Raw genomic sequence first — 230686 nt, 5'->3', positions numbered from 1 at the left:
GCGGTTAACGAGGCTCTCGATGCGTTAGCGCGCAGCGCCGATGGGCTGCAGCATTCCCTTGACAGCCAAAGCTTGGTCATCGATCAAACCTATGCCGTGCTTGATCAGCTCGACCACGCCCTCGATACGGCGGCCCATACCGTGGGAGAGACCGACGGGCTCTTCGCCTCCCTGGAGAAGGAGCTCAAAACCGTGCAGGCCGACGTGACGGCGTTCGGCGAGTCGGGGGCTTTGGCCAAGCTCATCGACGAGGGCGGTCTCGACCCGCAGAAAATAGCCAGCTTTATGGCATCGCCTACCGAGGTGGTCACCGAGCAGCTGTACCCCCTTAACGCCTACGGCAGCGCCATGGCGCCGCTATTCATGAACCTAACCTTCTGGATCGGCGCTTTCATGCTTCTGGTGGTTATGCGCCAGGAGGTGGACAGCGAGGGCATTCCCAACTTGACGTTGGGCCAGCGCTACTGGGGACGCTTCCTCTTTTTGGCCGTTATGGCCGTGATGCAGGCCGTTATCTGCTGTACCGGAGTTCTCGTCCTTGGCGTCGAGGCGGCCAATCCGCCGGCGCTTTTCGCGGCGGCGGCGCTGGCCTCGCTTGCCTACCTTTCCATCATCTACTCGCTGTCGGTGACTCTGCAGCACATTGGCAAGGGCATCTGCATCGTGCTCGTTTTCGCGCAAATCCCCGGCGCCACCGGGCTCTATCCCATCGAAATGACCTCGCCTTTCTTCCAGGCTATCTATCCGTTCTTCCCCTTCACCTACGGCATTGGATCCATGCGCGAGGCTATCTGCGGCTTCTATGGCACCCAGTTCGTCTCCGATTTGATGGTGCTAGCGCTGTTCCTTGTTGTGGGGCTGGCCTTCGGCTTGCTGGTGCGTCCGCTTATGGCGAACGTCAATCTCATGGTGGCCCGCCAGGTGCGGGAGGGCGGTATCTTCAACGGCGAGGATGTGCAGATTCCCGTGCGGCCCTACCGCATCTCCCAGATACTCAACGTGCTCACGGACAAGCAGGCCTATCGGGTCGAGCTCAATCGCCGTTACGAGCGCTTCACTCGCTGGTATCCGCGCATTATGCGCGCGGCGCTCATTCTGGGTGTGGCTGTGCCCGTGGCCATCGTGTTGGTGTTTGCCCTTACCCCCACGGAAAAGGTGTGGATCCTTACCTTCACGCTGCTCTGGCTCGTCGTCATCTTCGTGGCTTTAGTCGTGGTGGAAAGCATGCGCTACAGCTTCGAACGGCAGCGTCGTCTGGAGGATATTCCCGAAGAGACGCTGCTGGAAATCTACGATGCCCGCACCACTATGAAGCATGCCGAGGTGTCCACTACCAAGGCGGCCATGAAAGGCAGCCCGACGGGAGAGGAGGATCATCGTGGGTAATATGGTCCGTCTTTTCCGCAACGACGTGAAGCGCCTGTTCGCCAACGTGATGAGCCTCATTATCGTCATTGGGTTGGTGGTCATGCCCTCAATTTTCGCCTGGTACAACATCATTGCCTGCTGGAACGTGTTCGACAACACCGGCAACTTGACCGTGGCCGTGGCCAACACCGACGAGGGCTACAAGAGTGATCTGGTGCCCCTGAAAATCAATGTAGGCGAGCAGGTGGTGTCGGCTCTGCGCGCTAACGATCAAATCGACTGGACCTTTACCGACGAGGACGACGCCATCGACGGCGCGAAATCGGGGCGCTACTATGCGGCCGTAGTCATTCCGAAGGATTTCAGCCGCGACATGCTCACGTTCTACTCGGCCGACATGGAGCACGCCGACATCATCTACTACGCCAACGAGAAGAAAAGCGCCATTGCGCCGAAGATCACCGACCAGGGGGCCGATTCAGTGTCCTATCAGGTCAATGCCGTTTTCGCTGAAACTCTGAGCGAAGTGTCGCTTGGTTTGGCCGAGGCCTTCTCGTCCTATGCGGAATCAGACGACTGGGACGGCCGCATCGGTCAACTGGCTGATCACGTGCGCACCATGGCTACCTCGGTGGAGGATGCAGCCAAGGTGCTGGGGCTCTACAGTACGCTAGCTCAGGCCTGCGAGGACTTGGCCGCCGACTCGGGCAAGCTGGCCGGCAAGGCTATGACGGCCGCCGACGCCACTCTGGGAGCGGCAGCCGAGGGCGCCGAAGAGTTGCCGCCGGCCATGGCCAATATCGAAAGCTCTACTGAGGGCCTGTCCGCGGCGCTGGAGAAAAGCGCCGCCGGGTTCGGTACCGTGTCTGAAAAGGTGGACGCCCTGTTCGACACGGCCTCCGAGGATGTGGCCGCCACGGTGAAGGATCTGCGAGCCCAGGCTAAGGTGGTGGAGAGCCAATCCGACCGCTATCGGCAGCTGGCCAGCAGCTTGGAGACGCTTGCCGGCTCGCTTCCCGCTGACGTGAAGCCGAGTGCCACGGCCTTGGTGAAGCGCATTAACGATCTGGCCGACTTGAGCGACGCCATTGCAAGGAATCTGCGCTCGGCGGCGGACAAGCTGGAGAAGGGCGATGCGGCCATCAAGGAGGATCGCGACGCGGCGCAGCAACGGGCCGAAGAGGCCAAAGCGGCGGTGCAGGGCGTCAAGAGCGACTTCGAGGAAAACGTGAAACCCTCCCTGGATGCGCTGGTGGCGAAGGCCTCCACGCTGTCGGACAAAGTGAAGGACATCCAGGGAACGCTCAAGGAGGCCAGCAACTCGCTTTCCTCCACGGCGGATTCGGCAGCCACGGCTATGGGTGGTACGGCCGACAAGGTGAAAAACGCCGCCGATAAGCTACAGGGAATCTCTGACAACCTGACCAGCATGGCCGACGATATCGACAAGGCTCTGGCCTCGGGCGATCGCGATGCCTTGAAGGACGTGCTCAGTGCTGATGTGGCCGTCATGTCGAAGGCCCTGTCGGCACCGGTGGGCCTTGAGCGCATTGCGGTGTTCCCGGTAGAAAATTTTGGCTCGGCCATGGCACCGCTTTACACGACGCTGGCCCTGTTCATCGGCGCGCTGCTTATCCTGGTCGTGGTCAAGCCCACGGTATCGCAGCGGGAGATCGATGAGGCGGGTTTGGTTAACGTGAAGCCCCGTCAGCTGTTCTTGGGCCGCTTCGGCGCCATGGCGCTTATCTCGCTGGCCCAGACCACCCTCATGGGCCTTGGCAACATGTTCTTCCTCCAGGTGCAGGTGGCGCATCCCTGGCTGTTCATGGGAGTTTTTTGGTTCGCAGGCCTGGTGTTTACCTTCCTTATCTACGCCTTGGTGTTCTCCTTCGCCAACCTGGGTAAGGCCATTGCGGTTTTGCTGCTCATCATTCAGGTGACGGGCTGCGGCGGTTCGTTCCCGCTGCAATTGCTGCCTCCGTTCGTACAGGCGCTCAGCCCCTGGTTGCCCGCCACCCACGTGGTGAATGCCATGCGATCGGCCATGATGGGCACCTACGGTAACGACTACTGGATGCAGATGGGTGAGCTGGCTTTGTTCCTGGTGCCGGCGGCCCTGCTCGGCCTAGTGCTGCGCAAACCCTTGGCGAAGTTCATGAACTGGTACGTGGAGCAGGTGGAATCTTCCAAGCTGGTTGGCTAGGGGAGTGAAGGGCTCTCTGCGTATCTTCGCCGATCAATGACGGGTTGCGGCGGGTTTTAGCGGCGTGCGTTCGGTAAAGTGGGCTCGATACAAGAGCATCGACTGCCTTGCCGTAGGCGCGGTCGATGGCAACGGCGCGGTCGTTGCCGGCAAATGAAGGAGCATGCCATGGCTGAAAGTCCTTTGACCGATGAGCAAATTGCCCAGGAGGAGAAGTTCCTGAAGGGGCTTCCCCGGGTGAACCTGGGGGCGCTGTTCTTGGCGCCGGTGTGGGGGCCTGCCCATGGCATGTGGGCGGCGTTCCTGTTCTTTGTGGCGTGGCTGTTTGTGGACAACGTTATTTACGCGGCTACGGTGGAGCCCACCGTGCTCAATGTGGTTTTGGCGGTGCTCATGACGGTAGCGCTGGTGGGGGGCACGTTGGTGTTTGCCATTGTGTCCCAGCCTTTCGCGGCTCATAGGGCTGAGGCCATGGGGCAGAGCCGTGCCGACTATCTGCGACGCCAGCGCATTTGGGCCGTGGCGTCCTTTGTGGTGGCTGTTATCGTGGTGGTGCTGGCCAGCTACTACAACCTGGAGATTCGCCCCTTCATGGAGGTTGAGGCCTAATGACGGATGCGGGTCAGCGTCGCGCCGTGGTGTTCTGCGTGGGCAATCGGCTCATGCTCGATGACGGCGTGGGACCGGCGGTCTATGATCGCCTGATGGCCGACTACCTTATTCCCGACAACGTGCAGCTCTTCGATGTGGGCTGCATGTCCCTTGATATGCTGCCCTACGTGGACGACTACGACGTGGTGCTTACCGTGGATGCGGTGGATGGTACGGGCGATGCGCCCGGCACGGTATACCGTTTCGAGCCCGATGCCATGGCGCGCCACTCCGGCCCCGAGGCCTCGCTGCATGATTTGAAGCTGGTGGATTTGTTCGATGCCGCCAGCCTCATGGGCTTCGAGGCCGAGGGCTACTGCCTGGGGATGCAGGTGGGAAACCCTTCGCCCTCGGAGTTCGCCGTGGGACTCACACCCGAATGCGCCGAGGCGCTCCCTTTGCTAGTAGAGACGGTAGTGGCGGAGCTGTATCGTCGCGGGTTTGTGCTGGAGAAGAAGATTTCCTAGGCTGTCCGCGCGCCCTGGCGGGAGTCGCCTCCGCCGCCCGCTGAGCGCTTGATCCTCATCCGAACGCGGCAACAGAAATAGCGAAGATGATGCCCATAAGTCGGTACCATCCCCGAACTGGTGCTGGCGAAGTGGAAGCTATTTCTTAACGGCCGCGTTCTCCGTCGGGCGCTCAGAGGTCGGCGGAGGCGACTCCCGCCAGGGCGCGCTACTCAACTAATTACTGTAGGGCTGCACCACTCGGTGCGTTAGGCCCACTGGCCGCGGGTGGGGCAGAGGTCTCCTACGATGCAGTCGGCGCAGCGGGGGTTGCGGGCTCGGCAGAACTCGCGGCCGAAGTGAACCCACTGGTGGTTGATGTAGAGCCATTGGTCGCGGGGATACACCTTCAACAGGATGTCCTCCACCTTCTGGGGCGTGTCGGCCGAGGGACCGGCCAGTTTCAGGCGGTGGGCGATGCGGTAGACATGCGTGTCGACGGCGATTCCCTGGGGGTCTTTGAAGGCCTCGCACATGACGCAGTTCGCCGTCTTGCGGCCCACGCCGGGCAGTTTCTGCAGCAGGTCGACGTCGGCGGGCACGTCGCCGCCGAACTCGGCCACCACGGTTTGGGCCAGAGCCACCAGGTTCTTCGCCTTGGAGCGGAAGAAGCCCAGGGAGTGGATGATCTCCGAGACGGCCTCGGGGGAGGCGGCGGCCAGGTCGGCCGGGGTGGGGAAGGCCTCGAACAGATGCGGCGTCACTTTGTTCACGGCGGCGTCGGTGCACTGGGCCGATAGCACCACGGCCACAGTTAGCTCGAAGGGTGTGCGATAGTCCAGCGACGCCTTGCCGGGCCCATAGTGGTCGAACATGCGCTCCTCGATGGCGGCAGCGCGCTCGCGCTTCGAAGCAAGGGATTCCCGGGCCATAGCAGCTCCTTCAAGTCACGTGAGGCGGCCGCGCCCCAATCGCAGCGCGGCCGCAGGGTTTTCTCGATCTTAAACGAAGCAGCGAATAGGTGGAACGCCGCCAACGAACTACTGGCGAATATCCATGAAGCGCTGGCCGGGTCATCGCGCGAACGCCCTCTCCGGCAGAGGGCAAGCTGATGGGCTTTGGCATTCCCTCGAAGCGCTGAGTGCGGCAAACGAATCGTTGGTGGGCTTCTGCGAGCCGCGTAGGCGCTTGGATGCGCCTTGCTCGCTTTACTGCTTCGTTACCGCTGGGCGGCCACGGGAGGCAGCGGCGCGGCTGATGCGGTACACTATGCGCAGCGCATGCCGCCCATGGGGCGGCTTTTCGCATGTGGACTGAACGGCCGAAGGATACGCCATGCTCATTGATTCGCTGACTTTCACCTTGGAGAAATCCGGCTGCCTCGACACCTTCTGGGGGAAGCTGGACGAGGGGCAGGACGCCACCTTGGCCGTGGCCGCCTCGGCGCGGCCCTTCCTGGTGGCGGCCCGGTTTGCCCATAAGCCCCAGGCCACGTTGGTGGTGGTGGCCGGCGAAGATGCCGCCGTGGCCTTTGCGCGCAACGTGGCGGCCTATGTGGGGGAGGAGCGCGTGCTTCGCTTCCCCGAGCGCACCGATGTGCCCTTTGCGCCCAAGGTGCCTGATGCGCGGGTTATCTCGCAGCGCGTGGAGGCGGCCTGGGCGCTGCAATCGGGGCGCGAGGTAGTGGTAGTGGCCAGTGCTCGCGCGCTGCTGCGCCTGCTGCCGCCGACGGATGCCCAGGTGGCGCGCCCGCTGGTGCTCACGGCGGAAACCGAGCTTGAGGACATGGGCCGCGAAGGCCTGGCCGAGCTCGACGACCTGCCGCGCTTGCTGGAGGCCATGGGCTATGCGAACACTGGCGAGCTGGACGGCCCCGGCACCTTCGCGGTGCGCGGCGGCACCCTCGACGTGTTCCCGGGCAACTTGACCTTCCCGGTGCGCCTGGACTTCTTCGGCGACGAGCTGGACGAGATTCGCCGTATTGTGCCCGCTACGGGACAGACCATCTCGTCGCTGCCCCAGGTGGACATCTATCCCGTTACCGAGTTCAACTGCTCGAACCGTTCGCTTTTGGCGGCGCGCAAGGCGTTGGAGAAGCCGGCGCTCACGAACCCGGCTCTGCGCGATGTGTTGGAGAAGCTGGAGGGCGGCCTGCGCTTTGAAGGCGCCGACGTTATTCTTCCGTACCTGTATAAAACCCCGGTGACCCTGGGCGCCTATGCGGGTGCTGGGACGCTGTGCGCGCTCATCGAGCCGCGCAGCCTCTTTGACGATGCGGCCCATGCCGCGGAGGATTTGGCCGAGCGGGCGCGGGGCACGAACATTGCCCTGGAGGGACTCTACGCCACGCCTACGGTAATGGATTTCGGCGGCGAGGAGCGGGCCACCTATGTGTCCATCATGCGCGTGGGCGGTGAGATCGACGACGAGCTGCCGGTGAAGCGCGTGGATGTGGCCGGCGTGCCCGATAAGATCTTCGGAAAGATGAAGAGCCTTACCGAGGACCACTATACCGTGGTGTTCAGCGCGCCGAATTATCGCGCGCGGGAGAACATGCGCCATGCTTTGGTGGATCGAGGCATTCCCATTCAGGTGCTGCAGCCCGAAGGAGCGTCGGCCATTGACGACGAAGAGGACGGTGCGGATCAGTCTGCGATAGTTCCCGACACTCCGGGCCAGGCCAAGCGGCGGTTGCGGCGCAGTGTGGTCAACATCGTCGATAACGACATCCCCTTGGGCATGATTATCCCGAAGGCTCACTTGGCCCTTATCAGCGCCGCCGACACCCAGGGAGCGCGGGCTGCCAGCCGCAAGCGCCGAGCGCGGGTGGATGCCACCGAAGTGACCTTCCCCTTCAAGCCCGGCGATTATGTGGTCCATGCGGCCCACGGCATTGCTTTCTTCCGCGATTTGGTGCGCCGCGAAGTGGACGGCACCGAGCGCGATTACCTGCAGCTGGAATACGCCGAGGGTGACAAGCTGTTCGTACCCGTGGAGCAGCTGGACCGCGTGACTCGCTATGTGGGTCCCGAGGGCGGCAGTCCGCGGCTCACGCGCTTGAACACGAGCGACTGGGCCCGGGCTTTGAACAAGGCGCGCAAGGCCACAAAGAAGCTGGCCTTCGACTTGGTGGACGTGTACGCCCGCCGCGCCGCCACCCAGGGCTTCCGCTTCAGCCCCGATACCCCCTGGCAGCGCGAGATGGAGGAGGCCTTCCCGTACCAGGAGACGCGGGACCAGCTGGCGGCCATCGCCGACGTGAAGGCCGACATGGAAGGACCGCGCCCCATGGACCGGCTCATCTGCGGCGACGTGGGCTTCGGCAAAACCGAGGTGGCTCTGCGCGCGGCCTTCAAGGCCACTCAGGACGGCAAGCAGGTCATGGTGCTGTGCCCCACCACCATTCTGGCCCAGCAGCACTACACCTCGTTCAAGGACCGCTTTGCCCCCTTCGGCGTTTCAGTGGAGGTGCTTTCTCGTTTCCGTACGCCCGAGCAACAGAAAGCGGCTCTGGAGGGCTTCGCCAAAGGTGAGGTGCAGGTGCTGGTGGGCACCCACCGTTTGCTGTCGCGCGATGTGAACCCGCACGACCTGGGCCTGGTCATCATTGACGAGGAGCAGCGCTTCGGCGTGCAGCACAAGGAGCAGCTGAAGAACTTGCGCGAGTCCATCGACGTGCTGACGCTGTCGGCCACGCCCATTCCGCGCACCATGCAGATGTCGCTGTCCGGCGTGCGCGATATGAGCCTTATCCTCACGCCGCCCGATGAGCGGCGCCCTGTGGAAGTGCACGTGGGGGAGTGGGACCCCGATGTGGTGAGCGCGGCCATTCGCCTGGAGCTGGCTCGCGGGGGGCAGGTGTACTACGTGAGCAACCGCGTGCGCTCCATCGACGAGGCTGTGGACCGCGTCCATGCCGCCGCCGGCGAGGCGCGGGTGGGTGTGGCCCACGGTCAGATGACTAAGGAGGAGCTGGAGCGCGTGATGGAGGAGTTTGCCGCCGGCGAACTGGACGTGCTGGTGGCCACTACCATTATCGAGAGCGGCATCGACAACCCGCATACCAACACGCTCATCATCGAGGACTCCCAGCGCTTGGGTCTGGCCCAGATGTACCAGCTGAAGGGTCGCGTGGGCCGTTCCTCCACCCAAGCTTACGCCTACTTCATGTTTCCCGAGAACGTGCCCTTGACCGATGAGGCCGCGGCGCGTCTGACTGCCATCAACGAGTATCAGGACTTGGGCAGCGGCATGCGCATTGCCATGCGCGACCTGGAGATTCGCGGCGCTGGCAGCATGCTGGGTGCCGAGCAGTCGGGCAACATGTCGGCCGTGGGCTTCGACCTGTTCGCCCAAATGCTGTCCCAGGCCGTGAACGACACCCGCGAGAAGGGCGAGGCCACGGGTGACTTGCCGCCGGCGCTGTCGGACATTACCGTGAACGTGCCGGGTCATGCCTACCTGCCCGAGGAGTATATTCCCGACGCCGATACGCGGGTGCTGTGGTACCGCAAGTTGGCCAGCGCGCCCACGGTGGACGATGTGGAGGCGCTGCGGGAAGAGCTGCTGGAGAAGGCGCCCGATATGCCCGATGCGGCGGCCAACTTGTTCGAGCGGGCGTGGCTCAAAGCCTTCGCCAACGAGCACAACGTCAAGGTGATCTCGGTGGTGGCCGGCAACTTGGTGGTGGATCCCATCGACATTCCCCAGGACAAGATGAAGCCGCTGCGTCGCGCCGGCGCCCGCTACAATACGGACAAGCGCAAGCTCACGCTGCCGCTACGTTATTTCACGGACGAGGAGCGCGACAACCTGATGCCGCCCATCGCCCGCTTCCTGGAGGAGATGTTCGGCGAGAAGGACGAGGACGAGTCGGTGCCCTTTGCCGAGGTGGAGGGGAAAACCGACGTTGGGGCGTCTGCGGGTGAGAAGGCTTCAGCGGGCCAGTTGTCGACGTCCTCTGCCCGAGGTGCTACCGACACCGCTGGCTCTCGGTCGGCCGTGGGGCCTGCGGGTGCCGGGGCTACGTCGCACGGTACGCAGCCTTCCGGTCGTCCCACGGCCCGCAGCGAGCGTCGAGCTCGCAACCAGGCCAAGGGCGAGGCTGCTCGCGAGCGCCTGGCCGCAAAGCGCGCTGCCCGTGCGGCGAAGCGCAAGGAAGAGTAGCGCCGGCGCCCTTGGGCATGATGCCGTTTGGCCGCAGGAGGGGAGACTCGTGACGGAAAAACCGAATTTCTGGGTTGGCTTTGCCTGCGCCCTGGCCGGAGCTCTTCTTTGGGGCTTCTCGGGCGCCTGCATTCAGTTTCTGGCTGAGAACTACCTTATCCAATCCTCGTTTATCTCGTTTGTGCGCGCAGCCACGGCGGCGGTGCTGTTCCTGGGCTTCATGCTGGCGGCCCGTCGCGAGAGCCTTTTGTCCCTGGCGCACAGCAAGCGGGCCTGGTCTTCGCTTCTGCTCTTCGGCGTGGGGCTCTATCTCAGTCAGATTACCTACGCCATCTCGGTGGCGCTTACCAATGCGGGCACCGCGACGGTTCTTCAGGCCACGTGCACGGTGTTCGTCATGCTGTTCACCTGCTTGAAGCTGCGCCGCTGGCCGCGGCCCTTGGACCTGCTGGGGCTCGTGTGCGCCATGGGGGCGGCCACGCTTATAGCTACACAAGGTGACTGGGGCGTCATGGTGCTGCCTGTAGCCGGCTTGGCCTGGGGCATTGCCAACGCGCTGTCCGAAACGCTGTACATTATGGCCCCCCAGCGCCTGTACCTTCATTGGGATCGTTTCACGGTCATCAGCTGCGGCATGGTGATCAGCGGCGTGCTAGCTGCTCTGGTATGGGCCTGCGGCGGTCTGTGGGGCGACGTTCCCCGGGTGCCGGCCATGGACGGCTTTGGTTGGGCTGCCCTGGTGCTGGGCGTGGGAGTCATGGGCACCTTTGCGGCCTTCGGGCTATTCCTCTATGGCGTCTCTGTGGTGGGTTCGGTTCACGGCAGCTTGCTGGGTGTGGCGGAGCCGGTGGGTGCCATGGTCATTGCCGCTGTCTGGCTGCACACCGCCTTTAGCACCGCCGATTGGACGGGGCTCGTGCTCATGGCCGCCATGATCGTGCTGGTGTCCATCTCCGGTGCCCGAGGGGAGAAAGCGTCAGACAAGGCGCCCGATAAGGTTCAATGACGGATGCTGCTTGTGTTACGCCAAGGCTAAATCTTGGGCCACAAGGCGTCGCAGGTAATCAGAGCGGGATGTTCCCAAGTCGCTGGCGCGCCGATCCATGGCGGCGATAACTGAAGGAGTTTCTTTGAAAGTGACGGGCTTCAGGGGTTCTTCGAAAAGAGCAGGCCGTCCAACGCTGGGTTTACCGTACTCGGAGCGGTCCCAGCTGCCCTCTTCGAAAGGGGCAGCAAGGGTGTCGATCTCTTCATCGGTCATGGCAAGGATGTCGGGTAGTTCATTTCGTTCCATGGCGCCTACCTTCTTACGAACTTAAGCTCGATGAGCGTTTTCTTCGACGGAGGCGTCATTGCATGAAAGATGACCCAGGTGCCATCTGATGCTTTTTGCGCCACCATCTCAATAAGCCTTCCGCGAGGATCAGAGCCGATGGCGATGTAGCGCATTGGGCTCGATTCGAGGCGTGGAAGGAAGGAAATCATGTTCTCCCAAGCGCTCAGCACATCAGCTTCAGAAAGATCCGGATGGCGCTGTAAGACACGAGGGTGAACGATGATATCCATCTGGTACTCTTTCGCATATATATGGTAGTACGAAATTAAGCCGAGTTCAACAGCTATTTCATCTGTTGTGTCGGAGTGAGTGGGCAGCCTAGCAAAAGAGATTCGCAATATGTTCGCCTTAGAATCGCCCGGGAGGTTCGAATGTCAGTAGGAGGGACTATCCAGGCAAGGGTGTAACGACGGAATGACGATCGACCCGAGGCTGCTTTAGGCAAGATCAGATGAGGTAAAGTGATGAACTGTTAGATATGAAAGAAGGTTGCCATGGAAAAGTTGCCCCCTTTGCAAAAGATATACGAGGCTTATAGCGCCATTGCCGATGATCGGTTCGATTTGGCCCCGCAGCAGCTTACGGTACGCTCCTCGGACGGATCGAAGGAGTACACCGTTGCGTGGGACGATGAGGGCCATTACCGCTCTAACGACAAGGCCACCTATTGGCAGGGCTATGCGGGCTATCCTGTGCTGGTAGCGTTGCTGCTTCAGGGGCGTTTGCCGCTCGATGAAGAAGTAGCCCAGTGGTTTGCTGCGGTGCCCTGGAAAGCGCTGAACGAGGCGCATAAACGCGACTACGATGCGGCACTTGAAGAGGCCTTCGATCTTAAGGGTCTTGATATGGCCCAACGTTTGCAAGCCGAAGCTGCAGCCAATGCCGATATGGAGGCCTTGGCCGAGCTCGACATCACGGTAGGTCGGTTGTCTGACCCGGTGAAGCAGCTAGCCTAAGAGCTATTTTTGATCCTGCGGCGGGGCTCCTTGTCGGCTCAGCGGCAAATGAAGAAGCGCCCGGGGCTGTCCTTAGGTAGTGGACAGCCCCGGGCGCTTTATAATGCGGCGTTGCGGAAGGCGTAAGCGTGGGCTGATCGCTAGGAGCGGCTGCGCTTCATGCGTGCGCGGGCAAGTACGATGGTGCCTGCAGCCACGATACCTAGGATACTTATCGCGATGATTGCGTCAACAAGGGGATCGCCGGTTTGGGGGACGCTGCGGGAAGCGCTGATTGTGGTGGTGTGAGAGGCGGAGCTATTTGAGGGAGTGCTTCCTACCTCCGTTACCGTGACGGTCTCGTCCATGGTGTCGATTCCGTTGCCGTTGCCGTCGTCCGAAGTGGCGTTGTTGCTGCTGTCATCATCTCCATCGGCGTGAGATTGGGCGGTGCTGCTCGGATGGCTGTCGGTAGTGCCATCGGAGGTGGTACCCGATCCGTCGGGGTTGGTCGGCTGGTCGTCGGTTCCCGGGGTGGTGTCCGTCTGATCGCCGGTGCTGTCGCCAGTAGTGTCGCCCGGGTTATCGTCGGTGCCGTCTCCAGTCGTACCTCCCGGCGTGGTGGTTCCCGTATTGTCGTCCGTGGAGCCGCCAGGGTTATTGTCGCCGCCCGTGGTGCTGGAGGGCGTGTCGCCGCTATCGCCGCTTCCGCTGCTCGAGTCGAGCGAGGTCAAGGTAGAACCCGGCTCGTCCGCTGCTGCAGCGGCGGCATCGTCGGCGTTCTCGAAGTACTCGGTCTGGCCCTGGTAGGTGACGGCGGCTTTGGCCTGGTCCTTGGCTTGGTCGGCGGGAAGCACGGTGTAGCGCATGCCGTCGGTGGCATCGTGGAGGACCAGCTCGGCATAGCCGCTGTCAACATAGGGTTCCACGTTGGTGTCGTAGGTGCCGCCTTGCAGCTTTATCGTCCCTTGGGAGGTGCCGTCCTTGGCGTCCTTGAGCAGATCCGCTGTGGAACTGGGGTCGGTTGTTCCCACGTTGCCCGTGCCCGTGATGGTCAGCGTGCCTGCATCGGCGGTAATGCCCGGGGCTTGGGCGAACATCAGGGTATGTCCCGCCAAGTCAAGGTTGACAGCTTTGTCGCTTGAGAGGGTGACGGGTGCCTGGTCGGTGCTGTCGGCGGTAAGGGTAACCGTTCCGCCGTCGGCTGCCTGGTCAAGGGCATTCTGCAGCGAGGCAAAGGCGGTGTGGTTCGTGGAGGCAACCCAGGCCGTTCCGTTGTTGGCTACCGTGAAGTCCGTGGGATCGTTGTTGTAGGCATAGGCGTCTTTCAGGGAAGAAGAAATGGCGGACACCGGGGTAGTGGAGACGTTGTTCTCAACGGTGATGCCCTCTTTGACCGTGGACGGGACGGTGCCCGTGGCGGCGTTTTGGAGATTGCCCACAATGCCGCCGCCAAAGGTGGTGGCAGATAACGAGGAGGCCTCGTTGGTGTTGCCGGTCACGGTGCCGCCATTATAGAAGGTTCCCACAATGCCGCCCGCGTCGTTGCCGCCGTGGACCGTACCGCGATTAGTGTTGTTGGTAACTGACACGGCTGAGCTGGCGGCATAGGCCGAAGTGGCGCCGTCGTAGCGCACCCATCCAACGATACCGCCTGTGCCGTAGCCCTTTTCGGACTGGTTCTCAATAGTGCCGGTGTTCGTGCACTGGCTGATGCCGCCGTAGTTCTTCTGCTCGCCCACGATGCCGCCGACAGAGTAGTTGGAGCCAGTGATGGCGCCGCTGTTGGTGCAGTTGTCTACGAAGGAGGAATTGAGGCCGGCAATGCCGCCTACGGCCTCAGTACCGGTAATGGTGCCCGTGTTGGAGCAGCTCGAGATAGTCATGGTGCCGTCGGGAGTGGTGTAGTAGGCTGCGCCCACAATGCCGCCGACGTTGCCCACGCCGCCCAGAGCGCTTACGTCGGCGTTGTTCGTGCAGTTCTCAATGGTTCCTGTGAGCGTCATGCGGCCCACGACGCCACCGATGCCGGCCAAGCCCGAAACCTTGCCGGACACCTGCACGTTGCTGACGGTGGCGTCATCGACCATGAGGCCTGCCGCCGCGCCGGCCAGCTCGCTGGTGGGAACGTCGATGGCTACATCGGCAAGGGTAAGGTTCTCGATGGTGGCGCCGTCAAGGGCGCCGAACAAGCCGATCGCATAGTCGGAGCCCGAGGTCGAGGAAATGGTCAGGCCCGAGATGGTGTGGCCGTCTCCGTTAAAGGTGCCGGCGAAAGGCGTACTGCCGGTGGCAAGGCCGCTCGATTTGCGGGTGGCGACGCCGATGGGCGTCCAGGAATCGCTGGGCAGGGTCACGTCCGCTGTCAGCTCGATGACTTTACCCTGATAATCAGTGCCGGCATTGACGCTATCGCGGAACGCCTCCAACTGGTCGACGGTGGCGATGGTGTAAGGGTTGGCAGCGGTGCCGCTGCCTCCGGCGAAGATGCTTTGAGTCGAGGTGTCCTGGCTCGATGAGCCTGCATCGCTTGTGGCGGTGCTGTTGGATGATGCGGCGGTGCTGGTGGCGGGGGTGCCGTCAGCGGCCGCGGCGTCGCTTTCCGCTGCCCAGGCCGCTGGCTGCCAACATAAGAGCGCAAACAGAGCGAAAGCGACAAAGGCCCATGCCCATGAGGTGCGTCTCGTGGAGGAGCCTGGACTTCGGTGCTGACCGGCAGCGGCCGATGCCTTGGCGTCGTAGGAATGGGCGGTAGGTGCAGTGCGCTCAGCGCGGGTGGCTGGCGCGGTTAGCGGTACAGACATAAGGGGCTCCTCTCGGACGACGATATTTCCAGTCTAGAACCATCAAAAAGGGCGGTTTTCAACGGGGGAGGATCGAGGGGAAACTATTAACCGTTTGTCATGGATTGTCACGATGCTGTGGTCAACGAGACAACTACCGTCCTGATTGGGGGATAACCTCCTGCAGCAAGGACCTCATTGCAAGGGAAGAGGTGAAGGGTTGCTGGGGTTTTCGGACGTGGATACCTGCCGTGCTATACTGATCGGCGAATTTATCGGCCTTATTTGCGTATCAAGAGGAACCCTATGACCACTTCCCGCATTCCTGCTTCCGACAAGCCGGTGCGCGTTCGCTTCGCACCTTCTCCCACGGGCAAGCTGCACATTGGCGGCGCTCGCACGGCCATCTACAATTGGGCCTTCGCCCGCACCATGGGCGGCACTTTCGTACTGCGCATCGAGGACACCGACCCTGAGCGCTCCACCGAGGAGAACACCCAGATCATCCTGCGCGCCCTGAAGTGGATGGGGCTCGATTGGGACGAGGGTCCCGAGGTGGGCGGTCCCTGCGGTCCCTATTTCCAGACCCAGCGCACCGATACCTACGAGGCGGCGCTGCAGAAGCTCATCGAGGCCGATGCGGCCTATCCGTGCTTCTGCACGAAGGAAGAACTGGATGCCAAGCGCGCTGCGGCCGAGCAGACCGAGGGCGGCTATGCGGGCTACGACCGCACCTGCCGCAACATTCCCGCCGATGAGGCCCGCGCCCGCATCGAGGCCGGCGAGCCCCATACCTGGCGCCTCAAGGTGCCCGACGACCACGGTCCCGTAGAGTTTGAGGACGCTGTCTACGGACATATGAGCTTCCCCATCGAGGTCATGGACGACATGATCCTGCGTCGCACCGACGGTACCTTCACCTACAATTTCGCCGTGGTATGCGATGACGTGAACATGGGCATTACCCATGTCATTCGCGGCGACGACCATCTGTCCAACACGCCGCGCCAGGTGCTCATCTACGAGGCTCTTGGTGCTGAGGTGCCGCTGTTCGCCCATCTGTCCATGATTCTGGGCGCCGACGGCAAGAAGCTGTCGAAGCGTCATGGCGCCACCAATGTGGAGGAGTACCGCGACCGCGGCTACCTGCCCGATGCGCTGGTGAACTTCCTGGCGCTTCTGGGCTGGTCCCTGGACGGCGAGACCACCATCATTCCGCCCGAGGAGCTGTGCCGCGAGTTCAGCCTCGACCGCATTACCAAGAAGCACTCCATCTTCGACGAGAAGAAGCTCGACTGGATGAACGGCGTCTACATTCGCGACATGGGCGCCGAGGCCTGGGTGCAGGCGGCGAAGCCGTGGCTGGCCCAGACGAATTTGGAGGGCTCGAACGTGGCCGACGGCATTACCGTGGTGCCCACGCCCACCAAGGAGGAGCAGGCGGCCGCTGCGGCCCAGCTGCGCATCCCCGGCCAGGACGTCGACGAGGAAACCTGGCAGGCCTGCCTGGCCGACGTGGACGACGATGCGGAGTTCTACCAGGCCATGTATCCCTTGGTGGCCGAGCGCCTGAACCATCTGGATGAAATTCCCGCCAAGCTGGCCTTCCTGTTCTGGGGCGATTCGGTGGTGCTCGACGAGAAGAGCGTGCAGAAGGTGCTGCTGAAAGAAGGTGCCCGCGCCGACGAGGCCCTGGCTATCTGCCGCGAGGTGCTTACCAACGACGACAACCCCTGGGATGCCGAGGCACTCGAGGAGCTGTGCCGGGCGAAGGGCGAGGAGGTCGGCCTTAAGCCGAAGCTGCTGTTCCAGCCCTTGCGCGTGGCGGTATGCGGCAACATGGTGTCGCCGCCGTTGTTCGAGGCCATGATGCTCATGGATCCGGCCGACGTGGTGGCCCGCATCGATGGCGTTACGGCCAAGGTGTTCCAAAACGAAGCCTAAGTAACGGGCCGTGCGCACGCACGGCCCTTGTGTTGTCAACGAAGCAAGAAACGGAGTATCGCTATGGATGAACAGAATCAGGCAACGGGCCAGCCCGTAGGCGAGCCTGAGCCTCAGCCTACGGCTTCGCAGCCCGATCCTCAGGCCTCCGCTGCGCCGCAGCCCGAGGCTCAACCCTCTTACGCCCCTTATGCGACGGCCCAGTCCACGGCGCCCATGCCCGGGGCTCCGCAAGGAGGCCAGCAGGCTCAGAGCCCCTATGCGGGTCAGCCGCAACCGTCCTACCAGGCGCAGGCCCCCGTCGGTGGTTATTCCTACGCGTCTGAGGGGGCTGCAACCCAGCAGCCGGGGTATTACAGCGCCTATGGCGAATCCTACGGCGGCCAGCAGCCGCCGGTACCTCCAACGGTGCCCCCGGTTGCCTCGCCGACGCCTTACGGCTACGAGCCGACGGCTCCCCAGCAGAAGCGCCGCTGGCCCTGGTTCCTTTTGGGTCTGGCCGTGGGTCTGGTCATTGGCTTGGGCGGCTGTGTGAGCTGCGCGGGCATTGTGGCTGCTACCAGCTATGATCGCGTGGGGACGAACTACGCTACGCCGGCGGTGCCCGATTATGATTTCGGGGTGCCCGACACCGACGACAACCCGGACTACGGTTACGGCTACGGCTATGGTTACGGTCAGGACGATGGCAGCGGTCAAAACTCCGACGGTCAGGAGGTCAGCCCCTACGAAAGCGCGCCGGGCACCTATTCGCTTGATGAGATCAAGAGCGTTATGTTCCCCAACGGCGTGCCTTCGAACGTCCCGGCCGAGGGCGACGTGTGCAAGGAGGGTATCTACACCGTTGGTAAGAACGGCCAGATTCCCGCGGGGCTCTACTATCTTGAGGGCGCCGAAGATGCCGAGAGCAGCTTCTACGTCTTCGAGGGCTCCGATACGCCTAACTACTATAAGGTGGACGACTCTGTTGCCTACTTCGGCAACTATTTCGTCGAGCTTGACGAGGGCGATCTCATGGTGTTCAAGCCCGGTGCCGATCTGACCATGTATCCGGCTCCGGCTACCTCCTTCGAACCGAAGAGCCCCTACAACAACGGCTGCTACCGCGTAGGGGTCGATATTCCCGCCGGCAGCTACACCATCACCAGTTATGCCCCCTCAGCCGATGTGGCTTCGGCCGATAGCGGCGCCTTCGTGATGAGCGACCTCGATTTCGATGAGGATTCCCTTATGGAGAGCGTCTATGTCATTCCCGGAGGCAAGCAGGTTATTACGGTGAAAGACGGTCAGTACCTCGAGTTGTTTGCCGCCACGGCTACGCCGGTATCCCAAGGCTAGGGCCGAGCGCGTCTAGAATAGCGAGAACGAGAAACGGCGCCTGGATCCAGGCGCCGTTTTGCGAAAGGAGCACTTGTGGCAAAGCAGTTGAGCGATTACCCCACCCTTGAGGAGCTGAACGAGTTCTTCGGCCGCGATCGCTTCGCGGCCTCCATCGGCTGCCGCATTGTCGAAGGATCCGTGGGTCACGGGGTGGCCGAGCTGGTAATCGAAGACCACCACCGTAATGCCCTGGGCATTGTCATGGGGGGCGCCCTCTTCACCTTGGCCGACTTCGCCTTGGCCATTGCCAGCAATGTGGGCGTGGAGCCGTCGGTGTCCATCAACAGCTCCATCGACTACTACACGGCCTCCAAGGGCACGAAGCTCATTGCCACGTGCAACGTGGACAAGGGGGGTCGTCGCCTAGGCTTCTACACTACCGATATCACCGATGACACGGGCAAGCGCATTGCTCGCATGACCACCACGGTGTTCCGCAACGCAGAGTAAGGCGCAACTGCAGCTTACGGGGGAGGGGCGGATTCGCCCAGCCTAAAAAATGCGACGGGTCCCCGGCGGGAGCGGTTCTGTTTGGACCACCCCTCCGGGGACCCGTCTTGCCTTTGTGGAGATGTTACAGCCCGCAAGCTTCGCGCAGGGCGTCTACCTTGTCGGTTTTCTCCCAGGTGAACTCGGGCAGCTCGCGGCCGAAGTGTCCGTAGGCCGCCGTCTTCTGATAAATGGGACGGCGCAGGTCCAGGGCGTCGATAATGGCGCCGGGACGCAGGTCGAAGACCTGGTTGACCGCTGCCTCGATGGCCTCCTCGGGCACGTGGGCCGTGCCGAAGGTGTCCACCATGATTGAGACGGGCTGGGCCACGCCGATGGCGTAGGCAATCTGCACTTCGCAGCGATCGGCCAACCCTGCGGCCACTACGTTCTTGGCTACCCAGCGCGCCGCGTAGGCTGCCGAGCGGTCCACCTTCGTGCAGTCCTTGCCCGAGAAGGCGCCGCCGCCGTGGCGTCCCATGCCGCCGTAGGTGTCCACAATGATCTTGCGGCCAGTCAGGCCCGCATCACCCATGGGGCCGCCGATGACGAAGCGGCCGGTGGGGTTCACATAGATTTCGCAGTCCTCGGCCAGCTCGATGCCCTCGCGCTCGAACACCGGCTTGATGACCGTGTCGATGACGGCCTCACGCAGGTTGTCCTGCTCGATGTCTTCGGAGTGCTGGGTGGAAACAACCACTTTCTCCACGGCGGTGGGCACGCCGTCCACATAGCGGACGGACACCTGGGTCTTGCCGTCGGGGCGCAGGAATTCCAGGGTGCCGTTCTTGCGCACTTCGGTCAGGCGCTCGGACAGGCGGTGGGCCAGGTAGATGGGCATGGGCATAAGGGTGGACGTTTCGTTGCAGGCATAGCCGAACATCATGCCCTGGTCGCCGGCTCCCACGGTCTCGTAAGGGTCGTCGACCGCTTCGCCGCGCTGGGCCTCGAAGGATTCGTCGACGCCCTGGGCAATGTCGCTCGACTGCTCGTGAATAGAGCTCATGACGGCGCAAGTATTGCCGTCGAAGCCGTACTTGGCGCGGTCGTAGCCGATGCCGCACACCACGTCGCGCACGATGGACTGCACATCCACGTAGGCCTGGGTGCGAATCTCGCCGGTCACGAACACCGTGCCGGTGGTGACCAAGGTCTCACAGGCGCAGCGCATCTTGGTGGGGTCGGCGGGGTTGCCGTCGGGGGCCACATAGCCCTCTTCCGCCAAGGCAATCTCCTTCGCCAGAATGGCGTCGAGGATAGCGTCGGAAATCTGGTCGCAGATTTTGTCCGGATGTCCCTCGGTGACGGATTCGGAAGTGAACAGGTACGTGGAGTGCTTGTCAGCCATAAGAGTCCTCTCTTATCGGTGTTGGCCGGACCACCTTGGCGCTAGCGTGAGGAACGCGTCAGGTTGGTGTCGGGATCAACGAGCCAACTCTCTACCCCGACTCTGGATAATGTGCCGTGCGCCGTCCAGGACGCACGGCTGTTCATGCTAACGGTTGCGGGAAGTTGGCGCAAGGAAATTCGCGGTTAAGCCGCAACTTCCTCGGCTGATGTTGGGGGTGTCTAAGTTTAGCGAGAAGTTCTCTACGAAACGACCACGAAGGAGGGTGGTTGCAAAGAGGAGTGCTAAACTTTTCTCTTGTTATTCGAGTTCGAGGAAAAGAGCGCCCATGCCAACCAATGCCGATTACACCCGCGAGTATTTCTCCATCATCGATGATCTTGACGGGGCCGTTGAGGGGCGCCGCGCGGCCTTCGACTATATGATGAACTCCACGGCCATTGTTCATCACGAAGTGGTAGCTTCTTCGTTTGTGCCGCGCCTGTTCAACCAGGAAACCTACGACGTGATGAAGCGCACGGCCGAAACCTGCCACCGCATTCTGTGCAAGGTCATCGAGCGCTATCGCTCCGATGAGGAGTACCGCAAGGTATTCGATTTCGACGAGCGCCTGGTGGATCTTATCCTGCTGCCCCGGGGCTACGATTCGGTGCTGCCCTTCGCCCGTGTCGATACCTTCCTCAACGAGGATGATTTCCGCATTCATTTCTGCGAGTTCAACGGCGACGGCTCGGCGGGCATGAACGAGAACCGCGAGATCACGAACTCCATCAAGGATTCCGAGACCTTCCGCACCTTCGCGCAGAACCACCAGGTGCTCGGCTGCAGCCTTTTCGAGCCGTGGGTGAAGGAGTTCATGAATATCTACGGCACCTACGACCACAAGGTGGATAACCCGCGCTTCGCCATCTGCGATTACCTGGAGAACGGCGTGGTGGACGAGTTCTACCAGTTCGCGGACTTGTTCCGCCAGAACGGCGTGGAGTGCGTGGTGGCCGACGTGCGCGAGCTTACCTTTGACGGCGCAGTGCTGCGCAACAAGGACGGTTTGGAGATTAACGCCATCTGGCGTCGCTGCGTCACCAATGACGTGCTGGAGTTCTGGGACGAGTCCCAGGCGCTCATCGAGGCGGTGCGCGCCGAGAAGGTGGCGCTCATCGGGTCGTTCGCCGGCCACATCGTCCATGACAAGCAGCTGTTCGAGGTGCTGTTCAAGCCCGAGACCCAGGCCTTCCTCACCGACGAGGAGATCAGCTTTGTAGAGGCAACGGTGCCCATGACGGCCTTCCTCAACGAGGACGAGGTGAACCTGGCCCAGATTCGCGCCAACAAAGACGAGTGGATCATCAAGCCCACCGACCATTACGGCGCCGACAACGTCTATGCGGGCAATGCTCTGTCCCAAGAGGAATGGGAGCAGGTCATCGACGAGTTCGCCAACGAGCGCGCAGGCTATCCGTTTATCGTGCAGCGCTTTATCACTCCTTTTAAGACCGATACGCTGCCGCCCGATTACGGCATCAACGAGAAGCCCGATGGTGCTGTGCTCAGCGATCCGGTGCCCTACAACAATCTGAACGGCCTGTACCTGTACAATGGTCGCTTCCAGGGCGTGTTCAGCCGCCTGGGGCCGCATTCCACCATCTGCAAGCAGAACGAGGGCATGACGGCGGCAACTATTTGGGTCGACTGCTCGGTGGATCCCGCGGTGGCGCTGGAGGTGTAGGGGCGCGATTTTGGGCCGAGGCCTGCGTGAACGTTAGGGAGAAGAGAGGGGAGGGAGCCCATGGGTTCTTCCGATAGTATTCTGGCTGGCATTGGCGCCACCATCCTGGCCGTGGCGCTGGCCGTGTGCGGCTTTGCCTTTTGCTGCATGCCGGCTACCACCCATTGGCTGGCCTCGCAGGTAAGCACCGGCGAGGGGTCTCCCTATACTCACGACCAGTTGGTGCAGCTGGCCGATGTCACGCGCACCTATACCGTAGACCAGAACAGCATCGAGGGAAGTTGGGCCGGCTGCGAGGTGGTGGCTACGACGCTGGAGTGCGCCCGCGAGGCCTCGGCCGAGGGCTCGCCCAAGGCCGATCAGTGGAATGCCGCGGCAAAAGAAGTCCTGGCTCAGAGCGTGGACGATATTTCGCCTGATGTGACGGTGCAGAAGCTCTCCGAGGTCAGTGATCGCTACGCGCTCGACTCGGCGGCCATGACGCACTTGGACGACTGCTATCGCGCCATAAGCGGCGTCAGCTCATGGCTGGGCATGATTGTGGTGGCGGCGCTTCTGGTGGTCATCCTGCTGTTCGTGCGCAAGCAGTTCGCGGCGGTGGCCTTTATGCTGCGCGCTGGCCCTGTGTTCCTTGTGGCCGTCCTGGCCATCCTGGGTCTGTGGGCCGTTATCGACTTCAACGGCTTGTTCGCCGTGTTCCATTCGTTCTTCTTCGAGGACGGCACCTGGACCTTCCCCGCAGATTCCCTGCTCATCTCCATGTATCCGCTGGACTTCTGGCAGGGCATGGCCGGTGTGTGGGCTGCGGGCGCCATCGGGTTGGGTGTCCTGTGCTTCATTGGCGGTTGTGCGGCATCGTGGCGCGCCAAGCAGCAGGCCGCCGAGCTGGCCGCTGAGGCGGCGCGAGCGGCCAAGAAAACGAAGAAGGGCAAGAAGAACCGTGGCTAAGGCACCCAAGGAGCATAAGACCAACGCCCTGCGCGAGCTGGAGGCCGCCGGCCTTGTTCATGAGGCCTTGTTCTTCGAGGCCGAAGCTACCATGACCGGCGAGGAGATTGCCCGCGCCCAGGGCGAAGACCCCGATGCGGTGTTCAAGACCCTGGTCACGTGCGGAAAAAGCGGCGAGCACTACGTGTTTTTGGTACCCGTGACCGGCGAGCTGGACTTGAAGAAGGCGGCGAATGCCTGCGGAGAGAAAGCCGTGTCCATGGTGAAGGCCCGCGAGCTTCTGCCTTTGACGGGCTACGTGCACGGCGGCTGCTCGCCGGTGGGCATGAAGAAGCTGTTCGCCACCTTTGTGGACGAGACGGCCCAGCTCTTCGACGAGATTTACTTCTCTGGCGGCAAAGTGGGCTGCCAAGTGCGCATGAACGCCGACGACCTGCAGCAGCTGGTGCCCTTTACCTATGCCGATCTAACGGTGTAGCGGGCGCCGCCTGTTCGCTTGGTATACTGTCTCCCATGAAAATTGCCTCGGTCATAGTTGATATTCCCACCCAAGCACTTGATACTCCCTATTCCTACGCTGTTCCCGATGAGGGCGTGGGTGAGGAGGGTCTTGCGGCGGAAGTGGGGTGCGCCGTGCTGGTTTCCCTGGGCGGTCGCAAGGCCGTGGGCTACGTGGTGGCCCTTGAGGAGGCCGAATCGTCTCTGGACGAGGGTGTGGACCTGTGGGGCAATCCGCTTTCGGCCAGCAAGTTGAAGATGATCGAACGGGTGCTCTCAAAGCCGTACTTCGACGAGGAGGGCGCGGCCTGCGCGCAGTTCCTTGCTGAGCGCTATGTGGCGCCGCTGTCCAGCTGCGTGCGCCTGTTCACGCCGCCGGGCGCGGTGCCGCGCGTGGTGCGCGGCCGTGACGGACGGTGGCGTCTGGAGGAGCCCACCGTGGGCCAGGTGGACGACCGCTGGGTTACCCGAGGGCCGGCCTTCGAGGGCTTTGAACCGCGCAAGAACGCCGTTAAGCAGCAGGCCGTGCTGGAGGTGCTGGCCCAGGGCGATGCGCGCATTGCCGAGCTTTCCCAGGAATTCGGCGCCGTGGACGCCACGTTGAAGGCGCTTGCGGCCAAGGAGGTGGTGCGTATCGAGCGCCGCCGCCGCATGCGCGGCATGGAGAGCGACGGCGCGTTCAAGCCCAGTCAAGCTCCTGAACTTACGGCTGGCCAGCAGCAGGCCCTGGAGGTCATCGAGGCGGCGCGAGCGGCCGGTGACGGCCGTGTGGTGGTGGTCGATGGCGTAACGGGCTCGGGCAAGACGGAAGTGTACCTGCAGGCCATCGAGCGCACTCTGGCTGAAGGGCGTACGGCCATGGTGCTGGTGCCGGAGATCTCGCTGACTCCCCAGACGGTGGCGCGGTTCCGCGGTCGTTTCGGCGACGCCGTGGCCGTCATGCACTCCCGTATGAGCCAAGGCGAGCGCTACGATCAATGGGACTTCGTGAAAAGCGGAGCGGCCCGGGTGGTGGTCGGGGCGCGCAGCGCTCTGTTCACGCCTCTGGCCAACGTGGGCCTCATTGTCATCGACGAGGAACACGAGGGGTCCTACAAGCAGGACTCCGCTCCGCGCTACACCACGCGTGACGTGGCAGCTTGGATGATGAAGCGCACGGGCGGTGCGCTGGTGCTCGGCTCGGCCACGCCTTCTATCGAGGCGTTGTACGGGGCGGCGAAGGACCCGCTGTGGAGCCAGGTGGCGCTGCCCGAGCGCGCCAACGGCCGCCCGCTGCCGGCGGTCGAGGTGGTGGACATGGCCGCGGAGTTTTCCAGCGGCAGCCGCTCGATGTTCTCTGGGCGCTTGACGCGCGCCCTTCAGCAGGAACTGTCCCAAGGCCACAAGGTGGTGTTGCTGCTGAACCAGCGCGGTTTCGCGAAATTCCTTCTGTGTCGCGACTGCGGTTTCGTGCCCGAGTGCCCCCATTGCGCCACCTCGCTAACCTATCACGAGGAGGGCAGCAAGCTGGTGTGCCACCATTGCGGCTACCACGTGGGTGCTCCTCCCACTTGCCCGGAGTGCGGCAGCCCCTATCTGAAGAAGTTCGGCGCGGGCACTCAACGGGTGGAGGCCGACTTGCGCGCGCTGCTGGACGGTATGAGTGGCGTGGGGCCCCAGGTGCCCATTATTCGCATGGATGCCGACACCACGAAAGCCAAGGGGGCGCACCAGGCGCTGCTCGAGGAATTCGGTGCTGCCGAGGCGGCGGTGCTTCTGGGCACGCAGATGATTGCGAAGGGCCTCGACTTCGACGACGTGACTTTGGTGGGCGTCATCAACGCCGACACCCAGCTGCACCTGCCCGACTACCGGGCCGGCGAGCGCACGTTCCAGCTGATAGAGCAGGTGGCGGGCCGCGCGGGCCGTGCCAGCCTGCCTGGGCGCGTGCTGGTGCAAACCTACGAGGCGGGAGACGTGGCCATTCGAGCTGCGGCAACCTATGACCGCGCGCTGTTCCTGAAATCGGAGCTGCCCAAGCGCAAGGCGCTCCAGTACCCGCCCTATGTGCGCATGGCCAATGTGCTGGTATGGGGCAAGAACGAGGACGAGGTAGCCGCCGAAGCCGAGGCGCTCCACCGAGCCTTGGAGGAGCTCGTGCACTGCGAAGTAGGGGAGCGCTGGAGCGTTCTGCCTGCCAGTCCCTGCGTCTTGGGAAAGCTGCGCAACACCTACCGCTGGCATATTGTGGTGAAGGCTCCGGCGGGCGACGATATTTCCGGCCCTCTGGCGCGCCTGTTCCGCACCCGCAAGCCCCATCCCGCCGTCAACGCCGCCGTAGACGTGGACCCGGTGGACCTGCTGTAGGAAGATGGCTGAAGTTTGACCGATAGGAGAAAGCGCGTCGAAGAAAGACAGCCTTGCGGGTATGGCCATTTCTGTTGGCAAAGAGGGAGCGAAGCTTTTGTTTCCGAAGAATCCCGAAATTGAAACGGGCTCGGTCTTCAATAGACCGAGCCCGTTCTTGGCTGGTAAGAAATTAAACTAAGACGAGGGCCTTCTACTTCTTAACGTTTACCGTTTTGGCGGCAGACCAGGCGGAGTAGTAGTTCTTCCCGCCAACGGTCTTGTAAGTGCGCACCTGAACGTAGTACTTCTTGCCGCCCGTAAGCTTCGAGACGGTGAGAGAGCATTTCTTGCCCGCCGAGGAAGAGGCTTTTACGGTCTTAGTTTTAGCGTCCTTCATGCTCTTGGCGGTGGCATACCTTACCTGGTAGCCCGTAGTCTGCTTGAGATTGGCGGAAGAGGGCTTAGCCCACTTTACCGTAAGACTTTTCTTGCCCGCCTTTACCGAGCCCTTGATGGAGGTTCCCTTGGGATTGATTTTGAAGGTGGCGGACTTTGATCCCGCATAGGTTCCCTTGCCCGTGACAGTGACGGTCGCGGTGCCAACGGAGGTGTTGGCCTTGTAGGACACCGTGTAATCAGTACCGGCCTTGAGCGTCTTGCCGCCGAGCTTAACGCTCACACTCGGCTTGATGGCGCTACCCGTGAAGGTAGCCGTAGACTTGGAAAGCGAGAGAGAAGCGGAGGACAGGGAAGTCTTGGCGTAATCGACCCAGAAAAGGAAGGGATTCCCTAGGGCCTGCCAATCAGTCGTCAACACAGTGAGATAATAGGTTCCAGGGTTAAGCGCGGCAGTAGTGAACGTAGTGGCATCTGGTTCTTCGGCGGTACCTTGAGTAGTGGCGGAGCCGATAACGTTTTCTTGGCTATCCTCGAGCATGATTAAACCTTCGCCAAACGTGACGAAGGAGATCTCGAGCGGACTCTTTTTGGTAATCTTGATTTTGTAGTAATGTCCATCGAGAGCTTTTTTGTCGTGAGTTTGTGAGAACCCCCAAAAGAAGACCCCGAAAACATCCTTCTCTCCCATATTGATGAAGGGAGCTGTGTCTTTAGATCGGAGGTAAGAAGGAACCATTTGGCTCTCGGCCTCTCCCGATTCGATGCAGCTGTAGCCAACTCTTACCGTTTGCTTGTAGCCAGAGTTAAGGCTTAGGTAGCGAATATAATAATTACCCGCAGGAAGAATCCAGTCAGCTTTTACGGTGACGTTGTGGTCAACGTAAACAATATCAAGCATTTCGTCGTTGGAATTGTAAAGCGAGAAAACGCTGACATCGCTATATTTATTACCTCGATCGTATGAGTTAAGGCTGACCCTGATGTAGGAGATGGCGCTTAGCGAGAAGTCAAAGTCTAAGATTTGGTCAGAAATACTCGAAGTGGTGTAGGTTATAGCTTTGCCATCTTGTAGTCTGAAATCGGAATAGCTTGCCAAAGGAGTAATGGTTTTACGGTCACCAGCATTCTCCAGCGAGAGAGCCTCGATTTCATTTTGTGCGTCGCCGAGCATCTCGCTAGCGGCAATCGCGCTTTCCTCGTCCGTCAGCGTACTGACACTCTCTGACTCCGACTGCTCCATTGCTTTCTCAAGGGCAGCAATTTGCTCTACCCTCTTTTCATCCTGCGTTTCGTCGCCCCAAGCCTGCGAGGTGGTTGCCGCAGCTGAAATGGGGACGAGGGCGAAACTGAGCAACGCGGCGAGTGCGATGCTCGTTGTTTTCTTTCCGATTGTAGTCATCGGACCTCCTTCTTCCGTTCTCTCAACCGCCGGTAAAGTAACATGACACAACTATCGCTATCAGACATTTGGTAAAAAATGCCTGTTTACCTGCGAAAACACTACTTGAATCTTGTTTGGGATTCGGTAGACTTGAACCTGTGCTGGCGCACTCGTAAACGAGCTGGCAGCTTGAGGTTGCGAATAGGCGTCTTGGCTGCTCCTCCGACGGTTTGGACATGACAACCGTGGGGGCACCAGCGCAGAAGATAAGGAAGGTATCCGCCACAGTTACCACACTGCGTCGGGGCGCCGAATCACGGCAAACCACCAGAAAGGCAGATACCCTCCTTGTCGACGGTTCGTCCGTGAATGTATGAAATTGTGGCGCCTCCCTGACGGGTAACGCAGTGTGGTGAAGCCATTGTAGCACGCTGCGAATCCTGTGCCAGACTGATCATTGTCACTGGTGGAAGCGCCAATTGAGGTGCCGCTGAAATGGTCGAAGATTGCCCTTTCTTGGGAAGCAACCTTGTGCTAATATAGATCGCTGTATCTCTGCGCCAGACTAGTATTTCTATGCCCAAAATCAGGCGCAGCGGGAGAAAGGACTATCGCGTGGCTGACGCTGCCAAGAAAAATCCTGATGCAACAGAAGAGATTGTCGTTACCGATGTGGTCGAGGATATCGACGACCTCGACGATGACGATATGGAAAACGCTGAGCCGCCCGCCTCTGCCGCGGCCGAGCAGAATTCCGATAATCTGACGGAAGACAAAATTGAAGCCGGCATCGATTCCGAGGAGGACCTGCTTGAGGGTATCCCCGAGGAAGAGCTGAAGGCAACGGTGGAAGCGGCGGCACTGCCCAAGGTTACGCCGCGCACGAAGGCCAAGGCACGCACCAAGCGCAACGCCGATGCCAACGTCACCATGCTCACGGGCGACCCGGTGCGCATGTACCTCAAGGAAATCGGCAAGGTTCCGCTGCTGACGGCCGCCGAGGAGATCGACCTCGCTATGAAGATCGAGGCCGGCGTGGCCGCCACTGAGGAGCTGGAGAAGGCCGAGGAAGACGGCATCGAGCTGGATCGTCGCGAGAAGCGCCGTCTGGGACGCATCGAGCAGGTGGGCCTGGACGCCAAGCAGCAGCTTATCGAGGCTAACCTCCGCCTGGTAGTTTCCATTGCCAAGCGCTACGTGGGCCGCGGCATGCTGTTCCTGGATCTTATCCAGGAGGGCAACTTGGGTCTTATCCGTGCCGTCGAGAAGTTCGACTACACCAAGGGCTTCAAGTTCTCTACCTACGCTACGTGGTGGATTCGCCAGGCCATTACGCGCGCTATCGCCGACCAGGCCCGCACCATCCGTATTCCGGTGCACATGGTGGAAACCATCAACAAGCTGGTGCGCATCCAGCGTCAGCTGCTTCAGGAGTTGGGCCGCGAGCCAACCCCCGAGGAAATTGGCGAGGAAATGGGCCTGACCGCCGAGCGCGTCCGTGAGATTCAGAAGATCTCCCAGGAGCCCGTGTCTTTGGAAACCCCTATCGGCGAAGAGGAAGACTCCCAGCTGGGCGACTTCATCGAAGACGATGCCGCGGTGGTGCCTCCCGATGCTGCTAGTTTCTCTATGCTGCAGGAGCAGCTGGCCAAGGTGCTCGAGGGCCTGGCCGAGCGCGAGCGCAAGGTTATCAGCTTGCGTTTTGGCTTGGAAGACGGCCACCCGCGCACGCTGGAAGAGGTGGGACGCGAATTCGGCGTAACCCGTGAGCGTATTCGCCAGATTGAGAGCAAGACGCTGGCCAAGCTGCGCCATCCCAGCCGCTCCAGCAAACTGAAGGACTACTTAGAGGACTAGCTTGCTATGACCTGCAGGGCCCCAGAAATCTGGGGCCCTTTTCGTGACCGAGGGAATTTATGCCTACTTTTGCAACCCATGAGTTTTTCGCTACCTGCCTGCCAGGGGTTGAAGCGCTGCTGGCCGACGAGCTACAGGCGCTCAAGGTGCGTCGCACACGTCCTTTGAAGGGTGGCGTGGCGTTTTACGGCGAGGCAGTCGATGGGCTGCGGGTGTGCCTGTGGTCGCGGCTGGCTGGTCGTGTCACGGTGGTGCTGGGGCGTGTGGGGGCTGGCGACGCTGAAGCGCTTTACGAGGGCGTTCGCGCGTTGCCCTGGGAGTCTATTTTGGCTTCTGGCGCCTCGGTGGCGGTGCGTGCCACGGGGGTTAACGACGAGCTGCGCAATACGCAGTTCACGGCGCTGAAAGTGAAAGACGCCCTCTGCGACCGCATGGCCGAGACGGGCGACGCTCGCCCCGATGTGGATACCCAACATCCCGATGCCGCCATTGAAGTGCGGTTGCGCGACGCGAAAGCCACGATATCCCTCGACTTATCGGGTGGATCGCTGCATCGTCGCCCGTACTTGGCAGGCCGCAGCGGGGAAGAGGCGCCGGTGACGGTGGCCCAGGCGGCGGCATTGCTGGCGGCACTCGATGCGGCGCCGGTACTGCGTAACGGCGGCGGCCTGCTTGACCCCGCGTGTGACAACGGCGTGCTGGTTACCGAGGCGGCCTCTCTTGCCGCCGACCAAGCGCCGAATCTCCTGCGCGAGTCCTGGGGTTTCCGCGGTTGGGCTGCCGTATCGACGGAACAGTGGGACGACTTGCTCGATGAGGCTGATGAGCGGTTTGAGACAGGTCTGGCGAATCTCCTGGGGGCTGAGGATGCTCCATCGAAGAGTGCTGAGGCGGAAGTGGCGGAGACGCGCGGCGATGCTGCAGAGTCTCATGCCCAGGCGCGCATTGTGGGCCTTTCTGCCTCGTCACCGGCCGTCGCGCGGGCCCGTGACCAGGTGAAAGCTGCCGGCTTGCGTTCGGTGGTAAGTATCGAGGCTGCCACGGGTGAAGAAGCGGCTGTGGTTGAGGAGCGTCTTGCGGCAGTGCTGGGAGCATCGCCTTTGCTGGTGGCGCAAGTGGCGGCCGCGGGCCGCGCGTCTGATGACGCCCGCGCCGTGGCTGAGCAGGCCGCGTGCATAGCAGCGGCCCGACGGGCTCCTGAAGGATCTCGCTTCGGCTTTGCTGGATCGGGCGATTTCGCTGCCCGTTTCGGATGCGCTCCCGTGAAGAGCCTGGTGATTGGCCGAGGACGGTCGGAAACCACCATTGAATGCTTCGACGAGGCTCCCGTTGAGCCGGCGGTTATTACGGTGCCCAACCCCCAAGGCGGCACCGAGCTTGCCATCGAGGTAAACGAAGCCGGTGCTGCGCAGTTCGCCGCCCGTCTACGCAAAGTGGCGCGCGAGCGCCGGAAGTGGGCCCAGCGCGAAGGCGTGCACTGCTACCGCATCTACGATGCCGATCTGCCGGAGTACGCTGCAGCTATTGATCTGTACGAAGGTGCCGGCGATGCTCGGGGCATCACCTACGCCCATGTGGCCGAATACCAAGCGCCCAAGTCCGTGGACGAGGCCAAGGCCCGTGCCCGTTTCGAGGACATTTTGGCCATTGTTCCCGTGGTGCTCGGCATTCGTCCCGATCATGTGTTCTCCAAAGCGCGGTTGCGCGCTCGGGGCGGTGGCCAGTATCGCGATGCGGGCGGCCGCTCCTATGTCACGCACACCACGGAAAACGATCTGTGCTTCGAGGTGGACCTGGGTGGATACTTGGATACCGGTCTGTTCCTCGACCATCGCACGACGCGCGAAATGGTAGGTCGTATGGCCCAGGGGAAGAGCTTCCTCAATTTGTTCGCCTATACGGGTACGGCGACGGTCCACGCCGCTGCCGGCGGTGCGCGATCGACGACGACCGTGGACTTGTCCGGCACGTATCTGGATTGGGCGGCGCGCAACCTGGAGGCCAACGGCTTTGCAGCGGCCTATGCCGACGAAGAGGGTGGCCGTCGGGAGGGGAGAGCTGCTCGTGGTCTTCGTCGTTCCTCGAAGCCGAGCCAACACCAGTTGGTGCGGGCCGACGTTACGCGCTGGATTCAGGAAGCGCGTCGCACGGGCAAACGCTACGATCTCATCTTTGTCGATCCGCCTACCTTCTCTAATTCGAAATCGATGGGAAAGCGCACCTGGGATGTGCAGCGCGATCATGTGGAGCTGCTTATCGGCGTGTCGCGACTGCTGACGGCCGATGGCGAAGCGATATTCTCGTGCAATCTGCGCTCGTTCAAGCCCGACACCGAGGCCCTTGAGCGCTATGGCGTGGAAATCGAGGACATCACGGCCTCGACCATCCCCCATGACTTCGGGCGGAATCCGCGCATCCACCATTGCTATCGCGTGCGCAAGGCAAGAGAGGCAAGGTAGAACGCCTTTTTCGCCTCTGGCGAAAAAAAGTCTTGCAAACCCGCGGGGCTTCAGTATAATTCTATCTTGCGCGTTGGGGCAGTGGCCCCGCCGATTATTCCTCGGTAGCTCAACGGCAGAGCATTCGGCTGTTAACCGAAGGGTTGTAGGTTCGAATCCTACCCGGGGAGCCAGACTTTATGAACGAGCCCGTCAATTGGCGGGTTCGTTTTGTATATGCGCAAAATAGCGAGAGGAGAAACCCATGGAGCTTACCTTCAAGAAGGGGAATTTCGAGGATGCGGCCAAGGTGCGCCAGGCCGTCTTCGTCGAGGAACAGGGCTTCGAGGTTGAGTTCGAGGAGAGCGACCATCATCCGGATATGGTCCACGTGACGGCCTACGACCCCGAGGGCGTTCTCGTTGGCTGCGCCCGCGTCTTTCCCGCGGCCCTTGAGCCCAATCTTGACGATGCCCCCGGTCGCTGGGTCTTCGGCCGCTTGGCGGTGTTTCCCGAGCGTCGCGAAGGAGGCTTGGGGTCGCAGATCCTTGCCGCGGCCGAGCAGATGGCGGCTGAAGAGGGGGCGACGGAGATCCAGCTTCACGCCCAGTGCCGCGTGGCGCCGTTCTACGAACGTGCCGGTTATGTGGCCTGGGGCCCCATTGAGTTGGACGAGCACGTGGAGCACCAGTGGATGGGCAAGCAGTTAAGCGCACCTGACGAAAAATAACCCGTGCAAAGACTACCTGGTCGATGCAGAGCCGCTGGCCGGATTGTTCTTGAACAACAGGGTCAGCGGCTCTTTTTCCATCCAGGGGAAACTTCGCCTTGTTCGCCTGTTTCCCCTTGAGAGCGCCCGCGGTCTGCTATTATGCATAGGTGTGGCGCTTGAGTGGCGCTGCAGGTCCGAAGTGCGGGCGTGGCGGAATTGGCAGACGCGCCAGATTTAGGTTCTGGTGGGCAACCCCCGTGAAGGTTCAAGTCCTTTCGCCCGCACCACTCTTTCGAAGCCGCTTCCGTATAGTCTTCGGGTGCATGGGTGCTCGCAGGCGCGGCGAAAGGAGCTCGTCTTGGCAGTCCCCGGAATTTTTAAGAAGTACAACGAGGTCAGCTTGATCAAGCGTATTCTCGTTGGCTTGGTCATTGGCATCATTCTTGCCTTGATCATCCCCGGCAACGAAGTTATCACCTTGCTGGGATCGCTGTTCGTCGGCGCCTTGAAGGCCGTTGCCCCCATTCTTGTTTTCTTCCTGGTCATCAGCGCGCTGTGCAACGCGAAGACGGCCGGCAATATGGGCATGGTCGTGGTGCTGTACGTTGTCAGCACCCTGGTGGCCGCCATTGTGGCCCTGGTGGGCAGCGAGCTGTTCCCGTCCGTGCTTACCCTGGACACCTCCTCTATGGTGGAGCAGGCGGCACCGGAGGGCATCGGCGAGGTGCTTACCACCCTGCTCATGAACATTGTGTCCAACCCGGTTGATGCCCTTATCAATGCCAATTACGTAGGCATTCTTGCGTGGGCCATCATGCTCGGTATCGCTCTGCGCGTGGCCGGCGGCCAGACGAAGGAAGTCTTCGCCAACATTGCCGACGCCGTGTCCAAGGTGGTGCGCTGGATCATCAACTTGGCCCCCTTCGGCATTTTGGGCCTGGTGTACACCTCGGTGTCCACCTCCGGCATCGAGATCTTCTCCGAGTACGGTCATCTCATTGCGGTGCTGGTAGCCTGCATGGTGGTTATCGCTTTGGGCACCAACCCGCTTATCGTGTGGATCTGCACGCGCAAGAACCCCTATCCGCTGGTACTGCGCTGCCTGAAGGATTCGGGCCTCACCGCCTTCTTTACCCGCAGCTCGGCGGCTAACATTCCCGTTAACATGGAGCTTTGCCGCAAGCTGGGCCTGAACGAGGACAACTACTCGGTGTCCATCCCGCTGGGCGCTACCATCAACATGGCCGGCGCGGCCGTCACTATCACCGTGATGACCATGGCCGCCTGCCAGACCATCGGCCTGTCGGTGGATCCGGTGACCGCTCTTATCCTGTGCGTGCTGGCTGCGGTGTCTGCCTGCGGTGCCTCGGGTGTGGCCGGCGGCTCGCTGCTGCTCATTCCCATGTGCTGCGCCCTGTTCGGCATTGGCAACGACATTGCCATGCAGGTGGTGGGCATCGGCTTCATCATCGGCGTTATCCAGGACTCCTGCGAGACGGGTCTGAACTCCTCTTCGGACGTGCTGTTCACCGCCACGGCGGAGTACCGCCAGATGATCCGCGAGGGCAAAGAGGTCCGCATGGGCCACGACGCCTTCTCGGCCGACGAGCTGTCCTAGTGCCAGTGCATAGCTTGTTCTAGCGAAGACCCGCTTCGGCGGGTCTTCTTGTGTGAAGTTATGGTCACGCGAATAGCGTTGTGGCATAATAGCGAATCGGTGCGCTTCTGGGGGCTGTTTGTTCCGCAGACGCCCTAGAAGTGTCATGGGCGGCGCGAAGGTCGCGCCGTGCAAGGAAATGATGGAGGAACTATTCGTGGAAACAAAAGTTGAGCCCTTGGAGGGCAGCGAAGTCAAGGTAACCGTCACTGTGGATGCCGCCGACGTCGACGAGCGCATCGCCAAGGCTTACAAGGACTTTGCTCGCAAGTACAATTTCCCGGGATTCCGCAAGGGCAAGGCCCCGCGCCCGGTCATCGATAACGCTCTGGGTGCCGAAGCGGTGCTGGCCACCGTTACCGACGAGCTGGTGAACGGCGCTTACCCGCTGGCCATCGAGGCGGAGAAGCTCTGCCCGGCCAACAATCCTACGGTCAATGCCACCGAGCTGGTTGAGAGCGGCAAGCCCTACGAGTTCGATTTCACCATTAGCCTGCGTCCCGAGGTCGAGCTGACCAGCTACGACACCGTGGAGATCGAGGTTCCCTTCGCCGAGGCCACCGAGGCCGAGATCGAGGATCAGATGGACGCCATGGCCGAGCACTACACCGACTACGAGGACGCTTCGGCGGCCACGAAGATGAAGCCCGAGAACTACATGGACATGGCCGTCAAGGCCACCGATGCCGAGGGCAACGACCTGACCGCCATCTCCAGCGAGTCCCGTCTGTACGCTCCCGGCGCCGGCATGCTGTCCGAGGCCTTCGACGAAGAGATCATGGGCATGAAGAAGGGTCAGACCAAGGAGTTCACCCTGGAGGTGCCCGAGGACGAGAAAGCCATTCTCATGGCTGATCTGGCGGGCAAGACCGTCAACTTCGAGGTTACCTGCAACGTGGTGAAGAAGAAGGTCAAGCCTGAGATCACCGATGAGTGGGCCAAGGAGACCATGGGCTTCGAGAGCGTCGAGGACATGCGCAAGCAGATCACCGACTCCTTGACCATGCAGAAGGCCCAGATGCTTCCCCGCATCAAGGAGAACGCCATCATGGCTCAGCTGGTGGAGCGCTTCGAGGGCGACGCCCCGGCCGTTATGGTGTCCGAGGCCGAGGCTTCGCTGCTGCAGGACTTCTTCACGCAGCTGCAGCGCGCCGGCCTGACCTTCGATGCCTACCTGGGCAGCCAGGGCATCACGTCCGATCAGTTCAAGAAGGACCTGAAGGCTCAGTCCGCCGACCACGTGAAGGAAGAGCTGGCTCTGGAGGCCTGGGCTCGCCACAAGGGCTTCGAGGTCACCGACGAGGACATCACCGCCGAATTCGAGAAGAGCGGCGCCGAGGATCCCGCGGCTCTGCAGGAGGAGTGGCGCCAGGCCGGTCGCCTGCACCTCATCCGCCTGGGCTTGCTGCGTCAGAAGGCCATCGAGGACCTGATGGAGAACGCCGTGGCCACCGAGGTTGACTTTGCCGCCAAGGCCGCCGAGGAGAAGAAGGCCAAGAAGCCGGCGAAGAAGAAGACCACCAAGAAGAAGGCCGAGGAGGCTCCCGCCGAGGACGCCGAGTAAACGGTTTTCATCATTTGTTGATGCGAAGGGCGGGGGAGACCCCGCCCTTCTGCTGTGTTCGTTTGCTGGGCAATCTTGCGTTTCGAACGGATGTATAGCATCATACTGGTGAACTATGGAAAGGCCGCAGGTTGCGGCCCTCTTTGCGAAGGAGAGGTATTAATGAGCATCGAACGCATTGAAAGCATCGCGCGTCCCTATGGAAGCAGCTTCCAGGGTGCCAGCAACGCCCTGATCCCCTACGTTATTGAGCAGTCGCCCCGTGGCGAGCGCAGCTACGACATCTACAGCCGCTTGCTGAACGACCGCATCATCTTCCTGGGCGAGCAGATTGACGATCACGTGGCCAACTCCGTGGTGGCCCAGCTGCTGCATCTTGAGGCTACCGATCCCGATAAGGACATCTCCCTGTACATCAACTCCCCGGGCGGTTCGGTTACGGCCGGCCTGGGTATTCTGGACACCATGAACTTCATCAAGTGCGACGTGTCCACTATCTGCATCGGCGAGTGCGCCTCCATGGCCGCCGTGCTGCTTTCCTCGGGCACCAAGGGCAAGCGCTTCGTGCTGCCCAACTCCATGGTGCTCATCCATCAGCCCCTCGGCGGCGCCCAGGGCCAGCAGACGGAAATTGCCATCGTGGCCGATTTCATGCTGAAGACCCGCAAGCGCCTGAACAAGATCCTGTCCGAGAACACGGGCCAGTCCATGGAGAAGATCCAGATCGACACCGAGCGCGACAACTACATGACCGCGGAAGAGGCCAAGGAGTACGGCCTGGTCGACGAGATCATCTACCACCATGGCGCTATGCCCGGCGAGAAGAAGAGCGAATAATCTCTTATGAACCACCAGCACAATGATTTCGAGCCCCCCGAGGGCAACTATCACTGCGCCTTCTGCGGTAAGACGCCGCAGCAGGTCAATGCCATGATTTCGGGGCCCAACGGCATCTATATCTGCGATGAGTGCATTTCGGTGTGCGCCGATGCCATGATGCGCGATATGGGCTTTGCCATGGCCCAGGACATGGACCTTATGGAAGAGGACGCCCCCCGCGGCGCCTTCGGCCGCTGGGGTGCCCATGCCGCTCCTGAACCGACGCTCCCTATTGTGGACGACGAGCCCAATCCGGCCGAGGTGCTGGGCAGCCTGCCTACGCCCCACGAGCTCTACAACCGTCTGTCCGAGCATGTGGTGGGTCAGGAAGAGGCCAAAAAGGCCCTGTCCGTGGCCGTGTACAACCACTACAAGCGCATCTCCATGGGCGCGGCGGCCGAAGAGGGCGATGTGGAGCTGGCCAAGAGCAATATCATGCTCATCGGCCCCACGGGATCCGGCAAGACGCTGCTGGCCCAAACCTTGGCGCGCACCCTGCAGGTGCCTTTCGCCATCGCCGACGCCACCACCCTCACCGAGGCGGGCTATGTGGGCGAGGACGTGGAGAACATCCTGCTCAAGCTCATCACGGCGGCAGATTTCGACATTCCTCGCGCCGAGATTGGCATCATTTACATCGACGAGATTGACAAGATCGCCCGCAAGGCCGAGAACCTGTCCATCACGCGCGATGTGTCCGGCGAGGGTGTGCAGCAGGCCCTGCTGAAGATTGTCGAGGGCTGCGAGGCCTCCGTGCCCCCGCAGGGCGGCCGCAAGCATCCTCAGCAGGAGCTTATTCCCATCGACACTACGAACATCTTGTTCATCCTGGGCGGCGCCTTTGTGGGCCTGGCCGACATTGTGGCCCAGCGCGTGGGCACTACGTCGCTGGGCTTCGCCAGCGAGCTGCCCCAGTCGAAGAAGGAGTCCGAGGCCGAGCTGCTTTCCCAGGTGCTTCCCGAGGACCTGAACAAGTACGGCATGATCCCCGAGTTCGTGGGCCGTATTCCGGTTATCACCAGCTTGAACGAGCTGTCTGAGGAAGATTTGGTGCGCATTCTGGTCGAGCCGAAGAACGCTTTGGTGAAACAGTACACGCGCATGTTCGAGTTCGAGGACTCGCGCCTTATTTTCGAGGCCGATGCGCTGACTGCCATCGCCCACGAGGCCGTGGAGCACGGTACCGGCGCCCGTGGTCTGCGCTCCATTTGCGAGCGCGCCCTTATGGACGTCATGTACCATCTGCCGGAGTTCAGCGGGCCATCGGTGGTAACCGTGCGCGCCAGCGACATAACCGGCGAAACTACGCCTCAAATTCGCGCTATCGACGAGGTGGCGGCCTAAGACAAGAAGCGCGCGTCCTTCGGGGCGCGCGTTTTGGTTCCAGGAGTGATGTTCTGTGGCGCTTCCCAATTTGATTGCTTACGAGCGCCTGCTCCTGCATTCGGTCGGGCGGTTTCGCCCCCGTGGCCCGAAGCGCCCGCTGCGGGTAGGGCTGGTGTGCGCTTTGGAGGTGTACAGCGCCATTCCGTTTTGGCGCACGTTGCTGTCCTCCTGTGGGTTCGAGGTGGTTCTTTCGCGGCCGAAGCCGCAGGACCAGCCTGAACTTGTCCTGCCTATTCCTGCCGACAGCCTGTGCGAACCAGCTAAAGCTGCCCATCGACATGGGGCTTCATTGCTCAACGAGGACGTCGATGTGGTCATAATGCCATGGTTCGAGCGCGGCAACCATTGCCCGGTGTCGGCTTCGTACGGTGATGTGCTCGCGGAAGTGTGGCGTCGCACCGAGGCTAGCCGTCCTGTTCCCTTTATGGCTCCGCAGTTCAGCGTCCCCCGTGTCACCGCATGGGCGAAGAGGCCCGAGGACCAGAAGACCCTTTTCCGCCTTCTTACCGACTTGTGCGCCATGACGCCCGCAAGGACTGTCATGCGGAAGGATGCTCGGGAAAAAGGCGAGCGCGGTGCCGTGAGTTCGTTTTCGCCGCTGTCCCATGAGGAGTTCGAGGAGGCTCTGGCCGATGCGATGGCGGCCCAGGAGCAGTTCACTTCTTTGATGGAGCGGGAAACCGAGGAGGTGCTTGCGTGGCTCGAGGCCGACCCTGATCGCAAGGCGCTCCTCTTCGCAGGGCGTCCGTATCACGGTGATGCTGCTTTGGGCTCAGGATTCGATCGCGCCGCCGTGGAGGCCGGTTTTGCCGTGCTGGCTTTGAGCGGCTTGGGTCCAAAGTTGGGGCGCATTCCCGATGAGCTGCGCCGCCAAAGCCAGGACGCCTACCCGTGGAAACAGGCGAAGCGATTCCTGCGCGGCGCCTATTTCGTTCTGCAGCACCCCCAGGTTCATCTGGCCTGCACGTTGTCGTTCGGCTGCGGGTTCGACGCTCTCTCCGTTGAGGAGGCGCGCCTTCTGCTTGAATCGGGAGGGGCATCATTGGCGGTACTGTCGGTTGAGGGTTCTTCGGGCGAGGCCACGGCTAAAGTTCGCCTGCGCACGCTGGCGGCTTCATGCGACAGTCGCGGGAAGGGGATAGTGCCCTGCATTGGCCCGGAGCGCCCGCGGGACGAAGTCAAGCTGACGGAAGAGAGGCCGGCTGACGCAGGCGGCAGTCCTGAGCTTCGCTTTTACGATCGTCCTTTTACGCCTGAGACTATTTTGAGGGCGACAGACGGTTATCCCGACGGGGTGTGCACGGTGGCTCGCCTGATGGCGGCGCAGGTAGAGGCGCTGGCCGGTCCTGATGCCCCGAGCGGAACCGTGATCCTGCCCGCGGTATGCGAGAGCTGCTTGACCGAAGGCGTCCCCCACTTGGTGGAGCGAAGCTGCGCTGCAGCACCGGCCTACCGCTGGGAGCCCTGGATCTCACTGGCTGGTCATCGGGCTGCAAAACCAGCGGATCCCGGTCAGCGCTTTCGTGACGTGCTTCCTCCGATATCCGTGGGGCTGCTGGGGAACCCTCTTCTCGTGTTCGAGAGGGCTCTCAACGATGCGGTGGCGGATCAGATTGAAGCGGCTGGTTTTGCGGTGGCGTGGCCCGATCCCGCTTTGCTGGCAGGTGAAGATGTGCTTTACCAAGAGCAGATACGGAAGTTCTGGCAGCAGGGTGTTCGCCATATTCTGTACCTCATGCCCATGGGCTGTCTGAAAGGCCCCGTGCAGGTTCATCGCGCGTTGCCGCGCCTGCGTGAGGAGTACCCGGGGCTCCAGTTGACGGTTGTCGATTTCGATCTGAGCGGATCGTCGCTCAATCGTGCGAACCGCATTGCCCTGGCTCTGGCCCAGGCGCAAAGCGATTATACTGACTAGAGAATTATTAAGAGGCCCTCCGTGCCCCCTGCCGCTTTGGGGCGTGCTGGATGATTCAGGGTCTACTGAGGAAGGGGAGTTATGCGCGATCATTCTCACCACATCGAGCTGTCGCGGCAGGATGCCGTCGATGCCATGCTGGCCAAGCTTGCCTCGCTTGATTTCACGGCGGCTTCGGGTCTGGGCCGCCGCATCGAGCAGGTGCCGCTGAGCCAGGCTTATGGACGCGTGCTCGCTCGCGCCATGCGATCCCGTACCGACGTGCCCAACACGCTCAATTGCGCCATGGACTCCATTGCGGTGCGCTGGGAGGCTTTCGAGGATCTTGACGAGGGCGAGCTGCCCGATACCTCGCATTGGGTGCGCGGAGTCGACTGGGAGTTCGCGAACACGGGCACTGCTATGCCGGCCGGCTTCGACACCGCCATCGTAGTTGAGCACGTAACCGTTTCGGAGGACGAGCAGCGGGTGGTAATCGATGCTGCTCCCTCGGAACGATTTGCCGGCACACGGCCCCAGGGGTCTGTGCTGCATCGCGGCGAAACCGTGGCGGAGGCCGGCACCCTTATCACTCCCGATGTGGCTGCCCGAATTGCGGGAGCAGGTCGCAGCGTGGTGCCGGTGGTGGCTCGTCCGCGCGTGGCTTTCATTCCAACGGGAAACGAGCTCATACCGCCGAATGTGCCTTTTTGGCCGGGAAACCCTGACAAATATGCTGGTTGGGGACGCACCTATGAATCGAATAGCCTGGTAGTCCAGGGAAAAGTGGAGGCGTGGGGCGGCATCTATGTGCCCTTTGATATTGTTCCCGACAATCCGCGGGCCATTGGCTGCACTATCGACCTTGCCCTTGAGGTGGCCGATATCGTGGTGCTGAATGCAGGGTCTTCCAAGGGGTCCGACGACTGGTCGGTAGAGGCCCTGGAGAAACGCGGCGAGGTTATTTGCCATCAAACCAACCATGGACCCGGACATCATAGTTCCTACGCTGTGGTGGAGGGGAAGCCCATTGTGGGTATTTCGGGCCCGGCAGGAGGCGCCTCGTTCACGCTGAACTTTTACCTGCGTCCTCTTATGCGTGCTTTCCTGGGGCTTGATCCTGCTCCCGAGACCGTGCCGGTTCGGCTGGCCGAGGCATTTCCCGTTCGCCGCAAAAAAGACGCTCGCGCCGGCGAGGAGCGTCCCAGCGTGGCGGGTTCTGTTTTCTACGGCATCAAGTTCCTGTCGGTTGCCCCCGACGAGCAGGGCCAGCTGTGGGCCACGCCTATCAACGCGCGACCCGGCCTGGGCGCTTCGCCGGCCAATGCGGCCAACGCCTACTATATGCTTCCCGACGGTCCAGGGATCGAGCCGCCGGCCGTCGGCGACGTAATCCACGTGGAAATGAGGTAAATAGTCCGCGGGTTGACCAGGTGTGCGATAATCGCACTTATGCATCTTAAGGCGGACGGACGAAAGGTGCCGTTCGCCTTTTCATTTCAACGAAGGGAAAGCGAGGTTGCGGACGTATGTCGGAGGACAAGAAGAAAGCCACTGATTACGCTGCCATGGAACGCCCCATTTTCGAGGCATGGAAGGACGCGGGCTATTTCCAGCGCACGCCGGGGTTCGGCGAGCATGCGGATGAGTCCTACACCATCGTCATTCCGCCGCCGAACATCACGGGCGTGCTGCACATGGGCCACGCTTTGAACGACACCATTCAGGACGCCTGTATCCGCCGCGCCCGTATGCGCGGCTATCAGACGCGCTGGATCATCGGCACCGACCATGCGGGCATCTCCACCCAAACTAAGGTGGACAAGCGCTTGGCCGAGCAGGGTATCTCCCGCCTGGAAATTGGGCGCGAGGCCTTTATCGAGGAGTGCTACAAGTGGTATCGCGAGTACGGCACCACCATTGTGAACCAGATCAAGGGCATGGGCTGCTCCTGCGACTACTCCGACGAGCACTTCACCTTGGAGCCGGCCTACGTGCGCGCAGTGCGCAAGCTCTTCGTGGATTGGTACAAAAACGGCCTCATCTATCGCGGCAAGCGCATTGTGAACTGGTGTCCCAGCTGCACCACGGCCATTGCCGACGACGAGGCGGAGTACGTGGACGAGGCCGGGCATCTTTGGTACCTGCGCTATCCGTTGACCGAGCCTGTGGACGGCTTGGAGTACCTAGTGGTGGCTACCACCCGTCCCGAGACCATGCTGGGCGATACCGGCGTGGCGGTGAATCCTAAGGACGAGCGCTTCGGCCACCTGGTGGGCAAGACGGTGAAGCTGCCCCTGGTGGATCGTGAGATCCCCATTTTCGCCGACTGGCACGTGGACACTGAGTTCGGCACCGGCTGCGTGAAGGTCACGCCGTCCCACGATCCCAACGACTGGGCCATGGGCGAGCGCAACGGCCTTGAGCGCATCAATATTTTCGACGAGACGGCCCATGTGGTGGAAGGTTACGGGAAGTTCTCCGGCATGGACCGCGACGAGGCCCGCGAGGCCGTCGTGGCCGCCTTTGACGAGCTGGGGCTGCTCGATCATGTGGAGGATCACGACCACTCGGTCATGACCTGCTATCGCTGCCACACCAAGCTGGAGCCTTGGGAGTCCGAGCAGTGGTTCGTGGCCGTGGACGGCCTGAAGGAGCCCGCGGCCCGCGTGGTGGAGGACGGCTCCATCCAGTTCCACCCGGCTCGCTGGAAGCAGGTGTACCTGGATTGGCTGGCCAACCTGAAGGACTGGTGCATCTCCCGTCAGCTGTGGTGGGGCCATCGCATCCCCATGTTCTACTGCGACGCTTGCGGCTGGGAAGACGCCTCAGTGGACGAGATCGAAGTATGCCCCGTCTGCGGTGCTCCGGTGCGCCAGGATGACGATGTGCTCGATACCTGGTTCTCCAGCCAGCTGTGGCCCTTCGCCACCATGGGTTGGACCGAAGAGGGCATGGACGCGCCGCAGATGCGCAATGCCTATCCCACCCAGGTGCTTTCCACGGCCCGCGACATTATGGGTCTGTGGGTGGCCCGCATGGTCATGTCCTCCATGTACTGCTGCGACGAGAAGATTCCCTTCGAGGACGTTATCATTCACCCGACGGTAATGGCCGCCGACGGCAAGCCCATGTCGAAGAGCCGCGGCAACGGCGTCGATCCGCTGCGCCTGATGGAGGACTACGGCGCCGACGGCATGCGCTACGGCCTGCTCATGCAGGTGACCGGTGCCCAGGATATGAAGTTCAACGAGGCCAAGCTGGAAAGCTCGCGCAACTTCGCCAACAAGGTGAAGAACGCCAGCCGCTTCGTGCTCATGAACCTCGAGGGCTTCGAGCCCGGCGAACCCGAGCCCACCACGCCGGCCGATCGCTGGATCTTCAGCCGTCTGGCGAAGATTGTGGCGGCCGTGGACGCCGGCTACGACAACTTCGAGTTCGGCGACATCACCCGTGAGCTCTACGGCTTCGTGTGGAACGAGTTCTGCGACTGGTACATCGAGTTCTCGAAGGCCCGTCTGGCCGCCGATGCCGATCCGGCGGATCGCTTGGCCTGCCAGCGCAACCTGGTGTTCGTGTTGGGGCAGATCCTGCGTCTGTTGCATCCCATCATGCCGTTCATCACCGAAGAGGTGTACGGCGAGCTGCCGCATGGCGAGGATGACGCGCCCATGATCATTGTGGCTCCCTGGCCCGACGCGAAGGCTCTGGCGGCCTATGTGGACGAGGATGCTGAGCGCGCCATTGCCATGGTGTGCGAGGTGGTGGGCGCTATCCGCTCCACCCGCTCCCGCTACGGCATTTCGCCTAAGGTGGCCCTGCCGGTGGCCGTGAAGGTGGACGCCGAAAACGACGCAGCCCTGCTGTTGGCCCAGGCGCATCTTATTGGCCAGCTGGCCAATGTCGAAGAGTTCGACGTGGCCGTGGAAACCTCCAAGCCGGCCGAGTCGGCCGTGGTGCTGGGTACGGGACTCGAGGTGTACGTGGTGCTGGCCGGGCACGTTGACTTCGAGGCTGAGCGCGCCCGCTTGGTGAAAGAGCGCGACGGTCTGGCCAAGGACGCTGCCAAGTTCGAGAAGAAGCTCTCCAACCCGGGCTTCCTCGCGAAGGCCGCGCCCGAGATTGTCGAGAAGGACAAGGCGAAGCTGGCCGACCTGACCGACAAACTGCAGCGTCTGGAAGCCCAGATCGCCGAGCTGGGGTAGGGGACTGCTTCGGGTCCAATGCGGTGCGGCGAGCACGCTTAAGGGCTCACGAGGCCTCAAATTGTTGCATGAGAAGGGAGCCTGCCAGCTCCCTTCTTTGCTTGTAGCACGCTATTTTCTCCTTGTTTCCGCATTGCTACCCTGTGAGGATGCAAACTCTGGTTTAATAGACAGAACGCCCTAATCGATGGGGGCGAACTAATGGACGCTCGGGTACTCAACGCCCGGGCGGGAACCGCGCAGGTGCTCTGTGTGCACCCGGCGCAGGAAAGGAGATCTATGAACATCGTATTGCCCGACGGCTCCACGAAAGAGCTGCAGGACGGGGCCACCGTTGCCGACGTGGCTGCCTCCATTGGCGCAGGGCTGGCCAAGGCTGCTCTGGCCGGCATCGTGAACGACGAGCCCGTCGATCTAACCGCCCCCGTGGCCGACGGCGACTCCGTGGCCATCGTCACCGCGAAAAGCGACGAGGGACTGGAACTGCTTCGCCACTCTACGGCCCACATCATGGCCGCTGCCCTTACCGACCTCTACGGCGACGTAAAGTTCGGCGTTGGCCCCGCCATCGAGAACGGCTTCTACTACGACGTGGAACTGCCCGAGGGCGTTACCGTTTCTCCGGACGATTTCGAGCGCATCGAGGCCCGCATGGCCGAGATCGTCGCTGCCGACGAGCCCTTTGTGCGCCGCCAGGTGACGCGCGACGAGGCCCTTCAGCAGTTCGCCGACCAGCCCTTCAAGGTAGAGCTTATCGAGGAGCTGCCGGAGGATTCCGTCATTACCACTTACTCCCTTGGCAACTTCACCGATCTGTGCCGCGGACCGCACCTGCCCAGTGCAGGCAAGGCGGGCGCCTTCAAACTTACCAAGGTGGCCGGCGCCTACTGGAAGGGCGATTCCGAGCGCGACATGCTCACGCGCCTGTACGGCACCGCTTTCTTCAAGAAGAAGGAGCTGGAGGAGTACCTGCACAACTTGGAAGAGGCCGAGAAGCGCGACCATCGCAAGCTCGGTCGTGAGCTGGGCATCTATATGATGGAGCCCATGGCCGGCGTGGGTCTGCCGCTGTATCTTCCCAAGGGTACGCGTGTCATTCGCACGCTGCAGGAGTGGCTGCGCCGCGACCTGTACGAGCGCGGCTACGAAGAGGTTATCACGCCGCATATCTACAATGCGGACGTGTGGAAGACCTCGGGCCACTACGGCTTCTACCACGAGAACATGTACTTTTTCCAGATCAACGAGGGCACCGACGAGGAGCCGCGCTACTCCGAGTACGGCGTGAAGCCCATGAACTGCCCGGGCCACGTCATCATCTACAAGAACGAGCTGCACTCCTATCGCGATCTGCCGCTGCGCTACTTCGAGTTCGGCACGGTGTATCGCCACGAGATGTCCGGCGTGGTGCACGGTCTGCTGCGCGCTCGCGGCTTTACCCAGGACGACGCCCACATCTTCTGCACGAAGGACCAGGTGGTCGACGAGGTGGTGGCCATCCTCGAGCTGGTGGACCATATCATGGACACCTTCGGCTTCACCTATGAGGCGGAAATTTCCACGCGTCCCGACAAGTCCATCGGCACCGACGACATGTGGGAGCATGCTACTGAGTCTTTGAAGGAAGCCTGCGCCCGTCGCGGTCTGGCCTACGAGATCAACGAGGGCGACGGCGCCTTCTACGGTCCGAAGATCGACATCAAGGTGAAAGACGCCATCGGTCGTACCTGGCAGTGCTCTACGGTGCAGATCGACTTCAACATGCCCATGCGCTTCGGGCTCACCTATCGCACCGAGGACAACACTGAAGAGACGCCCTGGATGCTCCATCGCGCCATCTTCGGCTCTATCGAGCGCTTCCTGGGCATTCTCATTGAGCACTACGCCGGCGCGCTGCCCCTGTGGCTGGCTCCGGTGCAGGTAGCGGTCATTCCCATCGCCGACCGCCACAAGGAGGCGGCGGCCGAGTTTGCCGGCGAGATCAAGGCCGTGGGCGGTCGCGTGGACATTATGGATGCCAACGAGCCCATGAAGGTGAAGATCGCCAAGGCTCAAGCCCAGAAGATCCCCTACATGGTGGTCTTGGGCGACAAGGAAGTGGAAGAGCGCCTGGTGTCCGTACGCGAGCGCTCCGAGGGTGATCTGGGCCAGTGGGATCGCGAGAAGTTCCTCGATGTGATCAGGGACGCTTCTCTCTAGACCATCGACAGATTCTATAGGTCGAATTTGGCCACATCCCCAAGCACCGAGGGTAAACTACCCTCGGTGCTTTTACTTTGTACCGCTGTTTTCAGCGGTGGTTGAGCGTAGAGGGGCACGGGGTGGTGCTCACCGAGTGGGGACTGTTTGAGCGATTGAGCATTACCCCGCGCCCCGACCTCGGCGACTCGCGATAGAAAGGGGCAGGAATGACGAGGAGATCCTTCACGACCTACGCGCAGAAAATGCGCCAAGCCAATCGGGAAGCCCTTGCTACGGTTGTGGCCCTTGTTGCCATTATTGTGGTGTGGTACGTGGGCGGCATCGGTTTGGCTGGGTGCGGCATTGAAGTGTTCTCGACGCCGCTGTGGATTATCGGCGGCACGGTGGGCACCTGGGTAGCGGCTATCGCAGCGGCGGTCATTCTGGCCAAGTGCGTTTTTGCTGATTTCAGCCTTGAGGACGAGGGGGAGAACGATGCCTAATTTCGCAGCCCTCATTCCCCTTATTCTGTTTCTGCTGGTGGCACTTGTCGTCAGCATTGTGGTGCGACGCCGCACTATGGCAGCGGGCGGCGGCTTCGTAAAAGAGTACTTCATCGGCAACCGAGCCCTGGGCGGGTTCGTCTTGGCTATGACCACTATTGCCACCTATGGATCCGTAAGCTCTTTTGTGGGCGGCCCGGGTCAGGCCTGGGAGACGGGTTTCGGCTGGGTGTATATGGCCGTGGTGCAGGTAACGGCTTTGGTGCTGCTCTACGGCATCTTTGGCAAGAAGATGGCGCTGGTGTCCCGCAAGCTGAACGCCGTAACGGTAGTGGACGTGGTGCGCGCCCGCTACGGATCCAACGCGCTGGCAAACTGCGCTGCCGTGGTGATTGTGCTGTTCTTCGCTGCTACCATGGTGGCCCAATTCGTGGGCGGCGCGAAGCTGTTCGAGGCCGTAACTGGTTATTCCTATCTGGTGGGATTGGCGCTTTTCGGTGTGGCTGTTATTCTGTTCACCACCATCGGCGGCTTCCGCGGTGTGGCGGTGACCGATGCGCTGTGCGGCGTCATGATGCTTGTGGGCATTGTGGTGCTGGCCGGCGGCATCCTTCAGGCTGGCGGCGGCTACGAGAACATCATGCAGTCCATTAAGGCCACGAGCCCTGCTATGCTGGAGCCCTTCAGCGACGGCACCATGCCTCCTTCACTGTACTTCACCCAATGGCTGCTGGTGGGCGTGTTCACCTTCGTGCTGCCGCAGTCGGTAGTGCGCACTATGGGCTACAAGGACGTTAAGTCGCTGCACTCCGCCATGATCTGGGGCACCGTGATTATCGGCGCTATGATGATCGGCGTGACGTCGCTGGGCGTGCTTTCTGCTGGTGTGCTGACGGAAGACTTGGCGGCCTATGGCGGCAGTGTCGACAACATCATCCCTTCGGTGATCGTGGAGTCGCTTCCGCCGGCGCTGGGCGGTATTGCCATTATTGGGCCCGTGGCTGCTTCTATCTCCACGGTGTCTTCGCTGCTCATTTCTTCGTCTTCGGCCATTATCAAAGACGTGTACCTGCATTGGTGCGATGAGCGCGGCACCGTCCCGGCTGAGCGTTCTATTGCGGTGTCCAGTCAGGTTATTACGCTGGGCATTGGCGTGCTGGTCTTCGTGCTGTCCGTTGTGCCGCCCGACGTTATTTGGAAGATCAACATGTTCGCCTTCGGCGGTCTGGAGACGGCGTTCTTTTTCGTGCTCGTGTGCGGCTTGTTCTGGAAGAAGGCCAACGCCACGGGGGCCCTGTGCTCTATGGTGGGTGGCGTGGTGGCCTATTGCGCTTGCATGGCGGTAGGTTTCAAGGTGATGGATCTGCACCAGATTGTTGTTGGCATCGCGGTGGCCGGCGTGCTGATGGTGATTGGCACTCTGGCGGGCCGACAGAAGCCGACAGCGGACCTGAAGGTGTTCTTCCCGGAGTAGTGTGCGGCGTGGTGAGCTGCGTGCGGACTCCTGGTGGCTTGTACCGACTTGTAGTGATTTGTGCCGACCCTTCGCCAGCTCAGCGCTCTGGCTGCGTGCTTGCTGAAATGCTGAGGCGTGGCTCTGGCTTGGGCTTCGATGCTGGTTGAAGCCGCACCGCGCTGCGCCCTGGATTCGAGGGTTGGTCAAAAACGGTTCGAGGCGGGGCTTTTGCCCGAAACGGAGCGATTAAGGTCGAATTTCTGCCGAGGCGGGGTTTTTGCCCGACAACTTCCATCGTTCGGGATGCCGATTGGTCAAATAAGCAGTGAATTCCATCAAAAACAGCGGTTGAGAGGCTCGAGGCGGGGGCAAAAGCCCCGCCTCGAGCCATTTTTGACCTTAAAAGCTCCGTTTCGGGCAAAAGCCCCGCCTCGAGAGATGTTTGACCAGGTTGTGGCTACCAAGTCAAAGGTTGCAGCCAACGAGAAGGGCAGCGACCAGGCGAGAAGAGCAGTGACCAACGAGAAGGGCGGTAGCCAGGCGAGAAGAGTAGTGGCCAAACAACAGAGGTGCCATCATTCGAAAAGAGCGGTGGCAAATGGAAGGGATGGCTACCATTTGAAAAGGCGGCGACCAAGTGAAACCTTCGCTTTGAGCGATATTCGGCCAGGTTGGCAGCGACCAGGCAAAGGATAGCGTACAAACAAAAGGGTCCGGATAATTCCGGACCCTCGATGCTTCTGATGCTAAACGTAGCAGGTGCGCTTTGTCTAACCCGCCGTCGCTACGAACGCGGGGCGCTGGGGCGCTGACCTCGAGAGGCGCTGCCAGGAGCGCGGCGCTGGCGCTGTGGAGCCGGGGCGCCCACGGGGGTGGCGCAGTAAGGGCACACCGTCCACGAGGGCTCGAGGGCGTGGTTGCAGCGGATGCAGAGGTTCTTCAGCTGCGTGTGGCAGTTGGGGCACAGCACGTAGTCGGCCTCAACGGGATAGCCGCAGGTGGCGCACTCGCCGTACTTCATGAGCTGGCGCTGCTTGAGGGCAATTTCCAACTCTTGCTCGTCGCGATCAAGCTGCAGCAGGGGCGGACGCAGCAGGCAGTAGGCAATGAGACCGAGCACCGGCACCAGGGCCACCACGGCCCAGATGTACCACTGGGCACCGCGCATATAGGCATCGCGTACCACCCACACAATGGACAGGACGTACAGAATAACCAGCAGCACCACGACAACGGTGAACGCCGCCTGCATTTCGGGGGTCCAAAGCTGCGACAAAAGCTCGCTCATAGAAACCTCTTCTTCGTTTGGGCTCTCCAGCGCTAAAGCGCATGAAAACAACCTGATCAGTGCTTGGGCCATCATCATTGATGACACGATGACATATTATAGCAAAGAAGCCGCAGTGCCAGAGATTCCCGAAAGAATGCATTCCCTCGTCCGTCACTGGCACAAGTTGGCCCCCGCTTGCGGGGGCCAAGGGGGCGCGCTGGTAGGGGTAAGCGAGTCAGCCTCGTGCTTTGCGGGCGCGTGGTTGTCGCCTAGCGTGTGCACCAACCAGCTGTCCCGTGCATTCGAGCCTGGTACTCTGCGAACGAACAGCTATGCCACAAGCGCGCTTGTCAGTTGCTTGGCGTGCGCTACCTAGTGCTCCGCAGGCGCGTGATTCTTGCTGATGGCGCCCGTCAGGCAGCCGATGAGCACCAGCAGCACGAAGGTGGCCAGTACGATGAGCAGCGGCATGAACACGCCGGTGGTAATCAGGGTCAGGAAGTTGCCTGCCAGTGCTGCGCCGGCGTCCACTACCATGGCGGCCATACCGCCGCCGCCCCAGATTTCGGCCCAGGCAATAAGGCCGGTGGGAAGAAGCACGCCGCCGAGGGCAAAGCCGATGGTCAGCAGCGTGGGCGGCTTCGCCTTGGTGAGAGCTGCGGCCAGCTGGAAGATAGCAGCCAGGACGCCACCGAATACAAATGCGAGAATGAATCCTTCTAACATGGCAATCCTCCTAAAGCGCGAAAGCGACGATGAGCATGACGATGGCGATGGGGATAAAGCCGATGCCCACAATGGTGAATACCAGCTTGAACCCCTGGCCGATGGCCTTGGCCACCGAACCCGTGTGGGCCAAAACGCCTTGATAGCAGCCAGCTACGGCGCCGGCAAGGCCCGAAAAGGTGAGCATCATGCCCCAGCCGCCCCAGGCTTGCACGCGGTCGAACAGTCCCGACGGATAGGTGACCAGGGTAAGCAGACCCAGAGTCACCAGTGCGAAGGTGCTGTGCAGGTGCATGTCCACCATAGGCTGCGGTAGCACAGCGGCGTAGAGCACCAAGAACAGCTGGGTGATGACGCCCATAATGCCGCCGACCAAAAAGGCCTTTCCGATTGCTTTTGCCATAGTAATTCCCCTTTCAGGCAAGGGGCCCGCGCCGCCCTCCCTGCGGCACGGGCCCCAAGACAACTAGTAGTAGGCCGGGCTCAGATCTTTTTCGTACTGCGGGAAGAACCACACTTCCTTGCCGGCAATGAAGAAGAAGGCTTGCCACAGCGCCAAGCTGATGGCATAGGAGACCATCACGATGGCAAACAGCGGCCAGAAGTCGACCAGGGCAAAGGCCGTGGCGAGGCCGATGATGGGAACCACCACGCCCAGGATGAGCCACGCGCTGTACACGCCGCGGGTCTCGGGGCCGAAGGGGGCGACGTCGATGCGATAGCCCACACGGCTCACGAAGTAGGTGAAGAACAGCTGGCAGGCCGTGGCTGCCACGAAGAGCACGATGGTGGTGACCAGGAGCCCCACGGGAGCTGCGCCGTCGGCCAACACGGCCGCGAACAGCGATCCAAAAGCGCCACCTGACAGGAACGTCAGCATGAAGTTCAGGGGCGTGAAGACGTTGTCCCACGCCGGACGAGCCTTCATGCGGTAGGCCAGGGCCGTTACCCAGATAAAGGCGACGGAAGCAATCAGGCCGATGACCTCAAGAACGGTCATGGCCGCCTCGGGCATGGTGTAGAGCAGCCCGTTGGCGCCGATAATCAGGTAGCAGATGCCCACGGGGATGCAGGTGAGCATTTCCAGGGACAGGTGCGAGGTGGGGTTGCGCAGAGCGCCCAGGAAACGACCGGGCTTGCCCAGGTGGCTCATAGTGCCCAGCATGCCGATACCCAGAATGACGATGGTCACCAACGCAACGATGTTCATGGGAATAGCGCAGCCGAACACCCAGTTCGCTACCAGCGCCATGACGAAGGTGCCCATGCACATGCGCTGGCACATGGTGGAGTTGCAAAGCGGAATCTGAGGTCTCATAGTTTGCTGGCCCCCTTCCTGGGCTTGAGGTAGATAACCGAAGGCTTAGTTCCGAACTGGTCGTGCACCTTCATGGCGCGATCAGCGTGGGCGGCGTAATACTTGGCAATCTGCGTGTTCGGGTTGTTGATGTCGCCGAAGTAGCGGCAGTTGCCCTCGCAGCTCACCACGCAGGCGGGCATTTCTCCGTGCTCATGGTCGCGATGGGCGCAGAGCACGCATTTCTCCACCATGCCGGTGTTCGGGTTCTTGGTACGCACGCCGTAGGGGCAGGCCCAGATGCAATACTGGCAGCCAAAGCAGAGGTCCTTGTCCACCAGCACGATGCCGTCGTCGGTCTTGTAGGTGGCCTTGGTGGGGCACACGGTGACGCACAGCGGGTCGGCGCAGTGCTGGCATTGCTTGGGGAAGTAGAAGTAGTCGAGGTTCGGGAACTCGCCGACCGGCCCCATGGACTGCACCTGGGTCCAGAACACGCCGTTGTCCACATCGTTCTCGATCTTGCACGCTACTTGGCATGCCTTGCAGCCGATGCACTTGTCCAGGTCGATCAAGAGCGTGTACTGCTTGGGCTTGCCCGTCGCCTGAACGTCCTCGCGCCAGTAGTTTTCGTAGTCCTCGGGCGCAAGCTGGGGGACTTTATATTCCTCGGGGTAACTCATGACGAACATCCCTCCTTTACTGAATCTTCGTGATCTTGCACAGGCTCGAGCGCATGCCCGGGGTGGCCAGATCGGGGTCGTACTTCTGATCAGAGATCAGGCAGTTGATGTTGGAGCTGTTGTCGGGGTAGTCGGGCAGCCCCAGCTCCTTGCAGCCCTGCCACCAGCCGTGGGGCGCAATGATGACGCGCGGATGAACACCGGCGGTCACGTGGGCGCGCATGCGGATGGGGCGCGTGCCGGACGGGCTCTCGATGAGGCACCACTCCTCAGGCTCGATGCCCAAGTCCGCTGCCGTGGTGGGATTGATCATGAAATGAGGCTCGGGGGACAGCTCGCGCAGCACCGGCACGCCGCGGTAGGCGGAGTGGTAGAAGTTCACATAGCGGCGCCCCGTGGACAAGATGAGCGGGAACTCGGCAATGACCTCGGCGGGCATGGTCTCATAGGACTCCTTGGGCGGCTCCCAGCGAATGAGCGGGTCCTTGCGGCCGGCATGGGCGAATACCGTGGAGTAGAACTCAGCTTTGCGCGTGGGGGTGCGGAAGCCCTCGGTCTCGTATTTCTTCTCTCGGTAGGGGTACAGGTGCATGCACCATTCCTCTTTGAGTTCCTCGTAGGTGATGCCGTACTTCTTCAGCGCGATGTTCAGCACGCCGTATACATCGTCGGGCCACTGGTCGGGGGCCAGGCGCTTGCCGATAAGGCGGCACAGCTCGATGTCGCTCTTGCGCTCGTAGAGGGGCTCGACGGCCTTCTGCTGGCCGTAGAACCATTCCTGGCAGAACTCATCGGCGATGAAGTCTCGCTCGGTCCAGTGGGCCGCGGGCAGCACGATGTCGGCCAGCTGGGCGGCAGGGGAGAGGTAGTAGTCGTTGATGACCAGGAAATCGATGGCCTTGAACGCCTCGACGACGCGGTCGGGGTTCTCGCACCAGGAAACGGGATTGCCCTGGATGCCGATGAACGCGTGCACCTTATAGGGCTTGCCGGTAAGGATGGCGTCCCACACGCCGTGGCCCGTGGAGTTGTTGTAGAAGGCGCCCTCGTTGCCCAGCTTGTTCTGGGCGTGGTACTCGGTGGGCATGGTGGTGAGCGACGGGTCCTGCATGTCGTTCCAGAATTGGTGCCAGACGTTGCCGCCCTTGATATCGATATTGCCGCCCAGGCCCATGATAGTGTCGATGGCGTGGATGAGCAGACGGCAGTTGGTATGCTCCTCGACGCCCTGCATCATGGCAATGGAGGCGCGCTCGGCATCGGCATAGGTGCGGAAGGCGTCCACGATGTCCTGGGCCTCCAGCCAGCAGATCTCCGCAGCGCGAGCCGGAGTCATGTCGGCCACGCGGCCCTTCAGAGCCTCCCAGGCGGTGGTCACTTGAATGGTGGAGCCGTCGAGCAGGGTCAGCTCGCGGGTGCCCAAGTCGAGCGCGGGGTTGCCCTTAGCCTCCGGGTCGGTGAAGTCGGGCATGAGCATGACGGCGTCCGTGTCCTCGTCCCACATGAGCAGCGCGTGCTCGTCAACGCCCTCGAACACCTTGGCGGCGGGAATGGCCTCCTCGGTTTCAGCGTCCACCACCAAAGGCAGCGTGGTCCAGCGCTTGATGAAATCGTGGTCGTAGCGGTCTTCCTCGATGAACAGGCGAATCCAGGCCATGGCCAGTGCCAGGTCGGTGCCCGGGCGAATGCCCAGGAAATGGTCGGCCTTGGCGGCCAGCGGGTGCTCGAAGCACGGGTCGATGACGATGAGCTTGGCAGCGCGGTCGCGGCTGCGGTTCACCTCGCCGGCGATGAAGGCGCCCTCGGTCCATACCATGTTGGCGCCCCAGGACACAATGCAGTCGGAATCGTCGTGGTCGGCACCGTCCCAGCAGTTGAACATGCCCATGGTAATCATCTGGGTGAGCAGCTGGGGGTTCAGGCAGGCATGGGCCGGGCTCGTCCAGTGGTTGACGTGGCTCACGGTCAGATTCAGGCGCTGGATCCACGGAATGCAGCCGCGGCCGGTGCCCTGGCCGAATACGATGGAGCGCGGGCCGTCCATTTCCATGTACTGGCGGCAGCGCGTCTCAATCTCGTCGAGGGCCTCGTCCCAGGTGATGCGCTCCCACTGGCCGCCGCCGCGCTCGCCCTTGCGGCGCATGGGATAGTTGATACGGTCGGGATCGTTCAGGATCTTGACCGCCGAGCGGCCCTTCGGGCACATGCGGCCCTGGCTGCGCGGATCTTCCGGGTTGCCCTCCACCTTCGTGAGCACGCCCTGGGCATCCACGTGGCAGAGCACGCCACATTTGGAATGGCAGTCGAAACAGTTCGTCTTGACGATCTTGCTGCCGTCGTCGTGGTAGATCACCGATGGCATGGCTTTCCTCCTCTTCTTTCTCCTCTTGTGGTTATTTGAACCGGGGCTTGAACACTTTGCCGATAGCGCGAAGCTTGCATGCGTCCACGCAGGCTCCGCAGCCGTCGCACAGCGACTGGTCGATGAACGCCGTTCCGTAGGAGCCGGTAATGGCGTGGCCTTGCGGCACGTTGATGGCTCCTTGCGGGCAGGCGCTCAGGCAGCGACCGCAGCGCTTGCATCGCTCGTCCCGAATGACGTAGGAATGCAGATGTGCCATGGTGTCGCTCCTTCTCCTTCGACGCTTCCCTGATCTTTCGTGGGCGTCGCCCCGCTTCGATGATTGCCACCATACTCGGGTCGACGGGGCGTCACATCTCCTTATCGTTCTGATCTTGGCAGGTCAGGGCAATATAAGAAGAATCTTCTGAGAGACAGCTGAACGGGCATAACGTAGAATAGGAGCCGCGTTGGCCTGGGAGGGGAGCCGGCGCGACCGTGGCGCGCAGCGCGAAAACGAGGAGGAGCTATGACCGAGGGGAAACGTCGACAAGAGGGACTGGCCGACTTCGCTCTGGCGGACTTGGTAGGTACCTTAGGGTTCGGATTGATGCTCTCGCTGCTTTTGATTGCTTTTCTTTCCCATGGCATGGGGTGCGCGGCCGCTGATAATCCGCGCTTGTTCGCGGCGCTCCGAGCCAGTGGCATGGTGGCCCTTGCCTGCACGCTGTTTGCCGTGCAGTTTTTCGCCGATCGTCTGTCCACCCGCGCGGCGGTGCCACGGCTGCTGGTGGCTGCGACGCTGTTGGTGGCAGCTCCTGCCGGAGTGCTGTACCTTACGCACGGAGTGGCGCTTACGGCAGCGGTGCCGATCCTTTGCTGGATTGTGCTGGGGGTCGGGCTTGGCTTGACCTTTCCGCTGTGGGCCGTGTTCTCCTCGATGCTGCCCGAGAAATTGGTGCCTCAGCTAACGGCGCTGTCGTTTTTAGTGGGCGGCCTGTGGGCCGGCTTCGCCCTGCAGATTCCCGATGCCCTGCAGCCGGCACTTATAGTGCTGTCGGTGGTACTCTCGGCGGTTCTGTACGGGGGCTACCTTCATGAGGCGGCGCTGCCCGCGGCCATTACGCGGGACGAATCGAAGGAACGGGTGTCGCTTTCCGTGCGCACCTGTGCGGCAATTTGCTGCTATGGCATGGTGGCGGCATTGGCTTTGCAGTTTCTGGCCGCTGCAGGCGCCCATGCGGGTTCGCTTATCGCCGGTGGCGCGTTTGCCCTGGCTGCGGCTGCCTCATGGGTGGCCGCTACCCTGTTGGGAGCTCGCAACGATCCGTTCTCGTTCTCCCATTCCCAACGGTTTGCCTTCCCGTTGCTGGTGGCTGGGCTTCTGCTGGCCGTGCTCGGACTGCCCCCGAACGTGACGCGCTGGGGCATGGGCCTTGTTCTGGTAGGTTACTTTTTCCTTGATGTGTTCAATTGGAGCACGCTCTCTTCGCTGTGCTCTCGCTACCGCTCTCAGCCTATTTACCAGTTTGCGCTGGGGCGGGCGCCCTTGGGGCTGGGATTGGCGTTGGGCTGGGTCATTGTGGCGGTGCTGTCTGACGGAAGCGCTCCCGCGGTGCTGGAATGGCCTGTCGTGGCAGCCGGAGCGGTGCTGCTCTTGGCTTGCTCCGTGGCCATCGCGCCCTACGGCAGCGACACGCTCACCGACAAGCGCTCATTGGATAAGTTGCGGGAAAATCCGCTGTACTCACCGGATGTTAAAGGGGGTTTGTTTCGCCGGGCGTGTTTGGCCGTGGCCGAGGAGGGCTCCTTAACGCCTCGGGAGCGCGAAGTGCTCCTGCTGCTTGCTAAAGGACGCAGTGCCGCCGTCATTCAAGAGGAGCTGTCCATTTCCGGCGGTACCGTGCGCACCCACACCTATCACATCTACCGGAAGCTCAATGTTACCTCGCAGCAGGAAATCATCAGCATGGTCGAGGAGAAGGCTCGGGGGTAGGGAGCCTAGGCTTCCTCAATAGCCTCTTTCGCCTCGAGGAACTGGGCGGCGTGCTCGGCGCAGATGGCGCCGTCGGCGACGGCGGTCACCACTTGACGCAGGTCTTTGGTGCGCACATCGCCCGCGGCGAAAACGCCGGGCATGGCGGTTTTGCCGTCGGCGCCCGCAATGATGTAGCCGCCGGCGTCCAGATCAAGGTCGCCTTCCAGGAAGGCGGTGTAGGGCTTCATGCCAATGGCGATAAAGACCGCCGAAGCGTCCAGGTCGCGCGTCTCTCCTGTTTTGCCATTGCGAATGCGCAGGCCGGAAATGCGGCCGTCTTCGGTGAGGAACTCCTCGGGTGTGCTGTCCCAGCAGAATTCCACGTTTGACAGCTCGCGCAGGCGCTCGTGGTAGATGGCCGTGGCGCGCAGCTTGTCGCGACGATGCACTAGGTACACCTTGTGGCAGATACGGGACAGGTAGATGACGTCGGCCGCGGCCGTGTTGCCGCCGCCCACTACCACCACGTCCTTATCGCGGAAGAAGTTGCCGTCGCAGGTAGCGCAGTAGGATACGCCGCGGCCGCGCAGCTCCTCTTCGTGGGGCAGCCCCAGCTGGGCTGCCACCGCGCCCGTGGCCACAATGACCGTACGGGCGAAATAGGTGCCAAAGGGGGTGGTTAACTGGTTCGGCTCAGCGGAGAAATCCACCGAGGTGACGTCTTCCATAATGAAAGCGGCACCGAAGGAGCCGGCTTGCTCGTACATGTCCCAGGACAGCTCGAAGCCGCTGGTAGAGCGCGTGTAGCCGGGATAGTTCTCCAAATGCTCCGTCTGGGCGCATTGGCCGCCCGGGGAGAGGCGCTCGAAAACGGCGCAAACGAGCCCAGCGCGTGAGGCGTACAATGCCGCCGTCAGACCCGCAGGCCCCGCGCCGATGATGGCCACATCGTAGATGGTCTGTCCTTCGGCCGGCGCCTGCTGGGCCTGACCGGGGTTCTTGGTGGGCTCGTTTGCTTCCATGGTTATCTCCTAGAGCATTGCCAGAATGTTCTGCTTGGGCTGGGCGCCCAGGGTCTGGTTCTTGATGGCACCGTTCTCAAAGACGATGAGGGTGGGCACGCTGGACACCTGGTACTTGAAGGCCAGGTCGGGCGTGGCGTCGATGTCTACCTTGTACACCGACACCTGGCCGGCTTTCTCGGTGGCAATCTCGTCGATGACGGGAGCTACCATGCGGCAGGGACCGCACCAGGTGGCGAAAAAGTCAACGAGCACCGGGCCCTGCGCATCCAGCACTTTGGTCTGGAACTCGTCCGCGTTCTTAATTACCTCAGCCATAATTTCCTCCTAAGTTTCGAGAGAGGCGAAAGGCGGCAAAATGAGCCGCTGTGCCTTCGCCTTCTTTGAGATGATAGTAAAAGGAACAGGCTCATCGATGGCCTGTCACAGGAATGATACGAAACCGTGGGCAACGCGCCGTTCCTCTTTAACAAACCGTTGTCGCTGAGTCAGTGGCTTGGTTCTTTCTATTGATGCGTCGTATAGTAAGGGTTAGTTCAAATCGCGCACGAGAAAGGGAAGCACCGTGGTCGTTGACCTCACTTCGTTGGCTTTTATCTCTTTGGTGGCGGTGCTGTGCCCGATCATTGCGTCGTTCATTCCCGGCAAGGCCATTCCGGAAACGGTACTCTTGCTGCTGGCTGGGGCGTTGCTGGGGCCGCACGGCGCCAACCTCATTCAAACCTCCGACGCCATCTCACTTCTGTCAGACCTGGGGCTTGCTTTCCTGTTTTTGCTGGCCGGCTATGAAATTTCCCCGAAGAACCTGACGGGCACCGAGGGCAAGCGCGGCGCCGCTACCTGGGTGGTTACCTTCCTGGTGGCCTTCCTTATTGTGGCCGTTTGGCCTACGCTTTCCGTGTTCGAGTTGGACGGCATAGCCGTCGTTATTGCGCTGACCACCACGGCTATGGGTACCTTGCTTCCCATTCTGCAGGAGCGCGGCATCCTGGGCACGCGGGTGGGTACCGAGATTATCGCCTATGGTACCTGGGGCGAGCTGCTGCCCATCTTGGCCATGACCGTGCTCTTGTCGGCGCGGGCCACCTGGCAGTCGGTGGTCATCCTCTTTGCGTTCTTGGCCATCGCGTTGCTGGCTGCCGCGGTGCCGAAAATGGCCGCAAAGGTGGGCACCTACATCCATAAGTTCATTGTGGACAATGCCAACACCAATGCCCAAATGGTCATCCGCTCGGTGAATCTGCTGCTCATCGGCTTGACGGCCATTTCCGCCGTGTTCGACTTGGACATTGTGCTAGGCGCTTTTGCCGCTGGGTTTATCTTGCGTTTCCTCATTCCCGAGGGCAACCAGACCATGGAAATGAAGCACAACGCTATCGCTTACGGCTTCCTCGTGCCGCTGTTCTTCGTAGCCTCGGGAGCGAAGATCGATGTGCGCGCTGTGTTCTCAGAGCCGGAGCTGCTGGTGCTGTTCATCGTGTTGCTGCTGTTCGTGCGCGCCCTGCCCATTTTCGTTTCCCTTTCCCTGGGGAAGGACTCGCGCACCATGGATGTCCGTGAGCGTTTGACCGTGGCCTTCTACTGCACCACGGCGCTGCCCATCATTGTGGCCGTTACTACGGTGGCGGTGTCGGCCGAGGCCATGTCCCAGGAAACGGCGTCGGTGCTGGTGGCGGCCGGCGGCGTCACCGTTTTCCTCATGCCGCTGCTGGCCTCCTTGGCCACCCATACCATGAACGCCGATCTGGGGCGGGCGGTGCGCAGCATTCGCCAGCATCCTGGCGATGCGGGAAAGGTGCTGAAGGAGCATTGGCAGCTGGAGCGTCAGCGCCACGCCCAGCTGAAGAAGCTGCCCCGCACTTGGAGTTCCTACGACATCGATTCCCGGTGCCCCGGCGGCCATTGCGAGCGCCAGACACCGCCGACGGCGGCTCCCTCGCAGCCCTCCGACGGACACGGTTCCGTATAGTGCGCACTGCCCCCGTTCTGCTACAATAGTCAGCTGCGCTTTCGGGCGCTCACCCTACCTAACCGTTTCACGCAAAAGGATGCACCCATGCAGGAAACTGATATGAAAGAAAAGCTCCAGAAGATCATCGAGGCCTACAACGAGCTGCAGGCCAAGATGGGCGATCCGGCCGTGCTGGCCGACCAGAAGGAGTACAACCGTCTGGCGAAGGAGTACGCTTCCCAGGGGCCTCTGGCCAAGAAGGCCGCCGAATACGTGCAGGCCATGGACGATCTTGAGGCGGCTAAGGAGATGCTCTCCGATGCCGACATGAAGGAATTCGCCCAGGAGGAAATTGCCGGCATCGAGGCGCGTCTGCCTCAGCTGGAAGAGGACATCAAGTTCATGCTCATTCCGGCCGATCCGGCCGACGAGAAGGACATTATCGTTGAGATCCGCGCCGCTGCTGGCGGCGACGAGGCCGCCATTTTCGCCGGCGACCTGTACAAGATGTACGAGCGCTTCGCTGGCACCCAGGGCTGGAAGACCGAAACCATGGACGCGTCGCCCTCCGAGGCCGGTGGCTTCAAGGAAATTCAGTTCAAGGTGAAGGGTGATCACGTCTACTCGGTCATGAAGTTCGAGTCTGGCGTGCACCGCGTGCAGCGCGTGCCCAAGACCGAGAGCCAGGGCCGCATTCACACCTCCACGGCTACGGTGGCCGTGCTGCCCGAGGCCGACGAGGTGGAAGTGGAGATCAACGAGAACGACCTGCGCATCGATGTGTACCGCGCCGGTGGCCCCGGTGGTCAGTGCGTGAACACCACCGACTCCGCCGTGCGTATCACGCACCTCCCTTCTGGCTTGGTGGTGCAGTCTCAGGACCAGAAGTCGCAGCTGCAGAACAAGATTGCCGCTATGGCCGTGCTCCGCGCCCGTCTCTACGAGAAGATGCTCGCCGAGCAGCAGGCCGCCGAGGGCGCCGAGCGTCTGGCTCAAATTGGCTCGGGCGACCGCTCCGAGAAAATTCGCACCTACAACGGCCCTCAGGACCGCGTGACCGACCACCGCATCGGTTTCAACTCCACCTATAACGGCGTGCTTCTGGGCGACAACCTGCAGGACGTTATTACGGCGCTTCAGGCTGCCGATCGCGCGCAGAAGCTGGAAGCAGCTGTTTAGTGTTCCGCCCGTCCTGACGGGAGGCGGCGAGGTCATTGTCGGGGTACCCGCTCCGCTGACTCGCTTCGCTCGGGCGCTGCGCTCCTTCATGCTTTGATGGTGCGCCCTGCGGGCGCGGAGAGGCTAGTGTTCAGAGAACCCCGCCAACGACCTCGCCGCCTCCCTGAGGCAGAACTGCTGCAAAGGACCTTATGCATGGATGCTGAATGGACAATCAAGGCCGCTCTTGAGTGGACCGAGGGCTACTTGGCTGACAAGGGCGATGAGAATCCGCGTCTGTCGGCCCAGTGGTTGCTGTCTGAGGCGACGGGCCTGTCCCGTACCCATTTGTTCATGAACTATGATCGGCCTCTTTCAGCAGAGGAGCGGGCCACGCTGCGCGACTATGTGAAACGTCGGGGGGCGGGGGAGCCGCTTCAGTACATCACCGGCGAGGTGACCTTCCGCTATATTCCCGTGAAAGTGCGTCCCGGCGTGCTTATTCCGCGGCCAGAGACTGAGGTGCTGGTTAGCGAAGTGCTGGCGGCGCTCCCTGATCCGGTCAAGCGCGAAGCCCGTTGGAACGAGGAGGCCGCGGCCCAAGAAAGCGAGGCCGTTGAGGCTCTGAAAGAGGCGCTGGGGAAGGCCCAGGAGGCTTTGGCCGAGAACCAGCGCGCCGCCGAAACTTTCCGCGAAGCCGCCGCTGCGGATGAGGAAGAGACGAGCGCGGTCGAGGAGCGCGAACGCCCCATAGGCTCAGCTGCGTCTTCTGTGAATCCTGAAGCAGCAACTGTTCCGCTGCTCGTGGCCGACCTCTGCACCGGCACCGGCTGCATTGCTTGTTCTCTGGCGTACGAGCATCCCGATGTGCGCGTTATTGCCACCGATATCGCTCCCGAAGCCGTAGCGCTGGCCCGCGAGAACATTGAGGCGTTAGACTTGGCCGATCGGGTGGCCGTACTGCAGTGCAGTTTGGGTATGGGCATCGGCGAAAAGCGCATGGGCACCTTTGATGCCGTGGTGTCGAATCCGCCTTACGTACCTACTTCCGTGCTGGCGGATATTCCTCGGGAAGTGGCCGATTTCGAACCGAACCTGGCCCTCGATGGCGGGGCCGACGGCCTTGACCTGTTCCGCCCCTTGGTTGTCTGGGCGGCTCGTGCCTTGAAGCCCCAAGGCGTGCTGGCCTGCGAGCTGCACGAGGGGCATATGGATGCCGCAGCCGCTGTGGCCGAGCAGGCGGGGTTCACCCAGGTGCGCATCGTGGACGATCTGGCGGGCCGTCCTCGCGTGCTCGTGGCGCGGCGCGCCTAGTCCTTAGTTGCTCGAGTGCAGCAAATCGAGCAGGTCTTGGCGCGAGGACACGCCGCACTTTTCGTAGATGTGTCGAATGTGCGTCTTCACCGTAGATTTCGAGAGTACGAGCTCTTGCTCTATGTAGGGAACATCGCGCCCACGAGAGAGTAGTCCCACAATTTCCCGCTCCCGCGGCGAGAGACGATAACGCTCGGCAAAGGCGTCGAGGGCGCGTTCAGCGCTTTCCTCAGGCGAGAGAGGGCTGTCGGTTCCGGCGGTACGGCTCTCGTCGGAATCTTTCTTCGTTCCCGTCAGGGCGTAGACGTGGGGCATGACGCCCACGAGCAAAGCCACCAGCGCGAGCACGCCGATGCCGCTGAGCACGGAACGAATGTGAAAGTCGATGTAATCGAAAAAGGGCAGCTGGTACAGCGCAATGATAATAAGATCGGCTATCACCATGGCGAGAGCGGCTGCCAAGGCGAGAAGCAAGATCGCGCGGTTCCAGCGGTTGCCCGGATGCTGCCTTACGTAGGAGCGAACGGCGGCCAAAGAAAAGAGAGCAATGATGCCCTCGCCTGCCTCGGCGATGCCAATGGGGGCACCGCCGGGCATATGATAGGGGAAGGTCACGAACCCTACGGCCACGGCAAAAAAGCCAAGCGAACAGAGCAGGGGAAGCCTGAGCTGATGGCGCCGGGCCATAACCCAGAGCAGCAGAGAAAACGCTAACAGCGCCAGAGCAGCGATGAGTGCGGGCTGGGTCAGATTGCCCAAGGTTGCGGCGTCGACGCTTCCAGTCAAAGGGGCGAAGAGGGGGCTTGCCTCGGTATAGAGTGATACGGGGAAAAGACTCATAAGCAGATCGGCCACAAACAGCGATCCGACGATGGCCAGAACAAGCACGCGAGGCAGACGGGCGGTTTTCTGCGTCTTGCCATCTGGGTCATCACTCTGGTCGTCGGATGCGCCGACGTCGCTCGACGGCACAGAAGGCGCGCAGTCGAAGGTGGCAAGGCAGCCACCGGTGACAAGCGGGATAAGCAAACTTGCGGCAAGCAGAATGAAACCCTGCGGCAAAAGACTCAGCGCAAGAAAAGCGAGGCAGGCGCCAGCTAAAGCGCGCGCAAGCAAAAGAAGTGCATCGTGACTGGTTAAGGGAAGAAGAGCAAGCCACCAGCGCCATCCCGTGAGCGCCAGAAAGAAGCCGAGCAGCCCGTCCCCTAGAACCGTATCCCACGGTGCCGCATCGAAGAGCATACCGCTGCGAAGCATGACGGCGGCACACAGCCCGCAACCAAGGAGAACGGTTGAGCCTGAATGACGCTGCAAGTCAGGGCGCTTTTCCAACAGCGTCTCAAGGGCGAGACCAAGCGCAAGTCCTGCCGCAAACCCCAAATCTCCTGCGAGAATTAAGGGGGTTTGGAACCGAAAGGCCGTTGCGGCATTTTCGTAGAGCGCACCGCTGAGAAGCGCGAACAGAACAAGGGTGCCGAAGCTGCCCAGGCCAAGAGCGCCGATCGTGCTTTGTTGAAGTTTTTGGACCACGCGTATCCCTCCTTAGACCAAATTATAGCTTCACCTGGGCTGAATCCACCATCGACCCAATAGGTCGATGTGGGGCGAATGACCATAATTCCAACTGTCAGGTCGATGAAAACGCACTTTCCCTTCCCCTAAGGTAGGCAGCGTCAGCAAAGCGAGCAAACGACGAACGTCGAACGCCCCTTTGCAAGACGCCTAAGCACAACTGAGGGAGTAGAAGGAGAGTTATCATGGGAACCACGGAAGTACAAGGCAAAGCAACCGTAACGCGCCGCAACTTCTTGGGCGGCATGGGTCTGGCCGCTTTGGGGGCAAGCGCCTTGGGCATGGGCGCGCTCAGCGGCTGTGCGCCGCAAGCGGCCCCGAAGACCGCTGAAAGCGCGGCCTCCGAGGGGAGTGTGGCTTTGGCTGAAACGGGGAGTGCCTCGCCGATGGCGCAGATCAACGTGCCCGATTGGGACTTCACCACAAATACCATCGAAGACTTCGCCAATACCACCATGTTCTCGGAGATCAAGATCGGCCCGCTTACGTTGAAAAATCGTCTGATTAAATCGGCGGCTAGCTCTATGGTGCCCAACGAGGAGCAGAAGGCCGTGGCCTATCATGGCGCCATCGCCGCCGGCGGCATGGGCGCGGTGCTCATCGAGGGCAGCTACATTATGCTCGATCGCCTGGACAAGCGCGTGAACGTGGCCGACAACGACAGCCGCATGACTATCGAGGAAAGTCCGCTCAAGGCCATTTGCGCCGAGGTGCATAGCCATGACGTGCCGTGCATTTGCCAGATGAAGACGGCTACGCCGGGCATTGTGTATCTGTGGGAGAACATGGGCGAGGAGGGCGAGACCCATAAGGCGAGCCTGCTGTCGGATGGCGATATCCAGATGTACATCGAGGACACCATTGCCGGTGCGGTGAAGCTGAAGGAAGCCGGTTTCGATGGCATCGACCTCAATGCGGCCGGCGACAACCTGCCGGCGCGCTTCTTCTCGCGCTTCGGCAACGACCGTGCCCCGGAGGATCCTTACGGCCCCGCCTCCATTGAAAACCGTGTGCGTATTGCCACTGATGTTATCAAGGGCGTGAAAGAGCGCTGCGGCTCCGATTTCGTGGTGCAGGTGCTGGTGAACGGCGCTGAGGAGAACGACGGTGCTTTGGGTGACAACGCGCTCTGCAACACCAAGGAAGAGACGGCGGCCATTTGCCAGGCGCTTGAGGCCGCTGGCGCCGATGCGCTGGAGCTGCGCCTGGGCACCTTCGCCTTCCACGAGGCGCAGTTCGTGAACGACGGCTGCTTTGCTGGCTATGGCTACGACGGCGCTACTAGCTTCGGTACCACCTATGACTTCGATCGCCATTTCGACGGCTTCCTTGACGGTACCCATTCGGGCTGCGGTCTCATCATGGGCGCTTGCAAGTACGTGAAGCAGCACGTGAGCATTCCCGTCGGCGGCGTAGTTTTCATGGATCCGGCCTTGGCTCCCGACTACTTCGAGAACGCGCTGAATGACGGGACCCTTGATTTGATTTACATGCACCGTCCGGTATCCAACTGCGATCAGGAGTACGCGAACAAGCTGCGCGAGAACCGCATCGATGAGATCCGTCCCTGCTGCCGATGCCTTAACTGTCTGGGCGGTCTGTGCCGCGTGAACCCCTGCAACAACTCGGTGTTCACCGATGCTATGCCCGAAGGCTATGAGGTGAAGCCGGCTGACGGCCAGAAAAACGTCATGGTGGTGGGCGGCGGTCCGGCCGGCATGGAAGCGGCCCGTGTGTGTGCCGAACGCGGTTACACGGTTTCGCTCTACGAGAAGAACAGCCTGGGCGGCCTGCTGGAATTCGCCGAGATGGTGAAGGGCAAGCACGAGAGCCTGGGACGTCTGAAGAACTACCTGGCCCATATGCTGGACGTTGAGGGCGTGAACGTCGTGGAAGGCCAGGAAGTGGATGCGGCCTTCGTGCGCGAGCAGAACCCCGATGTGCTCATTGTGGCCACGGGCGGTAAGCGCCCCGAGCTGGCCGCCCAGGGCACCGAGGCCACGCCGGTGGTGGGTGTCGTGGACTTCTTGACTCAGGAGATTGGCCGGAACGTTGTGGTGCTCGGCTTCAATGCCCAGGCCGTGGATGCCGCTCACTACCTGACGGCTCAGGGCAAGAAGGTGGCCGTCGTATCGCCCGAGCCTGCCGAGGCTTTCGGTACCGGCCAGTCCATGATGCTCAACGCCTTCGTGAAGCCGGCCTTCTTCGCCGCTGGTGGCCGCATGTACCCGGAGTGCTCGCTGAAGAGCGTGGGCGACGGCGAGATTGTGGTGACCAACAGCTTCGGTTTGGACGTGACCATTCCCGCCGACTGCGTGATCGACGCTTCGACCATGGAGCCGAACACCGGCCTGGCCGATGAGCTTGAGGGCACCTGCGATGTCTATACCGTCGGCGATTGCGCCACGCCCTTGAGCATTCAAAACGCCATCACCACGGGCAATCTGACGGCACGCAACTGCTAGATTGCTCCCTCGATACCCTCCCTCAGGAGAAGCCGGGCCTATGGGTTCGGCTTCTCCTGTATAGTGGATAGGAAGCAACAACGGCGGATGAGGCCGTGGGCCGCGGGAGGGCGCTCTCACGGTCGCGTCCTTTTCGAGAAAGCGAGCAGAGCATGACTGAGGATCGATCCCTTATTGAGGCGCTGGATGAGGCGCGGGTCTTCATGGAAGAGCGCCTTGGCGGCCGTCGTCCCCGTATCGGGATCATATTGGGCTCGGGTCTCAATCCCTTGGCCGAGGAGGTGCAGGACGCGGTGCGCATTCCCTTCGGCGCAGTGCCTCACATGGGCGTCTCCACGGCTACGGGCCACGTGGGGCAGTTCGTTGTGGGCTCCTTGGGCGGCGTTGAGGTGTGCTGCATGCAGGGGCGCCTCCATGGCTATGAGGGCTATACGGCCCAAGAGGTGGCCTTCCCGGTGTGGCTCATGGCGTCCTTGGGAGCGGAAATCCTGGTAACCACTAATGCTGCTGGGGGCATCAACGAGGGTTTCAACGTGGGCGACTTCTGCCTGATGACCGACCAGATCAACTTTACCGGCCGCAATCCCATTACCGGGACGGCTCCCGATGCCCTGGCGCCGCGCTTCTTCAGCATGCTGGACGCCTTCGATCCGTTGCTGCGTACCGAGGCCTTGGCCGTGGCTGAGGAACTGGGTCTGGGTCCGGTGGTGCGCGAAGGCGTGTATCTGGGTTTGCTGGGTCCCAGCTTCGAGACGCCGGCGGAAATCCGGATGTTTCGCCAGTGGGGTGCCGACACCGTGGCCATGTCGGTGTGCGAAGAGGTCATTGCCGCGCGTCACCGTGGCTTGCGAGTGCTGGGTATGTCCCTGGTGTCGAACATGGCCTGCGGCGTGGAAGGCGCCAGCCCCTCCGACGAAGAAGTGCACGAGGTGGCCGGCACCCGCCAAGCGGACCTCTGCCGCTATATGACGGCCCTCGTGCCGCGCCTGATGCTCGTCTAGGAGACAACCAACCGTCTCATTGTTGTTCGACAAATGAGACGGTTGGCCGCCTCATTGGCTACTTCGCTAAAGCGATGGTCATGAGGTTGTCGGGGACATCTTTGCCGGCGTAGACGATGCCGTTTTCTACCAGGTCGGCGCCGATCTGCGCGTAGCCCTCGGCGGCCGTGCGGTTACCCTCGATTTCCTCGGGAGAAAGCTGGCGGCGCACCTTGGCGGGGCATCCCACCACGAGGGATCCTTCCGGCACAATGGTGCCCTCGGTGACCAGAGCTCCGGCGGCTACCAGGGAGTTCTTGCCGATGACCGCGCCATTCATGACCACGGCGCCCATGCCCACCAGCACGTTGTCCTCAAGGAAGCACCCGTGAATGACGGCGCCGTGGCCCACGGTTACCCCGCGGCCCACAATGCAGTCCTGGTTGTAGTCAAGATGGACGCAGGCGTTCTCCTGGATGTTCGAGCCTTCGCCCACCACAATGCGGCTGCCGTAATCGCCGCGCAGGGTGGCGCCGAACAGAATGGTAGCGTCTTTGCCTACGTGCACATTGCCAACCAGCGTGGCGTTGGGCGCAATGCGCGATTCGGGGTGAAGCGTGACCTGGCGGTAGTTCATGGATGCCCTCCTTACGGTGATGATCTAAGACCAACCATACCGCAGGTCAGGGGCGGCGTTAATAAGCAAATTCGTCGATGCGGGTAAAAACGGCTTAAGCGCTGTGCACTTCGTAGGCATTGGCAGCGGCGTTAATGACATCCTCGAACTCCCAGCTTTTATGGGAGCGGGCTGCACTGGTGGGGTCGTGGATAATCAAACGGCTGTCGCGATCGATGTCCTCGAGTACGATGACGCTGGCCACCGGCGAGAACGTGCCCGGTTGGGTAATAACCAAGACAGGCGTGTGGGCCACGAGAGCGCGCCGCAGGCTGTGCTCGTCCAAGGCCACCTCATCGAGTGTCATGCCATAGTCGCTTGCAGCGCCAGCCAGATACGCCGCAATAGTGTCGGTTCCCGTGGCCGTCAGATCGTGCGCGGTGCCCCACTGCGCGAAGTCGATGGGGGAGAGCTCCTTATCGCCCGTCAGGTACACGTGCACCATGGCCAAAGCCGTTGGCGCGGCACCGGCGGTGGCAATGGTTCCCTGACCGAAGGGCTCGGCCCCCCAGGAGTTGTCAGTTTGGTACAGGGAAGGAATAGTGCCCTGCTTCCAGGCCTGCACCGCCGTACTTTCCGGCGCGGTGGTTTCGGCGGCGGCGTAGGGGGAGTCGGCATCGGCGGTGACCGGCATGAGCCACCAGTAGGCCAGCAACGCCACCAACATGATGAGCAACGTACTGAGCGCGATGACCAAAATAATACGTACGTCGCGGTGGCCGCGAATCATGCCGGCAACACCAACCGATTTCAGTTCCGCCAGATTAGGGTGGTTGCCCGCGTACATACGAAAAGCCTTCCAGGAAGGAGCAGCCAGGGGATGGCTGGCGCGATAGGAGCGCTCGGCCAGGGTGGGATCGGCCACCATAGGGCCCGAACCCGTGTGGAGCGGTGCGCTAGAGGCGGGCAGCACGGTGGGCTTGAACGTGCCATTGGCGGTAGCGGCAGAAGCGCGACCGGCGGTCGTGCGGGGATGTACGGAAGCTTGCGCGGTGCCCATCAGTCGTCCTCTCCTTCGGCGTGAACACAACTTCTTGGGGTTCAGTTTACGAAGGCGCAGATCATCTAGGGTGACGGGCGGTCAATCGTAGGGTGGCTGCGGGGTTTTCGTCACGTTCCGTGGCTGTTTCGTTAAATTCACGTAGAAATATGAGTAAAAACCCTTGCGATTGTCGAAGCGAAGGGTATACTGCACACCCAAGTTAATACTGATGAAATGCGTTGACGAGGAAGCGTCGAGGCTAATCCATCCCAAGAGAGTCTGCGGTTCGTGGAAGCAGGCGGTGGACGTTTCGCACAATCCTCCGAGCAGTTCGGAAGGAACGCTTCTCGGCTGACGGGCTTACCGCCGGGTCGGGAAGACAAGTAGCTCCGGACCGGCGACACCGTTATCTGTCGTGATGCGCGTACTGCTTGGCGGTTCGCAGCGTCGTTCCGGCCCGGTGCTTCTTGCAGCGGGTTTTGTTGTTTTAAGAGAGAGGAACGGCCTATGGATCTACGAAGCGACCAGATCAAGCGCGGTGTGGCCCGAGCGCCCCATCGAAGCCTGCTGAAGGCCGACGGCATCACCAATGAGGAGATGGACCGCCCCTTCATTGCGGTATTCAATTCGCGCAACGATATCATCCCGGGGCACACCAACCTCGATAAAATCTGCGAGGCCGTCAAGGCCGGCATCTATATAGCCGGCGGCGTTCCCTTTGAAATTTCCACCATCGGCGTGTGCGACGGCATTGCCATGAACCACGACGGCATGCATTATTCGCTGGTGTCTCGCGAGGCCATTGCCGATTCGCTGGAATGCGCTGTGCAGGGCCATGCCTTCGATGGCATTGTATGCATTCCCAACTGCGACAAGATTGTGCCCGGCATGATTTTGGGCGCCCTGCGCGTGAACATTCCCACGGTGTTCGTCTCTGGCGGCCCCATGCTGCCGGGAACCCAGCCCGGCGGCTGCGGTCCCACTACGGATCTGAACACGCTCTTCGACGGCGCCGGTCAGGTGGGTGCGGGCACTATGACCGAGGAGGAGCTGGCGTTCTACGAGGATACGGCCTGCCCTACCTGTGGCAGCTGCTCGGGCATGTTCACCGCTAACTCCATGAACTGCCTGTGCGAAGCCCTGGGCATTGCCCTTCCCGGCAACGGCACCGTCCCCGCCGTCTACTCCGAGCGTTTGCGTCTGGCGAAGCATGCGGGCATGAAGGTGATGGAGTTGGTGAACAAGGGCGTGCGCTTCAAGGATATCCTGAACGCACCGGCCATCCATAACGCCATGGAATGCGATATGGCCTTTGGCGGTTCCACGAACACGGTTCTGCACCTGACGGCTATTGCCCATGCGGCCGGATGCCCCATCACCATGGATGACTGGGACGCGGCTTCGGCGCGCACGCCGCATCTGGTGAAGCTGCAGCCCTCGGGCCCGCGGCCGCTGATCGACCTGTACCACGTGGGCGGTGTGCCGGCAGTCATGGGCGAGCTGGGAAAGCTGGGGTTGCTCGACGAAGATGCTCTCACCTGCATGGGGCCGTTGCCGGAATACCTGGCCACGTGCTGCCCCGACGCCGATGGCGAGGTGTGCCGCACAGGCGAGAATCCCTTCTCGGCGGTGGGCGCCCTGCGCGTGCTGCATGGCAACATCGCCCCGGACGGCGCCATCGTGAAAAAGGCGGCGGTTGATCCCTCCATGCTCTGCCATACGGGCCCCGCTCGCGTATTCGATTCCGAAGAGGCGGCCTGCGAAGCTATTAACGGCGGCGCCATTAAGGCGGGCGACGTGGTGGTTATTCGCTACGAGGGACCCAAGGGCGGCCCCGGCATGCGCGAGATGCTTACACCCACTTCGGCTATTTGCGGTATGGGGCTGTCCACCTCGGTGGCCCTCATCACGGACGGGCGCTTCTCCGGCGCCACCAAAGGCCCGGCGGTGGGCCACGTGAGCCCCGAGGCGGCTGCCGGCGGTCCCATCGCGCTCATCGAGGAAGGCGATTCGCTGACCGTGGACATTGAGGGCGGCGCGCTCACCCTCAATGTGAGCGACGAGGAGCTGGAGCGGCGTCGGGCTGCCTGGCAGATGCCGGCCCCCAAGCACGAATTCGGCGTGCTGGCGAAGTACGAGAAACTGGTTTCATCGGCCGATAAGGGAGCGTTGATTCTATGAGTGAGACAACGACGGCAAAGCGCAACGCGGCCACCGAGGGTGCCCCGCGCGGCTTGGGCTCGAAAACGCCCAAGCAGGGAAAGACCATGCTCGGCGCCGAGGCGGTCATCGCCTCGCTGGAGGCCGAGGGCGTCGACACGGTGTTCGGCTATCCGGGCGGTCAGGCCATCAAGCTCTACGATGCCCTGTACGATTCGGATCAGCTGCACCATATTCTGGCGCGCCACGAGCAGGGCGCGGTGCACATGGCCGACGGCTACGCCCGCTCCACGGGCAAGCCCGGCGTGGTTATTGTCACCTCGGGCCCGGGCGCCACGAACACGGTGACCGGCATCGCCACGGCCTATATGGACTCGGTGCCCCTGGTGGTCATCACCGGCCAGGTGGGACGCGGGGTCATCGGCACCGACTCGTTCCAGGAGTCCGATATCGTGGGCATTACCATGCCGGTGGTGAAGCATTCCTACCTGCTGCAGTCCACCGATGAGCTGACCCGCACTATCCGCGAGGCCTTTCACATTGCCAGCACAGGCCGTCCCGGACCGGTGCTCATCGATATTCCATCCGATCTGGCCGGCGCCGAAATGGTGTTCGAGTACCCCGACGAGGTGAACCTGCCTTCGTACAAGCCCACATACCGCGGCAACGCCAAGCAGGTGCGCGCTGCCTGCCGCTTGCTGGAGGAGGCCGACCAGCCCCTGCTGTACGTGGGCGGCGGCGTCATCAGCTCCGGTGCCTCCGAAGAGCTGGTGGCGCTGATGGACCGCATGCAAATCCCGGCCGTGGTCACCCTTATGGGTAAGGGCGGCGTGCCGGCGAGCCATCCTTTGAACTTGGGACCGGTAGGCATGCACGGGGCAAAGTACTCGAACATGGCCATGACCGAGGCCGATCTCATCATTGCCGCCGGCGCCCGCTTCTCTGATCGCGTGACCGGGCGTGTCTCGGAGTTCGCTCCGAATGCGAAAGTGGTGCACATCGATATCGACCCGGCGGAAATCGGCAAGATTCGCGATGCTGACGTGCCCATCGTGGGCGACCTCAAGGGCGTTTTGGCCGGTATGCTCGAGCAACTGGAAAAGGACGGCGCCGCGCCCCGCGATGAGCAATGGATCGCCGATATCAATGCCTGGCGCGAGCGCTATCCCTTCTATCACCCCAACGTGCGCGAAGCCGACGACGAGGTAGTGCCCGAGATTGTCATCTCGGAGCTGGGCCGTCAGCTGGACCCGGCTGCCTCGGTGGTTACCACGGAAGTGGGCCAGCACCAAATGTGGGCCCATCAGTTCCTGCCCCGCGAGACGCCGCGCTCGTTCTTGTCTTCGGGCGGTTTGGGCACCATGGGCTTCGGCTTCCCCGCGGCCATCGGCGCGGCCATCGCCAACTCCGACAAAACCGTGGTATGCGTGGCCGGCGACGGCTCGTTCCAGATGAACTCCCAGGAAATGGCCACCGCAGCCATTAATCAGGTGCCGGTGAAGGTCTTGATCATGGACAACCGGTGCCTTGGCATGGTGCATCAGTGGCAGAAGCTCTTCTACGACAAGCGCTTCTCGGAGACGCTGCTCGATCCCGTACCGGATTTCGTGAAGCTGGCTGAGGCCTACGGCTGGGAGGGCGAGCGCGTCGAGCGCGCCGAAGAGGTTTCGGACGCCATCGCCCGCATGCTGGCCGCCGAAGGACCCTACTTGTTGGATGTGGCCATTTCCCGTGACCAGAACGTCTATCCCATGGTGGCGCCGGGCGCAGCCCTGAACAACATCATGGGCGCCATCGACGTGGCCGTGGGCGCGGTGCGCACCGATATGCCGGCCAGCGCCGGCGTGCGCGCGGCTACTCCCATGGAGCCTGCTGCTCCCGTTTCGTCGCCCTGTGCGAAGATCGATGCGCAGTTCGGCGGTCGCTGGGAGATCGACCCCGAGGACACCGGGGCGCGCCTGGGCCAGGAAGGCTCGACGGTGGACGTGCCTCCTTCCGAATGGAAGACGCTCTTCCGCGAAGGCGCCGACAAGAAGGGAGGCAACTAATGAAGCACGTGCTGTCCGTTCTCGTGGAAAACAAGCCCGGCGTGCTCTCCCGCGTCACGGGCCTCATCTCGCGCCGCGGCTTCAACATCGAGTCGCTGTCCGTGGGCCCCACGGAGGATCCCACCATGTCGCGCCTGACTGCCATTGTCATTGCCGACGATTTGGGCTACGAGCAGATCACCAAGCAGCTGCACAAGCTCATTTCGGTGCACAAGATTACCGACCTGACCGATGAGGCCTCCATCGAGCGCGAGCTGGCGCTGTTCAAGGTGAACGCCGCCCCCGAGCGCCGCAGCGAGATCATCGAGATCGCCAACATCTTCCGCGCGAAGATCGTCGATGTGGGGCGCAACACCCTCACTGTCGAGGCCACGGGCGATGATGCGAAGCTCAAGGGCCTGGAAGACCTCTTCCGCGCCTACGGCATCAAGGAAATTGTCCGCACCGGCAAGGTAGCCCTGTCCCGCGCAAGCCGCGATTAAAACAACGGAAACCCCGATTACATAAAAGCCAGCCGACCGAAAAGAAAGGAAACCCATGGCTGTCACAATTTACTACGAAGAGGATTGCAACCCGGAGATCATCAAGGACAAGAAGATTGCCGTCATCGGCTACGGCTCCCAGGGCCATGCCCACGCGCTGAACCTGAAGGATTCCGGCTGCGACGTGCGCGTCGGTCTGCGCGAGGGCTCCAAGTCCATTGAGGCCGCCGAAGAGGCCGGACTCAAGGTGGTCGACATGGCCACGGCCGCCGAGGAAGCCGATCTCATCATGATTCTCGTGCCCGACGAGCTGCAGCCCGAGATCTACGAAACCTATATCGCCCCGCATCTGAAGGCTGGCGACACCTTGGCCTTCGCCCACGGCTTCAACATCCATTACGGCTACATCACGCCGCCCGAGGACGTGAACGTCATCATGTGCGCCCCGAAGGGCCCGGGCCACATTGTGCGCCGCCAGTACACCGAGGGTTCCGGTGTGCCGGACCTCATTTGCGTGCAGCAGGACGCCACGGGCGATGCCTGGGACATTGCCATGAGCTACGCCTGGGGTGTGGGCGGTGCCCGTTCCGGCATCATCAAGGCCACCTTCAAGGAGGAAACCGAAGAGGACCTCTTCGGCGAGCAGGCCGTGCTCTGCGGCGGCTTGGTGGAGCTGGTGAAGGCCGGTTTTGAGACGCTGGTGGAAGCCGGCTATCCGCCCGAGCTTGCCTACTTCGAGTGCTATCACGAGATGAAGATGATCGTGGACCTCATGTACGAGAGCGGTATCCACTTCATGAACTACTCCATCTCTAACACGGCCGAGTACGGTGAGTACTACGCCGGCCCCAAGGTCATCAACGAGCAGAGCCGCGAGGCTATGCGCGAGATTCTGGCTCGCATCCAGGATGGCTCCTTTGCCGAGGAGTTCGTGGCCGACTGCAAGAACGGTCATAAGTGGCTTGTCGAGCAGCGCGAGGCTATCAACGACCATGAGATCGAAAAGACCGGCGAAAAAATTCGCGGTATGTTCTCCTGGATTCACGAGTAAGTAATACTTACAGGTTGATCAGGTAAAACGCATCCCTGTCACGCAAAGGTGTGACAGGGATTTTTTCTTGCCGCGTGACAAAATCACGGGTCTGCGTGATAGGCAACAAGGGTGCGAGAGGGCATGATGGGCAGCGTCGAAACGCAAACAGAAGGGACGCGGCCGAGGGGATGCAACCAAGCCGGGTCCGACCAAAGAAGGAGACATTACTCATGAAGATTCTTGGACTGGGTGTTCCCGAGCTGGTTATCATTCTCGTCGTCGTGCTGCTCATCTTCGGCCCGAAGAACCTTCCCAAACTCGGTGCTTCTCTGGGCAAGACCGTGAAGAGCCTGCGCGAGGGCATGTCCTTCGATAAGGACAAGGACGAAGAGGTCGAGGAAATTGTCGAGATCGTCGAGGACGAGCCCGAGGTTGCCTACGCCGCTGCCGGCGAGGCCACCACGAAGACCGTGAAGAAGGTAGTGAAGAAGAAGGCCGAGTAGCCGTCCGATCACAGATAATCGATGAATGGGGGAGCCCGCGGCGGGCTCCCTTTTCGTTTGCGCTAGAATAGTCAGGTTAGCTCAAACGAAAGGGGAGGACCGTGGCCACTACATTACCGCGTGTGCGTCAAGCGCGCCTGGCCATGGTGGGTTTTGGCTGCAATCAGGCCTTCCTCTTTACTATGCTGTATCTGGGCACCTTCAACGAAGGCGGCCAGCACGGCTTCTTCCTTGATCGCGCCGATTTGCTCTGCGTTCTGGTGGCCATGGTGGCCACGTTCGCGCTTATGCTGCAAGAGGGTGTCCGTGCGCGTCTTATGTTGGTGGCCGAAGGACTTGTGCGCACGCTTGGCCTTCCGTTGGTAGGAGCACTCTTCGCGCTTGTGGGTCTGCGTTGGTCGTTACCCGATGCTTCCTGGTTGTTATTTGCGGTGCTGGAGGGATTGCTTGCGGGCGTGCCCTTGGCGTTGCTGCTCTGTTTATGGGGACGGGTTCTGGGGCAGGCCTCTATTGACCAGTCGGTTCCCGAGGTGTTCATCGGCAGCGCCTTGGGCGCGGCCGTTTGTTTCTTTGTCGTGGCCATTCCCTTTGCCCAAGCCTATGTGGCACTTTACGTTCTTCCCTTGGGAAGCGCTTGGGCGCTTCGCTGCCTCCAGCGGGCATCAGGGGATTCAACGGAAGAAGCTCAGCGGGCAGAAGAAGACGCTCGTCGGACTCCCGAGCATGCCGAGGGAGAGTCTGCAAGCCATGCTTCGGAATCTGACGAGGCCGCCAAGCTTACCGGTCGCATCATCGGAGGCACGGTGGTCTACGGGCTGGCTACCGGCGCGGTGGAGGCCCTGAGCGCCAGCGCCCAACAGTCTGCCTATACGGCACTTTCCGTCACTTTCGTGCTGTTTGTCCTCTATTGCGCTGCGGCTCTGCAGCTTTACGGGGGCAAGCCGTTGGGACCCGGGGTACGTGCGGTGCTGCCCACCGGTTCCGACCAAGAGGTCGGCCCCCTGGGAGGCGCCTATCGGTTGGCCCTCTTGCTTATGGTGGGCGGCTTTATTGCCGTGCCCTTATTGGAAAGCGTGGGCGTATCCGGCGTGGCTGTGGAGCTCGCGGGGTATCTGGGTATTTTCTCAGTGCTCATCTCTCTGTTCCTTATCATGGGGCGCATTGCCGGGCGCGACACGGTGCGATCGTTCTCGCGCGGGTTCGCCGCACTCTTTGCCGGCGAGATCGGCGGTGTGGTTATCGGCGGCGTCATCGCGGCTCTGCCGGGCACCTTCGATGTATCCGCCGCCCTGGTAGCCGTGGCGGGCGTGGCGGTCATGTACACCTATCTCTTCCTCTTCACCGACCGCGACATGGCGGCCCTGTCGGTGGTGGTAGCGCAGACCGACCGCTTCGACGAGGTGTGCGAGCGCATTGCCACCCAGGCGAAGCTCTCGAAGCGCGAGCGTGAGATTCTGCCCCTGGCCCTGCGCGGGCGCACGGCCGAGCGCATTGCCAGCGAGTTCTTCATCTCGAAGAACACCGTGGACACCCATTTGCGGCGTATCTACGCCAAATGCGACGTGCACACCCGCCAGGAGCTCATCGACCTCAGCGAGCGCGTGGAAGCGGAGTTGTCCTAGCATGGCGGCGCCGACAGGTTTTTCATTCAGCGAGTTTTCAGACGCCGGGCTTGTCTCACAGGCAAGGAGCTCGGCTCCAACCAAGGAAGGCACCATGGACGTTACCCTCTTTTCCGACGGCTCTTCCCGCGGCAACCCGGGGCCCGGTGGTTACGGCACTATTCTGCGCTATACCGCTCCCTCGGGCACGGTGCACGAGAAGGAGTTCTCCGAGGGATTCTCCTGCACCACCAACAACCGCATGGAGCTGCTCGGCTGCATTGTGGGCCTTGAGGCGCTCAAGCGCCCCTGCTCGGTTACGGTGTACTCGGACTCGCAGTATTTGGTGAATGCCTTCAATCAGAATTGGGTGGCCGGCTGGCTTAAGCGCGGCTGGAAGAACGCCCAGAAGCAGCCAGTGAAGAACGTGGACCTCTGGAAGCGCCTATTGGCCGCCAAAGAGCCCCATCAGGTTACCTTTGTGTGGGTGAAGGGCCATGCGGGCCATCCCGAGAACGAGCGCTGCGACGAGCTGGCCACCACGGCCGCCGACAACCCGGCCTGCCACCGGCAAGACGAAGGATTCCGCGGCTAAGTTTTGACGCCCCCTGGCGGCAAGCGCTCCGCTAAGCCAAATCGGCGCAGTAGCCGCGGGTTTGGATGCGGCGCGGGCTTTCCGGGAACAGATGGGCGTAGATGGCCATGAAGTAGCTGTCGGTCATGGAGGCCATATAGTCCACCACAATTTGGTTCGGATCCTGGGCCAGATATTCCTCGGGCTTGATGGAGCGCGAGGCCGCGCAGAGCCGCTTCAGGTGATGCTGGAAGATAGGGCTCTCGCGACGGTCGGTGATTACGTCGCTGAGCAGCTGGGCGTACATTTCCTCGAACATCTCTTCTACCAGGTTCTCAGTCTCGTCGACCATGCCCTCTTTCAAGTAGATGACCTCGTAGTTCTGCTTCTTTGCGCGCTTGAGGTCGGCGAACACCGCTTCGCTCATGGCAATTTCACCCGTGCCGTAGGAGTTGTTGACAATGTCCACCGTCAGGTTGTTGATGATCTTCGCGTTGGTAGTGCCGATGACGTCGGCATCGAACACGTCAAGGGAGTCGATGACGCCCATGGCCAGGGCATCTTGGCGGTCTTTGCCCAGGTAGGCAATCATGTCGCTGACGCGCACCACGCAACCCTCCAGCGTGCTGGGGCGCAGGGTCTTGATGGTCAGCTCATCGGCGTTGCAGGCCTCCACCAGTGCGTCCAGCTCCTGGAAGGAACCGCAGGTGCCACGCACCAGACGCTGCTGGGCGAACTCGCCGTTGTGGCAGAGCACGCCGTCCAGGGTTTGCAGCGAGACGTTGCGACGGTACAGGTCGTCCAGCACGCGCACGGAATGCACGTTGTGGTTGAAGTAGCGGCCGGTGCGACGGTGGTAGCAGGTCGAAAGGAAGCGCTCGCCGGCATGACCGAAGGGAGTGTGCCCCACATCGTGCCCCAGGGCAATGGCCTCGATCAGATCGCAGTTGAGACCCAGGAGGCTGCCGATGCCCCGGGCCACCCGGCTTACCAGCTGCACATGCAGACCGCGGCGGGAGATCTCGTCGTTTTCCGCGAAGGAGAACACCTGGGTCTTGTCGGTGTAGCGGTTGTAGGCGGGAATGTTCAGCACCTTTTCGATATCGCGCACGAAGGCCGGCCGAGTGAGCGTGGCCTCGTCGTGCTTGAAATCCTCGCGCCGCACAACGTCCTCGTCGCGGAAACGGGTGGGGTTTTCGCGCCCGGCAGCACGGTCGGCGCGGATGGCCTCTTCTATTTCAGGATCAAGGGAGAGGTAAGGGGCGGTGTCTTTGCTCATGGATACGCTCGCTTTCGCCATCTGTTGTTTACCGCCATGGTAACTGCGGAACATCCGTTTGCCCGCAAGGTGATATACTCTCCCAAAAAATGAGCACAGAAGAATCAGGAGCGTCAGTGGCTGCCATCAGCGATGAGGATATTCAAAAGGTTCGGGAAGCCAGCGATTTGGTGGCCATCATAGGAGAGCGCGTGCCCGTCAAGCAAAAGGGGCGCGATTTCTGGTGCTGCTGCCCGTTTCATCAGGAGAAAACGCCTTCGTGCAAAATCGATCCCGCCTTGCAGCGCTGGCACTGCTTCGGCTGCGGCGAGGGCGGCGATGTCTTTACCTTCATCCAGAAAAGCGAGGACCTTACCTTTCCTGAGGCCGTGCGCCGCTTGGCCGAGCGCGCTCACATCGACATTGTGGAGGCCTCGGGGCGCCCGTCGGTGCCCGCCAGCCGCAAGGCGCGCCTGAAGGAAATTTGCGCGCGCACTGCGGAGTTCTACCATACCCAGCTCATGCGCGGCAAGGGCGCCGAGCCCGATGCGGCCCGTGCTTACCTGGCCGGTCGCGGCTTCGGCGGCACGGTGCCGAAGGACTGGAACCTGGGCTTTGCCCCCGGCCATGGGGTGCTCGTGCGCCACTTGACTGGCCTTGGCTTCAAGGGCGATGAATTGGTGGCGGCCAACGTGGCGCTGACCGGTCGCGACGGGCGGCTGCGCGACCGCTTCTTCAACCGCGTCATGTTTCCCATCAACGATGTGCAAGGGGAGTGCATCGCCTTCGGCGGCCGCGTGATTGGCCAGGGCGAGCCGAAGTACCTGAATTCCCAGGAAACCCCCTTGTTCCACAAGTCGCAGGTGCTCTACGGACTCGATAAGGCGAAAGCCGCCATGGCTGCTACGGGCGATGCCGTGGTGGTAGAGGGCTATACCGACGTCATTGCCCTGCACGAGCACGGCATTGCCAACGCGGTGGCCACCCTGGGCACGTCGCTGACCATGAAGCACATTCGTCTTCTGTCGCGTCATGCCTCGAAGCGCATCGTGTACCTGTTCGACGGTGATGCGGCCGGCCAGCGCGCCGCCGATCGCGCCCTCAGCTTCATCGACGACTCCATGACCCCCGAAGCGGGACGCACCCGCGTGGAGCTGGTGGCCGTGACGCTGCCCGACAATTTGGACCCGGCGGAATTTGTGGAAGCTCGCGGTGCCGACGCCTTGCAAAAGCTGCTGGACGATGCGAAGCCGCTCATCAAGTACGGCATCGACCGTCGCATGGCGGCCCACGACCTCAGCACGGCCGAAGGCCGCACCCGCGCCTTGGCAGCCTGTCTGGAGGTGCTGGCGCCCATCAAGCAGTCGATGCTGGCCAAGGATTACGCCATCCAGCTGGCTGGGCGCTTGCGCCAGCGTGAGGAGGATGTGCTGGCGGCTTTGGCGCGCCTGGAAGCTCCGCGTTTCACCGAGCGCGTCGACGAAGAGCCTCCGATGCCCGTTGCGCCGCCGCGTCCCCGGCGCGCTCTGACGCGGGCTGAGCGCAATCGCCTTTCCTTCGAGCGCGCCTTTCTGAGCCTGGTGGCCCATCATCCGTCGGTAGGCTTGGCCCATGCCGATGGCTTGGCCCAGGTGCAGTGGCACGAAGAGGTTCACCGCCTGGTGGCCGAGGCCATGCTGGAAGCCTGGGAGGAGAACCCGGGTCTCGACAGCGCTGCCCTGGTGAGCCGAGTGGCCGACTCCGCCCCGCAGGCCACGGCGGTGTTCATGGCGCGGTCGTTCGATGAGAAGAAAGACCCGGAGGAACTCGGCAATTTTCTTGCGGAGGAGTTGGCTTTGGGCGATGCCGAGGAGGCAGTGGCCGATTTGGTGGCCCAGCTTTCCGACGAGAGCCTCGATGCCGACGAGGCCATGCTGCTCCACGAGACGGCCACGGCGTTGCAGAAGGATTTGGCCGCTCGTCGCCAGGCTCATCGATCCCTTCCGTAGATTTCGCGGCGTATCTGGACAAGCCTTTCGCCTTTGCCCACAATAAACAGGTTAACAACCTGTTCGCGCCTTTGCGCATCCCATAAGAGTTAGGAACCACGGTGCTGCCTATTGTCATTTCCCCCGATCCTATTTTGGCCACGGTTTGCGAGCCCTGCGACTTGTCGGACAAGTCGCTCAAGCGTTTGGCCAAGCAGATGGAACATGCTATGTATAAAAACTACGGCTGCGGCATTGCGGCGCCCCAGGTGGGCGTCACGAAACGCCTCATCGTCATTGATGTGGACTGGGACGGCGAGAAGGGGGAGAAGAACCCCATCGTGCTGGTGAACCCTGAAATTGTCGAGTTGGCTGGCGAGCCGGAAGTGGGCAGCGAGGGCTGCCTGTCCTGCCCCGGCGTCAACGTGCCCATCGAGCGTCAGCCTTGGGCCCGCGTTCAGTACTACGATCTGGATGGCGAGCTGTGGGAGATCGAGGGCGACGGCCTGCTGGGCCGCTGCCTTCAGCACGAGATCGACCACCTGAACGGCAAGACGCTCTTCGAAAGCTGCGATGCCGCCACCCGTATCGAGGCGCTGCGCCTCTACGAGGAGGCTCGTGCGGCCGGCGCCCGTCCCGGCGACACCGATTTCGAGGTGAAGTAGCGTGCGCATCGTCTTCATGGGCACGCCTGCCTTTGCCGCCGACATCCTGGATCAGCTCATTCCTCACCACGAGATCGTGGCGGTGTACACGCGTCCCGATGCAGTGCGCGGCCGCGGCAAAACGCTCGTGCCCTCGCCGGTGAAGGAAGTGGCCCAGAAGCATGGCATCGAGGTGCGCACGCCGCGCTCCCTGCGCGACTCTCAGGTGCAGGCTGATCTAGCGGCTCTGCGCCCTGAGGTCATCTGCGTGGCCGCTTACGGCGCCATTCTTCCCAAGGAAGTGCTCGATATTCCGCCGTATGGCTGCTTGAATGTTCACGGCTCATTGCTGCCGCGCTGGCGCGGCGCGGCCCCTATCGAGCGCGCCCTGTTGGCGGGCGATGAGGAAGTGGGCGTGTGCATTATGGCCATGGAGGAAGGGCTCGACACCGGCGACTACTGCGTGCGCCGCGCCATTCCCGCCGCGGGTCAGACGGCTGCCAGCCTTACCGTGGAGCTAGCCGATCTGGGAGCCCAGGCCCTGTTGGTGGCACTGTCCCAGGTGGAGGCCGGCCATGCAGCCTGGGTTACCCAGGACGAGAGCTGCGTTACTTATGCGGAAAAAATTGCCAAGGGCGAACTGGACCTCGACCCACAGGAATCCGCGGATGTCAATGAGCGGCGGGTGCGCGCGTCCAGCGAGGCCCATCCGGCCCGCTGCATTATCGGCGAGCGCCCCGTCACCGTTCTGGCTGTTGCTCTGGCGCCCGCAGAAATTACCGTGGCGCCTGGTCAGGCTCAGTTCATGGCGAAGAAGCTCTACCTGGGCTGCGCCCAGGGCGTGTTGGAAGTATTGGAAGTAAAGCCCGATGGCAAGCGTGCCATGGAGGCCAAGGCCTTTGCCGCCGGTGTGCCGGTTTTGCGCGGGGCAGAAGGAGCATGGCACCATGCGTAACGATCATCGAGCTCACAACCAGCGTCGCTCCTACGACCGCGCGTCCCAAGGCGATCGTCTTGCCCAGGGTGGCCGCCCCTCTCAAGGGGGCAAGCCCCGCGGAGATCGTCGCTTCGACCGTCGAGGCGGCAAGCCCGGCGCCGGCAAGTTCCGCCGCGACGACGACGGCAAAGGCGGCAAGCCGGATTTCCGCAAGCGCGATGGTGCACGTTCAAGCGAGCGTTCCGACCGCTCTTCGGCTGACAAGCCCTACGCCAAGCGCGATGGAAAACCGGGTGGATTCAAGTCCCGTGACGGAAAACCCGGCGGCTTCAAACCTCGCGATGGCAAGCCCGGCGGCTTCAAGTCCCAGGGCGATCGCCGCGACGGCTTCAAGCCTCGGGAGGACCGCGCCGAGGGGTTCAAGCCCCGCCCGGCTGGACAGCGTGACGACTTCAAGCCTCGTCGTGAGGGCGATGGGCCGCGCGCCCCGCGCACCGATGGCGCCCAGGCAGTGCAGAAGCGCAAAGGTTCGGGCAAGCATGCCACTTCGGCGCGTGAGCTGGCTCTTTCGGCTATTCATCAGCTGCGCGAGCGCGATGCCTTCGCCCAGGACATTATTGCGAAGACCATCGACACCTCGAAGCTTTCCCGCGAGGACCGCGCCTTTGCCACGCGCCTAGTGCTCGGCGTCGTCAGCATGCGCGGCACCCTCGACGAGATCCTTGATTCCTGCATGGATTCTCCCGACGATGTCTCGCCGGCCGTGCGCGATGCCCTTGACCTTTCGGTTTATGAGATCATCTTCTTGGACAAGAGCCCTCATGCCGCCGTGGACCAGGGCGTCGAGCTGGTGCGTTCGGTAGCGCCCCGCGCTAGCGGCCTGGCCAATGCGGTGCTCCGCCGTGTGGTGCGCGCCAAGGACGCCTTCCCCTTCGGTGACCCGCGCAAGGACCTGGCGGCCTATGCCCGCTTGCACGGCTTCCCCCAGTGGCTCACCGAGCGCCTGCTCAAGGAGCTGGGACCCCAAAACGCCCTAGCTTTCATGAAGGCTTCCAACGAGCCCGCGCCGGTGTTCGTGGCCATCAACGCTGCCAAGGCCGATGAGGCCGAGGTGGTTTCGGTGTTGGCGGCGGCCCATGGCGAGCCCGAAGCTGTGACGGTGGCGGGGCGTCCCGTGCCCGGCTGCTACCGTCTGTGCTCCGGCGTGGTGCTCCACGACGGCCGTGTGCGTCGCATGTTCAACCAGGGTCTTATCCTTGTTTCCGACGCCACGTCCCAGGCCATTGCGAACCTGGTGCTGGAGGGGGAGAAACCTGCCACCTTCCTGGAGATCGGCGCCGGGCGTGCCACGAAGACCATCCTCGACCAAAGCTGTGCCGTGCGCCGTTTCGGCAGCCAGATCGACGACTACGTGACCGTGGACAATCATGCGTTCAAGACCAAGCTCCTGCGCGAGCGCTGCGAGCAGTACGGCATCAACGTCGCCGACGCGCTGACTGGCGACGCCACCGATCTCGATGTCTTGATAGGCGAGCGCACCTTCGACACGGTGTTCGTGGACAGCCCCTGCTCGGGTCTGGGCACCCTGCGGCGCCACCCCGAAATTCGCTGGCGTTTGACGGCCGAGGCCATCGAAGAGCAGGCCGCCCTCGACGAGCAGCTGCTTGCAGCGGCAGCGGGCCACGTGGCCCCCGGCGGTCTTCTGGCCTATGCCACGTGCACTATCACCCAGCAAGAGAACGCTGCTGTGGTGGAGCGCTTCCTGGCCAGCGAGGCCGGGGCGGCCTTCGAAGTGGTTCCCTACGACAATCCCGAGTTGGGCGTCGAAGCGCCGTTCTTCTCCACCATGCTGGAGCCCGGCAGCTCCGATGCGCATTTCCTGGCGCGGATGCGACGCAAAGCAGAATAAGCACTGCGAAAACGGCCTTCGGGCCGTTTTCTCTTTCCTGGAGCGAGGAAAACGGGGAACCCCGGGCGTTTCGGATAAACCGATAGAGGACGCGCAGGAAAAACTATGGGCGCTTCCCCGATGAGTTGACTATTTTGAAACGCAGGTGAACAGGATGTCAGTACAATACTGCGATACTGAAAACTGTCTCAAGGAAAAGGAGGTCGCAATCGTGGAGCCGAATATCAAAGAGGTGGCGGGGCGTATTCGCGCGCTGCGAGAGGACATGGACCTCACTTTGCAGGAGATGGCCGAGGCTACAGGTCGCTCCGCCGCCGAGTATGCCGCCCAGGAATCGGGGGAGGAGGATCTCTCCTTCACCTTCCTGTACAAATGCGCCGACAAGTTCGGCGTCGACGTGATCGAGCTGCTGACGGGCGAGAATCCTCACTTGACGGGCTATTCGCTTACCCGTGCGGATCAGGGCCTGTCCATCAAGCGCCGCGCCGGCTTCGAGTACCTGCACAAGGCGCCGCATTTTCGCCACAAGCTGGCCGAGCCCTTCGTGGTCACCGCACCTTACCTGGAGGAGGAGCAGGACGTGCCGGTGCATCTGTCCCGCCACGAGGGCCAAGAGCTTGACTTCATCATCTCGGGCAAGATGCGCTTTGCCTACGAGGATCACGAGGAAATCCTCGAGCCGGGTGACCTGGTCATGTACGACTCGGGCCGTGGCCACGGCATGGTGGCTACGGGCGGCGAGCCCTGCGTGTTTCTTGCCATTGTCATGAAGCCCCAGGACGAGAAGATTATCTAGGCGCCGCCGGGAACGCCCCGACGTCGCCGCAACCGATAATCCCATTCGCCCTCTGACTTCATGCAAGGAATTACTATGCGCCATATCAACGAACGCTATGTTACCGAGGCCTTCAACGAGGAAGGCCAGCTCACTCAATTCGACATCGAAACCCCGGCCGACTTCAACTTCGCCTACGACGTGGTCGACGATATTGCCGTGAACGACCCCGAGCGCCGCGCCATGGTGTGGTGCAATCCGGAGGGGGAGGAGCACGTCTTCACCTTCGCCGACATGAAAACCTGGTCGGACAAGACGGCAAATTTCCTGGCCGAATGCGGTATCGGCCGCGGCGACTTTGTCATGGTTATCTTGCGTCGCCATTACCAGTTCTGGTTCGTCATGCTGGCCCTTCAGAAGCTGGGCGCTGTGGCCGTGCCTGCTACCTTCATGCTGAAGGAGCACGATCTTACCTACCGCCTGCAGGGCGCCGACATCAAGGCCATCATTGCCACCTCGGCCGGCGATATCGCGGCTACGGTGGATGCCGTTGTCGACGAGTGCCCCAGCGTGGAAACGCTCATCCTGGTGAATCCGGCGGGTGCCGGCCTCACGCCTCAGGATGCCGATGGCACCTGGCTTTTGCCCGCCGACGAACCGGCGGGCCCCGCGCTGTCGGGTCCCGAGGGCATCTGCGCCGCACCGGTAGCCCGCGACGGCTGGCGTGACTTCAACACCGAGGTACGCGCGGCCAGCGCCGACTTTGAACGCCGCGAAACGGCGGCGGCCGATCCCATGCTCATGTATTTCTCCAGCGGCACCTCGGGCAATCCCAAGATGGTGCTGCACAATTCCGGCTATGCCCTGGCCCATCTCATCACGGCGAAGCACTGGCACAACGTGCGCCCAGACGGCCTGCACTTTACCATCGCCGACACCGGTTGGGGCAAGGCCGTGTGGGGCAAGTTCTTCGGGCAGTGGCTCATGGAGGCCGCGGTTCTTACCTACGACTTTGACCGCTACGATCCGGCCGACATCCTGGGTCTCATCGGTCGCTACGGCGTGACCACCCTGTGCTGCCCGCCCACTATGTACCGCATGATGACCGAGGTGAACGTCGACGAGTTCGACCTGTCCAGCCTGGAGTACTGCACCACGGCGGGCGAGGCGCTCAACCCCGACCTGTTCGATTTCTGGCGCGAGCACACGGGCCTTACCATCTACGAGGGTTTCGGTCAGACGGAAACCCCGCTGACGGTGGGCAACTTGACCAACTCCACGCCGCGCCCTGGCTCCATGGGCAAGCCCGTGCCGCTCTACGATATGCGCATCCTGCGTGACGACGGCACCGAATGCGACACCGGCGAGACGGGGGAGATCTGCATCAACATTGATCCGCACCCGGCGGGCATCATGATGGAGTACTACCGCAACGCGGAGAAGACCGCTGAGGCCATGTACGACGGCTGGTACCACACCGGCGATACCGCCTGGCGCGACGAGGAGGGCAACTACTGGTACGTGGGTCGCAACGACGACGTCATCAAGTCGAGCGGCTATCGCATCGGCCCCTTCGAGATCGAATCGGTCATGCTCGAGCACGATGCCGTGCGCGAAGTGGCGGTTACCGGTGTGCCCGACCCGGTGCGAGGGTTTGCCGTCAAGGCCACGGTGGTACTGGCCGATGGCTGGCAGGGCAGCGACGCCCTGACCCAGGAGCTGCAGAAATGGGTGAAGCGCCAGACGGCCCCCTACAAGTACCCGCGCATCATCGAGTACGTGGACGATCTGCCCCGCACCGTAAACGGCAAGATCCGCCGCGCCGCCATCCGCGAGCAAGACCAGACGCACCACGCATCCCAGAAAACCCCCGAGGGGCTGATCTAGCGTGGACAAGGCCGCATTGCTGGAAAGCTTGGCGCCCGTTACCGTGGTGGTGGGTCACTACGGGGTGGGAAAGACCAACTTCTGCCTCAACCTGGCCCTTGATGCGGCAGACGCGGGCGCGGCGGTCACTTTGGCCGACCTGGATGTGGTGAATCCCTACTTCCGCTCCAGCGAGTACCGGACGCTTCTGGAGGAGCACGGTGTGACTCTCATCGCCCCGGTCTTTGCCCGAGCGGGCACGTCGTTGGACGTGCCGTCGCTGACGGGCGCGGTTATCCCCGCCATTAATCGCGCTTATCACGAAGCGCGGACTGGCGGAGAGGGTCCGCGGCCCGTGGTCATCATCGACGCCGGCGGCGACGACGTGGGCGCTACGGCGCTGGCGCGCTTTGCCCCCGCCATCCAGGAAGGCCCCCACGAGGTGTGGTACGTGGTGAACGGCTATCGCAACCTTACCAGCACGCCGGAGGAGGCCGCGGCCATTCTCGCCGAGATCGAGGCGAAAAGCCATCTGACGGCTACCGGCATTGTCAACAACTCCCATTTGCAAGGAGAGACCACGTTGGGACACATTGCAGAATGTGTCCCCTTTGCCCAGGCCACAGCCCAGGCCACGGGCCGGCCCCTTCGTTGCACTACGGTGCCCGAATCGGCCATTCAGCAGGAAAACGACGGGTCAACGCCGCTTGAGCGTATTCCCGAAAGCTATCCTGTACAGGTACTTGTTTCCACGCCCTGGGGATAAAAGGGCTGAAAGCAATAGGACGCTTCGCCGTGGGAGAGCGACGGAGCGCAGAAACGCACGAGCGAAAGAGGTTCCTATGGCGCGACTAACCGTTGACGACTTCTTCTGCAAGGGCTGCGGCCTGTGCGTCGAGGTGTGCCCGGTTCACATTCTTGAGCTGGACCCCGACGTCATCACGGCCAAGGGCTATCACCCGGCCCATTGCATCGATCAGGAAAAATGCACCGGCTGCGCAACCTGCGCCGTCATGTGCCCCGATGTGGCCATCACCGTGGAAAGGTAGGGACATGGCTGAGAAAGTACTCATGAAGGGCAACGAGGCCATGGCCGAGGCGGCCATGCGCGCTGGTTGCCGCTGCTTCTTCGGATACCCCATCACCCCGCAGACCGAGGTGGCCGCCTACATGTCGAAGAACATGCCCAAAGTGGGCGGCGTGTATTTGCAGGCCGAGTCCGAGGTGGCGGCCATCAACATGGTCTACGGCGCCTCGGCGGCCGGCGCGCGCGTGCTTACCTCGTCCTCTTCGCCGGGCATTTCGCTGAAGAGCGAGGGCATCTCCTATATGGCCGGCGCCGATCTGCCGGGCGTCATCATCAACGTGGAGCGCGGCGGCCCGGGTCTGGGCTCCATCCAGCCTTCGCAGTCCGATTACTGGCAGGCCACGAAGGCCACCGGTCACGGCGACTTCCACATTGTGGTCTACGCCCCCTCCACGGTGCAGGAGATGGCCGACTACGCCTACAAGGCCTTCGACACGGCGGACAAGTACCGCGTGCCCGTTATGATCCTGGCCGACGGCCTGCTCGGTCAGATGATGGAGCCCGTGGTGCTGCCCGAGGCGCGCGCCTTGGAGGACTTGCCCGAGAAGCCCTGGGCTACTACGGGTCACGGCCATAAGCGCGCCCACAACGTGGTGAACTCGCTGTACTTGACGGCCGAGGACCTGGAAGACCTCAACATCGAGCGCTATCAGCGCTACGACACCATCCGTGCCAACGAGCAGGAGGCCGAAACCTACCTGATCGACGATGCCGACATTGTGGTGACCGCCTTCGGCGCCTCGGCCCGCGTGGCCCGCAGCGCCGTGAACGCCGCGCGCGCCCAGGGCATCAAGGCCGGTCTGTTCCGCCCCATCACGCTGTGGCCGTTCCCCGTGGACGCTCTTGAGGCCACCGTGCCCCAGGCCAAGGCCTATCTGGACGTGGAGATGAACATGGGCCAGATGATCGAGGACGTACAGCTGGTGGTATCCGGCCGTCGCCCTGTCGAGTTCTTCGGCCGCACCGGCGGCGTCATCCCCACCCCCGACGAGGTGCTTTCCGCCCTGGTGGCCCTCAATGAGAAAGTAGGTGAGTAGCATGGCCGAGACAACCGAGAAGGAACTCAAGGTCGTTTACGAGCGTCCCAAGTCCCTTTTGCCCGTGGTGACGAACTTCTGCCCGGGCTGCCCCCACGGCATTGTGGAGCGTACGATGTGCGAGGTCATGGACGAGCTGGGCATCGAGGGCGACACCATCGGCGTGGCGCCCGTCGGCTGCGCCGTTATCTCCTACGACTTCTTCGGCTGCGACATGATCGAGGCGGCTCACGGCCGTGCTCCCGCGGTGGCCACGGCGGTCAAGCGCGTGCAGCCGAACAAGGTGGTCTTCTCCTATCAGGGCGACGGCGACTTGGCCTCCATCGGTATGGCCGAGACCATTCATGCCGCTACCCGCGGTGAGAACATCACCGTCATCTTCATCAACAACGCCATCTACGGCATGACCGGCGGCCAGATGGCCCCCACCTCGCTGCCGAACCAGGTGACGCAGACGAGCCCCTACGGCCGCGATGTAACCACGGCGGGCAACCCCATCCGTGTGTGCGAGCTGCTCAGCTCCCTGGACGGCCCGGCCTACATCGAGCGCGTCACGGTGGATACGCCGAAGAACGTGCGCAAGGCGAAGAAGGCCATCAAGAAGGCGTTCCAGAACCAGATCGACGGTGTGGGCTACTCCTTCATCGAAGTGGTGTCCACCTGCCCCACCAACTGGGGCATGACCCCGCAGGGCGCCTTTGAGTGGATGCGCGAGAACATGCTGCCGTACTATCCGCTCGGCGTGTACCGCGACGTGGTGGCCGACGGCTTCGCCAACGCCGCCGAGGCGGCTGCGGCCCGCAACGCCGACTGCCCCATCGCCCATCCCGAGAAGAAGGGGGAGAACTAATGAGCAACGATCTGCAATGCGTCGTGGCCGGCTTCGGCGGCCAGGGGTCGCTGTTCGCCGGCAAAGTTATCGCCATGGCGGGATTGGCCGAGGATCGCGAGGTGTCCTGGATGCCCTCCTACGGCCCCGAGATGCGCGGCGGCACGGCCAACTGCTCGGTTACGCTGTCCGGCGAGCCCATCGGCAGCCCGCTCGTGCTGCATCCCAATGCGCTCATTGCCCTGAACCAGCCCTCCTTCGACAAGTTCCTCGACACGGTGGTGGAAGGCGGGACGGTCATCGTCGACACCGCCATGGTGCCCAATGTGTCGGAGCGCGAGGGTGTGAACGTCATCGGCATTCCAGCCACGAAGCTCTGCGAGGAGCAGGGGCTCAAGGGCCTTTCCAACATCGTGCTCATCGGCAAGCTGTGGAAGGAAACCCAGTTCTGCGAGCGCGCGTCCCTCGATGCCGCCATTGCCAAGGTGGTGCCCGCCTCGAAGCCCGAGAAGCTGGAGCAGAACCGTACCGCCATCGAAATCGGCCTCAACGCTTAAGGAGCCATCATGGAAGAGAATCTGCAAGAGCTGGGCATGCGCATCCAGGGCCTCCGCGAGGCCTGCGATGTGTCGCGCCACACCATGGCTGAGGAGCTGGGCGTCGACATCGACACCTATCGCTCCTGGGAGGAAACCGGCGTCGACATCCCCATTTCGGCGGTGTATCACATGGCCACGAAGTTCAACGTGGACTTGGCCGAGGTACTCACCGGCACCGCACCGAAGCTCAACACTTATCATGTGGTGCGCCATGGCGAAACCGAAGAGGTGGAGCGCTATCCCGGCTATCACTACGAGGACATGGCCAGCCGCTACTCTCATAAGATCATGCAGCCGTTGCTGGTCATTCTGGAGCCCGGCGAGGACGCGGCCGAGCTGGTGGAGCATCGCGGCCAGGAGTTCAACTACGTGCTGGAGGGATCGATGATCCTCACCTTCGGCGATCGCGACATCGAGCTGAACGCCGGAGACAGCATCTACTTCAACCCCGAGTACCCCCACGGCCAACGCTGCAACGGTACCCAACCCTGTAAGTTCATCACGATTATTGCGGAGTAGCAACCCTCAGCTAGAGGATTCTTTCGTAGTTGTAAGAGCAGCCCGGCGATTTCGGGTGTCCTGACCGAGCGAGTTCCGCAGCGACTGAAAATGTCCAGTGGACATTTTCACAAAGCGAGGACTGTCTGAGCGAATCAGGATACCCGGAAGCGCCGGGCGGACAGACAAAGAGAAGCAAGGAAGACAAAGAGAGCATCATGGATCACGTTTTGAAGAAGTACTGCCCGAGGATCGAGTTCGACTCCTACGAGGACTTTGCGGAGAACTTCAAGATCGAAGTGCCGGAGGCCTTCAACTTCGGCTTCGACGTGGTAGACGAGTGGGCCGAGGTAGAGCCCGATAAGCGCGCCCTGCTGTGGTGCAACGACGCCGGCGAGGAGCGTGTTTTCACTTTCACCGACATCAAGAAGCTGTCCAACCAGGCCGCCAACGCCTTCGCCGATCTGGGCATTGGCAAGGGCGACGTGGTTATGTGCATCCTGCGCCGTCGCTGGGAGTACTGGATCTGCGCCGTGGCCCTGTGCAAGCTGGGCGCCACCATCATTCCGGCGTCGCTGCAGCTGACGAAGAAGGACGTGGCCTATCGCGTGAACAGTGCCGACGTGAAGGCTATTGTGGCCGTAAACGACGACTACGTGTGCAGCCAGGTAGAGCAGGCCATGCCCGAGTGCCCCTCCATTTTGGCGAAGTTCATCGTGGACGGCTCCCGCGAGGGCTGGATCGACTTCGACCAGCTCATCGACGGGTTCCCCGACACCTTCGAGCGCCCCACGGGCGAGGCCGGCGTCACCTCGAAGGACATCATGCTCATGTACTTCACCAGCGGCACCACGGGCAATCCCAAGGCGGTGGAGCACAACTTCGCCCATCCGCTGGGACACATCATCACGGCCAAGTACTGGCAGCAGGTGCGCGAGAACGAACTGCACATGACCGTCACCGATTCCGGCTGGGCTAAATTCGGCTGGGGCAAGATCTACGGCCAGTGGATTTCCGGGGCCACTATCTTCGCCTACGACATGGATAAATTCGTGCCCACGAAGCTGCTGCAGAAGATCCAGGACTACCAGCTCTCCACCTTCTGCGCTCCGCCCACCATGTATCGTTTCATGCTCCAGGAAGACGTGGAGTCCTATGATCTGTCCAGCGTGAAGAACTTCGCCACCGCCGGCGAGCCGCTGAACGCCGAGGTGACCATTCAGTGGGAGCGTCTGACGGGCAAGAAGATCCGCGAGGGCTTCGGCCAGACGGAAGGCCCCGTGCTGCTGGCCACCTTCCCTTGGATCGAGCCGCGCCCGGGTTCCATGGGCAAACCGTCGCCGCTGCTCAACGTGAAGCTGCTCGACGACGATGGCCGCGAAGTGGAGGACGGCGAAGAGGGCGCCATCTGCGTTACCGGTCTGAAGGAGGCTTATCCTCCCGGTCTGTTCGTGGGTTATTACAAGAATCCCGAGCGTACGGAAGAGGCCGTGGGAGGGGAGTACTACAACCTCCACGATCTGGCTTGGCGCGACTCGGACGGCTACTGCTTCTTTGTGGGTCGCGACGACGACGTCATCAAGTGCTCCGGCTACCGCATCGGGCCTTTCGAAGTGGAGAGCGCCCTGGTGGAGCACCCGGCCGTTATCGAGTGCGCCGTAACGGCCGCCCCCGACCCCATCCGAGGCAAAGTGGTGAAGGCCACGGTGGTGCTCGCCAAGGGCTACGAGGGTACCGAGGCCCTGACGCGCGAGCTGCAGGAGCACGTGAAGAAGACCACGGCCCCCTATAAGTACCCGCGTATCATCGAGTACACCGACGAACTGCCCAAGACCATCGGCGGCAAGATCAAGCGCAAGCTTATCCGACAGACCGACGGTGTGATGGACTAACGTCACGACTACGAAGGACCCGGATTATCCGGGTCCTTTTGTTTGACAGAGCAGCAATAAGGAGCTGTTGAATAAAATCAAGGCACTCAAGGGAATCGCCGTCCACCGACGGTGATTCTTGTTTAAGGGAAAAATCCCTCTAAAGGGTGACGTTTCTGCTGACCTTTTATGGGAATTCGGTTATTATACGTTTGAGGCTGATACAAGGTTTTTTTGGTGCACCTGTGCCCATTGGCTTTGATGTGGATCTGCTGGGGAGGGCCGATCCCACCAGCCTTACAAGAAGGAGGCGCGATGGCGTCTGAAGTTCCAAGCTGGAAGGATGGATGTATGACGGAAGAAGAGAAGGCCGAGGTAGCTGCTCCCGATACCGCTGCGGCCGCGGAGCAGGCTCCCAAGGCAAAGAAAAAGGGCAAGAAGAAGTGGCCCATCATCGTCGGCGTAGTTGTCGCTGTCGTTGTGGTGGCCGGCGCCGGTTTCTGGGTCTGGCATGAGCAGCCCAGCTTCTGCAACGCCATTTGCCACACCCCCATGGATGCCTATCTGCCCACCTACGAGGCTGAGGTCGACATGGCCTCCACCGACAAGTGGGGCAACGAGGTCACCAACGCCAGCGCTATGATGGCTCCGCTCCATCGCGCTCAGAACGGCGACACCTGCCTGTCCTGCCACGTGCCCACTTTGAGCGAGCAGATTTCCGAGGGCATGTCCTGGGTCACCGGCAACTATGAGGTCTGGCATACCCAGACGGGCCTGATGGTGCCTCCCGAGCGCACCCTGGCCGAGCTCACCGAGGCTCGCGGCATTCCGGCCGACGAGTTCTGCCTCAACGAGGCGTGCCACAACATGACGCGCGACGACCTGGCCAAGGCCACGTCCGACATGAAGCGCAACCCCCATGTGGCTCAGCACGGCACCGTCGAGTGCAGCGAGTGCCACAAGGCTCACCGCGCGTCGGTGAACTACTGCTCCAGCTGCCACAACGACGCTGACATTCCCGACGGCTGGATCACTGCCGCCGAGAACAAGACGCTGTTGAAGCAGGTGCAGGAGGGCGAATAGGTCTTAACTGACTGATGCTTTTCCTTGAGGGCCGTCCATTTGGGCGGCCCTCTTGCTTTGTTCCTCCGAGTTGCTCGTCCGCCCCCTCGCCGCCCGAACCCCGCTCCGGGCACGCGCCGCTTCGCTGACTCGCTTCGCTCGGGCGCTGCGCTACTTCATGCTTTTACGGGGCGGCCTTTGGCCGCTTTTTGTTTTTGGTGTTCAGACGGTGCCCTTCGGGGGTTCGGGCGGCGAGGGGGCTACTCGGCTCTTGAAGAGGGGGCAACCTTCAGGTTGAGCCTTCGGGGAAGGGTGGGTATCGGGTTTTCTAACGTTTGGTAACGTTGGGGTTTCTGGTTTTCTTTCTGAGGAATCAAGTCATCGAATCGGTTCAGTATGGAGTCAGTCAACTGGCGCAGCCCCTATGACCGCGCCCTGAAAGGAGTGGACCGATGGAGCTGAAAGATTCCCAGTCCTGGAAGAACATTGAAACGGCCCTTGATCTGGAGTGCCGTGCTTACTGCGAGTACACTTTCTACGGCCAGCAGGCTGCCAAGGACGGTTACACGCAGATCTCCGAGATCTTCAACGAAACGGCCGGCAATGAGCTGCATCATGCCAAGCTGCTGTTCAAGAAGCTGCATGACGACGCCGTGCCGCATACCATGGACAATCTGAAGGCCGCCAAGGCTTCCGAGGAAGCCGAGGGTGTTGACGCCTATCAGAAGTTCGCCGCCGATGCCCGCGAGGAGGGCTTCGTTGATCTGGCGAACTGGTTCGAGATGCTGGCGAAGATCGAGCTCACTCACGAGGAGCGCTTCCAGGCGTTGATGGATCGCATCAACAACGACGAGGTCTTCCGTCGCAATGAGGTCAAGGTGTGGGTGTGCACCGTGTGCGGCCACATCCATATCGGCACTGAGCCGCCGGAGCGCTGCCCTGTGTGCGATCATCCCCAGGGTCATTTCGAGATTCGCGCCGAGAACTACTAAGTTCTTGTTCCGTTCGCCTAGCGGGACGAATGGACTATGTTGACAAAACGGGTCTGGCGGGCGACTGCCAGACCCGTTTTGTTTTTGTTCTCCGCCGTGCCCGTTCGCGGAAATAATTGAATATTTCATTTATGGGGGTTGCAAGTCATCGTTGCGCGTCCTATATTGAGCACGTCCTTTAAATGCGGTACAGAGAGGCCGACAAGGTAACTACATCAGCGCACTGAACGCTGGCGGCAACGCAAGCGCAAAGCGCAAAGACGCAGAAGCCTTTGTCAGGGACAGGGCTTTTTTTAATGCCCGAACCTGGCAAGATGAGCGGGCAAGCGGTAAAAGCTCATCGGTTTCGTCTGTACGCACGAACCTTATCGAAGGGAGTGTGTATGAGCGACGCAAACAATGTTAAGTCCATCTGCATGGACGCCAACGACATCGAGCGTGCGGTGACGCGTATGGCGCACCAGATCCTCGAAGCTAACAAGGGCGCCGAAGACATCGCGCTCGTGGGTATCGTCACCCGCGGCGATCTTCTGGCCAAGATGCTGGCCTGCAAAATCGAGGAAATCGAAGGGGTGAAGGTTCCCCTCGGCAAGCTCGACATCAGCTTCTATCGCGATGATTTCGCCACCCATTTCGCCCCCGAGGTGCATTCCACCGATATCCCGTTCTCCATCGACGGCAAGACCGTGGTGCTGGTCGACGACGTTCTGTACACCGGCCGTACCATCCGCGCCGCCCTGGACGCGCTCATGGACATTGGCCGCCCAGCCGCCGTTGAGCTGGCAGTGCTCGTTGACCGTGGTCACCGCGAGCTGCCCATTCGCGCCGATTTCGTGGGCAAGAACGTCCCCTCGTCCTCCAGCGAGAACGTCCGCCTCTTCCTTGAGGAAGTGGACGGCATCTCCGCCGTGGAAATTCTCGATATCGAACCGGGCCAGCGCGCCGGCGCCTCGCCCCTGGGAACCAAGGAAGGTGAGTAGGGCATGGCCTTCGATCACAAGCATCTTATCGACATCACCGAGTACTCGGCTGATGACATCATGACCATTCTGGAAACGGCGAAGACCTTCAAGCAGGTCAACGAGCGTCGCATCAAGAAGGTGCCCACGCTCAAGGGCTTCACCGTGGTGAACATGTTCAACGAGCCGTCCACCCGTACGCGCTCCTCCTTCGAGATTGCTGAGAAGCGCCTGTCCGCCGATTCGCTGAACTTCGGCGGCTCTTCCACGGCCACGGTAAAGGGCGAGAGCCTCGTGGACACCGTGAAGACGCTGTGCTCCTACAAGATCGATTGCATCGTGGTGCGCGACCGCTGGGCCGGCGTCCCGCGCAAAATTGCCGACGTGTCCGGCGTGTCGGTCATCGACGCCGGCGACGGCAAGCATCAGCATCCCACCCAGGCGCTGCTCGACCTGTACTCCATCTGGGAGGAGAAAGGCGACCTGAACGGCCTGCATGTGGGCGTGGTGGGCGACATCAGCCACTCCCGTGTGTGCGGCTCGCTTATTCCGGCACTGAAGATCATGGGCTGCGAGGTCACGGTCATCGCACCGCCGACGCTGCTGCCCGCCCGCCCCGACATTCTGGGCGCCGATCATGTCACCAGCAACCTCGACGAGGCACTGCCCGAGCTGGACGTGGTGTACATGCTGCGCATCCAGCGCGAGCGCTTCGAGGGTGCGCCCTATCCGAATCTGCGCGAGTACAACCTGCTCTACGGCCTCACCCAGGAGCGTGACCGCCTCATGAAGCCCGATGCCACCATCTGCCATCCGGGTCCCATCAACCGCGGCGTGGAGCTGGACAGCTTCATGGCCGATCATCCGAAGCGCTCCATCATTCTCGATCAAGTTTACGCCGGCGTGCTCGTGCGCATGGCTGCCCTGTATCTGCTCTTAGGAGGTAGCAACGATGGCATTGATGCTTAAGAACGCACACCTGGTCGACCCCCAGATTGGCCTTGATGAAGTAGCCGACATTCTCATTCGCGACGGTAAGATTGTCGAAGTGGGCCACAACCTTACCATGGAGAAGGGCGAGGAGCGCGATCTGACCGGCAAGATCATCACGCCGGGCCTGGTTGACCTCCACGTTCACTTCCGCGATCCGGGCCAGGAGCAGAAGGAGGACATCGCTTCCGGTACCCGCGCTGCAGCCCATGGCGGCTTCACTGCCGTGTGCACTATGCCCAACACCTCACCGGTGGTTGACGATGCCGTGGCCGTTGAGTACGTGAAAGCCCGCGCCGCCGCGGTAGGGAAGTGTCGCGTGATCGTGTCCGGTGCCTGCTCGAAAGATCTCAAGGGCGAGGTGCTCTCGGACATGGGCGACATGTACCTCCATGGCGCTCCGGTGTTCACCGACGACGGCCACGGAATCCAGGACGCCGGTATGATGCGTCGCGTTATGGACTATGCCAAGCAGTTCGACACCGTTATCATGGCTCACTGCCAGGATGATTCCCTGGTGGGCGACGGCCAGGTGAACGAGGGCGTGGCCAGCACCCGTCTGGGTATGGTGGGTTGGCCCGCCGAGGGCGAAGAGCTGGAAATTGCCCGCGATATCGCTCTGTGCCGCCTGACCGGCTGCCCGCTGCACATCCAGCACATCACCACCAAGCGCGGCCTGGATCTGGTGGCTGCGGCCAAGGCCGAGGGTCTGCCTGTTACCTGCGAGGTAACCCCCCACCACATGTTCCTCACTGAGGACGACATCACGGCCGAGTATCAGACCGCTCTCAAGGTGAACCCGCCGCTGCGCACCGCCGAGGATGCTGCGGCACTTATCGAGGGTCTGAAGAACGGCGTGATCGACGCCATCGTCACCGACCATGCGCCCCATACCGACTGGGAGAAGGACCGCGAGTTCGAGCTGGCTCCCTTCGGCATGACTGGTCTCGAGACCTCGCTGTCCCTGGTGCTTACCCATCTGGTGCGCGCCGGCGTCATCGACTACGGTCGCATGGTGCAGGCCATGGCCGTGGCGCCGCGTGAGATCCTGCGCCAGGAGCCGGTGAAGCTGGAGGCTGGCAGCACGGCTGACCTCACCGTCATCGACCCCGAGGCTGAATGGACCGTTGAAGTGGGCGACTTCTACTCGAAGGCCAACAACTCGGGCTTCATCGGTGCCAAGCTGACGGGCCGCGCCACCGACACCTACGTAGGCGGCTACGCCACCATGCAAGACGGCGTCGTGGTGGACGGCGGCACCATCTAAGGTTCGCTAGCCGCTGCGCCACCCAAGACACCCACGGCATCACCGCGCCCCGGGCCCACCGCCCGGGGCGCTTTACGTTTTGGAGCAGCTGGCCGGGCACTTGGCGTTGTGGCGAGGATGGTTCAGGGCGCCAAGCAGCATCCTCGCTCCTTGATGCTAGACCTCGTGGTCATATCTGCCTCGAAGCAGAACTTCGCAGTCAGATTCGCCTCGAAGCGGAGCCTTGTGGTCGAATTCGGCTTGCGGTGCAGGATTGCGGTCAAATTTTGCTCGAGGCGGGGTTTTTGCCCGAAAATGACCTTTTAAGGTCGAAATCACCTCGAGGCGGGGGTTTTGCCGCGGGCCACATCGCGGACTCTGGCAGTTTCCCCAGGTCAGCGAAATCCATGCTCGCAAACACTGGTCAAAAAGCCGCCGAGTTCAATAAACGTGCAGGCAAAAGCATCAACCTCGACAGATTTTCGACCTTAAAAGCTCCGTTTCGGGCAAAAACCCCGCCTCGATGAAGATTTGACCATGCAGTGGTAGCCTGACCTCTTCGTAACGGGGGACTGTCGCGGGGAGAACGGGTGCGTGGCGGTTTCGTCGAGTAAGCCGTGGCTCACTACAATGGGGTTGCGGGGGCGCTTGCCAAAGCGCTCAGCCTTTAACGCTGTTTATATGCCAGCAGCTCGGACACGTCCCCGCAGAGACGAAACTGCCGCTTGGAGGCCTATGAAGCCCCGAGCGATAAGTGAAAGGACCTTCCATGGCATTCCTTACTCGACGTACGTTCATGGGCTTGATGGGCGTTGCGGCTCTCACCCCGGTACTTGGCGGCTGCTCCTCCGAAGAGCCCGCAACGGCCCAAGAAGGCGGCCAGGCGGCCGACACCAGCGTGAACGCCAACGGCATGCGCACCGTGGACACGGACAAGGGGCAGGTTGAGATTCCCGCCAATCCGCAGACCATTGTTTCCGATTACTATCTGGGCGAACTGCTGGCTGTGGACGTCAAGCCGGTTATCGCGTCGCCCTATGCGTTGAACAACCCCTTCCTTGCTGGCCTGTGCGACGGCATTGAAGAGTTGAACACCGTCTCAGCTGAAACCTCTCTGGAAATGATTGCCGAGAAGGAACCCGACCTCATCATTACCATCACCGAGGCCGATTACGACAAGTACTCCAAGATCGCGCCGACGGTGTATATCCAGGACGGCAAGCGCTCCGACGAAGATCTGTTCCGCTACATTGCCTCCCTGGTGAACAAGGAGGACGCTGCCGAGGCCTACATCAACGAGTTCAACGATCAGGTGGCCATGGTGAAGGACGAAATGGTGTCCATCGTGGGCGATCGCACTGTGTCCATCCTGGAGGTGTGGCCCCAGGAGATCTACACCATGGGCAGCCGCTTTGCCCGTGGCGGTTCCATTCTCTACGATATGTGGGGCTTGAAGGCGCCAGAGCCCATCCAATCCACCATGGTAGACGGCGATGAAACTTACAAGGTCATCTCGGTGGAGGCGCTGCCCGATTACGCCGGCGACTTCATCCTCTACGGTGTCCTTGACAGTGCCGACAGCGCCTACGTGGACGACTCCAAGCTGTGGCAGAACCTGCCGGCCGTAAAGGCCGACCGCGTGCTGCCCTACGAACAGGTGGCCTTCATGCATCGCGATCCCATTACGCTTTCCCACCAGCTCGATATCTTCGTGGACTTCTTCCGTGCCCACGAGAACGACGCTGCCTAAGGACGCTTCTTGTCCCGGGTGCGCATATCGCTGTTCCTCATAGGGGGAGTCGTGGCGGTTTTTCTGGCCGCCGGGCTCTCCCTCTTCTTTGGCAGCACGGCCATTGCTCCCGATCAGGTCATTCAAGCCCTTATCCATCCCGATATGGCGAACCAGGACCAGGTGGCCATTGTGGAGCTGCGCGGGCCGCGTACCTTGGCCTGCATCTTGGTAGGGGCCGCCTTCGCCGTGGCCGGTGCCATCATGCAGGGCGTCACCCGCAATCCGCTGGCTGATTCGGGACTGCTGGGCATCAACGCCGGTGCGGCTTTCGCCCTGGCTTTGTGCCTGGCGCTGCTGCCGGGCATGAGCTTCACCGGCGTTGTGCTTTGCTCCTTCGCCGGGGCCGCCTTCGCGCTTGTCGTGGTCTATGGCAGCGTCAGTTTCCGTCGCCGCAACGTGGATCCCGTGCGTCTTGTTCTGGCCGGCTGCGCGGTGGGACTCTTCCTCACGGCGCTTGCCCAAGCGGTGGCCATCTTCTTCAACATCGGCTACAGCCTGACCTTCTGGACCGCCGGCGGCGTTGCGGGCGTGCGTGCGAATACCTTGGCTCTTACGGCGCCCTTTATCGTAGTGGCCTTGGTGGCTGCGTGGGTGCTTGCACGCCGTGTGGCCGTGCTCTCGCTGGGCGATGAGGCAGCCTTGGGCCTGGGCATCAACGTGGGGAAAACGCGCACGTTGTGCCTGGTTGTGGTGCTCGTGTTGGCCGGCGCGGCTGTGGCCCTGGCTGGCCCCGTAGCCTTTGTGGGCCTGATGGTGCCCCACGTGGTGCGCCGCTTCGTAGGCGCCGATTACCGTGCCGTTATTCCTGCGTCCATGGTAGGCGGGGCGCTGTTCATGCTGCTGGCCGACGTCATTGCCCGTACGGTTATGGCCCCCACCGAAGTACCCATTGGGTTCATTTTCGCCATTATCGGCGTGCCGTTCTTCATTTGGGGCGCGCGAAGGGAGGCGGCGGACCTTGACTGACGCGCGACAGAAAAGACGGACAACCTTCGTGTTTGTGGTGCTCATAGCAGCCGCCGCGGTACTCTTGTGGGCCGATATCAACGCCGGTTATCGCAGCATCTCGCTGGAGGAGCTGGGGCAAATACTTTCCGGGCAGGCCAGCCAAAGCCTCACCTACACGCTTATCGAGCTGCGTTTGCCCCGCGTACTGACTGCCATGCTCGTAGGCATTGGGCTAGCGGTAGCCGGTTGCCTTCTGCAGGGCATCTCGCGCAACGACATGGCCGACCCGGGTGTCCTCGGCATCAATGCTGGTGCGGGGCTCTTGGTGGCGGCATTCATTGTGTTCGTGCCGGCAGGAGCCGTAGCCTCTGAAATTGCTCTTCCCGTGCTTGCTTTTGCAGGCTCCCTGGCCGTGGCCTTTGTCGGATGGCGCCTTTCGATTGTGCGCGGCGTATCGAGCCCCAAGCGGCTCCTTCTCATTGGCGTAGCGCTGGCCACGGGGCTTTCCAGTGTGACATCGCTTCTCATGCTGCAACTTTCCGACGGCGACTATGCCTTCGTGCAGAACTGGATTGCCGGCAACATCTGGGGCGCCTCGTGGCCCAATGTGATGCTGCTGGCCGTGGGCCTTACCTTCTTGGTAGCCGTGGCGCTTTTCTTCGCCCGCACGCTCAACGTGCTTGCCCTGGGGTCCCAAGCAGCCACGGGGCTTGGCGTTAACGTGCGTCGGGCCTCCGAGGGATTGCTGGCTGTGGCGGTAGGCTGCTCGGGACTGTGCTGTGCCGTGGGCGGGGGCCTTACCTTCGTGGGCCTGGTGTGTCCTCATTTGGCGCGGCGCCTGGTAGGCCCGAACTTCCGCGTGCTTATTCCAGCCACGGTGCTGGTGGGAGCGGTGCTCATGCTGGCTGCCGATATCATCTCGCGCACGCTGCTGGCACCCAACGAAATTCCCGTGGGCCTGGTGGCTGCCGTCATCGGCGCCCCGTATTTCCTGTACTTGCTGGCGAAATCCTAGGAGAAGGGGAGAGCCATGAACCACGAAACCACTACCGAACCAAATACCGTTGCCTCCCAGCGCAGCCTCGATGAGCTGGCAGCCGCCCACGACGCCGAAGACAGCCTTATTTGCGAAGGTTGCGATCGCTCCTGTGCGTGGTTCAACGATGCCGCGCTCCGCGGTGAGGGCATCTCGGTGGGTTACGAGGATCGCCTTATCATCGCGCCCATGGACGTGGCCCTCCCTGAAGGCAAGGTAACCTCTATTATCGGACCGAACGGATGCGGCAAGTCCACGTTGCTCAAGGCGCTCTCGCGCACCATGCCCACGCGAAGCGGCGCGGTGTATTTGAACGGGACCGCCATAGCCTCGCTGCCTACGGCGGAAATCGCCCGTCAGATGGCACTGCTCCCGCAGTCTCCCTCGGCCCCGGGTGGCCTTACGGTGAAGGAGCTGGTCAGTTACGGCCGTTACCCCCACCAGAAGGGGTTCGGCCGCTTGACGGACAAAGATCACGAGATTATCTCCTGGGCCCTGGATATAACGCGCTTGACCGCCTTCGCCGACCGCGCTATCGATGCGCTGTCCGGCGGCCAGCGCCAGCGCGCCTGGATTGCCATGGCTCTGGCCCAGGATACTGACCTCATCCTGCTTGATGAGCCCACCACCTATTTGGACATGGCCCATCAGCTAGAGGTGCTGGAGCTGCTGCAATCGCTCAACCGTGACCAGGGTAAGACCATCGCCCTGGTCATTCACGAGCTGAACCTGGCCTCACGTTTCTCCGACTGGATGATTGCCATGAAAGACGGCTCCATCCGAGCGGCTGGCACCGCCGAACAGGTGATGACGCCGTCCATGATGAAGGAGGTCTTCGGCCTGGAAGCGCTTATCGAACCGGATCCCTGGACCGACAAGCCCTCGCTGGTGAGCTATCGGTTAGCTGGGTAGTTTGGTGAAAGAGGGTCGAGGCAAGTCCATGCGGACAAGCTATCGGGCAGAGCAGGGCGCATCGCACGTCTTCCCTTAAACCTTACTTAACCACTCAGGGATACATTTACCCCGCTTATGTTTTGTGCACCTGCATACCTCACGTGCCCCACTATGATCAAAATCGACCTTTAAAGAACGGTACGGAGAGACCGACAAGGTGCGCTACAGAGGGAATATTGCATCTATGATCTCCTGCCCTAGGGTGGGAGATTTTTTATAGGCCTTGTGCAGCGCCACCGGAAAGGATGGCTCATGAGCAAGGTAGCTGATTTTCTCCTGGAGAAAACTTCGAAGCCCCCGGCGCAGCCGGCTCTTTTGGTGCTGGAAGACGGCACCGTCTTCAGCGGTACTGCCTGCGGGGCATCGGGAGAAGCCTTCGGAGAGATTTGCTTCAACACTTCTTTGGAAGGGTACTTGGAGATCATCACCGACCCCTCCTACGCGGGACAAATTGTGGTGCTCACCTATCCCCAGGTGGGAAACTACGGGGTGCATCTCGACGATGTTCAGGCCGAGCATCCGGCCCTGCGCGGCCTGATCGTGCGGGACTTGTGCCCGACGCCCTCCAGCTGGCGCAGCCAAGAGGACCTCGGCAGCTTCCTGCGCCGCGAGGGCGTGGTGGCCATCGAAGGTATCGACACCCGCGCTCTGGTGCGCCACATTCGCGATCACGGCGCCCAGAAGGCCGTCATCTCCACGGAAAGCAGCAACGTAGATGACCTTGTCGCCAAGGTGCGCGAGAGCCCCTCGCTGGTGGGCGTGAACCTTGCGGCTACGGTGTCGCGGGAAGAAGCGGGCTCCTACACCGTCGCCGATCTTCCCGTCTCTCACGGCTTCGCCGCCATCCCGGCTCCTGAAACCCGCTTCCGCGTGGTGGCCTATGATTGCGGTGCCAAGCGCTCCATTCTTGAGAACTTGGTGCGCTCCGGCTGCGACGTTACCGTGGTGCCCTGGAACACGGCCGCTGAAGAGGTGCTCGCCCTGAATCCCGACGGTGTGTTTATGTCCAACGGCCCCGGCGACCCAGATGCCGTAGCCGAAACCTACCAGCAGGTGGAGAAGCTTCTGGGCAAGGTGCCTGTTTTCGGCATCTGCCTGGGTCATCAGATGATGGCGAAAGCCGCTGGAGCCGACATCGAGAAGCTGAAGTTCGGCCACCATGGAGGCAACCATCCCGTGCAGAATCTGCTGACTGGTCGCGTTGAGGTGACGGCCCAGAACCACGGCTTCTGCCCGCGCTTCCAAAGCCTAGGCGCGCTGATGCCGGAGCTCTCGGGCGGCTTCAACGCCCATGAGGAAGACCTGCGCTGCTGGGCTGCGCGCGGCGTGGCCCCCGTGGTGGCCAACGAGCGCTTCGGTCGCATTCAACTGACCCACGTGAACCTGGACGACGGTACGGCCGAGGGCTTCGCCTTCCTGGACATTCCCGCTTTCAGCGTCCAGTACCACCCCGAAGCCTCACCGGGTCCCACTGACGCCCACTACTTGTTCACTGCCTTCGCTCGCCTGATGACCGGCGCCGAAGATTACCTGGACATCGACATTGCCGCCGACCGTTTGGCCGGCTGGAAGTTCGGCGAGACCGACGAGACGAAGAAAGAGGTGGCGTAAATGCCGAAGCGCGAGGACATCAAGAGCATCCTGGTTATCGGGTCGGGCCCCATCGTCATCGGCCAGGCCTGCGAGTTCGATTACTCGGGTGCCCAAGCCTGCAAGGTGCTGCGCGAAGAGGGCTACCGTGTCATCCTGGTGAACTCCAACCCCGCCACCATCATGACCGACCCCGAACTGGCCGACGCCACCTACGTGGAACCCATTACCCCGGAGTTCGTGGAGAAGGTCATTGCGAAGGAGCGCCCCGACGCCTGCCTGCCCACCCTGGGCGGCCAGACGGGTCTCAATACCGCCATTGCCCTGGCGAAAGCCGGCGTGCTGGAGCGCTACGGCGTGGAGCTCATTGGTTGCGACGTAGACGTCATCGAGCGCGGTGAGGACCGCAAGCTCTTCAACGAGTGCATGGCCGATTTGGGCATCGAGGTGTCGCGAGCCGGCTACGCTTACTCCGTCGAAGACGCCCGAGCCATTGCGGCTGACCTCGGCTACCCCGTTGTGCTGCGTCCGTCCTTCACCATGGGCGGCGCTGGCGGCGGCATTGCCCGCAACGAGGAGGAGCTGACCCGCATTGTCTCCCAGGGCCTGGAGCTTTCGCCCGCCGGCGAGGTGCTGGTGGAAGAGTCCATCGAGGGCTGGAAGGAATACGAGATGGAGGTGATGCGCGATGCGGCCGGCAACGGCATCATTGTATGCTCCATCGAGAACCTGGACCCCATGGGCGTGCATACGGGCGATTCCATCACCGTGGCGCCGGCCCAAACGTTGACCGACGTGGAGTACCAGCGCATGCGCGCCGCCTCATTGGCCGTGCTCGAGCGCGTGGGCGTGGCTACGGGCGGCTCCAACGTGCAGTTCGCTGTGCATCCGGAAACGGGCCGCATGGTCATCATCGAGATGAACCCCCGCGTATCGCGCTCCTCGGCCCTGGCCAGCAAGGCCACGGGCTTTCCCATCGCCAAAGCTGCGGCGCGCTTGGCCGTGGGCTACACTCTCGACGAGATTATGAACGATATGACGGGCACCACGCCGGCCTGCTTCGAGCCCTCCATCGACTACTGCGTGGTGAAGGCTCCGCGTTTCGCCTTCGAGAAGTTCCAGGGCGCCGATGACACCTTGACCACGCGTATGAAGGCTGTGGGCGAGGTGATGGCCGTGGGCCGCACCTTCGAGGAAGCCCTGGACAAGGCGCTGCGCTCCCTGGAAACCGGCCGTGCCGGCTTGGGAGCCGATGGAGCAGGAGAGGAATCGGCCCTTTCCGATGAGGAGCTTACCACCGCCCTGGCGCGCCCCACCGCCGAGCGCATCTTCCTGGCCGCCGAGGCCCTGCGCCGCGGCATGACCGCCGAAGCCCTGACCGCGGCCACGGGCATCGACTATTTCTTCACCGCACGCATGGCGGATATGGTGGCCATCGAGCAGGTCCTGAGCACGCTGAAGCTGGAGGACCTCGACGCCGATGCTTTCCGCGTGGCCAAGCGCTACGGCTTCTCCGATGCCCAGATAGCGTATCTGACGGGCTCCAACGAGGCCACGGTGCGCGCCTGCCGCAAGATCTTGGGCGTGCGCCCTGCGTTTAAAACCGTGGACACCTGCGCGGCGGAGTTCCCCACGAAGACGGCCTACCACTACAAGACCTACGACGCCGACGAGACCGAGGTGGCGCCCAAGAGCCGCCCCCGTGCGCTCATTCTGGGCGCCGGTCCGAATCGTATCGGCCAGGGCATCGAGTTCGACTACTGCTGCGTGCACGCCAGCTACGCGCTGGCCGAAGCCGGCTATGAGACCATCATGGTGAACTGCAATCCCGAGACGGTGTCCACCGACTACGACACCTCAGACATGCTCTTCTTCGAGCCGCTGACCTTCGAAGACGTCATGGATGTGGTGGAGGCCACCGATCCCGACGGCGTGGTAGTCACCCTGGGCGGTCAGACGCCGCTCAAGCTGGCGCGCTCTTTGGAAGCGGCCGGGGTGCCCATCCTGGGCACCAGCCCCGACGCCATCGACCTGGCCGAGGACCGCGACCGCTTCGCCGCGCTCCTCGACGAGCTGGGCGTCGCTTACCCACCCTCGGCCATGGCCTCCGGCATGGACGAGGCCCGGGCGGCGGCGGCCGCCATCGGCTATCCCTTGCTCGTGCGTCCCAGCTACGTGCTCGGCGGCCGCGGCATGGGCATCGTCTACGACGAGGCCGGCCTGGCCCGCTATGTGGCCGAAGCGGCCACGGTGTCGCCGGATCATCCCGTCTACCTGGACAAGTTCCTCGAGGGAGCTGTGGAGTGCGACCTCGATGCCCTCTGCGATGGCGAAGAGGTCTATCTGGGCGGCATCTTGGAGCACATCGAGATGGCAGGCATTCACTCCGGCGACTCGGCTTGCTGCCTGCCGCCGTTCTCGCTCTCCGAGGCCGTGCAGGGGGAAATGGCCGACATCGCCCGCCGCATTGCCCTGGCCCTGGGCGTTTGCGGCCTGGTGAACATCCAGTTCGCCATCAAGGACGGCGTGGTCTACGTCATCGAAGCCAATCCGCGCGCCAGCCGCACCGTGCCCTTCATCTCCAAGGCCACGGGCGTGCCCCTAGCGAAAATTGCCGCCCGCCTCATGGCGGGGGAGCGCCTGGCCGACTTCACGCTGCCCGAGCACTTCGGCCGCCCAGGACGCTTCTTCGTGAAAGAGTCAGTCATGCCCTTCGGCCGCTTCCCCGGAGCGGACGCGCTGCTGGGACCCGAGATGCGCTCCACCGGGGAAGTGATGGGCTGCGCCGGCAGCTTCCCCGCAGCCTATATGAAGACGCAGATGGCCATTGACTACGATCAGCCCGCCCACGGCACTGCCTTCATCTCCGTGAACGACCAGGACAAGCGCGCCGTGTCCTTCATCGCCCGCGAACTGGCGCGCCTGGGCTTCCGCCTGCTAGCCACCGAGGGCACGGCGGCGGTGCTGGCCGCCTCGGGCATTCCTTGCGAAGTAACGGGCAAAATTCACGAGGGGAAGAGCTCGGTGGCCGAGCGCATCGCCTCAGGAGAGATCACGCTCATGGTGAACACGCCTCTGGGCTCGACCACCCGCGACGACGGCTACGAGCTGCGCCGGGCTGCGGTGCGCCACGGCATCACCTATGCCACCACCCTGGCCGGCGCCCAGGCCATGATTGCCGGCATGGAGGCGGCCCGCGGCGGCGCTCTCGGGGTGTGCTCCCTGCAGGATATGGAGTAGAATGAGCGACAACCATTAAAGCCCCAGAGCCGACGGGAGAGCCTATGACCCTCTACAACGAGACCGCGCCCATTCTTGAGAATCGGGAAGCGGGGTGCAACATCTGGCTCATGACGGTCAAGGCTCCGCAGATTGCGGCCACGGCCCAACCGGGGCAGTTCGTGCACGTGCGCATTCCTGGCATGGCCGACCATATCCTCCGCCGTCCCCTGGGCATTTATGCCCGCAATCTTGAAGAGGGCACTGTCGACATGATGTACCAGGTGCTGGGGTTCGGCACCGATCACATGACCAGTCTGGCGGCAGGAGATACCGTCGAGCTCATCGGGGCGGTGGGCCGCGGTTGGGATATTCCCGAAGGCGCTAAGCGTGCCCTGGTGGTGGCCGGCGGCGTGGGAAGCGCGCCGCTCTACCCGCTCATCGAGGAACTCGTCGAGCGCGGCGTGGAGGTACATGCGGTGTTGGGCGCCTCCACGGTTGACGCCCTCGTGGCCCGCGAGCGCTACGCAGCGGCTCTGGGCTGTGAGCCCGCGTGTTCCACCGACGACGGCACCTACGGCCACGCCGGCTTCTGCACGCCGCTGGTTGAGGCGGCTCTGACCGAGGCGGCCGAATCCGGCCAGTACTTCGACTACGTGGCCTGCTGCGGCCCCGAGCCCCTCATGCGTCTGGTGGCCTCCATGGCCGAGGAGGCCGGCGTCTTCTGCGAGGTATCCCTCGAGCGTCGCATGGCCTGCGGCGTGGGCGCCTGCCTGTCCTGCGTGGTCGACACCGTGGACGGCAAAAAGCGCGCCTGCGTAGACGGCCCCGTGTTCCCCTCGACGTCGGTTGTGTGGTAGGAGGCCGCTATGACAATGAAACCCCAAGAAACTTCAGTCAAGCTGGCAGTGAACCTGGGCGGCCTGGCCATGAAGAATCCGGTCACTGTCGCTTCAGGCACTTTCGGCGCGGGCAAGGAATACCACGATTTCGTCGACGTGGCCACCTTGGGCGCCGTCACCACCAAGGGCGTCTCGCTCCATGGCTGGGAGGGTAATGCCACGCCGCGCATTGCCGAGACGGCCTCGGGCATGCTGAACTCCATCGGTCTTCAGAACCCCGGCGTTGCGCACCTCAAGGCCGACGAGCTGCCCTGGCTGCAGAGCATCGGCGCTACCACCATCGTAAATGTGTCCGGCCACAGCTTCGACGAGTACGTGCAGGTCATCGAGGCCTTGGAAGAGGCTCCTGTGGATGCCTACGAGGTAAACATCTCCTGCCCGAACGTGGACGCCGGCGGCATGACCATGGGCTGCCATGTTCCCAGCGTGGAAAAGGTGGTAGGGATGTGCCGCGCCGCCACGAAGCGCCCGCTCATTGTGAAGCTCACCCCCAACGTCACCGACGTGGCGGAGATTGCCCGGGCTGCCGAGGCTGCCGGCGCCGATGCCATTTCGCTTATCAACACGCTTCTTGGCATGGCCGTTGATGCGCGCACCCGCAAGCCCAAGCTGGCTCGCGTGGTGGGCGGCTTCTCGGGTCCGGCTGTCAAGCCTGTGGCCTTGCGCATGGTGTGGCAGTGCGCCGGGGCCGTGTCGGTGCCCATTTTGGGCATGGGCGGCATCACCACCGGCGAGGACGCCATCGAGTTTATGCTGGCCGGCGCTACCGCGGTGGCCGTGGGCACCGCCAACTTCATGAACCCCACCGCCACGGTGGACGTTATCAACGGCATCATCGCCTACTGCGAAGAGCAGGGCGTAGCCGATGTCAACGAGCTGATCGGAGGACTTCAGTGCTAACTGCATTCGATTCCCAACCTGCCGCCGACCGCGTCATTGTCGCCCTCGACTGCGATGCCTGGGAGGCTATTGCCCTAGCCGACAAGCTGGCCGGCAAAGCCAAGTGGCTGAAAATCGGCATGACGCTCTACTACGCCGAGGGCCCCGCCATTGTGAAGATGTTCAAGCGCCGTGGCTTCAACGTCTTTCTGGATTTGAAGTTCCACGACATTCCGCACCAGGTGGAGGGAGCCGCGCGCTCGGCGGCCGCCAGCGGCGCCGACATGATCACCATGCATACGGTGGGCGGTCGTGCCATGATGGAAGCGGCCCAGCGCGGCGCCGAGGCTGGAGCTGCGGAATACGGCGGAGACGTGCCCGCCACCTTGGGCATTACCGTACTCACCTCCATGAGTCCCGAGGCCCTGGCAGAGACCGGCGTAACGCGCCCGCTGCCCGAGCAGGTGCTAGCCTTGGCCGAGCAGGCCAAGGAGGCGGGTATTGCCGGCGTAGTGGCCTCGCCGCAAGAGGCTGCGAAGCTGCGCGAGCTATTGGGGCCTGAGGCCTATATCGTCACGCCAGGCGTTCGTCCCGCCGGGGCTGACCTGGGGGATCAAAGCCGTGTTGCCACGCCCGCTCAGGCCTTCGCTGCCGGCGCGTCGCATATTGTCATAGGTCGCCCCATCACTGAGGCACCCGACCCTGAGGCCGCTTTTGACGCTATTGTCGAAGAACTTGCCCGTGCATCCAGGTAATTTTTAGAATAATGCAAGTGAGCAAATTCCTTTAAGTTTTAATGATTCACGACAAATGACGTGTTTTTCGTCATCAATGCATGGTACTATTTCGGCAGCCCAAACCGGAAGGAGAACAAAACCATGGCTATCCCCGAACTCAGTCCTGAGGCCCGCGCCGAAGCCTTGGAGAAGGCTAAGGCTGCGCGCATCAAGCGCGCTCAAGTCCGCGAGGAGCTGAAAACCGGCAAACTGACCGTTGCCCAGGTGCTCGACATGCGCGACGATCCCGTCGTGGGGCGCATGAAAATCTCGACGCTCATTGAGACGCTGCCGGGCTACGGCAAGGCCAAGGCCGAGCGCATCATGAAAGAGCTGCAGATTGCCGAGAGCCGCCGCATTCGCGGTATTGGCGAGCGTCAGCGCGAGGCTTTGCTCCAGCGTCTGGCCAAATAGCATCCCATCCAAGCAAAGGAATACATGAGAACCGGAAATCTATTCGTCATCAGCGGTCCTTCAGGAACCGGCAAGGGAACACTCATTGCCCGTTTGGTGGAGGAGGTGCCTGATACCTGGGTTTCCGTTTCTGCCACCACGCGGCGCCCTCGTCCCGGAGAGGAAGAGGGCGTTAGCTATTATTTTATGACGAAAGAGGAATTCCTCTCCCTGGCTGATGAGGGTGGTTTTCTCGAGTGGGCCACCTACTCTGACAACTGCTACGGAACGCCCCGGGCTTCCGTCGAGCGCGAAATGGCCGCGGGCAAGCAGGTCATCCTTGAAATCGAGGTGCAGGGCGCTCTTCAAGTCAAGGAGAAAATGCCCGAGGCCCACCTGGTGTTTATCGAGCCTCCTTCTTTGGAAGAGCTCGAGCGACGCCTGCGCGGCCGCGGCACGGAGACCGATGAGGCCGTGCAAAAGCGCATGGACACCGCCGTGGTGGAACTTTCCCACAAAATGGAGTATGATATTCGGCTGGTAAATGACGATCTTGACGAGGCCACTCGTCAGCTTGTTGCTTACGTGAACGAAACCGCCGAAAAATAGTTAGAGGACTGCCAACCTATGAGCATTATCGAACCGAAAATCGACGTACTGCTGAACGAGACCGACAACGACCGCTTCCTGCTGTGCGCCCTGGCCTCCAAGCGCGCCCACGACATCAACGACATGATGCGCGGCCAGCGCGATCGCGCTATCCAGCTGCAGACGGCCGTGGAAATTGCCCGTGCCGCCGACACCAAGCCGCTGTCCATGGCCTTTAACGAGATCGCCCGCGGCGAAGTCTCCTACGATCCCGAGTCCATCGACGTAAAGAACCACTAAATGGAAGAGTTCCAGCGAATTATTCTCGTGCACTACCACGAGATTGGTTTGAAGGGACGCAACCGCAGCGTATTCGAGAAGCGCCTTCAGAAGAACTTGGAGGCGCTTCTTCGTGATTACCCGATTGTGACCATTCATCGCATCTCCGGCCGCATTTTGGTTTTCCTCAAGGAGGGTACCAGCCTGGCCGTGGCCAACCAGTGCACCGACGCCATCCTGGGCGTTCCCGGTGTGGCTCGCGTCTCCTGCGGATTCAAGGTAGAGCGCGACATGGAGCTTATGGGGCAAGCGGCCGTGCTGTCCCTGGGCGAAGCGGGCGCCTTCGAGAGCTTCAAAGTATCCGCCCGTCGCAACCACACCGATTTCCCCATCGACTCCATGCAGATGAACCGCGACATCGGCGAAGTTCTCTGTGAGGTGTTCCCTGAGAAGCGCGTGCAAATGAAAGGGCAGGACGTCACCGTCGGCGTTGAGGTGGTGCAGAACGCCGCTTATGTCTACGCCCGCAGCGAGCGTGGCATTGGCGGTCTGCCCGTGGGCAGCTCCGGGACAGTAGTCAGCCTGCTTTCCTCGGGCATCGATTCTCCCGTGGCCCTGTGGCGCATGGCCCGTCGCGGCGCCGTGTGCATTGGCGTTCATTTTTCCGGGCGTCCTCAAACCAGCGATGCGTCGGAGTTCCTGGTCGATGACATCGCGCGGGTGCTGGAGCGCACCGGGTGCATCGCCCGTGTCTACGTGGTGCCCTTCGGCGACTATCAGCGGGATATCTCCATCTCCGCTCCGCCGGCGCTGCGCGTTATTCTTTATCGGCGTCTCATGTTCCGCGTTGCCGAGGAGCTTGCGCGCCGCGAGCACGCGGGCGCCTTGGTAACGGGAGAGAGCCTGGGCCAGGTGGCCTCGCAAACTCTCGACAACATCAAGGCCACTAACGCCGCTGTTACCCTGCCGGTGCTGCGACCGCTTATCGGATCCGACAAGCTGGAGATCATCGACCAGGCCCAGCAGTTGGGCACCTTCGACATCTCATCCCAGGATGCTCCCGACTGCTGCACGCTTTTCATGCCCCGCAACCCGGAAACCCATGCAAAGCTGGCCGACGTCGAAGCTGCCGAGGCGGCCTTCCCCCTTGACCAGTGGGTGCAAGAGCTTGCCGATGCGGCGGAGGTCCACGATTACGCCTGTCCGTCTTATCGACCGCCAAAGAAGCGTCGGCCGAAAGCTGAAGCTATGGGCGTTGAAGAAGACGCTGCGCAAGGCGAGACGCCCCAGGCTTAGCCCTTTTTATTCCTCAGGTGCATCGACCCGGCTTTCAGGCCGGGTCTTTTCTTTCCGCGATCTTCGCTCATGCTCCGCGCTTGCGAATTCGCGGCGACACTCTTGCGACGGTGGGCGCGTACCGTGGCACTCCCTGCGTTCAAAGGAGTTGCCATGAGCTTTCAAGATCAGTCCACCAGCCTGCTGTCTCGCCTCCATCTTTCCGATTTACCACGATCTGCCGCCTTTGGCATTGCCGCCCTGGCTTTAGTCCTGGTGGGCGTAGGTGTCGTGACTTTGGGGCCCTGGTTCGGCCCCTCGGATTTCGAGGTAACGACGCAGCCCGTTGCCGAGGAGGCGTCGACGGCAGGGGAGGGAGATGACCCGAATAATCTTTCCGCCACAGGAGCCCCTGTCGAGAACCCGGCATCCGGCGCAGGCAATCCAACCCCCAGCGGGCCGCCACCCGAAGATACCCCTCTCCCTGAGGCCTCGCTCCTCTGCGTCCACGTGGACGGCGCCGTGAAAAGCCCGGGCGTATTCTATCTGGAAGCGGGTTCTCGCATCATTGACGCCATCGATGCCGCCGGCGGCTTTACTAAGAAGGCCTCGACAGCAGCAGTAAATCTTGCTTCAAGCCTTGAGGATGGTCAGCAGGTATTCATTCCCACTCAAGACGAGGCCCCAGCCCCCACGACACCTTCGGCGTCTTCCAGCGGGGAAGGCAGTGCTTCCACGGCGGCTGGAGGAGGATCTTCAACTGCTTCTTCGGGCCTGGTAAATATCAATCAGGCTAGTGCCGAGGAGCTAGTTACGCTATCGGGCATCGGGGAAGCCACTGCCGCCAAGATCATCGCCGACCGCGAGGCCAACGGTCCCTTCCAGACCATCGAGGACATCAAGCGCGTCTCAGGGATCGGCGATAAAAAGTTCGAATCCCTGCGCGATTTCATCTGCGTCTAGCATGGCTCCCGCCCCTCGCTTTGCTCCCACCGAAGAAGATCGGCCGCCGCGCCCTTCGCTTCCGCCCCTGCTCTTAATGGGGTTGAGCCTTTGGGCGGCGGCCGCCTGTTCGTACGCGGGACTCCAGGATGTTTCCATCAGCCGTTGCGTTGCTCTTGCGACACTGGGCGTTCTTGCGCTGTTGCTGGTGCTTGGCTTTTGCGGCCTTCGGGGGCGCCTCTCGGGAGGGGCGGTGCTCATCCTGGGCGTGGCGCTGGGCATGGCTGTTTCCGGCGCCAGCGCGGCATCGCTCCATCGCACAGAAGCCGAACTGATCGATCAGCCACGCACATGGATTGTCACGCTTGCGGAAGATGCCCGGTCCTCCCAATTTGGCGCCCAGGCCGCAGCCCAGGCCAAAAGCGACTGCGGGGAGAGCGTCAAAGTACGGCTGTACCTGGGCGAAAGCGAGGCGCAGCTGCTTCAAGGAGCCCAGCTGAGCATTAAGGGGACCTTGAAGCCGTTCTCTTCAAAAGCAGCTGCTTCGGCATGGAGCAAGGGGCTGGCTGGCACGCTCGACGGTGCATCAATCGACCAGGATAAAATACGCCTATCCGGCATGGTGCGTCTACGGCAGCGCGCCCTCGACACCCTTGCGCAATTCGGCGGGAACGAAGCGCCGCTTCTGCAGGCATTGGTCTGCGGGTACCGACGAACCTTGGAGGAAGAGGAGACCTACCAGGTTTTCCAGGTAACGGGACTCGCTCACTTGGTAGCTGTTTCCGGCGCTCATCTTTCGCTGGTCACGCTTTTCGTCATGGCCCTCATGGGAGCCTTTCGCTTAAGCCATCGCACCTCATCGACCCTGCTCGGCCTTTTTCTTTTGGCCTATGTCACCTTTACCGGATTGCCCGTTTCCGCCCTTCGTGCTGCCCTCATGACAGCCACGGCTCTTCTGGCCTTCATCGCTCGCCGACGCTCCTCGGCTCTCAGCGCATTGGGCTTATGCCTCGTTGTTTTCGTCGTTTTCGATGTGCCCACCGCACTGTCCGCCTCCTTTTTCCTCTCCGCAGCCTCTACGTTGGGCATTCTTCTGTTTTCGCGCCTGCTGCTTGAGGGCTTTCCGACAGAGAGACGGTGGCCGCGGACGCTGATAGGGGATCCTCTGGCCCTCACGGCCTCCTCGGCTTTGATGACGCAGCCCTACGGGGCGGCGCTTTTTGCCCAGCTGCCCCTGGTGGCGCCCTTGGCCAACGTCATTGCCACGCCGCTCTTTACGCTCAGCTGCCTGGGCGGATTCGCCGGCACGGCCCTGGCGTTACTGCTGCCAGCCTGTGCGCCCCTCGCCATCGGGGTTGCGGCATTGTGCTGCCGCCCCCTTGTTGCGGCCACTACCTTGCTTGGCGCCATTCCCTTAGGGTGTATTCCCGTAGCTGCCGATCTTACCACCATGGTGGCACTTTCGGCTTTTTGCGCTGTTGCGCTCTGGCTCTGGTGGCCACGCATCACTCCGAAAAGAGCCGCGATAACCACAGGCGTCATCGCCTTGAGTCTGGTTGGCGTTCTGGCGGTAAACCCCCTGTTTCAACAGGATGAACTTGTCATGCTAGACGTAGGGCAGGGCGATGCCTTTCTTCTGCGCAGCCAGGGTCACAACCTGCTCGTCGATACGGGCAACCAGGAACGCAAACTTAAGGAAGCCTTGGGGCGTCACGGTGTGGTAGCCCTAGACGCTGTGGCCGTCAGTCACCACGATGACGACCACTGCGGCTCGCTGGTGCCCCTGCGGGGAGTCGTTTCCTTCTCGGACGTTCTCGTGGCGCAAGAGACGCTCTCTTGTTCCTGTGGCTCGTGCAAAGCCCTCGTAGCGGCGGGCAACAACGACACTCCGGGACGGCTCCCGCTTTCCCTGGTCGGCCTTTCCGTGGGCGACACCATTGCCTGCGGTCGCTTTCAACTGGAAGTAATATGGCCTGCATGCTTTGTCGATGAAGGCGGCAATGCCGACAGCCTCGGCCTGCTGTGCACCTACGACGGTAACGGCGACGGCACACCGGAATGGTCGATGCTCTTTTGCGGCGATGCGGAAGGGGAGGAGCTGGCCGCTATGGCCGATTATCTGCCAGCTGAGGGCATCGACGTTCTCAAGGTGGGCCATCACGGATCACGGGTCAGCCTCGACCACGGCGCAGCTGAGCTTCTCGCTCCCTCTGTCGCCCTGATCAGCGTCGGCGAAGACAACCGCTACGGCCACCCTGCTCCAGAATGTCTTGCGAGTCTTAAGGAGACGGACACGCGCGTCTTTCGCAGCGATGAACAGGGAGATGTCGCCGTTGCCTTTACCGCCCAGAAGATTACCGTTCGCGCCCAGCGTGAAGAGCCTCTCGATCGGGTACAATAGGCGCCATGAGCGAAGCGACCCCACAATCTGATTTCCTTGGCGCCTACCTGGTGGTAGGCGAGGATGCCCTCAAGCGCGAGACGGTCATCAAGCGCCTGCGCACCCGCCTGGAGAAACTGGGCGACATTGCCTTCAATTCCGACGAATTCGATGGCGAGATAGCCACCGGCGAGGACATTGTCTCGGCCTGCAACACGGTGCCATTCGCCAGCCCGCTGCGGCTTGTCTACGTGCGCAATACCGAGAAACTGAAGAAGGCCGACACCGAGCCCCTGATCGCTTATCTCAAAGCCCCCAATGAAACCACGGTGCTGGCCCTGGAGGCCGAGAAGCTGGCAAAGAACACCCGACTTTACAAAGCCGTTGCCGCCGTGGGTGCTAAGGCCGTCATCACCTGCGCTGCGCCGAAAAGCTGGGAGCTGCCGAAGCAGGTGCGTGCCATGGCCACTTCCCATGGCATTGTCCTCACCGAAGGGGCGGCCACTACCTTGGTCGAGCTGGTGGGCGAGGACACCGTCCACCTCGACAGCGAACTCAAGAAGATCGCCCTGGCGCACCTCGGTCCCGACGCCGTGTCCGATCGCGAAGTGCGTTCGCTGGTGGCACGCACTTCCGAGGTGAAACCGTGGACATTTACCGACGCCTTCGCCGATCGCAACCTCGTGCGCTGCCTGGCTTTGCTCACCATGATGGATTCCGTGTCGCCGCTGCAGCTTATTGCCCTGTGCACGGGCCGCATTCGCGAGCTTATGTGCGCCCAGTCGCTGAACGCGCGAGGGGAGGGCGGCATGCTGGCTAAAACCCTGGGCTTGCCCGATTGGCGCGTGAAAAACCATCGTGCCCAGGCCCGTCGCTTCACGCCCCAGGAACTGCGCCGTGCTCTGGCCTCCGCCCGTGATGCCGAGCAGGCTATGAAGAGCGGTTCCGACCCCGACGAGACCTTCCGCAGCTGGGTCATTGCCACCCTCAGGCAGCCTGCATCTTCGCCGCGTCCTCGGTAGCCACCAGACTCCGCGCTGCGTCCCTAGTCCCGACTCGGTGAGACAGGGGCCAAAGCCAACTTCGTGCGGTCATAGGGCATGCGGAAATAGTACTCGTAGCCGCAGATGCCCTGAAGAATGCGGCCTTCGCGCACCAGATAGATAAGATGGGCCAGCGTCTCGCCCATGGAGAAGTACTTCTGGTCGAGGGGCCACGATTGCCAATCGGGGTAGCGCCAGGTGGCATTCTGCGAAATGGACACAATGTCGTCGTGCCCCGCAGCTACCAGCTGGTAAATCTCCTCCAGGCGCTCGTGATGGTGCTCAATGAGGAAGGCCACGCGCTCCTGCAGGCCCGTGAAGGGCTTCCCATGGGCGGGGAGGATCAGCTTCGCCTCGTATTCGCCCACCTTTGCCAAGCTGTCGAGGAACTCTTCCAGAGCGTTATAGGCGGGAAACCAGCTGCTGACCGACGGAGTAATGCGCTCGAGCACGTGATCGCCCACAATCATGAACTTGCCCTCGGGCTCGTAGAGACAGATGTGCCAGGCATCGTGGCCCGGCGTCTCAATAACTTGAAATCGATAGCCGCCGGCCTCGAAAACGTCGCCCTCACTGAGATAGGTCATGACAGGATAGGTTTCCAAGGGAAGCAGTTCGGCGGACACATGCAACTTCGGCTTACCGTCCTTGAACACCATCTCGCTTTGCTGCTCCAGCGTGGCCGCCTGCAGCAGCAGCGGACCGTACACGTTCTCCTCCATGGCCATGAGGTTCTTCACCTCTTGGAAGGAATGGGCGTTGGCGAACACCGGCATGCCGGGACGCCAGATGCGATCCAGGTTGCCGGTGTGGTCGGGATGGCTGTGGGTAAGCACAATCTGTACCTTGTCCCAGGAGCGGCCCAGCGCTGCCAAGGCATCGTTTAGGGCCTTTTCGCTGTCCGGATGGTTGAAGCCCACGTCGACAATGGTCGTGGTGCCGTCGTCGTCAAGCAGGAAGTAGGAGTTGATGGCCTTCAGCGGATTGTAAGGCAACGGCACGCGCACCAGATACAAATGGGGCAGCAGAAACACCGGCTCGCCGAAGGGCGTATCGGGCATTGACGGCGCGGCCTCAAGCACGCGCTCGATGTACTGGTCCATATCCATCATCGTTGATCTCCTTGGTTGACATTGTCCCCATTGTACGTGAGGCATCAGCGGCCCGCAGTAACGCCGAGGTGAAAGACACCAGGTCGTTGCCAATAAAAAACGCCGCCCCGAAGGGCGGCGTCAAAGCCTTAAGCCAGGTGTGCTACTCGGCGGCGGCTTCCTCAGCAGGAGCCTCCTCGGCCTCGGCAGCCTCGGCGGCAGCGGCCTCAGCCTCGGCCTTGGCAGCCTCTTCGGCCTCCTTGGCCTTGCGCTCGGCAGCCTTCTTCTCTTCCTTCAGCTGCTTCTCGCGACGCTTGGCCTTCTCCTCGGAAGCCTGAGCCATGGCAGCCTTGCGAGCAGCCTTGGCCTCGGCCTTCTTGGAGCCGGTCTTCTGGGGCTTCGGGGTCATCTTCTCATAGGCCTCGATGTCGGCCGGGGTGACCACGGTGTTGGCCAGGCGCATGATGCCGCTCTTGCGGTTGGCGGCCTGGTTCTTGTGGATAACGCCCTTGGTGACAGCCTTGTCCATCAGGCGGCAAGCCTCGCAAGCGAAGGCGTAGGCAGCCTTGCCGTCGCCGGCAGCCACGGCGTCCTTGACGTGACGGGTAGCGGTCTTCAGCTCGGCCTTGACGGCGCGATTGCGCATACGAGCCTTCTCGTTGGTGATGATGCGCTTCTTCTGGGACTTGATGTTAGCCATGAAATAGTGCCTTTCTTCGTTCGTGGTTGGTATCCCTTTGGTATCCAACGACACGAACGCGCAGCGGTGCAACCGCCCAGGCGAACGTGTTATACGAGGAGCGGCGGGATTTGTCCGTCCTCGGGCCGGAACGCTGTTCCGAAGACCCTTGCCAGCGAGCGTGATCTAAAACGCAGCCACGTCTGCAGATTTGGCGGTGGAATCACCGCGCGTACGTATCGCTGGATACACAATGCGATAGAATACCAAAGACTGACTGCAGGAAGCCGAAGAAATTTCCCCGTGGCGGGTAATTCTTCGCGAGACGTACATATATGAGAGGGAACCTGTGACCCACGAGCTTTCCCATATTCGCAATTTCTCGATTATTGCCCATATCGACCACGGCAAGTCCACTATTTCCGACCGCATCCTGGAAATGACGGGCACCGTGGCCAAGCGCGATATGCAGGCGCAGCTGCTCGACTCCATGGACATCGAGCGCGAACGCGGCATTACCATCAAAAGTCAGGCGGTGCGCGTCAGCTATACCGCCGACGATGGGGAAACCTACCAGCTGAACCTCATCGACACCCCGGGCCACGTGGACTTCACCTACGAGGTATCGCGCTCGCTGGCCGCCTGCGACGGCGCCGTGCTCGTGGTAGACGCCACCCAGGGCGTCGAGGCCCAAACCGTGGCCAACGCCATGCTGGCCATGAACGCCAATCTGGAAATCATCCCGTTCATCAACAAGATCGACCTGCCCGCGGCCGAACCGGAGCGCGTGAAAGGCGAGATCGAGGACGGCCTGGCCATTCCCGCCGACGACGCGGTCCTCGGTTCCGGCAAAACCGGCGAGGGCATTCACGATTTGCTGGAAGCGGTGGTCTACAACATTCCCGCGCCCGAGGGCGATGGCGATGCTCCGCTGCGCGCCCTTATCTTTGACAGTTACTTCGACGCCTATCGCGGCGTAGTGGCGCTCATTCGCGTGGTGGACGGCCATATCAAGAAGGGCGACAAGATTCGCATGATGGCCACGGGCACCGAGACCCTCGTCGAGGAAGTGGGCGCCCGCCATCCCCAGGAAATTGCCGAGCCGGCCCTGTACGTGGGTGAGGTAGGCTACCTGGTCACGGGCTTGAAGGACGTCAGCCTGGTGAAGGTGGGCGACACCATCACCACCGCCGAGGGCGGCTCGGACAGCCCGTTACCCGGCTACCGCGAGGCCAAGCCCATGGTGTTCACCGGCCTGTTCCCCATTGACGGCGATCAATACGAGCCCCTCAAGGAGGCCCTGGAGAAGCTGTCGCTCAACGACCCGGCCCTTATCTGGGAACCCGAGACATCCCATGCTCTGGGCTTCGGTTTCCGCACGGGCTTTCTGGGTCTTTTGCACATGGAGGTCATCAAGGAGCGCCTCGAGCGCGAGTTCGGTCTGGACTTGCTGGCCACGGCCCCCTCGGTGGAATACCACGTGTACCTGAAGGGCGGCGAGATGATCTCGCTCCACTCGCCTCAGGAAATGCCCGATCCGGGCTCCATCGAGCGCGTGGAAGAGCCGTACCTGAAGGCGAAGATCCTCGTGCCGCCCGACTACGTGGGCGCCGTCATGGACCTGGCTGTGGGACGACGCGGCAACTTCGTCACCATGAACTACCTGTCGCCCACTACCGTGGAAATGCTCTGGGAGATTCCGCTGTCCGAGTTGATCCTCGACTTCTTCGACAAGCTGAAGTCGAACACCAAAGGCTACGCCTCGCTCGACTACGAGATGGACGGCTACAAGCCTTCAGACTTGGTGAAGCTGGATATTCTGCTGTCGGGCAAGCCCATCGACGCCCTGTCCTTTATCGTGCATCGCGACAAGGCCTACGACCGCGGCCGCATCCTGTGCGACAAGCTGAAGGAGATCATCCCGCGCCAGATGTTCGAGGTGCCCATCCAGGCCGCTATCGGCGGCCGCGTTCTGGCCCGTCAGACCGTAAAGGCCAAACGCAAGGACGTGCTGGCCAAGTGCTACGGCGGCGATATTACCCGTAAGCGCAAGCTGCTGGAAAAGCAGAAAGCCGGCAAGAAGCGCATGAAGGCCATCGGCAACGTGGAAGTGCCGCAAGAGGCCTTCATGGCTATCTTGAAGGTAGACGAGTAGGGAAGGGGAGATCCCGGCAGAGACCCCTGGCCCCGCAGGGCTACATGGCTAGAGCTAGAGGTGGCCGCTAGCTCTGGATGACGTCCTCGCGGACGTAGTTGGTCATGACCTTCGGCTCCACCTCGGGCGGGTTGACGCCGGCGGCCTTGGCGGCCTCGAGGCTCTTCAGCATCCAGGCCATGTTGCGACCAAGCATGCGCATGGTGTGCATGCCTTCGCCGTCGGCTGCGGTCTCACCCGGTTGACGACCGAAGGCAATACCCCAGTACGAGCTGCTCATAACCGGCATGTTGTTGATCTGGAAGTACTTGTTGATCTGATCAGCCGCCTCAATGGCGCCGGCGCGACGGGCCACGCCGATACCGGCCGCGGGCTTAAAGCGCATCACCGATCCGCCGGCATAGAACATGCGATCGAGCAGCGAGACGAGCGATCCGGCGGCCCCGGCATAGTACACTGGCGAGCCAATGATAAGGCCGTCAGCCTCGCCAGCCTTCTGGATAAGCTCGTTGCAGCAATCCTCGGTGAAAATGCACTGGTTATTGCCCGTGCGCATGCAGATGCCGCAGGCAATGCAGCCGCGAATTTCTTTGTTCGTGATCCAGGCGATCTCGGTGTCGATGCCCTCAGCCTGCAGCGCTGCGGCGCACTCCTCCAATGCTCGATTCGTATTGCCGTTCATGCGAGGACTTCCGTTGATGAGCAGTACTTTCACGCTGTCTCCTCTTCTCGTGTTTTTGCTTGGCTGGATTGTAGCATCTATTAAACTAGTGCCATCAAGTTTGAACATTTGAAAGACAATTGCAAGGTGCGCTATGGCGAAGAACGAAGACTACGACTGGATCAACGACCCTTTCGATGAGAAGAAAATAGCCGAGGAGCGGGAGCGGGCCGGCATGTCCGGCGCCTCGAAGACCTTTGTGCTGGTGGCCGTACTCGTGGTCATTCTGGGCATTTTCGCCATGCTCGGCCTGCTCTTGTTTGGCATTCTCTAGGCGGTTCTATGAAGAAGTCCTTTTCGCTCTACGCCATCGTTATGGGTATGCTGATTGTCGTTGTGCTTTTGGCTGTCATCGCTATTTTTGCGGTGGGCTGCACGTTCTCGCTTGGACTGGCCGTCTAGCATGGAGGGTTTGTTCGGAAGCTATCGGGTGCTGTTGGCGCCCATGGCCGGCGTGTCAGATATCGCGTTTCGCTCGCTCTGCCTTGAGCAAGGTGCTGACTTGGCCTTTACCGAAATGGTGTCGGCCAAGGGGCTTTCCTTCGCCAATGAGAAAACGCGCCATCTGCTGGCCTTGGCCGATGGGGAAACCCAGGTGGGCGTGCAGCTGTTCGGCCACGAGCCCGACGTCATGGCCTCGCAGGCCGCCTGGATCGAAGATGCCCTGGGGGAGAACCTGGCCTACCTGGACATCAACATGGGTTGTCCGGCGCGCAAGATCGTGTCGAAGGGCGACGGCTCGGCCCTTATGAAGACCCCCGGTTTGGCCGCGGATATCGTCCGCGCCGTGAAGGACAACGTGCAGCATCCTGTCACGGTCAAGTTCCGCCGTGGCTGGGGCGAGGGCGATGAGACTGCGGTGGATTTCGCACTCCGTATGGAGGACGCCGGCGCTGATGCCGTTACCGTGCACGGCCGCTTTGCCGAGCAGCTGTACCGGGGGAGCGCCGATTGGGGCGTCATCGGCCGCGTCAAAGAGGCAGTCTCGGTGCCCGTGGTGGGCAACGGCGACATTCGCTGCGGGGCCGATGCTGTGGCCATGGCGCAGCAGACCGGCTGCGACGCGGTGATGATTGCCCGGGGCGCCGAGGGAAACCCCTGGCTTTTTGCCCAGGTGCAAGCCGCATTAGCGGGACATCCCGAGCCTGCGGCGCCCTCGATAGAGGAGCGCATTGCCATGGCGCGCCGCCATGCCCGCCTGCTTACCCAGCGCGAAGGGCGCAACATCGTTCGCATGCGCAAACATGCCATGTGGTACTTGGCGGGGCTGCCCGGCGCCGCCGCCGCCCGGGGGTGCATCAACTACTGCACTAACCTGGAGGACTTCGATGCGGTGTTTGACGAGCTGCTGGAGATAGCAGTGGCTCACTCGTGATTGTCCGTCTTGGGACAGGCGGCATTGCAATTCGCTCAGACAGTCCTCGCTTTGGAGAACAGTCCACTGGACTGTTCTCGTCGCTGCGGAACTCGCTCGGTTGCAACGCCCCCTGTCCCAAGACTACTCGTTGAGAAAGAGAGTCATTCCGTGCCTTACGATCCTTATAAAGCGCTCTACTTGCATATTCCCTTTTGTGTGAAGCGGTGCGGGTATTGCGATTTTGCTACCCGTGCGGTGGAGCGCGATTCGTCGGTTATTGACGAGTACGTGGAATCGCTGGTACTCGACCTTCGCCGTGCCTCGCGGGAGGGGAAGCTGGGGGCACTAGAGACGGTGTATTTGGGCGGTGGTACGCCGAGCTATATTGGTATGAAGCGTTTGTCCAGCTTGCTGTACGCCTTGGCCATGTCCATGCATTTGGAGCCTGCGGTGGAATGCACCATGGAGGCGAATCCGGAGAGCCTGACTGAAGCCATGGTGCGCGATATTTGGGCTCTGGGCGTGAACCGACTGTCGCTGGGCGTGCAGTCCTTCGACGATGAGGTGCTGTCCATTCTGGGGCGCGCTCATGATGCTGACGCAGCCCGTACAGCGGTGGCGGCAGCTCAGACGCGCTTCGAGAACGTTTCGGTCGACCTTATGTGCGGCATTCCCGGCCAGAGCGCTGCCTCCTTTCGCCGCAGCGTAGAGGAGGCCGTGGCCCTGGGGGTCAAGCATGTCTCGGTGTACCCGTTGACCATCGAGACGGGCACGCCCTTCGATCGTGCCGTGCTCCGCGGAGAAATGCCCGAGCCCGATGACGACGTGGAGGCCGAGGCCATGGAGGCGGCCCGCGAGGTTTTGGAGCACGCGGGATTCCATCGCTACGAGGTGGCCAGCTATGCCCAGCCCGGCTTCGAAAGCCGTCACAACACCGCCTACTGGACCGGCAAGCCCTATCTGGGACTGGGCGCATCGGCCGTCACCATGACCCAAAACAACGAGCGCCGCATGCGCGTACAAGACGGTCAGGTCATTGACGACTTGAATGAGCGCCAAATGGCGGCGGAAGACCTCATGCTGGGCATGCGCATGGCCCAGGGAATCTCCGATGAACAGGTCCAGCAAGCCACAACGCTCATTCCCGCAACAACTGCCACGTTCGCCGAGCTTGCCAATCTCGGACTTGCCGTCCACGAAGACGGCCGCTGGAAGCCCACCGACCAAGGCTGGCTCTGCGGCAACGAGCTCTACGGCCGGCTCCTGGAGCTAGCGCCGTAAAGCGTTAGTGAGTTCTTTGTCCTATAGCAGTGATTTTCGGAATTGCTCGACGAGGTCGACGATGCCTTGTCGCGAGCTGATACCTGTTTTTGCATAGATTCTCTTTACATGAGTCTTGATAGTGTTTTTCGAGATACTTAATTCGTTCGAGATGCTTGGAATGTCTCTTCCCATGACAAGAAGATCGAGCACGTCCTTTTCTCGTGCGGTCAGACCATACTCGTCAGCGATGGCGCTGCTCGATGCTTCCCAGTCAGATACTTGACTTGAAACAGGGGATTGAATGTACTGGAAGTCGAGAGAGATCGTTTTGTCAGATGGGATGAGCAGCGTGGCAATGTACATTGCCACTCCAAGAAGCATCACGATCAACGCCCCGTAAACCGGGTTTTGCTCTGAGGCAAAATGCAGGGTATGACCGAGAGTGGTAAAAGCGGTGATGATCGACTGAGCAAGTCCATAAAGGGTTACGACGGGGTTTGAGGTTTTCTTACCCTCGGCGGCGCATAGTGGCGTCAGGCTAATCAGCAAAAGGTTGAAGAAAGCGCTGAGCACCGAAAGAAGAAGGAGCTGGAAGGTTCCTGTTACAAAGCAGATCACTCCGGTAGATAGGCAGGCGAGAGGGAATAGCCATCGGTAGACCACAAGTACGTTCATGTGCGAAAAAAGCTCTGGCATTGCCGCAGCCGAAAATAGGAGCGCCATGGCGGCAGCTTCGCCGATGGCGTAGAACATGGTTGCAAAAGTTCCATCGTTTGCCATTGACCAGGAAAATGAATACATGCCGGCAAAGGCACAGGTGCACAGAATGGGCGCAAGCAGCTTGAGCGCTCCCGATTCCTGGAATGTACGCGCCAACGCGTCGAGATGAAGCGGATTCTGCGATGATTTCGTCTCCTCTCCTTTTCTTCCACCCGTGCGATGGGAAGCGGCTCTGAGGAGGAGAAACGTTAAGATGCCCGATGCAATAACAAGGCCGCATTGAACGAAGAAGCTTATCAGGTAGGTATCAAGTGCTGTTGTGGCAATAACGATCAGGCACGAAATAAGACTTCCGGCAAAGATACCAAGCTGGAATCGTCTTGTGTCAAACAGGTACGAGGCGCTTGCCCAAAAGGTAAATAGCACGGCGATAGACGAGCCGTTGCCGATGTGCAGCACTACGGTGGGAATGAGCGTGATCCGAACGAGGCTCAGTGATTCCAGCATGAAAGCCAGGTGCCCTAAAAACACAATGGCAAGGCTTGTCAGCGACCAAGGCAGAGACAGGGTTCTGACGTTGTGTTTGAATCCGAACACGCTGAGCAACAAATACGTCGCCAGCATGGCAATGTTTTCAATCAATCTGCCAGTACCAAGGTCAAGTGCGTAAACGCTAGCATTTTGAGGTAAGAGCACCAAGCCGGCAGTCGCCACAAAAGTCGCGTAGGCAAAGATGAACAGGAGCGTTTCGCGTCTGCCTTCCATAGAACCCCTTTCTCAGAGTTAAAGCAGATCACTGCCTATCACCCTTTTGCATCACCCATGGTGGGTGATATCAAGATACTCCTCTTTACGGGTGTTGCGAGCGAGGATTTGCCGCCCATAGACTCGGATTCGTGACAGCCGGTGTGTTCGAATGACCGAGCAGATGGCGGTAGGCATTCATGAAGGAGATACGAGGGAAAGGATGTGCCATGGAAATCACGAGAAGGAACTTTGTGCAGGGAGCTTTGGCGGGAGCGGCAGGATTGTCGGCGTGTGGCCTTATGGCCTGCTCGTTGCCAGCGACAGGCACGACCGACGAATCAAGCGAGAAGAATCAAAATGAGGTCACGGTCGATCGAGAAGTGGCCGAGACGTATGACTGCGATATCTGCATTGTCGGTGCAGGATTCTCGGGACTGATTGCGGCCGTGCAGGCTCACGAATTGGGTGCGAATGTGCTGCTCGTTGAGTCGAACAGCCAGGCTGGCGGATCCGCGCTCAACGGAATTGAAGGATCGTTCGGCATCGGCTCGGACATGGCGAACGCCCAGAATATCGAAGTTGATGCGAACGCTATTCTTCTCGACGAGATGGAGCAGTCCCAATGGCGCGCTGATGGCGTTGGCTGGCAGAATATGATGAAGAACTCGGGTGATAACATCAATTGGCTGGTTGAGCAGGGAGTTCGCTACTCGAATGTGGACGACTACCACGGCAAGGACTATGCAGTGTTCCATTGGTATGATGGAGGCGCTGCCGCGGGCTATGTCGAGCCGATGACTGCTCGTATCGAGGAACTGGGCATCGAGGCTTTGTTTGATACGAAGGCCACTGAGTTGATTCAAGACGATGCAGGCAAGGTGGTTGGCCTTTATGCGGATGGCAAGCAGGGCTGTATTCAGGTTAACGCCAAGGCGGTTATTTTGGCTACAGGTGGTTTTGCTGCCAACGGCGATCTGATCCAGGGATATGGTTATCCTGATGAGGATTATCTTTGCATCGGGCTGCCCACCAACGACGGCTCTGGTCATGAGCTGGCGGCTGCAGTGGGAGCCAAGAATATGATTCCGTACACCTGCGATAACGCCGGGTCTCTTATTGGTTCGTGGGGCTGGGACATGTCAAACATGTTCTTCTGCCTTGAGCCTTCTTTTATCTGGGTAAACGAGAGCGGCGAGCGATTCTTCAAGGAAGACAACTGCGCTGTGAACTACTCGCTGCAGAATCCGCCGAAGTTCAACCAGGAGAGCTGCTACTTCCTGTGGACGCAGGGGCTTATGGAGCAATTTGAAACCGAAAAGGGCATGGAAGTGCAAGCCTCGATTGACGGGGTAATCTCGCAGGGAGCAGAGGATATTGTCAAGGCCGATACGATCGAGGAACTTGCCCAATTCTTCGGCATTGATGCCCAGGCCCTTTCTGCCACGGTCGAGCAATACAATGCGGCGTGCGTGGCAGGAAAAGATGACGCATGGAGTAAAGACAAGCAGTATCTTCGCGCCTACGACCAAGGTCCTTATTATATGTGCGAGCCGACCTTCTTCGTTGCGGTCACTATCGGCAGCACCGGAACTAACCATGAATTCCAGGTGGTTACCGAAAAGCACGAGCCGATTGAAGGTCTGTATGCAATCGGCGTAGAAGGCTGCATGCTGTACCGCAATCTGTACACCATCGGCACTCCTGGTTCGTGCAGCGGCAACAGCATCAATTCCGCACGTGTGGCTGCTCAGCATGCGGTGGAGACATACTGCTAGCGTTGCTGACCTCTAACATTTCATAAGAAGCCCCTCCCCGAAGGCTGACGCACACATAGTGCGCCAGCCTTTTGCGCATCCCTTCGCCTTCTGCCCGTGCGCGTGTGTCGCTTACGTCGAAATTCTCTTCTCCTTAGCACTCACGCCGCGAGGTTGCTAAAATAGCGTCAATAACCACCAGGCAAGAGAGAAGCCCACGCCCGTCGGGAAAGGAGCCAAGATGCTGTCAGAGAGACGCCAGCGTGTCCTGCGCGCGCTTATCGAAGACTATGTTGAACTGGCCGCTCCCGTAGGATCGCGGGCGCTGACCGAACGGCACCGCCTGGGCGTAAGCCCCGCCACGGTGCGTAACGACCTGTCGGCCCTGGAGGATGCCGGGTTCATTCAGCAGCCCCACACCTCGGCAGGCCGCGTTCCCACCGATGCCGGCTATCGCGCCTTTGTCGACGAGCTGCTCTCGTCGGGGCTGGCGGCGGAAGAGCGTCCTCACCAGAGCCTCATCGACGAGCTGCGCGCCAGCGCTACCGAGCTCGACAGCCTTATGGAGCACACGTCGGCCGCCTTGGCTCGACTGACCAACTGCCTGTCCATTGTGGTGGCTCCCTCGGTGTTCTCGGGCCGCATTCGCCAGCTTACTCTGGTATCGCTCTCGAACTACCAGGCCATTATCATCCTCGTTGCTGAAGACGGCCAGGTGGCCAACCGCAACATCACCTTTACTGAGGAAGTAACCGCCGACGAGCTGGCCGCTGCCCAGAACCTGCTCAATCGAGTGCTGGTGGGGCAATCGGCGCGCGACGTGCGCCGTACCTTGGACCTCAACACCATCGAGGCGCTGTCCGACCCGCTGGTGCAGTTCATCATCGACGAGGTCGTCGAGTGCCTGGGCGAAAGCGATAGCGGCCGCGCCCATCGTCTGGGCCTGTCGTCGCTTCTTCGCCAGCCCGAGTTCAGTGACGCAAAATCTTTAGTGCCGGTTATGGAGGTGCTCGAGGACGACCGTGTGCTCATGCACACCTTCGACGATACTGTGGAAGCCGAAAGCCCGGTGATGGTGCGCATCGGCCACGAGAACCCCGCTTCCGAGCTGGCCGGTGTTTCCGTGGTGGCCTGCCCCTACGGCCGCGGCCAGAGCGAGGGCGTGGTAGCCGTAATCGGCCCCACGCGCATGAACTACTCCAACGTCATTCGCGCCGTGCGCGCTGCCCAGTGCGCGCTGCACGACGAATAACCCGTTAGCATTCAACCCCTAAGAAAGGTTTGAGCAAGCAATTATGGCCCAGAAGGATCTCTACGAAGTACTCGGCGTGTCCCGCGATGCCTCCGAGGCGGAAATCAAGAAGGCGTTTCGCCATCGCGCCCGTGAGCTGCATCCGGACGTTAACAAGGCCCCCGATGCCGAAGACCAGTTCAAGGAGCTGAACGAGGCCTACGACGTGCTGAGCGATCCGCAGAAGCGCGCCCAGTACGACCGCTTCGGCACTATCCCAGGTGCGGCGGGAGCCGGTGGCCCCTACGGCGGCGTCAACATCGATTTCGAGGACCTTTTCGGCGGCGGCTTCGGCGGTATGGGCGATATCTTCTCCACCTTCTTCGGGGGCGCTGCCGCGGGCGGCGGTCGCCAGGTGCGCAAAGACGGTCGCGACATGGGCGTTGGTGTGCGCATTTCGCTGAAAGAGGCCGCCACGGGCGAGAAAAAGGAGATCGTCTACGACCGCCTGGCCCCGTGCCCCGATTGCGACGGCACTGGTCTGGGCCCGGACGGCAAGGAAGTCACCTGCCCCGAGTGCGATGGCCGCGGCCGCGTGGTCACCGTGCAGCACACCTTCCTGGGCGATATGCAGTCGGCCACCACGTGCCCCAAGTGCCATGGCACGGGCACCATTATCGAGGACCCGTGTCCTGAATGCGAAGGCCAGGGCCGCGTGCCTGACCGCCAGCGCGTGTCCGTGGAAATTCCCAAGGGCATTCGCGACGGCCAACAGCTGCGCATTGCCGGCTACGGCGAGGCGGGCATGCAGGGAGCGCCGGCAGGCGATCTTATTGTCACGGTGCGCATCAACCCCGACGAGTTCTTCGAGCGCGACGGCGACAACCTTCACTGCAAGCTGGTAGTGCCCATGGTCCAGGCCGCTTTGGGCGCCGATATTGAGATCGACGGCATCTACGAGGACGAGAAGGTGGTCGTCACCATTCCTGAAGGCTGCCAGAACAATCAGGTAGTACGCGTCAAGGGCTACGGTATGCCGCGCTTGAAGAGCGACAACCGCGGCGACCTCTTCGCCCACATCGACGTCGAAATTCCCAAGAAGCTGTCGAAGCGCCAGCGCGAGCTTTTGGAGCAACTGGCCGAGGACATGGGGGAGGACGTCAACGACGAGAAGCGCTCGCCGCTGCAGAAGCTGCGCGACATCTTCGAGTAAAGAGCTCCTTCGCCCTGACGGGACCGCGCTCCCATCGACGCCGTGGCTTCGATGGGTACCAGCGTGCTTTGATCGGGGCGTGGCCGACTATAACAATAATGCGAGGATTGGATCGTAGTGTCTTTACCGAGGTTCTTCCTAGACAACCAAGTACTAGCTGCCGAAACAGAGGAAGTGTTTCCGCTGCGGCTGACGTGCGATGACGCCAAACATGCTCGCGTGCTGCGGCTTGCACCTGGCGAGCATGTGGCGGTGATTGACGCCGATCGCGATTACTTCGAGTGCGAGATTGTCGATTTCTCCGACGAGGTGCCCCTGGTGCGTATTGCCCAGCACCAGGAGGCGCTGCCCGACGGTCCCCAAATCATGCTGCTGCAGGGCTTGGCCAAGGGCGACAAAATGGAGACGGTTGTGCGCCACGCCACTGAAGTCGGCGTGGCGGCGTTCGTACCCCTGGCCTGCGCTCGTTCCATTGTGAAACTGGACGGCAAGAAGGCCGCCGCCAAAACCGAGCGCTGGCAGGCCATCGCCAAAAGCGCCGCCATGCAGTCAGGCCAGATGCGCATTCCCGAGGTCAGCGAACCGATGACGGTACGCCAGGCCGCCGAACAGCTCGGCGGGGCTACGGCCGTACTGGTGTGCTGGGAGGAGGCGCCGCAAAGCGCCAGCCTGCGAGAAGCGATACAAGGGGCGCTTCTGGACACCCGCACACCGGCCGAAGATGCGCGTATCGCGGTGGTAGTCGGCCCTGAGGGCGGTCTTTCTGAAGACGAGGTGCAGTTGTTACTGGACGCCAACCCGCACGCCTCCCTCGTCACCCTGGGTCCCTCCATTCTCCGCACAGAAACAGCGGGCATCGTGGCCCCCGCCCTCGTGCTCTACGAGCTGGGAGGCATGGGCAACGCGACTCAAAGCCAGAGGACAACAGCTCTCGAGGGAGTCCGCGATGACGATCCTGTTTACAAACCGCCCGCCATCGCCCAATCCTTCGCCGCAATGTTCGATGAGGATGAGACAAGTCAGACGGTTGGCTGTCTCATCGAGACCCCGGGAGCCGACGATGAGTAGCGCAGAACGGCATGCCGAAACGGCAACGGGCAGATGGCAACTTCCAGGCGTCTCGCCGCGGTTTTTGTTTTGCGTTGTCAATTTGGGCTGCAAGGTTAACCGCGTGGAGTCCGATGGCTTCGAGCGTTTGCTGGCCGAGCGCGGGGGAGTGCCAGCTCCGGAGGCCGAGGCCGATCTCATTGTGGTGAACACCTGCACGGTTACCGGTGAGGCCGAGAAGAAGACGCGCAAGGCCGTGCGCCACGCCCTCAATGCTAGCGCTGGTGCTCAGGTTATCGTCACCGGATGCGCCACTGAAATCGACCAGGAAACCTACGCGAGCCTCGGCGAGCGCGTGACCGTCGTTCCCAAGGCCGAAGCGGCCATCTACCTCGCAGAAACTTTTGATGGAGCAGGGGAGGCATCGTCCGCAAACTCGACGCCCGCGCAAGACAAAGCGGGCGCAGACAGCGAAGATACCGTCCTCGCTTCTCAGTCAAACGGTGTGGCAGCGTCCCCCATGCCCTCCGATGGTCGCACCCGTATTGGCATCAAAGTCCAGGACGGCTGCGACAACGCCTGCACTTATTGCATCGTTCATGTAGCCCGCGGTCGTGCCACAAGTCGCTCCGCTGACGAGGTGGTAGCCGAAGCCACTGCCCTAGCTCGCGCAGGCGTGCGCGAGATTGTGCTGACTGGCATCAACCTAGGATCCTACGACGACGAAGGCTGCGACCTGGCCGACCTCTGTCGTCGCTTGCTCGAAGATACCGCCGACTTGCACGAACCTGGCGAGCCTCCGTGCCGCTTCCGCATCGGCTCCATCGAGCCTATGGACGTGTCCATGGATTTCATCGGCCTTCTTGCCGATGCCGAGGGGCGCCTGTGCCGCCATCTGCACCTGCCGTTGCAGTCAGGCAGCTCCAAAGTACTGCGCGAAATGGCGCGCCCCTACGACGCGGAGGAATATCGCCAGCTCGTCGACTACCTGCGCGCCATGGTGCCTGAAATCGCCCTGACCACCGATATCATTGTGGGTTTTCCTGGTGAAACGGAAGAGAATTTCGAGGACACGGTGAAGCTGGCCCAGCACTGCGGTTTCAGCAAGATTCACGTATTCCCGTACTCCCGTCGCGAAGGCACGCCCGCCGCCCAACGCCCCGACCAGGTCCCTCCCGACGTAAAGGCCGCTCGTGCTGCTCGTCTGCGTCAGCTCTCCGACGAGTTGGCTGCCGCCGATCGCGCGAACCGTGCCGGCACCACCGAGCTCGCTCTAGTCGAAACCTCCACGCGAGCCACCACGGAAAGCTATCACGAGATTGCGCTCACCGAATCTTGCTCCGTAGGTAGCCTGGTGACGCTCGCGCTCTAGCAACATTTCCGAGCGGCAAGCACCAGAGAACGTTCGACAGACCTCGAATACCAGAATGCACTTAGCCCCGATACCGCTCCTCGCAGAACGCCTTCAGGGGAGCGATCTCCTTAGTTATGGCATCCCAGGCTATTTCGGTATCGAAAATTTCGTAGCCGTGCGCTAAATGACACCGCATGCCGTAGATCAATTTCCATTCAATATTGGGATGCGCCTGGCAGAACTCTTCCGACAAGCGATGAACCGCTTCGCCGATTTGAATAAGACACAGAGCACAACTGTCCTGGAAGACTTCATCACGCGCAAATACCTCGTAATTGCTGCCGAAACGGGTCTGTGCCGCTTCAAGCCGCTCGCAATAACGCAGGATAACACCGAGCTGGTCGTTGTCACGATCCTCGGCGTTCATAGCTCCACCACTTCGTAGAGCACCTTTGCCTCCTGGGACACTTTAGCCAGGAAACGCTCGCTCGCCCCAGCAGTTGTCACCACATCCACTGGGCGTCCGAGCTGCTTGGCAAGCGCTTCCTGAAAATCAAGCACTTGCAAGCCCTTGATGGATCCCTTCTCTAGGAGAAGATCGACATCGCTTGCACCGGTGGCCTCGCCGCGGGCATAGGAGCCGAACAGAGAGACCTTCTTTGCCCCATATTCTTGCGCCAGCGACACCACGGCGTAGGTAATTTCCTCAGGGGAGAGCACCTCCTGGGGCGGCTCATAGGCGTCAATGAGCTTCTCGATGAAGCTGGAACGGCTGGTAACCGCTCTGCCCGAAAGCCCCGCCGCCTCATCCTTGCAGGCAAGCATCTGCACACAGGCGTCAAGCTTCTCCAAAGCCTGTTCCGATAAATACAGTGAGATTGTCTTCGCCATGATTACCCCCTTCGTACGCTTCTTAATTCTAATAGAAGTTCTAGGGGAAATCTATTACGAATACAAAAGAAGAAATGACCCCGTTGATCCAACTCGTATCGTCCACGCCCTTGACCATCAAACTAACCCGCAACGCACCGCGTCCTTAGCGGCCTATCTAACATATTCGTACGGTTTTGGAGCGGACGCACAACATAGGGTACAATGTCGCCTATGACTGAACTTTCGCACATAACGCTCACAGCGCCGGACCCCGTGGACATGGCGCTGGTCGTAGGTGCCACTGATGAAATCCTCCACGAACTTGAGCAGGCCTTCGCCGCGCGCATTACCGTGCGGGGCAACACCGTCGCCCTCGAAGGCGATGAAATAGAAGTCCAGCAACTGGTGGCCCTGTTCACAGACTTGTTCAAGCTGGTCCAAGAAGGCGAAACCCCGGACGTACCCTACGTGCAGCGAGCCGTCGAGCTTCTGCGCCGGGCCGAGTTTTCGCCCACGGCGCTGCGGGAGGACGTGCTGCTGTCCTACCGCGGTCGGGCCATTCGCCCGAAAACCGCTGGCCAGAAGCATTACGTCGACGCCATCCGCGACCATACCGTCACCTTCGCTATCGGACCGGCGGGCACGGGCAAAACCTATCTGGCCATGGCCATGGCCGTGGCGGCCCTCAAGCGCAAGGAAGTGGGCCGCATCATCTTGTCGCGCCCCATTGTGGAGGCAGGGGAGAATCTGGGGTTTCTGCCGGGAACGCTCTTCGAGAAGGTGGACCCTTATATCCGCCCGCTCTACGACGCGCTCTATTCCATGTTCGACCAAGAGCGCGCCAACGCCCTTATCGAAAACGGCACCATTGAGATTGCACCCTTGGCCTTCATGCGTGGGCGCACGCTCAACGACGCGTTCATCATCTTGGACGAGGCACAAAACACCACGCCCGAGCAGATGAAAATGGCCCTGACGCGCCTGGGTTTCGGCTCGAAAATTGTCGTCACGGGCGACATCTCCCAAATTGACTTGCCCCGCGGCACCAGCGGCCTGGTTCAGGTGCGCAGCATCCTCGAGGGCATCGACGACATCGCATTTTGCGACCTCAACGGAAAGGACGTCGTGCGCCATTCCCTGGTAGCCACCATCGTGGCCGCCTACGAGCGCGCGGCGGGAAAGGCGAAGTAAGCCATGGAGATTCTCATTACTTACCCGTATCGTGAAGACGACCTGACGGCCATGCCGCTGCACGACCTTGCCCAGTTTGTCCTGGAGCGCGAGGGGAAGCCGCTGAATACCGAGGTGTCCGTCAGCTTTGTGGACAACGACACCATCGCCGAACTCAACGGCCGCTTCCGCAACATCGAGGGTCCCACCGACGTGCTGTCCTTCGAATGCGACAACATTGCCGACGACATCACCGCCGCCGACGGTCCAGCCTGCCCGCTCTACGAGCTGGGCGATGTCATTATTGCCCCGGACGTTGCCGAGAACCAAAGCCAGGAGTACGGCAACTCGCTCGAGCAGGAAATCAGCCTTCTGCTGGTCCACGGCCTTTTGCATCTGTGCGGCTACGACCACATTGAAGACGATGAGGCGGAGGTTATGGAAGCCCGCGAGGCCGAGCTTCTGCGCGAGTGGTCCGAGCGCAACCTGCCTCCCATGGACGAGCGCCGCTAGCCATCGCGTCAATGTCCCGCCCCCCAGCTGACAGCAACGCATCGGACGCCCCGACGGACAAGTCCGTCTCGGGGGTGCGCACGGCTGCCCAAAGCCGCTCCTGCGGCGAGGGACGTTTTCCGCTGGCCTGCGCTTTTCGCTGTGCCGCCCGGGGCGTGGGCTATGCCTTTACCTCGCAGCGCAACCTGAAGATTCAGGGCGCCATCGGGCTTCTCACCGTCATTTTAGGGTTTGCCCTGGGAATTTCCCAGCCTGAATGGTTGGCCATCGTGCTCTGCATTATGGTGGTGGCTACCGCTGAAATTATCAACACTGCCATCGAATCGGTAGTCGATTTGGCCACGGACGTGTGGCATCCCTTGGCCCGCGCCGCAAAGGATGCCGCCGCCGGAGCGGTGCTGGTGGCCTCTATTGGGTCGCTCGTGGTCGGGCTCATAGTGTTCCTGCCCCACGTTTTCTCACTCCTCTGAAAGGAAATCCATGGATCTGGATGCTTATTTCGCCGAAAACCCCATGGGAGGCTCGTTTCCCACCAACCCTGATTTCAAAAGCGGGTTCGTCACCCTGGTAGGGCGCCCCAACGCCGGCAAATCCACTCTGCTCAACGCCATCATGGGCAAGAAGATTGCCATCACCTCGAACACCGCGCAAACAACGCGCCACCGCTTTCGCGCCGTCTACACCACCGACGCCATGCAGATGATCCTCGTCGACACGCCCGGCCTGCACAAGCCTAAGGACGCCCTGGGCGAGGAGCTCAACACCAGCGCCATCAAAGCCTTGGAGGACGTGGACGTGGTAGCCATGCTCATCGACTCGTCCAAGCCCATCGGCAAGGGCGACGAATGGGTGGCCGAGCAGGTGCGCGCCGCCAAGGGATCGGCCAAGATCTGCGTGCTGACGAAAACCGACTTGGCCAGCGAAGCTCAGATCAGTGCTCAGCGCGAGGCGGCGGAGCATTTGGCCGATTGGGACGCCATGGTGGCGCTCTCCTCGGAAACCGGCCGCAACGTGGATGCCTTCGTCGAGGAAGTGCAGTTCCTGCTGCCCGAAGGCCCGGCGTGGTTTCCCCGCGACATGGAAACCGACCAGCCGCTGGAAGTAACCGTGGCCGAGTTCATCCGCGAGAAGGTGCTGCGCAACTTCTTCGACGAGGTGCCTCATGCCATCGGCGTGGGCATCGAGGAGATGGAGTTCGAGCCGCCGAATCTCTACCGCATCTTCGCCGTCATTTACGTGGAGCGCGACAGTCAGAAGGGCATCATCATTGGCAAGCGCGGAGCGGCCATCAAGCGCATCGGCTCGGAGGCCCGCAAAGATCTGGAGCTGCTCCTGGGCTCGAAGGTGTTCCTCGATCTGTCGGTCAAGGTGAAGAAGAACTGGCGCCGCGATGCCAACCAAATCCGCCGTTTCGGCTACGGCGAGGGAGCCTCCTAGGCTCCAGGTGCCCGTGCCATATCCGGAGCCGTCCGCCGCACGAGCGCGGACGGCTTTTTTCGTCGATGGCGCCATCGAGCAATTGTTCCTGTTTTGTTGTCGATACGGCTTCGATGAATGACCAATCAACGCAGCTTATGGGGTACAATTCCCCTCGACATGCCCATATATGAGGAGAACGTAGATGAAATGCCCCCACTGCTCATTTGAGAATCGCCCCGATGCCCCGTTCTGCGAGAACTGCGGCGAGGTGTTTCCCGCACGCATGGACATTCCCGAAATCATAACCCCGTCCACTGACGCTAAGCGTCGCGGCGAGGTGCTCTCTGACGTGCCGCCCATTGTGAAGGTTCCTGAAATCCCGCGGCCCGAGGTGAAGCGCGTCACGCCCGAAGAGGGATCCGCTCCCTTGCCCGATCCCGTTGACATCCCCGACCTTTCCGGCTTCGAGCGTCTGGTCGACTCCAGCTATATTCCGCCCGCGCCGCGCAATTCCGCCGGCGACACGGCCGAGCTGCCGCGCATCGAGGAGGAGTATGTTCCCCGTGCCCGCAGCTACACGCTGGGGCTCGACCCCAAGGAGCAGCGCAAGCGCGATCGCGAGCAGAAGCGCCTGGAGAAAAAGTACGTCAAGCAGCAGCAAAAAGAAGAAGCCCGCTTGGCGAAAGAGCAGGAAAAGGCTGCTAAGGCGGCCCAGAAGGCCGCGGCCGCCGAGGAACGTGCGGCCCGCAAAGCTGCCGAAGAGGAAGAGCGTCAGGCGCGCAAAGCGGCCGAAGCCGAGGAACGTGCTGCCCGCAAGGCCGCTGAGGATGAGGCGCGTGCTGCCCGCAAGGCCGCCGAGGAAGAGGCCCGTGCGGCCCAGGAAGCAGCCGCGGCAGAACGCCGCGCTGCTGACGAAGCTGCCGCCCTGGCCGCGGCCGAGGAGGCGCAGAGCGAACGAGCTGCTTCACTTGCGTTTGAAGAGGCGAGCGAAGAGGCGGCTATCGAACCTGGAGCCAAGGCGCTTCCCGCCGAGAGCGCAACGCCGGCAGCCGAGGACACCTTGAGCGGCGCCGAAGAGCCCACAGCTCTGATGGCAGCGGCCGGCGCAGCAGCCCTTGCCGAACCAGGCATAACGAGCCAGGAAGCGGAAGAGGCGTCGCTCACCCTCGCCCCTCGCCGTCACACAGGAGAGCACCAAGCGCTTGCTCCTGCGGATACGTCGGCTTCGAGCGCCGATGAAAGCGCCGGCCTCGCCGTTGCGGCTCCTGCTGCATCAGGGGCCCTTTCGCTGGGAAAAACCCAGGACGCGCCTACTGAAGATACTGTGGACGAGCCGGCACCTGCGAAGAGCCGTTCGGCCGCTTCCGCCACCCAAGCTCCCAAAGTTACCCGCAGCACCACCCAGCCTTCCCACGGCCGTACCGGCCGATCGAAAAAGCCGCTGGTCATTGGCATCTGCGCCGTGGTGTTGGTCATAGCCCTGGCCGTGGCCGGAGGTACCTACTACGCCGAGCTCTGGGGCGGTCGCACTGTGCCCGACGTCATCGGCATGGCCCAAGATGCCGCCATCGAAGACCTCGAGCAGAGGGTGTTCGCCGTCGAAGCCACCACCGTTCCCTCCGACGAACCGGAAGGAACTGTCATCAGCTGCGATCCTGCTGTCGGCAGCCGTATCGAAGAGGGGAGCACCGTGGTGTTGACCGTGGCAACCCCGCGCCTGGTTCCCAAAGTCAAGGGCTTGAGCCAGCAAGAAGCTGCGGATGCCCTGGCCGCCGAGGGCTTCACGGCCATCGAGTACAAGGAGAAGAAGTCCAACAAGGACGAGGGCACCGTGCTGTCCGTTAGCCCCAAGGCAGGGGAGGAGGCCAAAGCCGACACCCCCATCACGCTCACTGTGGCCGTTCCCTTCACCGTGCCCGACGTTGAGGGCAAGAGCCAGGACGAGGCCATTAAGCTGCTGGAGGACGAGGGCTACAACGTTTCCACGGACTGGTACGTCACCGAGGACATTGAGGAGGGCACCGCCGTTTTTACCGACCCCGAAGCGGGCACCAAACTCGATTCCGGCTCCGACGTCACGCTCTACATCGCCCATTCCCGCGGCACCGAGCTGCGCGAGCTGACCGCTTCCATTTTGCCCGGCGCCACGCTCACCATCGATAAAGTTACCTACCAGGTGCAGGACGTGAAGAGCACTAGCTATCGCGGCGACGGGGAAGTGAACTACACCGTTACCGCCAAGAAGTACGAGGTAGTCACGCTGCCCTTCGGCCTGGGCGAGAAAACGTACTACGACGACAAGGTGCAGACCATCGAGGGCGGCATCGTGTGGGACGACAACAACGAGGTCTCCTACGCCAGCCCCGCCATCCGCTACTAGGAGGCGCGCAGGGTGGCCCAGCCTACCTACACCGTTCGCGCCCTGGTGCTTAAGCGCACGAAACTCGGGGAGAGCGACCTCATTCTCACCCTGCTTGCCGAGGACGGCTCCCAAAAGCGCGTGGTGGCAAAAGGAGCCCGCAAACCCAAGAGCTCCTTCGCTGCCCGCACTGAGCCATTCTGCGTCATCGACGCCCTGTGCGCCTGCGGGCGCAACCTCGACATCCTCAAGGAAGCACGCATCGTGGCGCCCCACAGCGCGCTTCGCCAAGACATCGAGGCCTCGTCGGCCGCTGCTCCCTTGCTAGAGCTTTTGGCCCGCGTCAGCCAGCACGATCTGGAAAACCCGCGCCTGTTCGCCGCCAGCACGAAGGCCCTCGACGTCATGGACGGAGCCGACAGCCCTCATCGCGCCGCTCTGGCCGCGGCGGCACTTCTGAAGATGCTCGCCTTCTCCGGCCTCCGTCCCAGCCTCGAAGTATGCGTGGGCTGCGGCACCGAGCTTGCCTTCTCCGAAGGCATGACCGTCCCGTTCTCGGCCATCGAGGGAGGCGTCGTCTGCGAAACCTGCCGCTCGTCCTTCGAAACCGTCAGGGAGGATGCGGCCACCCTCTGCTGGGCCCAATACTTCCTCACCAGCACCTTCGACGCCATCGCCGAAGGCCCCCAGGATCTCAGCGCCACCTTCGCCGTCCTCCATTTAGAACAAGCGCTCATCCGAGCCCACATAGGAAGCCCTCTCAAAAGCCTCGAGTTCCTATTCACCAGCGGCTTGTTCTAGTGAAGTAAGTAGGCCAGCTGAAGTTCAGTCAGCCCACGTAAAGTTCATTCGCAGGCAGATGCTAAGTTCCAGGATTGGGCAGTTCGGTTCCCCTCGAGCAGCCAATACAACCCTCTTTGGTACCCGAAGGTTGCAAAGCACCAGGTCATCCATACCCAGTTCGCAAAAGAAGGGAACCAAAGCCACTAATTCTGGAACTTTCGCCACAACAGCCGCATCCCAACCCAACCCAGTAAGAGCAGCGGGTGGGGGCAGTGCCGGCCAGGTTCCAAGAACGGCTAGTTTGGTTCCCCGCAGACTGCCAAAATCGGCCAATTTGGTATCCGTTGTGAGCAAAATCCCAGGTCAAATTTTCTCTTCTGTAGCGAAGAGGGAACCAAACCGCCTGATCCTGGAACCTGAGGCAGGTTGACCCTGGGCAAGTAAGACAGAGCAGCGGGCGGGGGCGGCATCCCCGGAGGGCACCGTCTGAACACCAAAAAATAAAGCGGCCGAAGGCCGCCCAGCAAATGCATGAGGGAGCGCAGCGCACGAGCGAAGCGAGCAGCGGAGCGGCGCGTGCCCGGAGCGGGATGGCGCCCCCGCCCGCGGACCAGTGGAGCAACCCGGAATACCCCAGCAACCGCGAGCAACGCCGAAGGCCGAGCAAGCGGGAGCAGTGCAAGCGTGGCAGCCCTTGAAGAAACCGTGGCGTTCACCAATTCGTCAACAACACCGGGCACAAGGTGACCTATACTAGGCAAGCTGCATTGCAGCCCGTCCGCTTTTAGTTCGCATGGACCACTTCCTTGCCTACTCAGAACGGACGCAACAACGTAAGCGCCGCCGGCATCAAGCCGCGGCATCAAAGGCAGCGGCCCCGCTGCAGGAAAGGTGGAAACCATGGCGAACAAGGACAGCATCTCCAAGGAGCGCACTGCGGAACTCATCAAGGAGTTCGGCAAGAACGACCAGGACTCCGGCTCTGCCGAGGTTCAGGTGGCCATCCTCTCGGAGCGCATCCGCAACCTCACCGAGCACCTGAAGACGCACAAGAAGGACAACCACACTCGTCGCGGCCTCATGATGCTCATCGGTAAGCGCCGCGGTATGCTGAAGTACATCAAGAACCGCAACATCGACGAGTACCGCGAGCTTATCAAGAAGCTCGGCATCCGCGACAACATCTAGTTCGTTCAGCTACGGGGCCCTTCGGGGCCTCGTTTTCTGATAGGGCGGTCGCAGGCGCAAGGGCGTTCTGCGCTCGCAGGGGCGGGGGAAAGGTAAGTAGCCCGTCACTGAAGAAGCTTCCGGGCAATGAGGCCAGGAAGGTGAAGAGAAAGTTTTTGCACTATGACTAAAATCGTTGAAGAATTCGAGCTCTACGGCAAGCAGTACCGCCTGGAAACGGGCGAGCTGGCCAAGCAGGCCACGGGCGCGGTGCTCGTTACCTGCGGCGCCACCAGCGTGCTGGTGACGGCCGTCGTCTCCAATCAGGAGAAAGACTACGACTTCTTCCCGCTCACGGTGGACTACATCGAGAAGATGTACGCCGTGGGCCGCATTCCCGGCGGTTACCTGAAGCGCGAGGGCAAGGCCTCCGACCACGGCACCCTGGTGGCCCGCATGGTGGACCGTCCCGTGCGCCCGGGCTTCCCCGACGGTTACAAGAACGAAGTGCACATCGTGTGCACGCCGCTGGTGAACGACGGCGAGAACCTGCCCGATACCATCTGCGTGGCCGGCGCTTCGGCGGCCCTGCTGGTGGGCGGCGCTCCCTTTGACGGCCCGGCCGCCTGCGTGCGCATCGGCCGCAACATCGAGACCGGCGAGTTCATCGTGAACCCTACGGTGGACGAGATGGAAGCCTCCGACCTGGAGCTCACCATTGCCGGCACCGCCGACTACATCTCCATGGTCGAGGCCGGCGCTGCCGAAATCACCGAGGAGGACATGCTGGCCGCCATGACCTTCGGCCAGGAGGCCATCGCTGCCTTCTGCGAGAAGCAGGCTGCCTTCATCGCCCAGGTGAACCCCACGCCCATGGAGTACACCATCCACGCCGCCGACCCCTCCATCGCCGAGAAGGTCGACCCCTTCCTGGCCGACATGTCCGCCGCCCTGCGCGACGCCGATAAGGCCAGCCGCATGGAAAAGGTCGAGGACCTGAAGAACCGCATCATCGAGACGCAGTTCACCGAGGAAGAGCGCGCCGCCTGGGGCTCCGACATCAAGGCCGCTCTGAAGGCCCTTGAGAAGCGCGCCATGCGCCAGATGATCATCGAGACGGGCGAGCGCGCCGATGGCCGTACCCCCGAGGAGATCCGTCCGCTCTACATCGTGCCGGGCTACCTGCCCCGGGTTCATGGCTCGGGCCTGTTCCAGCGCGGTCAGACCCAGGTGCTCTCCGTGTGCACCTTGGGCATGCTGAACGAGTGGCAGCGCCTTGACACCATCTGGCCCGAAGAGGGCAAGCGCTACATGCACCAGTACAACTTCCCGCCCTACTGCACCGGCGAGACCGGCCGCATGGGCGCCCCGAAGCGCCGCGAGATCGGCCACGGTGCTCTGGCCGAGCGCGCCATCCTGCCCGTGCTGCCCGACACCGACACCTTCCCCTACGCCATCCGCGTGGTTTCCGAGGTGCTCGAGTCCAACGGTTCGTCCTCCATGGCTTCCACCTGCGGCAGCTGCCTGGCCCTCATGGACGCCGGCGTGCCCATCTCCGCCCCGGTTTCCGGTGTGGCCATGGGCCTCATCAAAGAGGGCGATGACGTGGTCATCCTCTCTGACATCCAGGGCATCGAGGACTTCCTCGGCGACATGGACTTCAAGGTGTGCGGCACCCCCAACGGCATTACCGCCCTGCAGATGGACAACAAGGCCAAGGGCCTGTCTGTCGACATTCTGGCCCGCGCCCTGAAGCAGGCCCACGAGGGTCGCAAGTTCATTCTGGACGCCATGCTGGAAACCATCGACGCACCGCGTGCCGAGATGAAGGAGACCGCACCTCGCATCGAGACCATCAAGATCCCCGTGGACAAGATCCGCGACGTCATCGGCTCCGGCGGCAAGGTGGTTCGCGGCATCCAGGAGGAAACCGGCGCTTCTATCGACATCCAAGAGGACGGCACCATCCACGTGGGCGCCGTGTCCAGCACCGCCATGCAGGCTGCCAAGGACATGATCCTCGGCATCGTGAAGGAGCCCGAGGTAGGCGAGGAATTCGAGGGCGAAGTCGTTGGCATCAAGGACTTCGGCGCCTTTGTGAAGCTCACTCCCGGCAAGGACGGCCTGCTCCACATCTCCCGCGTGGCCAACGGTCGCGTGGGCAAGGTGGAGGACGTGCTCAACCTGGGCGACGTCATCAAGGTCGTCGTGCTCGAGGTGGATCCGAAGACCGGCAAGATCTCGCTGGATCGTCTCGACAAGCCCGATGCGCCGGCCGGTTCCGCTCCCGCCCGTCGCGAGGACCGCGGTGAGCGCAGCGAGCGCAAGCCCCGCGAGCGTCGCGAGGGCGGCGAGGACAACCGTCCCGGCCGCTCCGGCCGCACCCCCCGTCGTCGCCACGAGAGCAACGGCAACTAGTTTTCTTCACAGCTGGAATTTCGAGGGCGGCCGCAAAGCCGCCCTCACTTCTTCGAGAGGAGAATCCCATGATCAACGTAGCTGTCGCTGGCTATGCCGGCCGCATGGGCTCGGCCGTCGTAGATGCCGTCACCGCCGCCGATGACATGCAGGTGATCTGCGGCATCGACCCCCATGCCAAGGAAGCCCCTTTCCCCGTGTTTGGCACCGTGGAGGAAGCCCTGGACACCGTTACGCCCGATGTACTGGTGGACTTCACCCAGCCCTCTGTGGTAGCCGGCAACCTGGCCGTGGCGCTGCCGCGCGGCGTGAACTGCGTCGTGGGCACCACCGGCCTGTCCACCGAAACCCTCGAGGAGCTGGCCGCCACGGCCGCGAACGGCGCCTGCCTGTTCTACGCCCCCAACTTCACCACGGGCGCCGTGCTCATGATGGAGTTCGCGAAGGCGGCCGCCCCGTACTTCCCGGAGGCCGAGGTCATCGAGTACCACCACTGCAACAAGAAGGACGCTCCGTCTGGCACCGCCGTGCGCACGGCCCAGATGATCGCCGAAGCCCGCGCCCCTCGCGTCTCCGAGGCCCCTGGCCGCGAGACCGAAATCGAGGGCGCCGATGGTGCCCGCGGCGCCCTGGTGGACGGCGTGCCCGTGCACTCTGTGCGCTCCATGGGCTTTGTGGCCAGCCAGGAAGTCATCTTCGGCTCGCTGGGCCAAACCCTCACCATCCGTCACGACTCCTGGGACCGCACCTCCTACATGCCCGGTGTCCTCTTGGGCATCCGCAGCGTAGGGGAGCGCGAAGGCCTCATCATCGGCCTTGAAACCTTCATGGACTAGGGGAGTAGCGGACGGCTCCCGATATCCCCGGAGGGCACCGTCTGAACACTAACTTGAAACGCGGCCGAAGGCCGCAAAGTAAAAGCATGAGGGAGCGCAGCGCCCGAGCGAAGCGAGTCAGCGGAGCGGCGCGTGCCCGGAGGGGAGTCGGGAGCCGTTCGCGGACGGACGGCGTAAATCGATCAGCAAAGGACGCTAGAAGCCGTCCGCAGCCGAACAGGGAAGGGGCGGAAGAGTTGCAGATCGGTGCCGTTAGCTTGTGGGTTTGACGTACTCGCGCCGCTGATGTTTCCTCCTGCGAACATCAGTGGCATAATACCTAAGTTAGATAGGTACAATCCCGCGCAGCAGCGCTGCGTCAAAGCGATGAGAGAGGCATCTATGCAGTTCAAACGCGATCCCCGCTTCGGCCGCATGATTCCGGCCATGGTCACCCCGTTCAATCCTGATCTGGAGCTGGACCTTGACCGCGCCCAGCAGCTGGCCGATCGTCTCGTGCGCGGCGGCTCGGACGCCCTCATCATCAACGGCACCACGGGCGAGAGCCCCACGGTGTTCTATCCGCAGAAGCTGGAGCTGTTCCGCGCCGTGGTGAAGGCGGTCAACGGGCGCGTGCCCGTCATCGCCAACGTGGGCGACAACTGCACCGCCGATACGGTGTACTTCGCCCAGGATGCCCAGAAGCTCGGCGTCGACGGCTTCATGTGCGTGGTGCCCTACTACAACAAGCCTCCGCAGGAGGGCCTGTACCAGCACTTCAAGACCATCGCCTCCAACGTGGAGTTGCCCATTATCCTTTACAATATCCCCGGCCGCTGCTCCATCAACATGGATGCGGAAACCACCCTGCGTCTGGCCCACAACTTCGACAACATCGTGGCCATCAAGGAGGCCTCGGGCGATCTTGACCAGGTAAAGTTCATCATCGACAACGCCCCGGACAAGTTCGACGTGTACTCCGGCGACGATTCCGCCACCCTCGACATCATGAAGCTGGGCGGTGCGGGCGTCATCTCCACCATTGGCAACGTGGCTCCCGAGCGCATGAAGGAAATTGTCACCCTGTGCGCCCGCGAGGAATGGGACGAGGCGGAGACGGCCAACGAGGCCCTCATGCCGCTCATGAAGGGGCTCTTCGAAACCTCCAATCCCATTCTGGTAAAGGAAGCCCTCAACCTTATCGGTTTCCCCGTGGGCGGCGTGCGCCTGCCCTTGGTGGACGCCACGCCCGAGCAGTCCCGTCGCCTTGCCGGCATCATGCGCGAGGTGGGCGTGCTGGACTAGCTCCGGCAGTCATTGCACCGTGAACGCCGGTCCGACCCTTTCGGGCCGGCGTTTTTCAAATACGTCAGAAAGAAAAGGAACCTATGACGACATCAAAGAACGACCGTTCCGATCGCCCGAGCGATCAGGGACAAAACAGCGGCAAGAGCAACAACAACCGCCGCTCCGACAAGCGCAAGAACAACACCTCGTTCAAGCGCGTCAACCTCGAGCGCAAGCGCCCTCAGCTTTCCCGCGGCGAAGCGGCTGAAGGCCAGGGGCAGCAGCGCCCGTCCAATCAGAAGACGCGCCGCGGCTCCAAGAACCAGAAGGACCCCAACGCCAAGCTGAAGATCATTCCGCTTGGCGGCTTGGACGCCATCGGCAAGAACATGACGGCCTTCGAATGCGGCAACGACATGATCCTCGACGACGCCGGCCTGATGTTCCCCGACGACGATCATCCGGGCATCGATCTTATCCTGCCCGACTACACCTACGTGCTGGAAAACGCCGATAAGCTGCGCGGCATCATCATCACCCACGGCCACGAGGACCACACCGGCACCTTGCCGTACCTGCTGAAAGACCTCGACCGCACGGTCAACATCTATGCCACGAAGCTCACCTTGGGCCTTATCGAGGGCAAGTTCGCCGAGCATCGCGTCAAGAACGCCAAGCTCATCGAGATCAAGCCCGGCGACGACATCAAGCTGGGGTGCTTCAAGGTCGACTTCTTCGCCGTGAACCACTCCATTCCCGGCGCCGTGGGCCTGTTCATCCAGAGCCCAGCCGGCAACGTGCTGCACACGGGCGACTTCAAGCTCGATCAGACGCCTATCGACGGCATCACCACCGACTTCGGTGCCTTGGCCCGCTATTCCGAGCAGGGCGTCGACCTCATGATGAGCGACTCCACCAACGCCACCAACCCCAACTTCACGCCCTCCGAGGCCGAAGTGGGCAAGACGCTCGAGCAGATTATCTCCCAGGCCAAGGGCCGCGTCATCATCGCCTCCTTCGCCAGCCATATTCACCGCATGCAGCAAATCTGCGACGCCGCGGTGAAGAACGGCCGCAAGGTAGTGGTTACGGGTCGCTCCATGATCCAGAACACCGACATCGCCCGTCGCCTGGGCTATCTCAACATCTCCGACGACAACCTCATCGATGCCTACGACCTCAAGGGCATTCCGCCCGAGCAGGTGGTCATCATGTGCACGGGCAGCCAGGGCGAGCCCCTGTCGGCCCTGGCCCGCATTGCCAACGGCGAGCACAAGACCATCGAGATCGAAGAGGGCGACACGGTCATCATCTCGGCCACGCCGGTCCCCGGCAACGAGAAGGCCGTCACCCGCGTCATCAACCAGTTGGCGAAAATTGGCGCGGATGTCTACGACAAGAGCCGCGCCCGCGTGCACGTGTCGGGCCATGCCGGTGCCGAAGAGCTGAAGATCATGCTCTCCATCGTGAAGCCGAAGAACTTCATGCCCGTCCACGGCGAGGCCACCCATTTGCGCGCCCACGCCAAGCTGGCCGAGGCCACCGGCGTCGATCCCGACAACATCTACGTTATGGAAAACGGCGACTCTCTGGAACTGTCCGCCCGCGGCGTGGCCCGCGGCGAGGGCGTGCCCTCGGGCATCGTCTACGTGGACGGCCTGTCGGTGGGCGACACCTCCCAGGACGTGCTCGACGAGCGCAACACCTTGGGCAACCAGGGCTTTGCCAGCGTTGCCGTGGCCATCGACATGAAGAAGCGCGCCCTTGAGGCCGACGTGCAGGTGTCCATGCACGGCATCACCGGCGGTGACGACCATTACCTCACCCAGGAAGCCGCAACCACGGTCACCAACGCCCTCAAGCGCTGCCTGGCCAAGGACGGCGGCATCAAGGAGCTGCGCAAGGTGGCCCGCGACGCCCTGCTGTCCCTGCTGTGGGAGCGCACCAAGCAGCGCCCCATGGTCGTCGTGAACATCCTGGAGGTCTAGGCAAGCGTGGCCCGACACTCTCAGCAAAGTCAGAAAGCAACAAAATCCCGCGCTGCGGCCAGCGGTGGTACGCCCAAAAGCGGAACGCGCCGCTCCGCTGCCCGCAGCCGGGCCACGGTATCCGAAGAGCCGCGCGTCTTCGACGATCGCACCCGCCGCGATGTGGTGGGCGTCGGCATAGTGCTGCTGGGCATTGTGCTGTTCATTGCCGCCGTGGCCCCCTCGGGTGCCATCGTCACCTCTTTTCTGTCCGAGGCTCTGCACCTGGTCTTCGGCATCGGCTGCTATCTGCTGCCCTTCTTTTTGGTGGCCATCGGCGCCTCCATTCTCTATCGTCTGGATCACCAGCGCATGTCGCTGCGCATTGCCATCGGCCTGGCCCTCATCCTCATTGCGTTGCTCGGCATCATCGCCCTGTTCACGCCTTTGGGCTTCCAGGGGCCGGCGTTCCTGTTCGACCACAACGCCCTGGTAACCCACGGCGGCTACGTGGGAGCGGCCCTCGCTTGGGTGGGGCTGACCCTGTTCGGACAGATCATTTCCTGTGTCATCATGCTGGGCATCGCGCTTATCGGCGTCATCATCATCGGCTTCTCCGTGTCTTCCTTTATCGAGAAGTTCCGTGCCACCCATACCCCGGGTATCCCCGAGGGTATGCCCGGGGTGGCTGACGCGCTGCTGGGTCGGGCGCGACGGGGAAGGACCAGCTCCGAAGACATGCCCGCGCCGGCCCGTATCATCGCTGGCAATACTGATCCTACGGCGGTCAACCCTGCGGCGCTTACCTCGCGACTGCCCTTTGAGGAGCCGCGCCGGCCCCGCACTGGTCGCGTCGGCGCTCCGGAAGGCGCCCTCACCCAGAAAATCGGTGCCGCCGATGAAACCCAGCTCATTCCCATCGTGCCGCCCGATCCCATGGAAACGGCCCAGATCAAGGACATTTCCGCGGCCGAGCCCGCCGCGCCCCTTACCCGCAAGCTCGGAAAGCGCAACAAGCCCCAGCCCGAGGAGAAGCCCGCGCCGGCTCCGAAGCGCCCCGCCCGTAAGAAGGCCGCGAAGCCCGAGCCTGAAAAGCCGCGCTCCAAGGACGGCTTTGAGCTGCCGCCCATGAGCCTGCTCTCCACGGGAGGCGGCACCCGTCGGGGCTCCACCGAAGAAGAGCTGCGCGAAGTGGCTATGGAGCTTCAGGGCACCTTGGAGGACTTCGGCGTCATGGCCTCGGTCGTGGGCTGGGTGGAAGGCCCGACGGTTACCCTCTTCAAAGTCGATCTGCCCTCCGGCGTGCGCGTGAGCAAAGTCACCAACCTCACCGACGACATCGCCCTGGCCTTGGCGGCCCCCGGCGTCCGCATCTTCGCCCCCATCCCGGGCACAAACTATGTGGGCATCGAAGTACCCAACCGCAAGCGCCAGATGGTCTACCTGCCCGAGGTGCTGGCAGCGGCGGGGGAGGGGCCCTTGCAAGTGGCCATCGGCGAGGACGTCGAGGGGCACTCCATCGTCCACGACCTGGCGAAAATGCCTCACGTGCTTATTGCCGGCACCACCGGTTCCGGTAAGTCCGTTGAGGTCAACGGCATGATCATGTCCATCCTCATGCGCGCCACTCCCTCGGAGGTGCGCTTCATCATGGTCGATCCGAAACGCGTGGAATTTGCGCCCTACGAGGGCATTCCCCATCTCTATGTGCCCGTGGTCACCGAGTGCCGCGAGGCCTCCAGCGCCCTGTCCTGGGCCGTGGCTGAGATGGAGCGCCGCCTGAAGATGTTCTCGAAATGCGGCGTGCGCAATATTATCTCGTTCAACGAAAAGGCCCGCGCGGCTCAAGAGGCCGATGCCGCCGCTGAAAAGGCAGGGGAGGTGCCGCCGGAGAACCCCTACGGCGAGCCCATTCCCTACATTGTCATCGTCATCGACGAGCTGGCCGACCTCATGATGAACGTCGGCAAAGAGGTGGAGTTCTCCATCAGCCGTATTGCGCAGCTGGCCCGTGCGGCCGGCATTCACCTCATCATTGCCACCCAGCGCCCCTCCACCAACGTGGTTACGGGCCTTATCAAGGCGAATATTACCTGCCGCATCGGTCTTACCGTGGCCTCGGGCATTGACTCCCGCGTCATCTTGGATTCCGTTGGCGCCGAGAACCTCATCGGCCACGGCGACCTGCTCATCGGCATGCCCGAGTACCCCAAGCCTGTGCGCGTGCAGGGGCCCTTCGTCTCCGATGAGGAAATTGCCGCCGTGGTGGCGCACCTCAAGTCTCAGGGCGAGCCGGAGTACCACGACGAGATTCTGAAGACCAATGTGGTCACCTTGGGTGACAGCTCGCCGGCCGGTGACGGCGGCTCCGAAGACGACGATCCACTCATCTGGGAAGCCGCCGATGTGGTGGTTTCAAGCGGATTGGGCTCAACATCCAACCTTCAGCGCCGCTTGAAGGTTGGCTATGCCCGAGCAGGACGTATAATGGATCAATTGGAAGAAAAGGGCATTGTGGGCCCGGCCAACGGCAGCCGTCCCCGCGAGGTCCTCGTCGACGAGATGGAACTCGAGACCCTCAAGGCCTTCGAGACCCACGACGAGATGGAAGATTTCTAACCCGCAGCCTTACCCCTGCGACTGAATAGAGGAGACACACCGTGGCGAGACAGACTTCTTTTGGAGACATGCTCAGAAACGCGCGCGAGCGCAAGGGCCTCGATCTCTCTACCGCCGCTCGCAAGCTGCGCATTCGTCCCGACATCCTGCGCGCCATCGAGGACGGCGATTTCGCCCGCATGCCACCGCGAGGCTACACCTCCAACATGGTAGGGGCCTATGCACGTCTGGTCGGTCTCAATCCCACCGAGGTCACCCGCGCCTATCGCGACGAGGCCTATCAGTTTGAAACAGGGCGCCGTCCCTACGACCGTCCCGAGCGCGGCCGCTCGTCGGACCGCGGGGGAGACTGGGCCACGGGCCGCGGCGGCTCTTCGTCGCGTAGCGGGCGCCGCACCGAGACTCTGGAAATGCCCAGCAATCGCAGCTCTCGCTCGCGCAGCAGCTACGGATCCTCCTCGGGTCGCTCCACGCGCGGTGCTGCGCCGCAGCCCCAGTACACCAACTTGGTCCAGGGCCGGCAGGCCCCGGGCATTACGGCCAACTTCAGCTCTATGCTGCCGCTTATCGTTGTCGGGGCCATCATCGTGGCCCTTCTCGTGCTGGTCATCGTGCTGGCCTTCGGCAACCATGGAACCGAAGCCGACGACACGCCCACCATCCCCATCTCCGGTATGGCCAATTCCGCCAACACCAACACGGGCACGACGGGCACCGACAACACCACTCCCTCGGTTGAGCCCGTGGCTCCTACCAGCGCGAAGTTCACCTGGGAGGTGCTCGACGGCAAAGAGGCCTATATCGAAATCTACAAGGACGACAAGACCATCATGGCCGAAACCGTCACCGGACCCGACACCGGCGACGAGGACGTAACCGACACCCTGCGCTTCGTCACCTCGGCCCCCGAGAACGTGAAGATCTTCGTGGACGACAAGGAAGTCACCCTTCCCGAGCCCAGCGACCGGGGTATTTCCTCCTACACCGTCAACTTCGAGGACATTCTGGAACAGTGGCGCAAGGACAACAACCTGTCTACCACCTCCAAGGATGGCGATACTTCCAAGGACAGCACTGACGATGACGATACTTCCTCCGATGACGGCGAGGGCAGCAGCTCCGATGGCGGCGATTCGTCAGACGACACCGGCTCTTCCGACACCGCTGACGACGACGCTGCGAACTAGGGCAGCATCCTTCTCACTCGTTTCAACGCAACCAGCAAGAAAGGTTTTCCCATGGCAAAAGAATCCAGCTTCGATGTGGTATCCACCGTCGACATGCAAGAGGTCGACAACGCGTTCCAGCAGGCGCGCAAAGAGCTGGCCCAGCGCTACGATCTGAAGGACTCCGGCGCCGAGATTACGCTGGACAAGAACGGTCGCACCATGACGGTCAGCGCTCCGGCCGATTTCGTCGCGGGCCAGGTTATCGACGTCATTGGCTCGAAGCTCATCAAGCGCGGCATCGACTTGACCGCCGTGTCCTGGGGCGACCCCATCGCTGCCACCGGTGGCAGCGTGCGCCGGGTGGCCACCATTGTCGACGGCATCGACAAGGAAACGGCCGGCAAGATCAACAAGGACATCAAGGCCCAGAAACTCAAGTGCAAGGTCACCATCGAGGGCGACAAGCTGCGCGTGAGCTCCGCCTCTCGCGACACGCTGCAGGAGGTTATCGCCTTCCTCAAGGGCCAAGACTACGGCCAGCCTCTGCAGTACGTCAACTACCGCTAGGATTCGCAGCGCTATGGCCTCTCAGACCGCAGTACCGCCAACCACTGTCTTTTCTTCCGACACCTCCTGCGGCGCCGTCGGCTTCGTTACCATGGGGTGCGCCAAAAACGAGGTGGACTCCGCCGCCATGGCCCGCGCCCTTAAAGGGGCCGGCTATCGCGTGGACGCGGCCCTGGAAGACGCCGATGTTGTCATCATCAACACCTGCTCGTTCATCCAATCGGCCACCGAGGAGAGCCTTGACGCCATTTTCGAGGCGGCGCAGCTGCCTCGGGTAAGTTGCGGAGACGCCGCCCTTATTGTGGCCGGCTGCATGCCGGCGCGCTACGGCGACGACCTTGCCACCGAGCTGGAAGAGGCGCGCGCCTTTATTCCCTGCAGCAAAGAGGACGACATCGTCGCCATTGTTGACGGCATTTGCGGCATCGATCGCGCTTCTTTCGTCCAGGACCCTGCAGAAGGAAAGAACACCCCCGCCGAGGCTGCCCGTCCCATCGAATGTGCAGGGGAGCCCTTCACCTATGTGAAAATCTCCGACGGCTGCGATCGGTTCTGCTCTTACTGCACCATTCCCTTTATTCGCGGCCGCTACCACAGCTTCCCCGCCGAGCGCATCGAAGCTGACGTGCGCCGTGCCATCGAGGACGAGGGCGTGCGCGAGATTGTGCTCATTGCCCAGGACACGGGCCGCTGGGGCCAAGATCTTCCCGATACCCCCAGCCTCGCATGGCTTGTCGAGCACTTGGCCACCCAGTACCCCGCTACCTGGTTCCGCATCATGTACCTGCAGCCCGAGGGCATTACCGACGAGCTGCTCTCGGTCATGGCCCGCTACGACAACGTCTGCTCTTACCTGGACATTCCCTTGCAGCACGTCTGTACTCCTATCCTGCGCGCCATGAATCGGGCCGGGTCTCGCGCCTCCTTTGAGGCGCTTATCGAACGCGTGCAGACCGCCGTGCCCGATATCACTTTGCGCACCACGCTTATTGCCGGTTTCCCGGGCGAGACGGAAGAGGATTTCGAGGAACTCTGCGATTTCGCCGCCGAAGCGCCCTTCGACTACATCGGCGTGTTTCCCTATTCGCGCGAAGAAGGTACCGCCGCGTTCGACCTGCCCGATCAAATCGATGAAGAGGAAAAGGTGGAGCGCGCCCAAATTCTCCGCGATACCGCCGATGCCGCCTGCGCGGCGCGCATTGCCCAGCGCGTCGGCCGTACCTACGCCGTTCTGGTCGAAGGCACCGAGGAAGATGGTCAGCGCTACGGCCGCGCCCAGTGCCAGGCGCCGGAAGTCGACGGCATCACCTTTATCGAAAGGGGAGAGATCGGCGACATTATTCCAGTGACCATTGTCGACACGCTTCTGTACGAGATGGAAGGCGAATAAACCTATGACCGTTATCGAGCCCACGGCCCCCGAGAAGCTCTGGACCCCGGCCAATATCGTTACGCTCATTCGCATTTGCTTGGTCCCTGTTTTTGTCCTGGCCATTGTGAGCCCCTGGCCCGAATGGGTCGGGCTGCCCGGCATCACCCTGGAGGCTAAGCGACTCATCGCCGCTGGCATCTTCATTCTCATTTCCTGCACTGACTGGATAGACGGCTACTTGGCGCGCAGTCGCGGCGAGGTGACGGACTTCGGCAAGTTCATGGACCCCCTGGCCGACAAGATCCTGGTGGCCGCAGCCCTTATTGCCCTGGTAGAGCTTGCTGTTCTTCCCGGCTGGCCCGTGCTCATCATCCTGGCGCGCGAGTTCATCGTTTCCGGCATTCGCATGATTGCCGCCAGCAAGGGCGAGGTTATCGCTGCCAGCTGGTACGGCAAGGCGAAAACGGTGTTTCAGATTTTGGCCATCATTCTCTTCCTGATTAAAGACTCGCTCACGTTCAATACCGCAGGAGCGGCCTTCACGAATCCCATGTTTGTGCTGGCCTGGTTCGTTATGGTCATCGCCCTGGTGCTGACCATCATGTCCATGCTCGACTACCTGGTCAAGGCCCGCAAGCTTCTGCGCGGCGTCTCTTCTGCCACGGCGAAAACTACGCCAGCCGTCACCACGCCGGAGCCTCCCATGGAAATTGCGGCGCTGCAAAAGGCCATCGACGAGCGCGCCGCCGACGTCATTCAACTGGCGGCGGCAAAGCAGGCCACCATTTCAACGGCAGAAAGCCTCACTGGAGGCCTTATCGCTGCTATGCTCACCTCGGTCCCTGGCAGCTCAACGGTGGTGCGTGGCGGCATTGTCAGCTACGTGAACGACGTGAAGGAGCAGCTGCTCGGCGTGTCGGACGAGGTGCTCTCTCGCCAGGGAGCCGTCGATGAGACCGTGGCCCTGCAAATGGCCCGCGGCTCTTTGCGCGAGCTGCGCACCAACGTAGCCGTGTCCGTTACCGGCATCGCCGGCCCCACGGGAGCCGAACCGGGAAAACCCGTGGGCACCGTATGGCTGGGCTGCGCTACCCAAACCGGCACCCATGCCACGCTTCTACATTTTGAGGGCGGCCGCCAAGCAGTGCGGCTGCAAACGACGCTTGCCGCCCTCGACGCCTTGAAAGAGGCCCTGCAAACCGTAGAAACCCGCTAGGTGGCCGCCAATTTCCCGGGCAGATAGCGAGCTGCTGATCAGATCATCAGCCGTCACGTCGCGACCGCTGCGAATCCTGCGCGCCCCACGCTGCGATTCCTAGGCACCTTTGCTGCGACCGCATTGCGACATTCCAGGGCTAGCATGCGCCGACGTCGGAAGTAGCGAACGGCCTCAATAAAAACTTCTTGACTACCATACGTTTGTTCGTATAATAAGAAAACAGGCCATTTGTTCGTATTGGGGCCAGACAAGGAGAGGTCATGAACGAAGAAAAAGAGAAGATGCTCAAGCTCACCACGGACCAAATTGAATCGAAATTTGGCAAGGGCTCCATCATGACTCTCGGAGAGGGCGGAGCCGATCTCAACATCGGCGTCATTCCCACGGGTGCCTTGCCTCTTGACGCCGCCCTGGGCATCGGTGGCGTGCCCCGAGGCCGCATCATCGAAATCTACGGCCCTGAGTCCAGCGGTAAAACCACGCTGGCCCTGCAAATTCTCGCCGAGGCCCAAGCCTTGGGCGGCATCGTTGCCTTCATCGATGCCGAGCATGCCCTCGACCCCGTCTATGCCGCCCGTATCGGCGTCGACATCGACGAGGTGCTCATCTCCCAGCCCGACACCGGCGAGCAGGCACTGGAAATCTGCGACATGCTCGTTCGCTCGGGCGCCATCGACTGCGTTATCGTCGACTCGGTAGCAGCCCTGGTGCCCCGTGCTGAAATCGAGGGCGAAATGGGCGACACCACAGTCGGTCTACAAGCCCGCCTCATGTCCCAGGCTCTGCGCAAGTTGGCCGGTTCGCTCTCGAAGTCAAACACTACCTGTATTTTCATCAACCAGCTGCGTGAGAAGATCGGCGTCATGTTCGGTAATCCGGAAACCACCACCGGCGGTCGCGCCCTCAAGTTCTTCTCCAGTGTGCGCATCGACATTCGCCGCATCGATTCCATCAAGCAAAACGGCGACGTGGTCGGCAATCGCGTCCGCGCCAAGGTGGTCAAGAACAAGGTGGCCCCGCCCTTCCGCCAGGCCGAGTTCGATCTTATGTACGGCGAAGGTATTTCTCGTGAGGGCTGTATCGTCGACATGGCCGTGGAAGCCGGTGTCGCCAAGAAGTCCGGCGCTTGGTATACCTATGGGGAGGAGCGCTTGGGTCAGGGTCGCGAGGCCGCCAAGCAAACGCTCAAGGAAAACCCCGACCTGCGCGATGAAATCGAGCTGAAGGTTCGCGAGGCCTTTGACATTCCCGTTATCAGTCGCTCCGAAGAGGAGGATTCCTTCTCGCCGGCACCGAAGTCGGGTAAAAAGAAATAGCCGTGGCCTCTCGTGCCGACATCCTCGACCAATTGAAGCAAGCCGTCGCCGCCATCGAACGCGGCGATCATCCGAGCGATTCCGCCTGCGGGGCGGAGTCGCTCGCTTCTTCCTGCGCCCCCACCAAGCGTGCCTCGTTGTCAGCCGATCATCATCCCACCGCCTCTTCCTCCTTCTCCAACTTGACCCAGAACGAAGAGCCCACTGCCGAAGAGGCCTATCAGAAAATCCTGCGCCTTATCAGCGTTCGAGAGCGCTCGAGCACCTATCTGCGCAGCCGTCTCCTTAAAGAGGAATACCCGCCCGATGCCGTGGAGGAAGCCTTGGGTAAATGCCAGCGACTGCATCTCGTCGATGATCGCCGCTATGCTGATGCCCTTATCCGGATGCGGTTGGCTGCTGGCAAGGGGCTGCGAGAGGCGGAGCGCGAAATTGAGGAACTGGGCATCGATCCTTCCACCTTGGACGCGTGGCAAGAGCACGATGCTCTTGGGCGAGAAGCCGAAGTCCAGCGCGCCCTGGCGCTTTTGCAGCGCCGTCCTCCTCGGGCCAAGCAAGTGCGCGAGGCCGCCTATCGCAAGCTGGTCAGCCAAGGCTATGGCACCGATATTGCCGCCACGGCTGCTCGCCAATGGGCCGAGGAGCACGCCTCATCTTAAGCGCTTTGCTCCGCTGCACGCCATGGTTGTGGTGTTCGACCGTCTTTCCTGGCATCTGACGGCACTTATGGTGCGCTTCCCTGGCTTCTTGCGGTATACTTCTACCCGTGGTTTTTGAGCTATATACCCTTCGGGTATTGATTATAGACAAACATATATTTCGCTACCCTGGCTGTATATGCTCATGCCCGTTCCACGGGCTTTTTTTATGACTTCAAATGGGGCATGAATCCCCCGATGAAAGGAGGAATCCGCGATGGATCCTGTGCTGATTGTCATCATTGGCATAATCGTCGGCGTGGTCCTCGGTTTCATCGTCTCTCGTGTTATCTCCAACGCATCGGGCAAGAACGCCAGCCGTGAGGCCGAGGCTCTTGTCGAAGATGCGAAGAAGCAGGCAGAGACGCTGCGACGCGAGGCGGCCGTAGAGGCGAAGGACCAGGCCCTGCGCTACAAGCAGGAAATGGAAGAGGAAAACAAGGAGCGCATGCGCGAAGTGCGCTCGGCCGAGAGCCGAGTGGCCCAGCGCGAGGAAACCCTCTCGCAGCGCGAGGAGTCCCTCGATCGACGGGTCGAATCCCTCGATGCGCGCGAGCACCAGCTTTCCTCGCTCCAGGGCCAGGTCGAGCGCCGTGAGCGCGAGGTGGACGAGGCCGAGAACGCCATCGCCCGTCATCGCGAAGAAGCTCAGATCGAAATCAACCAGGCCCTTGAGCGCGCTGCCGGCATGAGCCCGCAGGAGGCTAAGGAAGAACTCCTGGAAACCATCCACGATGAGGTCACGCGCGAATCCGCTGTCATTATCCGCGATGCCGAAACGCGCACGAGGGCCGAGGCGGACAAGAAGGCCCGTGAGATTCTCAGCCTGGCCATCCAGCGCGTTGCTGCCGACCACTCGGCCGAGAGCACCGTGTCCACTATTCATATTCCTTCCGACGACCTCAAGGGCCGCATTATCGGGCGCGAGGGCCGCAACATCCGCTCCTTCGAGCAGATGACCGGCACGAACCTCATCATCGACGACACGCCGGAGTGCGTCACCATCTCCTGCTTCGATCCGGTCCGTCGCGAGATCGGCCGCGTCACCATGGAGAACCTCATTGCCGATGGCCGTATTCACCCGGCCCGCATCGAGGAAATGTACGAAAAGGCCGTAGCTCTCGTGAACCAGCGCGTGCAGGAAGCGGGCGAGCAGGCCTCCTTCGACACCGGCATCCATGATCTGCACCCCGAGTTGGTGCGCACCTTGGGCCGTCTGCGCTATCGCACTTCGTTCGGCCAGAACGTGCTCAACCACTCTTTGGAGGTGGCTTACCTGGCTGGCGTCATGGCTGCCGAGCTGGGCCTCGACCCCATTCCGGTAAAGCGCGCCGGCCTCCTGCACGACTTGGGCAAAGCCGTCGACCACGAGGTTGAGGGCAGCCACGCCGTCATCGGCGCCGACCTGGCACGCCGCTTTGGCGAGCGTCCCGAGATTGTCCATGCCATCGAGGCCCATCACAACGATATTGAGCCCAACTCGGTTATCGACGTGCTCATTCAGGCTGCCGATGCCGTTTCGGCCGCTCGTCCCGGTGCTCGCAAAGAAACCCTGGACGCCTACATCAAGCGCCTTGAGAAGCTCGAGGAAATTGCCAACTCCCACAAGGGCGTCGAGCGCACCTTCGCCATTCAGGCCGGCCGTGAGGTTCGCGTCATGGTCGAGCCCGAAGTGGTCGATGAGGCCCAGTCCGTGGTGCTTGCCCACGACATCGCCCATCAAATCGAGAGCGAAATGCAGTACCCCGGTCAGGTCAAGGTTGTTGTCATCCGCGAGAGCCGCGCGGTGGATTACGCCAAATAAGTCATGACCGATTCGTCGCTGACCAACTTCATAGATACTGTTTGCGGCGAGAGCCGTCTCCGAGTCGAAGCCGACCTCGGGGACGGCTTCGTTCGTTTACGCAGCTCGGAAGCAGAACGTCGCCAGGCCGCCCAGGACATCCGCTCCAGCGAGGACATTGTCATCGAGCTTCTGCGCAACGCTCGCGATGCGGGAGCGCGCCATATTTTCGTGGCCACCCAGAAGAGCGGCACCACGCGCCATCTTACTATCATTGACGACGGCTGCGGCATTCCCGCCTCGCAGCACGAGCGTATTTTCGAACCGCGCGTCACCTCTAAGCTGGATACGGCCCATATGGACAAGTGGGGCATGCACGGACGAGGCATGGCTCTCTATTCCATTGCCGTGAACGCCTCTGTGGCCCAGGTCAAAGACTCCGCTCCGAACAACGGAGCCAGTATCGTGGTGGAGACGAACACCGAGCAGCTAGGGGAGAAGACCGATCAATCCACCTTCCCTCATTTCGAGAAAGGGGAGGGCGGTGTCCTTGCCATGCGCGGCCCGAAGAACATCCTGCGCACCGTCTGCGAGTTCGCTCTGGAGCATCGCCACGACTGCGAAGTGTTCATCGGCTCTCCCACCGACATTGCCGCAACCCTGGTAGCGTACGGGATGGCCACGCTTTCGCCTTCGGCTCGAGCCTTCTGCCCCGCACCTGACACGTTGCCCCTGATCAAGCGCCTTGCCGTGGCCACCGATCCCGAGCACCTAAGCGCCTTGTGCGAGGCCATGGGGCTTGAGCTGTCCAGCCGATCTGCGCGCCGCATTTTGGATGGCACCATCCCTCCCGTGGCTCCTTTGACTGAGCGCCTGCGTGCCGAGAGCTTTCCCGCACCAAAAGCCAGCTCTAAAGGCCCCCGCACCCCTCGCGCGGACCAGCGCGGCCTTCGCCTGGCCCCCGAAGATGTCGATCTTATCAAAGACCAGATCAATCGCGCCATGGAGGACATTGCCGCCCGCTATTACCTCGAAGGCACCGGCGAACCGGATATTACCGTGGGAGCCGAGGCCATTCGCATTACCATACCTCTGACAAAGATGCATTAAACCGGCCTCGAAGTTGCGTCACGGGCAGCGAACCGATAGAATATGAAAGCTGTCAATGATGAGGTAGTTCACCCCTGATTCGACGAAAATGCACCCTTAATCAAGCTTCAACACTCTACCAACGACAAGGATCAGCGACGTGTCTAGCACCACAGAAACCAGGCCGCCCATCGGCTGCCTCAAGGTATCCTCGAAATCTTCTCCGGCTTCCGTGGCCGGTGCTATTGCCGGCATGATTAAAGACGGAGCTACCGTCGAAATTCAGGCCGTCGGCGCCGGGGCAGTAAATCAAGCCGTGAAAGCGGTGGCCATCTCGCGCGGATTCCTGTCTCCCGTCGGTATTGAAATCTGCTGCATTCCTTCTTTTGCCGACATTGTCATCGACGGTGAATATCGCACGGCCATTCGCTTTGCGGTCGAGCCGAAGGGCGGCACGGTTGTTCCCGTGGTCGCCGAAGCTGCGCTGTAGAGCAAGGCCCGTCCATGAGCAATCTTTTTGAGGGAAGCACCTTCTGCATCCATACCTTTGGCTGCCAGATGAACAAGCACGACTCCGAGCGCGTTGCCGGCATGCTGGAGGGCCTGGGCGCGCTGCCCGTCGACACTATCGAAGAAGCTGATATCGTCGCGTTCATGACCTGCTGCGTCCGTGAGGCGGCAGATACGCGCCTTTATGGCCAGGTTGCCTCCATGAAGAACATTTCCGTGCGCGAGGGAAGCCCCTTCAACAAGCGTCTTATTGCCGTTGGCGGCTGCATCGGCCAACGCGACGGCGCCAAGCTCACCGACGAGCTGCCGCATCTTGATGTCGTCTTTGGCACCCACAACCTGGGATCCCTTCCTGCGCTGCTGACGGCCGCTGCCCAAGAAGGGGGGCATCGCGTCGAAGTGCTCGACGCCGCCGACGACTTCTCCTCTTCGCTTCCCACCGATCGCGAGAACGCCTGGGCCGCCTGGCTGCCCATCACCGTGGGCTGCAACAACTTCTGCACCTACTGCATTGTGCCCTATGTGCGCGGTCGTGAGAAATCTCGCACCCTGGAGGACATTGCCCAGGAGGCCCAAGGGTACGTGGACGCCGGCGTGAAGGAAATTACGCTGCTGGGGCAGAACGTGAACTCCTACGGACGCGATCTCTATGGCGAGCCGCGCTTCGCCGAGGTGCTCGATGCTGTCGATGCGACGGGTATCGAACGTTTGCGCTTTGCCACCAGCCACCCGAAAGACCTCACTGACGAGGTCATTGCTCGCTTTGGCACGCTGCGTTCCCTCATGCCCGCCCTGCACCTGCCGGTACAGTCAGGGTCCAATCGCATCCTGAAGGCCATGAACCGCCGCTACACCCGCGAGCATTACCTGGATCTGGTTAAGAAGTTGCGCGCTGTCGTGCCCGATATTGCTCTTTCTACCGACATTATCGTGGGCTTCCCCGGCGAAACTGAAGAGGACTTCCTGGAAACCTACCGCTTGGTCGAAGAGGTGGGCTACAACCAGGTGTTCACGTTCATCTACTCCAAGCGCGAGGGGACGCCGGCAGCGTCCATGGAAGACGATACACCGCGAGAGGTTATCCAAGAACGCTTCGATCGCTTGGTGGACCTGGTACAGCGCAAGGCCTTTGAAGCCAACCAGGATGAGCAGGGGAGTGTCGTTCCCGTTCTGGTAGAGGGCACCTCCAAGCGCGATACCTCCATTCTGGCGGGCCGTAGTCCGAAGAACCAAACCGTCCATGCGCCGCTGCCTGCCGGGGTTGAAATCGACGAGCTCATCGGCACCACGGTATCCGTCAAGGTCGACGAGGCACGCACCTGGTATTTATCCGGCACGGTTGTTAATGAAGACGCTTAAGACGCCGGTTATCACCATCGTTGGCCCTACTGCCAGCGGCAAGACCGACGTGGCCCAACAGGTGGCTCTGGCGGTTAAGGGCGCGGTTGTGAGCGCCGACTCCATGCAAATCTATCGCGGCATGGACATTGGCACGGGCAAGCTTCCTGTCAGCGAACGCCAGGTGCCTCATTTTGGTTTCGATCTGCGCGATCCCGGTGAGCCCTACAGTGCAGCGCTCTTTCAGGACTACGGACGCTCCTGCATTGCAGCCCTGGATGCACAGGACACTCCCGCCGTGTTGTGCGGCGGTACGGGGCTTTATGTGCGCGCGGTCATCGATGACTATCAATTTCCCACGGGCGAACAAGTGGCCAACCCTGTTCGCGATCATTACACCGCCTACGCCGAGGCCCATGGCAACGAGGCTCTTTGGCAGCTGCTGCAGGAGCGCGATCCCGAAAGCGCTGCCGTCGTCCATCCCAACAACGTGCGCCGTGTCGTTCGTGCCTTCGAATTGCTCGAGGAGGGCGGCTCCTACGCGCGCCAAAAGGAGCAGTTAGCTCATATTGCGCCCTACCTGCCGTCGGTGCAGTTTGGGCTGGCCGTCGATCCCGACATTCTCAACGAACGCATTAACCGTCGGGTTGATGCCATGATGGATCAAGGCCTTGTTAACGAGGTGGAGCACCTGCTTGATCAGGGTTTTCGCCAAGGTGTGACGGCGCCCCAGGCCATTGGCTACAAGGAGATTGTCGAAGCCTTGGAGGCCCGATGCACCCTTGATGAGGCTGTAGAGGCCATCAAGCAGGCAACTCGTCGTTACGCCAAGCGGCAGCGCACCTGGTTTCGTCGCGATGAGCGCATTTGCTGGCTGGATGCCACGGATCCTCAGCCAGAGCGCCTGGCCGAGCAAATTCTCTCCCATGAGAGCCTCAAAGGCATTTTCGCCCGATAATTTCCCTGACGTTTTCTTCTTGTGCTATGATACGGGGCGTTTGTCCCGCACCGTTGACGGTGCCGATTAAGGAGTGATGCCCATGCGCCTGTAACGACCCGTCTTTTCCCGTACCGCTTTCGGTACTTCTGTCGTTACGAACACCAAGGAGCATGGCTTATGACTGAATATGTATCTGTAATCCAAAAGGGACCGGCTACCATGGCCGAGGAGCAGCGCGAGCGCGCCGTTCTTGTAGGCGTTGACCGTCCGGGGCTCGAGTGGCCTCTTGAATCTTCGCTGGCGGAATTGGAGCGTCTAGCTGACACAGCCGGAGCCGATACCGTTGCCGTGACCACGCAAAAGCTTGATGCGCCTAATCCGCGTACCTTTGTCGGCTCGGGCAAGGCTGAGGAAATTGCCGAGTTAGCCCGCACTTACAAGGCTGATCTGGTTATCTTCGACGACGAGCTTACACCCTCGCAGCAGGCCAACCTCGAGAAAATCATGGACAAGAACGTCAAGGTCATTGACCGTACCGCGCTCATCCTCGATATCTTCGCCTTGCATGCTACGTCCAAAGAAGGACGCCTCCAAGTGCGTCTGGCACAGAACCAGTACCTGTATCCGCGCCTGCGCGGCATGTGGGCTCACCTGGCCTCCAACCGCATGGGCGGCGGCGTCGGCTCGCGCTTCGGCGAAGGTGAGAGTCAGCTTGAGGTGGATCGTCGTATGGTGCGCAAGCGCATTACCTCCATTCGACGGGAATTGGCCCATCTGGCCGAGGTTCGCTCTTTGCAGCGAGAGAGCCGCTATGGCAGCGGCATGTTCAAAGTGGCTCTGGCCGGCTACACCAATGCCGGGAAGAGCTCCCTGATCAATCGATTGACGGGCTCGGACGTGCTCAGTTACGACAAGCTTTTCGCCACCTTGGACTCCACCACGCGCAAATTCGAGCTGCCCGAGGGCCGTGAAATTACCGTAACGGACACCGTTGGCTTTATCCAGAAGCTTCCCACCACCCTGGTGGAGGCCTTCAAGTCGACCTTGGACGAAATTACGGGGTCCGACTTGATTCTGCACGTCATCGATGCCTCGTCCCCGGAATTCGAAGGGCAGATTGAAGCCGTCCATGATGTACTTGATCAGATTGGCGCTCAGGATATTGCCTGCATTGAGGTTTTCAACAAGTGCGATCTGCTTGACGAAGACACCAAGCAGGGTCTCATGAGGCGGTTCCCTCATGCCCAATTTGTTTCAGCGCGCACCGGAGAGGGGATAGAGAAGCTGATAGCGGCCATAGCCGCCGCGGCGTCATCGTCAGACGTTAAGCTCGACGTGGTTATTCCTTACCAGCGAGGAGACCTGGTTTCCCTGGCTCACGAACGCTGCCATATCATCTCGGAATCCCATGAAGCCGACGGCACGCACCTGCAAATGCTCGCAGGACCGGCATTTGCCGCATCGTTCGAACCCTATGGGATTGAGAGCACCGACACCGATAGCGAAGCTTAAATACGGCGGAAAACGGCGACAACCTTGCCGGCAATAGAGCAGTTCGTGGTGATAATGGGATCCATGGAAGCGTTTTCGGGCTGAAGGCGAATATGATCGGCCTCCCGATAAAAGCGCTTAACCGTGGCCCCATCGTCGATAATGGCCACGACAATATCGCCGTTGTTAGCCACGGGCTGCTCTTTTACCACAACATAATCGCCGTCGTTAATGCCGGCCTCGATCATGGACTCACCTCGCACTGACAGCATGAAAGAGGGAGCATCGCCGACAATTTCCGTAGGGAGCGTAATGTTATCGGTGATATTTTCCTCGGCAAGAATGGGCGAGCCAGCGGCTACATTGCCCACGAGGGGAATAGTGACCAAGTTGCTGTAGGCCTCGGCGCCGGAAACCACCGAGGAAGCCGCGTCTTCAATGGCATAGGTAAGAGCAATAGAGCGCGACTTGAGCGGGTCGCGCTTGATGAAGCCCTTTTCCTCCAGGGCCTTGAGATGCACATGAACCGTAGAAGGGGAGGAGAGACCGAGCGTTTGGCACACCTCGCGAACGGTAGGGCCGTAGCCCTTCTCCCGAATGCACGCCTCGATGCAGTCCAGCACGGCCTGCTGCCTCTTCGTCACCTTCTGAGTCATAGCGCATCCTTTCGAATAGCGTACATTTGTTTTATTTTCTCTTGACATGAACTTTTGTTCGCCCTATTATAACAACGAACAAAGGTTCTACGCAAGAGGTCAGGAGATAAAAATGGCACGCTACGAATTCCCCATTGCCTTCGCTCTGAGCACCATCGCCAGCTTCGTTATCTTTTTTGCCTAGACGCAGCCCACTCGGGGTGTCGTGAAGGTAGCAATGTTTTGAAAACGGGAGTGAAGTGCTCCGTATAAGGTATCATGGGTTTTCAACTCATTGTTAGGAGGCCCTATGCGCTGCCCATCCTGCGGCTACCCAGAGTCTAAAGTGGTCGATTCTCGCTCTGCGGACGAGGGCGCCTCTATTCGTCGTCGGCGCGAGTGTCTCGAGTGCGGTCATCGCTTTACCACCTACGAGCGTCTGGCTGAAAACCCTATTCTCGTCACCAAAACCGACGGCTCTTCCGAGGTCTTCAATCGCGAGAAGCTCATGCGCGGCCTGCTTATTGCCTGCGCAAAACGGCCCATTACGCCGGAGAAAATCGACAACCTTATCGCTAGCATCGAAACCGAACTGCGCTCCTCGCAGCGCACGGAAATCAAATCGAAAGACCTGGGCGATATGGTTCTCGCACGCCTGGCCAACCTTGATGACGTGGCCTATATTCGCTTTGCCAGCGTCTACAAAGACTTCCAGAGCATCGAGGAGTTCTCTCAAGCTCTCAGCGAAATAGGGTAGTGCCATGCTTGCCGTCAACGTTACCCTTCTCGATCCCGCCATGCCAGCGCCTGCCTACGCCCATGATGGCGATGCAGCCCTTGATATTCGCAGCACCGTCGACGGTGTGCTGCAGCCGGGCGAGCGTAGGCTCGTGCCCTGTGGGTTCGCCCTCGAGCTTCCCGAAGGCTATGCAGCCCTGGTTTTGCCGCGCAGCGGTCTTGCGGCAAAGCATGGCATTTCGGTGGTTAATGCACCCGGCCTGATCGACAGCGGTTATCGCGGAGAAATCAAGGTATGTCTTATCAATACCGATACTGACCAGGCATTTTCTTTCTCCCGCGGTGATCGCATCGCCCAGCTCATGATCATTCCCGTACCCACTGTTCATTTCAACCTTGTTGACTCTTTGTCAATAAGCGAACGCGGTTCCGCTGGCTTTGGCAGCAGCGGACTTCAGTAGAATCGAGTTTTCATGTCAGAACCAGAGAACAAGCCTCAGATCGATCCTGATAAGAGTGTTCAGGCTTTCGCCGAACAAGCAAACCTTAATTCAGCCCGCACCTTGTCCACCATTGCCACCATTGGCGGCCCGGTGTCGTTCATTATCGGCGGCGTGCTCCTCAGCACAGTGTCTCTGGTCTGCGCCATCATAGCGCTCATCAAAACCAAGCGCGTGCTTGCCAATCCTGAATCACCGTACGTGGGCTATGCTCGAGCGCTTAAACAAACCGCCTTCATGGGAATCTTCATTAGCCTGGTGGCTCTCGTTCTCAATATTATCGGGGTTGTCACCATGCTGCCGGCCCTTATGGATGCCATGCAGTCCGGAGACTACAGCTCGCTGCTGGGTAACGGAGTTGCCACATCGCCGTCAGCGCCCTCATCAGGAGAATCGGCCTGGGGCTAAGCTCACGGCGCCTCCACAGCTATCGGCTACAATAATCCGCAGTGGATACCAACGCTCTCTTAAGAGCTACGATAGAAAGGCTGATAATCTATGTTATGTAAAGTAAATTCATTGAATAAGAGTACAGGGATTCTCGCCTCTTTTATTCTCGTTTTGGCCCTCGCCTTTAGTCTGGTTGCCTTCTCTGGCTGCTCTCAGCCTCAGGATGACTCTCAAGTCATCGAACAGTCGCTCACCTCTGAGTTGAATAGCATCAAGGATCTGGATGACAGCTTTGTCAACGAGTTTTCCGAAAGCATCAATATGAGCCAGCTTTCGATGTATGGCATCGACGGCGTTGAGTTCATGAAGGCGTATCTTGACGGCTTCGATTACACCATCGACAGCATTAACGTCAACGGCGACACCGCTGAAGCTCAGATCACTCTGACGTGCAAAAGCTATACGGGTTATCAGCAGGCTCTTGAAGAAGCCGTAACGAAGATTACGGAGAACCCTGACGAGCTGGCCGGCATGTCCAACGAGGACATCAACAAGAAGATCGGTGAAATTGTCACCGGCTCCTTGGATGGCGTTGAGCTCAAACCTACCGAGCCTATCACCATCACGTACACTAAGGTCAATGACGTATGGGAACCGGCTTCGTCTACTTCGGGCGACATTTCCGCTGCTCTTATGACCAACTAACCTGCGGCTTGCTCCAACAAAACCCTTAAGGCACCTGATTACAGGTGCCTTCTTTTATAATGGAGCAAAAATCTTATAGTGTGAAAGAAAACGAACATGCGTACTGATTTTAAAAAAGGGGAGGGGGAGTCCTACTCCCCTCTTACACCGCGGCTTATGGTACAACTGGCAGCCCCCCATACCTGGCCTGCCGCTATCCTGCCTGTTCTCATAGCCGTGGGATGCACGGTGGCCACGCGCGGCGTCTTCTCCCCTCTTATGGCCCTGGTACTGCTTGTCATCTGCATACTTATGCAGTCCTCCGTCAACACCTTCAACGACTATTTCGACTTCGTCAAGGGCACCGACAGCGCCGAGGACAATGTAGAAGTGACCGACGCGGTGCTGGTCTACAATCATGTGAACCCGCGCACGGTGCTCATGTACGCTATCGGACTCTTAGTTGCGGCCTTCCTGTTGGGCCTCTACGTTATTTTCCAAGCTGGTTTTATTCCCCTGGTCATTGCCCTTGTTGGCGCTCTCATGGTGGTGCTGTATTCAGGCGGGAAAACCCCTATCTCCTACCTGCCCATCGGCGAGCTGGTCAGCGGTGGCGTGATGGGCGGCCTTATTCCCCTCGCCTGCTACCAGGTGCTCTCGGGGACCTTCTCCTGGATGATGCTTCTTTGGAGCGTACCCACTATTATCGGCGTCGGACTCATCATGATGACGAACAATACCTGCGACATTGAGAAGGACGTCGAGGCCCAGCGCAAAACTTTGCCGGTACTTCTGGGGCGTCCGAAATCCCGCGCGCTCTATCATGGCCTTTTGGTAACGTGGGCCTGCGCCATCGTTCTGATTATCTGCCTTTGGTTTGCCCACGGCATTATCGTTTTGCCCTTTATGGTACTGGCCTGCTATCCTCTCATGGTGGGGCTCTGGAAGAATCCCCTGATCCCTGCCTCGCGCGTCGGCGCGATGGGACAAATTTGCAGCGTGAACGTGGCCCTCGGGGCATTCTACGCCTGCGCTCTTATGCTGTAGCGCCAGGCCAGCGAATCTGCACGTTGTCGATAAAGCAATCGGGCAGCCCATCAAGGGAAAACTGATCCAGCAACTCCTCGGGGGTAGCAGGATCAGTGGTTGGGGCCAGACCGGTTATGCCGGCAATATACCCTATTACCGCCGCAGGAGTTTTGAATCGCTCAAGCAGCTCATCGAGAGCCGCATCTTTATCCCGCTTGGAAAGGCGACGATCCTGCTCAGCCACAAGAAGCGGCACATGGGCATACTGCGCCGAAGGCAGACCGAGCAACTGTTGCAAGTAGATCTGCTGCGGCGTCGAGCACAGCAGGTCCACCCCGCGCACCACGGAATTCACGCCCTGAGCAGCGTCATCCACCACTACGGCCAGCTGGTAGGCAAAGGCGCCGTCGGAACGCTGGATCAGAAAATCGCCGCACTCGATATCGAGCCGCTGCGTGGTGACACCCTGAATCAGATCATCGAACGTAATGGTTTCGTCAGGTACCGTCAGACGCTGCGCCGGTCGACGACCCGCAGCCTCGCGCTTCGCCCTTTCGGAAGCGCTCAAAGAACGGCACGTTCCCGGATACACGGGCTTTTCGCCATGATGGGGCGCCGAGGCGGCATGGAGATCGGCTCGGGTGCAATAGCAGGGGTAAATCAAACCGCGCTCTTGCAGGTGGGCAAAAGCCGCCTGATAGGCCTCGTCGCGGTCGTGCTGGAAAAAGGGACCTTCGTCCCAATACAGCCCCAGAGCTTCGAAATCTCGTTGCACGCCATCGATGAACTGCGGTTTCGATCGCTCTCGGTCAAGATCTTCCACGCGCAGCACCATGCGTCCCCCCTGGGACTTGGCCACCAGCCACGCCACCAGAGCCGCGAAAATATTGCCCGCGTGCATACGGCCCGTCGGCGAAGGGGCGAACCGTCCCACCACGGCACGGTCGCCACCGGGTACCCCCGTGCGCTCACCGTCAGACGCCGAAGCGCCGCAAGCCGCCGTCATGGCTACTTCTTGCGTCGATCATCGACGTGCTTGGCCTTGCCCACAGCGCGCTCAATGCCGCCGGGCTCTACCAAACGCACCGTCGGCGCCACCAAAAGCGTGCTCTTCAGCTTCTCAGCGATGTTCTCCTTGATGGCGTTCATGGACTCGAAGGAGTCGGAGAAGGCCTCGGGGCGCAGCTCGGTTTCTACCGTGAACACGTCCATGCCGTTCTTGGTGTCCACCACAATGTGGTAATGCGGCGTGACTTCCTCAATACCACTGAGTACATCCTCAATCTGGGACGGGAATACATTAGTACCGCGGATAATGAGCATGTCATCGCTGCGCGAGCGCACCTTGTCCATGCGCGCATGGGTACGGCCGCAGGCGCAGGGCTCGGTATGCACGCAGGTAAGATCATGGGTGCGATAGCGAAGCACCGGGATAGCCTGCTTGTCGAGGGGCGTGAGCACCAGTTCGCCCATCTCGCCCTCGCCCACCGGCTCGCCGGTTTCGGGATCCACCACTTCCCACAGGAAGTGGTCCTCGGCAATGTGCTGCTGGAAGCGCTCGGCCAGGCACTCGCCGGATACGCCCGGGCCCATAACCTCGGTAAGTCCGTAGTTGTCCGTGCAAGTAATGTGCATGCGACGCTCGATTTCCGCCTTCAGGCCCGGCGGGCACGGCTCGCCGCCGAAAAGACCCACGCGCAAGGGAGACGAGGCCCAATCGTAGCCCATCTGCTCCCCCACCTCGCAAATATGCATGGCATAGGAAGGCGTGGCCACCAGCACCGTAGTGCCGTAGTCCTCGATCATCTGAATGTGGCGCTCGGTATTGCCCGACCCCGCGGGAATCATGGCGCATCCCAGCTTCTGCAGGCCGTAGTGCAGGCCGAAGCCACCGGTGAACATGCCGTAGCCAAAGGCCATTTGGGCCACATCGCCCGGCACCACGCCGGCCATTTGCACGAGGCGCGCGATGCAATCGCTCCAGACATCCATATCGTCGGGCGTGTAGCCCACCACCACCGGTTTGCCCGTGGTGCCCGATGAGGAGTGAAGTTCGCGCACGTCGGACAGCGGAACGGCAAACAGGCCGAACGGGAACGTGTCGCGCAGCACCGTCTTGTCCGTAAAGGGCAGCTTGCGCACATCGGCCAAAGTCTGGATATCCTCGGGCGCCACCCCCATCTCGTCCATTTTCTGGCGATACCAGGGCACGCGCTCGTAGGTATAAGCCACTTGCTTCTTCAGCTTCTCCAACTGAAGAGCCTCGATTTCCTCACGCGAGGCGCACTCGATGGCGCGATCGAAGATGGGCAGCTCGTCGAAACGGCCTTCCTGGGCCGCGCGCAGGGCGGCTCCCTTCTGCGTAACGGCAAAGGATTCCTCGGCACACGCCATGGCTCTAGGCCTCCTTCCAGTCAGGGCGCTCGGCAACGTAGCGCGTGATATCTTCCTGAGAGATGGTTTCCACGGGCTGATCAGCCAGAAGCTGACGCGCCTGCTCGGGATCGGTAGTAGAGAGCACAATGTAGGTGGAGATCATGGAATAGCTGTACACCACGTTGATGCCGCATTCAGCCAAGACCCCCATAACGCGCAGCAACTCGCCGGGCTTGTCCTCCAGCTTAAGGCAGAGCACGGGAGAAACCACGCAGGCGCATCCTGCCTCGCGGAGCGCCGCGTAAGCCGCCTCGGGCTTGTCCACCACGAAGCGGAGAATGCCGTACTCGCCGGTGTCGGAAGCGGAATAGCCGCGCACGCTGACGCCGGCCTGGTCGAAGAGACTCAACACGCGACCCAGGTGGCCCGGCTTGCTTTCGGCGAAAACGCTGATCTGGGATACCGTCATGATCTACTTCCCTTCCTGGTCAAGCACGAAATTGCGGCCGGCGCGCAAGGCTGCTATGTTGGCCTCGATGGTGCGCGGGGGCACGCGGTCCTCGATGGTGGCAACCCATACGTCCTCGGGAATATCGAGGCGCGCCGTCAAGGCACCGAGCAGCACCACGTTGGCCGTCTTGGGATTGCCCACCTTCCAGGCAACATCGGCCGCCGGCACCAAAAGCGCTCCGGCCTCGATCAAGGTCTCGCGGGGATGGGCGGGCATCGACGCGGCCCCGGTGAGCACCGGCAGGGGCTTAATGGCCTCGTCGTTGACAATCAGCGAGCCGCCCTCCTTCAAGTTGGGAAGATTGCGCAGAGCCTCGGTAGTCTCGAAGGCCACGATGATATCGGCACTGCCCTCGTCGGCTACCATGGACTGCACGTTTTCACCGACGCGCACCACGGTGGTAACGGCGCCGCCGCGCTGGGACATGCCGTGAATCTCGGATACCTTCACCTGAAGACCGGCGCGCATGCAGCCGAAGGCCAAAAGATCGGCGGCAAGGATGGTGCCCTGCCCGCCCACGCCGCACAAAAGCACTGTTTTCGTATCGCTCATAGCTCTCCCCTACTCCTTGACGATGGCGTCGAAGCGGCAGTATTGCGCGCACTGGCCGCACCCGATGCACTGGGCGCGATCGATGTAGGCCACGCCCATCTCATCGCGGGCGATGGCCGGGCAGCCCAGGGTGGCGCACACGCCGCAAGCGGTGCATTTGCTGGTAACCTCGTAAGGCGTCTTGTTCACGCGCTCCAACAACACGCAGGGAGAACGGAACACCAGCACCGAGAGGCCCTCGAAAGCCGTGGCCTCCTTCAAGGCCGTGCGCACGGCCTCGGCATCGTTGGGGTCGATCACCCGCACGTCCTCGACGCCTAGAGCCGTCACAACGGCCTCGATGTTCAGCTCGCGGCTCGGCCGCTCCTGAAGCGTCACGCCGTTGAAAGGATTTCCCTGGCGGCCGGTCATAGCCGTCGTGCGGTTGTCGAGCACGCACACGGTGCCCGAGCCCTGGTTGTACACGGTAGAGATGAGCGAACTCAAGCCCGAATGGGCGAAGGTGGAGTCACCGATGACCGCCACCACGGGCTTGTGGTCGATGCCCGCCAAGGCAAGCTCGAAGCCATGGGACATAGAGACCGAGGCACCCATATCCACCGTGGTGTCCATGGCCGACAGCGGCGGCAAGGCGCCCAAGGTATAGCAGCCGATATCGCCGGTGACGATGGCCTTCATACGGGAAAGCTCCTTGAACACCAAGCGATGAGGACATCCGGCACACAGCGCCGGCGGTCGGGGGGGCAAGCCCTCCACGGGAGCCGCATGGGGCAGCTCTTCCCCACCAAAGGCAGCACGAACCAAGCCGGGGGTCAGCTCGCCGGCGCGGGGCAGCGGATGCGGGGTTTCGGTCACGGTTACCTCGCAGGCGCGCACCGCGTCGATTAGATAGGTGGACGCCTCCTCCACCACGTAGAGGTTATCCACTGAGGCAGCGAAATCGCGCAGAGCCTGAGCCGGCAGGGGCCACGTGACGCCCAACTTGAAGACGCTGGCATCGGGCAGCGCCTCCACCACATGCTGGTAGACCGCGCCGGCGCAGACCACGCCCACCGCCGACCCGCGGCGCTCGATCTTGTTGTAGGGACAGTCCTCGACCCAGTCGCGCAAGGCATCGATGCGGTCCAGCTGGACAAGACGACGCGGTTTGGCGAACGCGGGCATCATCACCCATTTGCGCGGGTCCTTTTCGTAAGGACGCAGCGGCACCGGCTGGCGCTCGCCGGGCTCCACCGGCGTCTTCGTGTGCGAGATACGCACACTGGAGCGAATGAGGAAGGGCACGTCGAAGCGCTCGGACAGCTCGAAGGCCTCGCGGGTGAACTGCAGGGCCTCGGCAGAATCCGCGGGATCGAGGCACGGAAGCGCCGCCGCCATGGCGTAGTAGTGGGAGTCCTGCTCGTTCTGCGAGGAGTACATGCCCGGATCGTCGGCGGCCAGAATGACGAAGCCGCCCCCGACGCCGGTATAGGCCGCGGTGAACAAGGGGTCGGCAGCCACGTTCACGCCGACATGCTTCATGGTGGCCAGCACGCGCGCGCCGGCTGCCGAAGCGCCGACACCCACCTCGACGGCTACCTTCTCATTCACGCACCATTCAGCGTACACATCGTCCTTCTTCGCAAACGCCTCGAGCGTTTCCGTGGACGGAGTACCCGGATAGGCCACGCCGATGGTGCACCCGGCTTCCCAGGCGCCCTGAGCGATGGCCTCGTTTCCCGACATCAACTCCATAGACTCTTTCCTCGTCTTCTCAGGCGGCCTCCCCAGACCGCGGCGGTACCTTAGTTTTCCTCGTACTGCAGGCAGAACGTGCCAATCTGCACGTAATCGCCGGGGCGCAGCGTGCGCGCCTCGATGTTCTCATTGTTCACCCACACGCCATTGAAGGAATTGGCGTCACGGATGACGAAGCAGCGTCCTTCGGGCTCAATGGTAGCGTGCATGCGCGACACGGTCATATCGTTGAGGAAGATGGAGCACTGCGGACTGCGGCCCACGGTCATGGGCTCGGCCTTCAGCGTGTAGCTCATGCCCACCTGAGGACCGCGCACCACGTTCAAGGACGCCTGGGTCGGCGCCGCCTCCACGGCGGCTACTTCCTCAGCCTCCATAACCAGGGGCTTAAAGGCCTGAGTGGCGCCGAGCAGCTTGAAGCCGCAGGTAGGACAAACGGCATCGCCGGGCGACACGGGGTGGGAGCACACCGGGCATACTTCGCTCATGGCTCTCTCCTTCTCTTAGTTGGTCTCGCCCGCTGAAGCGGGCGCTTGATCTTGGGAGGACTCGCTGGAACCCTCGTCGGTGGACTGATCGCCCTCGGACTCTTGCTCGGCCTTTTCGGGCCGGGTCTCGGTGACCTGGGGCGTCGTGGACTTGCTGTAGATGAGCGGCGTCTCGTTGTACACAAGCGGCTCGGCCACGACGGTATGGCCGCCCAGGCCCTGCCACAGTCGATCCCACCAAATGCCCAAGCCCTGAAGGAAGTCGGGGCCGGCAACGTCCTCGGTGGCCACCAGATCTTGGGTAGCGATAACCTCGTTGTTCTGATAGAAGTTCACCTGACCGACCACGTCGCCCACGGCAACGGATCCGCTCAGATCAGCATACACGAACTCCTGGCTGACGTTGCCCTCGAACGCAAACACCTCAACAGAGGCCGTCGGATCGGCCAGCGTGGCCTTGACGCGCTTGTCGGGCCACGCGGTAAACGGTACCTCGGCAATGAGGGGCACCTCGGTGGCCGTACCGTCCACGGTCATGGTGGTGGTTTGGCTGGTGTGAGCCAGCGGGTAGTCCACCTGGTTGTTGTACACCCAATCGAAGAGCGTCTCGGCATCCTCAAAGCGCCCGTTCTCCGAAGGGGCGCCCAGAACGATGGCGTAGAGGTAGGAGCCATCGCGCTGGCAGGCGCCGGCAAAGGACTGCCCGGCCTGCTCGGTGTAGCCGGTCTTAATGCCGCAGGCCCCCTCGTAGACGCCCAGCAGCAGATCGGTGGACACCAAGTTGATGACCAGGGCCTCCTTACCGCGCTTCACGGTAATCTGGGCTTTGTCCTGGGCCACGATGTCGCGGAACGTCTCGTTTTCCATGGCATGGCGGCACATGACGGCCACATCGTGGGCCGTGCTGTACATCTCGTCATCGTAGGCGCCGATATCGAGACCATGGGGGTTCGCGAACAAGGTGTCGTTCATGCCCAGCTCGGCCGCTTTCGCGTTCATGGCAGCCACGAAGGCCTCGTTGTTCGATTGATCGTCGGACGTTTTCAGCATGGCGCCCACCGTATCGGCAATGGCAATGGCTGCGTCGTTGCCCGAGGAAACCATCAGACCCGTCAGGGCGGCCTTCATAGTGAGGGTATCGCCCGCCGCAAGGCTGGCCGTCGACTCGCCAATCTGTGCTGCTTCGGGCGTCACGGTAACCGTATCCTCAAGCGAGGCGTTCTCCAGCGCCACGATGGCCGTCATCACTTTCGTGATGGAGGCAATATGGGACGGCTCGTTCACGTCGCGCGCGAAGTAAACCGTGCCCTGGTCGTCCATGAGCATGGCGTACTTCGCCGTGACGTTGGGACACGCCACGGCTGGTACGCCGCGCTCCTCCACCGTCTGGCCCAGCAGCTCATCGGTGGCCCGCACCTCGGCCCACGCCGGCGCCGCCAGAGCGCCCGTAAGCGCCACGGCGCACAGGAGCGCCCAGAAACAGGCGAGCGCCCGGCCCTTCAGACCGGTGCGCTCGCAGGCAGAACCAACGGAAGGCGACAGCTTAACGTGCATCGACCGCATAGACATCTTCCGGAGCAAGGATAGTGAACCCGGCTTCGGCAAGCACCGCCTCGGCCTGGTCCCCTTCAATCTTCAAAACGTCAATGGCGCGGCCGTCGGCCGTGCAGAAGCAATAGCCGTACTCGACGTTCATGGAGGCGCCCTCGCAGAAACCGAGCAGGTCGGCCAAGGTGCCGGGCTCGTCGGCCACCGACACGGCAATCACCGGCGTCAGCGTGGCGCGAAAACCCGCCTCGCACAGCTCAGCGGCCGCGCGCTCGGGGGTGTCGCAGAAGATGCGCAGGATGCCGAAATCGGCCGTATCGGCAATAAACAGGGCCTTCATGTTGATGTTGGCATTGGCCAGGGTGCGCGTGGCCGCAGCCAGGCGCCCCTTCTCGTTGGTGAGAAAAACCGTCAGCTGAGAAATCATTAGTTGGTCTCCCCTCTCAGGTCGATAACGCGCTTCGCCTTGCCCTCGGAACGGGTAATGGTCTTGGGCTCCACAAACTTGATATCCACGGCCACCTGCAGATTGCTCTTGAGCGCGGCGCCCAGACGGCTGCGCAGATCCTCCAGGGCGCGCACCTCGTCGATGGGGAAATCGGGCTCGGTTTCCACCTGCAGCTCCACATGATCGAGCGGGCCACGCGTGGTGAGGACGATCTGGTACTGGGTGGCAATCTCCGGGAACTCGGTGATGACCTGCTCGATCTGGGACGGGAACACGTTCACGCCGCGAATGATGAGCATGTCGTCGGTACGGCCCAGCAGACGCCCGATCTTGCGATGGGTGCGGCCGCAGGCGCAGGGCTCGTCGATAATGGTAGTGACGTCGCGGGTGCGATAGCGGATCATAGGCGAGCACTCGCGAGTGAGCGTGGTGATGACCAGCTCGCCCACCTCGCCGTCCGGAAGCACCTCGAGGGTCTCGGGATCGATGATCTCGCAGAAGAACTGGTCTTCGGCAATGTGCAGACCGCCGCGCTCCTTGCACTCCATGGCCACGCCCGGGCCCATGATCTCGGAGAGGCCGTACACGTCGCAGTACTGAAGGCCCAGCTTATCGGCAATTTCCTGACGCATGTTCTCGGAGCAGGGCTCGGCACCGAAGATACCGCCGGAAACCTGAAACTCGGTAGCGGGATCGTAGCCCATCTCAATGGCCGTGTCGGCAATGAGCAGAGCATAGGAAGGCGTGCAGCAGAGGATGTCGGTCTTGCAGTCCTTCATCATCTGAATCTGGCGCTTCGTATTCCCCGAGGATGTGGGGATGACGGTGCAGCCCATGGCCTCGCCGCCGGCATGGGCCCCAAGGCCACCGGTGAACAGACCGTAGCCGTAGGATACCTGAATGGTGGAATCCTTCGTGCCGCCCACCATGGCAATGCCGCGGGCGAAGCAGTCGCCCCAGTTCTTGAGGTCGGAGGCGGTGTGACCCACCACGGTAGCTTGGCCCGTGGTGCCCGAGGAGGCGTGGATGCGGGCCACGTCGGCGTTCTCGCGGGCGAACATGCCGAAGGGATAGGCATCGCGCATGTCCTGCTTCACCACAAAGGGAAACTTCTGCAGATCCTCGAGGGATTGCAGATCGTCGGGAGTAACGCCGGCCTCATCGAAGCGCTGGCGATACAGCTCCACGTTCTCATAGGCGTTGCGCAGCGATTCGCGCAGGCGCTCCACCTGCAATTCGCGCAGCTCCTCGCGCGGCATGGTCTCAATCTCCGGTTGGAAGTACACCGTCGTCCTCCTTTTCCTGGTCGCTTTCCGTCGGGGTGTTCGGTCCCACTACGATCACCTCGTCGATGGGCGCGTAATTGGACGTGAAGTCCTCTTCGTGCCGCACATTCCCACTTCTATCGCGCACCGTGCGGTGCACGGTGACGCTGCGCCCGTCGGCCCCCGTCGTCTTGACGTAGCGGGTGCCCTCGGGCTCGTTCTCGTCGACCTGGGTTTTAGTTCGATAGGCCTCGCCTTCGGCCCAATCCCCGGTTTTCGTGGTGACCACATAGCCCGGGTCGATGCCATACAGTGTAACGGTTAGGGTGCTGTCGGTGTAGCGAGCCCGCACCAAAACATCAGAAGAACTGTCATTTTCCCATGTGAGGTCAAGATCAGGATAGGCGATGGCCGCATCGCGACCCGTGGGATAGCTGGAGATGTAGAGGGAGTGGTTGCGGCGCTCGGTCACAGGAAAACCCGCTTCGTACACGGCGTTGAACACCGTGGTGGCTACCTGGCAGATACCACCGCCGATGGCGTCGTCGTACTCGCCGTTGATGATGGCATGGGCCGCCTGGAAGCCGGACTCCACGGACGCCTCGCCCACGGTATCGTTGAACGACCAGGTGCCCCCATTGGCCGGCGCCACGGAATTGTTCAGCAAATCAGCGGCACGGTGGATATTGTGGCGGCGATTGGCCGTGGAGGGACTGTCGTTGTATTCGGTGGTGAAGGTGGAAATTTCGCTGATAAGCCCCAGATCGAGCGCCTCTTCGAAAGTACTGCGCTCGGGAGCCGCCCCCCAATCGATGGTTACCTGGGGCACGTCCTCGGCCACCGTGGTCGACCCCGAAGAGGCGAAAGCGCCGAACAAGTCCGTATCGGCCGCGGCTACAGCGTCGGCCAGCTGGGGATAGCGCGACCCAGAAGCCGTAAGCACCCACACCTCGCTCCCCTCGCGCTGGAAGGACACGGTGGCTCCGGAGGTGAATCCGGCGCCTCGGATCAGCGCGAGCAAGTCGGCTCGAGCCACAGAGGCGTCGATGGAGGGCACCAGGCGCCACGCGCCTTCCGAGCCCTCCACCGTGGTGGTGATCCAGGGGCCCAGGGCCGATCCGGCCACGTCCCAGACATCGCCCTCGAAGCCAAAGGCCACGCCTCGGTCGAGCACGGCCTGCACGAAATCGGCCGTGACCTGAGCCGACGCCTCATCGATGCGCAGCGGTGCATAGTGAGCCTCGGCCACAAAGGAGAACTTGCTGCTCTCAGCGCTGAGATAGCCCTCTTGGAGGCGATTCTGAAGATCCTCGCGGCTCACAATGGTCCCGTCATGGCCCTCGGTCACCGACACCGCGCCGTCCTCGATGGCGATGCCCCAGTCCTTCTGCGGGTCGCCGATAGTCTCGTCGATGTCCGAGGCCAAGGCTTCTACGGCCTCCTCGTCGAACTCAAGGCGCACGGGTATGGCTCGGCCCTGGGCAGCAGCCTCGGCGCGTTCCAGGATGCCGCCGCTGCGGCCCACGGAAAACGCCTCCTCCACCAGCTCGGTTACGGGGATACGCGCTCCCAACGTGCCCGCCTCGGCCACCCACAGCTGCTTGTTCTGGCGCGCCTCCTCCACCGAGGACTGCTCGGCGGTGGCATCTTGCTCAGCCAGCTGGCTATCGATATCGAGGGTCTGGGCCGCCTCCTCGCTAGCGAAAATATAGCCGCAGCCCTCTTTGACGCGCGGCCCATAGGTAGCGTCCACCGCCGCCCGCGCCTCCTCGCGCGTCATGCCGGAGACATCGATGGACCCGAGGGTGACCCCCTGGTAGATGCGCGAACCGTTGATCAGGCCGTCGATGCCGCCGGCGACAACCGCCAAGAGCACCACGGCCAGAACCACCATGACCAGCCGCGGCATGCGCCGAGAGCGTTGATCGGCGCGGGGCGTCCGCGTGGTATTTCGGGCAGCGCTGCGAGACGAGGAAGCTGCTGTCCGCCCCGCAGGAACCGCCGCGCCCTTGCGCGGGCTGCGCGGCGAGGCCGCTTTAGCCGTCGCTCCCTGGGAGGAACCGCGCTTAGCAGCGGGACGGCCCGACGATGCGGAGCGCGAACGAGACGAAGCCGCAGCACCGGCTGCCCGCTGCGTCGAGGCAGGGCGCTTTGCCGGAGTGCTCGAACGGTGGCTCGGCATGCGCAAAGGCTCCCCCGCCCTGGCGCTGCGCGAACGCGTCGTCCGCGACGAGGCGCCTGCCGAACTTTTGGCCGCACGACTCGAAGCGGCGGGTCGAGAAGACGAAGAAGCCGCCTTCTTCTTCGAAGAGGAGGCGGCACGAGTGGGTTTTTTGCGGGGGTCGCGGTTGTTGGCCGCGGGACGCTTAGACGTCGCCATCGCCCGCGGTGCTTTTCTGCGATAAGACGGCGGCAAGTTTTTTCGCTCCGGCCACGCTGTAGTACACCGTGACGCCCAGCGACAGCACCAGCCCTGCATAAATGAACCAAATACCCCAGGACACCAACGCGCCGTTAAAACCAGGCAGCCAGGAGAAATCGCACCAACCCAAGCCGGGAATAAGAGGCCAGTTCAAAAGCAGGCCGGAAAAGCCGATGAACAGAAACGTGGTAGCGAACTTCCCCGGATAAATAACAGGAACGCGAATGTGGAAGCGGGACAGCAGCCAACCGCCGGCAATGAGCAGGTAGGCATCGCGCACCACCACCACGATAATGACCCACAGAGGAATGCGACCCACCAAAAAGACGCCTAAAACGCCCGTGATCATAAGGATACGATCCACCGCCGGGTCGAGGATTTGCCCCAACCGTGACACCGTATGGGTGCGCCGGGCAATTTGGCCATCGAGAAAATCGGTGAAGGCCGAGGCGGCAAACACCAAGGTGGCCGCCAAGTTATAGCCGTTGAGCAAAAGAACCAGGTAAACGGGGACCATGCACAAACGGACAAAGGACACCACGTTGGCCAAGGTGAAGATTTTCGACGTGACCTCTTCTGGGGCCGAAGCGGTGGTGTGCGTGTCGGGCATGCCCCTACCTTTCTGTCTCTCAAAAAGTCCGGACTCCTCGAGGAGCCCGGACGGTTGTCTCGCTTTTCGATTTTATCAGAAGCGCACGGCTTCCCCATGGTCACCACGGAGTTCCTGACACTCCGTAGATTACAATTTGGTCACAAGGACGCTTAAGCCGTGGCTTCGGCGGCCGCCGCCTCCTTTTTCGGATCGGGCACCGTCACCACCGTGCAGGACTGGGCCGTGGCCACGGCCGTGTAGGTGGGCTCCATGGTCAGGCAGTGCTTCGGGCACTGGCGAACGCAGGAACCGCACTGCACGCAGCGGAACGGATCGATGGACCACGTGCGCTCTTTCTTCTCCACCACAATAGCATCGGCGGGGCAGCACTTCTGGCAGATACCGCACAGAATGCAGCGGGCGGCGTCGTTGGCCACGTGGCCCTTGAGACCCGCCGGGGCCGGCTTCTGCTCGAACGGGTACAGGATGGTCTCGGGCTTTTTGAACAGCGAGCCGAAGGTCATGCCTCCGAGTTTGAAACTACCCATGTCGGCCTACCTTTCCGTGCAGCTGATGCAGGGGTCGATGGTGAGAATGATCATGTTCACGTCCGCCAGATCGCAGCCCTTGAGAGCCACGGTCATGCCCGCAAGGTTCTGCGAGGTAGGCGTGCGCATGCGCATGCGCTCCAGGTTCTTCGTGCCGTTGCCGCGCGCGTAGTAGTAGCACTCGCCGCGGGGCTGCTCGAGCACGTTGGAGGCCTGGGCGCCGTCGGCCGGCGAGCCCTTCACGTCCACGGCAATGTCGCCGGCGGGCATCTTGGCCGCCAGCTCCTCGATGATGTCGATGGACTGCAGCACCTCCAGGCAGCGCACCTTCACGCGGGCGAAGCAGTCGCCGCCGTTGTCGGTGATCGCCTTGAAGTCGGACAGATCGCCGTAGGCGCCGCGACCGAACATGCGCACGTCGTAGGCCACGTTGGAGGCACGGGCGAAGGGGCCGACCATGGAAAGCTCCACGGCATCGGCCTGGGACAGATAGCCCACGCCCACGGTGCGGTTCTTAACCGACGTGTCGGTGAGCAGGGTGTTCATGATGGTGGTGTACTCGCCGCGAATGCCCTCGAGCACCGAGCAGATCTCGCGCATCTGGGCGTCGTCGATGTCGCGCACCACGCCGCCCACCTTCACCACGGAAAGGATGACGCGGCCGCCGGTGGTCTTCTCGAAGATGTCGAGCACGCGCTCGCGCAGGCGCCAGCAGTGCATGAACATGGACTCGAAGCCGAAGGCGTCGGCCGCCAGGCCGAGCCACAGCAGATGCGAATGAACACGAGACAGCTCGTGCCAGATAACGCGCAGGTACTCGGCGCGTTTGGGCACCTCGACGCCCATCAGCTCCTCGACGGTTTCCGCATAACCCAGGGAGTGGCCCATGGCGCAGATGCCGCAAATGCGCTCGGCAATGTAGATGAACTGGTTGTAATCGCGCGTTTCCACCAGCTTCTCAAGGCCGCGATGGACGAAGCCGATCTGGGGAATGCAATCGACCACCGTCTCGTCCTGCACCACCAAATCGAGGTGCAAAGGCTCCGGAAGCACCGGATGCTGGGGGCCGAAGGGAATGATTGTCGCCTTGCTCATGCCTACTCACCTTCCCCTTCTGCGTTCGCAGCCGCTTCTGCAGCCTTCTTCATCTTCGCCTCCATAGCGGCTCGCACCTTGGCGGCCTTCTCCGGGTCGAGACCAGCAATCTTGGCCTCAATGGCGGCCTCGTCGATGACGGGGGCCGCAGGGGCCGGAGCGGGGGCGGCCTCGGCGGCGGCCTTCTTCATCTTCGCCTCCATGGCGGCCCGCACTTTAGCGGCCTTCTCCGGATCCAGGCCGGCAATCTTGGCCTGAATAGCGGCCTCGTCGATGACGGGCGCTGCCGCCGGGGCCTCGGCAGCCTTCTGGGCCGCCGCCTCCTTCGCGGCCTTGGCCGCGGCCACCTTCTTCGCCTTCTCGCGGGCAGCCAGCTGCGCCGGCGAGATGACCGTCATGGGCGCCTTCTCGGCCAGCTGGTAGAAGTTGCCGCCGAAGTCGATGGCGATGCCGGCGATGTTGAGCCCGTAAAGGTCGTGGATCTCGTTCTCGCAGACAAAAGCCTCGAGATAGACGTCGGTAATGGAGGGCACCACCTGCTCGGCCGTCACACCGCGCACTACCAGGTTGTCGAGCACGCCGTTGAGCATATAGGAATAGACCAGGTCAACGCCGTTTTCGGTGTTCACCGCCAGAATTTGCACGTAGCGCCAGCCTGCGGCTTGACGCTCTGCCGCCGAGGCATGGATGTCCTCGAAGGCAAGGTCCTTGAAGTCCTGGGAAAAGGTTGCCATGGTTACGCTCCCTTCTTGGCCGCTTTGAGGGCCTTCGACTTCTCGTCGAGCACGGCCACACCCTGGACGATAGCGTCGATGAGCTGCTCGGGGCGCACGGCGCAGCCCGGAGCGTACACATCGACGGGAATAGCTTGATCCACGCCGCCGATCACGTTGTAGCAATCATGGAAGACGCCGCCGGAGCAGGCGCAGATGCCGCAGGCCACCACCACTTTGGGCTCGAGCATCTGGTCGTAGATCTCCTTCACCACGTTGATGTTCTGCTCGTTCACGCTGCCCGTGACCAGGAAGATATCAGCGTGCTTGGGATTGCCCGTGTTGATGACGCCGAAACGCTCGCCATCGAAGCCCGGGCACAAGGTGGCGAGCACCTCGATGTCACAGCCGTTGCAGCTGGAGCCGTCGTAGTGGATGACCCACGGTGATTTTGAAGCAAATGCCATGGTTATCCCTCCTTACAGAAACGCGAGGACGGCCACGTTCACGCCGCCGGCCACTAAGGCCACGAGCCATGCCGACTTGAACATGAACTGCCACTTCACACGCGCGAAATTGTTGTCGATCCAAATTTCCAGGAAGTACACCAATAGCACGATGACCAGGGCAATAACAAGGGAGATGGGGTTTGCCCAGACAAAGAACATGCCGATCCAGCCAAGGAACAGGACGTTCTCGCACCAGTGCATGATCTCCACCAGACCCAGGGTGGGACCGGACATCTCCGTGGTCACGCCGCGGACAATTTCCTGATGGGCATGATGGGACATGGACAGATCGAAGGGCGACTTGCGCAGCTTGATGGTCAGGATGAACAACACGCCCAGGAACACAAGCCAAATGGTGCACACCACCGGATGGCTGAGGCCGAGCACCGCCGCCACATCGAAGGAGCCCGAGGCCTGGAAGAAGGCCACGGCCATCAGCAGCACCATGGGCTCGTAGCACATAACCTGCAGCGTCTCGCGAGCCGCGCCCACCTCCGCGTAGGGAGAGCGGGTGGAGTAGGCCGCCATGATGAAGAACAGGCTGGACAGGGTGATGATGAACACGCACATGAGCAGGTTGCCACCGGAGAAGAACACACCGCCGGCCACCACGGCGAACAACAGCGCGCAGGCCACATAGATCGACTCCACGCTGTTTACCGACACGCGCTCCTTTTCAAAGAGCTTGCGCACGTCGTAGTAGGGCTGCAGCAGCGGCGGTCCCACACGGCCCTGCATGCGAGCCGAGATAATGCGATCGAGACCGGCCAGGAAGCAACCGATAACCGGGCCCAGAATGGCAAACAGAAGGGTGCCGATAAGCATAGCGAGCAAAGACATGAATATCACACCCTTCCTAGAAGACCATGGGGGTCAGGACGAAGGCCACTACGAAGGTAACGACCATGATGACCGAATTGAACACCACGCCCACCGGAGCGATGCGCTTCTCGCCGAAGACCGCATCCATGTACCAGTTGCGGGCCGAGGCCTCGGTGGTACCGGACAGGGAGTTCTGGAACGAGCGCGTGTCGTTGTCGCGGCTGACGCCGGCCAGATACACGCCCACACGGCGCCCCTTCTGCTTGGAGCCCAGCCCCGAGAAGAGCACGATGACCACCACGGCCGTGCAGATGGAAGCCAGCCACAGGTTGTCGCCCGTGATGTCCTGGCCCAGCGTACCGTAGACCGAGTACACATAGGGCTCGACGTTGAGCGCGGAAATGAAGGGCAGGAACACGCAGGCCAGCACCAGCAGCACCGCCATAAGCAGCAGCGACACCCACTCGGTGGGACGCACCGTGGTCTCGACGTTCTGAGGATTACCCGCAATACCGGCCAGCTTGCCGAGCCACTTGGCCCAGAACATGAACGTGGCCGCCGAACCGAAGGCCAGAATGAGGATGAGGGCCACCTGGCGCGCGTCCACGAAGGACACGAGCGTTGCCCACTTCGCCATCAGCATGCCGAAGGGCGCGATGAACATGCACATGATGCCCAGCATCATGAAACGGGCCAGGCGGGGCATGCGGTCGAACAGGAGGTCCATGTCCTCGATGTCGCGGCTACCAATGTGGTGCTCGGCCGTGCCGACGCACAGGAACAACAGCGACTTCGCAATGGCATGGAACAGAATGAGGAAGCACGCGGCCCATACCGCCTCGGCGGTGCCCACGCCGGCGCAGGCCGTGATCAGGCCCAGGTTGGCGATGGTGGAGTAAGCCAGCACGCGCTTGGCGTTCGACTGCGAGATAGCCATGAACGAGCAGAGCACGAAAGTGATGCCGCCCACCAGCATGACCATGAGCGAGGGCGTCGGGCACACCTGCATGATGGGAGCCAGCTTCACCAGCATGAACACGCCGGCCTTCACCATAGTGGAGGAATGCAGCAGCGCACTGGTAGGCGTAGGGGCCACCATGGCGCCGAGCAGCCACGTCTGGAAGGGCATCTGAGCCGCCTTCGTGATACCAGCGAAGGCCAGAGCTGTTACGGCCAGGGTGACCAGAGCCGGGTTATTCACGCCCAGCACCAGGAACTCGTAGAAGGAGAACGTGCCCACCGTCAGGGCGCAAGAGTACAGCGCCACCAAAAAGCCCAGGCCGCCGGCAAGATTCATGATGATCTGGCGGAAGGCGTTCCTCATGGCCTCCTCGGTACGCGTGTAGCCGATAAGCAAGAAGGAGCACAGGGTGGTTACCTCCCAGCCCGTGAACATCCATTCCATGTTGTTGGCGAACACGATGAGGAACATGGCCGACAGGAACACGAACATCAGGGCGAAGAACATCGGACGGCGATCCGGCGCGCCCACGGGCTCATGAGCCTGGAAGTCCTCCATGTAGCCCAGAGCGTAAATGCAGATGCCCGAGCCCACCACGCCGATGATGAACACCATCAGCAAGGACAGCGAGTCGAAATAGAGGCCGTAGGGCACCTCGATCTCGTGGGCGAAAGCAAACTCGAGCACGATAGCGCCCACCACCTGCACCGCCGCAAGCACAGCCGCCCACACGTTCTTATAGCGAACGGCGAACCAAATAATCGTGCCAGCGATGAGGCAGCTGATAGCCGTGCAGACGAAATCGAGCGCCTCGCTCTCGAATTCGAAGAGCGTGCACGATGCCCCCAGATTGAGCACCACCATGATGACCGAAGCGATGCCGATGACGACACCGGAAACGCACACCACGATGTTGCGCGCCTTGTCCTGCTTAACGAACAGCAGCACTGCCGCGACAATCAGGGGGAACACAATGAGAAATCCGAGCAATCCAAAGCTGAATTCCATGCAGGATCCTCCTTACCCTAATTCGGCCCCTTTCGCCTTTATTTGCCGACGAAAAGAACAAGATCCCGAAGGACCTGGGCAGTACCTTAGCAAAGGAGGCGCAGGTGAGCGCTGCCGCTTGGGGACCTTGGGGCTATTGCTCGGTAAAGGGTGGAGAAATTTTGTGCACGTGCGCTAGCTAGGCGGCTTTGGTGGTTGCTCCACCTGGACCGCTCCCGCTTGCTTGGCCTTCGGCCTTGCGCGCGGTTGCTGGGTTTCTCGGGCTGACCCACTTGCGCCGCTCCCGCTTGCTCGGCCTTCGGCCTTGCGCGCGGTTGCTGGATGGTTCCGGGTTGCTCCACCTGGCCGCGGACGGCCCCGCTGCCCCACTCCGAGCACGCGCCGCTCCGCTGCTCGCTTCGCTCGTGCGCTGCGCTCCCTCATGCATTTACTGGGCGGCCTTCGGCCGCTTTTCTTTTTTGGTGTTCAGACGGTGCCCTGCGGGGGCGGCGGGGCCGTCCGCTACTCGCCTCGAGCTGGAGCAACGGGGCAAGTTTGCGTCCGATTTGGTCCCAGGACATCCCGGACCGATCCCGAACCGACCCCAAGCCGATCCAGGGCCGATCGCTAGGTTCCAATAGGGATCGGTTTGGTACCCCGACTTCTCTAATGGAAGTATTCCGACCTGGGGTTTTACGGACCAGGGGAACCAAACGGTTCAGTTCTGGCAGTGTCGCGGGAACCAAACAGCCAGTTCTTGGAACTTAAGTTAGTTTTGGCAATGCTGAGGGGACCAAACTGACGGATCTTGGAACCTAAATCAGTCTTGGCCAATCGCCTCCAAACTCCTGCCCCCGCGGAAATGACGCGGCGGCGAGGGCGACAAGGCGTCCGCTCCCGCCCTGCGGAAGCGGCAGGGCCGTCAGCTCCCGCCCTGCGGGGGCGGCGGGGCCGTCCGCTACTCCCCTGCTAGCTGACGGCGGTGATCGAACTTGGCTCCGAGGAGGGCGCCGGCTGCGGCGCCCAAAAGGGCGGGAATAAGCCAGCTGAAGCCGTATTCGTAGAGTGGGGCCGCCTCGACGAAGCTGAGAGCTCCCGTGAGGTCGTTGATGGTGAGCATGAGGCTGGCGACCACGGCGACCAGGGCCGCGCCTTTGAAGGTCCAGGTGCTTTTGATGCGCTTGCGGAACAGAAGCAGGATGACGGTAATCATGAACGGCGGACAAATGACCGAGAGGATGGGGGCGGCCATGTTGATGATGTTCGTGAGACCCAAATTGCAGATGAGCAGGGCGATGACCACGACGCTGATCAGCCCCGTCCGGTAGCTGATGCGGCGGTTGGAGATGCGCTCGACGTACTCGGCCGTGGCACCGCACAGGCCCACAGCGGTGGTTAGGCAGGCGAAGCCGACGACGACGCCGAGCACGATGAGGCCCACAGGGCCCATCAGTTGCTCGGTGATAAGCGTGATGAGCGTGGCCTGGTTGACATCGTGGGACACCACTGTGGCAGCCGTGGCGCCCAAGTAGGTAAGGCCGCCGTAGATAAGCGTCAGCAAAATGCAGGCCACCAGGCTGGCGCGGGCCGTCACCGACAGCTGGTCGCGGGCCGATTGATAGCCGGCTGCGCGCACCGATTCCTGCACGATGATGGCAAAGCCCACCACGGCAAGAATGTCCATGGTCTGATACCCGGCCGAAATGCCGTCGGCCACTACGGTAGCGGACTCAGGCGCTACCACCGGGCCCAGCGGGTCGGCAATGCCCGACACCACCATGATAATGATGCCCACCACCAGCACGGGGGTAAGGATCTTGCCGACAATGTCCACAATGCGCGTGGGGCGAATAGTCAGCGCAAGCACCACAGCAAAGAACAACAGAGAAAACGGCAGCAGCCCGATGGCGTCGCCCAGAAGCGGCGCGATGGCCATCTCGTAGGTGGTAGCCGCCGTGCGCGGCGGGGCGATGAGCACGCCGGTGCACAAAATGGCGGCACTGTTGAGCACCAGACCAGCCCGCTTGCCCAGCACTCCCTGAATAGACAGGATAGAGCCGCCGGCGGCATTGATAGCGTAAACGCCAATGCAGGAAATGACTACGTCGACGAAAACGAAGCACGCCAGCCCCAGCGGCCACTCGAAGCCGCTTTCCATACCAAGAAACGGCGGAAATATCAGATTACCCGCGCCGAAGAACATGGCGAACAACGCCAAGCCCACGACGAGTGAATCTTTGTTCATGCTTCCTCCCAAAACAACAGCGGTCTCCTGCGATTTTCTCTATTCTCGCAGGAGACCGCTGAATTTATGCGCTCATCTTAAAACGGCACAAAATCGTAAAAGGAGCCGCCAAGCACGCCTAACAACCGGCCGTGGCCAAGGCCTGCTCGTCGAGGGCGATGAGCACGGCGTCCTCCTTGGCGTTCTGCAGCAGCGCCGGCAAGTCGATAGCCTCGAAGAATGCCTGGCGCTTCGTATCGTTGCCGTCGGCCAGAACAATAACGTCAGCTCCTTCTACCAGGGGCTTTGCCACGTTCTCGGTTTCACGCTGCAGAATGCGCAGCTCGCCCACGGGAATATCGGCCTTCGTGAGCGCCGAGCAGAAGTCCATGCCCAAGTTCTCAATGAAGGTGTCGTCGTCCGGATCGGCGGCAATCATCAGCAGGCGCGGATTCTCCGGCCATACGCCCGCCACCTCCTCGGGCAGCGTGCAGGTAGGCTTGAGCGAAGCGAAGCGGTACAGACCGCGGATTTCGTAATCGCAGGGATCAACGGCCACAATGGTCTTTTTCATGGTTGCATCCTCCTTGTTTTAGCTTGGCATCAGCCTACCACACCCTCCCCTTTTCGATTCATAGGCATTTGCCACAAGCCATCGGAAGCAGCCGCTTCACGACTATGAGGGGCTAGCGCCTGCGCGATAAAGCACCGCTCGATGATTTTGGCGAAAAAAGTCTTGCAAACGTGAAAAGGGAAGGTTACTATAGACAAGCTGTTTGGGCGAGAGCCCAAAAGCCAACGGGTTGTGGCGCAGTTTGGTAGCGCACTTGACTGGGGGTCAAGGGGTCGCAGGTTCGAATCCTGTCAACCCGACCAGCTATTAAAAGGGCTGGAAGCGAAAGCTTCCAGCCCTTTTTGCATGCTCAGCATTTGCCAGAGGATCCTCGCCCAGCAAGCGCCCATCGCATCCCGCAATCCTCCTACGATTCCTCCGAGTTCCTTTGGGACGACTCCGCGTCTTCAAGCAAATCAAGAAGCTCTTGACGTGAATGGATGCCCGCTTTCTCGTAGATCCGACGCAAATGCGTTTTAACGGTATTGGGAGACACGTAAAGTCGCTCGGCAATAACGGCGGCAGAGCGGCCGCGGGCAAATTCTGCCACCACTTCGGTTTCCCTCGCCGACAGTCCAATACGACTCTGCAAGGCCGACGCCTGAAGAGAGAGACGGTCCACCACTACCAGCGTCTCGTCTCCGGAGTCCGTGCCGCTTTGCTCGGCCTCTGATGCCAGCGCATCAGACCCGTCAGCAACCGTTTCTCCTACACCATCATGGTCCCCGACTAGAGCCCTGTCGCTTCCAGACAGGGCAGCCCTCTCTTGCTCCACCAGCGCCAAGTCCCGATCCACGGCTTTCGTACGCGCCAACCAGTAAGCTCCAATGGCCACAATGATCATGGCCCAAAACAACACCAGCGAAAGCGATGAAAGCTCAGGCTGACTCATATCACCTTGAGCGAGCACCGCCTGTGCCACGGTACGCCCAATCTGCCCGAAAACAAGCATGGCCGCACATAGAAGAGAGAGCGTCAGCGTGCCGTCGACGCCCAAAGCCCGCTGCTCACGCAAGATGAAAACCCAGCCTACCATCATATAGACAAGATAGCCCACCATGATGATCAGGCGAGGAAGCATATCCTCGTTATTCTCGGCCGACAAGCCGAGTAGCGCAGCAGCAAAAAGCGGGACAACAAGGGCAATGGCAGCGTCGGGGCGAAAGGGCTTCCGGAACACGGCGAAGATCACCGCTACCGCCAAAGCCGCCACCGCGTTAGCCGCCTGAACCAGCAGCGCGCCATGGCTCTTCCCCATCCACCCGTGAAGGTCAGTCATGGTTCCGAACACAAAGGAAAACGCCACCGCCCCCAACAACAAGACCGCGTAGCGCAGAACCCAGGATCGAAGGGGCATGCGCGGAGAAAAGCGCGGAGCTCGCTCTACAGCGGCGGGGGCTTCGCTGCGGTCCTTCCCCGTCCATTCGTAAAGAACAAGAGCCGCCAGACTGAGCGCCTCAAACCCCTCCCGCCATTCCACTGAAAAGAACGGCACAGCGAGAAATCCTCCAACCGACAAAAGACTTCCCAAGAAAAACCCCAGGGGCACCGCCCAGTCAGGTAGCGGGCGCAAGGAAGAAAGAGACACGGACAGCCAATAGAAAAAGAGCGTCCCGAAGAAAAGTCGATCGAGGAATTGCGAGAGAACGCCAGAGGTTCTGCCACCCATCGAAAATACGACAAGACAAAAGAGCAGGATGCAAGCTGCGGGAAGCAAGCGCCAAAGAGAAGAGCCCCTTCCCTTCACCATTGAAATACCGAGCACGGCAAGCACAACGCCTTGCACCAACCGCAACCCTAATGAGACCCATGGCGCTAAGAGAGAGACGTCAGCCATAGGTGCCAAGCCCGCGTACCAAAGGCACCCGAACCCCAAAGCGAACAGCACCACATCGCGCATCGGCTTTTCCTTATTCAAAAGACCTCCCCTCTTTAGAACGCATCATAGCAGTTCAGACCCTGTCACCCTACCTCTTTTGCTGGCTCGGCCAGCAGATTCATTCTTTTTGGGTGACAGAGGCAACGTCGGATTCACAATCGAAGGATGACAGCGAAAAAGAGCCGTCTGTCTAAGATGACGGCAGGAAGTTCGCAAGCTGAACCCAGCTGGCGAACTACAGGAGGAACACCACCACAGGAGGTACCAATGAGTCAGTCAACTTTGAAGAGCGCTCACGTTTCCCGTCGTTCTTTTTTAGGAGGCGCTGCATGCGCCGGCGCCCTGGCAGCCCTGGGGCTGGCCGGGTGCGCTCCCAAACAGCAAGGCACATCTGAAGCCGTTCCGGGATCAGTCGACGGATCGAGCGAAACCACTTCAGCGACCTCGTTCCTCACCGCCCCCGCTCCCATTCCCGAAGCTGAAATCTCCAACACCAAGGACGCCGACGTTGTTATTGTCGGCTGCGGTATTGCCGGCATGGCGGCCGCTCGTGCTGCCACCGACGCCGGTGCCAAGGTCATCGTCGTGGAGAAATCCGAGCGCTTCAATTGCCGTGGCTCCATGGGCTCCCAAATTGGCAGCATTGGCAGCAAGTACCAAGTCGAGGCGGGATATCCCGAGATCGACGCCACAGCACTCATCAATCGCTACATGCAGGACACGCTGCAAATGGCAAATCAAAGCCTTTTGAAGCACTGGGCCGATCATTCGGGCCAGGATGTCGAGTGGTTCCTGGAACTCTGCGACGAGGTGAAGCTCCTCGGCCCCGGAGAGATGGCGCCGGAGGGACCGCTCAACGGCACGGTCTATCTCATGCCTAAGGCAACGGAGAATGTCGATGGCCGATATCCGGCCTGGGCAACGGCCATGAGCGTCAACTTCGACCCCACGTTTCCCGAGGATGCAGGATTCTACTACCCCATGCTCAGCTTCCAGAACGAGGTGGAATCAAAGGGCGGCGAGTTCCTGTACGCTACGTGGGGGCGCCAACTGGTAAAAGAGAACGACCGCGTTACCGCTGTGATCGTCCAAGACCTTGAGGGGAACTACACCCGCATCAACGCCGCTAAGGCCGTCGTGCTCTCTTGTGGAGACTTCGGCAACAACAAAGAGATGTTGGAAGTATACGCTCCGCAAGCCGTAAATCTGAACTGCACCTACAACTGCATGGATGCCGCCGGTGAAATTTGCAACATCGGCGAAGGCCACCAGATGGCAATATGGGCCGGCGCCGTCATGGAAAAGGCCCCCTATGCCCCCATGAGCCATCTCTCCGATATTGCCGACGTTCTCCTTGTGAACAATCGGGGTGATCGTTTCATCAATGAGGATCTCGGCGCCCAGTCGCTTTCGAATGTCATCATGCGATGCCCCGGTGAAATTGCCTACTGCATCACCGGCGAAGCCCAGGGTCCCAAAGTCCTCCAGCCGGGTCCCGATGCCGTCAAGCCCGAACCGCTCGAGAGCATTGAAGAGGCAGCTGCCATCGTGGGCTGCGATACAGCGACGCTTACCGACACCATTGCGCGCTACAACGAGCTCGCCGCCGAGCACTTCGATGCGGACTTCGGCAAGACTCCCTCTGCCCTGGTTGCTATCGAGCCGCCCTACTATGTCTACGAGGGGCATCCCGGCAACATGCTCGTTATGATGGGTGGCATAGATTGCGACCGCGAGTGCCGCGCCCTTGACGAGAGCGGGAATCCGGTGCCGGGTCTTTACGTGGCCGGCAACAACCAGGGCTGCCGCTTTGGCGCTGAATACCCCATGACCGCTCCAGGCATCAGCCACGGCATTGCCCTGTCGCTGGGACGACTGGCCGGAACTAACGCCTACACGCTCGGTTAATCCCTCTTTGCCCTCCCCTTCCGAAGCTCCCACTGCCTCCTCCCGCAGCGGGAGCTTCGGATGTTAAGCCGCTTTCTAGGGATTTCAGACAAGAAAAAGGACTTGCTGTGGTTTCAGCGTTAAAGCTGCAGCAAGTCCTTTACGTGCGCCCGTTGCGTTTCCTTTAGCGAAAACGGCTATTTCTCAGTCCCGTCGCCGAACAGCAAGTCGTGCTCCAGGCCGACAATTTGGGAGCGTGCCTGCTCGCGCAGGTTATTCAAGCTGGCCAAATACTGGCGATAGAGCACCACGGTCAGATAGCGGCCGCGCGGCGTCAGGGTCAGCTCGTCGTCGTTATCGGTGGCGAAGGCGCCGTTGAGACGCATAAAGGCCATCTCTGCAGGAAGACCGCGCTCGACACTAACACCGAAGTCGCGCTCGAACTCGTGCTTGTCGAAACGCAACGCGTAAAGCTGCAACAGGAACTTATAGCGCATCATATCGCGGCGCGAGATAACCGCCTGGCCCAGCAAGGGAGCCTGGTCCTCGGCCAGCTGGCGGCCGTACTCTTTCAAGTCGAACGTATTCACCAGCAGCCTATGATCGAGATGGGTAATGGAGCCGCTGCCGATGCCCACGCACTCCTCGTAGGACACGGCGTACTCGTCAACCTCCAGGTGCTCGGTGCGTTCTTGGTTCTCGTCGAGACGATTAAAGGTCCACAAAGTGCGGCGCTCGAAGAACGGATGCTCGCCGCCGGCCAGCACCTCGTCGATAATATGATAGAAGCGACGCTCCTTCTCGTAGTCCATGTTGCCCAAGACGTTTTCCATCTTGCGCGTGGTGGCATGGGACTGGTACAGCGGAGAGAAGGTGGTCTGGTCGCAGCCGCACAGCGTGATCTTCTCCAAATCGCTGAACAGGATATCCTCGGTTTGCGAGGGGAAGTTGAAGATCATATCCACATTCAAGGATTCGAAATAAGGGGCCGTCTCGCCAATGCGCTCGAAAATCTCCTGGCCGCTGCCGTACTTTTCGTAGCGGTCCATCTGCTTGAGCAGTTCGTCGTCGAAACTCTGCACCCCCACCGAAAGGCGCTGCACGCGCCCCTTGAGCTTGTCGAGATAGGCCGGAATAAGGTGGTTCGGGTTCGTCTCAGAGTTTACCTCGCGAATGGAGAAGAGCTCGCGGGCCAGATCGATGGTCTCGCACAGCTCGTCGATGTCCACCGTCGGCGTGCCGCCTCCCACGTACATGCTCTCGAAATCGTAGCCCTGATCGGCCAGCATGCGCATTTCCTTGCGCAGCGACGCGAAATAATCGCGCGCTCGCTCCTCGCGATAGGGGAAGCGATTGAAGCTGCAGTACGGGCACAGGCGCTCGCAAAAAGGCACGTGGGCATAGAGCGTGTAAGGACGACCGGGCACGGGATCGGGAAGCTTATCCTGGCTGGGGGGTTTCAAGGTCAGCTGGTTTTTTGCCAAGGTGCCGACAACACCCGTAAGCAAACGCTCGGAAAGCATAGATCTCCTTTAGCTCGTCAGTTTGCGCCCTGCACCTCCCCCGATTGCGTGACGCGTTTCAGTAAGTGGTGTCATCCTATCACTGCCGCCAACGATGCCCGAAATTTATTGCTGATTGCTTACGTCATCGTAAACTTTACATATTGCACGGAAGCAACAACCGCCTTAAAACACCACTCGCCCCCCTTCCCTCTTTGTCAAGCTAACACAGCAAATGGGCACTGCCTTCCCCGTAAAAATTTCCCCGCTCCCTCTTGAGGGGAGGCAGCGGGGAAATCTGGGGAGGGTATGGGAAACGGTTTATACGTAGGCGTCCTCGGGAGTCTCCTCCCATTCCACCAGCACGGCCTCGCCACGGGTTTCGGTGGCAGCGGCTGCACCGGCAATCTTGCCGAACACCAGGGCCTGGATGAGGCCGTTGCCGCTCATGTAGGCGGCGCCACCGCGGGAAGAGAATCCCTCGGTGCAGCCGCCGGCGGCGTAAAGTCCCTCGATCAGCAAACCGTCGGCACGCAGCACATGGCCCGCCACGTCGGTGGCCATGCCGCCCTGGGTGTGGCGAATCTCGCCCGTAAGTTTCACCGCGTAGAACGGGGGCTCGAAGCTTTCGGGAAGATGGCAGCGGTTGAACTTGTCCATGCCGGTCTTCAGCGCCGCCTGGTAATCAGCGATAGTACGCTCGAGTTTTTGGGGGTCGGCCCCGATGGCCTTGGCCAAGTCAGCCACCGACGAGGCCGTCATCAGAATGCCCTCCTCTTCCCAGCTGGCGAACTTCGCGCTCTTCTCGCGCTGAATGTCGGTGAAGCACAGGTACCCGATATTGCCCGGCTGCGCCAGCACATGGGGCGACAGCTCGGAGTAGCCGCCGTACTCGTTCATGAAGCGGTTGCCGTCCTGATTCACAATGATGCCGCCGTTATTCGCCACCCCCTGCTCGAGCACCTTGTCGTTTTCAACGCCGTGGAAGGCATGGCCCTGATAGGCGCCCATGTTCTGCAGCACGGCACCCAGCTCTTCCGCCCAGAGAATGCCCTCGCCCGTGGCGCCGGGGGCCACCACCTTGACGGCGGGGACGGCCTCGGGGCAGTACTGCTCAAGCATATCGGGGTTGTTGGCAAAGCCGCTGGAAGCCAAAATGGTGTTCTGGGCGAAGAAGGCCACGTCCTCGGTGCCGTTCTTGCCCCAGGCACCCACCACCACATCCTCTTCGTCGTCAAGGATCAGACCCTCGATCTCGCAGGAAAGCAGGCAGCTAATGGAGGAGTTCGCCTCAACGCTGGCGATGAGCGCGTCGGTCAGGCCCGCGCCCTCGCCCTCGGTAGTGTGCATGCGGTAGGCCGTCTGGCCGAAATACAGTACGTCATCGACGTTCCACACGGCACCAAAGCCCTCGGTCCACTCCACAATGTCCTTCGACTGCTCCACCACCGTGTAGACCAGATCGGGACGAACGCTGTAGTTGCTAGGACGCATGATGTCCATGACGCAGGCACCGATGCTGTCCTCTTCCCCCTTAGCCTGCTGCTGCGCCGTGCCGACGGCGGGAATCTTGCCGCTCGACAGCGCCGTGGCGCCGCCGAACATCGAAGTCTTCTCGCAGAGCGTCACCAACGCGCCCTGCTCAGCTGCGGAAAGGGCCGCGCAAAGGCCGGCACCGCCACCGCCGATAACCAACACTCCCGTATCAATGGGCGTACGGTCGGCCACTTCGCTCTCACGCTTCGCGTACTGATAGACGCCGGTACCCGCCAGCTCCTCCTTGGCGGCCGCGTCCTGCTCGGCAGGAGCGCACCCCACTACGGCAGCACCGGACATCACGGCCATGGAGCCCATGGCGAATCCCTTGAAAAGGTCCCTTCTGGTAACGTTGCTCATGATGATCCCTCTCTTCTTTGGGAGAACCCGCTGTTCTCCGTGGCCCCACTATACGAAGCTTGCAGGGCGGCTAAAAGAAAGAGATGAGTGGGGCTATCCGCAAACTGTCCCATTGCGGCAGCTTCTTTTCCCTGGTCAATGAAGTATCGTTCTCCCCTCTCCTCAACCTGGTACTAAACAGTTTTCCGCAAGGCCTTGCTGTCCTTCGCACGGTAACCTATATTAGCCGCCATGCCGAACACGGCGTCATGCGAAACGAACTGCTGGCAGGAGGGGCCATGGCATCTCTTCGCTTGAACGAGGAACAGCGGCGCTATTTCTACGAACTGTGCGCCACGGGCAACATCACGAAAGCGGCCCAGAACCTTTACCTGACGCGCCAGGGGCTCTCCCTTAGCATGAGGGAGCTGGAGAAGATGGTGGGCGTGGCCTTATTCACCCGCCATAAGCGGGGCGTAGAGCTGACGGAGGCGGGGCAGATGCTGCTGACCTTCCTGCGTCAGGAAGACGACGCCTGGAGCCGCTGCCTGGATGAACTGCGCAGCCTGGACACCCCGAAGCCGGAAACCGTGCGCGTGGGGCTGCTGAGCATGTTCGTGGGCTATGAGGAAAAGCGGCGGCTGCTCTCCTACTTCGAACCCAGCGACACCGTGCGCATCGAAATTGTCGATGGCGATCACGATGCCTTCTGGCGCCAGATTGCCCAGGGAGAGCTGGACTTCGCTGTGACCATGCGACCCCCGGATCATTGGGGGCTGCCCTGCATTCGCCTCACCGATGATGCGCTTTCCGTACTGGTCAGCTGCGACGACCCCCTGGCCGCTCAAAGTTCGGTGGACTTCGCCCGCGACCTGTGCGGACGGACCGTGGTGCAGACCAGTCCCTACAAAGGACGCCTATTCGAGACGGTGTTTCGCAACCATGGGCTGCGCAGCGAGGCCATCCTCCACGACAAAAATCTCATGCTCGCCCAGGTATCCACGCGCCAGCACGTTTTCATCATCCAAAGCTCCTACGCCCAGGGATTGGTCACCGACGAGGTGTGCCAGCGGCCCCTGCGCAACGCGCCCTTGGATTTAGCCTCGGTATTTGTGTTTAGGGACAGCCTGTCGCCGCAGGCCCTGGCCGTGGCACGCGTCATCGTGGGCCACTACGGCAAAGCCGACGAGCTCGACCGCTACTTCGCCCGCGAGGAAAAACGGGAAGACGCTTAGGCCTCGTCCCCCACATAGGGGGCCAGCAAATGCGTCAGCACGCGCACATGGGCCCGGGAGCGGTTAAGACACGGCACGTAGATGAAATCATCCTCAGTCTCCTGTCGGGCGTGACTGCCCCGCAGGTACTCCTCGGCCGCTCGCTGGCGACGCTTGGTGCGGAACACGTCGCGATGGGCCTCGTCGTGACAGGAAGCGACGGTTTTTCCCGTGTTCTCCAAGGCACCGGGCTCTTCGTCGGCATCGACGAACTCGCCGGCCAGCGCCGCCCGATACAAAGGCTCCAGCTCATAGGGAATGTCGTAGAGCGTTTCCAGGCAATCCACCGAGAAGTTGGGGCACACTATAAATAAACGGCTGTCGGCCTCGGCCGCTTGGGCCAGGCGCACCAGGGTGGGGCGGGTGAAAGGCGAAAGCCAGGTGCGGCCCTTGTCGAAGCGACTCTGGTAACTGATGGTCCAGCGACGACGATCGAGACCCAGTTCCCCGGCCACGGCCAAGCTGGTTGCCCCCGTCTGCAGCTCGTAGGTGTCCCCCGCCTCGATGTCCTTGAGCGGGATGGAGTGGAACGAGAACAGAAGACGGTCGTTGGAATCCTCCCGGAAGCCGGCGTTGCGAATGGAGGCGGCAATGGCACGCACGTAGACGGCGTCCTCGCTGTAGCCTTCGATGACCTCCACGGGATATTTCCACCGTGCGCGGCGCACGGCCTTGTGCAGCGCGTCGGTAACCGACCCCACCGTCGAGTAGGCCGTCTGGGGATACATGGGAAGCACCACCAGCTGCGTGCAGCCCGCTTGCTTCAGCTCCTTGACCGCCTGCTTGAGCGAGGGCTTGCCGTAACTCATGCCCGCGCGCACTTCCACGGGAAGGCCGCGCTCGGCATAGTATTCGTTCAGCCCGCGCACAAGCGAACCGTAGATGACGTTCAGCGGCGAACCCTCGGGCATCCAGATTTCCTCGTACTTGGCCGCCGAGGCTTTGGCGCGCTTGCGCAGAATGACGGTATGGAGCAGGCACCACCACACTGGCCACGGCATAGGGCAAATGCGCCGGTCCATGAGAAACTGCCCCAAGTACTTCTTCACGGCTTTGGGCGTGGGAGCCGCGGGAGTGCCGGTGTTCGCAATGATGACACCGATCTTCGGGGCGGCCAGGGCCTTGTTCTTGCGGCGCGCACGTTTAGTCATGGAACACCTGGCCTTCCACAGAAGGGGTGGGAGCGGACGCCATAAGAGCAGCCACCTCGCGCCCCGCTTCGGTTTTGCCCAGCGAGCGCGGAGCCAAGCTATCCAGGGCCTCCTGCAAATCCCGCGGCAAGTTATCGGCGAAGGAAAGCGGCTCCCCCGTTACCGGATGCTCGAAGGCAATGCTGTAGGAGTGCAGGAACTGGCGCTCAAGCCCCAGCTGGGCGCGGGCATCCCGCGGACCGTGGGCGTTGTAGACCGGATCGCCCACAATGGGATGCTTCGTATACTGCATATGCACGCGAATTTGATGGGTGCGCCCCGTGAACAGCTTGCACTCGATAAGGCTGTAGCCATCATCCCGGGGGCCGTGCTCGAAGCGCTCCAGCACCCGGAAGGTGGTAATGGCCTCGCGCGCCGAGGGCACATCGCGCACGGCCATGCGCGTGCGCTCGTTGGCCGAGCGGGCAATGGGCGCATCGATCATGCCGGTGTCGTGGGCCATAATGCCGTGTACCAGGGCAATGTAGTGGCGATCCACAGCCCTGTCCTGGATTTGCGCCATAAGCTCCTCGCCCGCCAGGTTGGTCTTCGCGGCCAACATGAGCCCCGAGGTGTCACGGTCCAGGCGATGGACAATACCCAGGCGATCGGCCTCCTCGCCCTGGACGTTGCACAGATTCTCCTCGCCGCAATGCCAAATAAGGGCATTCACCAGCGTGCCATGGGAATGGTCCACCGAAGGATGGCACACCAGGCCCACTTGCTTGGAAAGCACCAGCATGTCGTCGTCCTCGAAGCGCACGTCCAAATCGATGGGCTCTCCGTAGACCACCACGGACTCGGGCTCGTCATCTACCTCGTAGACGATGGTGTCGCCGGCGGCCACCGCTTGCTTTTTCGACACGGTCTGGCCGTTCAAGAACACGCGGCCCTCCTCGATGGCGCGCGCGGCAGCCGAGCGGCTGGCATACAGCCCGCGGGCGGCGCACAAAGCGTCAAGACGAGATCCGGCGTCGTCGGCATTCACAATATGGCAAAGGGAGCGTTGCATGGGTACATTCTATCCTTGGAGTTCGTTTCAGCTCATCGCTCGAATGGGGTATTCTTGGCTGGCCGGCCTTTCACTGGGAGGACGCATCGTGATCGGACGACGCGTCCGCGGGCGGCTCGGCAACGCGCTCTTTGCGCATAGACCACAGCATGCCGGCAAAGAAGATGACGAACCCGCAGGTTACGCCAATATCAGCCACGTTAAACGTGGGAAAGCTCATAAATACGGTGTCGATGAAGTCCACCACATAGCCCAAGGTGAACCGATCAAGGGCATTGCCCAGGCCGCCGGCCACAATGAGGGCCAGACCGACCGTCTCCAGCACCGTGGCTCGCTTGGCCACCACGAACAGGTACACCGTCAGCGCCACGCACACCACGGTGGACATAACGCCCAGGGCAAAGGTGGAATCATCGAACATGCCCCAGGCAGCCCCGGTGTTGTGGGCCAGGCGGAACTGCACGAGCCCCAAAAAGGGGCCGGCCACCACCTCGCCCACGGTAAACCCGTTGAAGTAGGCCTTTGTGGCCATATCCAGGGCGAACCACAGCACCACCAAGCCAGCGAACAGCGCGATATTGCGCGCCCGAACGTTGCGCGGGGGCGCCGGCATGGCAGGAGCCGGAGCCCCTGCCGTTTCGTTAGTCGCCGTCGTCTGAAGCTGGTCAGTCACTTATTCCGCCTCGAAACCCAGGGCGTCCAGGGCATCGCCGCAGCGCTCGCAGACATCGGGATGGTGCTCGTTGCCGCCCAAGGTGCGAATATTCCAGCAGCGCGGGCACTTCTCGCCCTCGGCCACGGTCACCGCCACCGTTACCTCGTCGCCGTCATTCTCGACAAACTGCACCGAGGCCACAATGAAGAGCTCCTCGAACACCGCCGGGTCGAAGGCGGAGGCCGTGGCTACCACGCCGGCCGGCGCCGTTACCACGAGAGCCGCCTCCTGGCTCTTGCCGATGATCTTGTCGTTACGGGCATCTTCCAGCGCCTTGGTGACCACCTCGCGCACGGCCATCATCTCGCCGAAGGCCGCCACCTGGGCACCGGCATCGGCAGGAAGAGCGGGAGCAAAGTCGCGCAGGGCGGGCCAGCCGGCCAGCTGCACCGACGCTTCGCGACCGGGCAGATTGCGGAACGCCGGCGGGTAGCACTCCCACACCTCGTCGGTGGTGAACGACAGGATGGGGCTCATAACGCGCACCAGCACCTCGAGGATGTTCATGAGCACCGTCTGCACGGCACGGCGGCGCGGCGAGTTCGGCGCCTCGGCATAGAGACGGTCCTTCGTGACGTCCATGTACACCGAGGACAGCTCGTTCACGTATTCATAAAGCGTGCGGTAGACGCTGTTGTAGCGATAGTTCTCGTAGCCCGCTTCCACTTCGGCGAGCACCTCGGTCAAGCGCACGAGGGCCCACTGGTCGAGCGGCTCAAGCTCGTCCCAGGACGCCACCACATCCTGGGGGCCAAAATCGTTCAAGTTGCCCAGCAGGAAGCGGAAGGTGTTGCGGAAGCGGCGGTAGGCGTCGGACACCTGCTTCAGAATGCCCTCGGAAATGGACACATCCTGGGAGTAATCGCAGGATGACACCCACAGGCGCAGCACATCCGCGCCGAACTTGTCGCACATCTCCACCGGATCGATGCCGTTGCCCAACGACTTGGACATCTTGCGGCCCTCTTCGTCCACGGTGAAGCCGCAGTGCATGACCGACTTGTAGGGCGGCACGCCGTAGGCGCCGATGGAGGTGAGCAGCGACGACTGGAACCAGCCGCGATGCTGGTCGGAGCCCTCCAGATACATATCGGCCGGGAAGCGCAGGCCGTCCTCCTCGGCACGGTGACGGCACACGCTGGTGTGGCTGACACCGGACTCCCACCATACGTCGAGAATGTCCTTCTCGGGCACCAGGTCGGTGCAGCCGCATACCTCGCACTTCGTGCCGCGGGGCAGGTACTCGCTGGGAGCCTCGGTAAACCACGCGTCGGCGCCCTTCGTGTTGAAAAGCTCGATGACCGCGTCGAAGGTTTCCTCGGTAGCCACGGTGCTGCCGCACTTCGCGCACTTGAACACCGGAATGGGCACGCCCCAGCTTCGCTGGCGCGAGATGCACCAGTCGGGACGGTCGGCCACCATGGCGCCGATGCGATTCTTCGCCCAGGCCGGCACCCAGGTTACCTCGGTGTTGATGGCGCGCAGGGCATCCTCGCGCAGGGAGTTCTTGTCCATGGACACGAACCACTGGTCCGTAGCGCGGAAGATGACGGGCTCATGGCAGCGCCAGCAGTGCGGATAGGAGTGGTTGATCTTCTTCTCGGCCACCAGGGTGCCCTGCTCGCGCAGCCAGTCGATGATGACCGGGTTGGCCTCATCGGTGGACAGGCCCGCGAACTGGCCCGCCTCGTCGGTGAACACGCCGTTGTCGTCCACGGGCATGAGCAGCGGAATGTCGAACTCCAGGGCCACCAGGTAGTCGTCCTGGCCATGGCCGGGGGCCGTGTGCACGGCACCGGTGCCGGTATCGAGCGTGACGTGGTCGCCGTAGATGACGGTGCCCTTGATGTCGTGGCGAATAGGAGCAGTGTAGGTAAGGCCGAAGAGCTGCTTGCCCTTGATGGTCACCGGCTCGCCGGCGGCATCGGACACGAAGCCGTAGTCCTCCCAGCCGGCCACCTCGGCCACCGTCTCCACCAGTTCCTTGGCCATGATGAGATTATCGCCATTCACCTGCACCATGACGTAGTCGGCATCGGGCGCCAGGGACACGGCGGTGTTGGCCGGCAGCGTCCAGGGCGTGGTGGTCCAGATGAGCACATAGGCATCGCCCTCGGCGCCGTTGGCCTCGAAGATGCCCGGCACAGCGTCCAGCTTGAACTTCACGTAGATGGAGGGCGACACCTCGTCGCCGTATTCGATTTCTGCCTCGGCCAGGGCGGTGTGGCAGTGGGTGCACCAGTGGATGGGCTTGCGGCCGCGGTAGATGGAGCCCTTCAGGTACAGGTCCTTGAAGATTTCCACGTTGCCGGCCTCGTAGTTGGGAATGAAGGTGAGGTAGGGGCGATCCCACTCGGCATTCACGCCCAGACGCTTGAAGCCCTCGCGCTGGATGTCCACGAAGCGCTCCGCCCACTCGCGGCAAGCTTTGCGCAGTTCGGGCTGAGAGATCTCGGCCATTTTCTCGGGCCCCAGGGTAACCTCCACCATGTGCTCGATAGGCTGGCCGTGGCAGTCCCAACCGGGCACATAGGGCGTGAAGTAGCCGCGTTGGGCGTGGCTCTTCACGACGAAGTCCTTGAGGATCTTGTTGAAGGAGTGACCGATGTGGATGGGACCGTTGGCGTAGGGCGGGCCGTCATGCAGGATGAAGGGCTTGCCGTCCTTGTTCTTCTCCAGGACGCGATGATACAGATCCTCCTGCTGCCATTTCTCCAAGCGCTTCGGCTCGTTCTGGGGCAGATTGCCGCGCATGGGGAAATCGGTCTCGGGCAGGTTCATGGTGTCTTTGTAACTGGTGGCCACGTTCACTCCCTCTTCGGTTCTTCTTCCAACGATGTTCTATGGCAGGGACACAGGGGCATCCCCTTGTTTGCAACTGGTAAAGTATAAAGCAAGCACCCCACGCAAACCACCGTTGCGCCCAGGGTGCGCGGAAAATCCGCGCCGATGGCACAGGCAATCGTTACAGGTTCGTCTCAAGGCCACGCGGGATCGCGTGCCCTCGGCGGTTTCCATCGACCTTTGGAGTAGAATACCGCCAGATCCAAGAAACGCAGCAGCGCCCCATCGTCCGAGAGGAGCGACCATGGCCTTCGCCATCGTCACCGATTCATCATCCAACCTTACCGAAGAGCTCATTGACGAGCTTGACCTGCACATTCTGCCCCTCACCTTCATGGTGGACGGCCAGGAGTTCCAAAGCTACCTGAAGGGCGAGAAAACCGACCTTTCCCAGTTCTACACCATGATGCGCGAGGGCAAGGTCATCACCACCTCGCTGCCGAACCTCAAAGCCTCCCGCGAGCTTATCGAAGGCTTGCTGAAAGAGGGCCAGGACGTTCTGTACCTGGGCTTTTCCAGCGGACTTTCCGGCACTTATCAGGCCATCGACCTCATCTTGGCCGAGCTGGCTGACCAGTATCCCGATCGCACCGTCATGGGCGTCGACACCTTGGCCGCTTCCATGGGCGAGGGCCTGCTGGTGTACTACGCCGCCCGCAAGCGCAACGAAGGCGCCTCCATCCAGGAAGTACGCGACTGGGTGGAAGAGCACAAGCTCCATCTGGCCCACTGGTTCACCGTGGACGACCTCATGTTCCTGTTCCGCGGCGGCCGCGTGTCGCGCACCAGCGCCTGGGCCGGCACCCTGCTCAACATCAAGCCGGTTATGCACGTGGATGACGAAGGGCATCTCATTCCCCTGGAGAAGGTGCGCGGCCGCAAGAAGTCGCTCAAGGCCCTGGTCGACCATATGGAGCAGACGGCCAACGCCCCCGTGGCCGATCAGACCGTGTTCATCAGCCACGGCGATTGCCTGGAAGAGGCGCAGTACGTGGCCGATTTGGTGCGCGAGCGCTTCGGCGTCACCGACATTGTCATCAACTACGTGGACCCGGTGATCGGCGCCCACTCGGGCCCGGGCACCATGGCCTTGTTCTTCCTGGCCAGCGAGCGATAAGACCTCTTCTCCAGCCTGTCGGGGCGGCTGCTGAGCCGCCCTTTTTTACGGCGTCCATTCAGAACAGATGTTTTATGTTCTGCGGCGGTGCGTTACAATGCGCTCATGAGCGATAGCGAGAACATACTGCTTCCTCCCTGGGAGGGTCCGGCCATTCTGCTGGTTGACCTGGACGCCTTCTTCGCCTCGGTTGAGCAGTTGGACCATCCGGCCTGGCGCGGCAAACCCGTCATTGTGGGCGGCGATGCCGATGCGCGCGGCGTGGTGTCCACCTGCTCCTACGAAGCCCGCGCCTTCGGCGTGCGCAGCGCCATGGCCTCGGCTCTGGCGCGTCAGCTGTGCCCCGAGGCCATTTGGACCCGGGGCCATTTTCACCGCTATCGCGAAGTATCGGCCGCCATCATGGCCATCTTGCGCGACGAGACACCCCATGTACAGCAGGTATCCATCGACGAGGCGTTCATGGACGTGAGCCCCACGGCTGTCAACACCGAGCATCCCGTGGCCATTGCCCGCCGCATCCAGGATCGCGTCGCTGCCCTGGGCGTCACCTGTTCCATTGGCGTCGGGGTCAGCAAGTCCGTAGCGAAGATCGCCTCCGACCGCGACAAACCTCGCGGCCTGACGGTGGTGTATCCTGGCACCGAGCAGGCCTTTCTGGCACCGCTGCCCGTGCGCACCATGAGCGGTGTGGGTGCTGCCGCCGAGAAGGTGCTCAAGGCCCACGGCATTCGCACCTTGGGCGACATGGCCGCCGCTGACGCCGCTCTGCTCAAACGCGTCTTCGGCAAGAACGGTGCGATGATGCGCGAGCGCGCGTTGGGCGCCGACCGTTCCCCCGTCGTGGTCGATGACGAGGTGAAGTCGGTATCCAATGAGGTCACCTTCGCCGAGGACCTCACTGATCGGGAAAGCATCGAAGCCGCCTTAGCCACCATTGCGGCCAAAGTGGGCCGACGCCTGCGGCGCAAAGGGCTCACGGGGCGCACCATTGCCATCAAGGTGCGCTACGATGACCGCTCGGTGCATTCGGTCCAGCGCCAGCTGGCCACCCCCACCGACGACGATTTGGCCTTCACTCCGGTTCTTTACGCCATGATCGATGATCTGTGGGAGCCGGGCATGAAAATTCGCCTGCTGGGCGTCGCCGTCACCCATTTCGAAACCGAGGAAAACAGTCAGGAGTCCCTCTTCGACGCCTCGCTGTTCGACGAGTCCAAGGCCGAGGAGGCCGCGCCGCTCATCGAGGACGACACCAAGCGCCGGCGGCTCATCGAGAACCTGGACGCTCTGCGCGACCGCTTTGGCGACGACACCGTGCGCTTCGGCTTCGAGCTGCGCAACCAGGGCAACACCACAGGCTCCTCGTCCAAGAACGTGGAGGATTACAAGTAGCAAGGCCAATGGCCTCGGACAGCCCAGGGCACCAAGAGCCACGACTCACGACTTCCTGGTTTACAATAGGGGCACACTCACCCAAGGAGGCAGCCATGGAAACCGTTCTGACCATCGACATCCGCAACACGCGCACCCGCATCGGCCTGGCGTGCGACGATACGCTGATCTCCCAATGGGCCGTCCCCACCAATCCCGCCGACACCGCCGACAGCGCCGCGGCCTGCGTCCTGGCGTTCTTCGACGCCCTCGAGCGCGGTCTGGCGCCGCTGGAGCCGAACGCGCCGGCCACCATCGAGCTGGCCGAAGCTGCCCCTTTGGCTGACGGCGCCATCATCTCCTCGGTCTTCCCCACCCTTACCACCGTGTGGATCGAAGCGGCCCGGCGCCTCACCGGCACGCGCCCCTTGACCGTCGGTCCCGGCCTCAAAACCGGCCTCAAGATGAACTTCGCCGACCCCACGGCTGTGGGCGCCGACCGTGTGGCCGAGATGGTGGCCGCCAAAACCACCTACGGCTCCCCCGCCCTCGTCATCGACCTGGGCACCTCTACCACCTTCGAGCTGCTGGATAAAGAGGGGGCCTTCCGCGGCGGCATCATTGCCCCGGGCATGAACCTGGGAGCCGCGGCCCTGGCCCGCGGTGCCGCCCAGCTGCCCGCCGTGGAAGTGCGCGCGCCGAAGACGCTCCTGGGCCGCACCACGGCCGAGGCCATGCAGGCGGGCATAGTCATGGGAGAAGTGGCGCGCATCGACGGCCTCATCGATATGATCTGGGCGGAAGCAGGCTACACCACGCCCCTGGTGCTCATCGGCCAAGGCGCCGAGGCCATCGCCGCCCTCATGACCCACCAGGCCACCGTCGACCAAACCCTTGCCTTGCGCGGCCTGCTGGAGCTCTACCGGGCAAACCGTCGTTAGAAACTTCCTGTCCCGTTAGTTGAACTTGAAGATCTTCTGGGCAATGTGATAGCCCTTGAGGCCGATCTTCCCACCAAGCTCTGTGGGGAGGTTCGTGCTGATATTGAGCACATTGGTGCGTACGCGCCGATAGAGCGAGGGATTTTGCTCTTTAAGGTAGTTCCAAATTTCCTTAAGGTCTTCCTCATCCTGCTCTCCCCCGCGCATGCGCAGGAACACCGAGCAGATGCACATCATCATAGACAGGTAGTTGCGCAGGTAGTGGCGCAGATGACGGTTGCGCACCGCCTGGGGGTCCACGTTGTCGATCATCTGGCGCGTGACGCGCAACTGCTGATCCATGCGGCTCATCATGACCTTCTCGTTCACCGACTGGTCCTCGCGCCCAATGAAGTAACGATAGGCATCCACGTCGAAGTAGCGCATGGTGCGCACGTAAACAAGCGGCTCGTAGACGAAGATGTTGTCCACGTAGAACGTATGCTCGGGCAGCTTGAGCCCCATCTTCTTCAGCAGGTCGGTACGGTAGTACACCGAGTGCATGAGCAAGTACTGCGAGGGCAAGAAGGTACCCACCTCGTCCCAGCCGAACTCGTAGCCCTCGGGGAACACGTTGGTGTAGCCCATGACCTTCTGCACGCCCTCGTCCACCTTCTCGTAGACGTAGTTGGCCACCACCATGTCACAGGGCACCGGTGCCTCTACCTGGGAGCGCATGTAGTCCATCAGAGGCTTCATGGCCTCGGCATCGAGCCAGTCATCGGAGTCCACCACCTTGTAGTAAAAGCCCGTGGCGTTTTCGAGCCCTGTGTTCACCGCACCGCCGTGGCCCTTGTTGGGCTGGTGAATGGCGCGAATGATATCCGGATACTGCTCCTGCCACCGATCGGCGATGGCCGCGGTGTCGTCCTTGGTTGAACCGTCATCGACCAGCAGGATCTCGATGTCGGTGCCGCAGGCCAGGATGGACTCGATGCAATGGTCCATGTAGGCGGCGGAGTTATAGCAGGGTACGGCAAAGGTGATGGTTTTCATTACTCCCCCTTCGCAGCGGCCGTCGTGGCGCCACTTACGGCATCGACGGCTTCCGGATCAAGGCCGTCGGCAAGAGCCAGAATGCGCTTCGAGGCCGCCAGGGCGTCGACGATCACCTTGTCCATGTTGAAGTAGCGGTACTCGGCCAAACGGCCCAAAGGATGGAAGTTGGGCAGTTCGTCGGTAAGGCGGCGATAGCGCTCGTACAGCGCATCGTTGTCGTCGTTGATAATGGCGTAGTAGGGAATCTGGGTGGACGGATCCTCGTAGGCGCGCGAGTACTCCTTCATGATGGTGGTCTTGTCGCCGCGCTGACCGGTGAGCCACTTGAACTCCGTGATGCGCGTGTAGTCCTCGGTCACGGTATAGTTCACCGTGCCGCAGGGCAGGTGGTAGTCCTCGTCGAAAGTCTCGTAAACGAAGTCGAGCGAGCGATAGGGCAAGCGGCCGAACCGGCCAAGGAACAGCTCGTCCAGCGGGCCCGTGTACACAATGGGGCCATCGAATTCCTGGTCCTTGATGCGGATGGCCTCCAGGGGCGCATCTTCCTCACGGCTGGCAAATACCAAATCGAACACGCTCTCAGCCTCGGTGTTCAGGCAGACAGTAATGCCCTCGTGGCCCAGCATGTTCTCGAACAGCTTCGTGTAGCCGTCCTCGGGCATGCCCTGATAGGTGTCCTGGAAGTAGCGGTTGTCGCGCGACAGGAACACCGGCACGCGCGCCGTCACCGACGGATCCACCTCTTCGGGGGTGAGGCCCCACTGCTTCTGGGTGTAGTAGAGGAAGACGTTCTGGTAGATGAAGTCGGCCACTTCCTGCAGATCAGGGTCTTCCTGAGCACGCAGCTCGTTGATGGTCACCTTGCGCTCGTCGCCGAAGGTGTCCACCAGCTTCTTGATCAGGCGAGCCGCCTTTTCGTCGCCGAAGGCAATCTCCATGGAGTTCTTGTTGAACGGCACGGGCATGTAGGTGCCGAACCAATCGGCCAGTACGCAGTGCTGATAGGAGGACATGGCGGAGAACCGCTTCAGGTACTCGTAGGCCTCCTGGCTGTTGGTGTGGAAGATATGCGGGCCGTAGCGGTGCACCAAAATGCCCGCCTCATCGTATTCGTCGTACATATTGCCGGCGATATGGCCGCGCTTCTCGATAACAAGCACGTTCATGCCACCCTGCTCGGCCAGTTCCCGAGCCGTGACCGCTCCGGCAAAGCCGGAGCCCACCACGACGGCGTCATAGTCGGCGATATCAATCTCACGGAAGTTGGCGTAGTTCACTGCCATAAGGGCTCTCCCCCTGTTGGTTGCCTGCCAGCACGGCGCAGAGACGCGCCGCCTCGAATAATATCCGTGGGATATTTTACCGACTCGGTTCCCCTAAGCTTAAAGGTTCACATACAAACCGAATATATGAACCTGCGGGGGTTTGTCCCATTACGGGGGTCCCTTACAGCCGCTATCATAGAACGAGCAACAGCTTAAGGAGAAAGGATCCCTGCATGAGCGCATTCCTCGACACTATGATTGCCCAAGCCAAGGCCGACAAGAAGACCATCGTTCTGCCCGAAGGCAACGACGTACGCACCCTTCAGGCCGCCGAGAAAATTCTTGCCGACAATCTAGCCGACCTTATCATCCTCGGCAACGTGGACGACATTGCCTCCGCCGGCTATAACCTGGAAGGCGCCCGCATCATCGATCCGCTTACCTCCGATCTGCGCGAAGGCTACGCCGAGAAGCTGGCCGAGCTGCGCAAGTCCAAGGGCATGACCGTTGAGGACGCCATGGCTCTTATGGACAACGAGCTGTACTTCGGCATGATGATGGTGAAGGACGGCGAGGCCGACGGCCTGGTATCCGGCGCCTGCCACTCCACCGGCGACGTGCTGCGCCCGGCCCTGCAAATCTTGAAGACGGCCCCTGGCGCCCAGATGGTCAGCTCCTTCTTCGTCATGAACGTGCCCAACTGCGACCTGGGTCACAACGGCACCTTCCTGTTCAGCGACTGCGGCCTGGAGGTCCAGCCCGACGCCGATCGCCTGGCCCAAATTGCCATCAACGCCGAGAAGGCCTGGCGCTCGCTCATCGACGACGCCGACCCGGTTATCGCCATGCTCTCCCACTCCTCCTACGGCTCTGCGAAGAACGACGATGCCAACAAGGTGGTGGAGGCCACGGCCAAGGTGAAGGAGCTGGCGCCCGAGCTGGTGGTCGACGGCGAGCTTCAACTTGATGCTGCCATCGTGCCGGAGATCGGCGCTGCGAAGGCTCCCGAGTCTGCCGTGGCTGGCCGCGCCAACGTGCTGGTATTCCCCGACATCGATGCCGGCAACATTGGCTACAAGCTGGTGCAGCGCCTGGCCAACGCCGAGGCTTACGGCCCCATCCTCCAGGGCATCGCTGCTCCGGTGAACGACTTGTCCCGTGGCTGCTCGGCTGACGACATTGTGGGCGTGGTGGCTATCACAGCGGTGCAGGCGCAGAACAAGTAACTGCTAATTTGGCGTCTTGCGAGCGCCTGCTAAGGGCGGGTTCCGCTTGTCCGGCCGCCCCGTCCCGGGGGCTTCCGCCAGGGAGGCGCTCCGCTGGCTCGCTTCGCTCGGGCGCTGCGCTCCTTCATGCATTTACAGGGAGGCTCTTCGAGCCTCCTTTTTTTATTAAGTGTTCAGACACCCTGGCCGAAGCCCCCGGGACGGGGCGGCCTACAGTCACATATCAGGACAAACAAAAAGACCCCGAAGGGTCTCATTAGGTAAATTAAAACTCCTAGGTTCGCCCAAGGAAGTCAGCGAGGGTCCGACAGGTGCCTGGAATTGCCCCGCCTTTGGGCCAAGTTGGCTTAGGCCAACGCCGTGCCCAAAACAAGGGGCAAGGCCAGGTGCCTGTCGGATCCGCAGCGTCGACGTGAACGTCGTTGCGTCAGCAACGACGGAACATCAAAGACCCATGCCGTCTTCTTTGACGAGCTGGTAGGTGTCGCGGGCGATCATGTATTCTTCGTTCGTGGGAATGACCACGATGCGCACGGTGGAGTCGTCGGTGGAGATTTCGCGCTCGTGACCGCGCAGCTTGTTCTTCTCAAGATCGATCTTGATGCCCAGGGGCTGCAGGCCGGCGAAAATCATGCGGCGCATCTTGTCGCAGTTCTCGCCCACGCCGGCGGTCAGCACAATGGCGTCCACGCCGCCCATGACGGCGATGTACTGGCCGATGTACTTCTTTACGGAGTTCGAGTACATGTCGTAGGCCAGCTGGGCGCGCTCGTCGCCCTCTTCCGAGGCCTGACGCACGCTGCGCAGATCGTTCGAAATACCGGAGATACCCAGCAGGCCGCTCTTCTTGTTCATGAGGTCGTTGACCTCGGCCGTGGTGAGATTCTCTTTTTCCATGATGAAGGGAACAATGGCGGGGTCCACCGCGCCGCAGCGGGTGCCCATCATGAGGCCGTCGAGCGGGGTCAGGCCCATGGAGGTGTCCACGGCCACGCCATGGTCGATGGCGGAAATGGAGCAGCCATTGCCCAGATGACAGGTAATGAGCTTCAGATCTTCCAGCGGCTCGTCCATGAAGGCGGCGGCGCGCTCGGAGATATAGCGATGGCTGGTGCCGTGGGCGCCATACTTGCGGATAGCGTGCTTCTCGTACAGTTCGTAGGGAAGCGGGTACATGTAGGCCTTCGGCGGAATGGACTGGAAGAACGAGGTGTCGAACACCGCCACCATGGGCTTGCCGGGCATCTGCTGCTTGCAGGCCTCGATACCCATGAGCGCTGCTTTGTTGTGCAAAGGAGCCAGCTCGGCCAGCTCGTCGATTTTGGCGATGACATCGTCGTCGATGAGCACCGAGCGATCGAAGTACTTGCCGCCCTGCACCACGCGATGGCCGATGGCGTCGATTTCATCCAGAGAATCGATGGCCTTCGTGGAGCCAGTGGTCAGCGCCTCCAGCACCAGGGCCATGGCGGCGTTGTGATCGGGCATGGGAGTGTCGTGCACTACTTCGTTCTCGTCGATGCCATGCTTGTGGAAGGCTTCATGAGAACCTACGCGCTCGCAGATGCCTTTGGCGAGGACGTCTTGGGTTTCGACGTTGATAAGCTGGTACTTCAAAGAAGAGGAACCGGCATTGATGACGAGGACGTTCACTGACTTACCTCCTAATCATAAGTATTAGATCATTGTAGGAGGAAGCCGCAGCCGCAGCGCTGCGCACCGAAGGGGTTTCGGCGAATGGAGCCCCGTTCACCGATTACGTTACGAGAGCGTGGTGTCCTGGGTCTCGTCATCGGGGGCGGCCACCAGCTCGCCCATCAGCACTTCAACCTGCTGCTCGGCGGCGTTCAGGCGCTTCTGCAGCGACCCCAGCAGGGCCACGCCGCGCTCGTAGCGGGCCAGGCTGTCCTCAAGTTCCAGCGTATTGCTTTCCAGCACGGCCACAATAGCCTCCAGCTCGTCAAGAGCCGCGCGGAAGCTGAGCTCCTCGACAGGCACCGATACAGCGGCTGCTTCTTCAATGCTCTCGGTCATAATTATCCTTTCACTTTCCAGACAAGGTGGGATCAACCTGGACCTCGTCCACCGTGCAGTTGATGGCGCCATCGCCCACGGCCACCGACAAAGGCTCTCCGGGAGCCACTTGGGCAACGGAGCGCACTACGGCTCCCCCTTCGGTGCGCGCAATGGCGTATCCGCGGCTGAGCACCGTCAAGGGCGACAGATCGTGCAGACGGGCAGCATGCAGCGCCACGGCCGCGCGGAAGCGCTCGGGGAGCGTCTCGCCCTGATAGAGCAATCGACGCTGGGCCTCCGTCGTACGCTGGCGCGCGGGGGCGCACAGAGACGGCCCCAGGCGCTCCAAGGCACGATGGGCCTGCTGAAGGCGCAGACCGTCCTCGCGCAAAGCTGCCGGTAGCGCCGTGGTGAGGCGGCCGGCCAAATCGTCCAGCGCCAACGCCTCGGCATCGAAAAGCCGCTGCGGCTCGCGGAACACCGGCAAGGAGGCCACGCGCTCCAAGCGCAGAGCCAGCTGATCGAGACGTCGCTGCTGGGCGTTGTGAAGCCCGAGCCCCAGGGCATCCAAGCGTGCGGCAATTTGCTCGGCGGCCGGGGCCACGGCCTCGGCCGCCGCCGTGGGCGTCGAGGCACGCACATCGGCCACCATGTCGGCGATGGAAGTGTCGGGCTCGTGACCGATGCCGGTGATGACCGGCACAGGGCATGCCGCAATGGTGCGGGCCAAGCGTCGGTCGTTGAAGGGCATGAGGTCCTCGAACGAACCGCCGCCGCGCACCAAAAGCACCACTTCGGCTCCTGAGAAGACCACTTTCGCTAAGCCGTCCACCAGGGCATTGGCCGCTCCGGGGCCCTCGACGGGCACGCCGGCGAACAAGATGCGGGCCAGCGGATAGCGCCGACGCAGCGTGCGCAGCACATCATGGACCGCCGCACCGCGCGGAGACGTGACCAGGCCGATGGTTTGCGGATAGGCCGGCAGGGGCCGCTTGCGCGCGGCATCCATGAGCCCGGCGGCTTCCAGCTCGCGGGCCAGATTGGCCACCTGAAGCCGCAGTTGCCCCTCGCCGGCCAGGGCTACCGAGAACACGTCGAAGTTCATACGGCCCTTGGCAGCGTAAAGCGAGAACCGGCCCGTCAGCTCCACCAGGGCACCCACGGTAAGCGGCACGCCGGCGGCACGGTAGCGGTTCATCCACATCATGCAGGGCAGCGATGCCTTCTCGTCCTTGACGGTGAAGTACACCGCCTTGTAGCCGGGCTTATCGTTGAGCTCGGACACCTCGCCCACCAGGCGCACCACCACTGACTCCAAGGCGTCTTTCGCCATGCCCATGGCCGTGGAAACCGAAAGGGCCGCCTCGGCGTCCCCTTCAGCAGCACCTGAGACAGGCGCGTTTTCGTATTCGGATGCGGAAGAAGCCAACCATCTACTCCTGGCGCTGGCCGAGCAGCCACAGCAGCTGCAGGATGGACGTCAGGGCAGCGGCCAGATAGGTAAAGGCGCAGGCTCGCAGCACGTCGAAGGCGCCCTTGCGCTCCTGGGCCGGCAGCCCGATTTGGCCCATGTACGCCATGGCCCGCTGAGAGGCATTGAACTCCACCGGCAGCGTGACCAGCTGGAAGAGCACCACCAAGGCATACATGACAATGGCCAAGGTGGTGAGCCCGGCAATGTTCAGCACAATGCCCGCCAAGAGCAGGAACATCCAGGCGTTAGAGGCCAGGTTCACCGCGGGCACGATGGCGCCGCGAATTTTCATGGGCGTGTAATCCTGGGCGTACTGGCAGGCGTGGCCCACCTCGTGGCACGCCGTGGCCGTGGCCGTGATGGTGCGCCCGTCGTAGGCCTCGGGCGAGAGGGTGACCGAGTTGCTGCGCGGATCGAAGTAGTCCTGACCCGGACCGCCGCGGAAAATCTGCACGTTGGTGATGCCGTAGTAGGCCAGCATTTGGCGGGCCGCCTCGGCGCCGGTAATGCCCGTGGAATTAGCCACATGACTGTAGGTTTTAAGCTTGTGGTTCACGTACCACTGGGCGCCCATACCGATGATCAAAGTGACCACGATGAGCATTAAGTAGCTGTTGCTGATCATAAACGACGCTCCTCTTGCTGTCTCTGTAGTTCGGAGCCATTATAGACAAGTGTTCGAGAAAAGCGCTACCGTTCCAGGGAATGCGTGAAAGATACGTAACCCTGGCTACTCCTGCGGTTCCACCACAGAAACGACGAGCCCAGCAGGACCCAGCGACAACGCCAAGCGCCCCGCCAGCAGCTGGAGCAGCTCCTCCCCCACCATGGCCCGGCGCCAGCCCTTGAGCACATCGGCCTGATCGGTGTAGCCGCGCGCTACCAGCGACAGCTCGCTGCGCCCGGCCAAGGTTTGCATGGCGATGTCGTTCTCCTTGGAGCGCTGACGTACCAGAGCCTCCATGAGATCTACCTGGGCATCCACATTGGGCTCGCTCTTGAGCGCCTTGTCCAATTCAGGCCACTGGTCGGGCGGCAAATCCAGTCCCGTAGTGAGCTCGGCCACCACGGCTCGGGCATCGCGGGTGTTCAGGCGCTCGCGCACCCCGCGCACCATGAACAGCTCGTCGATGGTGCGGGCCTCGCGACGGCAGGCCTCCACCACCTGCTCGTCGGTGAGAATCCATTTGCGCGGCAAGTCGCGCTGCTGCGCCGTCACCTCGCGCCAGGTGGCCACCTCGCGGGCCGCCGAAAGCTGACGGCGCGAAAGCTGGCCCACGCGCTTGAGACGCTTGAAGCGCTGGCGCACATCGACCACGTAGTTGGCCGGATCGGCCATGGCGGCGAAATCGTTGTCGAGCCAGGCCAGACGCCCCTTGGCCTCCAGGCGCTCTACCATAATGCGGTACATGCGCGGCAGGTACACCACATCGTCGGCCGCATACTCAAGCTGCGACGGCGACAGGGGCCGACGCGACCAGTCGGTGTACGAGTCGCTTTTCTTCAGCGCCACCCCGCACAAGCTGTGCACCAGCGGCCCATAGCCAATTTGCAGCGTATGACCCAGCAGCGCCGCGGCCACCTGAGTGTCGAAGAGCGGCGAGGGCAGCACGCCCAGCTCTCGATGGAGAATCTCCAGATCCTGATGACCCGCGTGGAACAGCTTCATGATGGAAGGATCCTCCATCAAGGGCACCAGCACCAGCAGATCGTCCACGGCAAAGGGATCGACGATGACCACTTCGCTGTCCGTGGCCAACTGCAGCAGGCACAGCTTCGCGTAGTAGGTTTTCTCGCGCAGAAACTCGGTGTCGATGGCAAGAACCGAGGACGAAGTTGCCCGGCGCACAAAGGCATCGAGGTTTTCTTGGTTCGAAATGTATTCCACCGTCGTCCTTCTCTGGAATAAGCAGGGTTGTAGTACCATCCCATGATAACAAGCGAAAGGAATTCTGTGAAACTGCTCATCATTAATAATCTGTCATCGGGGTTCGGCGACGGCGCCATTTACGATTTCATGCGCTCGTTCAACCGCGATGGCGATGAGATTGTCGTGCGCTCCACGGGAGGCGCCACCGATCTGCGCACCTTCCTTCACGACGCCGAGCACTTCGATGCCGTAGTGGCAGCCGGCGGTGACGGCACCGTGGCCTCGGTGGCCTACCTGCTGGCCGAAACTGGCATTCCCGTGCTGCCCTTCCCCGCTGGCACCGCCAACCTGCTGGCCTCTAACCTGGCCTCGCCGGCGGAACCCCACGCCCTGGCCAAGATGGCCCGCGCCGGGCTGCTCATGGACTTCGACCTGGGGGAAATCTCCCTGGCCGATGGCCGCACCTACGGGTTTTCGCTCATGGCCGGCGCCGGCTACGACGCCACCATCATGGAGGGCGCGGTCGCAGCCAAAAAGCTGCTGGGTCCCATGGCCTATTTCACTTCGGCCTTCGCCAACCCGGCCCCGCAGTTCTCGAAACTCACGCTTACCATCGACGGCAAGACCATCGAATCCCAGGGTGTGGGCGTGCTGATCATCAACTTCTCGAAGCTGCAGTTCGACATTTCCATCACCCATGAGAACTGCCCCCGCGATGGCCTGTTCGACGTGGTGGTTATGAACACCCACGACGCCATTGGCCTTATTCCCGCGCTGCTCAGCTGCATGCTCGACCGCGGCGGCGACTTCCCTGACCGCCCCGAGGCCATCGACCTGTATCGCGGCAGCGAGGTAACCGTGGTGGCCGATCCGCCCCTGGCGGTGCAGTACGACGGCGAAGTAACGGGAGCCACCACCCCCTTCACCGCCCGCCTTCTCCCCGAAGCAGCCCGCTTCATCGTCTCGGAAGACTGCCTGAAACTCTACAACGAAGAATCCGCCGAGCCCCTTCTGCTCGACGACTAGAGGCTTCCCCCAGTGGGACAGCAGGACAGCAGGACAGAAACAAAAAAGCGGCTCGGTGCTATATGCGCCGAGCCGCTCTCATTAGTAAGTCGAAACTCTAGATAAGATTCGGCGTAGTCAGCAGCAGGTAGATGGAAAGCGCTGCTGCCGCGATGATGATGACAAGCACCACCTTGTCGACCAGGCTGTCAAAGACCTTCTCGCCCCGCTCCTTCTTACCCCAGATGTACATGAGCACACCGGGCAGGTACAGCAGGCACATAAGGATGAGACCCAGGGCGCCCGCCGCCCAGGACAGGAACAAACTGTAGATAACGCCCACGACGCCCAAAATACGCCAGAACCAGAGCGGCGCGTTTAAGCGGCCTTTGAACGCTTCAGGCTCCTTAAAAGCAACCTTGGCGAAATACGCTGCCGACAGCAGGTAGGGCAAAAGAATCATGCCTGCCGACAGCGTGTAGAAGAACTGATAGGTGGAGTCGGTGAACAGCCACGTCAGCAGGAACAGCTCGATGATGCAGTTCGTAACCACCAGCGTGACCACCGGCGCGCCCTTCTTGTTCACCTTAGCGAAGGCCTTGATGAACACACCCTTCTCAGCGGCCTCGAAGGGCGACTCGCTGGCAAGCACGGTATAGCCGAGCATGGCGCCGATAAGCGACAGCGACACGGCGAAGTTGATAAGAATGGCGCCCCAGTCCCCCACGGCTGCCTGCATGACGTAGGCCAAAGCCGGGTTTTCCAAGGTAGCCAGCTCGGACAGCGGCATGACGCCCATGGACAGTAGCGACACCATCATGTAGAGCGTCAGCACGCAGCAGAACGCAATAATGGTGGCCTTGCCTACGTCCTTGGACTTACGGGCACGGCCGGAAATGGCCACCGCGCCCTCAATGCCAATGAACACCCAGATGGTAACCATCATGGCCGACTGCACCTGATCGACAAAAGCCATCTCGGGATCGGCGCCGGTGTGCATGTTGGCCCAGAAGATCTCTGGATTGAAAGCCCCCAGGAAGATGATGGCGATAATGGCAATGAGGAGCGGAACGAACTTCGAGATGGTAATAACGGCGTTGATGAGCGTTACCTCGGAAATGCCGCGGCTTACCAGGAAGGCGTAGAACCAGATGATGCACGAGGCACCGATAACCGCCGCCAGATCGGTGCCGCTTCCAAAAATGGGAAAGAAATAGGACAGCGCACCAAATAGCAGAGCGGAGAAGCTGACCGTGCACAAAAGCGCCGAGATCCAGTAGCCCCAGGCCGAATTGAAGCCCAGGAAGTCACCGAAGCCGGCCGATGCGTAGCTGTAAATGCCGCCGGTAAGTTCGGGCTTGATGCGGGACAGGGCGAAGAACGTCATAACAAGGCAAAATACGCCCACGGCCGAAATGGACCACGCCGTGAGAATGGCTCCACCGCTCGCGCCGCCAGCGGCCTGGTCACCAGCCAAGGTGAACACGCCGGCACCGACAATGAGGGTGATGACCGTGGTGACCAGACGGAACAGGCCAATGCCGTGGGGGTTGGTTACCCCGTCGGCCGCCCCCTGCGGCGCCGATGTCCCGGTCGTGGTCATGGATTCATTGCTCATAATGAGACCAACTCCTCGGTAGGGAAACATTGCAAACCATGATACCCCAGGTGATGATCTCCTCTGTGCACAATTTCCCCCCGTAATGGCGGCGTTACGAAGAACCGCAGGTGAGACCTATTAAAATTGATCTCATCTTCTTTTTTTCGACCATCTCCCAGGTTTTCGAAAAAAAGTCTTTGACAGGCTCGCACATTCTGATAGAATTCTTACTCGCTGCAACGGAGACGTTGCCCTTATGCGCGATTAGCTCAGGGGGAGAGCATCACCTTGACACGGTGGGGGCCGCAAGTTCAAATCTTGCATCGCGCACCATGAATTCAGAGGTCAGACCCAAAAAGTCTGACCTCTTTTTTTGCTCTTCAAGCTTTCATGTACAAATAAAGTACAAATTATTCCGCCCCGAAAAGCACTCGACGCCGATGATCGGCGTCGAGTTTTCTCTTAAGCGCTGAAGCGAATGCCCACGAAGTAGGCGGTGTTCGGGAGCCCCGAAATGTCGTACACCTCGGAAAGCTCGATAACTGATACGCGCCAGGTGTAGGTGCGGTCCTTCTTGTCGGTCACCGTACCCGTTTGGTACGTGTTGCCCGAATCGTCGACGCCGGAATCTTCCACGGTGGCGTTCTCCAGGCCCTCGGCGGCCATGGCATTCTGCACCGCCTTCTCAATGGTGCCCGAATCGAAATCGGCGTAGCGCAAGCGCATGGACGTACCGTTCTTGCGCGACACAGTAAGCGTCCAGCCGCCCTTGAGCAGCTTGACGGCGTCGGCAGCCGACAGCTTATCCACGCCTTTCAGGTACATGGCCCCCGCCTCTTCCAGGGAAACGTCCGCAGGCAACTTGATAACCTCGAATCCCCCATCGGGGTCGGTGCCGATGGGCGTGCGCTCGTAGAGCGTGTAGTCGTTCTTCTGCAGGGCCGCCATGATCTTCTCATCGGAGCGCGGCATGAGCTTCGTCAGCGAGGGCAGATCGAGGGACACCTCGCGGGTAAGGTTCTCCTGGAGGGTCTGCTGCTGACGCAGCGGCTCGTTCATCATGCTGTCGAAGTAATTGAACAGGAACAGGGCGCCCAGAAGAGCCGCCACGGCCATGGCGGCGTACATGACCACGCGCACCCGAGAGGGCATCTCCAGCGGACGGGACAGCTCGGCACCGTCGTAGTAGCGCACGTCCCCAATGGTCACCTGGCTCTTCTCCCGGTGAAAGAGGCTGGAGAAGCTGCGCCGCGCTTGGGGCTGCGAGCCGTGGGCACCCCGCGCATGGCTTGCCGAGTGGCGGCCGCGCTTGGGGGTTTCGCTATCGGGACTCAGGGACTCCTCGCCGGGCGCAGACTCGACGGAAGGCTGATTCTCTGAAGACTGGGTCATGAAGATGCTCCTGAATGATCGCATTACTGCGGCCGATTATACCATTGCTTACCCAGAACCTCTCTGTTAGCATAAACCTACCCCATGGGGGAGTAGCTGGCAAAGATATGCGGCTCGTTCAACATCATGGCTACGGTTTACTTCGCAAGAATCTACACGTAACCTGGCGAGCCTTAATTAGCGAGACTCATGGTGCAGACTTGAGGGTAACCGTCAGGGCTGCACCATGAGTCTTTTTTGTTGGCAGGAAACAAAAAAGACGTGACCGAGGAGGAAACCGTGGACCTTTCGATATTTCTTACCCCCGAAGCGTGGATCAGCTTGCTGACCCTCATCTTCCTGGAAATTGTGCTGGGCGTGGACAACCTGGTGTTCATCTCCATCACCACCAATCGCCTGCCCCAGGAAAAGCAGCATATCGGCCGCAAGCTTGGCCTTGCCGGCGCGCTAGTCATGCGCATCTTGTTCCTGTGCTTCGCCTCCTATTTGGTTCATATGACCACCCCGCTGTTCACGCTGGACCTGGGCATGTACTCCCACGGCTTCTCGGTACGCGACATCGTCATGCTGGTCGGCGGCGCCTACCTTATCTACAAGGGCATCAAGGAGCTGATGGACGTGCTGGCCCTGACCGAGATCAAGGCGGAAACCTCCGAGGAGCACAAGGCGCGCCACCTCATTTCCCTCCCCCAGGCTGTGGGCACCATCATGGTAATGGACCTGGTGTTCTCCATCGACTCGGTTATCACTGCCGTGGGCCTGGCCGAGCACCTCATCGTTATGATCCTGGCCGTCATGATTGCCGTTATCATCATGATGGTGTTCATCGACCCCATCTCCGACTTCATCAACTCCCACCCGGAAATGAAAATCCTGGCCCTGGTGTTCATCACGGCCATCGGCGTTCTTCTGGTGCTTGATTCCGCTGGCATCCACACCGACATCGAGCTGCTCGACATGCACGTGGAGAAGCTCATGGTCTACTTCGCCATGATCTTTGCCGTCATTTTGGAATTTATCCAGATGGCGTTTAACAACCGCCTTACCGCCTGGAAAAAGGAGCTGGCCGACCAGGCTATCGCCGACGCCGTGGCCCAGGCCGAGGCCGGCGCCGCGCCCCAGCAGGTGGTCGAACGGGCTCAGAAGCGCGTCGACGCCGCCATCGTCAACGGCGAGCGCGTGGAGTAGCTCTCCTCCCCTGCCGTTTATCGGCAATCCCAAAATTTTTCGAAATTGGGTCTTGCATCATGGCAACGCATCCCGTATAGTATTTCCTCGCGATGCGGACATGGCTCAGCTGGTAGAGCATCACCTTGCCAAGGTGAGGGTCGCGGGTTCGAATCCCGTTGTCCGCTCCATTGTCATCAGAAGGCCGGTCAGGCGCTTGTTTGACCGGCCTTTTCAATGACAGAAGCCAGAATTGGCGACGTGGCCAAGTGGTAAGGCAGAGGCCTGCAAAGCCTTCACCCCCGGTTCGAATCCGGGCGTCGCCTCCATCTGGTACCCTATGCGGACATGGCTCAGCTGGTAGAGCATCACCTTGCCAAGGTGAGGGTCGCGGGTTCGAATCCCGTTGTCCGCTCCAGAACTTCAAAAGCTCCCTTCTCGGGGAGCTTTTTTCTTTGTGCTACTGCCCAAAAACCTCCCGAGATGCTATGCTGGCTCCGACGTGAAACGCCGGAAGACGGGAGCGCCATGGACACGAAAAAGGTAACCTGCGAGGTATGCGGCAAAACTGCCACTCAGTTTGAGGGACAGCTCCCCACCAAGGGCGTGGCCAAGGTGCTGGTGGCCGGCATCATCGTCTACGTGGTGGGCATCTGGGTGCTCGTCGCGCTTGCCTTCGTCACCACGGGCGATTCCGCCGATATGGCCCTCATGGAAATGCTGGTGGCCCTGTCCGCCGTCGTGTCCCTCATTACCGTTGCGGTGCTTTATTGGATGTTCCGCCCCAAGAAGGGCAAAGCGGTCGTCTGCCCCCATTGCGGGGCCCGCTACGCCGTCACCGTACCTCCGAACTACTGCAAAGGCTGGGACTACGATAAGTTGGCTCCCTCCGTCCCCCAGCTTGCCGAGGGAACCGGCCAGAGGGATTAGTCTTCAGTGCCCTGGGCCGTTTCGTCGGCACCATAGGGCTCGATATGCACCAGCACCTCTTTTACCTGAGGGAAATCGCGTTTGATGCGCGCTTCCACCAGATCTCCCAAGCCGTGGGCCTCAAGAACGGTCATGGACGGATCTACCAGCGCATGCAAATCGCAATACACTTCGGCCTCGGTGCCGCGGGTGCGCACGCAATGCACCTCGACAATGCCGGGCACGGTGCTCCCGGACGCCACAATCTTTTCCGCAGGAATGCAGGCGTGGTCCGAGAGCGTGCGCAAACCCGTGCGAAACACACCCACCGCCGTGATCAGAATGGCCACGGTCACGAACAGAGCCATGATAGGATCGGCCATGGGAAAGCCGGCCACCACCAAAGCCAAGCCAACGATAACGCCAATGGAGACGAAGGCATCAGAAAGCGTATGGGCCGCATCGGCCGCCAGGATCTCGCTCTTGAGACGCTTGCCAGCACGACGCTCGTACAGCGTCACACCCAAATTCACTATCAGGGTGCCCACCATGACCACGAAGGACACCGGCGTTACCTGGGCGGTATAGACGCCGCTGGTAAGCTTGCCCACCGCCGAGGAGCCCACTTCGAAAGCTGCCAGAAGCAGCAACACGCCGATAATAAGCGAGCCGTAGGTTTCGAACTTGGAATGACCGTAAGGATGCCCCTCGTCGGCCGGCCGCGCCGCCAAGCTGATGCCCACAAGCCCGATGACATTGCCCACCGAATCGAACACCGAGTGGATGCCGTCGGCCTGCATCGACGCCGACTGCGAAGCCAGACCGTAAAAGTACTTGGCCGCGGCCACCAGCAAATTGAGCCCCAGCACAATCCACAGCACCCGCTCCACCTGGCGCGCATGCGTACTCTTCAGATTATGAGCGTCCATCCTCGAACCCATCCTTAACGATCAAGCCAGCTCATCCTTTTAACCGGACCAAGTGCAGCACCCAGCTTCGCCCGAGGAAGTCAGCGAGACTCCGATATCAAAAAAAAGGGCCCGAAGGCCCTTTTGAATTCGATGGTGTCGGAGGCGGGATTTGAACCCGCACACCCGGTAAATGGGCACTAGCACCTCAAGCTAGCGTGTCTGCCGTTCCACCACTCCGACATGCGTTTTGCAGCGACGATTATTCTAACAGAAGCCATCGTCGTTGCAAGAAGAATTTTCCAATTACTGGGAAATGGTGCCGTGGGGGTAAATGACCATGAGCACCACCAGCGAAAGCAGAAAGACAACGGCGCAGCCGATGGTAATGCGGTCGAGGTTCTTCTCGATAATGCTGGTGCCCGTCTGGGTGGAATACATAGAGCTGGCGATCATATCGGAAATGCCCGTTCCCTTGCCCGAATGCATCAGGATGAAGATGATCAGACCGACGCCGGACAGAACCAGGAGCACGAGAAAGACGATTACCAAGGGGTTCAAAATTTCACGCTTCTTTCTAGAGAATACTTCTGCGTACACAAGTCGCTTAGTATAACGGATGGCGCAGGGGCTTTCAAGGCGCTCCGCGTCAACGTCCCCAAGCTGTCCACAGGAGGCAGCGACGAGGCCGCGCCTCCTGTGGAATCGTCAATCAAACTGCAGCGAATGCCTACCCAGCTTTTAAGCCAGCAGGTTCTCCCCCGTCATCTCCTGGGGCGCTGCCAAACCGATCATGGCCAGCAGCGTGGGGGCGATGTCCGCCAGACGGCCCTCGCGACCGTCCAGCGCCATAGCCGTGCCCGTGTAGTCCACCAGCACGAGCGGCACCGGCGCCGTGGTGTGGGCCGTAAACGGGCCACCGTCTTCGGCAATCATGCAGTCGGCATTGCCGTGGTCGGCCGTAACCAGGGCCACACCGCCTTTGCGAGCCACCGCATCAAGCACCAGTCCCACGCCGGCGTCCACGGCTTCCACGGCCGCCTGAGCCGCGTCCACGTAGCCGGTATGGCCCACCATGTCGCAGTTGGCGAAGTTCACAATATACACGTCGGCCTCATCGCGATCGATGGCCGCGGCCAGGGTTGCCGCCACCTCGGGCTCGCTCATTTCCGGCTGCAGGTCATAGGTGGCCACCTTCGGGCTGGCAATAAGCTTGCGGGTCTCCCCCGCCTTCATTTCCTCAATGCCGCCGTTCAGGAAGAACGTAACGTGGGCGTACTTCTCGGTCTCGGCAATATGGTACTGAGTAAGCCCGGCATCGGCCAGCACATCAGCCAGCACGTTCGAGGGGAATTCCTTGGGGAAGGCCACGGGCGCCGGAATGGACGGGTCGTACTCGGTGAGGCACACGAAGTGCACCGCGGGCCATTGGCTGCGCTCGAAGCCCGTGAAATTCGGATCCACCAGCGCACGGGTAATCTCGCGGGCACGGTCGGGACGGAAGTTGAAGAACACCACAGCGTCGCCGTCCCTCATGCCGCGGGGCGACAGTGCTACGGGCTCGATGAACTCGTCGGTAACCCCTTCGGTGTAGGAAGACTCAACGGCCGCCACGGCAGCCACATCACGGTAGGGCTCGGCGTTGGCCACGGCCTGGTAGGCGCGCTCCACGCGCTCCCAGCGATTATCGCGGTCCATGGCATAGTAGCGACCCTCCACCGAGGCAATCTCGATGACCGTACCGGGCTCGGCCGCGCTCTGGGCGCGCTCGATGTAGTCCACCAACTCGCGCAGGTACTCGGCACCGCTTGACGGCGGCACGTCGCGCCCGTCCATGAAGCAGTGGATCATCACGTGCTTCACGCCGGCCGCTACCGCCGCATCGACCAGGCCGTACAGGTGCTCGTTGGAGGAATGCACGCCGCCATCGGAGACAAGTCCCATCAGGTGGAGGGCCGCCTGAGGCTGGCAGGCCGCCGCAAACGCCTCCTGAAGCACCGGATTGGTAGCCAGCGAACCATCGCGGCAGGCGCGGTTAATGCGGGTGAGCTCCTGAAACACCACGCGGCCGGCGCCGATGTTGAGGTGCCCCACCTCGGAGTTGCCCATCTGCCCCTCGGGCAAGCCCACCGCCTCGCCCGAGGCCTGAAGCTGCACCATGGACTCCTCGGAGAACAGGCGGTCGAGCACCGGGGTGTTTGCCAAGGAGATGGCGTTGCCCGGGCCCGGCGCCTGCAAACCGAAACCATCCATAATGATGAGGCAGGCAGGCAGACGCAGCTTAGAGCGATCAACCGCCGCGCCCATGGTCGATGAAGTGACCTGCTCCATTTACTTGGCCGCCTTTACAATCTCCAGGAACGAGGAGGCCTTCAGGGCCGCGCCGCCAATCAGGCCGCCGTCGATATCCGGCTCGGCCAGCAGCAGCTCGGCATTGCCCTCGTTCATGGAGCCGCCATAGAGCACGCGCACCTGATCGGCAACGTCCTGACCGAACAGCTCGGCCAGCGTGGCGCGGATGGCCGCGCACACCTCTTCAGCCTGCTCGGGCGTGGCCGTGCGGCCCGTGCCGATGGCCCAAACGGGCTCGTAGGCCACGACGGTGTTCACGGCATCGGCCGCTTCCACGCCAGCATACGCCGCGCGCACCTGAGCCGTCACGAAGTCCAGGTACACCCCTTCATCGCGCACCGAAAGCGACTCGCCGACGCAAATGATGGGGGCGATGGCCGCTTCGATCAGCGCGCGCACCTTAAGGTTCACGTCTTCGTTCGTCTCGCCGAACAGGTGACGACGCTCGGAGTGACCCACGATGCAGTAGGTGCAGCCAATCTCCTTGATCATAGGGATGGAAATTTCCCCCGTGAAGGCGCCCTTCGGCTCCCAGTACACGTTCTGGGCACCCAGGGCAATATTGACGCGATCAAACTCGAACACCGACTTCACCGGCTTCAAGTCCACGAAGGGCGGGCAGACGGCCACGTCCACTTCGTCGAGGATGTCGGGATAAATGCCGTTGGAGATTTCCTGGGCCAGCACCACAGCCTCGGGAATGGTGTTGTTCATCTTCCAATTGCCCGCAATAAGATTCTTGCGCATCACGCGCTCCTTTCGTGTTTACCGCAGCGACTCGACGCCGGGCAGCTTCTCACCCTGGACCAGCTCCATGGAGGCGCCGCCGCCGGTGGAGATGAAGGTCATCTGATCAGCCAAGTCGAACTTGTTCACCGCCGCTACGGAATCGCCGCCGCCGATGATGGTATCGGCCTCGGCGTTCTCGGCCACCGCCAGGGCAACGCGCTTCGTGCCCGCTTCGAACGAGGGCATCTCGAACACGCCCATGGGGCCGTTCCAGAAGACGCTCTTCGCCATGCCGATGGCCTCGGCGTAGAGACCGGCCGTTTCGGGACCAATATCAAGACCCATCATATCATCAGGGATTTCATCCACGGAAACCGTTGCGGTCTTGGCATCGTTGGCAAAGGCGTCGGCCACCACCACGTCGACGGGCAGCATGAGGGCAACGCCCTTCTCGCGCGCCTTCTCGATCATGGCCGCCGCACGCTCCACCCAGTCCTCTTCCTTCAGAGAGGTGCCCACGGTTTTGCCCTGGGCCAGCAGGAAGGTGAAGCACATGCCGCCGCCGATGATGAGCACATCGGCCTTATCGAGCAGCGCGTCGATGACCTTAATCTTGTCGGACACCTTGGAGCCGCCGAGGATGGCCACGAAGGGGCGCTTGGGCTCGTCGAGCATGCCCGTCAGCGTGGACACCTCGCTTTCCATGAGATAGCCGGCATAGGCGGGCAGCAGCGCCGCCACGCCCGCCGTGGAAGCATGGGCGCGATGGGCCGTGCCGAAGGCGTCGTTCACGTACACATCGCCCAAAGCCGCCAGTTCCTCGCAGAACGCCGGATCGTTCTTCTTCTCGCGCTTGTCGAAGCGCAGGTTCTCGAGCACCACAATTTCGCCGTCGCTCAAGGCGGCTACCTTGGCCTGGGCATCGGGGCCCACGGTGTCCTCAGCGAAGACGACAGGGGCATCGACCAGCTCGGCCAGGCGCGCCGCCGCCGGGCGCAGCGAGAACTTCTCCTCGAAGCCCTCCCCGGCCGGGCGGCCCAGATGGCTCATGAGCACCACGCGAGCACCCTCGTCCACCAGCTTCTGAATGGTGGGCAGCGCCGCGCGAATACGGGTGTCGTCGGTGACCACGTCGCCGTCAAGCGGCACGTTGAAGTCCACGCGCACCAGCACGCGCTTCCCCGTCACCTCGGCCTGATCCACGGTCTTAATGTCAGCCATGTTCATCCTTTCTAAAACGAAAAGCCTGACCCAAATGAGCCAGGCTTTTCGGAGCACGTCGTTCTTTTACGCCTCGGGGAGCAGAATCTTAACGAGATCCTTCACGCGGTTGCTGTAGCCCCACTCGTTGTCGTACCAGGACACGCACTTGACGAAGTTGCCCTCGCCGCCCATGACCATGGTGAGCTTCGAGTCGAAGATGGAGGAGTGATCGTTGCCCACGATGTCGATAGACACGATGGGGTCCTCGGTGTACTCGAGAATGCCCTCGAGCGGGCCTTCCGCAGCAGCCTTCATGGCGGCGTTGATCTCATCCACCGTCACGTCCTTTTCCAGCTCCACCGTAAGGTCGACCATGGAGCCGTCCGGGGTGGGAACGCGGGTGGCGAAGCCGTCCAGCTTGCCCTTGAGCTCGGGAAGCACCAAAGACACCGCGCGGGCGGCGCCGGTGGTGGTGGGGATCATGGACATAGCGGCGGCACGGGCGCGGCGCAGGTCCTTGTGGGGAAGATCGAGGATCTTCTGATCGTTGGTGTAGGAATGGATGGTGTTCATGTAGCCGCGTTTGATGCCGAAGTTGTCAAGCAGCACCTTGGCGAAGGGAGCGAGGCAGTTGGTGGTGCAGGAAGCGTTGGAGATGATGTTGTGCTTCTCAGGATCGTAATCGCCGTCATTCACGCCCATGACGATGGTGATGTCCTCGTTCTTGGCGGGAGCGGAGATGACCACCTTCTTAGCGCCAGCATCCAGGTGGGCCTTGGCGGCATTGGCATCGGTGAAGAAGCCCGTGGACTCGACGACCACGTCGACGCCCAGATCGCCCCAGGGCAGGTTCGCAGGATCGCGGTCGGAGAGCATGGTGACATGCTGGCCGTCAACCACGATGCCGTCGTCGACAACCTCGACGGTGTCGAAAGCGCGGCCGTGGATGGAATCGTACTTCAGCAGGTGAGCAAGAGCGGCCTTGTCGCCCAGGTCGTTAACGGCCACCACTTCCACATCGGGGTCGTTGGCCATGGCGCGGAACACAAGACGTCCGATGCGGCCGAATCCGTTAATGCCTACCTTGGTTGTCATAGGGTATCTCCTTTCACAAGATACTCGAGATGCCGATCAGTCGACATTGGTTCGCTTTTCAGCTCCTATAGTTTACTACGAACCTCACCGAACCGTAACGCCACTTGGGCATTCGGGCCGTAAAAGCGTGGCACCCGCACAAATCATGATGCTGCAAAGCGTCAACCCCGATAGAGCCGTAGGTTCCGCTGGACAGAAGGAAAGCACCTCTTGCGGGCATCGTCGAACTCTGGGCGATCGGCGGGTTCGTTCTCGGTGAACTTTGCGACTCCGTAACGCGCGAGAGAAACAACGTTTTGCCGGGCCCTTTATCAGAGCAAGCGAGCATCGAGAGGCGATACCGCGTCAGTACCGTCTATGCGAGTGGCCTGAAAGTAGGCTTTGAGCGCCTTGGAGATGATATCCCCTTGGGAGCGGGCCGTCGGATCGGCCTCCTTCAGGCGGCGCAGCATGGCGTCGGCCTGACGATCGATGATGGCGGTGATGCGCACCTGGTCGGGAGGCTCGGAGAAATACCGATCAAGCAATGTGGACGCCTCCCTGCCGCCGTGTTCTTCCACGAACTCCCGCGCCCCGATGGCATCGACAGGCTGGATGAACTCGCCCGCCAAAGGTTTGCTCTGCCCTAGACGCGTAAAGCGTGCTGCAGGAGACTCGGGGCCACCTTCGCAGTGCAGAAAGAACTCCCCAGTGCGCTTGCGATAGAGCGCTTGGCGATAAAAACGAGGGTTCGCTGGCGACTCCTTGCCCGAAGCCACCAGTATGCACTGAGCGGTAGCCGTGTCGTAGAGCTTTCCATCTCGTTGGTAGCGCATGACCCCTCCTAAGATTTAAGCAACTAGTATTAAATACGAATTACATTATATTTTATTATTTCGATTTACTTAATTTTAATATTTACTAATTAAAGTAACTCTTTAATTAAATGATTTATGCTATTCATAATTTCGGAGATAGCGCGAAAGGACGCATAGCATCGATTCGACCTCTTTGACGCCCAGCCAACGCGTATCTAACTGGTCAAAATTGCCTCCAAGTAGATGGTTTTGCCCGATTTAACGGTTTTAAGGTCGCAAACCGATCGAAGCGGGGTTTTTGCCCGCGAAAAAGGGCGTTTGGTACCGCGCGTCAGCTACTTCGTTTTTCACGTTGAAGATCGACATGGGAATGAACTGGGGTTTTACGCCGGCGTCGCTTTAGGGACTTCGCCAGCACCATCCTCTTAGCGGGCAAAAACCCCGCCTCGACGGAATTTCGACCTTAAACGCTTCGTTTCGGGCAAAAACCCCGCTTCGGGCAATTTTTGACCACACCCACTTAACGCGGGCAACCCCGAGGTGTGCGCAACGGCGCGGTCACGCGTAGTCGGCGCGGTCGGCGCAACGGAGCGGTCAAGCGCGTCCAACGCGCCGGCGCAGTCGGCACGGTCGGCGCGGGTCGGCACGTCTGGCGTAGCTGCATGATCGGCACGTCCAACGCACCAGTGCAGTCGGCACGGTCGGCGCGATCCGGCGCGGGCAGCGGTGGCCGCTCGCCTCTACTCCCCTTCTATCTCGCGCATCATTTGCTCGATGCGGCGAACGCGGTGGTACACCGCGCTTTTCGATAGGGGCGGATTGGCCCGCTCCCCCAGTTCCTTCAGGGAAGCCTCGGGGTGCAATACGCGCAGGCGGATGAAATCCTGCAGAGCCGGCGGCAGGTTCTCCATGCCGTAGTGCTCCACCACCGTGCGGATGGCGTAAATCTGCTCGACAGCGGCGTTGCTGGCTTTCTGCTGGTTGGCAATTTCGGCGTTGATCATGCGATTCACGTCGTTGCGCACGCTTTTCACCACGCGCTCCTCCTCCATGGAGAGCGCCGCCTGGTGCGCTCCCGTGAAGGCCAGAAACTCCAAGATGGCATTGCCGCTTTTCAGGTACACCATGTACGAGCTGCGGCGCTGCATGATGCGGGCGCCAATGTCCTTGCGGGCCATGAGGGCCACCAGCCCCTCGGCCAAGGGCTCGGACTCGACGGTAATCTCGAAGTGGAAGTCGCTTTTCGGGTGCGAGATGAAGCCCGACCCCAAAAAGGCGCCGCGCAGGTAGGCGGCCGCGCAGCAGGGCTTCGCCACCAGCGACTCCTTGATGCCCATCTCCAGGCCGCCACCGGCCGACAGCACGCCCATGTCGCGCAGGGCCTCGGCCAGATGCGCCTGGGCCGGCACCTCGATCAGATAGTTCGGCGTTTTATGGAGCACCGACCGGCGCATGGTCAGGTTCGTCTTCAGCTCGTAGAGCGAATGCAGCAGGCGCACCACCAGACGCGCCACGGCCGGCGCATCCGTGGCAATCTCGACACGGTAGCGGTTGGGACCGCTCACGAACAGCGTGCCCTCGATGCGCACCAAGGCCGCCAGAGTGGCCTTCTCGCACGAAGGACACTCCGGTTGCACGCGTGCCAGTTCGTCTTTCACCTCGGCTGTAAAGGACACGGCTAGGCCTTCCGTGCCCGCGAGAGCTTGATGACGCTCTGCAGCGCCTCGCGAAGCGCGAAGGGCGAATGCCACGTGGGCTGCTCGGCATCTACCAAGTTGCGGCTGATGACAATGGGGCCGCGCGACTGGATGGCCAGCATGTCGGCATAGGTGATGGAAATGGGCCGCACGCCCTTGGTCAGCTGGTCGTCATTCAAGTCCGACGTCGAGGCGTGCTCCAAGTCGGCGCCGGAAATGGCTGCAAACGAACCCGTGGCCGGGCTCTCGGCCCGCAAGGGCACCTTCGAGTGCACCAGCATGTAATCGATGAGCCCCTCCATGCCATGGGCCGCCAGCGCCTCGAAGTGCTCGCGAGCCGTCAGGCCCCAGGTTTCTCCCTGCACGTCGGCCAGGGCGCACACGAAGAGCACACGGCCCCGCGAAGCGCGAATGGCGTCGACGACCCCGGGGATCAACAAGTTCGGAATAATGGAGGTGAACAGCGACCCCGGTCCCAGCACAATGAGATCGGCCTCCCGAATAGCCTGAAGCGCCGGCTCGTAGGGCCGCGGCGCCCGGCCGGCCTCATCGGTGAGCCACACCGACTCAAGGGCCGTCTTCGAATGGCACGCCACCGCCTGGCCATCCAGCACGCGGCCGTCCTGGGTGCGGGCCGACAGCACCACGTGATCCAGCGTCGAGGGATACACGTGGCCCTGGGCCTCCACCAGCCGCTCGCAAATGGCAATGGCCTCGGGAAACGACCCGCAGGCATCCTCCAAAGCCGCCAGCAGCAAGTTGCCCAGCGCATGGTCGCGGGCTACGGCGAAGCGGTATTTCAAGGCGCGCACCAGCGGGTCCGAGGGATTCTTCGCAAAGGCCACCAAGCACTTGCGAATGTCACCGGGCGGGGTTACGTTGGCCTCCTCGCGCAGCACGCCCGTGGAGCCGCCGTCGTCGGCCATGGCCACCACGGCGCTGGTCTGCACGCCCAGCGACAGCAGGGTGCGGATAGACACCGGCGCGCCAGTACCGCCGCCGATAACCACCGCGCGCAGGGCTTTCTCGTTCTCATCGAGGGGGCGCAGGTTCGGCAGCGCGTTGCGCAGGGCCGAGAACGCCGCCGTGGCCGCCGGATCGACACGGAACGCCTCGGTCTTCTTCTTGCCTACCGCCATGGCCTAGGCCTCGTTTCCGGCATTCGCCCGCGCATCGAGCACGTTGTCGCTCTCGCGCAGCACGTCCTTGCCGCGCTCGGCCAGGCGCAGATCGCGGTGCGCCACCGACACCCGATAGCCCTTGGACTTCAGGTAGTCGCCCGTGGACTCGGCCAGGGCCACCGAGCGGTGCTGGCCGCCGGTGCAGCCCACGCCGATGGCCAGCTGCTGCTTGCCTTCGGCCACATAGCCCGGCATGACCACATCGAGCAGATCGTGCCACCGGCGCTCGAACTCGATGGTCTCCTCGCGGAACAGCACGAAATCGCGCACCGGAGCGTCCAGGCCCGTCAGGCTGCGCAGCTCCGGATCATAGTAGGGGTTCGGCAGGAAGCGCACGTCCATGACTAGGTCGGCGTCGAAGGGGGCGCCGTGCTTGAAGCCGAAGGAGTACACCGTTACCGCCAGCCCCTTGCGTTCGCTGCCGGTGTCGAACAGCGAGCGAATGGTGCTGCGCAGCTTCTGCGGCAGCATTTCCGTGGTATCGATGACGAAGTCGGCGCGATCACGCAGCCCCAGCAGAAGATGGCGCTCCCGCTGGATGCCCTGCCAAATGGTGGTGCCGTCCGTGCACAGGGGGTGACGGCGGCGGCTGGACTTGTAGCGAGCGATCAGCTTGTCGTCGGCCGCGTCCAAGAACAGCGTCTTATAGGAAATACCCTGATCGGCCATGGAGGTAAGCTCGTCATCAAGGCTGCCGAAGAAGTCGCCGTTGCGCGAGTCGCACACCACGGCCAGCTTGCGGCGCGGGCCCTCGCCGGCGGCCTCCTCGTTGACGCGCACCAGCTCGCCCAGCAAGCTGGAGGGCAGGTTGTCCACGCAGAAGTAGCCCAGATCCTCGAACACATGCATGGCCTCGGTGCGGCCCGCGCCCGACATGCCCGTGACAATGACGAAATCGGGCAGGGCGTCCAAAGTTTGCTGCTCATCAGCCATGAAGGCCTCCTTCTTCGGCAAGTTGCTCTTCTTTCTCAGCTTTTTTCACATTATACTGCGCCAGCACGCGCACCAGCTCTTCGGCCACGTCCTCGGGAATCACCTTCGCCGCCTTGATGTCCTCCAGGCTGGCCTCCTTCAGGTTCTTAAAGGATTTGAAGTGCTTGAGCAGGGCCTTCTTGCGCACGGGACCCAAGCCCGCCACGTCATCCAAGATGG

At 61.5% G+C, this 230686-nt stretch carries 194 protein-coding genes and 8 tRNA genes (2 of these 202 only partly in view); 129 read left to right on the top strand and 73 right to left on the bottom strand.

Going from position 1 to position 230686, the window contains the following annotated elements:
• The 4 genes from PZH32_RS10160 to PZH32_RS10145 form a co-directional block, all read left to right on the top strand.
• On the top strand, positions 1-1386 hold the 3' portion of the coding sequence (locus PZH32_RS10160) for a YhgE/Pip domain-containing protein (RefSeq protein WP_275207986.1). 1227 nt of this gene lie to the left of the window's left edge; only the last 1386 of its 2613 coding nucleotides appear in the window; the start codon falls outside the window, past its left edge; it ends in the stop codon at positions 1384-1386.
• Between the two features lies 1 nt (position 1387).
• Positions 1388-3571, top strand: a complete 2184-nt coding sequence (locus tag PZH32_RS10155) for a YhgE/Pip domain-containing protein (RefSeq protein WP_275208229.1) — start codon at positions 1388-1390, stop codon at positions 3569-3571.
• A gap of 168 nt (positions 3572-3739) precedes the next feature.
• On the top strand, positions 3740-4180 hold the full coding sequence (locus tag PZH32_RS10150; RefSeq protein WP_275207985.1) for a viscotoxin-A3: 441 nt from the start codon (positions 3740-3742) through the stop codon (positions 4178-4180).
• The gene (locus tag PZH32_RS10145) at positions 4180-4689 is read left to right on the top strand and encodes a hydrogenase maturation protease (protein ID WP_275207984.1); all 510 of its coding nucleotides are present in this window, start codon (positions 4180-4182) and stop codon (positions 4687-4689) included. The genes PZH32_RS10150 and PZH32_RS10145 overlap by 1 nt, the downstream gene beginning before the upstream one ends.
• A gap of 248 nt (positions 4690-4937) precedes the next feature.
• Here PZH32_RS10145 and nth read toward each other — a convergent pair whose 3' ends face one another.
• Positions 4938-5600, bottom strand: coding sequence for an endonuclease III (gene nth / locus PZH32_RS10140; protein WP_275207983.1), 663 nt, complete (start codon positions 5598-5600; stop codon positions 4938-4940).
• A gap of 403 nt (positions 5601-6003) precedes the next feature.
• Between nth and mfd the strand changes: the two genes are divergently transcribed.
• Both mfd and PZH32_RS10130 read left to right on the top strand, forming a co-directional pair.
• Complete coding sequence (mfd, locus tag PZH32_RS10135; RefSeq protein ID WP_275207982.1) at positions 6004-9834, top strand: transcription-repair coupling factor; 3831 nt, start codon at positions 6004-6006, stop codon at positions 9832-9834.
• Between the two features lie 49 nt (positions 9835-9883).
• Entirely contained in the window at positions 9884-10840 is a 957-nt protein-coding gene (locus tag PZH32_RS10130; protein WP_275207980.1) for a DMT family transporter, read from the top strand.
• A gap of 15 nt (positions 10841-10855) precedes the next feature.
• Here PZH32_RS10130 and PZH32_RS10125 read toward each other — a convergent pair whose 3' ends face one another.
• Both PZH32_RS10125 and PZH32_RS10120 read right to left on the bottom strand, forming a co-directional pair.
• Positions 10856-11128 carry a hypothetical protein gene (locus tag PZH32_RS10125; protein WP_275207979.1) on the bottom strand — a complete coding sequence of 91 codons (273 nt, stop codon included), beginning with the start codon at positions 11126-11128 and terminating at the stop codon, positions 10856-10858.
• Between the two features lie 5 nt (positions 11129-11133).
• Positions 11134-11400, bottom strand: coding sequence for a hypothetical protein (locus PZH32_RS10120; RefSeq protein WP_275207977.1), 267 nt, complete (start codon positions 11398-11400; stop codon positions 11134-11136).
• A gap of 264 nt (positions 11401-11664) precedes the next feature.
• Between PZH32_RS10120 and PZH32_RS10115 the strand changes: the two genes are divergently transcribed.
• A complete protein-coding gene (locus PZH32_RS10115; protein WP_275207975.1) occupies positions 11665-12126 on the top strand; it encodes a hypothetical protein in 462 nt (153 codons plus the stop codon).
• A gap of 140 nt (positions 12127-12266) precedes the next feature.
• Here the strand turns inward: PZH32_RS10115 and PZH32_RS10110 are convergent, their stop codons facing one another.
• Entirely contained in the window at positions 12267-14909 is a 2643-nt protein-coding gene (locus tag PZH32_RS10110; RefSeq protein ID WP_275207974.1) for a beta strand repeat-containing protein, read from the bottom strand.
• A 285-nt stretch (positions 14910-15194) separates the two neighbouring features.
• Between PZH32_RS10110 and gltX the strand changes: the two genes are divergently transcribed.
• The 3 genes from gltX (at position 15195) to PZH32_RS10095 (ending at position 18662) form a co-directional block, all read left to right on the top strand.
• The gene (gltX, locus tag PZH32_RS10105) at positions 15195-16832 is read left to right on the top strand and encodes a glutamate--tRNA ligase (protein ID WP_275207973.1); all 1638 of its coding nucleotides are present in this window, start codon (positions 15195-15197) and stop codon (positions 16830-16832) included.
• A gap of 63 nt (positions 16833-16895) precedes the next feature.
• Positions 16896-18170: a hypothetical protein gene (locus PZH32_RS10100; RefSeq protein ID WP_275207971.1), complete on the top strand. Its 1275-nt coding sequence runs from the start codon at positions 16896-16898 to the stop codon at positions 18168-18170.
• A 75-nt stretch (positions 18171-18245) separates the two neighbouring features.
• Positions 18246-18662: a PaaI family thioesterase gene (locus PZH32_RS10095; RefSeq protein WP_275207970.1), complete on the top strand. Its 417-nt coding sequence runs from the start codon at positions 18246-18248 to the stop codon at positions 18660-18662.
• Positions 18663-18786: 124 nt separating this feature from the next.
• Here the strand turns inward: PZH32_RS10095 and metK are convergent, their stop codons facing one another.
• Positions 18787-20049 (bottom strand): methionine adenosyltransferase, encoded by a 1263-nt coding sequence (gene metK, locus PZH32_RS10090; protein ID WP_275207969.1) that lies wholly within the window; start codon positions 20047-20049, stop codon positions 18787-18789.
• Positions 20050-20377: 328 nt separating this feature from the next.
• On the opposite strand from metK, the gene PZH32_RS10085 reads away from it, so the two are divergent.
• From PZH32_RS10085 to priA, 4 genes are read left to right on the top strand one after another with little or no spacing between them, the layout of a single operon-like run.
• Positions 20378-21775: a circularly permuted type 2 ATP-grasp protein gene (locus tag PZH32_RS10085; RefSeq protein ID WP_275207966.1), complete on the top strand. Its 1398-nt coding sequence runs from the start codon at positions 20378-20380 to the stop codon at positions 21773-21775.
• Between the two features lie 60 nt (positions 21776-21835).
• A complete protein-coding gene (locus PZH32_RS10080; protein WP_275207964.1) occupies positions 21836-22723 on the top strand; it encodes a DUF1461 domain-containing protein in 888 nt (295 codons plus the stop codon).
• Positions 22716-23201, top strand: a complete 486-nt coding sequence (gene ybaK / locus PZH32_RS10075) for a Cys-tRNA(Pro) deacylase (RefSeq protein WP_275207962.1) — start codon at positions 22716-22718, stop codon at positions 23199-23201. The genes PZH32_RS10080 and ybaK overlap by 8 nt, the downstream gene beginning before the upstream one ends.
• Positions 23202-23236: 35 nt before the next feature.
• Complete coding sequence (gene priA, locus PZH32_RS10070) at positions 23237-25567, top strand: replication restart helicase PriA (protein ID WP_275207961.1); 2331 nt, start codon at positions 23237-23239, stop codon at positions 25565-25567.
• A 193-nt stretch (positions 25568-25760) separates the two neighbouring features.
• Here priA and PZH32_RS10065 read toward each other — a convergent pair whose 3' ends face one another.
• On the bottom strand, positions 25761-27347 hold the full coding sequence (locus PZH32_RS10065; RefSeq protein WP_275207960.1) for a fibronectin type III domain-containing protein: 1587 nt from the start codon (positions 27345-27347) through the stop codon (positions 25761-25763).
• 690 nt (positions 27348-28037) lie between these two features.
• On the opposite strand from PZH32_RS10065, the gene rpoD reads away from it, so the two are divergent.
• The 15 genes from rpoD to panF all read left to right on the top strand — a co-directional run bounded on the left by rpoD (position 28038) and on the right by panF (position 48079).
• Positions 28038-29186 (top strand): RNA polymerase sigma factor RpoD, encoded by a 1149-nt coding sequence (gene rpoD, locus PZH32_RS10060; RefSeq protein ID WP_275208228.1) that lies wholly within the window; start codon positions 28038-28040, stop codon positions 29184-29186.
• A 59-nt stretch (positions 29187-29245) separates the two neighbouring features.
• Positions 29246-31645: a bifunctional 23S rRNA (guanine(2069)-N(7))-methyltransferase RlmK/23S rRNA (guanine(2445)-N(2))-methyltransferase RlmL gene (gene rlmKL, locus PZH32_RS10055; protein ID WP_275207959.1), complete on the top strand. Its 2400-nt coding sequence runs from the start codon at positions 29246-29248 to the stop codon at positions 31643-31645.
• Between the two features lie 98 nt (positions 31646-31743).
• A tRNA-Asn gene (locus PZH32_RS10050) sits at positions 31744-31818 on the top strand.
• Between the two features lie 71 nt (positions 31819-31889).
• The gene (locus PZH32_RS10045; protein ID WP_275207957.1) at positions 31890-32354 is read left to right on the top strand and encodes a GNAT family N-acetyltransferase; all 465 of its coding nucleotides are present in this window, start codon (positions 31890-31892) and stop codon (positions 32352-32354) included.
• A 183-nt stretch (positions 32355-32537) separates the two neighbouring features.
• Positions 32538-32623, top strand: a tRNA-Leu gene (locus PZH32_RS10040).
• A 71-nt stretch (positions 32624-32694) separates the two neighbouring features.
• Positions 32695-33954, top strand: a complete 1260-nt coding sequence (sstT, locus tag PZH32_RS10035; protein ID WP_275207955.1) for a serine/threonine transporter SstT — start codon at positions 32695-32697, stop codon at positions 33952-33954.
• A 196-nt stretch (positions 33955-34150) separates the two neighbouring features.
• The gene (gene tig / locus PZH32_RS10030) at positions 34151-35557 is read left to right on the top strand and encodes a trigger factor (RefSeq protein ID WP_275207954.1); all 1407 of its coding nucleotides are present in this window, start codon (positions 34151-34153) and stop codon (positions 35555-35557) included.
• A 162-nt stretch (positions 35558-35719) separates the two neighbouring features.
• Positions 35720-36394 (top strand): ATP-dependent Clp endopeptidase proteolytic subunit ClpP, encoded by a 675-nt coding sequence (gene clpP / locus PZH32_RS10025; RefSeq protein WP_275207952.1) that lies wholly within the window; start codon positions 35720-35722, stop codon positions 36392-36394.
• A gap of 6 nt (positions 36395-36400) precedes the next feature.
• Positions 36401-37780: an ATP-dependent Clp protease ATP-binding subunit ClpX gene (gene clpX / locus PZH32_RS10020; RefSeq protein ID WP_275207951.1), complete on the top strand. Its 1380-nt coding sequence runs from the start codon at positions 36401-36403 to the stop codon at positions 37778-37780.
• 55 nt (positions 37781-37835) lie between these two features.
• Positions 37836-39737 (top strand): acyl-CoA dehydratase activase-related protein, encoded by a 1902-nt coding sequence (locus tag PZH32_RS10015; RefSeq protein WP_275207950.1) that lies wholly within the window; start codon positions 37836-37838, stop codon positions 39735-39737.
• A gap of 81 nt (positions 39738-39818) precedes the next feature.
• On the top strand, positions 39819-41129 hold the full coding sequence (locus tag PZH32_RS10010) for a molybdopterin-binding protein (protein WP_275207949.1): 1311 nt from the start codon (positions 39819-39821) through the stop codon (positions 41127-41129).
• A gap of 116 nt (positions 41130-41245) precedes the next feature.
• Positions 41246-43921 carry a valine--tRNA ligase gene (locus PZH32_RS10005; RefSeq protein WP_275207948.1) on the top strand — a complete coding sequence of 892 codons (2676 nt, stop codon included), beginning with the start codon at positions 41246-41248 and terminating at the stop codon, positions 43919-43921.
• A gap of 279 nt (positions 43922-44200) precedes the next feature.
• On the top strand, positions 44201-46120 hold the full coding sequence (gene thrS / locus PZH32_RS10000; protein WP_275207947.1) for a threonine--tRNA ligase: 1920 nt from the start codon (positions 44201-44203) through the stop codon (positions 46118-46120).
• A gap of 209 nt (positions 46121-46329) precedes the next feature.
• On the top strand, positions 46330-46605 hold the full coding sequence (locus tag PZH32_RS09995; RefSeq protein ID WP_275207946.1) for a DUF997 family protein: 276 nt from the start codon (positions 46330-46332) through the stop codon (positions 46603-46605).
• Positions 46598-48079, top strand: coding sequence for a sodium/pantothenate symporter (gene panF, locus PZH32_RS09990; protein WP_275207945.1), 1482 nt, complete (start codon positions 46598-46600; stop codon positions 48077-48079). The genes PZH32_RS09995 and panF overlap by 8 nt, the downstream gene beginning before the upstream one ends.
• A gap of 766 nt (positions 48080-48845) precedes the next feature.
• Here panF and PZH32_RS09985 read toward each other — a convergent pair.
• From PZH32_RS09985 to PZH32_RS09955, 7 genes are all read right to left on the bottom strand, one after another.
• Complete coding sequence (locus tag PZH32_RS09985) at positions 48846-49349, bottom strand: zinc ribbon domain-containing protein (protein ID WP_275207944.1); 504 nt, start codon at positions 49347-49349, stop codon at positions 48846-48848.
• 354 nt (positions 49350-49703) lie between these two features.
• Positions 49704-50057: a hypothetical protein gene (locus tag PZH32_RS09980; protein WP_275207943.1), complete on the bottom strand. Its 354-nt coding sequence runs from the start codon at positions 50055-50057 to the stop codon at positions 49704-49706.
• 10 nt (positions 50058-50067) lie between these two features.
• Positions 50068-50460 carry a SpoVA/SpoVAEb family sporulation membrane protein gene (locus tag PZH32_RS09975; protein ID WP_275207942.1) on the bottom strand — a complete coding sequence of 131 codons (393 nt, stop codon included), beginning with the start codon at positions 50458-50460 and terminating at the stop codon, positions 50068-50070.
• 63 nt (positions 50461-50523) lie between these two features.
• Positions 50524-51375: a DmsC/YnfH family molybdoenzyme membrane anchor subunit gene (locus PZH32_RS09970; RefSeq protein ID WP_275207940.1), complete on the bottom strand. Its 852-nt coding sequence runs from the start codon at positions 51373-51375 to the stop codon at positions 50524-50526.
• Positions 51372-52037 (bottom strand): 4Fe-4S dicluster domain-containing protein, encoded by a 666-nt coding sequence (locus PZH32_RS09965; RefSeq protein WP_275207938.1) that lies wholly within the window; start codon positions 52035-52037, stop codon positions 51372-51374. Before PZH32_RS09965 ends, PZH32_RS09970 begins: the two co-directional genes overlap by 4 nt.
• Positions 52038-52053: 16 nt before the next feature.
• Positions 52054-54399 carry a molybdopterin-containing oxidoreductase family protein gene (locus tag PZH32_RS09960; RefSeq protein WP_275207936.1) on the bottom strand — a complete coding sequence of 782 codons (2346 nt, stop codon included), beginning with the start codon at positions 54397-54399 and terminating at the stop codon, positions 52054-52056.
• 31 nt (positions 54400-54430) lie between these two features.
• Positions 54431-54658 carry a 4Fe-4S binding protein gene (locus PZH32_RS09955; protein ID WP_275207935.1) on the bottom strand — a complete coding sequence of 76 codons (228 nt, stop codon included), beginning with the start codon at positions 54656-54658 and terminating at the stop codon, positions 54431-54433.
• Between the two features lie 249 nt (positions 54659-54907).
• Between PZH32_RS09955 and PZH32_RS09950 the strand changes: the two genes are divergently transcribed.
• Positions 54908-56374, top strand: a complete 1467-nt coding sequence (locus PZH32_RS09950) for a helix-turn-helix domain-containing protein (protein ID WP_275207933.1) — start codon at positions 54908-54910, stop codon at positions 56372-56374.
• 5 nt (positions 56375-56379) lie between these two features.
• Here PZH32_RS09950 and trxB read toward each other — a convergent pair whose 3' ends face one another.
• Together trxB and trxA are read right to left on the bottom strand one after the other, a co-directional pair.
• Complete coding sequence (gene trxB / locus PZH32_RS09945; protein WP_275207932.1) at positions 56380-57378, bottom strand: thioredoxin-disulfide reductase; 999 nt, start codon at positions 57376-57378, stop codon at positions 56380-56382.
• Positions 57379-57387: 9 nt separating this feature from the next.
• A complete protein-coding gene (gene trxA, locus PZH32_RS09940; protein WP_275207931.1) occupies positions 57388-57696 on the bottom strand; it encodes a thioredoxin in 309 nt (102 codons plus the stop codon).
• 247 nt (positions 57697-57943) lie between these two features.
• Here trxA and PZH32_RS09935 point away from each other — a divergent pair, with 247 nt between their 5' ends.
• The 3 genes from PZH32_RS09935 (at position 57944) to PZH32_RS09925 (ending at position 61801) form a co-directional block, all read left to right on the top strand.
• Complete coding sequence (locus PZH32_RS09935) at positions 57944-59347, top strand: cation:proton antiporter (protein WP_275207929.1); 1404 nt, start codon at positions 57944-57946, stop codon at positions 59345-59347.
• A 102-nt stretch (positions 59348-59449) separates the two neighbouring features.
• Entirely contained in the window at positions 59450-60508 is a 1059-nt protein-coding gene (gene prfA, locus PZH32_RS09930; RefSeq protein WP_275207928.1) for a peptide chain release factor 1, read from the top strand.
• A gap of 195 nt (positions 60509-60703) precedes the next feature.
• Positions 60704-61801 carry a N5-glutamine methyltransferase family protein gene (locus tag PZH32_RS09925; protein ID WP_275207927.1) on the top strand — a complete coding sequence of 366 codons (1098 nt, stop codon included), beginning with the start codon at positions 60704-60706 and terminating at the stop codon, positions 61799-61801.
• Positions 61802-61804: 3 nt separating this feature from the next.
• Here the strand turns inward: PZH32_RS09925 and PZH32_RS09920 are convergent, their stop codons facing one another.
• A complete protein-coding gene (locus tag PZH32_RS09920; protein WP_275207925.1) occupies positions 61805-63331 on the bottom strand; it encodes a helix-turn-helix transcriptional regulator in 1527 nt (508 codons plus the stop codon).
• Positions 63332-63558: 227 nt separating this feature from the next.
• Here PZH32_RS09920 and PZH32_RS09915 point away from each other — a divergent pair, with 227 nt between their 5' ends.
• Together PZH32_RS09915 and PZH32_RS09910 are read left to right on the top strand one after the other, a co-directional pair.
• Entirely contained in the window at positions 63559-65838 is a 2280-nt protein-coding gene (locus PZH32_RS09915; RefSeq protein ID WP_275207924.1) for an FAD-dependent oxidoreductase, read from the top strand.
• Positions 65839-65990: 152 nt separating this feature from the next.
• Positions 65991-66839 carry a purine-nucleoside phosphorylase gene (locus tag PZH32_RS09910; protein ID WP_275207922.1) on the top strand — a complete coding sequence of 283 codons (849 nt, stop codon included), beginning with the start codon at positions 65991-65993 and terminating at the stop codon, positions 66837-66839.
• A gap of 58 nt (positions 66840-66897) precedes the next feature.
• On the opposite strand, the gene PZH32_RS09905 is transcribed toward PZH32_RS09910, so the two are convergent.
• On the bottom strand, positions 66898-67455 hold the full coding sequence (locus tag PZH32_RS09905; protein WP_275207921.1) for a gamma carbonic anhydrase family protein: 558 nt from the start codon (positions 67453-67455) through the stop codon (positions 66898-66900).
• Positions 67456-67549: 94 nt separating this feature from the next.
• Positions 67550-68494, bottom strand: coding sequence for a papain-like cysteine protease family protein (locus PZH32_RS09900; protein WP_275207920.1), 945 nt, complete (start codon positions 68492-68494; stop codon positions 67550-67552).
• Positions 68495-68983: 489 nt separating this feature from the next.
• Here PZH32_RS09900 and ilvD point away from each other — a divergent pair, with 489 nt between their 5' ends.
• From ilvD to rnhA, 7 genes are all read left to right on the top strand, one after another.
• A complete protein-coding gene (gene ilvD / locus PZH32_RS09895; RefSeq protein ID WP_275207918.1) occupies positions 68984-70657 on the top strand; it encodes a dihydroxy-acid dehydratase in 1674 nt (557 codons plus the stop codon).
• A complete protein-coding gene (ilvB, locus tag PZH32_RS09890) occupies positions 70654-72684 on the top strand; it encodes a biosynthetic-type acetolactate synthase large subunit (protein ID WP_275207917.1) in 2031 nt (676 codons plus the stop codon). The genes ilvD and ilvB overlap by 4 nt, the downstream gene beginning before the upstream one ends.
• Complete coding sequence (gene ilvN / locus PZH32_RS09885; protein WP_275207916.1) at positions 72684-73166, top strand: acetolactate synthase small subunit; 483 nt, start codon at positions 72684-72686, stop codon at positions 73164-73166. The genes ilvB and ilvN overlap by 1 nt, the downstream gene beginning before the upstream one ends.
• 55 nt (positions 73167-73221) lie before the next feature.
• Positions 73222-74217, top strand: coding sequence for a ketol-acid reductoisomerase (gene ilvC, locus PZH32_RS09880; RefSeq protein WP_275207915.1), 996 nt, complete (start codon positions 73222-73224; stop codon positions 74215-74217).
• 212 nt (positions 74218-74429) lie between these two features.
• Positions 74430-74702: a twin-arginine translocase TatA/TatE family subunit gene (gene tatA, locus PZH32_RS09875; protein ID WP_275207913.1), complete on the top strand. Its 273-nt coding sequence runs from the start codon at positions 74430-74432 to the stop codon at positions 74700-74702.
• A gap of 101 nt (positions 74703-74803) precedes the next feature.
• Positions 74804-76324 carry a helix-turn-helix transcriptional regulator gene (locus PZH32_RS09870; RefSeq protein ID WP_275207911.1) on the top strand — a complete coding sequence of 507 codons (1521 nt, stop codon included), beginning with the start codon at positions 74804-74806 and terminating at the stop codon, positions 76322-76324.
• A gap of 94 nt (positions 76325-76418) precedes the next feature.
• Positions 76419-76898 carry a ribonuclease HI gene (gene rnhA, locus PZH32_RS09865; RefSeq protein WP_275207909.1) on the top strand — a complete coding sequence of 160 codons (480 nt, stop codon included), beginning with the start codon at positions 76419-76421 and terminating at the stop codon, positions 76896-76898.
• Positions 76899-76929: 31 nt separating this feature from the next.
• Here the strand turns inward: rnhA and PZH32_RS09860 are convergent, their stop codons facing one another.
• Complete coding sequence (locus PZH32_RS09860; RefSeq protein ID WP_275207907.1) at positions 76930-78156, bottom strand: deoxyguanosinetriphosphate triphosphohydrolase family protein; 1227 nt, start codon at positions 78154-78156, stop codon at positions 76930-76932.
• Between the two features lie 116 nt (positions 78157-78272).
• Here PZH32_RS09860 and dnaG point away from each other — a divergent pair, with 116 nt between their 5' ends.
• From dnaG to holA, 34 genes are all read left to right on the top strand, one after another.
• Entirely contained in the window at positions 78273-80123 is a 1851-nt protein-coding gene (dnaG, locus tag PZH32_RS09855) for a DNA primase (protein ID WP_275207906.1), read from the top strand.
• 101 nt (positions 80124-80224) lie between these two features.
• Positions 80225-80767, top strand: coding sequence for a peptide deformylase (def, locus tag PZH32_RS09850; protein WP_275207905.1), 543 nt, complete (start codon positions 80225-80227; stop codon positions 80765-80767).
• Position 80768: 1 nt separating this feature from the next.
• Complete coding sequence (gene fmt / locus PZH32_RS09845; protein ID WP_275207904.1) at positions 80769-81701, top strand: methionyl-tRNA formyltransferase; 933 nt, start codon at positions 80769-80771, stop codon at positions 81699-81701.
• Positions 81694-83592: a transcription antitermination factor NusB gene (locus PZH32_RS09840; protein ID WP_275207902.1), complete on the top strand. Its 1899-nt coding sequence runs from the start codon at positions 81694-81696 to the stop codon at positions 83590-83592. Before fmt ends, PZH32_RS09840 begins: the two co-directional genes overlap by 8 nt.
• A gap of 211 nt (positions 83593-83803) precedes the next feature.
• Positions 83804-84388 carry a helix-turn-helix domain-containing protein gene (locus PZH32_RS09835; RefSeq protein WP_275207900.1) on the top strand — a complete coding sequence of 195 codons (585 nt, stop codon included), beginning with the start codon at positions 83804-83806 and terminating at the stop codon, positions 84386-84388.
• Between the two features lie 75 nt (positions 84389-84463).
• A complete protein-coding gene (locus PZH32_RS09830) occupies positions 84464-86254 on the top strand; it encodes an AMP-binding protein (protein WP_275207898.1) in 1791 nt (596 codons plus the stop codon).
• A 1-nt stretch (position 86255) separates the two neighbouring features.
• Positions 86256-86999: a ParA family protein gene (locus PZH32_RS09825; RefSeq protein WP_275207897.1), complete on the top strand. Its 744-nt coding sequence runs from the start codon at positions 86256-86258 to the stop codon at positions 86997-86999.
• A gap of 76 nt (positions 87000-87075) precedes the next feature.
• The gene (locus PZH32_RS09820) at positions 87076-87282 is read left to right on the top strand and encodes an indolepyruvate ferredoxin oxidoreductase subunit alpha (protein WP_275207896.1); all 207 of its coding nucleotides are present in this window, start codon (positions 87076-87078) and stop codon (positions 87280-87282) included.
• Positions 87283-87286: 4 nt separating this feature from the next.
• On the top strand, positions 87287-88357 hold the full coding sequence (locus PZH32_RS09815) for a 3-methyl-2-oxobutanoate dehydrogenase subunit VorB (RefSeq protein ID WP_275207895.1): 1071 nt from the start codon (positions 87287-87289) through the stop codon (positions 88355-88357).
• Between the two features lies 1 nt (position 88358).
• Positions 88359-89207: a thiamine pyrophosphate-dependent enzyme gene (locus tag PZH32_RS09810; protein ID WP_275207894.1), complete on the top strand. Its 849-nt coding sequence runs from the start codon at positions 88359-88361 to the stop codon at positions 89205-89207.
• On the top strand, positions 89207-89743 hold the full coding sequence (locus PZH32_RS09805) for a 2-oxoacid:acceptor oxidoreductase family protein (protein WP_275207893.1): 537 nt from the start codon (positions 89207-89209) through the stop codon (positions 89741-89743). The genes PZH32_RS09810 and PZH32_RS09805 overlap by 1 nt, the downstream gene beginning before the upstream one ends.
• 9 nt (positions 89744-89752) lie before the next feature.
• Positions 89753-90304 carry a helix-turn-helix domain-containing protein gene (locus PZH32_RS09800; RefSeq protein WP_275207892.1) on the top strand — a complete coding sequence of 184 codons (552 nt, stop codon included), beginning with the start codon at positions 89753-89755 and terminating at the stop codon, positions 90302-90304.
• Positions 90305-90501: 197 nt separating this feature from the next.
• Positions 90502-92175: an AMP-binding protein gene (locus PZH32_RS09795; RefSeq protein WP_275207891.1), complete on the top strand. Its 1674-nt coding sequence runs from the start codon at positions 90502-90504 to the stop codon at positions 92173-92175.
• 330 nt (positions 92176-92505) lie between these two features.
• A complete protein-coding gene (locus PZH32_RS09790) occupies positions 92506-93237 on the top strand; it encodes a cytochrome c3 family protein (protein ID WP_275207890.1) in 732 nt (243 codons plus the stop codon).
• Between the two features lie 431 nt (positions 93238-93668).
• On the top strand, positions 93669-94208 hold the full coding sequence (locus PZH32_RS09785) for a rubrerythrin family protein (protein ID WP_275207889.1): 540 nt from the start codon (positions 93669-93671) through the stop codon (positions 94206-94208).
• 383 nt (positions 94209-94591) lie between these two features.
• Complete coding sequence (gene pyrR, locus PZH32_RS09780) at positions 94592-95188, top strand: bifunctional pyr operon transcriptional regulator/uracil phosphoribosyltransferase PyrR (protein ID WP_275207888.1); 597 nt, start codon at positions 94592-94594, stop codon at positions 95186-95188.
• Positions 95189-95191: 3 nt separating this feature from the next.
• Complete coding sequence (locus PZH32_RS09775) at positions 95192-96136, top strand: aspartate carbamoyltransferase catalytic subunit (RefSeq protein WP_275207887.1); 945 nt, start codon at positions 95192-95194, stop codon at positions 96134-96136.
• Entirely contained in the window at positions 96120-97424 is a 1305-nt protein-coding gene (locus PZH32_RS09770) for a dihydroorotase (RefSeq protein WP_275207886.1), read from the top strand. The genes PZH32_RS09775 and PZH32_RS09770 overlap by 17 nt, the downstream gene beginning before the upstream one ends.
• Positions 97425-98172: 748 nt before the next feature.
• The gene (locus tag PZH32_RS09765; protein WP_275207884.1) at positions 98173-99153 is read left to right on the top strand and encodes an ABC transporter substrate-binding protein; all 981 of its coding nucleotides are present in this window, start codon (positions 98173-98175) and stop codon (positions 99151-99153) included.
• Positions 99154-99204: 51 nt separating this feature from the next.
• The gene (locus tag PZH32_RS09760; RefSeq protein ID WP_275207882.1) at positions 99205-100161 is read left to right on the top strand and encodes a FecCD family ABC transporter permease; all 957 of its coding nucleotides are present in this window, start codon (positions 99205-99207) and stop codon (positions 100159-100161) included.
• The gene (locus tag PZH32_RS09755) at positions 100154-101158 is read left to right on the top strand and encodes a FecCD family ABC transporter permease (protein WP_275207880.1); all 1005 of its coding nucleotides are present in this window, start codon (positions 100154-100156) and stop codon (positions 101156-101158) included. The genes PZH32_RS09760 and PZH32_RS09755 overlap by 8 nt, the downstream gene beginning before the upstream one ends.
• A gap of 15 nt (positions 101159-101173) precedes the next feature.
• Positions 101174-102091 (top strand): ABC transporter ATP-binding protein, encoded by a 918-nt coding sequence (locus tag PZH32_RS09750; protein ID WP_275207878.1) that lies wholly within the window; start codon positions 101174-101176, stop codon positions 102089-102091.
• Between the two features lie 294 nt (positions 102092-102385).
• Positions 102386-103744, top strand: a complete 1359-nt coding sequence (carA, locus tag PZH32_RS09745) for a glutamine-hydrolyzing carbamoyl-phosphate synthase small subunit (RefSeq protein ID WP_275207877.1) — start codon at positions 102386-102388, stop codon at positions 103742-103744.
• Entirely contained in the window at positions 103745-106963 is a 3219-nt protein-coding gene (gene carB / locus PZH32_RS09740; RefSeq protein WP_275207876.1) for a carbamoyl-phosphate synthase large subunit, read from the top strand. It begins immediately after the preceding gene.
• Between the two features lie 44 nt (positions 106964-107007).
• Positions 107008-107802, top strand: coding sequence for a dihydroorotate dehydrogenase electron transfer subunit (locus PZH32_RS09735; RefSeq protein ID WP_275207874.1), 795 nt, complete (start codon positions 107008-107010; stop codon positions 107800-107802).
• A 9-nt stretch (positions 107803-107811) separates the two neighbouring features.
• A complete protein-coding gene (locus tag PZH32_RS09730; RefSeq protein WP_275207872.1) occupies positions 107812-108744 on the top strand; it encodes a dihydroorotate dehydrogenase in 933 nt (310 codons plus the stop codon).
• The gene (gene pyrF, locus PZH32_RS09725; protein WP_275207871.1) at positions 108738-109478 is read left to right on the top strand and encodes an orotidine-5'-phosphate decarboxylase; all 741 of its coding nucleotides are present in this window, start codon (positions 108738-108740) and stop codon (positions 109476-109478) included. The genes PZH32_RS09730 and pyrF overlap by 7 nt, the downstream gene beginning before the upstream one ends.
• Before the next feature lie 123 nt (positions 109479-109601).
• Entirely contained in the window at positions 109602-109913 is a 312-nt protein-coding gene (gene mihF, locus PZH32_RS09720; protein ID WP_275207870.1) for an integration host factor, actinobacterial type, read from the top strand.
• A gap of 24 nt (positions 109914-109937) precedes the next feature.
• Positions 109938-110501 carry a guanylate kinase gene (gene gmk / locus PZH32_RS09715; protein WP_275207868.1) on the top strand — a complete coding sequence of 188 codons (564 nt, stop codon included), beginning with the start codon at positions 109938-109940 and terminating at the stop codon, positions 110499-110501.
• Positions 110502-110519: 18 nt separating this feature from the next.
• Complete coding sequence (locus PZH32_RS09710) at positions 110520-110780, top strand: DNA-directed RNA polymerase subunit omega (protein WP_275207867.1); 261 nt, start codon at positions 110520-110522, stop codon at positions 110778-110780.
• Complete coding sequence (gene thiI / locus PZH32_RS09705) at positions 110781-112055, top strand: tRNA uracil 4-sulfurtransferase ThiI (protein ID WP_275207865.1); 1275 nt, start codon at positions 110781-110783, stop codon at positions 112053-112055.
• Between the two features lie 153 nt (positions 112056-112208).
• Positions 112209-112997: a helix-hairpin-helix domain-containing protein gene (locus PZH32_RS09700; protein ID WP_275207863.1), complete on the top strand. Its 789-nt coding sequence runs from the start codon at positions 112209-112211 to the stop codon at positions 112995-112997.
• 232 nt (positions 112998-113229) lie between these two features.
• Positions 113230-115377, top strand: a complete 2148-nt coding sequence (locus tag PZH32_RS09695; protein ID WP_275207862.1) for a DNA internalization-related competence protein ComEC/Rec2 — start codon at positions 113230-113232, stop codon at positions 115375-115377.
• Positions 115378-115382: 5 nt separating this feature from the next.
• A complete protein-coding gene (gene holA / locus PZH32_RS09690) occupies positions 115383-116378 on the top strand; it encodes a DNA polymerase III subunit delta (protein ID WP_275207860.1) in 996 nt (331 codons plus the stop codon).
• A 23-nt stretch (positions 116379-116401) separates the two neighbouring features.
• Here holA and PZH32_RS09685 read toward each other — a convergent pair whose 3' ends face one another.
• Together PZH32_RS09685 and rpsT are read right to left on the bottom strand one after the other, a co-directional pair.
• A complete protein-coding gene (locus tag PZH32_RS09685; protein ID WP_275207859.1) occupies positions 116402-117511 on the bottom strand; it encodes an MBL fold metallo-hydrolase in 1110 nt (369 codons plus the stop codon).
• Positions 117512-117653: 142 nt separating this feature from the next.
• Complete coding sequence (gene rpsT, locus PZH32_RS09680; RefSeq protein ID WP_275207857.1) at positions 117654-118190, bottom strand: 30S ribosomal protein S20; 537 nt, start codon at positions 118188-118190, stop codon at positions 117654-117656.
• A gap of 328 nt (positions 118191-118518) precedes the next feature.
• Here rpsT and lepA point away from each other — a divergent pair, with 328 nt between their 5' ends.
• Positions 118519-120324 (top strand): translation elongation factor 4, encoded by a 1806-nt coding sequence (lepA, locus tag PZH32_RS09675; RefSeq protein WP_275207856.1) that lies wholly within the window; start codon positions 118519-118521, stop codon positions 120322-120324.
• Positions 120325-120391: 67 nt separating this feature from the next.
• Here the strand turns inward: lepA and PZH32_RS09670 are convergent, their stop codons facing one another.
• Complete coding sequence (locus tag PZH32_RS09670; protein ID WP_275207854.1) at positions 120392-121039, bottom strand: flavodoxin family protein; 648 nt, start codon at positions 121037-121039, stop codon at positions 120392-120394.
• Positions 121040-121139: 100 nt separating this feature from the next.
• Between PZH32_RS09670 and PZH32_RS09665 the strand changes: the two genes are divergently transcribed.
• The 3 genes from PZH32_RS09665 to hemW all read left to right on the top strand — a co-directional run bounded on the left by PZH32_RS09665 (position 121140) and on the right by hemW (position 123683).
• Entirely contained in the window at positions 121140-121319 is a 180-nt protein-coding gene (locus PZH32_RS09665) for a hypothetical protein (RefSeq protein WP_275207853.1), read from the top strand.
• Positions 121320-121448: 129 nt separating this feature from the next.
• Complete coding sequence (dusB, locus tag PZH32_RS09660) at positions 121449-122420, top strand: tRNA dihydrouridine synthase DusB (protein ID WP_275207852.1); 972 nt, start codon at positions 121449-121451, stop codon at positions 122418-122420.
• A 150-nt stretch (positions 122421-122570) separates the two neighbouring features.
• Positions 122571-123683 carry a radical SAM family heme chaperone HemW gene (gene hemW / locus PZH32_RS09655; RefSeq protein ID WP_275207851.1) on the top strand — a complete coding sequence of 371 codons (1113 nt, stop codon included), beginning with the start codon at positions 122571-122573 and terminating at the stop codon, positions 123681-123683.
• 21 nt (positions 123684-123704) lie between these two features.
• Here hemW and PZH32_RS09650 read toward each other — a convergent pair whose 3' ends face one another.
• On the bottom strand, positions 123705-125150 hold the full coding sequence (locus tag PZH32_RS09650; protein ID WP_275207850.1) for a response regulator transcription factor: 1446 nt from the start codon (positions 125148-125150) through the stop codon (positions 123705-123707).
• Between the two features lie 209 nt (positions 125151-125359).
• Between PZH32_RS09650 and PZH32_RS09645 the strand changes: the two genes are divergently transcribed.
• From PZH32_RS09645 to mtaB, 5 genes are all read left to right on the top strand, one after another.
• Positions 125360-126907, top strand: coding sequence for an FAD-dependent oxidoreductase (locus tag PZH32_RS09645; RefSeq protein WP_275207849.1), 1548 nt, complete (start codon positions 125360-125362; stop codon positions 126905-126907).
• A 220-nt stretch (positions 126908-127127) separates the two neighbouring features.
• Positions 127128-128138, top strand: a complete 1011-nt coding sequence (gene hrcA, locus PZH32_RS09640; RefSeq protein WP_275207848.1) for a heat-inducible transcriptional repressor HrcA — start codon at positions 127128-127130, stop codon at positions 128136-128138.
• 43 nt (positions 128139-128181) lie between these two features.
• The gene (gene dnaJ / locus PZH32_RS09635; RefSeq protein WP_275207847.1) at positions 128182-129330 is read left to right on the top strand and encodes a molecular chaperone DnaJ; all 1149 of its coding nucleotides are present in this window, start codon (positions 128182-128184) and stop codon (positions 129328-129330) included.
• Between the two features lie 117 nt (positions 129331-129447).
• Positions 129448-130398, top strand: coding sequence for an RsmE family RNA methyltransferase (locus PZH32_RS09630; RefSeq protein ID WP_275207846.1), 951 nt, complete (start codon positions 129448-129450; stop codon positions 130396-130398).
• A gap of 64 nt (positions 130399-130462) precedes the next feature.
• A complete protein-coding gene (gene mtaB / locus PZH32_RS09625) occupies positions 130463-131749 on the top strand; it encodes a tRNA (N(6)-L-threonylcarbamoyladenosine(37)-C(2))-methylthiotransferase MtaB (RefSeq protein WP_275207844.1) in 1287 nt (428 codons plus the stop codon).
• 61 nt (positions 131750-131810) lie between these two features.
• Here the strand turns inward: mtaB and PZH32_RS09620 are convergent, their stop codons facing one another.
• Together PZH32_RS09620 and PZH32_RS09615 are read right to left on the bottom strand one after the other, a co-directional pair.
• Positions 131811-132158 carry a HepT-like ribonuclease domain-containing protein gene (locus PZH32_RS09620; protein WP_275207843.1) on the bottom strand — a complete coding sequence of 116 codons (348 nt, stop codon included), beginning with the start codon at positions 132156-132158 and terminating at the stop codon, positions 131811-131813.
• Positions 132155-132622 (bottom strand): nucleotidyltransferase family protein, encoded by a 468-nt coding sequence (locus PZH32_RS09615; protein WP_275207841.1) that lies wholly within the window; start codon positions 132620-132622, stop codon positions 132155-132157. Before PZH32_RS09615 ends, PZH32_RS09620 begins: the two co-directional genes overlap by 4 nt.
• A gap of 213 nt (positions 132623-132835) precedes the next feature.
• On the opposite strand from PZH32_RS09615, the gene PZH32_RS09610 reads away from it, so the two are divergent.
• From PZH32_RS09610 to hflX, 24 genes are all read left to right on the top strand, one after another.
• Complete coding sequence (locus tag PZH32_RS09610; protein ID WP_275207840.1) at positions 132836-133795, top strand: PhoH family protein; 960 nt, start codon at positions 132836-132838, stop codon at positions 133793-133795.
• A 3-nt stretch (positions 133796-133798) separates the two neighbouring features.
• Positions 133799-134287 carry an rRNA maturation RNase YbeY gene (gene ybeY / locus PZH32_RS09605; RefSeq protein WP_275207839.1) on the top strand — a complete coding sequence of 163 codons (489 nt, stop codon included), beginning with the start codon at positions 133799-133801 and terminating at the stop codon, positions 134285-134287.
• 11 nt (positions 134288-134298) lie between these two features.
• Entirely contained in the window at positions 134299-134757 is a 459-nt protein-coding gene (locus tag PZH32_RS09600) for a diacylglycerol kinase family protein (protein WP_275207838.1), read from the top strand.
• Between the two features lie 43 nt (positions 134758-134800).
• A complete protein-coding gene (gene era, locus PZH32_RS09595; RefSeq protein ID WP_275208227.1) occupies positions 134801-135724 on the top strand; it encodes a GTPase Era in 924 nt (307 codons plus the stop codon).
• Between the two features lie 184 nt (positions 135725-135908).
• Positions 135909-138086, top strand: coding sequence for a PASTA domain-containing protein (locus tag PZH32_RS09590; RefSeq protein WP_275207837.1), 2178 nt, complete (start codon positions 135909-135911; stop codon positions 138084-138086).
• A gap of 12 nt (positions 138087-138098) precedes the next feature.
• Positions 138099-138866, top strand: coding sequence for a DNA repair protein RecO (gene recO, locus PZH32_RS09585; RefSeq protein WP_275207835.1), 768 nt, complete (start codon positions 138099-138101; stop codon positions 138864-138866).
• 882 nt (positions 138867-139748) lie between these two features.
• A complete protein-coding gene (gene rpsO / locus PZH32_RS09580; protein ID WP_275207833.1) occupies positions 139749-140036 on the top strand; it encodes a 30S ribosomal protein S15 in 288 nt (95 codons plus the stop codon).
• 162 nt (positions 140037-140198) lie between these two features.
• A complete protein-coding gene (locus PZH32_RS09575; RefSeq protein ID WP_275207832.1) occupies positions 140199-142433 on the top strand; it encodes a polyribonucleotide nucleotidyltransferase in 2235 nt (744 codons plus the stop codon).
• A 68-nt stretch (positions 142434-142501) separates the two neighbouring features.
• The gene (dapB, locus tag PZH32_RS09570) at positions 142502-143269 is read left to right on the top strand and encodes a 4-hydroxy-tetrahydrodipicolinate reductase (protein ID WP_275207831.1); all 768 of its coding nucleotides are present in this window, start codon (positions 142502-142504) and stop codon (positions 143267-143269) included.
• Between the two features lie 381 nt (positions 143270-143650).
• Positions 143651-144553: a 4-hydroxy-tetrahydrodipicolinate synthase gene (dapA, locus tag PZH32_RS09565; RefSeq protein ID WP_275207830.1), complete on the top strand. Its 903-nt coding sequence runs from the start codon at positions 143651-143653 to the stop codon at positions 144551-144553.
• A gap of 83 nt (positions 144554-144636) precedes the next feature.
• Positions 144637-146523: a ribonuclease J gene (locus PZH32_RS09560; protein WP_275207829.1), complete on the top strand. Its 1887-nt coding sequence runs from the start codon at positions 144637-144639 to the stop codon at positions 146521-146523.
• A gap of 6 nt (positions 146524-146529) precedes the next feature.
• Positions 146530-149121: an FtsK/SpoIIIE family DNA translocase gene (locus PZH32_RS09555; RefSeq protein ID WP_275207828.1), complete on the top strand. Its 2592-nt coding sequence runs from the start codon at positions 146530-146532 to the stop codon at positions 149119-149121.
• A 41-nt stretch (positions 149122-149162) separates the two neighbouring features.
• Positions 149163-150308, top strand: coding sequence for a helix-turn-helix domain-containing protein (locus tag PZH32_RS09550; RefSeq protein ID WP_275207827.1), 1146 nt, complete (start codon positions 149163-149165; stop codon positions 150306-150308).
• Between the two features lie 51 nt (positions 150309-150359).
• Positions 150360-150857, top strand: coding sequence for a YajQ family cyclic di-GMP-binding protein (locus PZH32_RS09545; protein WP_275207826.1), 498 nt, complete (start codon positions 150360-150362; stop codon positions 150855-150857).
• A 13-nt stretch (positions 150858-150870) separates the two neighbouring features.
• Complete coding sequence (gene rimO, locus PZH32_RS09540) at positions 150871-152247, top strand: 30S ribosomal protein S12 methylthiotransferase RimO (protein ID WP_275207824.1); 1377 nt, start codon at positions 150871-150873, stop codon at positions 152245-152247.
• Between the two features lie 4 nt (positions 152248-152251).
• Positions 152252-153445: a CDP-diacylglycerol--glycerol-3-phosphate 3-phosphatidyltransferase gene (gene pgsA, locus PZH32_RS09535; RefSeq protein ID WP_275207822.1), complete on the top strand. Its 1194-nt coding sequence runs from the start codon at positions 152252-152254 to the stop codon at positions 153443-153445.
• A gap of 263 nt (positions 153446-153708) precedes the next feature.
• Positions 153709-154764, top strand: a complete 1056-nt coding sequence (recA, locus tag PZH32_RS09530) for a recombinase RecA (protein WP_275207820.1) — start codon at positions 153709-153711, stop codon at positions 154762-154764.
• Between the two features lie 2 nt (positions 154765-154766).
• Positions 154767-155423, top strand: coding sequence for a regulatory protein RecX (locus PZH32_RS09525; protein WP_275207819.1), 657 nt, complete (start codon positions 154767-154769; stop codon positions 155421-155423).
• A 256-nt stretch (positions 155424-155679) separates the two neighbouring features.
• The gene (gene rny / locus PZH32_RS09520; RefSeq protein WP_275207817.1) at positions 155680-157266 is read left to right on the top strand and encodes a ribonuclease Y; all 1587 of its coding nucleotides are present in this window, start codon (positions 155680-155682) and stop codon (positions 157264-157266) included.
• Positions 157267-157269: 3 nt separating this feature from the next.
• Positions 157270-158355 (top strand): ATP-binding protein, encoded by a 1086-nt coding sequence (locus PZH32_RS09515; RefSeq protein WP_275207815.1) that lies wholly within the window; start codon positions 157270-157272, stop codon positions 158353-158355.
• A 139-nt stretch (positions 158356-158494) separates the two neighbouring features.
• Positions 158495-158824 (top strand): stage V sporulation protein S, encoded by a 330-nt coding sequence (locus tag PZH32_RS09510; RefSeq protein ID WP_275207813.1) that lies wholly within the window; start codon positions 158495-158497, stop codon positions 158822-158824.
• Between the two features lie 14 nt (positions 158825-158838).
• Positions 158839-160203: a tRNA (N6-isopentenyl adenosine(37)-C2)-methylthiotransferase MiaB gene (gene miaB / locus PZH32_RS09505; RefSeq protein WP_275207811.1), complete on the top strand. Its 1365-nt coding sequence runs from the start codon at positions 158839-158841 to the stop codon at positions 160201-160203.
• A complete protein-coding gene (miaA, locus tag PZH32_RS09500) occupies positions 160190-161140 on the top strand; it encodes a tRNA (adenosine(37)-N6)-dimethylallyltransferase MiaA (RefSeq protein WP_275207810.1) in 951 nt (316 codons plus the stop codon). The genes miaB and miaA overlap by 14 nt, the downstream gene beginning before the upstream one ends.
• A 159-nt stretch (positions 161141-161299) precedes the next feature.
• Complete coding sequence (gene hflX, locus PZH32_RS09495) at positions 161300-162634, top strand: GTPase HflX (RefSeq protein ID WP_275207808.1); 1335 nt, start codon at positions 161300-161302, stop codon at positions 162632-162634.
• Here hflX and lexA read toward each other — a convergent pair.
• Positions 162631-163269, bottom strand: a complete 639-nt coding sequence (lexA, locus tag PZH32_RS09490; protein ID WP_275207806.1) for a transcriptional repressor LexA — start codon at positions 163267-163269, stop codon at positions 162631-162633. The two genes, hflX and lexA, sit on opposite strands and share 4 nt — an antisense overlap.
• A gap of 289 nt (positions 163270-163558) precedes the next feature.
• Here lexA and nrdR point away from each other — a divergent pair, with 289 nt between their 5' ends.
• The 5 genes from nrdR (at position 163559) to PZH32_RS09465 (ending at position 166607) form a co-directional block, all read left to right on the top strand.
• On the top strand, positions 163559-164005 hold the full coding sequence (nrdR, locus tag PZH32_RS09485; protein ID WP_275207805.1) for a transcriptional regulator NrdR: 447 nt from the start codon (positions 163559-163561) through the stop codon (positions 164003-164005).
• Between the two features lie 4 nt (positions 164006-164009).
• Positions 164010-164447 (top strand): dUTP diphosphatase, encoded by a 438-nt coding sequence (dut, locus tag PZH32_RS09480; protein WP_275207804.1) that lies wholly within the window; start codon positions 164010-164012, stop codon positions 164445-164447.
• A 12-nt stretch (positions 164448-164459) separates the two neighbouring features.
• On the top strand, positions 164460-164894 hold the full coding sequence (locus PZH32_RS09475) for a hypothetical protein (protein WP_275207802.1): 435 nt from the start codon (positions 164460-164462) through the stop codon (positions 164892-164894).
• A gap of 303 nt (positions 164895-165197) precedes the next feature.
• Positions 165198-165581: a hypothetical protein gene (locus PZH32_RS09470; protein ID WP_275207800.1), complete on the top strand. Its 384-nt coding sequence runs from the start codon at positions 165198-165200 to the stop codon at positions 165579-165581.
• 96 nt (positions 165582-165677) lie between these two features.
• Positions 165678-166607: a prenyltransferase gene (locus PZH32_RS09465; protein WP_275207798.1), complete on the top strand. Its 930-nt coding sequence runs from the start codon at positions 165678-165680 to the stop codon at positions 166605-166607.
• Here PZH32_RS09465 and gluQRS read toward each other — a convergent pair.
• Genes gluQRS through PZH32_RS09415 form a run of 10 tightly spaced genes read right to left on the bottom strand, consistent with a single transcriptional unit; the run spans position 166597 to position 177423 of the window.
• Positions 166597-167595, bottom strand: coding sequence for a tRNA glutamyl-Q(34) synthetase GluQRS (gene gluQRS, locus PZH32_RS09460; RefSeq protein ID WP_275207796.1), 999 nt, complete (start codon positions 167593-167595; stop codon positions 166597-166599). The genes PZH32_RS09465 and gluQRS overlap by 11 nt on opposite strands.
• A gap of 2 nt (positions 167596-167597) precedes the next feature.
• On the bottom strand, positions 167598-168983 hold the full coding sequence (locus PZH32_RS09455) for a phenylacetate--CoA ligase family protein (protein ID WP_275207794.1): 1386 nt from the start codon (positions 168981-168983) through the stop codon (positions 167598-167600).
• Between the two features lie 4 nt (positions 168984-168987).
• The gene (locus PZH32_RS09450; RefSeq protein WP_275207792.1) at positions 168988-169434 is read right to left on the bottom strand and encodes an amino acid-binding protein; all 447 of its coding nucleotides are present in this window, start codon (positions 169432-169434) and stop codon (positions 168988-168990) included.
• Positions 169435-169437: 3 nt separating this feature from the next.
• Positions 169438-170028 (bottom strand): indolepyruvate oxidoreductase subunit beta, encoded by a 591-nt coding sequence (locus PZH32_RS09445; RefSeq protein WP_275207790.1) that lies wholly within the window; start codon positions 170026-170028, stop codon positions 169438-169440.
• 9 nt (positions 170029-170037) lie between these two features.
• Positions 170038-171762, bottom strand: a complete 1725-nt coding sequence (locus PZH32_RS09440; protein ID WP_275207788.1) for a thiamine pyrophosphate-dependent enzyme — start codon at positions 171760-171762, stop codon at positions 170038-170040.
• Positions 171763-171812: 50 nt separating this feature from the next.
• Complete coding sequence (locus PZH32_RS09435; RefSeq protein ID WP_275207787.1) at positions 171813-172253, bottom strand: FHA domain-containing protein; 441 nt, start codon at positions 172251-172253, stop codon at positions 171813-171815.
• A 15-nt stretch (positions 172254-172268) separates the two neighbouring features.
• Entirely contained in the window at positions 172269-173816 is a 1548-nt protein-coding gene (locus PZH32_RS09430; RefSeq protein ID WP_275207786.1) for a D-alanyl-D-alanine carboxypeptidase family protein, read from the bottom strand.
• On the bottom strand, positions 173797-174228 hold the full coding sequence (locus PZH32_RS09425) for an amino acid-binding protein (RefSeq protein ID WP_275207784.1): 432 nt from the start codon (positions 174226-174228) through the stop codon (positions 173797-173799). The genes PZH32_RS09430 and PZH32_RS09425 overlap by 20 nt, the downstream gene beginning before the upstream one ends.
• The gene (locus PZH32_RS09420) at positions 174228-175535 is read right to left on the bottom strand and encodes a phenylacetate--CoA ligase family protein (RefSeq protein WP_275207783.1); all 1308 of its coding nucleotides are present in this window, start codon (positions 175533-175535) and stop codon (positions 174228-174230) included. Before PZH32_RS09420 ends, PZH32_RS09425 begins: the two co-directional genes overlap by 1 nt.
• Positions 175513-177423, bottom strand: coding sequence for a VanW family protein (locus PZH32_RS09415; protein WP_275207781.1), 1911 nt, complete (start codon positions 177421-177423; stop codon positions 175513-175515). Before PZH32_RS09415 ends, PZH32_RS09420 begins: the two co-directional genes overlap by 23 nt.
• 34 nt (positions 177424-177457) lie before the next feature.
• Between PZH32_RS09415 and PZH32_RS09410 the strand changes: the two genes are divergently transcribed.
• Positions 177458-177919 carry a hypothetical protein gene (locus PZH32_RS09410; protein ID WP_275207779.1) on the top strand — a complete coding sequence of 154 codons (462 nt, stop codon included), beginning with the start codon at positions 177458-177460 and terminating at the stop codon, positions 177917-177919.
• Here the strand turns inward: PZH32_RS09410 and PZH32_RS09405 are convergent.
• From PZH32_RS09405 to PZH32_RS09365, 9 genes are all read right to left on the bottom strand, one after another.
• Positions 177881-178546: a CDP-alcohol phosphatidyltransferase family protein gene (locus tag PZH32_RS09405; protein ID WP_275207778.1), complete on the bottom strand. Its 666-nt coding sequence runs from the start codon at positions 178544-178546 to the stop codon at positions 177881-177883. The two genes, PZH32_RS09410 and PZH32_RS09405, sit on opposite strands and share 39 nt — an antisense overlap.
• Before the next feature lie 152 nt (positions 178547-178698).
• Positions 178699-179076, bottom strand: coding sequence for a 4Fe-4S dicluster domain-containing protein (locus PZH32_RS09400; RefSeq protein ID WP_275207776.1), 378 nt, complete (start codon positions 179074-179076; stop codon positions 178699-178701).
• A 6-nt stretch (positions 179077-179082) separates the two neighbouring features.
• Positions 179083-180171: a nickel-dependent hydrogenase large subunit gene (locus PZH32_RS09395; protein WP_275207774.1), complete on the bottom strand. Its 1089-nt coding sequence runs from the start codon at positions 180169-180171 to the stop codon at positions 179083-179085.
• Between the two features lie 2 nt (positions 180172-180173).
• Positions 180174-180905, bottom strand: coding sequence for an NADH-quinone oxidoreductase subunit C (locus tag PZH32_RS09390; RefSeq protein WP_275207772.1), 732 nt, complete (start codon positions 180903-180905; stop codon positions 180174-180176).
• Positions 180906-180907: 2 nt separating this feature from the next.
• Positions 180908-181351 (bottom strand): NADH-quinone oxidoreductase subunit B family protein, encoded by a 444-nt coding sequence (locus PZH32_RS09385; protein ID WP_275207770.1) that lies wholly within the window; start codon positions 181349-181351, stop codon positions 180908-180910.
• A gap of 12 nt (positions 181352-181363) precedes the next feature.
• Positions 181364-182233, bottom strand: a complete 870-nt coding sequence (locus tag PZH32_RS09380) for a complex I subunit 1 family protein (RefSeq protein WP_275207768.1) — start codon at positions 182231-182233, stop codon at positions 181364-181366.
• A gap of 16 nt (positions 182234-182249) precedes the next feature.
• The gene (locus tag PZH32_RS09375) at positions 182250-184184 is read right to left on the bottom strand and encodes an NADH-quinone oxidoreductase subunit 5 family protein (protein ID WP_275207766.1); all 1935 of its coding nucleotides are present in this window, start codon (positions 184182-184184) and stop codon (positions 182250-182252) included.
• A gap of 937 nt (positions 184185-185121) precedes the next feature.
• Positions 185122-186408: a branched-chain amino acid transport system II carrier protein gene (gene brnQ / locus PZH32_RS09370; RefSeq protein ID WP_275207765.1), complete on the bottom strand. Its 1287-nt coding sequence runs from the start codon at positions 186406-186408 to the stop codon at positions 185122-185124.
• A 118-nt stretch (positions 186409-186526) separates the two neighbouring features.
• Positions 186527-186961, bottom strand: a complete 435-nt coding sequence (locus PZH32_RS09365) for a hypothetical protein (protein ID WP_275207763.1) — start codon at positions 186959-186961, stop codon at positions 186527-186529.
• A 225-nt stretch (positions 186962-187186) separates the two neighbouring features.
• Between PZH32_RS09365 and PZH32_RS09360 the strand changes: the two genes are divergently transcribed.
• Positions 187187-187263 (top strand) — tRNA-Pro (locus tag PZH32_RS09360).
• 104 nt (positions 187264-187367) lie between these two features.
• Here the strand turns inward: PZH32_RS09360 and PZH32_RS09355 are convergent.
• Positions 187368-188900, bottom strand: a complete 1533-nt coding sequence (locus tag PZH32_RS09355) for a response regulator transcription factor (RefSeq protein ID WP_275207762.1) — start codon at positions 188898-188900, stop codon at positions 187368-187370.
• A gap of 246 nt (positions 188901-189146) precedes the next feature.
• Between PZH32_RS09355 and PZH32_RS09350 the strand changes: the two genes are divergently transcribed.
• On the top strand, positions 189147-190787 hold the full coding sequence (locus tag PZH32_RS09350; RefSeq protein WP_275207760.1) for an FAD-dependent oxidoreductase: 1641 nt from the start codon (positions 189147-189149) through the stop codon (positions 190785-190787).
• Between the two features lie 176 nt (positions 190788-190963).
• Here the strand turns inward: PZH32_RS09350 and PZH32_RS09345 are convergent, their stop codons facing one another.
• Positions 190964-192289, bottom strand: coding sequence for a coproporphyrinogen III oxidase family protein (locus PZH32_RS09345; protein WP_275207759.1), 1326 nt, complete (start codon positions 192287-192289; stop codon positions 190964-190966).
• 300 nt (positions 192290-192589) lie between these two features.
• On the bottom strand, positions 192590-194164 hold the full coding sequence (locus PZH32_RS09340; protein ID WP_275207757.1) for an FAD-dependent oxidoreductase: 1575 nt from the start codon (positions 194162-194164) through the stop codon (positions 192590-192592).
• 278 nt (positions 194165-194442) lie between these two features.
• Here PZH32_RS09340 and PZH32_RS09335 point away from each other — a divergent pair, with 278 nt between their 5' ends.
• The gene (locus PZH32_RS09335; RefSeq protein WP_275207756.1) at positions 194443-195378 is read left to right on the top strand and encodes a LysR family transcriptional regulator; all 936 of its coding nucleotides are present in this window, start codon (positions 194443-194445) and stop codon (positions 195376-195378) included.
• Here PZH32_RS09335 and hemH read toward each other — a convergent pair.
• The 4 genes from hemH to ileS form a co-directional block, all read right to left on the bottom strand.
• Complete coding sequence (gene hemH, locus PZH32_RS09330; RefSeq protein WP_275207754.1) at positions 195375-196568, bottom strand: ferrochelatase; 1194 nt, start codon at positions 196566-196568, stop codon at positions 195375-195377. The genes PZH32_RS09335 and hemH overlap by 4 nt on opposite strands.
• Positions 196561-197619: an RluA family pseudouridine synthase gene (locus tag PZH32_RS09325; RefSeq protein ID WP_275207753.1), complete on the bottom strand. Its 1059-nt coding sequence runs from the start codon at positions 197617-197619 to the stop codon at positions 196561-196563. Before PZH32_RS09325 ends, hemH begins: the two co-directional genes overlap by 8 nt.
• 70 nt (positions 197620-197689) lie before the next feature.
• Positions 197690-198292: a signal peptidase II gene (gene lspA / locus PZH32_RS09320; RefSeq protein ID WP_275207750.1), complete on the bottom strand. Its 603-nt coding sequence runs from the start codon at positions 198290-198292 to the stop codon at positions 197690-197692.
• Complete coding sequence (gene ileS / locus PZH32_RS09315; protein ID WP_275207749.1) at positions 198293-201139, bottom strand: isoleucine--tRNA ligase; 2847 nt, start codon at positions 201137-201139, stop codon at positions 198293-198295. It abuts the gene before it with no gap.
• Positions 201140-201422: 283 nt separating this feature from the next.
• Between ileS and PZH32_RS09310 the strand changes: the two genes are divergently transcribed.
• From PZH32_RS09310 to PZH32_RS09300, 3 genes are all read left to right on the top strand, one after another.
• Complete coding sequence (locus PZH32_RS09310) at positions 201423-202295, top strand: DegV family protein (protein ID WP_275207748.1); 873 nt, start codon at positions 201423-201425, stop codon at positions 202293-202295.
• 105 nt (positions 202296-202400) lie between these two features.
• Positions 202401-203690 carry a DNA polymerase IV gene (gene dinB, locus PZH32_RS09305; RefSeq protein WP_275207747.1) on the top strand — a complete coding sequence of 430 codons (1290 nt, stop codon included), beginning with the start codon at positions 202401-202403 and terminating at the stop codon, positions 203688-203690.
• A gap of 95 nt (positions 203691-203785) precedes the next feature.
• On the top strand, positions 203786-204610 hold the full coding sequence (locus PZH32_RS09300; RefSeq protein WP_275207746.1) for a type III pantothenate kinase: 825 nt from the start codon (positions 203786-203788) through the stop codon (positions 204608-204610).
• Between the two features lie 15 nt (positions 204611-204625).
• Here PZH32_RS09300 and PZH32_RS09295 read toward each other — a convergent pair whose 3' ends face one another.
• On the bottom strand, positions 204626-205645 hold the full coding sequence (locus tag PZH32_RS09295; protein ID WP_275207744.1) for a glycosyltransferase family 2 protein: 1020 nt from the start codon (positions 205643-205645) through the stop codon (positions 204626-204628).
• On the bottom strand, positions 205645-206931 hold the full coding sequence (gene glf / locus PZH32_RS09290) for a UDP-galactopyranose mutase (protein WP_275207743.1): 1287 nt from the start codon (positions 206929-206931) through the stop codon (positions 205645-205647). Before glf ends, PZH32_RS09295 begins: the two co-directional genes overlap by 1 nt.
• Positions 206932-207146: 215 nt before the next feature.
• On the opposite strand from glf, the gene pta reads away from it, so the two are divergent.
• Positions 207147-208139 carry a phosphate acetyltransferase gene (pta, locus tag PZH32_RS09285; RefSeq protein WP_275207742.1) on the top strand — a complete coding sequence of 331 codons (993 nt, stop codon included), beginning with the start codon at positions 207147-207149 and terminating at the stop codon, positions 208137-208139.
• 444 nt (positions 208140-208583) lie between these two features.
• Here the strand turns inward: pta and PZH32_RS09280 are convergent, their stop codons facing one another.
• The 5 genes from PZH32_RS09280 to rnd all read right to left on the bottom strand — a co-directional run bounded on the left by PZH32_RS09280 (position 208584) and on the right by rnd (position 213517).
• Positions 208584-209792, bottom strand: coding sequence for an acetate/propionate family kinase (locus tag PZH32_RS09280; RefSeq protein ID WP_275207740.1), 1209 nt, complete (start codon positions 209790-209792; stop codon positions 208584-208586).
• Positions 209793-209900: 108 nt separating this feature from the next.
• A complete protein-coding gene (xseB, locus tag PZH32_RS09275; RefSeq protein WP_275207738.1) occupies positions 209901-210173 on the bottom strand; it encodes an exodeoxyribonuclease VII small subunit in 273 nt (90 codons plus the stop codon).
• Between the two features lie 10 nt (positions 210174-210183).
• Entirely contained in the window at positions 210184-211584 is a 1401-nt protein-coding gene (xseA, locus tag PZH32_RS09270; protein WP_275207736.1) for an exodeoxyribonuclease VII large subunit, read from the bottom strand.
• Positions 211585-211588: 4 nt separating this feature from the next.
• Positions 211589-212254 (bottom strand): zinc metallopeptidase, encoded by a 666-nt coding sequence (locus PZH32_RS09265; RefSeq protein WP_275207734.1) that lies wholly within the window; start codon positions 212252-212254, stop codon positions 211589-211591.
• A gap of 105 nt (positions 212255-212359) precedes the next feature.
• Positions 212360-213517, bottom strand: a complete 1158-nt coding sequence (rnd, locus tag PZH32_RS09260) for a ribonuclease D (protein ID WP_275207733.1) — start codon at positions 213515-213517, stop codon at positions 212360-212362.
• A 66-nt stretch (positions 213518-213583) separates the two neighbouring features.
• On the opposite strand from rnd, the gene PZH32_RS09255 reads away from it, so the two are divergent.
• Positions 213584-214525, top strand: coding sequence for a diacylglycerol/lipid kinase family protein (locus tag PZH32_RS09255; protein WP_275207732.1), 942 nt, complete (start codon positions 213584-213586; stop codon positions 214523-214525).
• A gap of 97 nt (positions 214526-214622) precedes the next feature.
• Here PZH32_RS09255 and PZH32_RS09250 read toward each other — a convergent pair whose 3' ends face one another.
• Positions 214623-216122: a basic amino acid/polyamine antiporter gene (locus PZH32_RS09250; protein WP_275207730.1), complete on the bottom strand. Its 1500-nt coding sequence runs from the start codon at positions 216120-216122 to the stop codon at positions 214623-214625.
• Positions 216123-216362: 240 nt separating this feature from the next.
• Here PZH32_RS09250 and PZH32_RS09245 point away from each other — a divergent pair.
• Positions 216363-216437 (top strand) — tRNA-Val (locus PZH32_RS09245).
• 129 nt (positions 216438-216566) lie between these two features.
• Here PZH32_RS09245 and PZH32_RS09240 read toward each other — a convergent pair.
• A complete protein-coding gene (locus tag PZH32_RS09240) occupies positions 216567-217496 on the bottom strand; it encodes a teichoic acid transporter (protein WP_275207728.1) in 930 nt (309 codons plus the stop codon).
• A gap of 279 nt (positions 217497-217775) precedes the next feature.
• Here PZH32_RS09240 and PZH32_RS09235 point away from each other — a divergent pair, with 279 nt between their 5' ends.
• From PZH32_RS09235 to PZH32_RS09215, 5 genes are all read left to right on the top strand, one after another.
• Positions 217776-218684 (top strand): TerC family protein, encoded by a 909-nt coding sequence (locus tag PZH32_RS09235; protein ID WP_428994029.1) that lies wholly within the window; start codon positions 217776-217778, stop codon positions 218682-218684.
• A 94-nt stretch (positions 218685-218778) separates the two neighbouring features.
• Positions 218779-218854 (top strand) — tRNA-Gly (locus PZH32_RS09230).
• A 64-nt stretch (positions 218855-218918) separates the two neighbouring features.
• Positions 218919-218992: transfer RNA gene (locus PZH32_RS09225), tRNA-Cys, on the top strand.
• Between the two features lie 13 nt (positions 218993-219005).
• A tRNA-Gly gene (locus PZH32_RS09220) sits at positions 219006-219081 on the top strand.
• 110 nt (positions 219082-219191) lie between these two features.
• Positions 219192-219593, top strand: a complete 402-nt coding sequence (locus PZH32_RS09215) for a hypothetical protein (RefSeq protein ID WP_275207724.1) — start codon at positions 219192-219194, stop codon at positions 219591-219593.
• On the opposite strand, the gene PZH32_RS09210 is transcribed toward PZH32_RS09215, so the two are convergent.
• From PZH32_RS09210 to uvrC, 12 genes are all read right to left on the bottom strand, one after another.
• On the bottom strand, positions 219590-220501 hold the full coding sequence (locus PZH32_RS09210; RefSeq protein WP_275207722.1) for a cation diffusion facilitator family transporter: 912 nt from the start codon (positions 220499-220501) through the stop codon (positions 219590-219592). The two genes, PZH32_RS09215 and PZH32_RS09210, sit on opposite strands and share 4 nt — an antisense overlap.
• A gap of 133 nt (positions 220502-220634) precedes the next feature.
• Positions 220635-220723, bottom strand: a tRNA-Leu gene (locus tag PZH32_RS09205).
• A gap of 63 nt (positions 220724-220786) precedes the next feature.
• Positions 220787-221041 carry a preprotein translocase subunit SecG gene (secG, locus tag PZH32_RS09200; RefSeq protein ID WP_275207720.1) on the bottom strand — a complete coding sequence of 85 codons (255 nt, stop codon included), beginning with the start codon at positions 221039-221041 and terminating at the stop codon, positions 220787-220789.
• A 180-nt stretch (positions 221042-221221) separates the two neighbouring features.
• Positions 221222-222811, bottom strand: a complete 1590-nt coding sequence (gpmI, locus tag PZH32_RS09195; protein ID WP_275207719.1) for a 2,3-bisphosphoglycerate-independent phosphoglycerate mutase — start codon at positions 222809-222811, stop codon at positions 221222-221224.
• Positions 222812-223579, bottom strand: coding sequence for a triose-phosphate isomerase (tpiA, locus tag PZH32_RS09190; RefSeq protein WP_428994024.1), 768 nt, complete (start codon positions 223577-223579; stop codon positions 222812-222814).
• 18 nt (positions 223580-223597) lie between these two features.
• Entirely contained in the window at positions 223598-224782 is a 1185-nt protein-coding gene (locus PZH32_RS09185; protein WP_275207716.1) for a phosphoglycerate kinase, read from the bottom strand.
• A 66-nt stretch (positions 224783-224848) separates the two neighbouring features.
• Positions 224849-225859 (bottom strand): type I glyceraldehyde-3-phosphate dehydrogenase, encoded by a 1011-nt coding sequence (gene gap / locus PZH32_RS09180; RefSeq protein ID WP_275207714.1) that lies wholly within the window; start codon positions 225857-225859, stop codon positions 224849-224851.
• A 311-nt stretch (positions 225860-226170) separates the two neighbouring features.
• Positions 226171-226674, bottom strand: a complete 504-nt coding sequence (locus PZH32_RS09175; protein ID WP_275207713.1) for a hypothetical protein — start codon at positions 226672-226674, stop codon at positions 226171-226173.
• Positions 226675-227396: 722 nt separating this feature from the next.
• The gene (whiA, locus tag PZH32_RS09170) at positions 227397-228332 is read right to left on the bottom strand and encodes a DNA-binding protein WhiA (RefSeq protein WP_275207712.1); all 936 of its coding nucleotides are present in this window, start codon (positions 228330-228332) and stop codon (positions 227397-227399) included.
• A gap of 2 nt (positions 228333-228334) precedes the next feature.
• The gene (locus PZH32_RS09165; protein ID WP_275207711.1) at positions 228335-229492 is read right to left on the bottom strand and encodes a gluconeogenesis factor YvcK family protein; all 1158 of its coding nucleotides are present in this window, start codon (positions 229490-229492) and stop codon (positions 228335-228337) included.
• A 3-nt stretch (positions 229493-229495) separates the two neighbouring features.
• A complete protein-coding gene (gene rapZ, locus PZH32_RS09160; RefSeq protein WP_275207710.1) occupies positions 229496-230467 on the bottom strand; it encodes an RNase adapter RapZ in 972 nt (323 codons plus the stop codon).
• Positions 230460-230686, bottom strand: the final stretch of a protein-coding gene (gene uvrC, locus PZH32_RS09155; RefSeq protein WP_275207708.1) for an excinuclease ABC subunit UvrC. Its footprint extends 1741 nt past the window's final position; 227 of the gene's 1968 nt are visible here — the last part of the coding sequence; the start codon falls outside the window, past its right edge — the gene reads right to left on this strand; its stop codon occupies positions 230460-230462. Before uvrC ends, rapZ begins: the two co-directional genes overlap by 8 nt.

Origin of the sequence: Adlercreutzia equolifaciens (assembly GCF_029076695.1) — a bacterium.
Classification (GTDB): Bacteria; Actinomycetota; Coriobacteriia; order Coriobacteriales; family Eggerthellaceae; genus Adlercreutzia; species Adlercreutzia equolifaciens_A.
This window is presented reverse-complemented; position numbering and strand designations above follow the sequence as displayed.

Coding starts and splice junctions, on each gene's coding strand:
- PZH32_RS10155 (WP_275208229.1), top strand. CDS start 1,388: ATGGTCCGTCTTTTCCGCAACGACGTGAAGCGCCTGTTCGCCAACGTG.
- PZH32_RS10150 (WP_275207985.1), top strand. CDS start 3,740: ATGGCTGAAAGTCCTTTGACCGATGAGCAAATTGCCCAGGAGGAGAAG.
- PZH32_RS10145 (WP_275207984.1), top strand. CDS start 4,180: ATGACGGATGCGGGTCAGCGTCGCGCCGTGGTGTTCTGCGTGGGCAAT.
- nth (WP_275207983.1), bottom strand. CDS start 5,600: ATGGCCCGGGAATCCCTTGCTTCGAAGCGCGAGCGCGCTGCCGCCATC.
- mfd (WP_275207982.1), top strand. CDS start 6,004: ATGCTCATTGATTCGCTGACTTTCACCTTGGAGAAATCCGGCTGCCTC.
- PZH32_RS10125 (WP_275207979.1), bottom strand. CDS start 11,128: ATGGAACGAAATGAACTACCCGACATCCTTGCCATGACCGATGAAGAG.
- PZH32_RS10120 (WP_275207977.1), bottom strand. CDS start 11,400: ATGGATATCATCGTTCACCCTCGTGTCTTACAGCGCCATCCGGATCTT.
- PZH32_RS10115 (WP_275207975.1), top strand. CDS start 11,665: ATGGAAAAGTTGCCCCCTTTGCAAAAGATATACGAGGCTTATAGCGCC.
- PZH32_RS10110 (WP_275207974.1), bottom strand. CDS start 14,909: ATGTCTGTACCGCTAACCGCGCCAGCCACCCGCGCTGAGCGCACTGCA.
- gltX (WP_275207973.1), top strand. CDS start 15,195: ATGACCACTTCCCGCATTCCTGCTTCCGACAAGCCGGTGCGCGTTCGC.
- PZH32_RS10100 (WP_275207971.1), top strand. CDS start 16,896: ATGGATGAACAGAATCAGGCAACGGGCCAGCCCGTAGGCGAGCCTGAG.
- metK (WP_275207969.1), bottom strand. CDS start 20,049: ATGGCTGACAAGCACTCCACGTACCTGTTCACTTCCGAATCCGTCACC.
- PZH32_RS10085 (WP_275207966.1), top strand. CDS start 20,378: ATGCCAACCAATGCCGATTACACCCGCGAGTATTTCTCCATCATCGAT.
- PZH32_RS10080 (WP_275207964.1), top strand. CDS start 21,836: ATGGGTTCTTCCGATAGTATTCTGGCTGGCATTGGCGCCACCATCCTG.
- priA (WP_275207961.1), top strand. CDS start 23,237: ATGAAAATTGCCTCGGTCATAGTTGATATTCCCACCCAAGCACTTGAT.
- PZH32_RS10065 (WP_275207960.1), bottom strand. CDS start 27,347: ATGACTACAATCGGAAAGAAAACAACGAGCATCGCACTCGCCGCGTTG.
- rpoD (WP_275208228.1), top strand. CDS start 28,038: ATGGAAAACGCTGAGCCGCCCGCCTCTGCCGCGGCCGAGCAGAATTCC.
- rlmKL (WP_275207959.1), top strand. CDS start 29,246: ATGCCTACTTTTGCAACCCATGAGTTTTTCGCTACCTGCCTGCCAGGG.
- PZH32_RS10045 (WP_275207957.1), top strand. CDS start 31,890: ATGGAGCTTACCTTCAAGAAGGGGAATTTCGAGGATGCGGCCAAGGTG.
- clpP (WP_275207952.1), top strand. CDS start 35,720: ATGAGCATCGAACGCATTGAAAGCATCGCGCGTCCCTATGGAAGCAGC.
- clpX (WP_275207951.1), top strand. CDS start 36,401: ATGAACCACCAGCACAATGATTTCGAGCCCCCCGAGGGCAACTATCAC.
- PZH32_RS10010 (WP_275207949.1), top strand. CDS start 39,819: ATGCGCGATCATTCTCACCACATCGAGCTGTCGCGGCAGGATGCCGTC.
- PZH32_RS10005 (WP_275207948.1), top strand. CDS start 41,246: ATGTCGGAGGACAAGAAGAAAGCCACTGATTACGCTGCCATGGAACGC.
- thrS (WP_275207947.1), top strand. CDS start 44,201: ATGAACATCGTATTGCCCGACGGCTCCACGAAAGAGCTGCAGGACGGG.
- PZH32_RS09995 (WP_275207946.1), top strand. CDS start 46,330: ATGACGAGGAGATCCTTCACGACCTACGCGCAGAAAATGCGCCAAGCC.
- panF (WP_275207945.1), top strand. CDS start 46,598: ATGCCTAATTTCGCAGCCCTCATTCCCCTTATTCTGTTTCTGCTGGTG.
- PZH32_RS09985 (WP_275207944.1), bottom strand. CDS start 49,349: ATGAGCGAGCTTTTGTCGCAGCTTTGGACCCCCGAAATGCAGGCGGCG.
- PZH32_RS09980 (WP_275207943.1), bottom strand. CDS start 50,057: ATGTTAGAAGGATTCATTCTCGCATTTGTATTCGGTGGCGTCCTGGCT.
- PZH32_RS09975 (WP_275207942.1), bottom strand. CDS start 50,460: ATGGCAAAAGCAATCGGAAAGGCCTTTTTGGTCGGCGGCATTATGGGC.
- PZH32_RS09970 (WP_275207940.1), bottom strand. CDS start 51,375: ATGAGACCTCAGATTCCGCTTTGCAACTCCACCATGTGCCAGCGCATG.
- PZH32_RS09965 (WP_275207938.1), bottom strand. CDS start 52,037: ATGAGTTACCCCGAGGAATATAAAGTCCCCCAGCTTGCGCCCGAGGAC.
- PZH32_RS09960 (WP_275207936.1), bottom strand. CDS start 54,399: ATGCCATCGGTGATCTACCACGACGACGGCAGCAAGATCGTCAAGACG.
- PZH32_RS09955 (WP_275207935.1), bottom strand. CDS start 54,658: ATGGCACATCTGCATTCCTACGTCATTCGGGACGAGCGATGCAAGCGC.
- PZH32_RS09950 (WP_275207933.1), top strand. CDS start 54,908: ATGACCGAGGGGAAACGTCGACAAGAGGGACTGGCCGACTTCGCTCTG.
- trxB (WP_275207932.1), bottom strand. CDS start 57,378: ATGGAAGCAAACGAGCCCACCAAGAACCCCGGTCAGGCCCAGCAGGCG.
- trxA (WP_275207931.1), bottom strand. CDS start 57,696: ATGGCTGAGGTAATTAAGAACGCGGACGAGTTCCAGACCAAAGTGCTG.
- prfA (WP_275207928.1), top strand. CDS start 59,450: ATGAAAGAAAAGCTCCAGAAGATCATCGAGGCCTACAACGAGCTGCAG.
- PZH32_RS09925 (WP_275207927.1), top strand. CDS start 60,704: ATGGATGCTGAATGGACAATCAAGGCCGCTCTTGAGTGGACCGAGGGC.
- PZH32_RS09915 (WP_275207924.1), top strand. CDS start 63,559: ATGGGAACCACGGAAGTACAAGGCAAAGCAACCGTAACGCGCCGCAAC.
- PZH32_RS09910 (WP_275207922.1), top strand. CDS start 65,991: ATGACTGAGGATCGATCCCTTATTGAGGCGCTGGATGAGGCGCGGGTC.
- PZH32_RS09905 (WP_275207921.1), bottom strand. CDS start 67,455: ATGAACTACCGCCAGGTCACGCTTCACCCCGAATCGCGCATTGCGCCC.
- PZH32_RS09900 (WP_275207920.1), bottom strand. CDS start 68,494: ATGGGCACCGCGCAAGCTTCCGTACATCCCCGCACGACCGCCGGTCGC.
- ilvD (WP_275207918.1), top strand. CDS start 68,984: ATGGATCTACGAAGCGACCAGATCAAGCGCGGTGTGGCCCGAGCGCCC.
- ilvB (WP_275207917.1), top strand. CDS start 70,654: ATGAGTGAGACAACGACGGCAAAGCGCAACGCGGCCACCGAGGGTGCC.
- ilvN (WP_275207916.1), top strand. CDS start 72,684: ATGAAGCACGTGCTGTCCGTTCTCGTGGAAAACAAGCCCGGCGTGCTC.
- ilvC (WP_275207915.1), top strand. CDS start 73,222: ATGGCTGTCACAATTTACTACGAAGAGGATTGCAACCCGGAGATCATC.
- tatA (WP_275207913.1), top strand. CDS start 74,430: ATGAAGATTCTTGGACTGGGTGTTCCCGAGCTGGTTATCATTCTCGTC.
- rnhA (WP_275207909.1), top strand. CDS start 76,419: ATGGACGTTACCCTCTTTTCCGACGGCTCTTCCCGCGGCAACCCGGGG.
- PZH32_RS09860 (WP_275207907.1), bottom strand. CDS start 78,156: ATGAGCAAAGACACCGCCCCTTACCTCTCCCTTGATCCTGAAATAGAA.
- PZH32_RS09840 (WP_275207902.1), top strand. CDS start 81,694: ATGCGTAACGATCATCGAGCTCACAACCAGCGTCGCTCCTACGACCGC.
- PZH32_RS09830 (WP_275207898.1), top strand. CDS start 84,464: ATGCGCCATATCAACGAACGCTATGTTACCGAGGCCTTCAACGAGGAA.
- PZH32_RS09820 (WP_275207896.1), top strand. CDS start 87,076: ATGGCGCGACTAACCGTTGACGACTTCTTCTGCAAGGGCTGCGGCCTG.
- PZH32_RS09815 (WP_275207895.1), top strand. CDS start 87,287: ATGGCTGAGAAAGTACTCATGAAGGGCAACGAGGCCATGGCCGAGGCG.
- PZH32_RS09810 (WP_275207894.1), top strand. CDS start 88,359: ATGGCCGAGACAACCGAGAAGGAACTCAAGGTCGTTTACGAGCGTCCC.
- PZH32_RS09805 (WP_275207893.1), top strand. CDS start 89,207: ATGAGCAACGATCTGCAATGCGTCGTGGCCGGCTTCGGCGGCCAGGGG.
- PZH32_RS09800 (WP_275207892.1), top strand. CDS start 89,753: ATGGAAGAGAATCTGCAAGAGCTGGGCATGCGCATCCAGGGCCTCCGC.
- PZH32_RS09795 (WP_275207891.1), top strand. CDS start 90,502: ATGGATCACGTTTTGAAGAAGTACTGCCCGAGGATCGAGTTCGACTCC.
- PZH32_RS09790 (WP_275207890.1), top strand. CDS start 92,506: ATGACGGAAGAAGAGAAGGCCGAGGTAGCTGCTCCCGATACCGCTGCG.
- PZH32_RS09785 (WP_275207889.1), top strand. CDS start 93,669: ATGGAGCTGAAAGATTCCCAGTCCTGGAAGAACATTGAAACGGCCCTT.
- pyrR (WP_275207888.1), top strand. CDS start 94,592: ATGAGCGACGCAAACAATGTTAAGTCCATCTGCATGGACGCCAACGAC.
- PZH32_RS09775 (WP_275207887.1), top strand. CDS start 95,192: ATGGCCTTCGATCACAAGCATCTTATCGACATCACCGAGTACTCGGCT.
- PZH32_RS09770 (WP_275207886.1), top strand. CDS start 96,120: ATGGCATTGATGCTTAAGAACGCACACCTGGTCGACCCCCAGATTGGC.
- PZH32_RS09765 (WP_275207884.1), top strand. CDS start 98,173: ATGGCATTCCTTACTCGACGTACGTTCATGGGCTTGATGGGCGTTGCG.
- PZH32_RS09750 (WP_275207878.1), top strand. CDS start 101,174: ATGAACCACGAAACCACTACCGAACCAAATACCGTTGCCTCCCAGCGC.
- carA (WP_275207877.1), top strand. CDS start 102,386: ATGAGCAAGGTAGCTGATTTTCTCCTGGAGAAAACTTCGAAGCCCCCG.
- carB (WP_275207876.1), top strand. CDS start 103,745: ATGCCGAAGCGCGAGGACATCAAGAGCATCCTGGTTATCGGGTCGGGC.
- PZH32_RS09735 (WP_275207874.1), top strand. CDS start 107,008: ATGACCCTCTACAACGAGACCGCGCCCATTCTTGAGAATCGGGAAGCG.
- PZH32_RS09730 (WP_275207872.1), top strand. CDS start 107,812: ATGACAATGAAACCCCAAGAAACTTCAGTCAAGCTGGCAGTGAACCTG.
- mihF (WP_275207870.1), top strand. CDS start 109,602: ATGGCTATCCCCGAACTCAGTCCTGAGGCCCGCGCCGAAGCCTTGGAG.
- gmk (WP_275207868.1), top strand. CDS start 109,938: ATGAGAACCGGAAATCTATTCGTCATCAGCGGTCCTTCAGGAACCGGC.
- PZH32_RS09710 (WP_275207867.1), top strand. CDS start 110,520: ATGAGCATTATCGAACCGAAAATCGACGTACTGCTGAACGAGACCGAC.
- thiI (WP_275207865.1), top strand. CDS start 110,781: ATGGAAGAGTTCCAGCGAATTATTCTCGTGCACTACCACGAGATTGGT.
- PZH32_RS09700 (WP_275207863.1), top strand. CDS start 112,209: ATGAGCTTTCAAGATCAGTCCACCAGCCTGCTGTCTCGCCTCCATCTT.
- holA (WP_275207860.1), top strand. CDS start 115,383: ATGAGCGAAGCGACCCCACAATCTGATTTCCTTGGCGCCTACCTGGTG.
- PZH32_RS09685 (WP_275207859.1), bottom strand. CDS start 117,511: ATGATGGATATGGACCAGTACATCGAGCGCGTGCTTGAGGCCGCGCCG.
- rpsT (WP_275207857.1), bottom strand. CDS start 118,190: ATGGCTAACATCAAGTCCCAGAAGAAGCGCATCATCACCAACGAGAAG.
- PZH32_RS09665 (WP_275207853.1), top strand. CDS start 121,140: ATGGCGAAGAACGAAGACTACGACTGGATCAACGACCCTTTCGATGAG.
- dusB (WP_275207852.1), top strand. CDS start 121,449: ATGGAGGGTTTGTTCGGAAGCTATCGGGTGCTGTTGGCGCCCATGGCC.
- PZH32_RS09650 (WP_275207850.1), bottom strand. CDS start 125,150: ATGGAAGGCAGACGCGAAACGCTCCTGTTCATCTTTGCCTACGCGACT.
- PZH32_RS09645 (WP_275207849.1), top strand. CDS start 125,360: ATGGAAATCACGAGAAGGAACTTTGTGCAGGGAGCTTTGGCGGGAGCG.
- hrcA (WP_275207848.1), top strand. CDS start 127,128: ATGCTGTCAGAGAGACGCCAGCGTGTCCTGCGCGCGCTTATCGAAGAC.
- dnaJ (WP_275207847.1), top strand. CDS start 128,182: ATGGCCCAGAAGGATCTCTACGAAGTACTCGGCGTGTCCCGCGATGCC.
- PZH32_RS09620 (WP_275207843.1), bottom strand. CDS start 132,158: ATGAACGCCGAGGATCGTGACAACGACCAGCTCGGTGTTATCCTGCGT.
- PZH32_RS09615 (WP_275207841.1), bottom strand. CDS start 132,622: ATGGCGAAGACAATCTCACTGTATTTATCGGAACAGGCTTTGGAGAAG.
- PZH32_RS09610 (WP_275207840.1), top strand. CDS start 132,836: ATGACTGAACTTTCGCACATAACGCTCACAGCGCCGGACCCCGTGGAC.
- ybeY (WP_275207839.1), top strand. CDS start 133,799: ATGGAGATTCTCATTACTTACCCGTATCGTGAAGACGACCTGACGGCC.
- PZH32_RS09600 (WP_275207838.1), top strand. CDS start 134,299: ATGTCCCGCCCCCCAGCTGACAGCAACGCATCGGACGCCCCGACGGAC.
- era (WP_275208227.1), top strand. CDS start 134,801: ATGGGAGGCTCGTTTCCCACCAACCCTGATTTCAAAAGCGGGTTCGTC.
- PZH32_RS09590 (WP_275207837.1), top strand. CDS start 135,909: ATGAAATGCCCCCACTGCTCATTTGAGAATCGCCCCGATGCCCCGTTC.
- rpsO (WP_275207833.1), top strand. CDS start 139,749: ATGGCGAACAAGGACAGCATCTCCAAGGAGCGCACTGCGGAACTCATC.
- PZH32_RS09575 (WP_275207832.1), top strand. CDS start 140,199: ATGACTAAAATCGTTGAAGAATTCGAGCTCTACGGCAAGCAGTACCGC.
- dapB (WP_275207831.1), top strand. CDS start 142,502: ATGATCAACGTAGCTGTCGCTGGCTATGCCGGCCGCATGGGCTCGGCC.
- dapA (WP_275207830.1), top strand. CDS start 143,651: ATGCAGTTCAAACGCGATCCCCGCTTCGGCCGCATGATTCCGGCCATG.
- PZH32_RS09560 (WP_275207829.1), top strand. CDS start 144,637: ATGACGACATCAAAGAACGACCGTTCCGATCGCCCGAGCGATCAGGGA.
- PZH32_RS09545 (WP_275207826.1), top strand. CDS start 150,360: ATGGCAAAAGAATCCAGCTTCGATGTGGTATCCACCGTCGACATGCAA.
- rimO (WP_275207824.1), top strand. CDS start 150,871: ATGGCCTCTCAGACCGCAGTACCGCCAACCACTGTCTTTTCTTCCGAC.
- pgsA (WP_275207822.1), top strand. CDS start 152,252: ATGACCGTTATCGAGCCCACGGCCCCCGAGAAGCTCTGGACCCCGGCC.
- recA (WP_275207820.1), top strand. CDS start 153,709: ATGAACGAAGAAAAAGAGAAGATGCTCAAGCTCACCACGGACCAAATT.
- rny (WP_275207817.1), top strand. CDS start 155,680: ATGGATCCTGTGCTGATTGTCATCATTGGCATAATCGTCGGCGTGGTC.
- PZH32_RS09515 (WP_275207815.1), top strand. CDS start 157,270: ATGACCGATTCGTCGCTGACCAACTTCATAGATACTGTTTGCGGCGAG.
- miaB (WP_275207811.1), top strand. CDS start 158,839: ATGAGCAATCTTTTTGAGGGAAGCACCTTCTGCATCCATACCTTTGGC.
- miaA (WP_275207810.1), top strand. CDS start 160,190: ATGAAGACGCTTAAGACGCCGGTTATCACCATCGTTGGCCCTACTGCC.
- hflX (WP_275207808.1), top strand. CDS start 161,300: ATGACTGAATATGTATCTGTAATCCAAAAGGGACCGGCTACCATGGCC.
- lexA (WP_275207806.1), bottom strand. CDS start 163,269: ATGACTCAGAAGGTGACGAAGAGGCAGCAGGCCGTGCTGGACTGCATC.
- nrdR (WP_275207805.1), top strand. CDS start 163,559: ATGCGCTGCCCATCCTGCGGCTACCCAGAGTCTAAAGTGGTCGATTCT.
- dut (WP_275207804.1), top strand. CDS start 164,010: ATGCTTGCCGTCAACGTTACCCTTCTCGATCCCGCCATGCCAGCGCCT.
- PZH32_RS09475 (WP_275207802.1), top strand. CDS start 164,460: ATGTCAGAACCAGAGAACAAGCCTCAGATCGATCCTGATAAGAGTGTT.
- PZH32_RS09470 (WP_275207800.1), top strand. CDS start 165,198: ATGAGCCAGCTTTCGATGTATGGCATCGACGGCGTTGAGTTCATGAAG.
- PZH32_RS09465 (WP_275207798.1), top strand. CDS start 165,678: ATGCGTACTGATTTTAAAAAAGGGGAGGGGGAGTCCTACTCCCCTCTT.
- gluQRS (WP_275207796.1), bottom strand. CDS start 167,595: ATGACGGCGGCTTGCGGCGCTTCGGCGTCTGACGGTGAGCGCACGGGG.
- PZH32_RS09455 (WP_275207794.1), bottom strand. CDS start 168,983: ATGGCGTGTGCCGAGGAATCCTTTGCCGTTACGCAGAAGGGAGCCGCC.
- PZH32_RS09450 (WP_275207792.1), bottom strand. CDS start 169,434: ATGACGGTATCCCAGATCAGCGTTTTCGCCGAAAGCAAGCCGGGCCAC.
- PZH32_RS09445 (WP_275207790.1), bottom strand. CDS start 170,028: ATGAGCGATACGAAAACAGTGCTTTTGTGCGGCGTGGGCGGGCAGGGC.
- PZH32_RS09440 (WP_275207788.1), bottom strand. CDS start 171,762: ATGGAGTTGATGTCGGGAAACGAGGCCATCGCTCAGGGCGCCTGGGAA.
- PZH32_RS09435 (WP_275207787.1), bottom strand. CDS start 172,253: ATGAGCGAAGTATGCCCGGTGTGCTCCCACCCCGTGTCGCCCGGCGAT.
- PZH32_RS09430 (WP_275207786.1), bottom strand. CDS start 173,816: ATGCGGTCGATGCACGTTAAGCTGTCGCCTTCCGTTGGTTCTGCCTGC.
- PZH32_RS09425 (WP_275207784.1), bottom strand. CDS start 174,228: ATGATTTCTCAGCTGACGGTTTTTCTCACCAACGAGAAGGGGCGCCTG.
- PZH32_RS09415 (WP_275207781.1), bottom strand. CDS start 177,423: ATGCCGCGGCTGGTCATGGTGGTTCTGGCCGTGGTGCTCTTGGCGGTT.
- PZH32_RS09405 (WP_275207778.1), bottom strand. CDS start 178,546: ATGCCCGACACGCACACCACCGCTTCGGCCCCAGAAGAGGTCACGTCG.
- PZH32_RS09400 (WP_275207776.1), bottom strand. CDS start 179,076: ATGGGTAGTTTCAAACTCGGAGGCATGACCTTCGGCTCGCTGTTCAAA.
- PZH32_RS09395 (WP_275207774.1), bottom strand. CDS start 180,171: ATGAGCAAGGCGACAATCATTCCCTTCGGCCCCCAGCATCCGGTGCTT.
- PZH32_RS09390 (WP_275207772.1), bottom strand. CDS start 180,905: ATGGCAACCTTTTCCCAGGACTTCAAGGACCTTGCCTTCGAGGACATC.
- PZH32_RS09385 (WP_275207770.1), bottom strand. CDS start 181,351: ATGGCATTTGCTTCAAAATCACCGTGGGTCATCCACTACGACGGCTCC.
- PZH32_RS09380 (WP_275207768.1), bottom strand. CDS start 182,233: ATGTCTTTGCTCGCTATGCTTATCGGCACCCTTCTGTTTGCCATTCTG.
- PZH32_RS09375 (WP_275207766.1), bottom strand. CDS start 184,184: ATGGAATTCAGCTTTGGATTGCTCGGATTTCTCATTGTGTTCCCCCTG.
- brnQ (WP_275207765.1), bottom strand. CDS start 186,408: ATGAACAAAGATTCACTCGTCGTGGGCTTGGCGTTGTTCGCCATGTTC.
- PZH32_RS09365 (WP_275207763.1), bottom strand. CDS start 186,961: ATGAAAAAGACCATTGTGGCCGTTGATCCCTGCGATTACGAAATCCGC.
- PZH32_RS09355 (WP_275207762.1), bottom strand. CDS start 188,900: ATGCGCGATGTGGTGCTGTTCGCTTTGGGGTTCGGGTGCCTTTGGTAC.
- PZH32_RS09350 (WP_275207760.1), top strand. CDS start 189,147: ATGAGTCAGTCAACTTTGAAGAGCGCTCACGTTTCCCGTCGTTCTTTT.
- PZH32_RS09345 (WP_275207759.1), bottom strand. CDS start 192,289: ATGCTTTCCGAGCGTTTGCTTACGGGTGTTGTCGGCACCTTGGCAAAA.
- PZH32_RS09340 (WP_275207757.1), bottom strand. CDS start 194,164: ATGAGCAACGTTACCAGAAGGGACCTTTTCAAGGGATTCGCCATGGGC.
- PZH32_RS09335 (WP_275207756.1), top strand. CDS start 194,443: ATGGCATCTCTTCGCTTGAACGAGGAACAGCGGCGCTATTTCTACGAA.
- hemH (WP_275207754.1), bottom strand. CDS start 196,568: ATGACTAAACGTGCGCGCCGCAAGAACAAGGCCCTGGCCGCCCCGAAG.
- PZH32_RS09325 (WP_275207753.1), bottom strand. CDS start 197,619: ATGCAACGCTCCCTTTGCCATATTGTGAATGCCGACGACGCCGGATCT.
- PZH32_RS09310 (WP_275207748.1), top strand. CDS start 201,423: ATGGCCTTCGCCATCGTCACCGATTCATCATCCAACCTTACCGAAGAG.
- dinB (WP_275207747.1), top strand. CDS start 202,401: ATGAGCGATAGCGAGAACATACTGCTTCCTCCCTGGGAGGGTCCGGCC.
- PZH32_RS09300 (WP_275207746.1), top strand. CDS start 203,786: ATGGAAACCGTTCTGACCATCGACATCCGCAACACGCGCACCCGCATC.
- PZH32_RS09295 (WP_275207744.1), bottom strand. CDS start 205,645: ATGAAAACCATCACCTTTGCCGTACCCTGCTATAACTCCGCCGCCTAC.
- glf (WP_275207743.1), bottom strand. CDS start 206,931: ATGGCAGTGAACTACGCCAACTTCCGTGAGATTGATATCGCCGACTAT.
- pta (WP_275207742.1), top strand. CDS start 207,147: ATGAGCGCATTCCTCGACACTATGATTGCCCAAGCCAAGGCCGACAAG.
- xseB (WP_275207738.1), bottom strand. CDS start 210,173: ATGACCGAGAGCATTGAAGAAGCAGCCGCTGTATCGGTGCCTGTCGAG.
- PZH32_RS09265 (WP_275207734.1), bottom strand. CDS start 212,254: ATGATCAGCAACAGCTACTTAATGCTCATCGTGGTCACTTTGATCATC.
- PZH32_RS09250 (WP_275207730.1), bottom strand. CDS start 216,122: ATGAGCAATGAATCCATGACCACGACCGGGACATCGGCGCCGCAGGGG.
- PZH32_RS09240 (WP_275207728.1), bottom strand. CDS start 217,496: ATGACCCAGTCTTCAGAGAATCAGCCTTCCGTCGAGTCTGCGCCCGGC.
- PZH32_RS09215 (WP_275207724.1), top strand. CDS start 219,192: ATGGACACGAAAAAGGTAACCTGCGAGGTATGCGGCAAAACTGCCACT.
- PZH32_RS09210 (WP_275207722.1), bottom strand. CDS start 220,501: ATGGACGCTCATAATCTGAAGAGTACGCATGCGCGCCAGGTGGAGCGG.
- gpmI (WP_275207719.1), bottom strand. CDS start 222,811: ATGGAGCAGGTCACTTCATCGACCATGGGCGCGGCGGTTGATCGCTCT.
- tpiA (WP_428994024.1), bottom strand. CDS start 223,579: ATGCGCAAGAATCTTATTGCGGGCAATTGGAAGATGAACAACACCATT.
- PZH32_RS09185 (WP_275207716.1), bottom strand. CDS start 224,782: ATGGCTGACATTAAGACCGTGGATCAGGCCGAGGTGACGGGGAAGCGC.
- gap (WP_275207714.1), bottom strand. CDS start 225,859: ATGACAACCAAGGTAGGCATTAACGGATTCGGCCGCATCGGACGTCTT.
- PZH32_RS09175 (WP_275207713.1), bottom strand. CDS start 226,674: ATGCGCTACCAACGAGATGGAAAGCTCTACGACACGGCTACCGCTCAG.
- PZH32_RS09165 (WP_275207711.1), bottom strand. CDS start 229,492: ATGGCGGTAGGCAAGAAGAAGACCGAGGCGTTCCGTGTCGATCCGGCG.
- rapZ (WP_275207710.1), bottom strand. CDS start 230,467: ATGGCTGATGAGCAGCAAACTTTGGACGCCCTGCCCGATTTCGTCATT.